This is a genomic window from Streptomyces sp. NPDC040432 (assembly GCF_055595445.1).
In genome coordinates this window covers 523,921-704,115 of sequence record NZ_JBVIVP010000003.1, presented here as the reverse complement: position 1 = coordinate 704,115, position 180,195 = coordinate 523,921, and the positions used below count along the sequence as shown (strand labels likewise).

Genomic DNA, 180,195 nt, shown 5'->3' with positions numbered 1-180,195 from the left:
CACTGCGAAGTTGGATCGGGCATGGTGGACTTTGATCGGGCACGGCGGAGCCTGACCGGGCACGGCGGGGCGGCGGCCCGGGGGTCCCCGCCCCGGGCCGCCGCCCCGCCTCGCTCCGTGGCGGTCAGTCGTGCTTGAGGCCCAGTACCTCGGTCGCCGCGAAGGTCTCATCGGCCGGGCGGGAGCCGTAGTGCGGGGTGAGGACCTCGTCGAGTTCCTCGTAGGAGAAGGCCTCCTTGGTGGTGTCGAACTTGGCGGCCACCCGCGGGCGTTCCATCACCACCACGATCCCGCCGTGCACCACGAACAGTTGCCCGTTGGCCCGCGCCGAGGCCGGGGAGGCCAGGTAGCCGACCAGCGGGGCGACGTGTTCGGGGGCCAGGGCGTCCAACTTGCCCTCCTCCGGGACCTGGAAGCCCGCGAAGACGTCCTCGGTCATCCGGGTGCGGGCGCGCGGGCAGATGGCGTTGGCCGTCACCCCGTACTTGGCCAGCGCCAGGGCGGTGGAGGTGGTCAGGCCGACGATGCCGCCCTTGGCCGCCGCGTAGTTCGGCTGACCGGCCGAACCGCCGAGGAAGGCCTCCGAGGAGGTGTTGACGATCCGGCCGTACACCGGGCCGCCCGCCGCCTTCGAGCGTTCCCGCCAGTGCGCGGACGCGAAGTGCGTCGTGTTGAAGTGGCCCTTGAGGTGGACCCGGATCACCGAGTCCCATTCCTCCTCCGACATCGAGAAGACCATCCGGTCGCGCAGGATGCCCGCGTTGTTGACCAGGACGTCGAGCTTGCCGAAGCGGGAGACGGCCAGGCCGACGAGTTCCCGCGCCTGCTCGAAGTCGGCCACGTCGCCGAGGTGCGCCACCGCCTGCCCGCCCGCGGCCCGGATCTCCTCGGCCACCTCCTCCGCCGGAGCGGCGGACGCCTCCCCGGAGCCGTCCCGCCCGCTCTGCCCGAAGTCGTTGACGACCACGCTCGCACCCAGCCGGGCGAGTTCGACCGCCTCGGCCCGGCCGAGCCCGCGGCCGGCTCCGGTGACGATCGCGGAGAGTCCCTCAAGTGGCAGTGACATCCGTACGGTTCCTCTCGAAACGGGTCAGAGTTCGATGCAGGTGCGCAGGGCCACACCGGTGCGCATCTGGTCGAGGGCGTCGTTGATCTCGGCGAGCTGCACCCGGTGGGTGATCAGGCTCTCCAGGTCCACCCGACCGGCCCGCCACAGGGCGATGGTCCGCTCGTAGGAGCGGAGCACGTCGCCGCCCCCGTACATGGAGGGCAGGATCTTCTTCTCGTCGAAGAACAGCGAGAACATGTCGATCTGGAACGTGTCGTCGAGCGCTCCCGCTCCGACGATGACGACGCTGCCGCCGCGCCGGGTCATCCTGTAGGCGGTCTGCGCGGTCGCGGACTTGCCGACCACCTCGAAGACGTAGTCGAAGCCCTCGCCGCCGGTGATCCGGTTCTTGGCGTCGTCGAAGGCGTCCGGGGACACGGCCTCGCTCGCCCCGAACCGCAGCGCGGCCTCGCGTCGGGACTCGACCGGGTCGACGGCGATGATCTGCGCGGCGCCCTGCACCTTGGCGCCCTGGAGGACGGAGATGCCGACGCCGCCGCAGCCGATGACGGCGACCGAGGAACCGGCCTCGACCTTGGCGGTGTTGATGGCCGCGCCGAGACCGGTGGTGACGCCGCAGCCGATGAGCGCGGCGATGTCGAAGGGCACGTCGTCGGGGATCGGCACGGCGCACTTGGCGTCGACGACGAGTTCCTCGGCGAAGGTGCCCGTCGCGGCGAAGCCGAAGATGTCGCCGCCGGCCCGACGGAAGTTGGGGGTGCCCGCGTTGACGAGGCTCTCCAGGCACAGGTGGCCCTGTCCCCGCTTGCAGGAGGGACAGTGCCCGCACGGCGGCAGCCAGCAGACCAGGACCCGGTCGCCCTGCTTCAGGTGGGTGACCCCGTCACCGACGTCGGCGATCACGCCGGAGCCCTCGTGGCCCGGGATGAACGGTGCGGGCTGCGGCAGGACGCCGCTCATCGCGGAGAGGTCGGAGTGGCACAGGCCGGTGGCCCTGATGCGGATCTTCACCTTGCCGGGACCGAGGCCCACGGCCTCCATGTCCTCGACGACCTCCAGCTTGTCCTGGCCGATCTCGCTCTGCAGTGCTGCGCGCACGGTGCGGCTCCTTCTGTCGGTCCGACTGCGTTGCTGCGTTACGCGTGTTCGACGACGGTGTCGGCGAGGACCGGTGCGTCGTCCCGTTCGACCGCCGTCACGGAGATCAGGACGCGGCCGGGCTCCTGCCACATCCGGATGCGCAGCGTCTCGCCGGGGAACACGATCCCGGCGAAGCGGGTGCGGTAGGCGCGGACCCGGGACACGTCGCCGCCGAGCGCGGTGTCCACGACCGCCTTGAGGGTCATCCCGTACGAGCACAAGCCGTGCAGGATCGGTTGGTCGAAGCCCGCGAGCTTGGCGAACTCGGGGTCGGCGTGCAGCGGGTTCCAGTCGCCGGAGAGCCGGTAGAGCAGCGCCTGGTCCTCCCGGATGTGTCGTTCCTCGACCCGGTCGGGGGCGCGCTCGGGCAGTTCCTCCCGTACGGAGGGACCGCGCTCGCCGCCGAAGCCGCCCTCGCCGCGCACGAAGAGCTGCGCGTCGCTGGTCCACAGCGGCCCGTCGGCGTCCGCGACCTCGGAGCGCAGCACGATCACGGCCGCCTTGCCCTTGTCGTGGAGAGCGGCGACCTTGGAGGTGGAGGTGGCCCGCCCCTTGACGGGGATCGGCCGGTGGAGCTCGATGGAGTGGCCGCCGTGCAGGACGGCGGCGAGGTTCACGTCGATGCCGGGTGCCGCGAGACCGCCGAGTATGGCCATGCCGGCGCCGGCGACGGTGGCGAAGCTGGGCAGGACGTGGAGCTTGGACTCCAGGGTGTAGCGCAGCTCGTCCGGGTCGGTGGCCGGGAGCCCCGCGCCGAGTCCGAGGTGGTAGAGCTGGATGTCCTTGTGGTCCCAGCCGATGTCTCCCCGGCGGGGTTCGGCGGCGAGGGCCCTGGCGGCATCGATCGGCATGAGGCTGCTGCTCCCTGTCGTTGGAAACCGAGGCCGTGGGGCCTTGGAAGACCTCGGTGCGGCCGTCCGCACCGTCGGCCGCACCGAGGTCGTATGCGGGACCAGCCCGACGGACCGCGCTCTAGAACGCGTTCTAGGGCTGGTGAGGGAATGTATAACGCACACCCCAGCAGTTGGGAAGAGTCCTGACTTCCAGTCAGATGCTCTTTCCGCCAGGCGTGTTGCCGATCGACCCGAAGGCCTGGACTTACCCTTCCGGGGTGGAAGAAATGCCCTCCGCGCACCGCCCGGCCCGGTCCCTGCGCGTGCTGCTGCACCCGGCGAACCCGGCCCTGGCCGTGCACCTCGGCCTCCAGCCCGACATCGAGGTCGTCCGGGACCTGACGGCCCGCCCGGCGGTGGCCCTCGTCGAGAGCCCGGCGGCGGTGGCCGAGCTGCTGGCGGACGATCCGGAATGCCGGGTCCTGGTCCTGACCGGCTCGGCGAGGCCGGGCCTGCTCGACGCGGTCCTCGCGGCGGGCGCGGCCGGTCTGGTCCTGCGCGACGGCCCCGTCGAGGACCTCGCGGACGCCCTGCGCCGCGCCTCCCGGGGCGAGACGGTGATCGACCCCGCCCTGGACCGGCCGTGAGCCGGCCGGGCGGGCGTCAGGCCGGCTCCGGGCGGAAGGGGAACAGCGCGTCCCGGCCGTCGGGCCGTACGACGCCGTAGCTGCTCTCCGGCACCTGGTTCCACGCGCCCGGCAGGTCACCGAGCGGCTCGGAGACGATCAGCCGGGTCTCGTCGGAGATTTCCCGCAGGAACGCCTTGTCGGGGTGCAGTCGGCGCAGCGTATCGACCCGGCTGCTGTAGAACAGCGACCGGGAGCTGTGGCCGCTGGAGTAGCGGAATCCCCAGACGCTCACGCCGTCGGTGATGGCGAGCGTCATCTGCAGGGGGAACTCCACACCGTGGTCGTGGCCCGCCCGCTCCACCACTCCGGCCATCCTGGCGACGGCGGCGGGCGGGTCATCCTCCAGGCCGAAGGTGAGGGCCAGGTAGAACATCACCTCGGAGTCGGTCGTGCCCTCGATCTCGGCGAACAGGGCCGGGTCGACGCGCATGCAGAGCTCGCGACGCATGAGGTGGAAGCCGGAGATGGCGCCGTTGTGCATGAACATCCAGCGGCCGTGCCGGAAGGGGTGCGAGTTCGTCTGTTGCACGGCCGATCCGGTCGATGCCCGGATGTGCGCGAAGAACAGCGGGGAACGGACGTGGTCCGAGATCTCCCGCAGGTTCCGGTTGTTCCACGCCGGCCCGATGTCCCGCAGGATCGCGGGCGTCTCGCTGTCCTCCGTCTCGGTGTACCACCCGACCCCGAAGCCGTCGCCGTTCGTCGTCTCCACACCAAGCTTCGAGTGCAGGCTCTGATCGATCAGCGAGTGGGCGGGTCTGTACAGGATGGTGTCGAGCAACAAGGGCGTTCCCGAGTACGCGAGCCATCGGCACATGCGCCATCACCTGTGGTCCCTGGAGTGGAGCCCCCGACCCGGCCCGACCTCTGTCCGCCCCGTCCCCCCACCCGGTACGGGCGACGGCGCGGGGCGGCGCGGTCCGGCCCTCCCATTCTCGGCCCGCTCCCCGGGGCGCGCCACGCGGGACGACGGGGACGGCCGCGGCGGGCCCCGGAGCTACCTCCGCAGCATGGTCACCACCGCGGCCCCGCCCAGCCCGATGTTGTGGGCGAGGCCCACCCCCGCGCCGGGGACCTGCCGCGGGCCGGCTTCGCCGCGCAGTTGCCACACCAACTCCGCCGCCTGCGCGAGCCCCGTCGCCCCCAGTGGGTGGCCCTTGGAGATCAGGCCGCCCGACGGGTTGACCACCCAGCGACCGCCGTAGGTGGTGGCGCCGCTCTCGACGAGCTTGCCGGAGGCCCCGTCGGCGCACATGCCGAGCGCCTCGTACGTGAGGAGTTCGTTGACGGAGAAGCAGTCGTGCAGTTCGATCACGTCGACGTCCTCGATGCCGAGCCCGGACCTCTCGTACACCTGGCGGGCCGCGGCGGCCGTCATGGGCTTGCCGACGACGTCGATGCACGAGCCGGCGAAACTGGCCGCGGTGTCCGTGGTCATCGCCTGCCCGACGATCTCCACGGCCCTGTCGTGCAGTCCGTGCCGGACGAGGAAGCGTTCCGAGACCACCAGCGCGGCCGCCGCGCCGTCCGAGGTCGGCGAGCACTGGAGTTTGGTCAGCGGTGCGTGGATCTCCTTCGCGGCCAGGATCTCCGGGACCGTGTACACGTCCTGGAACTGCGCGTTCGGGTTGTTCGCGGAGTGCCGGTGGTTCTTCGCGCCGACCGCCGCGAGCTGTTCGGGCGTGGTCCCGTACCGGTCCATGTGCTCGCGGGCCGCGTTCCCGAAGATCTGCGCGGTGGGCGGGGACATCTCGAAGCCGTGCGCGGCGGCCATGATCCCGTAGTGCCGGGCGACCGGGGACGTCTTGAAGTCGCCCCCGTCGGCGCCGCCGCCGAGCGCGCCGCGCTTCATCTTCTCGAAGCCCAGCGCGAGGACGCAGTCGCTGATCCCGCCCTCCACGAACTGTCGCGCCATCATCAGCGCCGTCGATCCCGTCGCGCAGTTGTTGTTGACGTTGTAGACCGGGACCCCGCTCAACCCCAGTTCGTACGCTGCCCGTTGACCGGCGGTGGAGGCCTGGAAGCAGTATCCGACCGGCACCTGCTCGACGAGCCGGTAGTCCACGCCGGCGTCCGTCAGCGCGGCGGTCCCGGCCTCCTTGACCATGTCCCAGTACTGCCAGTCCCGCGATTCCGGCTTCTCGAACTTCGTCATGCCGACGCCCACGATGTACGACTTCATGTCCGTGCAGTCCCTTCAGTCCCTGGGGAGGCCGAGAATCCGCTCGGCGACAACGTTGAGCTGGACCTGGGTGGTGCCCCCGGCGATGGTCAGGCAGCGGGACATGAGCATTCCGTGCACGGCCCGCTCCCCCGCCCCCTCCCGGACGGCGCCCGCCGGCCCCAGCAGTTCGAGCGCGAGCTCGGCGGTCCGTTGCTGGTGCGGGGTCTGGAGGAGTTTGCGTACGGACGCGCCCGCGCCCGGCTCCAGTCCGGACACCTGCTGGAGGGTGGTCCGCAGCCCGATGCAGGCGAGCGCGTGCGCCTCGGCGGCCAGCGCGCCGATGCGCGCGCGGTGGGCCCCGTCGAGGTCGGTGGAGGCGGCGATCAGCGCTTCGAGGCCGGTGTCGAAGGTCATCTGGTCGGCCATGTGGACGCGTTCGTTGCCCAGGGTGTTGCGGGCGACCTGCCAGCCGCCGTCGGCGGCTCCGACCAGGGCGTCCGCGGGGAGTTCGGCGTCGTCGAACCAGACCTCGTTGAAGAGGGCCTCGCCGGTGATCTCCTTCAGCGGACGGACGTCGATGCCGCGGGTGTTCTTCATGTCGACGACGAAGTAGCCGAGGCCCTTGTGCTTCGGCGCGTCCGGATCGGTACGGGCCAGCAGGATCCCGAAGTCGGCGGTGTGCGCGGAACTCGTCCAGACCTTCTGCCCGTTGATCCGCCAGGTGCCCGTCGCGGTGCGTTCCGCGCGGGTCCGCAGCGAGGCCAGGTCGGAGCCGGCGCCCGGCTCGGAGAACAGTTGGCACCAGGTCGTGTCACCGCGCAGGGTGGGCAGGACGTACGCCTCGCGTTGCGCGTCCGTGCCGTAGGCGAGCAGCGAGGGCACGACCCAGGTGGCGATCCCGAGGTCGGAGAGGCGGATCCCGGCCCCGGCCAGTTCCTGTTGGACGACGAGCTGTTGGACGGGTCCGGCGCCGAGCCCGTACGGCGGCGGCAGGTAGGGGGCCGCGTAGCCGGTGGGTGCCAGCGTCCGGCGGGCCGCGGCCGGGTCGAGGCCGCGGGCCGCGCCGATGGCGGTCCGGGCGGTCGCCCGGTGGGTCTCGGCCTCGGCGGGGAGTTCCAGGCGCAGTTCGCGCCGGGCGCCGGCGGCGGCGTGGCGCACGGCGCTCAGCCGGTGTCCGTCGCCGGGGCCGAGGAGCTGGCGGGCCACGAGCGCCCGGCGCAGGTGGATGTGGGCGTCGTGTTCCCAGGTGAAGCCGATCCCGCCGAGGACCTGGATGCAGTCCTTGGCGCAGGACCAGGCGGCGTCGAGGGCGGTCCCGGCGGCGAGGGCGGCGACGAGCGAGCGGACCGCGGGGTCCCCGTCGGGTTCGTCCGCGCAGTTCACGGCGTCCCAGGCGAGGGCGCGGGCCTGTTCGAGGCGGACGAGCATGTCGGCGCACAGGTGCTTGACGCCCTGGAACCGGCCGATGGGCCGGCCGAACTGTTCACGCACCTTCGCGTACTCGGCGGCCGTGTGCACCGCCCAGGCGGCGGTGCCGCAGGCGTCGGCGGCGAACAGGGCGCGGGCCAGGTCGGTGACGAGGTCGGTGTCCAACTCCAGCAGCCGGTCCGGCGGCACCGTGACCGCGTGGGCCCGCACCTCGGCGGTGGGGCGGGTCGGGTCGGCGCTCTCGTGGTTACGGATGTCCAGAGCGGCGGCGTCCACCGCGAACCAGCACGTCGTGTCGCCGGTCCGGGCGGCGAGGAGGAGGAGCTCGGCCTCCCCGGCGCCGAGCACGGGCGGCGCGACCCCCTCCAGCCGGTGACCGCCGCCCTCGACGGCGACGGCGGTGAGGTCGCCGGGCCCGAGGGCGACCGCCCCGACCCGGCCGTCGAGCGGACCGGCCCCGGCCCGGTCCAGGAGTACGGAGGCCAGCGCGCTCGGCAGGAACGCCCCGGGCAGCGCGGCCCGGGCGGCCTCCTCCACCACGACGGCCAGGTCCAGCAGCGTCCCGCCCTCCAGGTGGGGCGCCAGCAGTCCGGCCTCCGCCAGGCCGTCCCAGTAGGCGGGCCGCTCCCCGGACCGCGGCGGGGTGTCGAGCAGCTTGCGCACCTCCTCGGGCGGCACGGCCCGTGCGACCCAGCCGCGTACGGCGGCGGCCAGCTCCCGTTGTTCCCCAGTGATTCCGATGCCCATGCGCGGCAGGCTAGAACACGTTCCATTCTGACGGAAGGTCAGAACGAGAACGTGTTCTCCTCGCCCGGGGCCCGGTCCGTGGCCCCGGGCCCCGGGCCGCCCCGCTCAGCTCCTGCTGAGCGGGGTCTCGGACGCGACGCGCGTCAGCTTCTCCGGGTTGCGGACGTAGTACAGGTCGGCGATGCGGTCACCGTCGAAGCGGAACGACAGGACGCCGTCGAACTCGCCGTCGATCCGTAGGACGAGCGCCGCGCTTCCGTTGACCACGGCGGGGGCGGCGGTGAGCGTGATCCCCTTCTTGGCGATGCCGCCCGTGATGAGGCGCGCCACCTTGTCGGCGCCGTTGATCGGTCGCGGACTCGCCTGCTTGACGCCACCGCCGTCGGCCACGAGCACGGCCTCGGGCGCCAGTACGTCCATGAGTCCTTGCAGGTCGCCCGTTTCGAGCGCGCGCCGGAACGACTCCACGGCCGCCCGGGCCCGCCCCCGGGAGACCGTCGCACGGGGGCGGCGGGCGTCGACGTGCCGGCGGGCCCGGTGCGCGATCTGACGGACGGCCGCCGGGCTCTTGTCGACGGCGGCGGCGATCTCCTCGAAGCCGACACCGAAGGCCTCGCGCAGCACGAAGACGGCCCGCTCCGTCGGCGACAGGGTCTCCATGACCAGCAGCATCGCCATCGACACGCTTTCGGCGAGCTCGACGTCCTCGGCCACGTCGGGCACCGTCAGCAGCGGCTCCGGCAGCCAGGACCCGACGTACGCCTCCTTGCGGCGGCTCATCGCGCGCAGCCGGTTGAGGGCCTGCCGGGTCGTCATCCGCACCAGGTAGGAACGATGGTCGCGGACCTCCGCCGGATCGACCTCGATCCACCGCAGCCAGGTCTCCTGGAGGACGTCCTCGGCGTCGGCCGCCGATCCGAGCATCTCGTAGGCGACGGTGAAGAGCAGGTTGCGGTGGGCGACGAACGTCTCGGTCGCCGGCGGCGGGACGTGCCCGCGCGGGCCCGTACCCTCCCCGGCCGCGGCCGTCCCCCGATCGTCGACGGCCGTAGTGCGTTCGTCCATGGCGAGGTCCCCCAGGTTCTTGTCGGCTTCCTAGACTGCCCGTTCGGCGGTCGCGGCCGCCTCGCGCCCCTGCATGGATGTCAACTGCTGCCGGCGCTTGGTGGCTCCCGAAACACGGTGCAACTTGTACGAACCGGGCTTGTTCGCCTCACCGGCCAGGTGGTGGACGACTCCCTTGCACACGGACTCCTTCATCCGCGCTCCGAGACCGCCGTCGACGTGGAACCAGATGGCGACGTCGTTGCGGGCGAACTGGAAGATGCCCTCGTCACGGCCGAGGCTGATGCACTGGGCGCCGAAGGGCTGGTTGAGCGTCTCGGGCCGCTCGCCCCCGATCCGGCTGAGCACCGTGTCGGCGGCCCGGGCGCCCAGCGGCATCGCGGCCTGGCAGCTCATCCGCGGCGGCAGGTTCGACGGGGCCGCGGAGTCCCCGGCCGCGACGATGCGGTCGTCGTCCAGGCTCGTCAGGGTCTCGTCGGTGAGCAGGCGCCCCAAGGTGTCGGTGCGGAGCCCGCTGCGCGCCGCCAGCTCCGGCACCCCGAAGCCGGCCGTCCAGACGGTCACCGCGCCCGGCACCTCACGGCCGTCGCGCAGCCGCACGGCCCCGGCCGTCACGGCCGTCACCACCGTGTCCGGGCCTTCGAGCACGATCACCCCGAGCGCGGCGAGCCGCTTGGCGACCGAACGGCGACCGCGCGCGTGCAGGTACGGGCCGAGCACCCCGCCGCAGATCAGGGTCACGGCGCGGCCCGCCCCGGCCAGCTCCGCGGCCGTCTCGATGCCCGTGGGTCCGGCGCCGACGACCGTGACCCCGGCCCCGTCGGACGCGGCGTCGAGGAGCGGTCGCAGCCGCTGCGCGTCCTCCAGGGTGGCGATCGGGTGCGCGAATTCGGCCGCGCCGGGCACGGTCGGGTCGGCGCTGCCGCTGCCCACCGCGTAGACCAGGTAGTCGTAGCCGACGGTGCCGCCGCCGGCCAGGGCGACGCCGCGTCCGTCCGCGTCGATCCGCGTCACGCTGTCGACGACCAGCCGGACGCCCCCGGCCAGGACCTCCCGGTACGGGACGACCGCGTCGCCGGTCCCGGCAACCAGCTGGTGCAGACGGATCCGGTGGACGAAGTCCGGCCGCGGGTTGATCAGCGTCACGGTCACGTCGCCCCGCCGCGTCAGGCGGTTGGCCGCCATCACACCGGCGTAGCCTCCGCCGATCACGACGACCTCGGTGTTCTCGGTCATGGTGTCCGCTCCGTCTCTCGGGGGTCCGTCCCCGGGCTCCGCGTCCGGGGTACGCCCTTGAGACACCACGACCCCGACGACTGTGACAGGTTGTGATGCAGGTCACACCGCGCAGGCGAGGGGGGCGTCGCCGCGACCGGCACGGGCGACGGTTTCCGCAGGGGCCTCACCGGCGGTGAGCGGGCGCCTACCGCCCGCCGACCCTCGGGGATAATGCCTGCGGGCAAGTGGATCAAGGAGTGGGGGGCCGCGAACGTGGGCGCGACGATCGAGAACCGCTACGAGCTCGCCGAGTTGCTCGGCAGGGGCGGTTTCGGTGAGGTCTGGCGGGCCAAGGACGAGCGGGTGGGCCGCCGGGTCGCCGTGAAGATCGGCTTCCCGGCGACGCCCGAGGACACGCGCAGGTTCGAGCGCGAGGCCAGCCTCGCCGGGAACCTCGCCCACCCGAACATCGCCACCATCCACGACTTCGGCCGCACCGAACACGGCGGCCGTGACGCGGTGTTCCTCGTGATGGAACTCCTTCAGGGCCGCAGCCTCGCCCAGGTCCTCGACGCCGAGGTGCCACCGCTCGCGGACGCCCTGGAGTGGACCACGCGGATCGCGGACGCGCTCGGGGCCGCGCACGACGCCGGGATCGTCCACCGGGACGTGAAACCGGGCAATGTGATGGTCACCGACACCGGGGTGACCAAGGTCCTCGACTTCGGGATCGCCAAGTCCCACGGCTCGCCCACCACGGACCTGACCGCCACCGGCATGATCATCGGCTCGTTCCCGTACATGGCTCCGGAACGCTGGACGGGCGGCTCGACCGGGGTGCCCGTCGACGGGCGGGCCGACCTCTACGCCCTCGGCTGCGTACTGATGCAACTGCTCACAGGCAGACTGCCGTTCCCCGGGGGCGAGGTGCACGAGCTGCTCGCCCAGCACCTCATGACCGAGCCGACCCTGCCCCGTTCCGTACGGGAGGAACTGCCGGTCGCGCTCGACACCCTCGTGGGCGATCTCCTCGCCAAGGACCCGGGGGACCGACCCGCGACGGCCCAGGAGGTGGTGCGGCGCCTGGAGGGGATCGCCGCGGAGGTGAAGTCCCGGGCGCCGGGGCACGATCCGCGGGGCGCGGTCGCGTCCTACCCGCCCCCGCCGGCCTACTCCCCGACCGTGCACACCGCTGCCGGGGACCCGGTCCGCACGATGCTGGAGCACAGGCTGACCCTGCTGCTGGAGGAGGAGCCCGCCCACACGCTCAAGCGGATGGAGGCGCTGAGGGCCGACCTGACCGAGGAGCTCGGCGCCCAGGACCCGCTGACCGTACGGGCCGCCTACCACTGCGCGATGCGCCTGGCCGGGAGCGACAGGACGGCCGGCGTGGAACGCGTCCTGCCTCGCATGCTGCGGGTCCTGGGAGCCGACCACCCTGACACGATCACCGCGCGCGCCGCCTGGATCGGTGAGGCGGCGGCCTTCGGGTCGGGGGACGGCCGCCGGCACGAGGCGGAGCTGCGCGAGATCATCGAGCGGGCGGCCCGGGTGCTCGGCCCGCACGACCTCGTCACCCTGACGGCCCGCTACCACCTCGCGTCGGCCATGCACCGGGGCGCCCTGCCGCGTGACCGCCAGTGGGAGGACCGCAGCCGGGAACGCGCGCTCAACGAACGCGCCTGGCTGGGACCGCTGCTGCCCGACCTGGAATGGGCCCTGACCGCCGACAGTCCCGTACTGCTGGACGTACGGCGCAGGCTCGCGCACGACGCCTGGCTCGTCGGCGACATCGCCGGTGCGGCCCTCCTGTACTGGCGACTGTTCCCGGACCTCGCCGAACTCGCCGAACACGGCGATCCGGAGGTGGCCCACCGGGTACTGCGTGCCATCGGGGAAGCGGGCGATCCCGCGAGCGCCCTCGCGCACATGAACCTGCTGCTGCGGCGGCTGCCGTTCCTCAGCGGGAGACAGGAGCTGTCCGACGAGGTCTCCGACACCCGGTGGGAGTTGCGCCGGGCCCTGCGCGAGCAGCGGCGGGCCGAGGGCTCCGGCGGGGCGGCCGTCACGCTGTCCCGCCTGTTCGGGCGCTGAACGGCGGGCGGCGCGCGGACCTCCGGTACCGGCTCCGGCGGCCCGCGACGCCGTCGGGGCGCGACGCCCACCCCGGCCATGGCGCCCTACCGGCGGGTAAGGCAGCATGGGCCGCCACTCACCCGCAGCTCAGGAGGAACGACATGGCCACCCCCAAGCCGGAGACCCTCGCCGCCTTCGAGGCCGCGAAGGGGTTCATGCCCGTTCGGGAGGGCCTCGCCCTGTACGAGGCCGCCACCGCGGCGGCGGCGCTCGGGCTGCCGCTGCTGGAGGTCGGGACGTACTGCGGTCGCTCCACCATCCTGCTCGCCGACGCCGCCCGCGAGGCCGGCGTGGCGGCGATCACCGTCGACCACCACCGGGGCAGCGAGGAGCAGCAGCCGGGCTGGGAGTACCACGACCCGACGGTGGTGGACCCCGAGGTCGGGTTGATGGACACCCTGCCGACCTTCCGCCGGACCCTGCACAAGGCCGGGCTGGAGGACCACGTGATCGCGATCGTCGGCCGCTCCCCGCAGGTCGCGGCAGCCTGGGGCGGCAGGCTCGGACTCGTCTTCATCGACGGCGGCCACACCGACGAGCACGCGACGGGCGACTACGAGGGCTGGGCACCGCACGTCGCCGAGGGCGGCACGCTCGTCATCCACGACGTGTTCCCGGACCCGGCCGACGGCGGCCAGGCCCCGTACCGCATCTACCTGCGGGCCCTGGCCTCGGGCGCCTTCGAGGAGGTCTCCGTCACGGACTCGCTGCGCGTGCTGCGCCGCACGGGAACGGGCAGCCTGCCGGACCTCGCAGCACCCGGCGAATAACCGATAAGCGCACCGCGCCCTCGAATGGCGGACGGTCCCTCCGGGCGACGGCCGGGCGTTCTAGCATCGCGAGGTGCGCTACGACAACAGCTCCCCGTCCCCCGAGTCCGGCTCCTCGATCAGCCCGGACCGGCCCTGGTACACCCGTCGTTCCACCCTCGTCGTCGCGGCGGCGGTGCTCGCGCCGACCTGCCTGGCCGGCTGGGTGCTGACCCAGACGCTGGTGGGACCGGGCCCCGGCGGCTCCCGGGCCGCGGTGGCGCCGCAACCCGCCTCGCACGCCTCCCCCGGCGGCGGTGACGGCAAGGCCGGCGCCACCACGAGCGCCACGGCCACCGCGCCCGCCGCCCCGGCCGCGTCGGGCCCGGCCCTCCCCTCGGGCCCGCCCGTCGCCTCCGGCTCCGCGGGCACGCCCGACCCGCTCGCGGGCCGGACCGTGGTCATCGACCCCGGACACAACACGGGCAACTTCAAGCACACGCGTGAGATCAACCGGCAGGTCGACATCGGCACGAACCGCAAGGAGTGCGACACGACCGGCACCACCACCAACTCCGGCTACATGGAAGCCGAGTTCACGATGGACGTGTCGCGCCGACTGCGGACGGCACTGGAGGCCCGCGGAGTGAAGGTGCTGCTCACCCACGAGGCCGGCCCGGAGCGCCCGTGGGGCCCCTGCATCGACGAGCGGGCCCGCATCGGCAACGAGGCCAAGGCCGACGCGGTCATCTCGATCCACGCCGACGGGGTCTCCGAGGGCAGTCGCGGCTACCACGTCATCCTCCCGGCCAACGTCCGCGGCGGCTCCGCGGACACCTCGAAGATCGTCGGACCCTCGCGCACGCTCGGCGAGCGCATCGCCGGCAACTTCGCCCGGACCACCGGCTCGGGGCCCGCCAACTACCTCGGATCCGGTACCGGTTTGGTGGTCCGTGACGATCTGGGCGGACTGAACCTCTCGACCCGGCCCAAGGTGTTCATCGAATGCGGCAACATGCGTGACAGCAAGGACGCTGCGCTGCTGGCGAGTCCGGAGTGGCGGCAGAAGGCGGCGCAGGGCATCGCCGACGGCATCGTCGGGTTCCTCGGCGGGTAGTCCCACCGGGCGGCCCGCCGCCCCGGTCAGCCCGGTCACGGAAAACCTCCGTACCATGGTGCCGCCCGCCCCGCTCCAGCCCTGATCTGCGACCGCGGCACCACGAGACGACCGAGACCGAGAAGGACACCTGAGAAGTGAACATCCGCTCCCTCACACGAGGCGACGGCGTGGTGATCGGAGCAGCGGTGCTGCTGTTCATCGCCTCGTTCCTCGACTTCTACTCCGCCACCGGCCTGGACCTCCCGAGCGCCTGGGACACCGACGTCTACCGGCTGGTCCTGCCCTCCATCTTCCTCACCGGCTTCATCGCGGCCGGCCTGCTGGTCCTCGCCCGCCTCCAGCCCGAGGGCCGCAAGCTCGCGGGCCTGCCGCTGTCGGCGTGGGGCACCGTACTGGCCGTCTCCGCGGCCTGGGCCTCGCTGTGGTCCCTGATCACCAGCCCGTCCGGCGCCGACCTGGGGGCCGGCAGCATCATCGCCTTCCTGGCGACCCTGGTCCTGGCCGGTGTCGCGATCGCCGGGGTCAAGATTCCCGCCCTCGCCGGGAAGCTCGTACCGGAGCCGCGGCCCGCCGCAGTCCCGCCGTACGGCGGCCAGCAGCAGCCGGGCACCGGATACGGCTACCCGGGCGGGCAGCAGCCCCAGCCGTACGGCAGCACCCCGCAGCCCGCCCCGCCCTACGGCGGTACGCCGAACCCGGCGCCCGGCCCGCAGGACCACTCGGGCCACCAGCCCACCCCCGCCCCCGCCCCCACCCCGGCGGCCGACTTCACCCCGTTCTGGTTCGCGGTGCCGGTGGCCCGTCCCCTCTTCGGCGAGGACGGCTCCCCCACCCCGATCGCCGAGCTCGCGCCCGGCACCTGGTACCTGGCCGTCGACCAGCGCGGCCCCGCCACGCTGATCGCCCAGACCCAGGACGGACGCCGCGGCGTCCTGAACGACACCTCGGGCATCCAGCGCGGCTGACGCGCGAATCCCGGCCCGCCGGGAGCGCCCTGACGGCCCCCCGCCCTTCCGGGCGGGGGGCCGTTGCCCTACAGTCACCTGACGCATCGTCAGACACTGGTGAGGGGACCTCCATGCGGCTCGGACTCGCACTCGGGTACTGGGGCCGCGGGCCCTCGCCCGCCCACCTCGACCTCGCCGTCGAGGCCGAACGCCTCGGCTACGACTCCGTGTGGACCGCCGAAGCCTGGGGCTCCGACGCCTTCACCCCGCTCACCTGGATCGCCGCGCACACCTCCCGGATCCGGCTGGGCACCGCGATCGCGCAGATGGCCGCCCGCACCCCGACCGCCACCGCCATGCACGCCCTCACCCTGGACCACCTGTCCGGCGGCCGGATGATGCTCGGCCTCGGGCTGTCCGGACCCCAGGTGGTGGAGGGCTGGTACGGCCGACCGTTCCCGTCGAGCCCGCTCACCGCCACCCGCGAGTACGTCGACGTCATCCGCCAGGTGCTGCGCCGCGAGGCACCCGTGGAGGTGGACGGCCGCTTCCACGGCCACCCGTACCGGGGCACCGACGGCACCGGCCTCGGCAAACCCCTCAAGCCGATCACCCACCCGCTGCGCGCGGACCTGCCACTGCTGCTCGGCGCCGAGGGCCCCAAGAACATCGCCCAGACCACCCGGATCGCCGACGGCTGGCTGCCCCTCTACTGGTCCCCCACCCGCACCGACGTCTACCAGGCCTCCCTCGGCGACCTGCCCGAGAACTTCATGATCGCCCCGATGGCCCGGGCCAAGGTCTGCGACGACGTCACCGAGGGCCTGCTGCCGGTCAAGGCGATGCTCGGCTTCTACATCGGCGGCATGGGGCACGCGGCCCGCAACTTCCACGCCGACCTCATGGCGCGGATGGGCTACGAGGAGGAGGCCCGGCGCATCCAGGAGCTGTTCCTCGCCGGCCGCAAGGAGGAGGCCGTCCTCGCCGTCCCGGACGCCTTCGCCGACGAGATCTCGCTCGTGGGACCCCGCGAACGGATCGCGGAGCGCCTGGACCTGTGGCGCAAGGGTCCCGTCACCGACCTGCTCGTCACCGCCCCGGACCCGCACACCCTGCGCGTCCTGGCGGAACTCAACGGCTGAGCGGACGCGGGACGTGCCCCCGGTGGCCGAGCGCCCGACCACCGGGTACACGACCGCCCCTACTCGGGACCGGTCCGCTCCGGAACGGCGTCCAGCAGCTCCCGCACGTCCAACGGCATCACGGCGATCTCGATCGCGCCGCCGTCCTGGAGGGCGCAGGCCACGATCCGCGAGCCCGGGTTGATGGAGATGCCCTCCCGCACGGTCGGCACCCGTACGCCGGTCGCGCGGGCCCCCGACAGGTGCACGGCGGAGCCGCGCCGGGGCTCCCAGCGGAGCACCTCGCCCTGGCCCGCGTACACCCGGCCCATGCGCCAGCGGCCCTCACCGGCCGGGTGCCGGGCCATGCACGGGATGCCCGCCGGCTTGGCCGCGGCCAGGCGCGTCCGGTGCTTGCGGCGGACGAGCCAGCCGGTTCCGGCGGCCACTGCGGCCAACACCACGAATTCGATCACGCCGACCATTGAAACAGCCCGGGAACGCGGGCGGGCCGGACGGCGGCCCACCGGCCCCGTCCGGCCCGCCCGCGCGGGAGCCGCTGCTACCCGCCGAGCTGCGACAGGCTCGGCACCTGGTCCTTCACCGGGGCGCCGGCGCTCCGGCCCGCGTTCTTCACCCCGTCGATGACGTCCTGGAAGGAGCTGATGTCGGCGTCACCGGCCTGGCCCTTGCGGAGCTTGGTTCCGAGGCCCTTCAGCGACTCGATGCCCGCCGTCAGCGGGCCCATCGCCTTAGACAGCAGCGGGTCGCCCTTGGCGTTGTCGGCCGCCGCCTTCAGCCGGTTGTAGGCGAAGGCGCCCGCGAGGCCGGCCTTGATCAGCGCGAAGGTGCGGCCCGAGGCGCCCTTCTTGAACTTGCCGGCCTGGTACGGCTTGATGATCCACTGGTACGTCGCGCCGGCCGCGAGCCCGGCGTTGGCGACGAAGCGCGTCTTGGCGAACTTCTGCTTCTCCGCGGGCGTGGTGGGCGTCGGCGTCGCCGCGGCCAGCTCATCGGCCTCCGCGGCCGCCGGTTCCGCCGCCGCGAGGACGGCGAGCTCGGCCGCCGCCGCGGACGACAGCTCGGGTTGCCGCGCGCTGTCGCCGCTGCCGCCGCCGCAGGCGGTCGCACCGCCCAACAGGGCACAGGACAGGATCACCGCGGTGAGGGTGCGGCGGAATCGGACGGTACTGGGTACGAGTACGGACACGGTTTCCTCCGGGGACGGGGGTGTCCCCCGCAGCCTCACCCCGGCCGTGGGGCTGCGCCACTTGGGCGACCCGTTCGGGTTTGGGTCGCGCGCCTGCGGCAACACGCGTGTCATGTCCCCACTCACCAGAGCACACTCGCGCGGAGCAGCCCGCAGCGCCGGCCCCGCCCGGGCCATCGCCCTCGTCGCGGACGTGGCCGCCTTCCTCATCGTCCTGTGGATCGTGTTGTGGCTGCTGGACGCCAACCAGGCCAACAGCCTGGTCGCCCTCGTCCACGACATCGCCGACTGGCTGACGAGCTGGTCCCGAGACCTGTTCACCATCGACGGGGAGACGGCACGCGTCATCGTCGGCTACGGCCTGGCCGCAGTCGTCTACGTCGTCGTCGGACACGCCATCGCCGGCTGGGTGGCGCGCCGCTGACCGCGGCCCGGGGAAGCCCGCGCGGCCCATCCCGCCCGCAGGCCCGTGGGGGTCGGTCCCGCCGACCCCGCACGCCGAGCCGGAACGACCGCGCGGGACCCGCGGCACGGCGGGGCGGGCAGGGTCGTTCCGGTTCGGCGTGCGTACCGGTTCAGTCCCGGCAGCAGTCCGGCTCCAGGCCCACCGGGAGCGTGAGCCCGCCGAAGACCTCGCCCGTGGCGCCGTCCCCGCCGAGCGCGGCGACGGCCAGCAACAGCGACCCCGCCGTCCACGTCGTCTGCTCCACCGGCCAGACGGCCCGGTCCTGGAACACGTAACCCGTCCAGTACATGCCGTTGTCGGCGCGCAGGTGCCCGATCGAGCGCAGGATCTCCAGCGCCCGGTCCGACTCCCCCATCGCCCAGAGGGACAGCGCCAGTTCGCAGGACTCCCCGCCGGTCACCCACGGGTTGGGCAGCACGCAGCGGACCCCGAGGTCGGGGACGACGAACTCGTCCCACCGCGCGTCGATCCGTGCCTTCGCCTCCGCACCGGACAGCGCGCCGCCCAGCACCGGGTAGTACCAGTCCATCGAGTAGTGCGACTTGTCGAGGAACCGCTCCGGGTGCCTGCGTATCGCGTGGCCCAGCGCACCGGTCGCCAGCTCCCAGTCGGGCTGCGGGTCCCCCCGGTGGTCGGCGATCGCCAGCGCGCAGCGCAGGGCCTGGTGGATGGACGAGGAACCCGTCAGCAGGGCGTCCGTCACCGGGACGCCGTCGGCCTCCCGCTTCCAGCCGATCTCCCCACCGGGCTGCTGGAGGGCCAGGACGAACTCCACCGCGGCGAAGACCGCCGGCCACATCCGGTCCAGGAACCGGTCGTCACCGGTGGCCAGGTAGTGGTGCCAGACGCCGACGGCCAGGTACGCGACGAAGTTGGACTCGCGGCTCGCGTCCTGCGGTTCGGCGGTGTCGACGCCCTCGGGCCGGTCGGTGTAGGCCGCGTACCAGGAACCGTCGTGGTTCTGGTGCCGGGCCAGCCAGTCGTACGCCCGTTCCGCGGCCCCGTGCTCGCCCGCCGCGTCCAGGGCCATCGCGGCCTCGGTGTGGTCCCACGGGTCGAGGTGGTGGCCCCGGAACCACGGTATGGCCCCGTCCGGTCGTTGCGCGGCGAGGATGCCCTCCACCGTCAGGGCGGCCTCCTCGGCGGTCAGTACGCCGTCGAGGACGAGGTGTTCGGGCGCGGTGCGGCGGGGCGCGGTCACCGCGTGGCGCCGACGGGCAGGTGCGGCTTCGTCGCGTAGGCCACGAAGCTCTTGCCGATCACCGGGTTCAGCGCCTGCTCGGCGAGGCGGGTCGCGAGGGGCTTCTTCATGATGTCCCAGACCAGGAGCTTGTGGTACGCCTTGACCGGCAGCGCCTTGTCGTTGTCCACGCCGAAGGCGCACTTGAGCCACCAGTACGGGGAGTGCAGGCCGTGCGCGTGGTGGGTGCCGTACGGCTCCAGGCCCGCGGCCTCCATCTTGCCGAGCAGCTCGTCCGCCTTGTATATGCGGATGTGGCCGCCCTCGACCTCGTGGTAGGCATCGGAGAGCGCCCAGCAGATCTTCTCCGGGCCGTAGCGCGGCACGGTGATCGCGATGCGACCGCCGGGCTTCAGGACGCGGACCATCTCGGCGAGGACGCCCTTGTCGTCGGGGATGTGCTCCATCACCTCGGAGATGATCACGACGTCGAAGGAGTCGTCGGGGAACGGCAGCGCGAGGGCGTCGCCCTCCATCGCGGTGGCGGTGGCGCCCGCGGGGGCCTCACCGGCCTCCTTCATCGCGGCGAACCACTTGGCGACCTCGCGGATCTCCTCGCCGTTGCGGTCGACGGCGACCACCTGGGCGCCTCTCCGGTAGCACTCGAAGGCGTGGCGGCCGGCGCCACAGCCCAGATCGAGCACACGGTCGCCTGCGGCGAGCGGGAACCGGGAGAAATCGACGGTCAGCACGGGGTCCTGCCTTCGCTGTCGCGGGGGTGGAGGGGATGGCTCATGAAGCTGCGGTGGCGGTCGAAGGTCAGCGCGGCCGGTGGGTCGCCCCGGTCGGGTCGATGCCCGTCGGGTCGGTACCGGCCTGTGCGATGGTCGCCCGCGCGATGGCGGCGCGGTAGTGCGCGACGGTGCCCTCGGCGGCCTTCGCCCAGGTGAAGCGGGACAACACCCGTTCCCGTCCGGCCGCTCCGAGACGCTCGCGGAGGGCGGCGTCGCCCAACATCCGGCCCAGCGCGGAGGCCAGTGCCCCCGCGTCGCCGGGCGGCACGGCCAGACAGGTCTCCCCGCCGGCGCCCGTCACCTCGGGGATGGCCCCGCCGGTCGTGGCGACCAGCGGGGTGCCGGTGGCCATGGCCTCGGCCGCGGGAAGCGAGAAGCCCTCGTAGAGGGAGGGCACGCAGGCGACCTGGGCGCCGCGCACGAGGTCGACGAGCTCGGCGTCGGTGATGCCCTTGACGAAGCGCACCGCGTCCTGGAGCCCGTACGTCTCGATCGCGCGGGCGACGGGTCCGCTCTCGGCGCGCTTGCCGACGACGACGAGGTGCGCGTCGGGCCGCTCGGTACGGAGCTTGGCGAGGGCCTCGACGAGGTGGACGAGCCCCTTGAGGGGAACGTCGGCGCTGGAGGTCGTCACGATCCTGCCGGGCACCTCGGTCACGGACGGGTCGGGCGACCACAGGTCGGTGTCGGCCCCGATGTGGACGACGTGGATGCGGTCGTCGCGGACGCCGAGGTGCTCCGCGATCTCCTGCTGGGAGGAGCCCGAGACCGTCACCACGGACGGCAGCCTGCGGGCGACGCGGCCCTGCATGCGCGTGAAGCCGTACCAACGCCGGACGGAGAGCCGCTTCTTGAAGTCCTTGGCGGCGTCGATGTCCAGCCGCCGGTCGACGGTGATGGGGTGGTGGACCGTCGTCACGAGGGGGGCGCCGAGATCGCCGAGCAGCCCGTAGCCGAGGGTCTGGTTGTCATGGATGACGTCGAACTCGCCTGCCCGCCCGCGCAGATGGCGCCGGGCGCGCAACGAGAACGTCAGCGGCTCGGGGAAGCCACCCGTCCACATCGTGGCGACTTCGAGGGCGTCGATCCAGTCCCGGTACTCGCCGCGCTTCGGCGTCCGGAACGGGTCGGGGCTGCGGTACAGGTCCAGGCTCGGCAGCTCGGTGAGCGTCGCGCCCGTGTCGAGCACCGGGTAGGGCTGCGAACCGATGACCTCGACGGAGTGTCCGAGGCGGACGAGCTCACGCGAGAGGTGCCGGACGTAGACGCCCTGGCCGCCGCAGAACGGGTTCCCCTTGTAGGTGAGGAGCGCGATGCGGAGCGGGCGGTCGCCGTCGGTGGCGGAACCCGCGAAAGGGCTCGTCACGATGGCCTCAGCGGTCACTCTCGGCCCCCTTCTGCCTGCGACTTTCGCCGGAGCGTAACCGCTCGGATAATGTAGAACAAGTTTCAGACTTGATCCGTTGAAGACCATTGAATCTACCGGCCGGAAACCACACCGTAAGAGGCGGAGCAGGTGATTCGCGCCACGACTCGGGCGCCTGACATGCTGACCCCGGATCATCCCCGGAACAGCCCTGCGCAACACCACCAGCGACGCCACGGAACACCCCCGGAACGCCATGGAGCGGGACACATGACAGCGGAAGCGAAGGCCGTCACCACGCCGGCGTCCCCTCCCCTGACGGAGCGCCAGGAGGCTCGCCGTCGCCGCATCCTGCACGCGAGCGCGCAGCTGGCCAGCCGCGGCGGCTTCGACGCCGTGCAGATGCGGGAGGTCGCCGAGCTGTCCAGCGTGGCCCTCGGCACGCTGTACCGGTACTTCCCCTCGAAGGTGCACCTGCTCGTCGCCACGATGCAGGACCAGCTCCAGCACATGCACACGACGCTACGCAAACGCCCCCCGGCGGGCGACGATCCCGCCGCCCGGGTCGCGGAGACCCTGATGCGCGCGTTCCGCGCGCTCCAGCGCGAACCGCACCTCGCGGACGCCATGGTCCGCGCCCTGACCTTCGCGGACCGCAGCGTGAGCCCGGAGGTCGACACCGTCTCCCGCCTGACGACGGCCATCATCCTGGACTCGATGGGCCTGGACGCCGCCCCGACGGCGGAACAGCTCTCCGCGGTCCGCGTCATCGAGCACACCTGGCACTCGGCCCTCATCACCTGGCTGTCGGGCCGCGCCTCGATCGCCCAGGTCAAGATCGACATCGAAACGGTCTGCCGCCTGATCGACCTGACGGCCCCGGAGGCGACGGGCCGGGGCGGGGTCAGGGGTGGGGCGGCCGGGGCGGACGGGACGGGGAAGTAAGTCCGGATCCGGTGGGTGAGGGCGGGGCCGACCGGGACGGATCGAGGAGCGGGGCCGGGGGGTGGCGGGGTCCTGCTGGTCCGTGTCGGGGAGGGTTTGGTGGTTTCCCGCCGGTCTCATCGTCTCCCCGTGTCGGGCCGGTCCCTCAAGGGCGCTCCTCCTTCGTCGTCGCGTCGCTTCGCGATGGCCTTCGGCCACCCTTGACCGACCGACCCGACACGGAAAGTCGAAGACCGACGGGAACCCCCCAAAAGAACGGTCACGGGTCAGAGGTGAACAGGGGCGGGTCCCTCAGTGACGAGACGACGGGCCGGGCGCCGGCAGATCGGGCATGCGGGGAGGTCACAGCCCCTCTCCACACCCGACAGACGGCCCATGGGCCCCTACCCGCCCGTCAGGACGAAAAAGTCGGCATGAGGCGCAGGTGGAGGGGAAGACGCGCCGGATCGTCACGGCCTTTGCTCGGTTCGGCGTCTGCGCGCCGTCTGTGGCTGGGCATGAGCCGCACCAGCTCCGGTGGGCGACCGGGCACGGCTCAGCGTCCGCCGGCCGTCTTGGGCTGGACATGAACCCGCATCAGCCCGGTTCACGGCCGGGGCCGTCTCGGCGTCCGACGACCGGCCGTGGTCAGGAACAGACACCAGCCCCAAGAGTCACCGCGTGCGGGCGTGCCCCCACGCAGGTCCACACGACCGCACACCCACAGGTTCGGTGGTGGGTTGTCCCACAAACGAGCCGCAGTCGCAGGCCTTGGCCGGCCACGGACGGTATCGGCGGCCTATGTCCGGCCACGGACAGCCTTCGGTCGCCGAACGGGCGAAGAACGCACGAACCCGGTGCGTCTTCGCCCTCTACCTGCGCCTCAGAGCGACTTCCTCGTCCTGACGAGCAGGTAGAAGCCCGTGCCCGCGCTGGTGGCCCGGCCGCGGGCTCTCCGACCTCCCCGTATGCCCGATCTGCCGGCGCCCGGCCCGTCGTCTCGTCCCTGAGGGACCCGTCCCTGCCCATCTCTGACCTGTGACCGTTCTTTTGGGGGGTTCCCGTCGGTCTTCGGCTTTCCGGGGCGGGTCGGTCGGTCAAGGGTGGCCGAAGGCCATCGCGAAGCGACGCGACGACGAAGGAGGAGCGCCCTTGAGGGACCGACCCGACACGGGGAGACGATGAGACCGGCGGGAAACCACCAAACCCTCCCCGACACGGACCAGCCGGACCCCACCACCCCCCGACCCCACCAACAGACGAACCCCGAACCACCAGCCACCCCCCACCCCCGCCCCCTCACCCGTCGTGGTGCGGTTCGCGGGTGGCTTCGTCGCGGCGGAAGGCTTCCACGCAGGTCGGGGTGGAGCGGGTCGCCCTGAGGGCGAGGAGGTCCATGAGGCCGCCGTTCGAGAGCTCAAGGGTCCACGTCCCGCTGGTCAGCCGGGTCGCCGGGACGGGGCCCCCGCGTCGCCCCGTGACCCGCCATCCGCGTTCCGCCAGGGCGGCTTCGAGGGCGGCGACGCGCGCTTCGTCGGCGGGGCCGGTGCCGGTCCAGTCCGCCGCGCAGTCGGCGCCGGCCCCGTCGGCCCGGGGCATCGAGGCGTCCCGGGGCAGGCCGACGGCTGCGGTGGCGGCCGCGAGTTCCGCCATGACCTGGGCGTGGGCGGGATCCGGGCCCGTACGGGAGGCGGCGGCGGGGGCGGCGGGTACCGGGGTGAAGTCCAGCGGGTCGGGGCCCGGGGAGCCCGTCGGGCCCCTCAGGGAGCCGAGGCCCCCGAACCCGCCGAGGGCGCCCGCCGCGACGGTACCCAGGGCCAGGCACGCCACGACCCCGGACCCGGCGACCGCGGCGGCCCTCCACCGCCCGCCCCCACGAGCCCGCGCGCTCCCACCCGCACCGCCGAACGGACCACCGCCCGCGCCGTTCCCCGCGTTCCCTCGCGTGCCGTTCATCGCGCTCCCGCTTCCCACCTGGGGCGGCACGCGTGCGCGGTGCCGCCGGACGTCACCGCGTCCGGCGGCACCGCGCAGGCTAGCCCGCGGGTGCGGCGGCCTACTCCTCGGGCGGGAAGACGGGTTCGCCCGTCGCGGCCAGGGTGATGAGGATGGCTTCCACGGGGCAGCCCTCGGCCGCCGTGAGGGTGGGTTCGTTGGCGTCCGTCTCGGGGGTGCGGGGGTGGGACTGGCGGGCCGTGTCGAGGGAGAAGCCGTCGGGGGCGTGGTTGACGCACATGCCCGAGCCGATGCAGACGCCCCGGTCGACCTCGACCTGCCAGCGGTCCCCCGTCCGGCTCAGGTCCGCCATCAGGCTCCCGTCCCGTCGGCGGGGGCGTAGCCGGCCGGAAGGTGGATCATCTTGTGCTCCAGGTACTCACCCAGGCCCTCCGGGCCGAACTCGCGCCCCACGCCGCTGTTCTTGTAGCCGCCGAAGGGACCGAGCATGTCGAGGCTGAAGGTGTTCACGTTGAAGGTGCCGGTGCGGATGCGGCGGCCGAAGTCGATGCCGTGCTCGGTGTCGGCGGTCCAGACGCTGCCGCTCAGTCCGAATTCGGAGTCGTTGGCGATCCGCGCGGCCTCCGCCTCGTCGCCGTAGGGGATCAGGCACACGACCGGGCCGAAGATCTCCTCGCGGGCGATCCGCATCGAGTTGTCGACGTCGCCGAAGAGGGTGGGCTCCACGTACCAGCCGCGTTCCAGGCCCGCCGGGCGTCCGCCGCCGGTGAGGATCTTGGCGCCCTCCTCCTGGCCGATCCGGATGTAGTCCAGGGAGCGCTGCTGCTGCCGTTGGGCGACGAGCGGGCCGAGTTGGGTCGCCGGGTCCAGCGGGTCACCGACGACGAGGGCTCCGGCCGCCGCGGCGAGCGCGTCGGCGATCTCGTCGTAGCGGGCACGCGGGGCGAGGACGCGGGTCTGGGCCACGCAGGCCTGACCGTTGTTCATCCAGGCGGCCGGGACGATCCCGGCGATGGTGGTCTCCAGGTCGGCGTCGGGCAGGATCACCGCGGCGGACTTGCCGCCCAGTTCCAGCGTGACGCGGGTGAGGTTGCGGGCGGCGACCTCCATCACCCGGCGGCCGGCGGCGACGGAGCCGGTGAAGGCGACCTTGTCGATGCCGGGGTGGCCGACGAGGTATTCGCTGACCTCGCGGTCCGCGGGCAGGATCGACAGGACCCCCTCGGGGAGGCCGGCCTCCCGGGCGATGTCGGCCAGGATGTAGGAGTCGAGCGGGGCTTCCGGGGAGGGCTTGAGGATCACCGTCGAGCCGGTGAGCAGAGCGGGCGCGAGCTTGGCGGCGGCCACGAACTGGGGGACGTTCCAGGGGATGACGGCGGCGACGACGCCGACGGGTTCGCGGCGCACGAGGATGGGGCCGAGCACGCCCTGGCGGTGTTCCTCGTAGGGGAAGGCGCGGGCGACGGTGATGGCGGCGTCGTAGACCATCATCGGGCCGAGGGCCTGGGCGAGGACGCTCCAGGAGTAGGGGGATCCGTTCTGGGAGCTGATGGAGCGGGCGATCTCCTCGTGGCGGACGGCGATGGCGTCCTTGATGCGGGTGACGACGGCGATCCGCTCGTCGAGGGTCATGCGGGGCCAGGGGCCTTCGTCGAAGGCCTTGCGGGCGACGGCGACGGCGCGGTCGACGTCGGCGCGGGAGGCGTGCGGAACGCTGCCGATGACCTGCTCGGTGTGGGGGGATACGACGCGCAGGGTGTCGGTGCCCAGCGGATCGGTCCATTCGCCGCCGATGAACAGTTGTCCGTGTTCCACGAGCTCGGTCATGGCTGAGGCCTCCTGGGGCTTGGCGTTCCCGAACTGATACCAGTTCTAGTTAGAGGAGTCCACGGCCCGGACGGAACAGAAGGGAAGATCCAACGACTGGTCAGGAAGCCCCGATGATGGTCGACTTGGGCTACTACTGGAACGAGTTCTCGTCAGCGGACAGGGGAGCCTCATGTCGCAGGACACCTCAAGGGACACGTCGGGGGACACCTCGGGGCACGACGCGCGGGTGACCGACCACGGCGGGGGCGTCCGGGGCATCAAGGTCCCGATCCCCGACAACCCGCTCGGGCACACCCTCGTCCACGTCGTCGACACCGACCGGGGTCCCGTTCTCGTCGACACCGGCTGGGACGACCCCGCTTCCTGGGACGCCCTGACCGCCGGGCTCGGCGCGCTCGGACTCGACGTCTCCGACGTGCACGGCGTGGTCATCACCCACCACCACCCCGACCACCACGGCCTGTCCGGCCAGGTACGGGAGGCCTCGGGCGCCTGGATCGCGATGCACGCGGCCGACACCGAGGTCGTCGTGCGGACCCGCTCCGCGGAGCCCGGCGTCTGGTTCGACTACATGAGCGAGAAGCTGGCCGCCGCCGGCGCCCCCGAGGAACACGTCGCCCCGCTGCGCGCCGCCCGCGCGAGCGGCCGGCTGCGGACACTGCCCGGGCTGCGGGCCGCCGTTCCCGACCGGGAGATCGTCCCCGGCGAGCTGCTGCCCCTGCCCGGGCGCCGACTGCGGGCGATCTGGACCCCCGGACACACCCCCGGCCACGTCTGCCTCCACCTGGAGGAGCAGCATCCGGCGAACCTCCCCGGCAACGGCCGACTCTTCTCCGGCGACCACCTGCTGCCCGGCATCTCCCCGCACATCGGCCTGTACGAGGATCCCTCCGACGAGCGGGTCACCGATCCCCTCGGCGACTACCTCGACTCCCTCGAACGCATCGGCCGGCTGGACCCCGCCGAGGTGCTCCCCGCCCACCAGCACGCCTTCACCGACGCACCCCGTCGCGTCCGGGAGCTCCTCGACCACCACGAGGAACGGCTGACCGGACTGTGGCGGCTGCTCGCCGAGCCGCTGACCCCGTGGGCGCTGGCCGTGAGGATGGAGTGGAACCGCCCGTGGGAGCAGATTCCGTACGGTTCCCGCAACATCGCCGTCTCGGAAGCGGAGGCGCACCTGCGACGGCTGGTCAAACAGGGCCGGGCGGAGGCCGTTCCGGGCACCGACCCGGTGACGTACCGGGCGGTGTGAGCGACGCGGACCCGGCGGACCCCTGGCCGTGCGAGCGACGCCGACCCGGCGGGCCCCGGGCCGTATGAGCGACGCGGACCCGGCGGACCCCTGGCCGTGCGACCGATCCGGTCGGGCCCCGCCGGTCCGCGGCCCGCCGCCCGCGGGTCCCCGCCCCCATCGCCCGACGGCCGGTGCCCCCGGGCCCGGCTGTTACGGGCCGGTAGAGTGGAGGCGTCGTCCACATCTCCGTACGGGGGGAAGCCGGTGCGAATCCGGCGCTGACCCGCAACCGTGACCCGCCCGCGCGGGAAGCCGGAATGCCCCGTACCGGAGGTGCGCGGCTCGTGCCGCCGGGTCCTCCGGCGGCCGGCACCGTCGAGGTAAACGGAGCCGGAGCCCGGTACCCGCGTGTGCCTGTCTCCGTTCCCCAGTACGAGAGGCACCCGCCCCCCATGAACGTCCGCCGCAGCGCTGCCGCGCTCGCCGCCTCCGCCGTGCTCTGCGTGGGTGCCGCCCCCGCAGCCCTCGCCGACACCGCGTCGCCGTCCCCGTCGGCGCCCCCCGTCATCCCGTCGGGCCTGTTCGGCAAGGCCGACCCGACGTACGACGGTGTGTGGCGCCAGTCCATCGCGCTGCTCGCCCAGCGGACGGCCGGCGTCGATCCGTCCCCCGAGGCCGTGCGGTGGCTCGTCGCCCAGCAGTGCGCCGACGGCGGCTTCGCCTCCTTCCGCGCCGACGCCGCCAAGGCCTGCGACCCGACGACCATGCTCGACACCAATGCCACCGCCGTGGCCGTGCAGGCGCTGAAGACCCTCGGCGGCCAGGACGCCACCGTGAAGAAGGCGGTGGACTGGCTGAAGTCCGTCCAGAACGAGGACGGCGGCTGGAGCTACGTGCCGGGCTCGCCCAGCGAGGGCAGCTCCACCTCCCTGGTGATCAGCTCGCTGGCCGTCGCGGGCGAGAAGCCCGCCGACATCAAGTCGAAGGCCGGCAAGTCCGCCTACGACGGTCTGCTCTCCTTCCAGCTGGGCTGCGCCACCGAGCCGGCCGCCGACCGGGGCGCCTTCGGGTACCAGCCGGCCGACGGCAAGCTCGCCGCGAACGCCGACGCCACGGCCGCCGCCGCGCTGGCCGGACTCGGCAAGGGCATCGTCGTCGAGCCCGCCACCACGGACACCCCCGCCGCCGCACTGGCCTGCCCGACCGGTGCCACGGACCCGGCCGGCGCCGCCCAGGGCGCGGCCGGCTACCTCGCCGAGGCCCTGAAGAAGGACGGCCGGCTGACGGCCGTCACCCCGGGCGCCGACCAGCCGACCCCCGACACCGGCAACACCGCCGACGCCGTGATCGCCCTGGCCGCGGCCGGGCACCGGCAGTCGGCCGCCGGCGCGCTGGAGTGGCTCAAGGGCAACTCCGCCGAGTGGTCCAAGGGCAACCCGGCCGCACTCGCCACCCTGATCCTCGCCGCGCACGCCACCGGCACCGACCCGAAGGCCTTCGGCGGCACCGACCTGGTGTCGGCGCTGAACGCCACGGGCCCGGCGCCGCAGGCGTCGAAGACGGACGCGACGAAGGTCGAGACCAAGGACGACGAGGGGTCCGGCAACCAGAACATCTGGTGGATCGTCGGTGCGGGCGCCGCAGCCGGCATGGGCATCGGCATCCTGCTGAGCGGTCGCCGCAAGAAGAACCAGCTGTGAGCCGCCGCCGTCCGCCGGCGCTCGCCGGCGTGGTCCTGGGAATCCTCGGCCTGGTCCTCACCCTGTTCGCCGCCTCCCCGGCCGTGGCGGCGAGCTACCGCTACTGGTCGTTCTGGGACGGCGCGGACGCCAAGTGGGCCTACGCCACCCAGGGCCCGTCGACGGCCCGCCCGGCGGACGGCGCCGTGATCGGCTTCCGTTTCTCCGTGAGCAAGGACGCGGCCGCCGAGGCCGCGCAGCCCCGCGCGGCCGCCGACTTCGCGGCTGTCTGCGCGGACACCGCCCCGGCCGCCGGGAAGAAGCGGGTGGCGCTGGTCATCGACTTCGGCGTGCCCGAGGACGCCCCCGCCGGTGAACGCCTCCCGCAGGACGCCCCGCGCACCGCCTGCGCCCGGGTGGCCCCGGCGGCCACGGCCGCGGAGGCGCTTGCCGAGGTTGCGAAGCCGCTGCGCTACAACGGCGCGGCCATGCTGTGCGGGATCTCCGGCTATCCCCGGACGGGCTGCGGCGAGCCCGTCACCGACTCCGGGTCCGGTTCGACGGCGCCCGCGCCACCGACGGCTTCCGGCACTCCGGCCGAACCGACCCGGCCCCCGGCGGCCGGCCCCGCACAGGACTCCGGCCCCTCCGTCGGGCTGATCGCCGGCATCGCGGCCATCGCGGCCCTGGCGGCGGCCGGCGTCTGGCAGTCCCGCCGCCGCAGGCGATGACGGGCCGCCCGGACGCACCCGCCCCCCACGGTCCCGCGGCCGACGACGCTCCCCCGGTCCGGCCCGGTGCCGGGTCGCGGGTGGGTGGGCCGCGCGGGGCCACGTACGAGAAGGGCGGGCTCCTACGGGCCCCCGAGGCCGGCCGGGGCAACGCCCTGCACGCGGGCGCCTGGTGGTTGTGGGCCCTGGGCCTCGCCACCGCCGCCTCCCGGACCACGAACCCGCTGCTGCTCGGGATGATCGTCGGCGTCGCCGGGTACGTGGTGGCCGCGCGCCGCACCGACGCGCCCTGGGCCCGTTCCTACGGGGCGTTCGTCAAGCTCGGCCTGTTCGTCATCGGCCTGCGCCTGGTCTTCTCCATGCTGCTCGGCTCCCCCATCCCCGGGGCGCACCTCCTGTTCACCCTGCCGGAGGTGCCGCTGCCCGCCTGGGCACAGGGCATCCGCTTCGGCGGGCGGGTCACCGCCGAACAGCTGGTGTTCGCGCTCTACGACGGCGCGAAGCTGGCGACGCTGCTGATCTGCGTCGGCGCCGCGAACGCGCTCGCGAACCCGGCGCGGCTGCTGAAGTCGCTGCCGGCCGCGCTGTACGAGGCGGGCGTCGCCGTGGTCGTCGCGATGACGTTCGCGCCGAACATGGTCGCCGACGTGGTCCGGCTGCGGACCGCCCGCCGGTTGCGCGGGCGACCCACCGGCGGGGTGCGGGCCGTCCTCCAGATCGGTCTGCCGGTGCTGGAAGGCGCGCTGGAGCGGTCGGTGGCCGTCGCCGCCTCGATGGACGCGCGCGGCTACGGCCGCACCGCGCAGGTCCCGCCGGCCGTCCGGCACACCACCAACGTGCTCACCCTGGGCGGGCTGCTCGGCATGTGCGCGGGCACCTACGGTCTGCTCGCCGCCGAGGGCGCCGCGTACGGGCTGCCCGTGCTCGGCATCGGCCTGGTCCTGGCCCTCGCCGGGCTGCGGCTCGGTGGCCGCCGCAGCATCCGTACCCGCTACCGGCCCGACCGGTGGGGGGTGCGGGCCTGGCTCGTCGCCGGTTCGGGGGCGGCCGTCGCGGCCCTGCTGATCCACGCGGGCTCGGTCGATCCGGAGGGCCTGCGGCCGGGCGTGGTGCCGCTGGTGTGGCCGACGCTCCCGCTGTGGCCCGCCGCGGCGATCCTGATCGGCCTGCTTCCCGCCTTCGTGGCACCCGTACCGTCCAAGGAGTCCTCCCGGTGATCCGCTTCGAGCAGGTGTCGGTGACGTACGAGGGTGCCGGGCGGCCGTGTCTGCGGAACGCCGACTTCGTCGTCCCCGAGGGCGAGCTGACGCTCCTGGTCGGCCCGTCGGGCGTCGGCAAGTCGACCCTGCTGGGCGCGGTGTCGGGCCTGGTCCCGCACTTCACGGGCGGGCGACTGGCCGGACGGGTGACGGTCGCGGGCCGCGACACGCGGACCCACAAGCCGCGCGAGCTCGCGGACGTGGTGGGCACCGTCGGCCAGGACCCCCTCGCCCACTTCGTGACGGACGTGGTGGAGGACGAGCTGGCGTACGGGATGGAGTCGCTGGGCCTGCCACCTGCCGTGATGCGGCGCCGGGTCGAGGAGACCCTGGACCTGCTGGGCCTCAACGAACTCCGCGACCGCCCCATCGCCACCCTCTCCGGCGGACAGCAGCAGCGGGTCGCGATCGGCTCGGTCCTGACGCCGCACCCGCGGGTCCTGGTCCTGGACGAACCGACGTCGGCCCTGGACCCGGCCGCCGCGGAGGAGGTCCTGGCCGTCCTGCAACGCCTGGTCCACGACCTGGGGACGACCGTGCTGATGGCGGAGCACCGCCTGGAGCGGGTCGTCCAGTACGCCGACCGCGTACTGCTGCTCCCGTCGCCGGGCGCGGCCCCCGTGCTCGGCACGCCGACGGAGATCATGGCCGTCTCCCCCGTGCATCCGCCCGTGGTCGCCCTCGGCCGGCTCGCCGGCTGGTCCCCGCTCCCGCTGTCGGTCCGCGACGCCCGCCGGCTGGCCCCGCCCCTGCGGACCCGGCTGGCAGGTGCGGACGCCCCCGCCGACCCGGCTCCCGGCCTGCCGATCCCGGTCGGGACCGGTGCGGCGGCGGCTCCCGAGGCGGTCGACGCGCCCCGCACGGCGGAGATTTCCGGCGTCCGACGGTTGCTGGGTCGACTCCGCCGGCGGGACCGCCCTGGTTCGGCTTCGGCTTCGGCTTCCGACGGTGGGGGCGTTGCCGCGGGCGGGCCGGCAGCGGTCGTCGGCGGGCTCGGTGTCCGGCGCGGACGGGTCGAGGTGCTGCGCGACATCACCCTGACCGTCGCACCCGGCGAGACCGTCGCCCTCATGGGCCGCAACGGCGCCGGCAAGTCGACCCTGCTCGCGGCCCTCGTCGGCACGCTCCCCCCGTCCTCCGGCTCCGTCACGGTCGGCGGCCTCGCCCCGCACCGCACCCCGCCGGGCGAAATGGTGCGGCGGGTGGGACTCGTACCGCAGGAACCGCGCGACCTCCTCTACGCGGACACCGTCGCCGCCGAATGCGCCGCCGCCGACGGTGACGCGGGAGCAGCGCCGGGAACCTGCCGCGACCTGGTGAGCGCCCTGCTGCCCGACGTACCCGACGACACCCACCCGCGGGACCTGTCCGAGGGCCAGCGTCTGACCCTCGCCCTGGCCCTGGTCCTCACGGGCCGCCCCGCCCTGCTCCTGCTGGACGAACCCACCCGGGGCCTGGACTACGCCGCCAAGGCCCGCTTGGTCGGCCTGCTGCGTGAGCTCGCCGACCGGGGCCACGCCATCGTGCTGGCCACCCACGACGTCGAACTCGCCGCCGATCTGGCCCACCGGGTCGTGATCCTGGCGGGCGGCGAGGTCGTCGCGGACGGCCCGACCGCCGAGGTCGTGGTGTCCTCGCCCGCGTTCGCCCCGCAAGTGGCGAAGATCCTGGCCCCCGGCCACTGGCTCACCGTCGCCCAGGTCTCGGCGGCCCTGGACGCGGTCGCCCCCGACGTCGCCCCGCGGGACGGGGGGCGGACGCCGTGACCCGCCCCGCGCCGACACGGCCCACCGCGAGCCGTCCCGCCTCGAACCGTCCCGTCCGCGTCGGCCCCCGTGCCGCCGCCGCGCTGGTCCTCGTCACCCTCATCGGCATCGCCGCCTTCGGCTGGCCCCTGCTCGCGGACCGCCAGTCCGGCCTGGCGCACTCGCAGGACGCACCCTGGCTCTTCGCCGCCCTGCTCCCGCTCCTCGTGGCCGTCGTGGTCGCGACCATCGCCGATCAGGGCATGGACGCCAAGGCCGTCGCGATGCTGGGCGTCCTGGCCGCCGTCGGGGCGGCGCTCAGACCCCTGGGCGCCGGCACGGCGGGCCTGGAGCCCATGTTCTTCCTGATGGTGCTCAGCGGCCGGGTGCTCGGTCCCGGCTTCGGCTTCGTACTGGGCTCCGTCACGATGTTCGCGTCCGCCCTGCTCACGGGAGGCGTGGGGCCGTGGATGCCGTTCCAGATGCTGGCCCTGGGCTGGTTCTCGTTGGGTGCCGGGCTGTTGCCCGGCGCCGTGCGGATCAGGGGGCGGGCCGAGCTGGCGATGCTCGCGGCGTACGGGTTCCTCGGCTCGTTCGCGTACGGCACGATCATGAACCTGCAGGGCTGGGTGATCCTGCAGGGAATGGGCCAGGGCATCTCGTTCCATCCCGGGGATCCCGTCCCGGAGAATCTCGCCCGCTTCCTCGCGTACTGCCTGGCGACCTCGGTGGGCTGGGACCTGGGCCGTGCCGTACTGACCGTCGTCCTCACCCTCACCCTGGGCGCCACCCTGCTGAAGGCCCTGCGCCGGGCCACACGGAAAGCGGCCTTCGATCCCCCCGTCTCCTTCGAATCCGCCGCGATCCGGACGCTCGACCGGACCCCTCGAAGGGGTACGGACCGCGACACGGAGTGAGATCCGGGGCGCCGCGGGGTGACTCGCCCCATAGGACCCACGTCACACACGAACGGCGGTAGTAGCCCACGGGCGACCCGATCGACCCCGCGAAACCGGCCCCCACCTGCGTCGATGCCCGCGCACCTGCTTTCGGGCACTCGGTCCCCACCTGCGAGGCCGGGTAGTAATCGGGCTCGTTGCCACGCCGCCGGGCCGTCGGTAGAACTGGATGAGTCGCCGAGCGGCCCGGGTGCTCCACCCGCCGCAGACGAACCCCTCTCCACCGCGTGAGTGGCTCACGCACGCCTTCGGCGTGCGGCGACCGCCCTGTCCCCGTCGAAAGGTGCATCCGTGTCCCACACCGTCATCCGCCGCATCGCCGCCTCGAAGAAGGCCCTCGCGGGCACCGTCGTCGCCCTCGGCGTCGCCGGCTCCATGCTCGCCACGGTCCCCGCCCAGGCGGCACCCACGAGCGCCAAGGCCGTCGCCCAGCAGATGATCAAGGACCCGGCACAGTTCGCGGCGTTCAACAACATCGTCTCCCGTGAAAGCGGCTGGAACCACACCGCCACCAACGCCTCCTCCGGCGCCTACGGACTCGTCCAGGCCCTCCCCGCCTCGAAGATGTCCTCCGCCGGCTCCGACTGGAAGACCAACCCCGCCACCCAGATCAAGTGGGGCCTGGACTACATGAACTCCCGCTACGGCAGCCCCGTCGGCGCCTGGAACTTCTGGCAGACCCACCACTGGTACTGAGCCACCGGACTGGTACTGAGCCACCGGCGGAACCCAGGACACGTACGAACGCACGAACGCATGCACGCTCGGCCGAACTCCCGGCTGGGCGTTTTTGCGTATCCGGACCCGCTCCACCGTCCGCGACCGCCGCCCGCTCGGGCGCGTCAGCCTTTCCAGCGCATGAGGTTCTGGAACAGCTCGCCCTGCTCGATCGCGTCGTCCAGCGCGTTGTGCGTGTGGGGCCGCGTGGACAGCAGGTGACTCGGCATCGACCGCTTCGTCGCGTCGCGCAGCGGCACGTCGGCCTTCGCCGCGTACAGCGTCTTGAGGTCCATGCAGCGGGAGTGCCCGAACGGGGAGCCGGAGTCGGCGAACCTCATGAAGTACCAGTAGATCCACATCCAGTCGTAGCCCAGCGGGTAGGCGACGAACACGGGAGTGGCGGACAGCTCCTCGGACACCGCGGTGAGCCAGGCGGCCGCCGCGTTCATGGCCTCGGCCGGATCCCGGCCCTCCCGCACCAGCCCGTCCCGGTCCAGGCCGCTGACCGCCATGGCTTCCGGGTCGAAGGCGTCACTGATCGGCTTCAGCTCGGCGTAGAAGGTCCGCTCGCCGACGTCGACCGCCCGGAACCCGCCCGCGTCACGCACCCCCGCGACCGCCAGCCCGAAGCTCGACATCGAGAACGGCCCGGGAATCGCCCCGTCGGCCTCCACGTCCGCCGACACGTAAAACTCTGCTCTCGCCATCGCCCTCTCTCCATCCTTGGCATAGCGCGCCACAGCGACAATCGCACCGGTCCCGCGGTCTCCCGCGAGGCCTCCGCGCTACTGCACCTTTCGGACGACGACCAGAAGGCCGGCGTCGGGGAACTCGTCGAGCCGGTCCAATGACCAACTATCGCTCCGGGCGGTGAAAACATCTCCGATCTCAAGAACATGTTCACGCTCGGCATCGGCAACAACGAAGAGGGAAACCGAGATGGGCCCCTCGTCCGGTACACGGACATGCCTCACCACGAAAGTCACGTCCCCCAGTTCGAAGGGGATTCCCTGCCGCAGCCTGATTTCATTGACCATCAGATCGACTCCAACGCACTGTAGCGATTCTTTACGTACTTCTTGAAATCCGAAACGGAAAGCACCTCGGGGTCAAGCATGTTGTGCGGGTTGCGCATGTGAATCCCACCCTGCTCGTCCACCTCGGTCACTTCGTAGGCGTGACCTGAGAAAAGCCCGTGCGGAAGAGGAGATTCCGACTTGCCTCGGTGGATTGTACCCACCAGCACAGGGCTCCCTTCCGCCAACTTCCCCCGGAAGATATCAAGCAACTGCTTGTCCGGACTGCGCCCATTCATGTCGTACTGGCCAGGAAAATCCTCAGTGTATGCAGGAACACCGGTCAGTTGGGTGAGAAGTTCCGCCCGATTTCCGGGACGACTCCCGGCGTCAAGCCTCTGGTACCCGGAAGAGGCGGATCGACGGCTCTCATCGGCCTGATCGACTCCCGCGATCGCCTTCTCCAGAACAGGTCCCCACGCCACTCCGCCCGCCGGTTTCGCGTAGGCCGGCTGATCAGGTGTCGCGTAGAACACCGGAAGTTCTGGAGTGACGGTCAGCACGGTGCGCTTCCCCGTCGGCTCGAAGTGGGCCCAGTCCCCGTCGAAGGTGCGTTTCGTCTGGTGCAGGCTCACTTCGTACGTACCGTCGCCGTTCTCCTTGATGCATCCGGCGATCGCTTCGGGGCGGTGCCCGGCCACCGCCCCCATCGTGGCGATGATGCCGCAGTCGTTGAGGGATCCCTGTTTCGTCTGCTCGCGGGTGGGCGGGCCGTCGAAGAGGGGGGTGCGATTGCCGTCGGGACCGTCCAAGGGGGATCCGTAGCGGTAGAGGACCGTGTTCTCCTCAGGAATCGCGAAGTCGTTGAAGGCCGGTCGGTCGACCGTGACGTATTTGTCCTCGGCCTGGTCGGTCGGTTCCTTGCGCGGGGAGACCACGTCGCGCATCCGCCCCAGAACGTCTCCGAAGGAGGCAGTCTCCGGCTCCCCCGACTCCTCCGACGACTCACCATCCACGTGAGCGCGGACCACAAGCGGATCGGACTCGTCGGCTTGCTCGGACGCGGGTTCCAAGTGGGGCGTGTCGCCGTCCGGACCACCTTCGGACGCGGAAGATGCGTCGTGCTCGGCGGGTTTCGCCTGCCCAACCGACTCGTCGACACCGTCAACGGCGGAAGACGCTTCGACTTCGGAAGAGTCCAACTCGGCTTCGGCCTTCGGTTCGCTGAACGAATCCACCTGCTCCCCAGCGGCGTTGTCACTCGCCGGGCCGGTGGGCTCGTCGTCCTCATCGACCGCCGCCGGCACGGAACCGTCGTCCATGAGATCACCCTCATCACCGTCCGGGGTGCGGAGTCTCTCGCTCTCCGCACCGCCCGCGGGCGCGATGTGCTCGGCAGACTCGGTAGGTTCGAGCGGCGCCTCGGCTTCGTCGGGCACTTCGGTGGCGGAAGGGTCTTCGACTTCGTGTATGCGCGATTCGGCTGTGACCTCCTCGGCCGCCCCGTCCTCCCCCGAATCGACGTGTTCCTCGGGCTCCTCCGGGTCCTGCGCCTCCTCCAGTTCCTCGGGCTCGTCCACCTCCTCCGGTTCCTCGGGGTCGGCCGGCTCTTCCGATTCCTCCACGCCCTCGCTCGCTGCGGGGGCCTCCGCGCCCTCGGGTTCCTCGGCAGTCTCCGGGTTCACCCCTTCCTCCGGGCCCCCCGGCTCCTCCGGTTCGGCTTCGTCGTCCGTCGACGGGGCATCGGAGGCGGCGACGGTTTCGGCGCTTTCGCCGGTCTCCGCCGCCGCTTCCGTCGCCTCCGGCGCCTCCTGGGGTTCGCCGACCGGCTCCGGTTCCGGGAGGTCCGGCGGCGGAGGCGGCTGTGGGGCGTCCGAGGGTGCCGTGTCGAGCTCGCTCATATCGTGTCCCCCGTGGACGGTTCGGGCACGGCCGCCTTGCGCGGCCTGCGTTCGAAGCACTTGAGTGCGGCGGCGAACCGCTTCGACCAGTCCTCCGACGGGTCCGCGCAGCCGACGGTGCGCTCCAGGACGGACGGCGTCCCGCGCCCGTGGTAGTACTGCCGGGTCTTCGTCCCCTTGCGGGCCTTCCAGCGTGGCTCGGCGACCGGGCACGGGTCGTGGCCGTCGAGTTGGGCCCGCATCATCGCGGCGACGTGCCCGGCCAGTGCCCCCGGTGAGCCGGGCGCTCCGACGCGGCTGTGCACGGCCCGGTCCACCGCCTGGCCGATGGCGCACTCCACCAGGCGCCGCCCCTCGGTCCGGTACGGCTCCAGCGAACGGCGCATCGCCTCTCCCGGCAGCGGTGTCACCCAGCCCAACAGGTGCGACGCCACGGCCATTTCGGCCCAGAGCGTGATGCGGAGTTCGGCCTCGTCGGTCAGTCGTTCCGCGGTGCGCAGCTGTCGGAGCGTGCACGGCGCGGTCGAGCAGCCCTCGCCGCACGCGCCGCTGCGCGCGGCGACCATCGGGGCCGGGGACGCCGGGCGGATGGCCGCGGCGTCCTCGCGCGCCGTGCCGTCCTCCATGCGGACCAGCAGGGGATAGTCCATGCCGTCGGTGAACACCGCGGCCTCACCGGGCTTGAGGGTGACCAGGTACTCCGACTGCGCCTCGGTGATGTTCATCGTCGCGCCGACGGCCTCGCGGTCGTCCTGTGCGGGGAGCCGGTGGACGACCTTGGCGGCCGTGTTCTTGATGACGTCGGGGACGAGTTTGGCCGGGATCTGGTCGGCGATCACCAGACCCTCCCCGTACGCGCGGATCTCGGCGAGCAGCCCCGCGAACATTTCCACGGCGTGCGCGCTCGCCCCGCCGTCCTCCGAGCGGCGCAGCAGTCGGTGGGCTTCCTCGAAGACGGTCAGGTGCCGCAGGGGGAAGGAGATCCGGCGGGTCGTGCGCTGTTCCATCCGCAGGTACTCGACGAGCCGGATGAGGATGGTCCCCATCAGGAAGGCCTTGTCCTTGTCGTCGCCGACGTCCTCGATCTCGAAGACGACGTTGCGGCTGAGCAGTTCGCCGAAGTCGATGGGGTGGCCGCCCTCCAGGAACCGGCCCGTGGTGCCGAGCCGCAGGCTGGCGAGGCGGATCTTGATGAAGCCCTGGACGTTGTCGGTGATCTCCTTGCCGTAGCCGATCTCCGCGACGATCTTGAGGGCCGTGTGTTCCAGGTCCTCCAGCGTCGGGTAGCGGGGCTCGGTGCCTGCGTGCCTCGGTTCGCCGAGGGTCAGGTCCCAGCCGAGGTCCTCGTAGCAGCGGGTGAGAGCGGCGCTCAGTACCTGCGGGAAGGGCTCCTGCGGGTCGAAGGAGGCCAGGAAGAGGGCGCGGACCATGTCGAGGTGCGTTTGCAGGGGGAAGCGTTCGCCGTTCGCAAAGACGGACGGCTCCAGCGGGTTCAGGCCCGCGGGGAGGGCGTCGCGGTCACCGGGCTTGATGACGATGACCTCGTGCGCGTCGCCCAGACGGGCCGACATGAACCGGTACTCCGCCTTGGCCGGTTCGACGACCAGCCAGGGCAGGCCCTCCCGGGTGGCCGCTTCGAGCAGGCCGCGCACGGTCTGGGACTTGCCGCCGCCGGTCGCCCCGCAGACGAAGGTGTGCCGGTTGAGCGTGGAGCGCGGCAGGTCCAGGGCGCCGACGGGGCCGCGGTTGCGGTCCAGGATCGTGCCGAGTCGGATCGGCCCGGCTCCGGGCTCGGCGGGACGGGCCGTGCCGTGTTCCGGGGTCACGTCGAAGTCGGGGCGCAGGCCGAACCGTACGCCGGGCACCTCGTGGGCCGGGGGCCGGGCCAGGGCGGCGAGCAGTTCCGAACTCCCGTGGAACGGGGTGCTCCCGGCTTCCGGGAGGTGGCGGCCGTCGGGGTCGCCCGTCAGCACGGTGGGGAGGTCGCCCACCTGTCCGGTCGGCTTGAGCGCGTACGGGAGCCCTTCGAGGTCGGCGGACGCGCAGACGAGGGCGGCCACCCGTTGGGCGTCCTCGGGCGTCCGGCCGCCCGCCAGGAGGCGGATGCGCCACAGGCCGGTGGCCGCGGCCTTGGCCAGTTCCTTGTGTCGGCGCTCCAACCGGGCCGATTCCAGGGCGTATTCGGGCGAGCCCGCCGCTTTGGACTGGGCCCGGCGCTGCCGGTCCGCGGCGTCGCCGGTGAGTTCCTCCAGGTCGTCCGGCAGGACGGGGTCCGCCAGCACCAGCCAGGCGAAGGCGTCCTGCCACACGCCGAGGAGGCAGTCCTCCAGGGTGGGACGCAGTCGGGGCGCCCCTTGGTCCCGGGGTTCGTCGTCGACGAGGAGTCCGTCGGCGACGCCGGCGACGGCCGTCCAGTGGGCGAAGTGCGCCAGCGTGCCGGCGATGGCGCCCGGGGGCCGTCGTCGTGCGCGGGCTCCGGCGGGCAGCCGGAGCAGGGCGGTCCCGGGGTCGGTGGCGTCGTCGCCACCGGCCAGGGAGGCGCCGCCGAGGAAGACGTCCAGGGGGTGGGCCGCCGAGGGCCGGGACCAGCCGAGGAGGACGCCGCCCCGGCCCGGGTCGTGCGGGTCGCGGGCGTGGAAGGCGGAGACCAGGGCCGCGTACCGGTGTCCGCGCAGGTCGTCGTCGGGTCCGGAGGGGTGGGCCGCGTCGGGCCGGCGGCGCGGCACCTCGACCAGGGCGTAGGTGGGCATGCTCAGCAGGCGGTGCCACACCTCGCCGTCCCCGGCCCGGTCGTGCTCGTGCGGCGTCGTCGACACAGTCGCCCCCCAGTCGATCGGTCTCGTGGGCAGCATCCTAGAGTCGATCAAGAGGAGTTTCCTCATCCTTGCGCGAAGGTGGTCCAGTACGCGGAAGTGAACTGGACGCCGCGTCACGGGTGATGCAGCATGTCTCGCTTACAGGCCGATGAATGACTCTCCGCTTCGGCGGATTCGGGGGCGAGTCGAATCACTGGGGGTGCCCCGTGGATCGTCTGCCGGGTCGGCATCTGTCCAACTGTTTCGATACCAGCGCCATTTGCGCGCCTTGCACCAACAGGGCGGACTTCCTTGAACCAACCCGTCGATCCTCGACAACCGCAGAACCTTCCGGGTGGCGGCGAATCCGGCACGCCGAACCCTCCCCAGGCGCCGCCGCAGCCGTACGGGCAGCAGCAGCCGGCGCCTCAGGGGTGGCCTGCCCACCCGCCGCAGGACCGACCGTACCCGCCGGCTCCCGCGGCACAGGCCCCGGGCCAACCGGCCGCTCCTCCGACGTACCCGGCCGCTCCTCCGGCATATCCGGCGGCACCTCCCGCGTACCCCGCGGCGCCTTCGGCACACCCGGCCGCGCCGCCGCACCAGCCGCCCGCCCACCCGACGGCTCCCCCGACCCAGCCGCCGGGATACCCCGCCGGGCCCCCGGCGCAGGCCGCGGGCCACCCGGCAGGCCCGCCGCAACCGCAGCAGCCGTACGCGCCCTACGGTCAGTCACCCGCGTCCGGCACCTTCGGGGCGCTGCCCACCCCGGGCTTCCAGGGCACCGGGCACCCTCCGGCGCCCGCACCGGCGCCCGCACCGGGTCAGTACCCCGCCCCGAGCACGCCTCCCCCGCCCGTGGCACCCACGCTCGCGCACCCGCAGCCGGGTTACCCGCCGGAGTATCGGCAGCCCGGATACCCGCAGCCGGGGCAGCCGTCGATAGCCGGCGGGGTCCCCGCCCACGCACCCGCGTACGACCCGACCGCTCCGCCGCCCACGCGACGTGGCGCGGACTCCCCCTCCATCACCACGCTCCTGCTCAACCTGCCGCTGTTCGGCGGCAGTTTTCTGATCATCTGGCTCATCTCCCGGATGATGCCGCCGGGTCTGGACCTCCTGTTCATCGGCGCGTGGCTCGCGTCCGGCGCGCTGATGTTCCACCGCCCGACCGAACGCGCCCTGGCACGCATCCTGTTCAAGGTCCGCGAACCCACGGCGGCCGAGCTGGCCAAGCTCCGGCCGCTCTGGGAGAGCGTCACCCGGCAGGCCGGGGTCGATGGTGCGGGCTACGACCTGTGGGTCGAGGACAGCGACCAGGTCAACGCGTTCGCCGCCGCGGGCCACATCGTCAGCGTGACGCGCAAGTCGCTGAACGGACTGCCGCCGGACCAGCTCGCCGCGGTCCTCGCCCACGAGTTGGGGCACCACGTCGGCGGCCACGCCTGGTCCGGACTGCTCGGCGTCTGGTACGCGTTCCCGGCCCGGATCGTGATGTACGTCGTGAAGTTCGTCGTGACGTTCGTCTTCCTGATCGCCGCACAGATCGCCTGCCTCGGCGCGCTGCTCTTCGCCGTCCTCGTCGGCGCGGTGGCCATCACCCTGGCCTCCGTCTTCCCGCCCGCGCTGGCCCTGTTCGCGGTCCCGTTCCTGCTCGCCTGGGCGGGGCGGCTCGGTGAGTTGCGGGCCGACCGGTTCGCGGCGGAGATCGGCTACGGACCGCTGCTGCTGGCCACCCTGACCGGTTGGCACGATCAGGGCCACGACGACGAGCGCCGCGGGCAGCGCCTGACGGCCCGGCTGATGGCCACGCACCCGCCGTTGGTCCAGCGCATCCGCGCCCTGGAACCGTTCGTGGTCGGCCCCACCGGGCCGGGCGGCCCCACCGCACCCACCGGAGGTCCGGTCGCATGACGTCCCCGCTGACCGACACCGACGCGAAAGCCCCGACCGGTCCGCCGGGAGCCGAGCCCGGGGCGTCCCTGCCCGAGCACTTCCTTCGGCTCTTCGCCCCCGGACAGCGGCTGGGATGGACCTATCGCGACCCGGAGTCGCTGCGGACGCCCTTCCCCGAGCCGGAGCCGCACCGCCATCCCGTACCCGTGGCGTTCCAGAACCGGGCGCACGCCGCCCGGCTGGCCCACGAGTCGCGCAAGGCCTCCGTCACCAAGGCCGGCGGCGGGATCGTCCTGTTCCTCCTGCTGCTGACCGTCATGGCGGGCGCGGCCATGGCCGTACTGGCCGTGATGGCCGCGGCGGTGTGCCTGGCCCTGGTCGTCCACTCCGGACGGACGGCGACCACGGCCGGCACACAGCTGGAGGCCAAGCACGCCGAACTGGAGCAGCACTTCCAGTACGCCTGGCACGACTGGCACCGGCGCGGAACGCAGCACGCCGCGGCGCAGGACGCGTGGGTGAACGGCCACGACGCGTGGGGCGCGCTCCCGGCGGGTCCGAACACCCGGCGCCTGGACCTCTTCGGTGGCAGCCAGCGCAGCCGGGAGGGGTTCCTCACGGTCTTCGGTGCCTCGACGCTCCAGCAGCAGCCGCTGATCGTCCTCGACCTGACACAGGCCCTGATCTGCCAGGAGTTGGCCTCGCTGGCCGAGCTCGCCGATGTCCCCGTCGACGTCCAGTTGTTGCCGAGCCGGATGTCCGAGAGCGGGATCGTGAGCGGCCTGACGCCGTCGGAGCTGGTCGACAGCCTGGTCGAGGCCGTGTACGCGGACGGTTCCGAGGCCAACAGGACCGGTCGCGCCCTCGACACCAGGATCCTCCAGCAGCTGTGCGGGGCCCTCGGGGACGACGTCACTCCGGCTCGTCTCGGTGCGGGTCTGCGAGCACTGATGGGTGAGATCGACGACACCGGGGCCCTCACGCGGGCGGAACGCAACCGCATCGCGGACGACCTGGTGGGCGACAAGAACAAGGACCAGATGCGGGACAGCCTGCTGCGGCTCGCCTCCCTCCTGCACCCCTTGGAACGCCTCGGCGCCGAGCGGGCCGGGCGCGGGCCGGGTTACCTCACCTGCATCGCGCTGGACTTCGTCACCGGATCGGCCAGTAGCGAAATGCTGGCCGACCTGGCGGTGCAGAGCGTCACCCGACGCCTGGCCACCTTCCCGGAGACGGCGCCGTCGGTGGTCATCGCGCTCGGGGAGCAGGGAATCCAGCGGCGCTACCTGGAGCAGTTGGCCGGAATCTGCGAGCGGCGGGGCGCGCAGCTCACGGTCCTGCACCCGCACTTGCGCGAAAGCTCGCAGGACGTCATCGGCGGTGGCACGGTCGGGTTCATGAGGCTGGGCAACCACCAGGAGGCCGGGATCGCGGCGGACTTCCTGGGCCGCCAGTACTCGTTCGTCCTGCACTCGCTGACGGACACGGAGGGCACGACGATCAGCACCTCGCTCGCCAAGACCGTCGGGTCGTCGGTGAGCAAGGGCACCACGTACAGCGAGTCGGTGTCCCGGGGGTCGAACTGGGGCAGCAGCAGCTCCTACGACAGCGGGCCGAACCCGTTCGCGTCCAGCAGTTCCAGCAGTTCCGGCGGCAGTTACAGCGAGACGACCGGGACGTCGACGAGTACGACGTACTCGACGAACGAGTCGACCTCGCACACGACCAGTGAGGGCACCAACACCAGCTACGCCCAGGGTCGGCAACGCGTGTACGAGTACGCGGTCGAGCCGACGCAGCTCCAGGCGCTGGCCGACTTCAGCCTGCTCCTGGTCGACCGGAAGCCGGACGGTTCGGTGGCGGTGCGGGCTGCGGATTGCAATCCGAACATCGTCCTGCTGGACCGGGTCAGCACCCGACCGCTGCCGTGACGGGGCGGTGGGGCGGGGCCGAAGCGCCCCACCCCACCCCCCACGAATTCAGAGCCGTTGGATGATCGTGCCCGTGGCCAGCGCGCCGCCCGCGCACATGGTGATCAGCGCGAACTCCTTGTCGCGTCGTTCCAGTTCGTGCAGCGCCGTGGTGATCAGGCGGGCGCCGGTCGCGCCGACGGGGTGGCCGAGCGCGATCCCGCCGCCGTTGACGTTGACCTTCTCCAGGTCCTGGTCGAAGACCCGGGCCCAGCTGAGGACCACGGAGGCGAAGGCCTCGTTGATCTCGACGAGGTCGATGTCCTTGAGGGACATGCCGGCCTTGCCCAGTACGGCCCGCGTGGCGTCGATGGGTCCGTCGAGGTGGAAGTGCGGGTCGGATCCGACGAGGGCCTGGGCGACGATGCGGGCCCGCGGGCGCAGTTTGAGCGCGCGCGCCATCTTGCGGGAGGCCCACATCACGGCGGCGGCGCCGTCGGAGATCTGCGAGGAGTTCCCGGCGGTGTGCACGGCCGTCGGCATGACCGGCTTGAGCCGGGCGAGGGCCTCCATGCTGGTGTCGCGCAGGCCCTCGTCCCGGTCGACGAGGCGCCACATGCCCTGTCCGGCCGCCTGTTCCGCCTCGGTGGTGGGCACCTGAACGGCGAAGGTCTCGCGCTTGAAGCGCTCCTCGGCCCAGGCGGTGGCGGCCCGTTCCTGGGAGAGCAGGCCCAGCGCGTCGACGTCCTCGCGGGTCAGGCCCCGGTGACGGGCGATGCGTTCGGCGGCCTCGAACTGGTTCGGGAGGTCGACGTTCCATTCGTCGGGGAACGGCTTGCCCGGGCCGTGCTTGGAGCCGGATCCCAGCGGCACGCGGCTCATGGCCTCGACCCCGCAGGCGATGCCGACGTCGATGACCCCACCGGAGATCATGTTGGCGACCATGTGGTTGGCCTGCTGGGAGCTGCCGCACTGACAGTCCACCGTGGTCGCGGCGGTCTCGTACGGGAGGCCCATGGCGAGCCACGCGTTGCGTGTCGGGTTCATCGACTGCTCGCCGGCGTGGGTGACGGTGCCGCCGACGACCTGCTCGACGCAGTCGGGCTGGATGGTGGTTCGGGCGAGCAGTTCGCGGTAGGTCTCGCCGAGGAGGTAGGCGGGATGGAGGTTGGCCAGCGCGCCCCCGCGTTTCCCGATGGGGGTGCGTACGGCTTCGACGATGACGGGTTCCGCGGCCATGAGCTCGTCCTCTCCTGCACAGCGCCAGCGCGGCGGGCCGTCCCGGCGCCCCGCCCGAACTAGTACGCGTTCTAGTTCTCCCCCGCAGTCTTATGACCCGGACCCCGGCACGCAAGGGTCTTGCACGCGGCTTACACGGATTCCACACGCAACAGGTGGCGTTCCGGCCCTTGCCTCTTCTAGAACTCGTTATTACGTTCAAGCCAGCTTCTGATGCTCCGTCAGACCTTGGAGTCGCCCCGATGCCCTGTCCCGCGCTGCCCGAAGGCTTCGACGCCACCGACCCCGATCTCCTGCAAAGCCGCGTCCCGCTGCCGGAGTTCGCCGAGCTGCGGCAGACGGCGCCGGTGTGGTGGTGCCCGCAGCGGCGGGGCATCACCGGTTTCGACGACGAGGGCTACTGGGTCGTGACCCGGCACGCGGACGTCAAGTACGTCTCCACGCACCCGGAAATCTTCTCCTCCACCACCAACACGGCGATCATCCGCTTCAACGAGCACGTCCCGCGTGATGCCATTGATGCCCAGCGACTGATCATGCTGAACATGGATCCGCCGGAACACACGCGCGTACGCCAGATCGTGCAGCGCGGCTTCACCCCGCGCGCCATCCGCGGCCTGGAACAGGCCCTGCGCGACCGGGCCCGGAAGATCGCCGAGGAGGCCCTGGCCGCGTCCGCCGACGGCAGTTTCGACTTCGTCACGCAGGTGGCGTGCGAACTCCCCCTCCAGGCCATCGCCGAGCTGATCGGCGTACCCCAGGAGGACCGGGCCAGGATCTTCGACTGGTCGAACAAGATGATCGCGTACGACGACCCGGAGTACGCGATCACCGAGGAGGTCGGCGCGAACGCCGCCATGGAACTCATCGGCTACGCGATGAACCTGGCCGCCGAGCGCAAGGAATGCCCCGCCAAGGACATCGTGACGCAACTGGTCGCCGCCGAGGGCCAGGGCAACCTGGGCTCCGACGAGTTCGGCTTCTTCGTCCTGCTGCTGGCGGTCGCGGGCAACGAGACCACCCGCAACGCCATCAGCCACGGCATGCACGCCTTCCTCACCCACCCCGACCAGTGGGAGCTGTACAAGGAGACCCGGCCGGCCACCGCGGCCGAGGAGATCGTCCGCTGGGCCACCCCCGTCGTGTCCTTCCAGCGCACCGCCACCCAGGACACCGAACTGGGCGGCCAGAAGATCAAGGCCGGCGACCGGGTGGGGATGTTCTACTCCTCCGCCAACCACGACCCCGAGGTGTTCACCGATCCCGGCCGCTTCGACGTCACCCGCGACCCGAACCCGCACCTCGGCTTCGGCGGCGGGGGCCCGCACTTCTGCCTCGGCAAGTCCCTGGCCATCATGGAGATCGACCTGATCTTCAACGCCCTCGCCGACGCCCTGCCCGACCTGCGACTGACCGGCGAGGACCCGCGCCGGCTGCGCGCGGCCTGGCTCAACGGCATCAAGGAGCTCCGGGTCAGCCGCGGTTGAGCACACGCGGCCGTACCGGTTCCGGAGCGGCAGGGGCCGTTCCACCCACGCCCCGGCCCCTGTCGCCCACCGGGGTCACGGCGCGCGCCACGCCCCCGCGACCCGCCCGAGTGGCGCGATGACGCCCGAGGCCCGATCCTGACAGGACGCGACGATCCACCGAAGGGGCGCCGGGGCACGATGCCCCGGCGCCCCTTCGGCCGTCACGGCCCCGGGGGCGGGCGGGTCGCCCACGAGTCCCCGCGGACGGGGGCCCGGGTGGGTAGGGTGTGTGCATGTCAGAAGCGCGAGGGACGGGACCGAGGGGCTTCAGGTAGCCCGCCAGGAGACACCTGGCGGTTGCGACCGACGGAGTCCCATGTCACGCACCGCTCATCACATCCCGCCGTCCCACGGCGAGGAAACACCGCCCGGACGCCCGGCGGGCAGCCCCTGGCATTCCGTGGTCCTCCACGACCTCCGCTTCAGCGCCCGCCAACTCGCCGACGCGGCAGAGGAGTCCACCAGGCCCCGTCCGGTCAGGATCCGTCGCCGGGTGGAGGTCCACTCCTTCCCCCGGCACAACCGCGACGCCTCCGTCGCATGGGCGTCCGCCATCGAGGAACGCCGCGCACGGCAGCTCCTGCGGGCCCGGGTCGGGCTGCTCCTCGCACTGCTGCACCCCGCCGGTACCGGACCCGCGGGCGCTGCGGCCGACGCGGATGCCGAGGCCGGCGCCGCCGCCGCGGCGGACGCCGCGAACGTGGACCTGCCGCCCGCACGCCACCGGCACGGCGCGCTCTGGCACGCGTAGCCGGCGACGGCTCCCGCCCGTACTCCTGAACCGCGTGGAGCAGGACCGGCGTACGGCGGGAGCCACGTACGAGCAGGGGCTGCCGTGCGGGTCGGGCCGCGGGCCCGTCGCGCGGCAGGCCTACGCACGGGCCGGGCTGCGGGCCTCCTCAGCGGCGGACGTGCGCTGCGCGGGCAGGCTCACCTGCACGCCCCGCGGGCCGGACAGGACGTGGACGAGGCCGAACCCCGCGGCGACGACGGCAGCCCCGCCCAGCGCGTCCAACACCCAGTGGTTCGCGGTGGCGACGATCGCGCACACCGTGATCAGCGGGTGCAGCACGCCCAAGAGCTTCTGCCAACCCCTCGGCGCGAGCACCACGATGACGATCCCGCACCACAGGGACCAACCGAAGTGCAGCGAGGGCATCGCCGCGTACTGATTGGAGATCGCGGTCATCGCCCCGTACGTGGGGTTCGCCAGGTCCTGCACCCCGTGCACGGTGTCGACGAACCCGAGACCGGGCATCAGGCGCGGCGGCGCGAGCGGGTAGAGCCAGAAGCCGAGGAGGGCGAGGACGGTCGCCAGGCCGAGCGAGGCACGGGCCCAGCGGTAGTCGCCGGGGCGGCGCCAGTAGAGGACGCCGAGGATGCCCAGCGGCACCACGAAGTGGAAGGAGGTGTAGTAGAAGTTGAAGAACGCCTCCAGCCAGGGCGTGTTCACCACCGCGTGGTTCACGGCGTGCTCGATGTCGATGCCCAGGGCCTGCTCGATCGAGTGGATCCGGCGGGCGTTGCCCTCCGCGAGCGGACGGCTGGTGGGGGCGGCGGCGCGGATGTGCGAGTAGAGCGAGTAGCCGACCCGTATCAGCAGCAGTTCCAGCAGCAGGTTGGGGCGGGACATCACCCGCCGCCAGAACGGCAGCAGCGGCACCCGGGACCAGCGGGCCTCCGCGGGCCGCCCGTGGACGGTGGGCACGGGCTCGCGCCAGTACGGCGAGGACCGCGGCAGGAACGGCACCGCGCAGGCCGCCGCGAGGGCCGCGAGGAGCGGCACGTTGTCCCGTACGGGAGCCAGCGCGGCCATGTTCGGCAGCAGCACGGAACTCGGCAGGGTCATGGCCAGGACGACGGCGACCGGCCACACCCGCCGGTCGGCGGCACGCTTGCCCACCTTGCCGGCCACCGCGAGGAGCACCCACAGCAGTTGGTGGCGCCAGCCCGCCGGGGACACGGCGACGGCCACGCAGCCGGTGACGGCGACGGCGAGGAGCAGCTGCCCGTCACGGGCGTAGCGGACCGCGCGGCGCAGCCCGAACCAGGTGACGGCCGCGCCGAGGACGAGGGCGAGGACGATCTCGACCGGGCCGCCGAGGCCGAGGCGCAGAAGGGCACCGTGGAGGGACTGGTTGGCGAGGCTGCCGGGGGTTCCGCCGAGGCCGGTACCGACGACGTGCTCGACCCAGTACGTCCAGGAGTCGCGCGGCAGGGAGGCCCAGGACAGGGCGGTCGCGCCGGCGAAGGTCAGGGCGGCGGCCTGCGCGGCGGGCCGGCGGCCGGTGAACCACAGCAGCACGGCGAAGATCAACAGGGGTGGTTGGAGGGCGGCGGCGAGCCCCAGGAGGAAACCGGCGGGACGGTCACCGGGCACCCGGAACACGGCGAGCAGCACCAGCAGCACGGGCAGGACGGCGGTCTGCCCGGGCGACGCGGCCTCGCGGACGGGCAGCGACACCATCATCACGGTGACCAGCAGCGGCGCGGCCAACAGCGCGGTGCGCCGGGGTACGGGGTCGGGCAGGCCCCGCGCGGCGACCAGCCCGATCGCGGCGACGCACAGCAGGGTCACGCAGGTCCAGGCCACCTCCAGGGAGGGCGCGGCCAAGCCGGTCAGCGGCTTCAGGACCAGCCCCGCGAAGGGGGTGCCGGTGAACTGGCCCGCGTCGTAGAGCGAACCGGGGAGGCCGGCGGGGAGGTGGAAGCCGCCGAGCCACTCGGCGGGCGGCACCCGCAGCACGACCGCGGCCTGTCTGACGGCCAGGACGCCGGCGAGGGCCCACAGGAGCAGCCGTACCGCCCCGAGCCTTCCGCTACCGCCTATGACCCCGGCGTGTCCGTCCGCACCGCCGCGCTCCGCCGCGTTAGCCACGCCTCGTAGTCCTCCCACCCTGTCCGCCGCAACCCCGACTTCGCCCGGCCGCCGCGTCGCGTACCGCGTTTCACTACCGGGACGACGATATCCCCCGAGCGATCCCTAGGATGGCGTCCATGAGCATCGTGAAGATCAACGCCCTGACCGTGCCCGCCGAGCAGCGCGAGGTCCTGGAGAAGCGCTTCGCCTCCAGGGCGGGCACCGTGGAGGGCTCGGACGGGTTCGAGTGGTTCGAGCTGCTGCGTCCCGTCGAGGGCACCGACCAGTACCTCGTGTACACGCGGTGGCGTTCGGAGGAGGACTTCCAGGCGTGGATGGAGGGCCCCATGAAGGCGGCCCACCAGGGCGGCGGCGACTCCTCCGGCGGCGACCGCCCGAAGCCGGCGGCCTCGGGCTCGTCGGTCTGGTCCTTCGAGGTGGTCCAGCAGGCAGCCCCGAAGCAGGCCTGACCGGGCACCGCCCCCGCCCGCTCCGCCCGGCGCCCGCCGACGCGGGGCGGGCGCCCGCCGACGCGGGGCGGGCGGAGCGGGCGGCCCGGCAGGTGCGGCGCGGCGCGAGCGGCCCGGCGGGCCACCGGACGCGGGCGCGGCGCGAGAGGTCGGGCGATCGAGCGGCGCGGGCGGTACGAGAGGCGCGAGCGGTACCGCCGCGAGGCGGCCCGGGCCCGGCGCAGGCGGTACGTCAGGCGTACCCCCACCACGGCGCGGCGGGCGCAGGCGGTACGTCACGCCGGTCCCCACCACCGCGCGGCCGGCGCGGGCTCACGCCCAGAACGCGTCCGACTCGTCCAGGTCCTCCACGCACTCGTCGATGTCGGTGATCTTCCCGCCGACGATGGTGAAGAAGAGGCCTTCGTGGATCTCGATGCCCCGGTCTCCCCGGTCGGCCCGCATGAGGTGGAACGACATCACGTGCCCCCGGCCGTCCGCCAGGACCCGGTCGAGATCGATCCGAAGGGTGCCGTTGGTCTCCTCTCCGAGCCGGCGGTAGAGGTCGAGGACGGCCTCCCGTCCCTTGTGGTGCCCGGAGAGCGGGCTGCTGCCGGGCACGTGGTGGATGACGTCGGCCGTCATCAGCGAGCCCATCGTCCCCATGTCGCCTTTGCCGAAGGCCTCGTAGGCACGGCGTACCAGGGCGCAGTTCGGATGCTCCGACATGACCCTCACACCCTCCATTTGCCTGATTTTCACCTTTCCCCATCATCGGTCCGTGGGTGTGGATATTCCACGCGGGCAACGCGAAGGGCGTCCCACAATGGCGTCATGGACACCAACTCGATCATCACGACAGCCCCCACCACCACGACCACCGGCCGCCGCACTCCCGCCCCCGGCACCTGGCACGTGGTCCAGGAACCCTTCACCACCTCGGACGCGACCGACCTGCGCCGCGCCTACTACGCCGAAGTCGCCGGCCGCTACTGGAAACGGGCCGTCACGAACGCCGAGATCGACCAGGGCATGCTGGACTTCCCGGCGGACGACCTCGCCCCACCCGCGGGCCGCTTCCTGGTCGGAAGGCTGGCCGGGGTGCCGCTCTCCTGCGGCGGCGTGCGTCTGATCGACCCGTTCACCGCCGAACTCACCAGGGTGTACGTCGCCCCGTGTGCCCGCGGCACCGGCGGCGGGGCGGCCCTGCTCGCAGCTCTGGAATCGGCGGGCAGGTCGCTGGGTGCCGAGCGGGTCCGCCTGGACACCCGTTCGGACCTCGTGGAGGCGCGCGCCCTGTACGCGCGGCACGGGTACCGGGAAATACCGGCGTACAACTCCGGACCGTATGCCGAGCACTGGTTCGAGAAGCCCCTGACCTGACCGCCTGACCTGCCGCGCACGCGGTCGGCAGGTCAGGTCGACTCCACGGACGATCAGTGCGCGGCGTGGTCCCGGCGCGGCAGCGTGTCGTAGGGCTCCTCGGCGTCGGACCCGCACAGCTCCCGGTTGATCTCCTCGACGAGCTTCACCAGGTCGGTCGGGCGGTCCGGGCCCCACCAGTCACCGAGCAGTTCGGCCAGCGACTCCTGCCTGGCATCGGAAAGCCGACGGGCGGCCACCCGCCCCCGGTCCGTGAGGATCAGCGCGAGTCCTTCACGGGAGGCGAGGCCGCGTTCCTCGACCTGTCGGGCCGCTTCCGTGATCGCCCGCAGCGGGACGATGGTGCGTTCCGCGAGCACGGCCGGTTCGGCCGAGCCGTACTTGTTGATCCGCAGGAGCAGCCAGCTGGCAGCTGGGAGCAGGTCGTAGCCGGCCTTCGAGGTGATCTTTTCGTAGACGTGCCGCCGACCTTCGCGGGTGCCCAGCACGGACAGCGCGCGGGCGACCTCCTCGTGCGAGGAACGGTGGACGGGGTTGGAGGCGAGCGTCTCCGTCACGTCGGGTGCGGTGACGGAGCCCCTGAGCTTGTCCTCCTTCAGGAACCAGGCGATCACGAAGGCGACGAGCACCACCGGCACCGCGTAGAGGAACACGTCGGTGATGGAGTCGGAATAGGCGTCCAACACCCGGGGCCGCAGCTCGACGGGCAGTGTGCCGATCGCCCGCGGATCCGCCTCCAGGCCCGCCGCGCTCACGCCCGGCGGCAGCGGAACGCCGGCCAGGGCGGCGCTGAGCTGGTCACCGAGCCGGTTGGTGAAGATCGTGCCGAAGATGGCGACGCCGAAGGAGGCGCCGATGGATCGGAAGAAGGTGGCACCGGAGGTGGCAACTCCGAGGTCGGCGTAGCTGACCGAGTTCTGCACGACGAGGACGAGTACCTGCATGACGAGACCGAGTCCCGCGCCGAAGACGAAGAAGCACACGCCCAACACCAGGTCGGAGCTGTCCCGGTGCAGCTGATGCAGGAGCAGCAGGCCGATGGCGGTGACGCCGGTGCCCAGGATGGGGAAGACCTTCCACCGGCCGGTGCGGCTGACGATCTGCCCGGAGGCGGTGGAGGCGATCAGCAGACCGATCACCATCGGCAGCATGTGGACGCCGGACATGGTGGGTGAGACGCCCCTGACCACCTGGAGGAAGGTCGGCAGGTAGACCATCGCTCCGAACATCGCGAAACCGATGATGAAGCTGATCACCGAGCAGAGGGTGAAGGTGCGGATGCGGAACAGACCGAGCGGCAGCACCGGTTCGGCGGCCCGGCGCTCCACGACCACGAAGAACACCAGGAGCACCGCGCCGAGGACGGCGAGCCCGATGATCCGCGCCGATCCCCAGCCCCAGGTGCCGCCGAGGGAGGCGACGAGCACGAGACAGGTGGCGACACAGGCGATGAGGAAGGTGCCGAGGTAGTCGATGGTGTGACGGGCCGAGCGGGCCGGGATGCGCAGGGCCACGGCGATGACGACGAGCGCGACGAGACCGATCGGGAGGTTGATGTAGAAGACCCACCGCCAGGAGAGGTGGTCCACGAACAGGCCGCCCAGCAGCGGTCCGAGCACGCTGGTCGCACCGAACACCGCGCCGAACAGGCCCTGGTACTTGCCGCGCTCGCGCGGCGGAACGATGTCGCCGACGATCGCCATGGACAGCACGATGAGTCCGCCGCCGCCCAGGCCCTGGAGGGCGCGGAACCCGATGAGCTGCGGCATGTCCTGGGCGAGACCGCAGAGGGCCGACCCGATCAGGAAGATCACGATGGCGTACTGGAAGAGCCTCTTGCGGCCGTACTGGTCGCCGAGCTTGCCCCAGAGGGGAGTGGCCGCCGTGGCCGCCAGCATGTAGGCGGTGACCACCCACGACAGGTGATCCATACCGCCGAGTTCGCTCACGATCGTGGGGAGCGCCGTGGAGACGATGGTCTGGTCGAGGGCGGAGATCAGCAGGCCCAGCAGCAGGGCCCCGATCGAGACGAGCACCTCACGCGAGGCGTGCTCGGCGCCGGGACCGGGGTCCACGGCGGACGTGGTCACATCCTGAGCCATCGGCTCCTCCTCGGGCCGGATCAACATCTCCATCCTGAGCGGTATGTCCGGTTATGGCCTGTCGGACGGGTTGGGTGGGGCCTGAGGGGTCTGCATAATCGCAGGCATTGGCGAGGGAGGGGTACCAGTGAGCGCTGAGCGCTGTCCAGAATGCGGCGCCGTGAGCGTCGAATGCCGGTGCACACCGGGCGTGGGATTCAACCCACTACGGATTCGCCCCTACGTGGGGCTGGCGGACCAGGGTCGGGAAGTATCGGATCCGGCGCCCCCGCAGCCCGTCCTGGGTGCGGTCGCCCAGCCCTCCGAGGCGCCCGACCGGCCGCCGTTCCCCTCGGCCCCGCCACCGCCCCCCTCCGCGACGGGGCAGGGCGCACCCGACCCCGGCCCGATATCGGGCCAGGCACCGCCCCCGCAGCCCGGGCCGCTTCCGACCCACCCGGGCGGCCAACCCGGCCCGCCGCCTCCCCCGCACCCGACCCCGCCGCCGAGCCCTGCCCCGGCCTCTGCCGCCGAGACGGCGGCGCCGGACGCAGCCACGACGCTGCTTCCGGCCTTGCCGCCCGCCGATCCGGCGGAGCCGCACACTCCCGCGTACGGGATACCCGTCCTGGCCTGGCCGGATCAGACGGTCCAGCTGCGGGCTGTTCCCGCTTCCGCCGGGCATGCCGCCCAGCAGGGGAGGGCCGAGCCGGCCTCGGGCGACGTCGACGGGAAGTCCGGCAAGCGGTCCCGACGGTTGCTGCCCCTGCTGGCCGGCGCCGGCGCACTGGTCGTGGCCGGTGCGGTGGCCGTGGCCCTGGGGTTCACCGGGTCGGGGACGGAGGACAGGGCGCTGACGGACCCGAAGCCGTCGGCCCCCGCGGTCAGCGTGGTCCCCGTAGACCCGACCGACCCCTCGGCGGAGGCGTCGAGTCCGACGCCGAGCCCGACCGCGTCGGCTTCGCGCTCGGCCTCGCCGAGTGCGTCGCGCTCCGCGTCGCCGTCCGCCTCGCCCAGCACGTCCCGTTCGTCGGCTCCGCCCAGCCCGACCCCGTCGGCGTCCGCGAGCCGCTCCGCCGACCCGTCGTCGCCCCCTCCGTCACCGCCGGCCGTTCAGGCGCCGACCCTTCGGTACGGGGACTCCGGCGCCGAGGTCGAGAAGCTCCAGCGGCTCCTCGCGGAGCAGGGCCTGTACCGCGGCAGGCTCGACGGCAGGTTCGGCCGCTCCGTCCGTAGCGCCGTGGAGGACCTCCAGATGGAGTACGGCATCCACGACGACCCGTGGGGCGTCTACGGGCCGGCGACCCGCCGCGCCTTGGAGGGATAAGTCACGTCCCCGGTGGTGGCGCGGACCCTCCAGAGTTTTGTATCTTGGTGGAACAAAGTGGTTCCGTCCTCAACCCCTGACCGGGGGACGGAACCACTTGTTCTCTTTTCCCGCCCCGTCTGGAGCCCCTCCCATGCCGGCCAGCACCACCACCGCCCCCGTCGTCCTGACCGCCAAGGCCCTGCTCCTGGACATGGACGGCACGATCGTCAACTCCGACGCGGTGGTCGAACGGTGCTGGCGCGAGTGGGCGGTGTCCCACGGGCTGGACCCGCACGAGGCGCTGAAGGTGGTCCACGGCCGCCAGGGCTACGCCACGATGGCCATCCTGCTGCCCGAACGACCGATGGAACTCAACTACGCCGAGAACGCCGTGATGCTCGCCCGCGAGACCGCCGACACCGACGGCGTGGTCCCCGTCGGAGGCGCCCCCGAGTTCATGACTGCGATCGCCTCCCTGCCGCACGCCCTGGTCACCTCCGCGGACGCCGCGCTGGCATCGGCCCGGATGACGGCCGCCGCGTTGCCGATGCCCCGGATACGGGTGACCGCCGAATCCGTCTCGGCCAGCAAGCCCGACCCCGAGGGGTTCCTCAAGGGTGCGGCCGAACTGGGCGTGGACCCTGCCGACTGCATCGTCTTCGAGGACTCCGGCGCGGGAATCGCCGCGGGCCTCGCCGCCGGCATGCGGGTGATCGGCATCGGCCCCCGCGCCGCCGCCCACGGCCCGACGGCCCACGTCACGGACCTGACCTCGGTCCTCGTGGACACCACCCCGGACGGCGCGATCCACCTCACCCTCACCCCGCCCACCACCTGACCCTCCCGCAAACACCCCGCCCGGGCGCGACACTGTGCCGCCCCTACGCGGCACAGTGTCGCGCCGGCAGGTCCCCCCGCAGGGCCGCACGACCCCAACGGGCACAGCCCGACCGCACAGCCCGCCACCACGCGGCTCGCCGCAACACGGCACGGCCCGGCAGGCCCCCGCGCAAGGGCGCACGGCCACACCCGCACAGCCCTCCACAGCCGCACGGCCCCACTCGCCCAGCCCGGCACCGACGCTCGCCCCAACACGGCACGGCCCGACAGCTGCCCACGCAAGGCCGCACGGGCCCAACGGGCACAGCCCGACCGCACAGCCCGCCACCATGCGGCTCGCCCCAGCACGACACGGCCCGACAGGTCCTTACACAAGGCCACACGACCCCAACCCGTGCAGCCCGACCGCACAGCCCGGCACCGCCGCTCCCCCCGGCGTGACCGGCACGGCCCGTCCCGTCACGGCCCCCACCCCGAACCCGGCAAGGTTCCTACGCCGCGCAGTGCGGTCCTGCGCGGCCCATCCAGCACCGCCTCGACCACCTTCGTACCGCAGCCGGACCGCAGCACGCTCGTGGTGATCTTCAGCCCGCCGATCGGCACCGCCGCAGGACCTCGTACGCGATCCTCGCGATCCGCATGTCCGCCGATCCCGGTAGCGCGCGGCGCAACCACAGCCCTGGCGCGACGTGGCACGACTCGGCACTGGACCGCGCGATTCCATGCGGGTCGGCTCGGCGCAACCCAACGGGGCGCAGCCCGGACCGCAGCAGCGCGACACAGGCGGCCCTGCGGGACACAGCACGACGCGGCGCGACAAGGCACGGCCGGCGTCACCTGCCTCGGCGCGCCCCGACGCAACCCGACCCGGCGCAACGCCACTCACTCGCCACTGCCCCGAACCCCGACCAAGCGCAGCGTGCAGCGTGCAGCGTGCAGCGTGCAGCGTGCAGCGTGCAGCGTGCAGCGTGCAGCGTGCAGCGTGCAGCGGCCGAGGATCCTCTCCTGCCCCGGCCCAGCCCCGGCAGGAGCCAGCCGAGACGGCAACTGCCCGCCTCGGGCCCACTCCGCTTCCCCGCCCGCCCCCGCCCCGGCCCCGGCCCCACAGGCCCAGTCCGCTAACCGAGGGCATCAACCCTTGCGCTAGCGATACCTGTGCGGGTCGGCTTCCCGCCCCGCACGGCCCCAGGGCGTCACCCTCGTTCCCGGTTGACACAAAAGGGGGCGACGCACCCTCGGACGGCCGGACCACGAGACCCACCTCGGCGAGTGCACCGCACCGCACCACCCAAGCCCCCGCCCCCCACCCGCCCCGCAGGTCCTGGATCACGCGCGTCAGCGCGCTGCCACCGTCACTGCCCCACGCGCCCGTCGACGCACTCCCGCAGGAGATCCGCATGGCCGTTGTGGCGGGCGTACTCCTCGATCATGTGCACGAGGACCTCGCGCAGTTGCATCGGTTCCTCTCCGCCACCACCGGTGACATCAAGGTCAGGGGACGCGGCGACCAGTCGCTCGGCGAAGGCGACCTCCTCGCGCCAGGTCGCCCACGCGTCCGCGACGACCTCCGGGTCATCGATCGCACCGGTGAACTCCCCGTCGCGGTCACCCTCCGAGCGGTAGTGACGGCGTATCTCCTCCCCCGCCATGACCTGTCGGAACCAGTACTGCTCGACGCCCGCGAGGTGCCGCAACAGTCCCAGGAGCGACAGGCTCGACGGCGCCACGGATCGGCGGGCCATGGCCTCGGCGTCGAGACCCGCGCACTTCATTTCCAGGGTGAGCCGCTGGTCGCGCAAATAGCCGACGAGGACGTCCCGTTCCCCCTGGAAGCCGCCGTCCGATCGGGCGTCGTCGTCGGGGTGGACGAACATGTTGGACCAGCCGAAACGACTGTCGGGCGCAGGTGTGATCACGACGGCGAGCCTGGTCCGACGCCCCGCGTACCGCAACGGATTTTTCCGTCAGGCCACCAAGTCCACGCCCAGCTAGTCCGTTCGGAACCAACGCCCCTCCCTCACCCGGTACGCCAAGACCGGACGGCAGCACCTCCGGCATGACGCTGCACGACACCGCCCCCACCCACCCACCGCACCACAACTCCGCGACCCAGCCCCTCACCCTCACCCCTCACCCCTCACCCGCAAGGCGTCCCGTCCCGGAGAGCGACGGCTGAAATTCTCACCGCCGGTGGCCCCTGTCACCGACCCCGGCCTCCCGGAATGCGAGGTTGACCCCGCCTTGCCCCCACCCCCGTGCGCGGAATCTCAACTTCCCCTTGAGTGAAGGCCCTTGAACGTCTTGATGTGACGTGCGCATGTCGGCACGCTGTCACCTGGCGCCCACCCCAACGACACCTCACGGCGCCAGCATGGCCGCGTCCCGCCGGGGCAGCACGGCCACCACCCCCCGCATCCACGGAGCCCTCATGGCCCTCGCTTCCTTCCGCATGCCCTCCTTCTACGCGCGTCGCATCGGCCGCGCGGGAGTCCTCGCGTCGGCGGTCGCCCTCGCCTCGCTCACCTCGCTCGTCAACGCCCCCGGAGCCATGGCGGCTCCCCCCGCGCCCATCAGCGCCGCGGCCGCCCGCGCCTACCTGGCCACCGTCACGCCCGCGGCCGAGGGCTCCACCAGCGGGTACAGCCGCGACCTGTTCCCGCACTGGAGCACGGTCTCCGGCGCCTGCAACACCCGCGAGACCGTCCTCAAGCGGGACGGCGTGAACGTCGTCCAGGACTCGTCCTGCGCCGCCGTCAGCGGAAGCTGGTACTCCGAGTACGACGGCGCCACCTGGACCGCCGCGTCCGACATCGACATCGACCACATGGTCCCGCTCGCCGAGGCCTGGCGGTCGGGCGCCAACTCGTGGACGACGGCCAAGCGCCAGCAGTTCGCCAATGACCTCACGCGCCCCCAGCTCATAGCGGTCACGGACAACGTCAACCAGGCGAAGGGCGACCTCGACCCCGGCAAGTGGCTGCCGCCGCGGACCGCCTACCGCTGTACCTACGCCCGCATGTGGGTCCAGGTGAAGCAGTACTGGAACCTGCGCATGGACACCACCGAGAAGACCGCCCTGACGAACGTCCTGAACGGCTGCTGACCCCTCACCCGAACCGGCCATTTCTCCCCCGCCAGGGGGAGGCCACGCCCACCCTCCACCCCGTACCGTGATCACAGGGGATGCCGACAAGGGGGATGGGGATGGCCGGACTGCGCCTGGGGCCGTTGCTGCGGTACGTGGACTGGGACACGGGGGGCTCCGCCACCATATGGGTGGAGGCGGACCGCCCGTGTACCGCCGAGGTCCGCTGTGCCGACGGGGCCGGCGGCAGCACCCACACGTTCCAGATATCGGGCCACCACTACGCGCTCGTGCTGGTGACCGGCCTGACCCCGGGGGCCACCACGACCTACGAGGTCCTGCTCGACGGAGTCCTCGTCTGGCCCGCCACCGGCAGCTCCTTCCCACCGAGCACCATCAGCACGCCGGCGGTGGGCGGCGGCCCCGGCAGGCCGGCGCCGGGCCTGCGCGTCACCTTCGGCTCCTGCCGACAGGCCGCACCACCCGCCGACCACCGCGGACCGCACGGCGCCGACGCCCTCGACACGCTCGCCGCCCACCTGGCGTCGGAGCCGGAGGCCGTCCGCCCGGACGTCCTGCTGCTGCTCGGCGACCAGGTGTACGCCGACCAGTTGTCGCGGGACACCCGGCGGTGGCTCGCGGCCCGCCGCGACCTGCGCGAGGCACCGGGTGCGCAGGTCGCGGACTACGAGGAGTACACCCGGCTCTACTACGAGTCCTGGCTCGACCCCGAGATCCGCTGGCTGCTGTCGACCGTCCCCAGCCTCCACATATTCGACGACCACGACGTGATCGACGACTGGAACACGAGCGCGGCGTGGCTGGCGGAGATGCGCGCGACACCCTGGTGGCAGGAGCGGGTGCTCAGCGGGCTGATGTCGTACTGGGTGCACCAGCACCTGGGAAACCTCTCCCCCGCCGAGCTCGCCGCGGATCCGCTGTACGCGGCGGTACGGGACACCCCGGACGGTACGGACGTGCTGCGCACGTTCGCCGCGCGGGCGGACGTCGACCCGGCCTCGGTGCGCTGGAGCTACCGGCGGGACTTCGGCCGGACCAGGCTGTTGATGGTCGACACCCGGGCCGCCCGGGTACTGGCCGAGGACGGCCGGGCCATGCTCGACCCGGCGGAACAGAACTGGCTCCGGGAGAACGCGCTCGCCGGGCACGGCGGGTACGACCACCTGCTCATCGGATCCTCGCTGCCGTGGCTGATGCCCCCGCTCATCCACGACGCGGAAGTGTGGAACGCCGCGCTGTGCCGGGGCGAGCGGGGGCCCCGTTGGGCGCGGATCGGTGAGGACCTGCGGCGGCGCAGCGATCTGGAGCACTGGGCGGCGTTCCCGAGCTCGTTCGAGGCGCTGAGCGATCTCATCGAGGAGGTCGGAACGGGCCCGCGAGCCCCGTCGACGGTGTGTGTGCTCTCGGGGGACGTCCATCACGCGTATGTGGCCGAGCCCCGAATACCCAGCACCTCGCGGGTGTTCCAGCTGACCTGTTCGCCGGTGCACAACTCCATCCACACGGCGGTGAAGCTGGGCTTCCGCCTGGGCTGGTCGCGGGTGGGCCGGTGGTTGGGGCGGGGCTTCTCCCGCCACGGCAGGACGGGACGGCCACCGCTGAGCTGGCGGCGTACGGGCGGCCCGTGGTTCGGCAATCAGCTGATGACCCTGTCACTGGTGGGCCGGGACGCCCGGCTGCGGCTGGACCAGACCCGCAAAGGGCGGTCCGGGGCACGCCTGGTGACGGTGCTGGACCGTGAACTCACCGATGCGGAGTAACACCGACCACCTCCCGTACGACGGGCACGGACTGCGACTCCCGGGCCCCGCCCGGGCCGGGGCCGCCCTGAGCCCCGGCGGCGCCGCGGCCCCGCGGCTCCACAGGTCGGGCTCCGGGCGTACGCTGTATGGCTGTCAAGCCGCCCCTGCCGCTCCCCGCGACGACGCGGCGCTTCGGACTGGGGAGTTCCGCTTTGCTTGAGACGCTGGGGTCGCTGACCGCGAGCCCATGGATCTATGTCGTGGTGGCGGCGTCGGTCGTACTCGACGTGTTCCTCCCGGTACTGCCCAGCGGCATGCTGGTGATCATGGCTGCGGCAGCCGCGGCAGCCGCGGGCGCTCCCGCCGAGGTGCCGGACATCCTGGCGCTGCTGGTGATCGCCACGACCGCGTCCGTACTGGGTGACATGGCCGCATACCGGTTGGCGCGGCGCGGGGGAGCCCGATTGGACCGGGCCATCGCCCGTTCGCGCCGGCTGACCCGGGCCCACGAGCGCCTGGGCTCGGCCCTGGCCAGGGGCGGTGGCGCCCTGGTGGTGATCGCCCGCTTCGCCCCGGCGGGCCGCTCGGTGGTGTCCCTGGGCGCTGGCAAGACCCAGCGCAAGGTGATGGAGTTCCTGCCCTGGTCCGTACTGGCGGGCATGAGCTGGGCCGGCTACAGCGTGGCACTGGGCTACTACGGCACCCAGTGGCTCGGAACGACCTGGCTCGGCGGCGCGGTTTCCCTCATCGCCCTGTTCGCGGCGGGCTCCCTGGCCGCGTACCTCATCCGCCGCCCCCCGGAGTCCCCTGCCCCGGCCACGTAGAACACCCGCGACCCACCAACGCCCGAACCAACCGGGCAGCGCGGGCAGCGCGGGCGTGGCGGGCATCGCGCGAGTAGCCCGAGTGGGGCACCAGGTCACCCGTTCACCCGGCAGGGATCGCCGCGTCCCGGCAGGGCTTCTAGCGTCCAGAGCACGGTGCGCAACCGAATCCGCGTCACATCCGTGCCCTGGCCGCGCCGTTTCGAGGAGCCCGAGGAGTTCTCTCCATGACCCGCACGCGCAACCGGCACCGCCTCGCAGGGGTCGCCGCGGCGGCACTCGCCGTCGCGGCCGTCGTCCCGGCCACACTCGCCTCCGCCGCCCCCTTCGCCACCGTCTCCCCCGGGACCGTCGCCCCCGGCGCCCGCGTCAGCCTGAACATCGAGGGCTGCGGCACGAAGATCGGCCGGGCGACCTCCCGGGCCTTCGGCGACGTGTCGCTGACCCCGGGCAACCTGGAGGCGACCAACCTCTTCGGCGCGGCCACCGTCTACCGCGACGCCGTCGCCGGCTCGCACCCCGTCACCTTCGAGTGCGGCGGCGCGGGCGGCCAGCGCGTCACCGTCGCCCTTCAGGTCGCCTCCGGCGCCGCCCGCGGCGGCCTGGGCGGCAGCGTCGGATCGATCAGCAGCGCGCAGATCGCCATCGGCGGGGCACTCGCCGCAGGCGCACTCGGCGCCGGCGTGTGGGTCCTGCGCCGCCGCTCGGCATCCATCGGCTGAACCGGCGGAGGAACGCCCGCAGGGCCGACACCGGCCCCACCCACCCCGCCGTCACGCACGCGAACGCCGCGGGCCGGGACGTCCCCGGCCCGCGGCTCCGCGCCGGCAGGGCACCGACGGACCGCCCGGCAAGGGCCGGGCGGCGGCGGTCACGCCTCGGCAGTGGCCTCGGCGGCAGCCCGGCCCCGAACGTGAACCCCGTCGAGCAGTAGCCTCGTCGCCTCGGCGACGGCGTCCACGGCGGCGTCGAACACCTCTCGGTTGTGTGCGGCGGGCGCCCGGAACCCGGACACCTTCCGTACGTACTGGAGCGCGGCCGCGCGAATCTCCTCCTCGGTGGCCTTCTCGGGGATTGCCGGCGGGCGCAGGGTCTTGATGGAGCGGCACATACCTCCACTATGGCGCTACCGCGGCAGCTCGGCCCCGGACAATTTCATGATCAACCCGGCCTGGAGCCGGGCCCTCAGCTCCGGATCGGCCACCTCCTCCAGCAAACCGATCGCCTGCTGCGTGCTTTCCGCGGCCCGCCGGTCCTCACGGAGGGCCGCGGTCTGGGCGGCCATGTGCCGCAGGGCGATGTCCGCGCGCCGGTGGAACAGCTGACCGACCAGGGTGACGACCAGCCCGACGGAGCTCGTCACCACCCCGACGTACGCGTCCCCCGAGCTCTCCGCCTTCCAAACCGCCAGCCCTACCCCGAAGAGCAGGACGGCCGCACCGACCGCGGCGAACAGTTGGCTGGTCGCGAAGCTGCTGCGGGCCTGGGTCAGCCCGTAGGCGTAGTACTCGACGAGGATCGGCGTGAAGTCGTCCCGCCGATCACCCAGTTCGGCGTGCCCCGACCGACTCGCCCCGGCGTCAATGAAGCGCGGGTCGCGCACACTCGGCTGCTCACCGCTCTCGGGCTCCGTGCCCAGCGAGGCCATCAGCCTCGCCCGCTCCCTGTCCCGTCGCCGCTCGAACCGGTCCGCGTCCAGCCGCCCGAACACCACCAGCGCGGCCACCGACAGCACCCCCGCTCCGATCACCCAGAGCCACTCCCCCACCCCGGTCACTTACACCACCCCCACCCGGGGATCCCCGCGCTCCGGCGCGGGAAACCCACACGCCCTGATGCGGGTCGTCATACCCCGACCTAGACTGACGAACGCCCGAATTGTCCGTGATGAGGAGACGCTCCATGGCCAAGCGAGGAAACAAGCGACGCGCCCGCAAGAAGAAGAAGGCCAACCACGGCAAGCGCCCCAACGCCTGACCCCCAGCCCCCCGCCAACCCCGACGGGGGGCCTTCTCGTCCCCGCCGGCTCCGGCGCCACTCCGGGTCAGGAGGACGTCCGACGGCCCGGCGGAACGGCCCGCCGCGAGCGGATGCCGAGGCCCCGACCCGCTAAGCCCCCGCAGTCCGATATCGGATCCCTTCGGCCGTGAGCAGGACGTCCAACGTCTCGACGACGCGCAGGCGGACCGTCGTCCCGAACGAGCTGAGCGCCCCGCCCCCCACTGATCGTCAGAGCGGCGGCGGACACATTGCCCGATGCTTCCCGGAGGTTGTAGCCGTCGTGCGTAGCGAAGGTGTACCGAAAGCCGTGGAGCCTTTCCGCCGACGGACTCGATGTACGACCGGGCTGACTCCGACCGGACCTCGGGGTGCCCGCAGAACCGCCCCCACCTCGCCGCGCAGGGCCCGCTCACTCCTCGTCACACCGCTCCAGAACCAGGCCGAGGGAACCTTCCACCAGGCCGTTGCCGTCATCGAGATGCAGGTGACTCCCGTCGGGAACCCCTTCTCCGGCAAGCACCAGCAGATGCCCGGCAAGCGTCCTGAGACCTGCCGCGTTCGCCTCGATCACGACCTCTCCGCCCAGGCCCCGCACCTCGATCCGCGCGTCCGCGTCCCAGGTGAAGACGTGCGCGACGCCCTCGTTCACGGCCGTAAGTCGAGTGCTCTCAATGGGGACGCTGCTGAAATCAGAAGTCATGGAGTCATCATGCGGCTCAGCACACACCCGGCTTCGGCGACCACCCCAGGAGCGACAGAGGGGAGGGCGCTGCGGGGAGGCGTAGCACCGATGCGTCAATGATGGGCGTTGACGTCGAACGCGGATGCAAAAGGCCCCCCGCCATGATCGGCGGGGGGCCTCTGCGCTGGTGGGCGCGGACGGTTTCGAACCGCCGACATCTGCTTTGTAAGAGCAGCGCTCTACCCCTGAGCTACGCACCCGTGGATGAGTGGACAGCCTACATGGAGGGCGCACCCCCCACGCAAACCCGTTCCGGTGGGGGAGAATGGACCGGGGCATGGCGGACGGGGCACGGGAGAGGGATTGTGACGACGGCATCCCGGCGGTGGTTCGGCGGGCGGGACGAGAGTCGACGGGCGGACGCGCAGGCGGCGAAGGATGCCGCGGCGGCCGCGTTCTACGAGCTGGACACGGCGCAGCGGGATCTGCGGATCTCGATCGAGACGATCGCCGCGGCGGACGGGTCTCCGGCGGCGCGGCGGGCGACCGAGGGGTTCGCCGCGCTGGGGGTGCGCATCGACCAGGTGAGCCAGGTGTACATCGAGGCGGTGGACGCGCACGACCTGGATCGGGTCGATCTGGAAGGGTCCGTCGCCGCGCAGGCGCGGGAGCAGCTGACGCGGGCGCGGGACGAGCTGGTGCGGGCCCAGGGGGAACTGGAGCGGTTCGCGCAGGGGCTGCAGCCGCTGCTGGACAAGGCGGAGACTCAGTTGGCGCGGGTGGCTCCGGCCCGGGAACGGGCCAGGGCGGCGTTGCTCGCGGCGAGTGACGCGCTGGACTCGGTGCGTGCCAAGGGCATGCGGGCCGATGACCTGGCGGCGCGGCTCGCGGCGCTGGGGCCGGAGCTGACGAAGCTGAACCAAGGAGCGGCGCAGCACGGGGTGCAGGAGACCGTGCAGCGGGCCGACCGGATCCTGCGGGACGCGGAGGGCGTGCGGGCCGAGGCGGAGCGGCTCCCGGAGCGCGCGGCGGAGATCGACCGGCGGCTGGTCAGTCTGCGGACCAGGGCCCAGGCGCTGCGGAACCGGGCGGACCGGGTGGATCCGGTGCTCAGCGAGTTGCGGCGGCGGTTCAGCGCGGCGTGTTGGCAGGACCTCCAGCAGGTGCCGGACGAGGCGGTACGGGATGTCGCGCGGGCCGAGGAGCGGCTGGCGGAGGCCGGGCGGGCGCGGGACGAGCAGCGCTGGGCGGACGTGACGGCGGCCATCGAGGCGGTTCGGGGTTCCTTGGACGCCACGGACGAGGCGGTGTCGGCGGCGCAGGACCGGCTGGACCGGCTGGAGGCGGTGGCGCGGGATCCGCAGGCGGAGGTGCAGCGGACGCGGTTCGCGATCCGGGACGCGCAGCGTCTGGCGATGGCGGGCCGCAGCGTGCCCGATCCCCGGCACGCCCGGCCGCTGGACGAGTCGGTGGCGCGGGTCGAGCGGGCCCTCACCGGTTTGGAGGGGCGGCACCCGGACTACTGGGCGTTCCTCCAGGAGATGGAGGACGTACGGGCCTCGGTGAACCGGGTCGTCAACGAGATCCGGGCGGAACGCGGCCACGCCTGACCCGGCCGCACGAAGCCGTCCCGATCACCCGGCCTCACGAGGCCTGCCCGACCACCCGACCGCACGAAGCCTGCCCGACCACCCGACCTCCGGCCCCCCGCCCACCCGACGGCACTCCGCCGGCCGGGCCCGGCCTTGCCACGCTCCGTGATGTGCCCGCAAGCCCGGGCGGCCCGGACAGCGCCGAAGGCGGCAGGCCCGAGCCCGGCGGCAGCAGCCCCGCTCCGCTCCGCCGCTGCGCCGCCGACCCGGCGCCCCTCCCGCTTGTCCCCCACCCCCCGGCGGCGGATGCTGGGAGGGACGTACGGCCCGAGGCAGAGGAGGCCGTCATGGTTTCGCACGCGGCGCCGCGCATTCCCCGGCCGGTGGGGGCCCGGCTGAACGAGCACCTTCCCGTCGACCACAAGCTGAGCAAGGTGTACCGGGTGGGGGCGGGGTTGACCGGGCTGCTGTTGGTGGTGTTCGGGGTCCTGGGGTTGATCGACCGGATCGGGTTCTTCGACACGGGCGGGGACACCGTCGCGGGCCTCAGTACGAACGGCGCGCTCAGCGTGCTGTCCATCCTGGTCGGGCTGCTGCTCTTCGCCGGGATGGTGGTGGGCGGGAACTTCGCGTCGACCCTGAACATCGTGTTGGGCCTGCTGTTCATCGCGAGCGGGTTCGTGAACCTCGCGCTGCTGGACACGGGTCTGAACTTCCTGGCCTTCAAGATCCCGAACGTGCTGTTCAGCTTCGTCGTCGGCGTGATGCTGATGTGGTTCGGGATGTACGGGCGGGTGGGCAGCGCCCTGCCGCACGACAATCCGTACTGGCGCGCCCGCCACCCCGAACAGGCCGCGCGGGAGGCGCGTGCGGCGGCGCGGAGGGGGCTCGACCGGTAGCCCGGGCGGCCGGCCCGGCGCCGTCGGCGGTGTGTCCGGGGCTCGGGGATACCGGGATGCCGTCCGGCCGCATAGCCTGGTCGGCATGCCCCGTTACGAGTACCGCTGCCGGACCTGCGACGACACCTTCGAGGTCAGCCGGCCCATGGCCGAGTCGTCCGCTCCCGCCGACTGCCCCGCCGGTCACGCCGACACCGTCAAGCTGCTCTCCGCCGTCGCCGTCGGCGGGACGAGCGCCGGCTCCACCGCTCCCGCGCCCGCGATGGGCGGCGGTGGGGGCGGCTGCTGCGGCGGCGGCGCCTGCGGCTGACCCTCGCCGTCCACCCCGGCCGACCGCATCGCCCGGAACACGCCCCCACCCGATCCCCCTGTCCGGGTCCGAACCCGGACAGGGCAGACACCGGCCACACCACCGGCGGCGCCACACCAACGGCACCGCCACGCCTACCGCTTGCGCGACAGCGTCAACCCGTCCGAGATCGCCAGCAGGACGGATTCCATCCGGGGGTCGGCCGCGACGTGCCCGTTGAAGGCGTGGACGCTCGCGCCCCGACTGTCGGGGGACTCGTCGAGGACGGTTCCGTGGAACAGGGTGTTGTCCGTGACGATCAGGCCGCCCGGGCGGAGCCTCGGCACGAGTTCCTCCCAGTAGAGGATCTGGCTCTGCTTGTCCGCGTCCACGTACGCCAGGTCGATGTGCTCCTCCTTCGGCATCGCGCGGAGCGTGTCCAGCGCGGGGGCGATGCGCAGCTCGATGCGGTCGGCGACGCCCGCCGCCTCCCACGCCTCGCGGCCGTACGCCGTCCACTCCTCCGACACGTCGCAGGCGATGAGGCGACCGTCGGCGGGGAGGGCCTGGGCCATGGACAGGGCGGAGAAGCCGGTGAAGGTGCCCACCTCCACGATGTGCCGGGCGCCCGTCAGCCGGACCAGGAAGGCCAGCAGCGGCCCCTGTTCCTCCGCGGACTGCATGCCCGCCGACTTCGGGAACTTCTCGTGGGTCGTGGCGACCAGCCCCCGCTGGACGGCGTCCAGCGGGGGGTTGTGCGCCAGGACGTACTGGTAGAGCTCATCAGTGATCTTGGTGCTGTTGCCCTTGGTCATGCGGTCAGTGTCGCAACCGTCCCGCCGAACGCGCGGATGATTTCCTCACCCGCCGACACACCGGCCGTCGACAGGGCGGTCACCGACGGCGCCGTCCACCCCGCGTCGGCCAACTCGCCGTGTCCGGGCCGCCAGCCCCGGTCCGCCGCGAGCAGCAGGTCGGCGTCCAGGAGCGAATCACCCGCGGCGAGGGTCGTGGTCGCTCCCGTCCGGCGGGCCACCTCGGCCATCGCCGCGCTCTTGGTGAGGGGCCTCGGAACGGCGTAGATCTTGCGGCCCTGGAGCGAGACGCCCCAGCCGCGCGCCTCGGCCCACTCGGTGAGGGACTTCAGCCATTCCTCGGGGACCAGGGCCCGCTCGACGACCAGGTAGGCGAACAGGTCCTCGGCGATCCTCGCCTTGCGCAGCCACGCCGGGTCCGACACCGCGAGGAGGTGCTGGTGGACCTCCTCCAGCGGGGCGCACTCCTGGGCGAGGAGTCCGACGACCGACCGTCGCCAGTCCCGGTCGGGGACACCGTCCACGAGCAGCTGGCCGCCGTTGGCGCAGATCGCGTACGGGGCCGGGCGGCCGGGGAAGCGGATCCGCTGGTACTGCTTGCGGGTCCGCGTCGTCGTGGGGACGAAGACCGCCGCGGGGTTCTCGGTCAGCTCCGCCAGCAGGGCGGCCGCCGTTTCCGTCATGAACGACAGCGGCTTGCTCTCGTGCACCTCGACGCACAGCAGCCGCGGGGCCACCGGGTCGGGCATGGTCAGGCCGAGGGCGGCCGACGAGTAGATGAGCGTACGGTCGAGGTCACTGGCTACGAGGACAGTCACTTGGTGGACACGGCCTTTCCGTCGGCGCCCGTGGCGCCGCGAGTGAATCGGGGGTGGATGAGTCCTACGCACGTGTAGGGAAGTCCGTCGACCTCCTCGACCGGCACACCGCGCTGCTCCGCGAGCAGACGTACGTGGTCCAGGTCGGCCCCGGCTCCGCGCTGGGCGAGGATCTTCCACGGGACGCGGCGCAGCAGCACCCGCGTGGTCTCGCCGACGCCGGGCTTGACCAGGTTCACGTCGTGGATGCCGTACTCCTCGCTGATCCGCTCGACGGCCGCCCAGCCCACCCAGGTGGGGGTGCGGTCGGCCGCGAGCAGCTCCTTGACCTCGTCGTCGACGGCGTTCGCGACGGCGTCGAAGCGGGCCGCGACGGCGTCGACGAAGCCGACGGAGACATCGGCTCCGGCGAGTTCGCGGTAGAACTTCGCGCCGTGGAAGTCGGCGGGTCCGACCAGGTCGGACCTCAGCACCGTACGCGAGACCAGTCCGGAGACGGTGGAGTTCAGGCAGGCCGAGGGGATCAGGAAGTCCTCGCGGGTGCCGTAGGTGCGTACGCAGGATCCGGGGTCGGCGAGGACGACGATCTCCGGGTCGAAGCCCGGGAACGCGGCGAGGGCGTCCTTCAGCTCCCGGGTGATGGCGCCCTTGCCGGTCCAGCCGTCCACGAAGACGACGTCGGCGGGGTCGTGGTGTGCGGCCAGCCAGCGCAGCGCGTTGGCGTCGATGCCGCGGCCGCGCACGATGGAGACGGCGTAGTGCGGCAGGTCCAGGCCGTGTCGGGCCTGGGCCCAGCGGCGCATCAGCACGCCGACGGGGGTACCGGCGCGGGCCAGGGAGACCAGCACCGGGGAGGGGGAGCGTTCGGCGAGCACGGTCTCGGTGACGGTCCCGACCGCCCGGGCTATCCGGGTCGCGGAGGCTGCCAGGGCGCTGCGGTACAGCTCCTGGTAGCCCTCGGAGGGCTGGTACTCGACCGGCAGGGACTCGGCGTAGTGCGCGCCGCCCGCCTGGATGGCCTCCTCCCGCTCCTCGGTGGGGGCCTCCAGTTCCACCCCGGAGAGGTCCTGCAGCAGCCAGCCGACGTCCTCCGCCGCGTACGAGGAGAAGGCCGGGCCGCGCAGCGGCTCGGGGAGGAGGATCGGCTCGGACATGGTCGGCTCCCGCCGGTCGGATGCGTGGGGCGACGGTGCCCGGGACGGGGGCTCCTGGGGCGCGACGGCCCCGGACGGCACGTACGACGGTACGACGGCCAGCAGGACCCGCCCGGTGTGCGGGGCGAGGGCGGTGAGCAGGCCCGTGCGCAGCTCGGGGGTGTCGCCGACCGAGTCGACGACGGCGACGACGGTGTCGAAGGCGGTCCCGTCGGTACGGGCGACGTTGTAGGCGTACCGGTCGCCCGGCCCGTCCGCCGGGGCGTCGTGGGCGGGGAAGACCAGCCGGGTGCGGATGGCGTAGCCGGGGTCGTCGACGGCCAGCACGGGCGAGCGGGTCGTGGTGGAGAACCGCACCTCGGCCGCCGCCCCCGACTGCTCCAGGGCCAGCGCGAGCCGCAGCGGCGCGTACATCAGCTCCTCGTTGCCGAGGACGAGGACCCGTCCGGGGTTCGCGCCCAGTGCGTCGGCGAGCCGATGGGCGAGCCTTGGAAGGGCCGACTCCAGGGCCGCGCGGTGCGTGGGGGTGAAGCCGTGCCGTCCTCCGTCGGGGACCCCGTCGGGCCAGCCGAGCACGACCCGCCCGACGGGGGCGGCACCGGCGGCCGGCACATCGGCACCGGGAATGCCCGGCGTGCAGCCCTCGCCCCCGCTCCCGTCACCGCTCTCGTACCGCTCGACCAGCGCCTGTCCCTTGGCCAGGACCCCCTCGGGGAGGGAGACCGTACCGGCCGCGAGGGAGATCAGGTCGACGCGGGCGCCGAGCTCGGCGGCGAAGTCGGTCAGCCGGTCGCGGTCCGCGGCCGAGCGCATGTCCACGAGGGCCACGACCACGTAGTGCGGGCGGGGGTGGCGGGCGTGCAGGTCGCGGATGGTGTTCAGGACCGTGTTGCCGGTGGAGAACTCGTCGTCGACGAGGACGAGCGGCCCACTGCCGGCGAGCAGCCGCGGGTCCTCGGGGAGGAGGAGGTGCGAGGTCGCGTGCGAGTGCGCCTCCTCGAAGCCGCCGGCGGGCTCGACGCCCGGTACGGGGCGGCGGGTGGAGTGCAGGTAGGGGGCGGTGCCCAGGCCGTCGGCGACGCAGTGTCCGAGGCCGGTCGCGGTCTCCGCGTACCCGAGGACCACCGCGGAGACGGCCGCCTCCGCGCCGAGGAGCTCCCGTACCCGCTCGCCGAGGCCGTATCCGGCGGCGTGGACCACCGACGGGGACTGCGGGACGTGTTTGCCGAGCACCTGCGAAACCAGCAGGTGGGCGCGCTTGGGGTTGCGTCGCAGGGCGAGCCCGAGCAGCTCGTCCAACGGTGGCTGCGTCGGGTCGCCGCCCGCTTCCAGGGCGACGCCCAGCCGGTCCGCGACCCAGGTTCCCGACCACACCTCGTCGATCGTCTTGCCCTTCTCCGTAGGAAACTCCGTCGTCACCGGCCCGCTCACACCTGGAGCCCGGCCGTGAGGAGGTCGACGAAGCCGACCTCCTCCCTCGCCACACCGAAGGCCTCGGCGCGCTGCATGGTGCGCTCGGCCCAGGCCCGGTGCGGTTTCACTTCGTTCATTTTGTTCGTATAAGCCGATCGCAGCACCCCGCCGCCTCCGCGTTCGGGGCGCAGGATGTCCTGGGCGTCGCTGAACTCCTCGTGCGAGACCACCGACAGGGCGTGCACGGGGGTGACGTGCGCGGGGTGGATGCAGGTCTTGCCGGTCAGCCCGTTGGCCCGGTCGAGTTCGATCTCGCGGAGCAGTCCGTCGAGGTCGTGCTCGATCAGCGTGGTGCGCAGGTCCTCCACACCCTCCTCCAGGAAGGGGCTGCGGCGCAGCTGCGGCTTGAAGAGGCGCTGCTGGCTGCGGAAGTACTCCCAGACCGGGCCGGTGACGGTGAAGCCGGTCCCGTCGGCGCGGCTGAGGACGTTGACCACGTCGGCGATCACGCCGGCCACGATCTGGACGTCGTACGCGGTCATGTCCGGGGTGCGGCGCAGCCCGTACGCGGAGCAGAAGTCGGTCACGCCGAGGCGCAGGGCCAGGACGTGCTCGCGGTAGCGGTTGACGGTGCGCGAGATGCCCGCCAGGGCCTCGACCCGGGTTTCCAGGTGGAGGAGCTCCGGGGATTCCAGCACCGGCATGGCATACAGGTGGGGCAGCCCGGCCGAGGCCTGCGCCTCGACGACGGCGTCGAGGAAGGCCGTGCCACGGCTCTCCGTGAACTTGGGAAGCACGAATCCGGCCAGGTTTCGCACCGAGTCGCCGAGGCGGCGTACGAGATCGGAGATCTGCTCGGGCGTGCGAACGCGGATGAACAGCAGGGGCAGCTCCGCCGCGTCCGGGCCCTGGGCGTCGAGCGCCGCGAACTGTCGGACGAGGTTCTCCTCGCCGTCGACGACGTCGGCGTCGCTGATGGAATCCTCCAGGCAGAGGACCATCGAGACGACTCCGAGGCCGGCCTGCTTGCGGATGTCGGCGGCCAGGTTCGGGCGGGTCGCGGGGCTGTAGAGGGTGGCTCCGAGCGCGGCGGCCAGCGTACGGGCGGGAGACGCCAGGGTGAACTCCGAGGGCTCCTGGTGGAAGAGCTCTTTCCGGACGCTGGGCGAAATGTGCCCGAAGTGACGCATGTGCTTCCTTCGTACTGCCTCGGCGGCCCGACTGGCGTGGCCGGTAATAGTACGTACGAATATGAGTCAAGAGTTCCTCAAGCACATGAAGTTCAGGTAACCCTCTTGCACCATGCCCAGCTCGCACGTTCGGTACAAGGCCCTACGGGGGGCCGCATTGTCCCGGTCGGGCCCGGGAGGGCAGGATGACGGGCATGACGCACACGATGCAGAAGGGCTCGAACATCCCGGTGGCCGCCGTGGCGGTCCGGGCGGTGCTGCGCTGGTCCACGGGGCCCGAGGTGCCGGACGTGGACGCCTCGGCGCTGCTCGTGGGCGCGGACGGGCGTGTGCGCTCGGACGAGGACTTCGTGTTCTACAACCAGCCCCGGCACCCTTCCGGGGCCGTGTGGCGGCTGGGCAAGAAGCAGCTCGGCGACGGGTTCACGGACGCGGTCCAGGCGGATCTGCGCGCCGTCCCCGCCGTCGTGGACCGGATCCTGGTGGTGGCCTCGGCCGAGGACGTCCCCTTCCAGCGCGTCCACGACCTGCGGATCCTGCTGTACGACGCGACGGCCGGCGCCCGCCCCGAACCGCTGGCCCACTTCGACGTGCGGCCGGAGACGGGCGCCGAGACCGCGCTGATCTGTGGCGAGCTGTACCGCAGGGGCGACGGCTGGAAGTTCCGCGCGCTCGGCGAGGGCTACTCCGATGGACTGGTCGGACTGGCGACCGACCACGGGATCTCCGTGGACGAGAACGCCGCCACCGGGGGCTCCGAGGAGTCCCCGGCGGCCGAGGGCGCGTCCGCGGCGGGCACCGGGCCCACCGCGGAGCAGACCGCCGCCATGCGCCCGCCGGTCCCGGCCCCGCCCACGCAGGCCCCGCCCGCGGTCCAGCCGGCGTACGGGTACCCGCAGCCGGTGTCCCCGGCCCCGGTGCCGACCCCGGGCGGCGACCCGTCGTTCCGGCTGCCGGTGCAGGGCCCCCAGTTCATCCGCCGCTGACGCACCCCGCCCCGACCCCGCCGTACGCCGCTCACGCGGCCGGCGGGGCGCGGCGGGCGCCGGGGCACGGCCCGGGGCGGCCCGTCAGCTCTTGGTGCTCTTGTAGCCCCGCCCCCACTGGAGCCCCCAGCCGTAGAGGCGGTCCAGCTCGGCCTGGAACCCGTAGACGAACTTCACCTCACGGCGGACGATCAGCTCGCCCTTGACGTTCTCCAGGGACAGGACGGCGCAGGAGCGGGCCTGCGGGTGCCGTTCCTCCAGCGGTATCTCGATCCTCGGCCCGGTGACCGGGTACAGGGTGACCAGGGCGTGCGTCCGGTCGAAGGCCGGGGTCTGGTCGTAGATGTAGACGAAGACGAGGAGCCGCTTGATGTCCTCGGCGTGGTCGAGGTTGATGTAGAGCGTCTCCCCCGAGGCCGAGCCGAACCGGTCGTCGCCGCTGAGCTTCACGTACGGCGGGTCGTTGAGGTCGCCGAGGAGGTTCCCCAGCGGCTGCACGGCGCCGCGGGTGCCGTCGGTCAGTTCGTACAGACAACCCATGTCGAGGTCGACGTTGACCATGCCCTGGGTGTGGGCCTGCACCATGTCGGGCTTGAACAGCTTGAACGGGTGCCGCAGCAACTGCCCGCTCTGTCCGGAGCGGCCACCGAAGTCGGAGGTCCGCATCCGCCACGAGAGGTTGACGCGCAGGTTGCCGTGGACGGCCTGCTGCTTGGTGAGCGACACCGTCGGATGTCGTTTCGTCAGCTCGATGGCGTTCGAGGAGGCGTGCCCCGAGTCGAACCCCATGGCCCGCGCGCCCCTGATCCCGTCGAAGAACCCCATGGTCCCCTGCCCCCCTGCTTCATCACGAGTACGAACCCCTCACACGTACGGAAGCGGGGCGGCCCGCCGGGTCCGTGGACCCGACCGGCCGCCCCGCAATGGGAGCGTTCCGCATTGTCACCGGGGTCATGCCTCGGCTGCGGCACCCTCCTCCAGTTCCAGGCGCTTGTTGCGGCGCACGGAGGACCAGAAGGACCAGCCGATCAGCACCACACCGACGAGGCCGGTGATGAACTCGTTGATCTCGTACTGGATGGTGATGAGCAGGATCACGGCCAGCGCGCCGATGGCGTAGTGGGCGCCGTGCTCCAGGTAGACGTAGTCGTCGAGGGTGCCCTGGCGGACCAGGTAGACCGTCAGCGAACGGACGTACATGGCACCGACGCCGAGGCCGAGGGCCATCAGCACGATGTCGTTGGTGATGGCGAAGGCGCCGATGACCCCGTCGAAGGAGAAGGAGGCGTCGAGGACTTCGAGGTACAGGAACATGAAGAAGGCTGCCTTGCCGGCCATCGCCACGGCCGACACGGGCTTGCCGGTGCGCTTGGCCTCTTCCTCTGCCTCGTGCTCGGCTTCCTCCTCCTCCTCCAACTTGTTCTCGAAGTAGCCGGAGAGACCGCCCACGATCATGTAGGTGATCAGACCGAGGACCCCGGAGATCAGCACGGTCTGCGCCTTGTCGACGTGCGCGCCGCCGTGCTGGTGGGCGTTGGTGGCGAAGGTCATCGCCGTGATGGCCAGGATGATCAGCGCGATGCACGCGGACAGCATGTCGACCTTGCCGAGCTTGGCGAGCGGACGCTCCAGCCAGGCGAGCCACTTGATGTCACGGTCCTCGAAAATGAAGTCGAGGAAGATCATCAGGAGGAACATGCCGCCGAAGGCGGCGATGGACGGGTGAGCGTCCGTGACGAGCTGCTGGTACTGGTCCTTGTCGGACAGCGCGAGGTCGACCGCCTCGATCGGCCCGATCTTGGCACTGATCGCGACGATGACGACGGGGAAGACCAGGCGCATACCGAACACCGCGATCAGAATGCCGATCGTGAGGAAGATCTTCTGCCAGAAGGCATTCATCTTCTTCAGGATTCCGGCGTTGACCACCGCGTTGTCGAAGGACAGCGAGATCTCCATGATCGACAGGATCGCCACGATACCGAAGGCCTGCCACCCCCCGTAGAACACAGCTGCGACCAGACCGAGCGCAGTGACTGCGAACGACCAGCCGAAGGTTTTGAGAACCACTGGCACCCCATCGTCTTGTACGGCTTTACGAAACGTTGACCCCGAAGTCTAGAGCGATGCCCCGCAGGCCCGACGCGTACCCCTGCCCTACGGCCCTGAACTTCCATTCGCCGCCGTACCGGTAGACCTCGCCGAAGATCATCGCGGTCTCGGAGGAGGCGTCCTCGGTGAGGTCGTAGCGGGCCAACTCCTGGTCGTCCGCCATGTTCACGACGCGGATGAACGCGTTGCTGATCTGGCCGAAGCTCTGCCGGCGGGCGTCCGCGTCGTGGATCGACACCGGGAAGACGATCTTGTCCACGTTCGCCGGGACCTTGGTGAGGTCGATGATGATCGACTCGTCGTCACCCTCGCCCTCGCCCGTGAGGTTGTCCCCGGTGTGCTCGACGGAGCCCTCGGGGCTCTTGAGGTTGTTGTAGAAGATGAAGTACGCGTCCCCGAGCACCCGGCCGCTGTTGCACAGCAGCGCGCTGGCGTCGAGGTCGAAGTCGGCCCCCGTGGTCGAGCGCGCGTCCCATCCCAGTCCCACCAGAACCCGGGTCAGGTTCGGTGCGGCCTTGGACAGGGATACGTTGCCCCCCTTGGCGAGTGTGACGCCCATGATGTGGTCCTCCCCGGACGACGTGGTGTGGTGGCAAAGCCGGTCCGGCGCCGTACACACAGTGCACGGCGCCGGACTGACTGACTGCTGTTGGCTCAGACGTTGACGCCGAAGTCCTGCGCGATGCCGCGCAGGCCCGAGGCGTAACCCTGGCCGATGGCACGGAACTTCCACTCCGCGCCGTTGCGGTAGAGCTCGCCGAAGACCATGGCGGTCTCGGTCGAGGCGTCCTCGGAGAGGTCGTAGCGGGCGAGCTCGGTGTTGTCGGCCTGGTTCACGACGCGGATGTACGCGTTGCGGACCTGACCGAAGCTCTGCTGCCGACCCTCGGCCTCGTAGATCGAGACGGGGAAGACGATCTTGGCGACATCGGCGGGTACGCCGGCGAGGTTGACCTTGATGGCCTCGTCGTCACCCTCGCCCTCACCGGTGGTGTTGTCACCGGTGTGCTCGACCGAGCCGTCCGGGCTCTTCAGGTTGTTGAAGAACACGAAGTTCGAGTCGCTGGCGACCTTGCCCTGGTCGTTGGTCAGGATCGCGCTGGCGTCGAGGTCGAAGTCGACACCGGTGGTGGTGCGAGCGTCCCAGCCCAGACCGACGATGACCGCCGTCAGGTTAGGCGCGGCCTTGGTCAGCGAGACGTTGCCGCCCTTGCTGAGGCTGACTCCCACGGGTCCTCCATTGGGTAAATGTCCGGGGCGGGCCCCGTCGTGCGATTGCTACCGGATCAACGTTCTGATCCTAGTGACGGGTTCCCGTTCGTACACGGTTTTGGTACGGAATCTGCCCGAGGGCATCAGAGGCTGTCGAGGGCCTTGATGTACTCGTTCAGGTCACGCGCGTCGGGCAGCCCGTTGACCACGGTCCACCGCACGACGCCGTCCTTGTCGATGATGAAGGTGCCGCGCACCGCACAGCCCTTGTCCTCGTCGAAGACCCCGTAGGCGCGGGAGGTCTCCCCGTGCGGCCAGAAGTCGGACAGCAGGGGGTAGTCGAGGTTCTCCTGCTCGCCGAAGACCCTCAGGGTCGGCACGGAGTCGTTCGACACGGCGAGGAGCTGGACCTCGTCGTTCTGGAAGCGGGGCAGCCGGTCGCGCAGCTCGCACAGTTCGCCGGTGCAGACGCCCGTGAAGGCGAACGGGTAGAAGAGCAGCACCACTGCCTTCTCGCCCCGGAAGTCGGAGAGCCGCACGGTGGCACCGTGGTTGTCCTTGAGCTCGAAGTCCGGAGCCTTGTCGCCGACCGCGATGGCCATCTCTCGTATCCCTTCGTTTCTGCATTCCTGCATTCCCGCACGTGCGCTTTGGACCGTTCGGGTGAGAGCCCGCCGGTCCTGGGGTCAGCCTATGGGGTGACCGGCCCGTCCGGGCGGGCACGTGCGCCCCCGAAAACGACCGTGCCCCACCGACCTCGGGGTGATCCGGGTCGGCGGGGCGGGTCCGCTCGTCTGCGGGGGTTCGGCTCAGCGCTTCTTGGCGGCGGCCTTCGGGGTCGTCAGCTTGACGGCAGTCCAGTCGTCGCCCACCTTGACGGGCTTCGCCTGGGACAGGCCGGCGGTCTCGACGGCCTCGCTGATGTCGCTGGCCTGCACGAAGCCGTCACGGCCCGTCTTGGGGGTCAGCAGCAGGACGACGGAGTTCTCATCGACCAGTTCGATGGCATCGACCAGCGCATCCGTCAGGTCACCGTCCTCTTCCCGGAACCAGAGGATCACGGCGTCGACCTCGTCGTCGTAATCCTCATCGACGAGTTCGCTGACGTGCTTCTCAACGGCGTCACGGAAATCCTGATCGACGTCGTCGTCGTAGCCGATCTCCTGGACCACCTGTTCGGACTGGAAGCCAAGTCGAGTGACCGGGCTCTCCGCGTGGTCCGCGGTCGCGCTCACGGTGTGCCTCCTGCTCATGTTCGGTGAATGTCTTTCGGCGGCGCGCGTACGCGCAGCATTGGGCGTAGTCCACACGGGCGCGGCGGATCGCGCAAGTACCCGGCCGCCGAGACCGTCGAAACGGTGACGATTGCGGCCGTCTCGCCGCAACTTTCAGGCTTCCCTCATACGCCCCTGGTGATTCATCCCACACCATTCCAGCTCATTCGGCATCGCAGGAGGACTTTCCTACCTGTTTGAGGGACGAACGACCTTACGAACCCGATGATCGACCTGGGCGTAAGGTTGCGAGGTGGACCTGCCCGCTTGTCCGCTCCTTCGCCGCTCCAGGTGTTACCCAGTGGTAGAGGTGAAGATTTCGGTCGAGCGTAAGACCATGGGAGGCGGCGACCCAAGGCACGACTCCCCCGACAGCGAAGGAACAGCGTGGCTTCCGCATCCGATCGCAATCCGATCATCATTGGCGGCCTGCCGAGTCAGGTCCCGGACTTCGATCCGGAGGAGACGCAGGAGTGGCTCGACTCCCTGGACGCCGCAGTCGACGAGCGGGGCCGTGAACGTGCCCGTTACCTGATGCTGCGGCTGATCGAGCGGGCCCGCGAGAAGCGCGTGGCCGTGCCGGAGATGCGCAGCTCGGACTACGTCAACACCATCGCCACCAAGGACGAGCCGTTCTTCCCCGGCAACGAGGAGATCGAGCGCAAGGTCCTGAACGCCACCCGGTGGAACGCGGCCGTCATGGTCTCGCGCGCCCAGCGTCCCGGGATCGGCGTCGGCGGGCACATCGCCACCTTCGCCTCCTCCGCCTCCCTCTACGACGTGGGCTTCAACCACTTCTTCCGGGGCAAGGACGAGGGCGACGGCGGCGACCAGATCTTCTTCCAGGGCCACGCCTCCCCGGGCATCTACGCGCGCGCCTACCTCCTGGACCGGTTGTCCGAGCAGCAGCTCGACGCGTTCCGGCAGGAGAAGTCCAAGGCCCCGTACGGCCTGTCCAGCTACCCGCACCCGCGGCTCATGCCGGACTTCTGGGAGTTCCCGACGGTCTCCATGGGCCTCGGCCCGCTCGGCGCCATCTACCAGGCGCGGATGAACCGGTACATGGAGGCGCGCGGGATCGCGGACACCTCCAAGTCCCACGTGTGGGCGTACCTGGGCGACGGCGAGATGGACGAGCCGGAGTCGCTCGGCCAGCTGTCGATCGCCGCCCGCGAGGGCCTGGACAACCTGACGTTCGTCGTCAACTGCAACCTCCAGCGCCTCGACGGTCCGGTGCGCGGCAACGGGAAGATCATCCAGGAGCTGGAGTCGATCTTCCGGGGTGCCGGCTGGAACGTCATCAAGCTGATCTGGGACCGGTCCTGGGACCCGCTGCTCGCCCAGGACCGCGACGGCATCCTGGTCAACAAGATGAACTCGACGCCGGACGGTCAGTTCCAGACGTACGCGACGGAGTCCGGCGCGTACATCCGCGAGCACTTCTTCGGCGGTGACCAGCGGCTTCGCGCGATGGTCGAGAACATGAGCGACCAGCAGATCCAGCACCTGGGCCGCGGCGGTCACGACCACAAGAAGGTCTACGCGGCCTACGCGGCGGCCAAGGCCCACAAGGGCCAGCCGACGGTGATCCTGGCGCAGACGGTCAAGGGGTGGACGCTCGGCCCGAACTTCGAGGGCCGCAACGCCACGCACCAGATGAAGAAGCTGACGGTCGACGACCTCAAGCGCTTCCGCGACCGGCTGCACATCCCGGTCACGGACAAGCAGCTGGAGAGCGGCGCCCCGCCGTACTACCACCCGGGCCGCAACTCCCCGGAGATTCAGTACATGCACGACCAGCGCAGCGCGCACGGCGGCTACGTGCCGACCCGCGTGGTGCGCGCCAAGCCCCTGCAGCTGCCGGACGAGAAGACCTACGCGGCCGCGAAGAAGGGTTCCGGGCAGCAGTCGATCGCCACGACGATGGCCTTCGTCCGCATCCTGAAGGACCTGATGCGGGACAAGGAGATCGGCAAGCGCTTCGTGCTGATCGCGCCGGACGAGTACCGCACCTTCGGCATGGACGCGTTCTTCCCGAGCGCCAAGATCTACAACCCGCTGGGGCAGCAGTACGAGGCGGTGGACCGCGAGCTGCTGCTGGCGTACAAGGAGTCCCCGACCGGTCAGATGCTGCACGACGGCATCTCGGAGGCGGGCTGCACGGCGTCGCTGATCGCAGCGGGTTCCGCGTACGCGACGCACGGCGAGCCGTTGATCCCGGTCTACGTCTTCTACTCGATGTTCGGTTTCCAGCGCACCGGTGACCAGTTCTGGCAGATGGCGGACCAGCTGGCGCGCGGTTTCGTGCTCGGCGCGACCGCCGGCCGGACCACCCTCACGGGTGAGGGCCTCCAGCACGCCGACGGTCACTCGCAGCTGCTGGCGTCCACGAACCCGGGGTGCGTGGCGTACGACCCGGCGTACGGGTACGAGATCGCGCACATCGTCAAGGACGGTCTGCGGCGCATGTACGGGCCGACGGAGACGAACGAGCCCGGCGAGGACGTCTTCTACTACCTGACCGTCTACAACGAGCCGATCCAGCACCCGGCCGAGCCGGCGGACGTGGACGTCGACGGGATCCTCAAGGGCATCCACCGGGTGTCGCGGGGCGACTCCGGCACGGTCGGGGCGCAGATCATGGCCTCGGGCGTGGCCGTGCCGTGGGCGCTGGAGGCGCAGCGGATCCTGGGCGCCGAGTGGGGCGTGAAGGCGGACGTCTGGTCGGCGACCTCCTGGAACGAGCTGCGCCGCGAGGCAGTCGAGGTGGAGGAGCACAACCTGCTCCACCCGGAGGAGGAGCAGCGCGTCCCGTACGTGACGCGGAAGCTGTCGGGTGCCGAGGGGCCGTTCGTGGCCGTCTCGGACTGGATGCGCGCGGTGCCGGACCAGATCTCGCGGTGGGTGCCGGGCCCGTACACCTCGCTGGGCGCGGACGGCTTCGGTTTCGCGGACACGCGGGGTGCGGCGCGGCGCTTCTTCCACATCGACGCGCAGTCGGTGGTCCTCTCGGTGCTGACCGAGCTGGCCAAGGAGAACAAGATCGACCGTTCGGTGCTGAAGCAGGCGATCGACCGCTACCAGCTGCTGGACGTGGCTGCCGCCGACCCGGGTGCCGCGGGCGGGGACGCCTGACGGCCGGTCGGTGAGGTGAGGGCGGCGGCCCCCGGGGACTCCCCCGGGGGCCGCCGTCGTCGTGCCCGGTCCCTACGATGCCCGTCATGAAGGAAACCTCCCGCCTGCTGCTGTGGGAGCGGCGGAGCCAGACCCCGCTGCTCGTCCTGGCCGTGGCGTTCGCCGTCGCGTACGCCGTTCCGATCGTGGTCCCGGACGCCGAGGACCGCGTGCAGCGGCTGTGCACGGTCACCGAGTGGGTGGTGTGGGCGGCGTTCGCAGCGGACTACCTGGTGCGGCTCGGCCTGTCACCGGCCCGGAAGGCTTTCGTCCGGACGCACTGGCTCGACCTGGCGGCGGTGCTGCTGCCGCTGATCCAGCCGCTGCGGCTGCTGCGGCTGGTGTCGACGCTGCTGCTGGTGGGTCGGCGGGCGCGGATGGCGCCGCAGGTCCGGCTGACGACGTACGTGGCGGGCGCGGTGGTGGGCCTGCTGATGTTCGGGTCGCTGGCCGTGCTGAGCGTGGAGCGGGACGCCCCCGAGGGCAACATCAAGAACCTGGGGGACGCGGTGTGGTGGTCGTTCACCACCATGACGACGGTGGGTTACGGCGACCACTCGCCCACCACCGGGCTCGGCCGGGTGCTGGCCGTGGGGCTGATGCTGTCGGGAATCGCCCTGCTCGGTGTGGTGACCGCCAACATCGCCGCCTGGTTCATCTCCCGTTTCGAGCGCGACGACCAGGTGGAGCGGCTCCAGTTGGCGGCCGTGCGCGAACTCCAGGACGAGGTGCGGGCGCTGCGTGCCGAGGTCGCCCGGCTGGGCCCGTACGCGCCGGCCCCGCCGGAGGCCCCGGCCGGCGGGGGCGGCGTCCCGCCGGCGCGGACGCCGGAGAACGCCGCGGTGCCGGCCGGGCCTACCCTTCCCACACCTTGAACGCCCTTACCTGGTAGGGCGACTGGGGCAGCAGTACGCCGTCGCCCGGGTAGGTCTGGAACTCGCCCGTCTCGGCGCACTCGGCCGACTGGTAGGTGGTCACGGGGCGGCCGGTCCGGTTGACGAGGGACTGGGCGGTGGTGCCGGCCGGCACGGCGGTGCAGCTGTTGATGTCCAGGGTGCTCAGTTCGTGGCTCTGTCGCGCTCCCTTGAAGTCCGGTTTGGCCCACAGGCACAGCTGGCCCGTGGCACAGGCCGCGTACGGTTGCGGGCCGGCGGCGTGCGCGCGGCCGGCCGTCCCCGGGACGAAGGCGGTGGCGGCCAGGACGGTGGCGGCGAGTGCGGTGACGCGTGCGGTGCTCCACGTACGCATGACGGATCAGCTCCTTGGTGGACGCGCAGCCCCCGGACCGTTTCCGAGGACTTCGTCGCCACCACGCTGACCTGCGAAGACGCAGGTACGGAAGGGGCTGCGGGCGGGTCCACCCGGATAGGCGACAGCCCCGCCGGAACCGTCCGGCGGGGCTGTCGTACGTGCGGGGTTGACCGGACCGTAACGGCCGGTGGGCTCCGTCAGATGTGGGCCGCGCCCGCCCCCGCTTCGGCGTTGGCGCCGCGCTTGGTGAAGCAGGCGACGACCGCGGCGAGGACCGCGACCACCCCGGCGACGGTGAACGCCGTGCTCATGCCGGACACGAAGGTGTCGTGCGCGACGCCGGTGATGGCCTGGGCGACCTGCTCGGGAGCGCCCTCCGGGACGGGCGCGATGCCGACCTGGACGCCCTTCTCGGCGAGTTCGAGGTCCGCGGGGGCGAGCGGCGGCAGTTGCGCCGCCGCCCACTTGTCCCCGAACGTGTCACCGACCTCGGCCGCCATGACGGCTCCGAGGACGGCGGTGCCGAGGCTGCCGCCGACCTGCATGGCGGCCTGCTGGAGTCCTCCGGCCACCCCGGAGAGCTCCAGCGGGGCGTTGCCGACGATGACCTCGGTGGCGCCGACCATCACCGGGGCGAGGCCGAGGCCGAGGAGGGCGAACCACAGGGACATGGTGAGGGTGCCCGTGTCGGGGGTGAGCCGCGCCATCCCGAAGCAGGCGGCGGCGGTGGCGACCATCCCGGCGACGAGCGGCACGCGCGGGCCGACCTTGGTGATGGCGGCGCCCGCCAGCGGCGAGCCGATGATCATCATGCCGGTCAGCGGGAGCAGGTGCAGGCCGCTGTCGACCGGGCTCATGCCGTGCACGTTCTGCAGGTAGAAGGTGACGAAGAACAGGCCGCCCATGAAGGCGAAGGCCATCAGGACCATGAGGACCGTGCCGGCGGACAGCGGCAGCGAGCGGAACATGCCCAGCGGGATCAACGGCTCGGAGACCTTCGACTCCCACAGGGTGAAGAGCACGAAGCAGATCACGGACACGGCGAGGAACAGCAGGGTCTTCGAGTCGCCCCAACCCCACTCGGCGGCCTTGATCAGCGCCCAGATCAGGGAGAACATCGCGACCGACAGCAGCACGATGCCGGGGAGGTCGAAGGAGCGCGGCGCGTTCTCGGCCCGGTGGTCGAGCAGGATGAACAGGCCGAAGGCGAGCGCGACGATGCCGACGGGCACGTTGATGAAGAAGACGGACTGCCAGCTCACGTGCTCGACGAGCAGGCCTCCGACGATGGGCCCGGCGGCCGTCGAGGCGCCGATCACCATGCCCCAGATGCCGATGGCCATGTTGAGCTTCTCGGCGGGGAAGGTGGCGCGGAGCAGGCCGAGGGCGGCGGGCATCAGCAGGGCGCCGAAGAGTCCCTGCGCCACGCGGAAGCCGATGACGAGGCCGACGCCGGTCGACAGGCCGATCGCGGCCGAGGAGACCGCGAAGCCGGCGATGCCGATGAGGAAGGTCTGGCGGTGCCCGAAGCGGTCGCCGAGCTTCCCCGCGGTGATCAGGGAGACCGCGAGGGCCAGCAGGTAGCCGTTGGTTATCCACTGGACCTCGGCGAGGCTGGCGCCCAGGTCCTTCTGGATCTCGGGGTTGGCGACGGCGACGATCGTGCCGTCCAGGGTGACCATCATGACGCCGATCGCCACGGCGAACAGAGTGAGCCACGGATGGCCGCGAAGCCCGGACCGGTCCTGCGCCGGGGCGGGTTCCTTGCCCGGCACCTCGTCGTGGACGGTGATCTGACTAGTCATGCGAACAGGCTAGTGACAGCGACTGACACTTCACAAACGGCTCAACGCGGCCATCTTTGTCGCGTGGGTCACAGGTACCCTGACCGCTCACTCTGCGTCAGAAGGGACCCCGAGGTGATGACCGATCTGCGGCCCGCCCCGGCCGCCCCGGCAGCGGCCGGACTGCGCGAGCGCAAGAAGCGGCGCACCCGGGACGCGCTGCTGCGCGCCGCGCTCCTCCTCTTCATCTCCCAGGGCTACGAGCGGACCACGGTCGACGAGATCACCGCCGCGGTGGACGTCTCCCAGCGCACCTTCTTCCGCTACTTCGCGAACAAGGAGGAGGTCGCCTTCGCCGTCCAGGACCTGGTCGAGTCGCACTTCGTGGCCGAACTACGGGCCCGGCCCGCCGCCGAGGGCCCCCTCACCGCGATGCGCCGCGCGGTCCTCGCCGCCTGGGACACCGTCGAGGAGGCCATCTCCGAGGTCGTCCCCGTGGACCTGTACATGCGCGGCTACCAACTGATCGAGTCCACTCCCGCGCTGCTCGCCGTCCACCTGCGACGGTCCACCGAGCTGGAGGAGGAGATCGCCCGGCTGATCGCCGGCCGCGAGGGCCTCGACGTCGACGCCGACCCCCGACCCCGGGTGGTCGTCGCCGCCTTCTGCGGCGTGATGCGCGTCACCGGGCGGCTCTGGGGTCAGGGCGAGGACACCAGCGTGGACGCCATCCGGCGGATGACCGCGGCCTACCTCGACCAGATCGGCCCGGCCCTCGCCGCGGACTGGCGCCACACCCCCACCGACCCCGCCTGAGCGGGCCGCGGGCCGGGCGGGACTCCCACGACACGCCCCGCAACCACCGGCCCCGCCGGCGGTCCGTCGGCCCCGCCGGGGCCGGCGACGGACGGCGACTCTCCGTCGCGGAACCCGCCGCCGGAGGGCGGCCGCCGGCCCCCGACCGGCCGTGAGCCCCATCACCTGGCGCGCCGGGGGCTCCGGCGGTCTTTTAGTCTGACTCCAGTGAAACTGTCCGGCCCCGCCCCCTCCACCGCCGCCGCGGTACCCGCGCGCCCCGTCGCCGCCCTGCGCACCCTGCTCGCGCTCGCGGTCGTGCTCGTCATGCTCGCCACCACCGGTTGGACCGCCGTGCACCGCCCCGAGGCGGGCACCCCGCCGCGGGCCGCCGCACTGGCCGCGTGGGCCGTGGCCCGGATCGACGGCCGGGCCGTACCGCCCGCGGACGCGCCCGTACGGACGGTGGCCCGCTTCTTCGCGAGCCTGGACGGGGCCCAGCGGACCCGGCTCACCACCGGGTACCCCCTCGTCGTCGGCAACCTCGACGGGGCCCCCGCCCACCTGCGCTACGAGGCCAACCGCATCTCCCTGGAACGGGCCGAGGGCATCGAGCAGGAGCGCGCCCACGACATCGCCCTCACCCCGGCCGACCGGGCCACGGCCACCCGGCGCGCGCACCGCTTCGCGTCGCTCGCCGAACCGGGCCGGCAGATCCTCACCTTCGACCCCACCGGCGGCGGCCTCGTCGCCGAGGTCTTCGGCGACCTCGACCGGGCCCGCCGGGTCTCGGTGATCGTGCCCGGCGTGGACACCGACGCCGTCACCTTCGAGCGCACCCAGCGTCGTCTCACCGCCCCCGCCGGCATGGCCCGCTCCCTCTACGAGGCCGAGCGCGCGGCCGCGCCCGACAGCGCGACCGCCGTCATCGCCTGGGCCGGCTACACCGCCCCCACCGGCGTCGGTGTGGACGCCGCCACGGGCCGGCTCGCCGTCCAGGGCGCCGCCCGTCTGCGGTCGCTGGCCGCCGCCCTGCCCGGTGACGCCGGGGTGGCCCTGTTCTGCCACAGCTACGGGTCCGTGGTGTGCGGGGTCGCCGCCCACGAGCTGCCCCGCCGGGTGACGGACGTGGTGGTCGCCGGCAGCCCCGGCATGCGCGCCGGGAACGTCACCGAGCTGCACACGAGCGCCCGGGTGTGGGCCACGCGGGACGAGGGCGACTGGATCGAGGACGTACCGCACCTGGAGCTCGGCGGGCTGGGTCACGGGGCGGACCCGGTCTCCCCGGAGTTCGGTGCGCGCGTGCTGTCCTCGACGGGCGCGAAGAGCCACACCGGCTATTTCGAGCCAGGTACCGCCTCACTCGACAACTTCGCCCGGATCGGAACCGGCGCATTCGGTTCCGTCGCCTGTGTGGGCGACGGTGACGACTGCCGCCGTGGAATTTCCGGCACGGAGGGTGACTGACGCGGAGGGACCCGTACCCGTCCCGCCCCTCACCGGCAGAACCCCGGAAAAAGCTGACCCCCCGGCTGGGCAGACGCACGGGGCCGCGTCCCTTTACGATGTGCCGCATGGGTGACGTACTGGCCGGAAATCATGCCGTCTGGGAGTTCGACTCGGACTCGGTGCTCATCCGCTTCGCACGGGGGATGCGGACGCCACGGCTATGGCACGCGCTGGGCCCGCGCAGGATCCCCCTCGAAGCGCTGTCCGGGGCGAACGTGACCGCAGGCCGAAGGGACACGGTGATCCTGCGCGCCGAACCGCGGCCCGGCGCCGATCCGCTGATGGAAGCGGCCGCCGGGCAGCTCAAGGACGCCTGCGACCCCTACCGTCTCGTGCTGCCCCGTGACCGGGCGGCCGACGCCGACGCCTTCGCGCACGCCCTGCGCGCACGCCTCGACCCGGACGCCGACCGGCCCGCCGACCGGTTCCTCGTCGACGTGCCCGAACCGCCGCTCCAACTCAAGGCCTACGACGCCCGCGTCGGCTTCGACGGGACCACCGTGACCTTCCAGTGGTCCCGCACCGGCGCGACCAGCACCAAGTGGAAGGCCGGCGACCAGCGGTACCCGTTGACCTCCGTCACCGGCGTCGAGTGGACCTCCCCCGACCGCCCGGGCGGCGGCCACCTGCGGCTCGTCCCGCGCGACACCACGACCGACGCCCGACCCGACCACGACCTCGCGGCCGCCGTCTTCGGCGTCGGCTACGGAGCCGTCCACGAATCGCTGCCCTTCGCCGCGGCCGTCCTGGCGGCCCTGGGCGCCCGCACCCCCGTCGCCTCCGTCCCGTCCACCGGCCCCTCCGAGGACGACCGGCTGCGCCACCTGACGGAACTCCACGGAGCGGGTCTGCTCACGGACTGCGAGTACTCGGCGCTCCGCGCGCGGTTCACGCCCTCCTGAGCGGGACCCCGCGCCTCCCCCGGGCGGCGCGGGGTCAGGCCTCGCGGGCCGCCGAGGTGGAGCTCATGTCCGGGTAGCGGTCGCCCGCGACGCCCGCCGCGACCGGCTCCAGGAGGGCCAGCTCCTCGGGGGTCAGGGTGATCCGGGTCGCCGCCGCGTTCTCCACGACCCGACCCGGCCGCCGCGTCCCCGGGATGGGAACCACCGTCAGCGCGTGCACCGCCGCCCTCTGCTGCACCCAGGCCAGCGCGACCTGCGCCGGCGTGACCCCGTGCGCCGCCGCGATCCGCCGGACCGGAGCCAGCAACTCCGCGTTCGTCCGGGCGTTGTCGCCGGTGAACCGCGGCTGGTACCGGCGGTAGTCCCCGGCCGACAGCTCCACCGAGGCGTCCGCGAAGGCGCCCGTCAGGAAGCCGCGCCCCAGCGGGGAATAGGGGACGAAGGCCACCCCCAGCTCGGCCGCCGCGCCCACCGCGCTGCGCTCGACGTCCCGGCTGAACAGCGACCACTCCGACTGGAGCGCGGCGATGGGATGCACGGCGTACGCCTCGCGCAGCTCGGCCCCCGTGACCTCACTGAGCCCCAGGTGGCGCACCTTCCCCTCCCGCACCAGATCGGCCATGGCGCCGACCGACTCGGCGAGCGGAACGGCCGGGTCCCGGCGGTGCATGTAGTAGAGGTCGATCACGTCCGTGCCGAGCCGCCTCAGGCTGTCCTCGACGGCCCGGCGGACGTACGCCCGGTCGTTGCGGACGCCCCGGTGGTGGGGGTCGTCGGTGCGCTCGATGCCGAACTTCGTGGCGAGTGTGATCCGGTCCCGGTGGGCGGACACGAAGGGCGCGAGGAACTCCTCGTTGGCGCCGCGCCCGTAGACGTCCGCCGTGTCGAAGAGCGTGACGCCGGCGTCCAGCGCCGCGTCGAGGGTCGCCCGGGCCGCCGCCTCGTCGGTGTCCCCGTAGAACTCGCTCATCCCCATGCAGCCGAGGCCCTGGACGCCGACGACCGGGCCGCCCTTGCCCAGTTCGGTCCGCTCGATGGCGAGATGCCCCTCGGTCCGGTCCTGGTTCTGGTTCTGGTTCTCCGTCATGACCCCGCCTTCCCCGCGATCGTTCTCATCTCGTACATCCCGATCTTGAAATCCAGTACGCCGAGGGCGTCCGTCAGTTCCGTGATCCGCGACCGCACCTCGGTACGGGTGCGTTCCAGCAGCTCGCGGCGCTGCTCGACGGTGTGCTCGCCCTCGCGGACCAGTTCGGCGTACCGGACCATGTCCGCCACCGACATGCCGGTGGCCCGCAGCTTGCCCACGAAGGACAGCCAGTCGAGGTCGCGCTCGCTGAACCGACGCTGCCCCGAGTGGGAGCGGTCCACGTGCGGCATCAGACCGATCCGCTCGTACCAGCGCAGCGTGTGCTGGGTCAGACCCGTCCGGGCCTCGACCTCGCTGATCGTGTACCGCGTCTGCGTCAGGCTCATGCCCCCACGCTAAAACCTTGGAGTGCACTCCAAGCAAGTAGGCTCGGCCGCATGGACAGCGCGGAGAGCACGGCGAGCACGGGGACCGGTAGCGGCATGGACAGCCTGCGGATCATCGACACCTGGCCGGTACCGACCGCCGCGGCCGCGGTGGTGCGCGCCGACGGCAGCCTCGCCGGCTCGCACGGGCCCCTCGACCGGCGCTTCCCGCTGGCCTCGGTCACCAAGCCGCTCACCGCCTACGCCGCGCTCGTCGCGTACGAGGAGGGTGCGATCGAGCTGGACGAGCCGGCCGGCCCCGAGGGGTCGACGGTCCGTCACCTCCTCGCGCACACCAGCGGGCTGGCCTTCGACGAACACCGTGTCATGGCCCCGCCCGGGCAGCGCCGGCTGTACTCGAACGCCGGTTTCGAGGTGCTCGGCGATCACATCGCGAAGGCGACGGGCATCCCCTTCGCCGAGTACCTGCACCAGGCCGTGTTCGAGCCGCTGGGCATGGGCTCCTCCGCCCTGGAGGGCTCGCCGGCGAAGGACGGCGTCTCCACCGTCTCCGATCTGGTGCGCTTCGCCGCCGAGCTCCAGGCACCGCGCCTGCTGGACGTGCGCACGGTCGCCGGGGCGACCTCCGTGGTCCACCCCGGCCTCAAGGGAGTCCTGCCCGGCTACGGGCACCAGTCCCCCAACGACTGGGGCCTCGGCCTGGAGATCCGCGACGGCAAGTCCCCGCACTGGACCGGCCTGACCTCCTCACCGCGCACCTTCGGACACTTCGGCCAGTCCGGCACCTTCCTGTGGGTGGACCCGGACGCCCGCGCCGCGTGCGTCGCACTGACCGACCGCGCCTTCGGCCCGTGGGCCGCCGACGCCTGGACCCCGTTCACCGACGCGGTCCTCGCCGAGCTGCGCGGCTAGGGCCTGTCGTCAAAGTCCCGTCGTCGCCCGCGAGGCAGACGGGAGTTCGACGACCGGCCCTAGGGCCTCACAGCGGCAGCTCCCAGATCAGCAGCTCCCCCGGGGAGCCCGCGGTGACCTCCAGGCCCTTCTCGCCGGTGATCCGCGCCGAGTCCCCGGGGCCCAGCTCCTCCCCGTCGAGCCGCAGGTCCCCCCGGACGACGTGCAGGTAGACGCGCTCCGCGTCCGGTACGGCCACCCGCTGGCCCGCGGCCGGCCGCCGGACGTGCAGCACGGCTCCGGCCGCCGGTACCTCGTACGGGGTGCCGTCCGCCAGGCCTCGCACCAGCTCGTACGAGGGCTCACCGCCGGCGGTGAGCGGCGCCAGCCACGTCTGTACGAACCTCAGCGGCGCGACCCCGTCGTTGCGCTCCACGTGCCGGGCCCCGGACGCGGCGCCGAGCCGCTGCACGTCACCGGGGCGCACCAGACCCGTGTCGCCGCTGACGCCGTCCCGGTGGGTGAGCTCGCCCTCGATCACCCAGGTGACGATCTCGGTGTTGCTGTGGGGGTGCTCGTCGAAGCCCGCGCCGGGCGCGAGGCGTTCCTCGTTGCAGGCGAGCACCGGGCCGAAGCGGATGTTGTCCGGGTCGTAGAAGGACCCGAAGGAGAAGGCGTGCCCGGTGGTGATCCCGGCGCCCGGATCCCCTCCCGCGTACCGGTCGGCGGCTCGGCGTACATCAATCATGGTGGCCACCGTAGCCCGAGGGGTGGGACGGGGCGCGGGACCGGAGTCCGCGCCGGGGCGCCGATAAGGCAGTCTTGTCCCGTGCCCCAACCCGAACGTGAGCAGTCACCCGACATCCGTCCCGCGCATCCGGCCCATCCGCACGCCGCGACGCTGCGCCGGCTGGAGAAGTCGTCCGGCCGGCTCGCCGCCAACGCCATCGCGCGCATGGACGAGACCCTTCCGTGGTACCGGGCGATGCCGCCGGAGAACCGCTCGTGGATCGGTCTGGTCGCCCAAGCCGGCATCGCCGCGTTCACGGAGTGGTTCCGGCACCCCGAGACGCCCCAGGCGATCTCCACCGACGTGTTCGGGACGGCTCCGCGGGAGCTGACCCGGGCGATCACCCTGCGGCAGACCGTCGAGATGGTGCGGACGACGATCGAGGTCATGGAGACCGCGATCGACGAGGTCGCGGCGCCCGGCGACGAGTCGATCCTGCGCGAGGCCCTGCTGGTGTACGCCCGGGAGATCGCCTTCGCGACCGCCCAGGTGTACGCGCAGGCCGCCGAGGCGCGCGGGGCGTGGGACGCCCGCCTGGAGTCCCTCGTGGTGAACGCGGTGCTGTCGGGCGAGGCCGACGAGGGCGCCCTGTCGCGGGCCGCCGCGCTCGGCTGGAACTCGCCGGAGCACGTGTGCGTGGTGCTGGGCACGGCGCCGGACGGGGACAGCGAGCTGACGGTCGAGGCGATCCGGCGTGCGGCCCGCCACCACAAGTTGCAGGTGCTCACGGGGGTGCTCGGCGACCGTCTCGTGGTGATCGCCGGTGGCAGCGACAACCCGATGCAGGTGGCGAAGTCGCTGATCGGGCCGTTCGCGGCCGGTGCGGTGGTGGCGGGGCCGGTGGTCCCGGACCTGCTGAACGCGACGAAGTCCGCGCAGGCGGCGGCGGCCGGCCTGAAGGCCTGCACGGCGTGGCAGGACGCGCCCCGACCGGTCCTGGCGGACGATCTCCTGCCGGAACGCGCGATCGCGTCGGATCCCTCGGCCAGGGAGCAGCTGGTGGAGGAGATCTACAGACCGCTGGAGGAGGCGGGCTCCGCTCTGCTGGAGACGCTGAGCGTCTATCTGGAGCAGGCGAGCAGCCTGGAGGGGGCCGCACGGATGCTGTTCGTGCACCCCAACACGGTGCGCTACCGGCTCCGACGTGTGACCGACGTCACCGGATGGTCACCGTCCGATGTCCGCTCGGCGTTCACACTGCGAATCGCCCTGATCCTGGGGCGTCTGGCCGACGGGGATCCGCAGTCCTAGACTTTTGTCGGACATCAACAATTACCCCGACGGTTCTTCGTCCCTGTCCCCACGGGCGGCAGGGACCATCCACAAGAGAGAGTGTGAGGGTGCTCGTACTCGTCGCTCCAGGCCAAGGCGCTCAGACGCCCGGCTTCCTGACTCCCTGGCTCGAACTTCCCGGCGCCGCAGACCGCGTCGCCGGCTGGTCGGACGCCATCGGGCTCGACCTTGCCCACTACGGCACGAAGGCCGACGCGGAGGAGATCCGCGACACGGCCGTGGCACAGCCGCTGCTCGTCGCGGCGGGTCTGCTGTCCGCTTCCGCGCTCGGCGCGTCCTCGGCCTTCGGTGCCGTGGCGGGCCACAGCGTCGGCGAGATCACCGCGGCCGCGGTCGCGGGCGTGCTGTCCGACGCGGACGCCCTGTCGTTCGTCCGTACCCGCGGTCTGGGCATGGCCGACGCGGCAGCCGTCACCGAGACCGGCATGGCAGCCGTCCTCGGCGGCGACCAGGACGTGGTGGTCGCACATCTGGAGAAGCTGGGGTTGACCCCGGCCAACATCAACGGAGCGGGCCAGATCGTGGCCGCCGGTACCGTCGAGCAGATCGCCGCCCTGGTGGACGAGAAGCCCGAAGGCTCCATGAAGGTCGTCGCCCTCAAGGTCGCGGGCGCCTTCCACACGCACCACATGGCCCCCGCGGTCGCCGAGCTGGAGAAGGCCGCCCAGGCCCTCACGCCGGCCGACCCGGTCCTGAAGTACGTGTCGAACAGGGACGGCCTCGTCATCGATTCGGGCGCCGACGTCGTCGCCCGCCTGGTCGGCCAGGTCGCGAACCCGGTCCGCTGGGACCTGTGCATGGAGACGTTCGCCTCGCTGGGCGTTTCCGGGATCGTCGAGCTGTGCCCCGGTGGCACGCTGACGGGTCTCGCCAAGCGCGCCCTCAAGGGTGTGCCGAGCGTGGCCCTGAAGACGCCGGACGATCTCGAAAAGGCCGCGGCGCTCCTCGCCGAGCACGCGGCCTGAGAGAAGGAGCCCACACAGCATGTCCAAGATCAAGCCGGCCAAGGGCTCCCCGTACGCCCGCATCCTGGGTGTCGGCGGCTACCGTCCGACCCGTGTGGTGCCCAACGAGGTCATCCTGGAGACGATCGACTCGTCCGACGAGTGGATCCGGTCCCGGTCCGGCATCGCCACGCGGCACTGGGCCGGTCCGCACGAGACGGTCGCCCAGATGTCGGTGGAGGCGTCCGGGAAGGCGCTGGCCGATGCCGGGATCGCTCCGGAGCAGATCGGCGCCGTGATCGTCTCGACGGTCTCGCACTTCAAGCAGACCCCGGCCGTGGCGACGGAGATCGCACACCGCGTCGGCGCGGTGAAGCCCGCCGCGTTCGACATCTCCGCGGGCTGTGCCGGTTTCGGCTACGGCCTGACCCTCGCCAAGGGCATGGTGGTCGAGGGATCGGCCCAGTACGTCCTCGTCATCGGCGTGGAGCGGCTTTCGGACCTGACCGACCTGGAGGACCGCGCGACGGCCTTCCTGTTCGGTGACGGTGCGGGTGCCGTGGTGGTGGGTCCGTCGGACGAACCGGCCATCGGCCCCACGGTGTGGGGTTCGGAGGGCGACAAGTCCGAGACCATCAAGCAGACCGTGCCGTGGGACGAGTACCTCGGCAAGGGTGCCGGGGAGAAGTTCCCGGCCATCACGCAGGAGGGTCAGGCGGTCTTCCGCTGGGCCGTCTTCGAGATGGCCAAGGTGGCCCAGCAGGCGCTCGACGCCGCCGGGATCACCGCGGAAGACCTGGACGTCTTCATTCCGCACCAGGCGAACATGCGGATCATCGACTCGATGGTGAAGACTCTGAAGCTGCCGGAACACGTCACGGTCGCCCGTGACGTGGAAACCACCGGCAATACGTCGGCCGCCTCGATTCCGCTCGCTATGGAGCGGCTCCTGGCGACCGGAGCGGCGAAGAGCGGCGACACCGCGCTCGTCATCGGCTTCGGGGCGGGACTCGTATACGCCGCGACGGTCGTTACCCTCCCCTAGGGTCGGAATCCGTTCCGCCCCTGATCAACCCATTCAGCTATAGAAGGAGCGCCACATGGCCGCCACCCAGGAAGAGATCGTCGAAGGTCTCGCCGAGATCGTCAACGAGATCGCCGGCATCCCGCAGGAGGACGTGCAGCTCGACAAGTCCTTCACCGACGACCTGGACGTCGACTCCCTGTCCATGGTCGAGGTCGTCGTCGCCGCCGAAGAGCGCTTCGACGTCAAGATCCCGGACGAGGACGTCAAGAACCTCAAGACGGTCGGCGACGCCGCGAACTACATCCTGAAGAACCAGGCCTAAAGCCTGCCGAGCGTTTGTCGCCACCTGGCGGTGGCGCCGTGACAATTCAGCACCCCCTGAGACGTGGAGAAAGAATTCCTGTGAGCCCGACCAATCGCACCGTGGTCGTCACCGGTATCGGCGCAACCACTCCGCTGGGTGGCGACAGCGCTTCGACCTGGGAAGGCCTGCTCGCCGGCCGGTCCGGTGTCACGCCCCTGGAGGGCGAGCGGTTCGCCGAACTCCCGGTCCGCATCGCCGCGCAGGCAGCCGTGGATCCGAGCGAGGTACTGCCCCGCCCCCTGGCCCGCAAGCTCGACCGTTCGGCGCAGTTCGCCGTCATCGCCGCCCGTGAGGCATGGGCCGACGCCGGCTACACCGCTCCGGCGGGCGAGGACGACTCGATCGTTCCCGAGCGCCTGGGCACCGTGATCGCCTCCGGTATCGGCGGCGTCACCACCCTGCTCGACCAGTACGACGTCCTGAAGGAAAAGGGTGTGCGCCGGGTCTCCCCGCACACCGTCCCCATGCTCATGCCGAACGGCCCGTCGGCGAACGTCGGTCTTGAGGTCAACGCCCGCGCCGGTGTGCACACCCCGGTCAGCGCGTGCGCGTCGGGCGCCGAGGCCATCGGCTACGCCGTCGAGATGATCCGTACGGGCCGTGCCGACGTGGTCGTCGCGGGCGGCACGGAGGCGGCGATCCACCCGCTGCCCATCGCCGCGTTCGCCAACATGATGGCGATGTCGAAGAACAACGAGGACCCGACCGGCGCCTCCCGTCCGTACGACAAGGGCCGTGACGGCTTCGTCCTCGGCGAGGGCGCGGGCGTCGTGGTGCTGGAGTCCGCGGAGCACGCCGCGAAGCGCGGTGCCCGCGTCTACTGCGAGGTGCTGGGCCAGGGCCTGTCCGCGGACAGCCACCACATCGCGCAGCCGGAGCCGACGGGCCGCGGTGTCGCGGCCGCGGTGCAGAACCTGCTCGACAACACCGACCTGGACCCGTCCGAGCTGGTGCACCTGAACGCGCACGCCACGTCGACCCCGCAGGGCGACACGGCCGAGCTGAAGGCCCTGCGCAAGGTCCTGGGCGACGACCTCGACCACATCGCGATCTCCGCGACCAAGTCGATGACCGGTCACCTGCTGGGCGGCGCGGGCGGCATCGAGACGGTCGCGACCGTCCTGGCGCTGTACCACCGGATCGCCCCGCCGACGATCAACGTCACCGAGCTGGACGACGACATCGACGCGGACATCGTGCGCGGTGAGCCGCGCAAGCTGCCCGTCGACGGCCCGATCTCGGCGATCAACAACTCCTTCGGCTTCGGCGGCCACAACGTGACGCTCGCGTTCCGTTCCGTCTGACCGGAGTCCCGTACGACGTGAAGGGCCCCGCCCGGCTTCTGCCGGGCGGGGCCCTTCTCGTACCGGCTCGTCGCCGGTGGTGTCAGACGACCTGGTGGAGCCAGCGGACCGGGGCGCCCTCACCGGCGTACCGGAAGGGTTCCAGTTCGTCGTCCCAGGGCTTCCCGAGGAGCTTGGCGATCTCGGCTTCCAGGTTGGTCTCGCCTCGGACGGACCGGGCGAGGGCGGCGCGCAGGCGGTCCTCGGGGATCAGGATGTCGCCGTGCATGCCGGTGACGGCGTGGAAGATGCCGAGGTCCGGCGTGGAGCTGTAGCGCTCGCCCTCGGCGGTCGGACAGGGTTCGGCGGTCACTTCGAAGCGGAGCAGGTGCCAGCCGCGCAGCGCGGAGGCGAGTTTCGAGGCGGTGCCCGCCTCGGCCTGCCAGGAGAACTCGGCTCTCCAGGTGCCGGGGGAGGCGGGCTGACGGATCCAGTCGAGGTTCACCCGCACCCCGAGCACGCCCGCCACGGCCCATTCCACGTGCGGGCAGAGCGCACGCGGTGCGGAATGCACGTACAGAACTCCACGTGTCGTCACCGGGACCTCCAGTGTGGGACGAGGTCGGGAATAAACTCCAGAAAACGGACAGTATGTGACGTGATGTAATGTAACGGAAATTATTTGACATTGCGCATCGGCAGAGGCGGCCGAAACGCCACGGGAAAAAGCTACCGTGCGCCAGGGGTCGTGGTGTGACGTACGGTCGCTCCGAGGCCGGTAAACACAGAGCATTCACTCAGCAGGACGCCCCTGGAGCACAAGGGGCGACGAGGGAGGACCACCCCATGCGCACCACCGCTCCGCGCCGCCGCGCGCGCCGCACCCTCGCGGGCGCGGGCGTGGCGGTGGCCCTCCTGGCCGCGTCCGTCACGGCGTGCGAGGAGAGCGGTCCGGCGGACGGGGGCGAGCGGGGGGCGCAGGCCGCCGCGCCGCGCTGGAACACCGCTCCCACGTCGATCGCCGCCGTCGGCGATTCCATCACCCGCGGGTTCGACGCCTGTTCGGTGCTGGCGGACTGCCCGGAGGCGTCCTGGGCGACCGGCAACGACCCCCTGGTCCGCTCCCTCGCCGCCCGGCTGCTCGGCGAGGCGCAGGCGCCCGCGCGCAGCTGGAACCTCGCGGTGACCGGCTCCCGGATGGCGGACCTGTCGGCGCAGCTGACGGCGGCGGCAGCGCACAAGCCCGACCTGGTCACGGTGATGGTCGGCTCGAACGACGCCTGCCGGCCGACCGCTTCGTCGATGACTCCGGTGGCGGAGTTCCGCGACGGGTTCGACAAGGCCCTCAAGGAACTGCGGGCGGCGTCCCCCACCTCGCAGGTCTACGTGTCCTCCGTGCCCGACCTCCAGCGGCTGTGGGAGCAGGGCAAGGACAGCCCGATGGTCCGACAGATCTGGAAGCTGGGGATCTGTCAGTCCATGCTTGCCGAACCGCTGTCGGCGACCTCGGGGGCCACGGCCCGCCGGGAACAGGTGCGGGCGCGGGTGGTCGAGTACAACGAGGTGCTGCGCGAGGTGTGCGGGAAGGACGCGCTGTGTCGCTACGACGGCGGCGCCGTGTTCCAGTACCCGTTCTCGGCCGATCAGTTGAGCCACTGGGACTGGTTCCACCCGGGCAGGAACGGGCAGGCGCGGCTCGCCGAACTGGCGCACCGGCAGGTGACGGCGGCGGAGCCACCGCGTTGACGCGAGGGACCGGAGGCGGGTGTCAGGGCCCGCCTCCGGTCCGTTCCGGGGCCGCGCGAGGGTCGACTTCAGGCCATCCGGCCCTCCGGCGTGTCGCACGGCGGTTCGCGGCGCTCCGCGTCGGGTCGTCAGATCATCCGACGACGGATTCCGCGACGGCGGGCCGGCTGATCGCGCGTCGGCGGATCACGGCAGGTCGAGCGTGACCGTCAGCCGCGTGTCGGTGTGCGAGTGGCTCGCCCGGACCTCGTAGCGGCCGCCGATCCGCCGCCGGCCGCGGGCCTCCTCGTCCCAGATCTCGAAGGCGCGGGCGGGCAGGGCGATCTCCACCTCGACGCTCTCCCCGGGCCCGGCCTCGACGCCCGCGAAGCCGGCCAGCCAACTGGCGGGACGCTCCGCGCCGTCGGCGACGGGCGCCAGGTAGACCTGGACGACCTCGCGGCCCGGCCGGCTGCCGGTGTTGGTGAGGCGGACCCGGACGGCCTCGGGGCCGGCGTGCAGCGACTCGTACGCCCAGTCCGTGTAGCCGAGCCCGTGCCCGAAGGGGTAGGCGGGGACGACGGAGCCGGCCTCGTAGGCGCGGTAACCGATGAGGAGCCCCTCCGTGTACTCCAGGGTCCCCCCGTCGGGGATCACCTCGGTGACGGGCGCGTCGGCGAGGGCGGCGGGCCAGGTGGTGGGCAGGCGCCCGCCGGGCTCGGCGTCCCCGAGGAGCACGTCGGCCAGCGCGGCCCCGCCCTCCTGACCGGGGAACCAGGTCAGCAGGACGGCGGCGACCTCCTCGCGCCAGGGCAGCTCCACCGGCGAGCCCGCGTTGACCACGACCACGGTGTTCGGGTTCACGGCGGCGACGGCGCGCACGAGGTCGTCCTGGCGGCCCGGCAGGGCGAGGTCCTCGCGGTCGAAGCCCTCGGACTCGACCCGCTCGGTGGTGGCGACGACCACGATGGCGGTGTCGGCGGCCCGGGCGACTTCCACGGCCTCGGCGATCAGTTCGTCGGCGTCCCGCCGGGGCCCGGTGTGGAGCAGCGAGAACATGATCGCCTTGAGGGACACCGCCCCCATGTCGGGGACCCGGTAGGTCAGCGCCACCTCCACGGGGCGGTCCTCCGCGAGGTGGATCCGGCCGCGCTCGCTGGGCGCGCCGAAGAAGGCCTCGAAGGGGTCGGCCTCGTTGCCCAGTTCCTGGACGCCCTCCCACAGGAGGGTTCCGTCGACGGAGAGGGCGAAGGCGCCGAGACCGCGAGTGCCGAAGGAGTGCTCGCCGCTCTCGCGCGGCACGAAGGTCCCGGTGACCTCGATGGTCGCCATGGTCGCGTACGAGACGCCCGCGGGCAGGTCGTCGCCGATCCACTGGACCTGGCCGCTCGGCAGGCTGCCCTCGCCGAGAACGGCGCCGGAGGCGTCCCGGCACACGGCCCGCAGGGTGAAGCCCTTGTCGGCGGGGACGAGCTCCTCGCTCGGGTCGGCGCCGACCGCGAAGGTCAGGGCGCCTTCCGGGAGGGCCGCGGTGAGACCGTCGAGCGGCGGGATCAGCCGCTCGGGGAACACGGTGGCGCTGCCGCCGCCGAGGATGCGCGCGTCGCGGGCGGCGGCGCCGAGCAGGGCGACCGTGCGGCCCCCGCCCGCCGCGAGCGGCAGCACGCCGCCCTCGTTGCGCACGAGGACGAAGCCGCGGGCCGCGATCTCCCGGGCCAGGGCCTGCCCGTCCACGGGGTCCGGCAGCTCGGTGACGGCGGGCGGGGCGCCCTCCAGGGCGCCGACGCGGGCGGCGAGCCGCAGCACGTTGCGTACGGCGTCGTCCACGGCGGACTCGGGGACCTCGCCGGCCCGGACGGCCCCGGCGAGGGCGGGCCCGTAGACGGTGTCGGGGCCGGGCATGGCGACGTCGAGGCCGCCGAGGATGTCGCCGGTGGTGGAGCGGGCCGCCATCCAATCGGAGACGTTGCAGCCGTCGAAGCCCCACTCGTCGCGCAGGACCTCGTTCACCAGGTACGTGTTCTCGGTCATCGAGATGCCGTTGACACGGTTGTAGGAGGTCATGATCCCCCACGGGTGGGCGTTGGTCACGATGGCCTCGAAGGGCGCCAGGTACAGCTCGCGCAGCGCGCGGGGGGCGATGACGCAGTCGACGGTGAAGCGTTCGGTCTCCGCGTCGTTGCCGACGAAGTGCTTGACGGTGGTGCCGACCCCGCCGTCCTGGACTCCGTTGACGTAGCCGCTGCCGATCTCCCCGGTCAGGTACGGGTCCTCGGAGTAGCACTCGAAGTGGCGGCCGCCGAGCGGCGAGCGGTGCAGGTTGACGGTGGGCGCCAGCAGGACGTGGACGCCCTTGCGGCGGGCCTCCTGCGCGAGGAGCCGGCCCGCCCGGCGGGCGAGGTCGGGGTCCCAGGACGCGGCCAGGGCCGTCGGTGAGGGCAGGGCGATCGACGGGTCGTCGGCGGTCCAGCGCACGCCGCGGACGCCGATGGGGCCGTCGGACATGATCAGCGAGCTCAGGCCGATCTCGGGAAGGGCGGGCAGGGACCACATGTCCTGACCGGCCAACAGGCGGGCCTTGGTGTCGAGGTCCAGTTTGCCGAGTGCCGCTTCCACGGCCTCCTCGCGGACCCGGTCGCCGCTCGCGTCCCGGCTCAGGTCCCGGATCCCGTCCTGGGTCAGGTCGCCGTCCTGGGTCAGGTCGCCGTTCTCGGCAGCATCGGTCACGGCCGTGCCTCCTCATTGAGTGCGGTGCGGTGAGGGTGGGGTGGCCCCATCGTGGACCCGTTCCCTGGCGAACGGTAGGGTTCGTGATGGATTCGTGACATTGGAATGCCGTACGGTCCTGCTGGCGGCGAAAACGGAAGGGGTGCCGGCGATGGCCAGGGCGCGGAGCGAGGAGCGGCGCGGCGAGATCGTCCGCGCGGCGGTCGAGGTGATCGCGGAGCGGGGGTACCGGGGCGCCGCCCTGGGTGCGGTCGCCGAGCGCGTGGGCCTGACCCAACAGGGGCTGCTGCACTACTTCCCGACCAAGGAGTCCCTGCTCGTGGCGGTACTGGAGGAACGCGACCGCTGGGACACCGGGGGCGGCTCACGGGTCGCGGGCGGCGCCTGGCGGCTGGATCTGCTGGAGTCCCTCGTCGAGTACAACGCCATGCGGCCCGGCATCGTCCAGACCTTCTCCGCCCTGCTGGGCGAGAGCGTGACCGACGGCCACCCGGCCCGGGAGTTCTTCACCGAGCGCTACGCCCAGGTGCGCGGCGAGATGGCGGCCCTGCTGCGCACCGAGTTCGGGGAGCGACTCCCCTCGGGGCTGACCCCGGAGCAGGCCGCCCCCCTGCTGACGGCGGTCATGGACGGCCTCCAGTACCAGTGGCTGCTCGCCCCCGAATCGGTGGACATGCCCGCCGCGTTCCGCTCCTTCCTGACCCTGCTTCGGGGGCCGGGACCCACCAACTGACCTGGCCGGACGGGCGGATACCTTGATCGGCGACGAAGTCGTCCGAGAACGGGGAGTTTTCATGAGCACGTCCGGAGCACTGAAGAGGGGCGCGGGGGTACTGACCACCCTGCTGCTCGCCACCGGCCTGGGAGCGCCGTCCGCCACGGCCGCGACGACGCCGTTCCAGGTCATGTCCTGGAACATCTGCGGCTCGCAGCGCGCCACGTGGCACTGCGAGGGCACCGGAACGCCCCAGCAGAAGATCGACGTGGTGAAGGACCAGGTCCGGGACAAGGACGTGCGGGCCGTGCTGCTCCAGGAGCTGTGCGAGGACGACCTCACCTCCCTGATGGCCCAGTTGGGCCCGGGCTGGAGCAAGAGCTTCGCGCCGTACCAGTGGTCCCAGGGCGCCTCGGGGAAGTGGAACAGCCGGTGCGGCGAGGACAACGGGCGGGCCGACCGCATCGGCACCGCGATCGTCCTGAAGGGGCAGATGACGGACGCCCGGGAGTACCCGACGACGCAGCCGTACGTCGGCCAGCAGCGCCCCTTCCAGTGCGCGACGTCGGCGGAGCTGAAGGTCCGACTCTGCAACGTCCACCTCTCGCCCCTGGGCAGCAATCCGGAGCAGCCGACCTGGGACTACCGGGACGACCAGCTCAAGGAGATCAAGGCGATCGTGAACACCTTCCCGGGCACGGTCTTCGGCGGGGACTTCAACGCCCTCTCCCCCGACTCCACGAACCCCAAGGACGCCTGGGTGTGGCCCGCCGGCCTCTACGCCGCACGCCCCGAACTGGAGGGCGGCTACCGGGAGTGCGACCAGAGCGGCGCCGCACGCACCGGACGGGCCACGCACGGCTCCGGCGCGAAGATCGACTATCTCTTCAGCAGCGAGGTCCGACGCGGGTGCACGGTGATCGACTCGCCGTTCTCCGACCACCACGTCGTGATCGAGTCATTGGAGACGCGGTTCGTTCCGCAGCCGGGCAAGGCGGTCAAGCCGGGCGGGGAGGGCGTGTGAGGATCGCGGCGGCGCAGCTGAGCTGCGTCCCGGCGGACGTCGTCGCCAACGCCGCCCGTGCCGCCGGCCTCGCCGTCTGCGCCCGGGAACGGGGCGCCGAGCTGGTGGTGTTCCCGGAGTTCACGCTCACCGGCTACGAACTGGAGGCGCTCGCCGCCGATCCGGGCCTGTGGACCGCGGCCGACGATCCCCGCCTGGACCCGGTGCGCTCCGCGGGCATCGCGACCGCGGTCAACGTCGCGCTGCCCGCGGCCGACGGGGGCCGCCCCCTCATCGCGACGCTGGTCTACGGCGCGGACGGCGCGCTCCTGACCACGTACGCGAAGCAGCACCTCTACCAGCTGGAGCACGACGCCTTCCGGCCCGGCTCCGGTGACGGTCGCTTCGAACTCGGCGGCATCCCCTTCTCGTTGGGCGTCTGCTACGACAACCACTTCCCGGATCTGGCCGGCCGGGCGGCGGCCGACGGCTGCCGGGTGCACCTGGCGAGCACCCTGTACGGCTCGGGCGACGGGATCGCCGAGCGGGCCACCGTGTACCCGGGCATCGCGCGGGACCACGGTCTGTACGTGGTCCTCGCCAACCACGTCGGTCCGGCCGGGCGGTGGACCGGCTGCGGCCGGTCGGCCGTCTGGGCCCCGGGCGGAGCGCTGCTGGCCGAGGCGGGCGCCACGGAGGAGGGCGTGGTGACGGCGGAGATCCCCGCCGAGATGCCCCGCGCCACCGTCTGACGGGCCCGCCGAGGAGCCCGCCCGCGCCACCGGCCGCCCGACGGCGCCGCCTACCGGGCCCTCCGGGACGGGAACCCCCGTCCCGGAGGGCCCGGTCGGCGGTCGGCCCCGCACGTCGGGCCGCGGTCAGACGGGGACCGGCGCCACCGCGGGGGCCGGCAGGAGGTGCCGGGTGCCCCAGGCGCCCAGCGCCTCCAGGGCCGTGTTCAGCTCCTGGCCGAGCGGGGTCAGCGAGTACTCCACCCGGGGCGGGACCTCGTCGTACACCTCGCGGTGGACGATCCCGTCGGCCTCCAGCTCGCGCAGTTGCGCGGCGAGGACCTTTTCCGAGACGCCCGGGACCAGTCGGCGCAGCTCGCCGAAGCGGCGTCCCGGATGTTGGTCCAACTCCCACAGGAGCGAGACCTTCCACTTACCGTCGATCACCGACATCGCCGCGGCGATCCCGCAGTGATCCGCTCCGGGCCTGCGTGTCAGCGCCATCGCGCACCCCTCCCCACCTGCTCGCTCACTTCGGGGTAACCACCCACCCCGAAGTGCGTACTTGAGCGGTTCACCGCCTGCCACCAGGCTAAACCGCATGACCGACACGCACACGACGAAGACCCCGCTCACCCTCCTCGGCCTCGGCGCCATGGGAACCGTCCTCGCCCGCGCCTGGCTCGCCGCCGGGCATCCGCTCACCGTCTGGAACCGCACCGCCGCCAAGGCCGCCGCCCTGGCCCCCGAGGGCGCCCTGGTCGCCGAGGATCCCGCCCGAGCGGTCGCCGCGAGCGACCTGATCGTGCTCTGCCTGCTGGACGACAAGTCCATCGGCGCCACCCTCGACGGCGTCGACCTGACCGGCAAGGACCTGGTCAACCTCACCACCGGCACGCCCGCCGAGGGCCGGGCGCGGGCCGCCTGGGCGCAGGCCCGCGGTGCCCGCTTCCTGGACGCCGGAATCATGGGAACGCCGTCGATGATCGGTGGCCCGGAGGCCGGCGGCTACGTCTTCTACAGCGGCTCGCGCACCCTCTTCGACACCCACCGGGCCGCCCTGGAGGTCCCGGCCGGGGCCCGCTTCGTCGGTGAGGACCCGGGGCACGCGGCCCTGCACGACGTGGCGCTGCTCAGCGCGATGTACGGGCTGTTCGCGGGGATCTCGCACGCCTACGCCCTGATCGAGGGCGAGGACATCGCCCCCGCGAGCCTGTCCCCGCTGCTGTCCGAGTGGCTGGGCGCGATGGGATTCTTCGCCGGGAACGTCGCCGAGCGGCTGACCTCCGGGGACTTCACCTCCGGGGTGGAGTCCAACCTCGCGATGCAGGTCGCGGGAAGTGCGACCCTGCTGACGGCCGCCGCCGATCAGGGCGTCAGCGCCGAGCTGATCAGGCCGTACCTGGACCTGATGCGGGAGCGGCTGACCGCCGACCCGGCCGCCCACGCGGGCGAGGACACGACCGGGGCCCTCACCCTGCTGCGGCGCCGGGCGGCGTAACGGGACGCGGTCCCGTTCCGGGGGCTACGCGTAGGAGGAGGGCGGGGGGCCGAAGCCGGGGACCGGGGGTGCCTGGTCGGGCCCGCCCTTCCCGCCGGGCTCCCGCCCCGGCGTCTCCTCGTCGGCGCCGACGAGTTCGCGGGCCATCAGCGTCGCCCCGGCCACCGCGCCCGGCATCAGGAAGACGGCGACGAACGGGACGAGGAACGACAGGACCAGGGGCACGCCGAAGCCGAGGGCCAGCGCGCGGCGCCCGCGCAGCAGGGTCAGCTGCTCGTCGAGGTCCACCCGGCGCCGCTGGAGGGCGACGGAGGTGAGCTCCTGGGTGAGGAAGAAGCCGGAGACGCAGAAGCCGATCGCCGGGACGACGGTCTGCCCGAGCACCGGAACGAACCCGAGGGCGAACAGCAGGATGCCGAAGAGGGCCACCCGCAGGAGCAGCCGCAGGCTGTCGCGGGCGGAGATCCACAGGTCCTCCCACAGGGAGCGCCCCGATTCGGGGACCTCGCCGCCCTCGGTCCGGTCGACCTGCTCGGAGAGGGACTCGTAGAAGGGCTGGCCGACGAGCAGGGTCACCGCGGTGAAGGTGATGACCGCGAGGAACAGCCCGAGGGCGAAGACCAGGGCGGTCAGGGTGCCCCGGAAGATGTCGAGCCACGGCGAGGACCAGTCCGAGGCGAAGGGCGTCGCCCAGGCGGTGAAGTCGTCGGCGCCGTGGTACAGCCCGATCAGCGCGCCGATGTACAGCACCAGCGCGACGAGGCCCGGCAGCAGGCCGAAGCCCAGCCAGCGGCCGTGTCCGAACACCCATCGCTGTCCGGCCAGCAAGTACCGGAAGCCCCCCGCAAGATCACGCATGGGGCCAGTTTACGGCGAAGGCCGCACCCCTCCGGGAGGGGTGCGGCCTTCGCTGCGTTCGGCGGGGATCAGACGGCCAGCTCGACCGTGATGTTGCCGCGGGTCGCCTTGGAGTACGGGCAGACCTGGTGGGCCTTCTCGATGAGGTCCTTGGCGGTGGCGGCGTCCACGTTCGGGATCACGGCGGAGATCTTGACGATCAGGCCGAAGCCCTCGTCGTTCTTGCCGATGCCGACCTCGGCGGTGACGGTGGAGCCGGAGATGTCGGCGTTCTCGTTCTTCGCGACGACACCGAGGGCGCCCTGGAAGCAGGCGCTGTAGCCGGCGGCGAACAGCTGCTCGGGGTTGGTGCCCTCGCCGCTGCCACCGAGCTCCTTCGGCGGGTTCACGACGACGTCGAGCTTGCCGTCGGTGGTGGCGACGCGGCCGTCACGGCCGTTCTCGGCGGTGGCTACGGCGGTGTACGCGACGTCGGACTGGGTGATGGACATGAAAGCAAATCCTCCGGATGAATCGCCGTGATGCGCGCCCACGATCACGACGGTGTGGAGTGAGCCTAACCGGTGAAGGAAACGATCATCTTTCCGGTGTTCTCGCCGCGGAGCATTCCGAGGAAGGCCGAGGTCGCGTTCTCGACGCCCTCGACGACCGTCTCGTCGTAGCGGAGCTCGCCGGAGTTCAGCCAACCGGCCACGTCCTGGACGAACTGCTGCTGCAGGCCGGCGTGGTCGCCGACCAGGATGCCCTGGAGCCGCAGCCGCTTGCCGATGACCATCATCAGGTTGCGCGGGCCCGGTGCGGGCTCGGTGTCGTTGTAGCCGGCGATGGCACCGCAGAGGGTGGCGCGGCCGTGGACGTTCAGGGAGGAGATCGCGGCTTCCAGGTGGTCCCCGCCGACGTTGTCGAAGTACACGTCGATGCCTTCGGGGGCGGCCGCGCGCAGCTGCTCGGCCACGGGCCCGTTCTTGTAGTTGAAGGCGGCGTCGAAGCCGTACTTCTCCGTGAGGAGCGTCACCTTCTCGTCCGAGCCGGCGGAGCCGATCACCCGGGAGGCACCCTTGATCTTCGCGAACTGGCCGACGAGACCGCCGACGGCACCGGCCGCACCGGACACGAAGACGGCGTCGCCCTCCTTGAAGGAGGCGACCTCGAAGAGGCCCGCGTAGGCGGTCAGGCCCGGCATGCCGAGGACACCGAGGTAGGCGGAGAGGGGCGCGATCGAGGCGTCGACCTTGGTGGCGTGCTTCGCGTCGACGTCCGCGTACTCGCGCCAGCCCAGGTGGTGCAGGACGTGGTCACCGACCGCGAAGCCCTCGGCGGCGGAGGCGACGACCTCGCCGACCGCGCCGCCCTGCATCGGCTCGTCGAGCTGGAAGGGCGGAACGTAGGACTTGGTGTCGTTCATCCGACCCCGCATGTAGGGGTCGACGGACATGTGGAGGTTGCGGACCAGGACCCGGCCGGGGGCGGGCTCGGCGGACACCGGTACCTCGCGCAGGGCGAAGTCCTCGGCGACGGGCCAGCCCTGCGGGCGGCGGACGAGGTGCCATTCGCGGCTGACGGCAGGGATCTCGGACATGGGGCGCTCCTGATGACCTGGGGGTGGGACGGTGTCGCACCGGAAGTGCTTCACCACATGAAACAACCATGCAGCTGGATATTTCATGTTGTCAAGTAAATGGGTACGCTGTTGCCATGCCCAGTCGTCGCACAGACCCAGTGACCCTTGAGGTCGTCGAGCTCATCGGCGACGTCGTGGCCCGCTACCACATGGAGTACGAGGACGCCGCCGCGCGCCATCAGCTCACCGGGGCCCAGGCCCGGGTACTGGCACTGCTGTCGGTGGAGCCGCTGCCCATGCGGCGCATCGCGCAGAAGCTGCGCTGCGAGCCGTCCAACGTGACCGGCATCATCGACCGGCTGGAGACGCGCGGACTGGTCGAACGCCGCCCCGACCCGGCCGACCGGCGGGTGAAGCTGGCCGCGCCGACGGAAGAGGGCCTGCGGACCGCGGAGCGGCTGCGCGAGTCCCTGGACTTCGCCCGCGAACCCCTCTCCGGGCTGTCGCCCGACGAGCGCACGGCCCTGCGGGACCTGCTCAGGAGGATGCTGGGCTGACCGCCCGGCGACTCACCAGCAGAACAGCCAGCAGTCGTCGTCCTCGGTGGGCGTCGGCTTGGGGGTCGGCTTGGCCGGCTGGGTCTTCGTGGGCGAGGGCTGCGCCGGCTTCGACGTCGTGGAGGTGCTCGGCGCGGGCTGCGCCGGCTTCGAAGGGCGTACGGACGCCCCGGCGCTGCTCCGCGAGGGCTCCGGCTTCGCGGAGGCGGAGGTCTCCGCGCTCGACGGGGACACCGACGCGCTCGGCGACCCCGTGGGCCCGGCCGACTTCGTCGCGCCCGCGGTGGCCTTCGCCGTCCCGGCGACCCCGCCGGCCCGGGCCGAGGGCACCGCACCACCGCTCGGGGTCGGGGCCGGCACCGCCTGCTGCGGCTCCGCGTCGTCCTTCATGACGACCTGGCCGGCCCGGTCCACCCCCTCGTCCTCGGTCACGATCCGGGCCACGGCGATCGAACCGCCCGCCGCGAGGGCCAGTCCGAGGCCCACGGACAGCACGGTCCGCCGGGTCCGGCGGCGACCGTCGGCCCGCCGACGGGCACCGGCCCTGCCACCGTCCGGGCCGGACAGCACCACGAGCGAGTCGGCGTACACCTCCGACAGTGCGGCAGGTGGGCCGGAACCGGGCGGCGCGGCAGGGGGCACCGCCCCCGCGGTCGGGGCGGCGGGTATCAGGTGGGCGGCCGGAGTTCCGCAGCCGGCGCACGCGAGTGCGCCGTTGAGGTGCCTCCGACAGGCGTGGCAGTAGTCCATGGGGCCCGCAGGCTACGTGGTCGAACGCGACTTCCGCATCGCGGGTTCGTAAGGATCCTGTGTGGAATCTTTGCCTCCATGACTGCGAACCCGCGTCCCGGCACCCGTGCGGCCTTCGGCCCGGCCGCATTCCAGCTCGTCCTGCTCCGCAGGATGGCGGACTTCCAACCCGACCTCGCCGAGGAGGCCCGGCTGCGGATGGGCGCCGGTCACGCCGAGCAGCGCGAGGCGAACAAGCGCTGGCAGGCCATGGTTCGCTCGCCCCGCTCCCGCGGCGCCCTGACCCGCTACCGGTCCGTGCTCGGACCCCCGGAGTCGGTGGACCGGCGGACCATCGGCGACCTGGAGTGCGAGGCGCTGCTGTGGCGGCTCCCGCTCTGGCCCGAGCTGTGCTTCGAGGTGCTGGCCGCGCCGGACGGGGCGGTGTGGAACGAATGGCTGGTCCGGGCCCCGGGGGCGCCGGCGCCCGTCCTGGAGACGGCCGCCGACCTGCGGCCCTGGTCGGCGACGGTGGACGAGGTGGCGCGGGCCTTCGCCCCGGTGCGCCCCATGGAGGGCACCGCCCCGACGCGGTGGCGGCTGGCGTTCACGGCGTCGGGGCGGCCGTACGTGGCGGAGTTCACGTACGGGCTGCTCCAGCGGGTCACCGACGGCGGGGCGCCGGGAACGGGCTGAGGGGGCGGGGCGGCCCGGTCGGGGGCGCGGGAAGGGGCGCGCGCCCGGACGCGGGAGGAGCGCCGGGGCGCTTCAGGAGGCGAGGAAGGCGCGGACCCCCGCCGAGGTGGCCTCGTCGCCGAGCAGCTCGTTGTGGTCGAGGCAGCCGACCGGAGTGTTGACCGCGCCGGTGAGCGGGACGCTGCTGTCGGGGTTGACGATCTCGTCGCACTCCGACCAGAAGGTCGCGTACCGCACGTCACCCGGGGTCTCGTCCCCGGCGGCGAGGTTCTTCACGACGTAGGAGCCGGGGGTCATGTCCCGGCACGCCTGGTCCCACAGCGCGCACGCCCAGGCGGTGGAGGTGCCGTGGTTGGGGCCGGCCAGCGAGACCCAGCGCCCGACGCTCGCGCCACCGCCCCCGTACTTGACGTACCAGCGGCTGACGAGGGATCCGAAGGAGTGGCTGACGATGTCGACCCGGGCGGCGCCGGTCTGACGGCGGACCTGGTCGACGTAGGCGGCGAGCCGTCCGGAGAGGACCTCGTTGACGGACCGGTGGGTGTCGTAACCCCACGAGAAGAGCTCCGAGTCGGTGTACCCGTCGGCCTTCAGGTCCTCCCTGAGGGAGCCCCAGACGCCCGGGTCGGCGTTGTACCCGTGGACGAGGACCACCGGATTGCGGACGCCGACGGACGGACCGGCGGGGGTGCCGGTGGCCGCGTGGGCCGGCAGCGGCGCGAGCAGGGCGGCGCAGAGCGCCAGGAGCGCCAGGATCGTCTGGCGGGGCGTCAGCATCGGGTCCCCTTTACCTTGTTACGCGCCAGTAGCGCGGACGTGCGCGCATGGTGGTGCCTGTCGGTACAGAAATCCACCCCCGTGCAGCACCTCCGGACCCGTCCGCCCCACCCCGCCCGGAGCATCTCAACGGGCGCCCCACCCCATTTACCCGAGAAGATATGAATTGCGACCGGCACCCGTCGGTCCTTTGCGTCAGTGCTCTCGGGAGGACCTGCCGTGACCGTAAGTCTTGAGCAGTTGCGCCGCTGCCACGTCGCCGTCGACCTGGGAGCCGCCAGGACCCGCGTGTACGTGAAGGGCGCCGGCCTGGTCGTCGACGAGCCCAGCGTCGCCGCCGTCAACACCCGGACCGGCGCGCTCATCGCCGTCGGCACCTTCGCCGAACGGATGACGGGCCGTACGCCCGACTACATCCGGGTCGTCCGTCCGGTCTCCGGCGGCACCGTCGTCGACATCGAAATGGCCCAGCGGATGCTGCGTCACCTGCTCGGCGAGAAGCTGCGCCGCGCACTGCGCCGCAAGCCCCGGCTGCGCGCCGCCGCCTGCACCCCGCACGACGCGGACCCGCTGGCCCAGCGGGCCACCGTCGAGACCCTCGTCGGGCTCGGCGCCCGCCGCGTCGAACTCGTCGACACCCTGATCGCGGCGGCCGTCGGCTGCGGCCTGCCCGTGGAGCAGCCGACCGCGACGATGATCATGGTGTGCGGGGCGGCGGCCACCCAGGTGGCGGTCCTCTCCCTCGGCTCGATCGTCACCGCCCAGCGGATCCCCATCGGCGGCGAGGCCATCGACCACGCCGTGGTCCAGCACCTGCGCCACGCACACGAGCTGATGCTGCCGAGCCAGGCCGTCCGGCCGCTCCAGCTGGCCCTCCACGGCAACGGACTCACCCCCGAGGGCCCGACCTCCACCCTCATCCACGGCCGCGACGTGGCCACCGGACTCGCCCGGTCCGTCCAGGTGGACACCGCCGCGGTCCGCGACGCCATCCACACCCCGCTGACCGCCGTCATCGACGGCATCGGCAAGGTCCTCCGCGACTGCCCTCCGGACCTGGTCGCGGACCTGACGGACCGGGGGATCATGATGGTGGGCGGCAGCGCCCTGCTGCCGGGCCTGGACCAGATGCTGCGCGACGCCACCGGAATGCCCGTCGCCATCGCGGAACGGCCCGACGTGTGCGCCGTGCTCGGCCTCGGCGCGATGCTGGAAGGGAAGATCGCACCCATGGTTCTCAACCCGTTGGCCGGATGACGGGGGAAACGGCTCCCGCCACCGAACCGGCCGGCCTCCCGGTCCTGCTGGAAGCCGTCCTCAGCGTCGGCTCGGAGCTGGAACTGGACTCCACCCTCCAGCACATCGTGGAATCCGCCGCCGAACTGTGCGCGGCACGGTACGGGGCGCTCGGGGTCGTCGACCCCGAGCGCGTCCGGCTGACCAAGCTGTTCACCGCCGGCCTGACCGAGGACGAGCGGGCCGCGATCGGCCGGCTCCCCGACGGCCGCGCCGGCCTTCTCGGGGCGCTGATCACCGATCCCCGACCGCTCCTGCTGGACGACCTGACGCAGGACCCGCGCTCGGCGGGCTTCCCGCCCGGCCACCCGCCCATGCACGGCTTCCTCGGCGTACCGATCCGGGTCCACACCGAGGTCTTCGGGAACCTGTACCTCACGGAGAAGCGCGGCGGCGGCCCGTTCACCGACGCGGACGTCGCACTGCTGCGCGTCCTGGCCTCCCAGGCGGGCATAGCGATCGGCAACGCCCGGCTGTACGAGACCGCACGGCGGCGGGAACGCTGGATCGAGGGCGCCGCCGCGGTCACGACCACCCTACTGGCGGGGCGGCCCGCCGCTGACGCCCTGATGTGCGTGGCCGAGCGGGCCCGGCTGTTGGCGGACGCCGCGGCCGGGGTGGTGCTCCAGCCGACCCCGGAGGGCGGTATGGAGATCGTCGCCGCCTCCACGCACGGGGACCCCGGGGACCTGGTGGGCACGGCCATCGAGCCCGGTTCGGCGGTGCTGGAGCAACTGCTCGGCGGGGAACCCGTGTTCATCGACGACTCCGCCACCGACCCGCGAATGACCACCCACGTACGGGAACGCTTCGGCCCGAGCATGATGCTGCCGCTGCAGAGCGGCGGCCAACTGATCGGGACGCTGGCCCTGCCCAGGGCCCGGGGCGGGCCGCCGTACGACGCCGTGGACCGGCTGCTGGCCTCGCAGTTCGCCTCCCAGGCCGCGCTGGCGCTCGTCCTCGCGGACGCGCAGCACGACCGCGAACAGCTGGCCGTCTACGAGGACCGGGACCGGATCGCGCGGGACCTGCACGACCTGGTGGTCCAGCGGCTGTTCGCCACGGAGATGATGCTGGAGAGCACGCGGCGGCGCTCCTCGAACGCGCCGACCGGGGACACGGTCGGTGAGGAACTGAGCCGTGCCGTCGACGAGCTGGACTCCACCATCCAGGAGGTCCGCACGGCCATCTTCGCCCTCCAGCAGCCGCCGACCGACGCCCCCACGACGTTCCGGGGGCGGGTCCTGCGGGAGACCGGCGGGGCGGCGGTGCTGCTGGGGTTCCAGCCGTCGGTGCACTTCGCGGGAGCGGTGGACGCGTTGCTGTCGGAGCCGGTGGCGGGGGATCTGCTCGCCGCCCTGCGCGGTGCGCTGGCCGCGGCGCACCGTCGGGTCGGGGTCACCTCCATCGAGGTCGGCGTCGACGCGACCCCGACCCGGGTCCACCTGACCGTCTCCGACGACGGCCGCACGGACTCGGGCACGTGCGGCACGACCCTGAGGTGGCAGTCACCGCTCTAGCCCTGGCCGGGCGGTTGCTTGGGGGGCCGGGTCGGGGGTGGGTCGGGGGCTGCGGGTGGGTCGGGGCCGGTGCCGGGGTGGGGTGTCGTCCGGGACGGGCATGATTTATCGCGCCCTGGCAGGGGCTGCGATGGCCGGGCGGCGCCTTGCGCCAACAAATCACGTTTTAGTCCCGGCCGACACCCCACCCCGTCCCCGACCCCGACCAAATCCAGCCCCGCCGGCGATTGAGGCGGACCTTCAGCCCCGCCGGCGGTTGAGGCGGACCTTTCAGCCTCGCCGGCGTTTGAGGCGGGCCTTTCAGCCTCGCCGGCGTTTGAGGCGCGGGGTCCGGGGCGGAGCCCCGGGAACCTGCACCGTGACCCCGCTTCCTCCCGTTCTACGGGCCACCCGGCCCCGCTGCCCGTCCGGCACCGCCGCACACCCCAGCCCCGCCGGCGATTGAGGCGCGGGGCGGCGCCCCGGGAGCCTGCACCCGTAACCCCCCGGCGGCGCGGGGCCGGGATGGTGGGTGTGCACCGGGGACGGGCGTTCGGTGGGGGCGGGCCTAGGGTGTGGGGGTGACGACCCGCCTCTCGGCCCGCGCCGCCATCGCCGCCCTCGTGGATCCCGACAGCTTCGCCGAACTCCCCTCCCCGCCGGGGGAGTCACCGGCCGACGGCCCCCTCGGCTGGGCCGGCTACGACGCCTCCCGGGCCCGGGCCACGGCCCGTACCGGTGAGCAGGAGTCCGTCGTGACCGGCACCGCCCGCATCGGTGGCCGCGAAGTCGGCCTGATCTCGTTCGAGTTCGGATTCCTCGGCGGGTCCCTCGGGCGCCGCACCGGAGACCGGCTCGAAGCCGCGTACGGGCACGCTCGGGAGCGCGGCCTGCCGCTGGTGTCGCTGATCGCCACGGGCGGCTCCCGGATGCAGGAGGGGATGCTCGCGCTGACCCAGCTCCAGCGGGTCGCCGCGCAGTGCGTACGGACCCGGGCGGCCGGGCTGCCGCAGATCGCGGTGCTGCGCGATCCGACGACCGGCGGCGGGTGGGCCACCCTCGGGGCCGGCGCGGACGTGGTGCTCGCGCTCCCGGGGGCGCAGGTCGGCTTCGCCGGGTCCCGGGTGCGGCCCGCCGACGCCGATCCGGCGGCCTACACCGCCGAGGGCCAGTACGCCGCCGGGCACGTCGATGCCGTGGTGCCCCCGGCGGAGCTGCCCGCGGTGCTGGCGGACTGGTTGCGCGTGCTGACCGCGCCCCGGCCGGCGGGGGCCGTGGAGCCGCCGGCCGCCTTGGCCGACGTGCCGCCGCCGGCGACCGGCTGGGACGCCGTCCTGCTGGCCCGGCGTCCGGCCCGGCCCCGCGCCCAGGCGTACCTGGAGGCGTACTTCGACCTGTGGCTGCCGGTCTCCGGGGACCGCGCCGGCGGCGTCGATCCGGGGATGCTGTGCGGTTTCGGGGTGCGGGACGGGCGGGCCGTGGCGTACGCCGCCCAGTGCGGCACCGCCACCCGCCCGGCGGGCTACCGTACGGCCGCCCGCCTGGTGCGGCTCGCGGACCGGCTCGGGATCCCGGTGCTGACCCTGGTGGACACCCCCGGCGCGGCCAACGACGCCGCGGCGGAGCACGCGGGGGCCGGCGCGGCCATCGCCGATGCCTTCGCGGCGCTCGCGGCGGCGACGGTCCCGGTGACGACCCTGCTGATCGGGGAGGGCGGTTCGGGTGGCGCGCTGGCGCTGGCCGCGCCCGGGAACACCTGGGTGACCCCGGACAGCTACTTCTCCGTGATCGCCCCGGAGTTGGCGGCGGCCATCCTCAAGCGCCCCGCGGACCGGGCCCCGGAGACGGCGGAGCAGCTGCGCATCCGTCCCCAGGACCTGGTGGCGCTCGGTGTGGCCCGGGGTGTGGTCGGACCGTAGGGCAGGGCCTAGCGGTGGCGGCGCGCCGGCAGGCGCACGTCCAGCGTGTAGAGCCGGGTGATCTGCTGGGGGAACTCGTTGTCGTCACTGGCCAGCAGCAGTCGGGTGCGGCCTCGGCTGTCGTCGTCGAGGACGACCATGCCCTCGACGTTGTCGACCAGCGGGTGGTTCTGCGGCAGTTTCGACGGGGCGCCGAGCGTCGGGCAGTCGTTCAGGTCGCCGATGGGTGTCTTGCGGGCGACCCGCAGGCCGGGGCCGGCGGTGAGGGTGTCGATCCGGGTGGTGTCGCTCGCGCCGAGCGGGTCGGCGACGTACAGCCGCACGGTGATGGCGAACTGCTGGGTGAAGCCCCGTTCCAGCACGATCAGTCGCCCGTCGCGGGTCGGCGCGAGCTCGACCAGGCCGTGGCCGGCGTCGACGGGGTAGGCGTACTGGCGCCCGAGCACGAACCGTCCGTCCCGGCCGCGCTCCCAGGTCTGGACGCGTTGCAGGGTGCGGCCCCGCGCGTCCTCGCCGTCGCCGGCGAGCGGGCCCTCGACGCCGGCGACGAGGGTGCGGCCGCCCGGCAGCAGGGTGAGCGCTTCGAAGGTCTGGTTCACGGTGGCCCGCCCCTGTGGCGCGAGGCGGAACGCGGGCGGGACGGGCAGGGTGTCGAGGATCCCGCCGGTGCGGCTGTGGCGGCGGACGGCGGGGGCGTTCTCATCGGTGACGAGGTAGGTGCCGTCACGGTCGACGACCACTCCCTCGGAGTCCAGCGCCTTCCCGGCGCCGTCCGTCAGGGGCAGCCGGGCGGTGGCCGTGGCCGTCGGGGTGTCGCCGCGGGCGACCTTGAGGCGGTAGAGCGCCGACTTGTCGGAGATCGCGGCGACCGAACCGTCGCGGTCGAGAGAGAGGCCGGAGATGCCGCCGACCAGTCGCCCGCCGAGGAGGCTCTTGTCGAGCGAGTCGGAGAATCCCCTGACCGACAGGTGGGGTGAGCAGGCACGGTCCTCGGGGGCCGCGACGGCCTGCGGGGTGAGTGCTCCGGCGAGTGCGGCGGTGGTCACCGCGGTGGTGACGAGCGTGCGAAGGCGCATGAAGGCCTTCCTCCTGGTTCGACTGGTCCTGCTGGATCGTCCGCGTCGGCGCGGGCGAGTACTGCCGGACTGTCATATGTCGAACAGAAATAAATGGGAAGGGGCGGCAACTGCATCGCAACGAACCCGCCAACTCCCCTTCACCTACGGCTGGAACGGGCGAATCCGGCCGGCCCGATCCCGACGTACCGTCCGAAGTGACGCGTCAGGTGCGCCTGGTCGTGGAACCCTGCCGCCGTCGCCGCCTCCGCGGCCGGCGTCCCCGCCAACAGCAACTCCCGCGCCCGGGCCACCCGTCGTCCGATCAGGTAGGAGTGCGGCGGCAGCCCGTAGGCCCGCCGGAAGGCCCGCACGAGGTGGGTCGGATGTACGCCGCCCAGCGCGGCCGCGGCCTGCGCGAGCGTGATGCCCTCGACCACCCGGGCGTCCAGCAGCTCCCGCAGCCGTACGGCGACCCCCACGCCCGGCCCCTCGTACGGCGCGGGCCGCCGCCCGGCCAACCACCACCGCAGCCGCTCCCCCACGAAGGCCAACCGCGTCTCGGCCTCCAACGGATCGGGCGCGGCCAAGGCCCGGTGCAGCCCGTCCAGGCGCTCCCCGAGCGCCGCGTCGCGCAGCAGCGGGGCGTCCACGGCGGCCCCGGTCAACCGTTCCGGCAGGACTGAGGTGTCGAGGTACAGCACCCGTTTGCGGAAGCCCGTCCCGGTGACGGTCCGGCCGTCGTGGGCCACGCCGGGCGGCAGCAGGATCACCGGGTCACGGGCGTCGGCGCCGTGCCGCTCACGGTCGAGGGCGAAGTCCACCCGGCCGCGATCGAGGAGCATCAGGGTCCAGGTGTCGTGGACGTGCGCCGGGTAGGCGTGCGCGGTGAACCGGGCGTGGAAGACCTCGGCGATGCCGGCGACCGACGGCCGCCAGGCGGTGACGGTACTGCGCGGGGGTGCGGCGGCCATGTCAGGAACGTACAAGACCGGCCCCGCCCGCCGGGGCAGCCTGTCCACATGACGACACAGAAGGTCAACATCGCCGAGAAGCTCGCCGGTTTCACGGAGCGGTGGGCTCCGCGCCGGATCGCCCGCGTCAACGACTACGAGGTCAAGGCGGCCCGGCTGCACGGCGAGTTCGTGTGGCACAGCCACGAGGACACCGACGAGATGTTCCTCGTGGTGAGCGGCACCCTCACGATCCGACTTCGGGACGGCGAGGTCGTCCTGCACCCGGGCGAGCTGTACGTGGTCCCGCGCGGGGTCGAGCACCAGCCGGTGGCGGACGAGGAGGTGGCGATCCTGCTCTTCGAGCCCGCCGGCACCCGCAACACCGGGGACCGGGGCGGCGAACGCACCCGTGAGCCGGTGGACGCGTAGGTCGCCGGGGTCGGGTTTCAGGCCTGCGGCGAGCGGGCGTCGTAGCGGGCGAAGTCGCGCCAGCGGGCGGCGAGCAGGCCCACGACGAGGACGCATCCGAGCCCGCCGCCGGTGATGGCGACGGCCGGGGAGGTGAGCTCGGCGGCGGCCCCGGCGAGGAAGTCCCCGAGTCGGGGTCCGCCCGCGACGACGACGATGAAGACGCCCTGGAGCCGGCCGCGCATGCCGTCCGGGGTGGCGGCCTGGAGCATGGTGGAGCGGAACACCATGGAGACGGTGTCGGCACAGCCGGCGACGGCCAGGAAGAACAGGCCGGCCCACAGGTTCCGGGTCAGCCCGAAGACGGCCACGGCCAGCCCCCACGCCGCGACGGAGATCAGGATCGCCAGCCCGTGGCTGCGGATCCGGCCCTGCCAACCGGAGAACAGTCCGCCCAGCAGCGCGCCCACGGCGGGCGCGGCCACGAGCAGGCCGACCGTCCTGGCGTCACCGCCGTACCAGAGCACGGCGATGGCCGGGAACAGCGCGCGGGGCTGGGCCAGCACCATCGCGGCCAGGTCGGAGAAGAACGTCATCCGGATGTTGGGCCGGGTACCGAGGAACCGCAGCCCGTCCATGACCGAGGCCCGCCCCTGCTTGCCCTCGGGCAGCATCGACGGGAGCCGCCACATGGCGTAGAGGGCGGCGCCGAAGGTCACGGCGTCGATCACGTACGCCGCCTGGTAGCCCCACCAGCCGACGATCACACCGCCCAGGACGGGCCCGGCCATCATCCCGGTGGTCATGGTGACGGAGTTCAGCGCGTTGGCGGCGGGCAGTTGCTCCTTCGGCAGCAGCCTCGGGATCATGGCCGACCGGGCGGGCCCGTTGAGCGCCCCGCAGACGGCCTGGAGCGCGACGACCGCGTAGAGCAGCCAGACCCGGTGGTAGTCGAGCAGCGCGGCTCCGGCCAGGGCGAGGGACAGTCCGGTGAGGCCGAGGGAGCTGTAGAGGCCGAGTTTGCGCCGGTCCACGGTGTCGGCGATGGCGCCGCCGTACAGGCCGAAGGCGACGAGCGGGACCAGCGAGAAGAGTCCGACCAGGCCGACCGCGAAGCTGGATCCGGTGATCTCGTAGACCTGGAGCGAGATGGCGAGCGCGGTCATCGCCTGGCCCAGCCAGGAAATGGTGCTCCCGACCCACAGCCGACGGTAGTCGGAGGAGGCGCGCAGGGGCGTCAGGTCGGCGAATATGCGTCGGCGGGGCTGCGGAGGAGAGGCGGTACCGGTCACAGCGGATGATAACCACCCGCCTGCGGGCGGCTCCGGGGCCGCGGGCCGTTTGTTCACACATCCGCAACGCCTTCCCCACCCGGATCCGGCGTCCCAGGGCCGGCCGGGTCCTGCTGCTAACCCGCCACTATCACCGGACATTTGACCGAATCGCCGTACCCTCCTCGCCTCCCGCTCGGCTCATGATGAAAAGACTCGTATGTCCAGGGAGGCGTAGTGATCGAACCTGGCAACAGCACCACGAGCACCGGCGACACCGGCCCCACGGGCCACGGCCTGCGCACCGCGAGAGGCCGCACCTCCCCCCTCACCGTCGGGGTCGAGGAGGAGTTCCTCCTCGTCGACGCCCGCACCCTGCGGGTGGTCCCGGCCGCTCAGCACGTCCTCGCCACCGCCGCCGGACTCCCCCACGAGCTGCACGCCGAGGGGACCCGGTACCAGGTGGAGATCTCCACCCCGGTCGCCGATTCCGCGGTCACCCTGCGCGAGGAGCTCGCCGCCCTGCGGCGCACCCTCGCCCGGGCCGCCCGCGCGCACGGCTGCCGGCTGCTCGCGGCGCCCTCGCCGGTCGTGGCGCTGGCGGGGCCGCTGCACCTGACCGACGACGAGCCCCGCCAACGCGAGCAGCACCGCCGCTTCGGCGCCCTGACCGACACCCTGGTCAGTTGCGGACGCCACGTCCACATCGGCACCCTCGACGTGGACACGGCCGTGGCGGTGTCGAACCGGGTCAGACCCTGGCTGCCCACTCTGATCGCGCTGGCGGCCAACTCCCCCTTCTGGGGCGGCCGCGACACCGGCCACTCCAGTTGGCGGGCCATGGCCTGGTCGGGCTGGCCCTCCGCGGGGCTGCCCCCGCACTTCACGTCGACCGCCCATTTCCGGCGTTCGGTGCAGACCCTGCTCGGCTCCGGGGCGGCCCTGGACACCAAGATGGTCTATTGGGACCTCCGCCCGTCCGGGAACTGGCCCACGCTCGAAATCCGGGCGCCCGACATGTCGCCGGACATCGACACGGCCGTCCTCCAGGCCGAGCTGGCCCGCGCACTGGTGGCCACCGCCCTGCGCGACATCACGGAGCGGGTGCCGGAGCCGGCCCTGCGGGACGACGTCCTGCGCCTCGCGCGCTGGCGGGCCGCGCACGACGGGCTGGAGGGCTTCGGGCTGGACCCGTACACGGGGGTCGAACTCCCGGCCGCCGATCTCGCGGAGGCGTTGCTCGACCTGGTCGCCCCGGAGCTGGCCGCCGCCGGTGACCTCGACCACGCGGCCAAGACCTTGGGCGGACTCCTGCGCGACGGCTCGGGCGCCGCCCGCCAGCGCGCCGCCTTCGCCCGCCGCCAGGACCTCGACGACGTACTGCGCCACCTGGTGGAGGAGACCGAGAACTTCTAGTCCGCGTCACCGACCGCCCCGTCCCCCGGTGCGGCCCCGGCCGTCCCGGCGCCCGCGGCCGCACCGGGCCGGGCGCCGGAACACGACCCGGAACACGCGAAAGGCGGCCCCGAAGGACCGCCTTATCGTTTCTGCACACCTGCTCTGCGGTGGGGCGGGTGGGACTCGAACCCACGGCCGACGGATTATGAGTCCGCTGCTCTAACCGGCTGAGCTACCGCCCCTTTACGGCGTGGCGCGTACATGTGTGCGCGCCGTCTGCCGCAGCATAGCCGCTCATACGATCTCCTGCCTCGGATGCCTCGCATGATCGGCTTCGCTGTTCAGAGAGACCGCGTTGAGTGCTGCCCGGTTCCAGGGTCCGGGCAAAAAAAAGAGGACCCACCCGGGTCCCCTTCTTCTTTGCTCCCCCGACTGGACTCGAACCAGTAACCTGCCGATTAACAGTCGGCTGCTCTGCCAATTGAGCTACAGGGGACCGCGCTCCCCCGACTGGACTCGAACCAGTAACCTGCCGATTAACAGTCGGCTGCTCTGCCAATTGAGCTACAGGGGATTGCTGCGGGTGCATCGAACGGCCCACCTCCGGCCTTGCCGGGGGGCGAGCGCTCGTTGCGAGTCATAGATTAGCGCAAGCAGGGGGGTGCTCCGCCAATCGGTATCGCCAGCGGGCCGGGCACCACACGACGAAGGGTGGCAGGCATGCGGTACAAGGTCACGTTCGTGGTCGGACTGGCCCTCGGATACGTCCTCGGAACACGGGCGGGACGCGAGCGCTACGAGCAGCTGAAGAAGTCCGCGCGGCAGGTCGCGCAGAACCCCGTGGTGCGCAACGCCGCCGAAACGGCCGGTCAGAGCGGGCGCCAGGTCGCCGGCAAGGCCTTCGCCGTGGTGAGCCAGAAGGTCGGCGACGCCGTCCCGGACTCGCTGTCCGAGCGGGTACGGACCCTGCGGGACCGCGTCGGGAACGGCTCGGCCACCGAGGACGAGTGGGGTACGAGCAACACCTGAGGCCCGGGCGCGGGTGGGACGGAGTCCGCGCGGAAGCCCGGCACGGGCGTGCGGCAGAATTCTCCGCATGGGGATAGTCGCCGGACTGGACAGCAGTTCCACCTTCACTCGCATCGTCGTCTGTGACGCGGACACGGGCGCCGTGCTGCGCCAGGGCTACGCGCCCCATCCGCAGTCCGCCGGTGAGACGGTCCCCCACGAAACCGATCCGCAGGCCTGGCTGCTGTCCCTCGGCGAGGCCGCGGGCGGCGGGCTGCTGGAGGGCGTCGAGGCGATCGGTGTCTCGGCGCAGCAGCAGGGCGTCCTGCCGCTGGACTCGCAGGGCGGACTCGTACGTCCCGCGCTCGTCGGCAACGACAAGCGGGGGCAGGTCGCCGCGGCGGATCTGGTCGAGGCGCTCGGCGGGCGTCAGGCGTGGGTGCAGGCCGTGGGTTCGGTGCCGCACGCGGCCCAGCCGCTGGCGAAGTTGGCCTGGCTGGCACGGACGGAGCCGGAGGCGGCCCGCCGGGTGGCGGTCCTGATGTCCCCGCACGACTGGCTCGTCTGGCAGTTGCTCGGCCGGCCCGCCCGCCGCACCACCGACCGGGCCGGCGCTTCCGGGACCGGTTACTGGTCGGCGGCGACCGGCTCGTACCGTCCGGACCTGGTCGAGCTGGCGCTGGGCCGGCAGGCGCTGCTGCCCGAGGTGCTCGGCCCGGCCGAGGCCGCCGGGATGACGCCCGAGGGGCTGCTGATCTCCGCCGGGACCGGCGAGACGATGGCCGCCGCCCTCGGGCTGGGTCTGGGGCCGGGTGACGCGGTGGTCTCCCTGGGCGCCTCGGGCTCGGTGATGGCCGTCCACCACGAGGCCCTCGCGGAGCCGGGCGGTCTGATCACCTCTCTCGCCGACGCGGGCGGCATGCACCTGCCCGTGGTGAACACCTCCAACGCGGTACGGGCCCTGCGGGGCACCGCCGACATGCTCGGCACCGACCTGGAAGGACTCAGCGCGCTCGCGCTGAAGTCGACTCCCGGTGCACACGGGCTCGTGCTCCTGCCGTACCTGGAGGGCGAGCGGACGCCGAACCTGCCGCACACCGCGGGCACCCTGAGCGGGCTGCGCCGGGACTCGATGAAGCCCGAACACCTGGCGCGGGCGGCCTTCGAGGGCATGCTGTGCGGGCTGGTGGACGCCCTCGACGTGCTGCGGCACCGGGGCGTCGGGATCCGGCGGGTGTTCCTGCTGGGCGCGGCGGCCGACCTGCCCGCCGTGCAGGTCGCGGCGCCCGGTCTGTTCGGGACGCAGGTGGTGGTCCCCGCTCCGGCCGACTACGCGGCGCTGGGCGCGGCCCGGCAGGCGGCGTGGGCGCTCGGCGTGCACCGGGGCACGCTGGCCCCGCACACCCCGCCGATCTGGCCGGCCGCCGCGGCGCAGGTGTTCGAGCCCGGTGAGGACTACCCGACCTGGCAGGCGGTGCGCCAGCAGTACATCGCCACCCGGGAGCAGTTGCACCCGGGCGCGTTCCAGTTCTAGGTCCGGGGACGCGGGCGCCCTCCTCCTTTTGACCGGGCTTTACGAAATCCGGTGGGGATCGGGGTGCCGGTTGGCACAAGATGGAGGGAACCCCCTCGATCTTGCCGACCGGAGCCTGCGCGTGCTCATACGACTTCTGCGGACCCATCTGGGTCCGTACCGGAAACCGATCGCCGCCCTGGTGCTGCTGCAGCTGCTGCAGACCAGTGCGAGCCTCTACCTGCCGACGCTCAACGCCGACATCATCGACAACGGTGTCGTCAACGGTGACACCGGCTACATCCTGCGCTTCGGCGCCCTGATGCTCGGCGTCTCGCTCGTCCAGCTGGTCTGCAACGTCGGGGCCGTCTACTACGGCGCCCGCACCGCGGCCGCGCTGGGGCGCGACATCCGGGCCGCCGTCTTCGACCGGGTGCAGAGCTTCTCCGCCCGGGAGCTGGGTCACTTCGGCGCCCCGTCGCTGATCACCCGTACGACGAACGACGTCCAGCAGGTCCAGATGCTGGCCCTGATGACGTTCACGCTGATGGTCTCGGCGCCGATCATGTGCGTCGGCGGCATCGCGATGGCCCTGTCGTTGGACGTGAAGCTGTCCGGCGTGCTGCTCGCCGTGGTGCCGGTCCTCGGGCTGTCGGTCGGTGCGATCGTCTTCCGGACCCGGCCGCTGTTCCGGCAGATGCAGGACCGGCTCGACACCGTGAACCGGGTCCTGCGCGAGCAGATCACCGGCAACCGGGTGATCCGCGCCTTCGTGCGCGACCCGTACGAGAAGGAGCGCTTCCGCGAGGCGAACGCCGACCTGACCGGGGTGTCGCTGGCCGCGGGCAAGCTGCTCGCGCTGATGTTCCCGGTCGTGATCCTCGTCGTGAACGTGTCCAGCGTCGCCGTGATCTGGTTCGGCGCGATGCGCGTCGACAGCGGCGGCATGGAGATCGGCCAGCTGACGGCCTTCCTCGCCTACCTGATGCAGATCGTCATGTCCGTGATGATGGCCACCTTCATGTTCATGATGGTGCCGCGCGCGGAGATCTGCGCCGAGCGCATCCAGGAGGTCCTGGACACCAGGTCGAGCGTGGTGCCGCCCACCGATCCGGTGCGCGAACTGGCACTGCGCGGGCGGCTGGAACTGCGCGGCGCCGACTTCCGCTATCCGGGAGCCGAGGCGTCGGTGCTGCGCGGGGTGGACCTGGTGGCCCGTCCCGGCGAGACGACCGCGGTGATCGGCTCGACGGGCAGCGGGAAGTCGACGCTGCTGGGCCTGGTCCCGCGGCTGTTCGACGCGACCGGCGGCGAGGTCCTCGTCGACGGGGAGGACGTGCGCCGCATCGATCCGGCGCTGCTGGCCCGGACGGTCGGCATGGTTCCGCAGAAGCCGTACCTGTTCTCCGGGACGATCGCCTCCAACCTGCGCTACGGGCGCCCCGGGGCGAGCGACGAGGAGCTGTGGCAGGCCCTGGAGGTCGCCCAGGCCAAGGAGTTCGTCTCCGAGCTGGAGGGCGGGCTCGACGCGCCCGTCTCGCAGGGCGGTACGAACGTCTCCGGCGGGCAGCGACAGCGCCTGGCCATCGCCCGGACGCTGGTGCAGCGGCCGGAGATCTACCTCTTCGACGACTCGTTCTCGGCGTTGGACTACGCGACGGACGCCGCGCTGCGCGCGGCGCTGTCCCGGGAGACCGAGAACGCGACGGTGGTCATCGTCGCGCAGCGGGTCTCCACGATCCGCGACGCCGACCGGATCATCGTCCTGGACGAGGGCGCGGTCGTGGGTGAGGGACGGCACCACGAGCTGATGGCCGACAACGAGACCTACCGGGAGATCGTGCTCTCCCAGCTGACGGAGGCGGAGGCCGCATGAGCGGGCCCGGAGGACGGATGATGATGGGCCCGGCCGAGCGGTCCATGGACTTCAAGGGGTCGGGCAAGCGGCTGCTGGGGCAGCTGGCGCAGGACCGGGCGAAGCTGTGGGGCATGGTCGCGGCGGTGGTCGGCAGCGTGGGCTGCGCGGTCGTCGGCCCGAAGATCCTCGGCAACGCGACGGACCTGGTCTTCGCGGGGATCGTCGGTCGGGAGTTCCCGGCCGGGGTCACCAAGGAGCAGGCGTTGGAGCGGATGCGCGCCAACGGTGACGGCGGGATGGCCGACATGCTGTCGGGCACCGCTTTCACGCCGGGCAAGGGCATCGACTTCGGCGCGGTCGGGGTGGTGTCGCTGTGGGCGTTGCTGGTGTTCACGCTGGCCGGTCTGCTGATGCTCGTCGCGACGCGGTTGTCGAACCACGTGATGAACGGCGCCGTCTACCGGATGCGCGAGGAGCTCCAGGCGAAGCTGTCGCGGCTGCCGTTGTCGTACTTCGACCGGCAGAAGCGCGGCGAGGTGCTGAGCCGGGCGACGAACGACATAGACAACATCGGGCAGACGCTCCAGCAGACGATGGGGCAGCTGCTGAACTCGCTGCTGACGATCGTCGGCGTGCTGGTGATGATGTTCTGGATCTCGCCGTTGCTGGCGCTGGTCGCGCTGGTGACCGTGCCGCTGTCGGTGGTCGTCGCGGCGCGGATCGGCAAGAAGTCGCAGCCGCAGTTCGTGGCGCAGTGGAAGAGCACGGGCGCGCTGAACGCCCACATCGAGGAGATGTACTCCGGCCACACGCTGGTGAAGGTGTTCGGGCGGCAGGAGGAGTCGGCGGCCGTCTTCGCCGAGCAGAACGAGGCGCTGTACCGGGCTTCGTTCAAGGCACAGCTGGTCAGCGGCATCATGCAGCCGGTGATGTTCTTCCTGTCGAACATCAACTACGTGCTGATCGCGGTCGTCGGTGGTCTTCGGGTGGCCTCGGGCACCCTGTCGATCGGTGACGTGCAGGCCTTCATCCAGTACTCGCGCCAGTTCTCGATGCCGCTGACGCAGGTGGCGTCGATGGCGAACCTGGTGCAGTCGGGCGTCGCCTCGGCGGAGCGGGTGTACGAGCTGCTGGACGCGGAGGAGGAAGAGCCGGACGTGGAGGTTCCGGAGCGTCCGGAGGTCCTGCGCGGCCAGGTCACCCTCGACAAGGTGGCCTTCCGGTACGAGCCGGGGAAGCCGCTCATCGAGAACCTCTCGCTGACGGTGGAGCCGGGTCACACGGTCGCGATCGTCGGCCCCACGGGCGCCGGCAAGACCACCCTGGTGAACCTGCTGATGCGTTTCTACGAGGTCACCGGCGGCGAGATAGCCCTGGACGGCGTGGACATCGCGAAGATGACCCGCGAGGAGCTGCGCGGCGGCATCGGCATGGTCCTCCAGGACACCTGGCTGTTCGGCGGGACCATCGCGGAGAACATCGCCTACGGAGCCTCCCGCGAGGTCACGCGGGAGGAGGTCCAGGAGGCGGCGCGCGCGGCCCACGCGGACCGGTTCATCCGTACGCTGCCGGACGGCTACGACACGGTGCTGGACGACGAGGGCGCCGGGGTCAGCGCGGGCGAGAAGCAGTTGATCACGATCGCCCGGGCGTTCCTGTCGGACCCGGTGATCCTGGTCCTCGACGAGGCGACGAGCTCGGTGGACACCCGTACCGAGGTGCTGATCCAGAAGGCGATGGCGCGCCTGGCGCACGGCCGCACGTCCTTCGTGATCGCGCACCGGCTGTCCACGATCCGGGACGCCGATGTGATCCTCGTCATGGAGAGCGGTTCGATCGTCGAGCAGGGCACGCACGAGGAGCTGCTGGCCGCGGGCGGCGCGTACGCGCGCCTGTACGCGGCGCAGTTCGCGCAGGCGGTGGCCGAGGTCGACTGACCCGCGGGGTCGAGCGGGGTGGGGGCGTCCTTCGGGGCGCCCCCTGCCCGTTCCGGTCGAGTGGCCGCGGGGCGGTTCGGCTCAGTCGAGGTAGCCGCGGAGCTGATCGGCGAACGCGTGGTCGCGCAGCTTGCCGAGGGTCTTGGACTCGATCTGGCGGATCCGTTCGCGCGTCACCCCGAAGATCCGGCCGATCTCCTCCAGGGTGCGGGGCCGGCCGTCGGCGAGTCCGTAGCGGAGTTGGACGACCTTGCGTTCGCGTTCCCCGAGGGTCGACAGGACGGCTTCGAGGTGCTCGCGGAGCAGGAAGAACGCGGCGGATTCCACGGGCGACGCGGCGTCGCCGTCCTCGATCAGGTCGCCGAGGGCGACGTCGTCCTCCTCGCCGACGGGGGCGTGCAGGGAGACCGGTTCCTGGGCGAGCCGGAGCACCTCCATGACCCGCTCGGGGGTCAGTTCGAGGTGGACGGCGACCTCTTCGGCGGTGGGCTCGTAGCCGCGCTCCTGGAGCATGCGGCGCTGGACCCGGATGACGCGGTTGATGAGTTCGACGACGTGGACGGGGACGCGGATGGTCCGGGCCTGGTCGGCGAGGGCCCGGGACATCGCCTGGCGGATCCACCAGGTGGCGTACGTGGAGAACTTGTAGCCGCGGGCGTAGTCGAACTTCTCGACGGCGCGGATCAGTCCGAGGTTGCCCTCCTGGACCAGGTCGAGCATGGTGAGGCCGCGACCGACGTAGCGTTTCGCGACGGAGACGACGAGCCTCAGGTTGGATTCGATGAGGCGGCGCTTGGCCATCCGACCCATGACGACGAGTTTGTCGAGGTCGTGGGCCAGCCGGGAGTCGAGGTCCGGGGTGTTGCCCAGTTTCTCCTCCGCGAAGAGACCCGCTTCCACCCGCCGCGCGAGGTCCACCTCTTCGGCGGCGGTGAGCAGCGGGATCCTGCCTATCTCGCGCAGGTACTGCCGGAAGAGGTCCGCGGACGGGCCCGCTCCGGCCGCGTTGTCCCTGCTGCGCGTACGTGGCGCGGGCTCCCGGTCGACCGGTTCCAGGGCCTCGGGTTCGTCGTCCACGGCTTCGGCCTCGGGGTCGGGCTCTTCGGCGACGACGGCGACGGCTTCGGTGTCGTCGGCCGGTTCCGCTTCGGCGGCGGGGGCGGCGGGGTGGCTCACGTTCGCGGTCAGGGTCCGGGACTGCACGGGGGCGACCTCCAGGGCTCCGAGGACGGTGGCACCGCACCTCAGTGTGGGGTACGGCACATCACCGCCACGAGGGGCGTGCGAGCATTTTCTGAGTCCGGTGCGTGACCGGATGGTTACCCCCCGGTGGGAACCCCGATGCGGATCGGACGCATGTCCGAGATGATCGATGTCATGTCTTCGCACGGAACCTACGAAACCCACGTGACGGTCCGCTGCCCGGACGCGGTGGAGCTGGAGCGACTCGAATCCTGGGCCGCGGTACGGGAGTTGAAGGTCACGCACATCCTGTTGGCCCGGGGTCGGATGCTCTCCCAACCGATGTTGACGCTGCCGGACCGGACGAGCCACGAGCGACTGGTGCCGCAGCTGCGGGCGGCGGGTTTCGATCCGGTCCGGGTCAAGGTCGAGACGGTCCCGTGGACCACGGACAGCCCGGGGCCGGGCGGCGGCTACTACGAGCACCACCTGAAGCTGCGGTTGCCGGCGGACTACGACCGGGCGGCGCTGGAGGCGCTGGTCACGGAGCACCGGGCCCACCTGTCGTGGAACGCCCGCCGCACCCTGCCCGGCCCCGACGGTCTGCAAGAACGTTTCATCACGCAGCGCTGCCGGGGCACCGCCTCCGGGGCGACGGCGGCCTGCGACACGCTGATCTCCGTCCTGGTGGAACGCGGGTACGAGATCCTCTCGGAGGAAAGGGAGTTCGTGCTGTACGACAGCGACCTGTCGCTCGACGAGGGCTGGATCGGGACCGGGGAGGTGCCGCGATGAGCTCGTGGCGGGAGTTCGGGACGCGGAGCACGCACCTGCCGCGGGAGCCGCTGGACGAGGGGACGCGGGTGGCGGGGGACCTGCCGCGCACGCTCCGGCCGGTGGCCGGGGACGACGTGCGCCAACGGGCCCTCTTCGATCCGTCGCTGCGGCACAACTTCCGGGCGTACCGGGCCGGGGACCCGGTGTTCGACGACCCGGCCCGGACGGTCGCCTGGGTGGCGGCGCGGCGGGCGGCGATGGACGCCGTGCTGCTGTCGATCTCGGAGTCGCCGTGGGTGGACTCGCTCGTGCTGCGCGGCAGCGTGCTGCTGGCGGACCGGTTCGGGGAGGCGGCGCGGGAGCCGGGCGACCTGGACTTCGTGGTGGTCCCGCACACGTGGCCGATGGAATCGGCGCGTACCGGGCGGATGTTGGAGGGGATCGCGGCGGCGGCCGACGGTCGGGCCGGGATCCGGGCCCCGGGCGCGGTCTGCGAGGACATCTGGACGTACGACCGGGTGCCCGGTCGTCGGATGGTGCTGCCGTGGTCCGTGCCGGGGCTGCCGGCCGGGCAGGTCCAGCTGGACTTCGTCTTCAACGAGCGGCTCGCGCGACCGCCGGAACCGGTCGAACTGGCCTGCGGGGCCACGGTCCTGGCGGCGACGCCCGCGCTGTCCCTGGCGTGGAAGGTGTTGTGGCTGATCAGCGACCGGCACCCGCAGGGCAAGGACCTGTACGACGCGGTGCTGCTCGCGGAGCACGACCGGCTGCCGAACTCCCTTTTGCAGGAGGTGTTCAGGGAGGCCGGCGAATGGCCCCACCCGAACGCGGAGGTGGGCCCGGAGCACATCGAGTTCCTCGTGCCGAACGGGTACGTCGGCGCCGAGTGGGAGCACTTCGAGGCGGAGTACCCGCACCTGGCCGGACCGGGCGAGGAGGCGTTCGTCGCGCGCCTGGCGGCGGCCCTGCGTCCGACCTTCTCCGGCGAGGCCCCTCAGGACCTGTCGTCGAACTCCCGTCTGCCTCGCGGTGTCCGGCAGGCCGCCCTCCGGGCGACGACGGGACTTTGACGACAGGCCTCAGGGCGTGTTGCCGGCCGCCTCCACCCGGACCGCGCAGGTCTTGAACTCGGGCATGCGGGAGACGGGGTCGAGGGCCGGGTTGGTGAGGGTGTTGGCGCGGCCCTCGCCCGGCCAGTGGAACGGCATGAACACCGTGTCGGCGCGGATCGTGTCGGTGATGCGGGCCGGGGCCACCACCCGGCCGCGGCGGGAGACGACCGCCAGCGGGGCGCCGTCGTCGACGCCGAGGCGGGCCGCGAGACGCGGGTGGAGTTCCACGAAGGGCCCGGGGGCGGCCTCGTTGAGTTCGGGCACGCGGCGGGTCTGGGCGCCGGACTGGTACTGGGCCACGACCCGGCCGGTGGTGAGCAGCAGCGGGTACTGCGCGTCGGGCGTCTCGGCGGCGTCCCGGTGGACGACGGGGACGAACCGGGCCCGACCGTCATCGGTGGCGAACCGGTCCAGGAAGAGGCGGGGCGTGCCCGGCGAGCCGGGCGGGCAGGGCCAGAAGACGCCCTGTTCGGCTTCGATGCGGGCCCAGGTGATGCCCGAGTAGTCGGCCGGGCCGCCCTCGGAGGCGCGCCGCAGTTCCTCGAAGACCTCCTCGGGGTCGGTGGGGAAGCCCTTCTCCACGCCGAGGCGGGCCGCGAGGCCGTGGAGGACGTCGAGGTCGCTCCGAACGCCGGGCGGTGGGGTGAGGGCGCGTCGGCGCAGCAGTACCCGGCCTTCGAGGTTGGTGGTGGTGCCGGCCTCCTCGGCCCACTGGGTGACGGGCAGGACCACGTCGGCGAGGGCGGCGGTCTCGGACAGGACGACGTCGGCGACGGCGAGGAAGTCCAGGGAGCGGATGCGGTCCTCGACGTGGCCTGCGCGGGGTGCGGAGACCACCGGGTTGGAGCCCATGAGGAGCAGGGCGCGGACGTCGGTGCCGAGGGCGTCGAGGAGTTCGTAGGCGCTGCGGCCGGGGCCGGGCAGGGTGTCGGGGTCGACGCCCCAGACCCCGGCGACGTGGGCGCGGGCGGCGGGGTCGGTGAGCTTGCGGTAGCCGGGGAGCTGGTCGGCCTTCTGGCCGTGCTCGCGACCGCCCTGGCCGTTGCCCTGGCCGGTGAGGCAGCCGTAGCCGGAGAGGGGGCGTCCGGCCCGGCCGGTGGCGAGGCACAGGTTGATCCACGCGCCGACGGTGTCGGTCCCCTTGGACTGCTGTTCCGGGCCGCGGGCGGTGAGGACCATGGCGGTGGAGGGGGCGCAGAAGAGGTCCACCGCCTCGCGGAGCCGGGGCACGGGGACCCCGGTGATCCGTTCGACGAGTTCGGGCCAGTGGGCCATCGCGCCGGCCCGCGCCTCCTGCCAGCCGGTGGTGCGGGCGGCGATGAACTCCTCGTCCGTGCGGCCCTCGGCCACGATCAGGTGCAGCAGGCCCAGGGCCAGGGCGAGGTCCGTGCCGGGGCGGGGCGCCAGGTGCAGGTCGGCCTGTTCGGCGGTGCGGGTGCGGCGCGGATCGACGACGATCAGGGTGCCGCCGTTCGCCTTCAGCTCGGTGAGGAAGCGCAGCGCGGGAGGCATGGTCTCGGCCGGGTTGGAGCCGACGAGGATCACGCAGCCGGTGCGGGGCACGTCCTCCAGCGGGAAGGGCAGTCCGCGGTCGAGGCCGAAGGCACGCTGGTGCGCGGCTGCCGCCGAGGACATGCAGAAGCGGCCGTTGTAGTCGATCTGCGAGGTCCGCAGGGCGACCCGGGCGAACTTTCCGAGCGCGTAGGCCTTCTCGTTGGTGAGCCCGCCCCCGCCGAAGATCCCGACGGCGTCGTTGCCGTGGGTGCGGCGGGTGCGGGCCAGGCCCTCGGCGACCTTGTCGAGGGCCTCCTCCCAGCCGGCCGGCACCAGCCGGCCGGCGTCGTCGCGGACGAGCGGTTCGGTGAGGCGCACCCGGGAGGACAGCACGGCGGGGGCGGTGCGGCCCTTGCCGCACAGCGCGCCCCGGTTCACCGGGAAATCGGCCCGCTCCTCCACGGTCACGCCGTCGCCGCCGGGTGTGGGGCGCAGGTTCATCCCGCACTGCAGCGCGCAGTAGGGGCAATGCGTGGCGACGGCGGCGGGGGCGGCTTCCGGGGTGTGCATGCCGTCCAGCGTGCGTCGGCGGTGTTACACCGGCCGCCGTCCCCGGTTACGCCTCCCGGACGGCCCCCTCACCACCGGCCGGGGGCCGGGGTGAGGGTCGCCGGGCAAGTGGGCGGGGACGGCGGTCCGCGGGGTCACCGGCCGGTCAGGTACTTCACCGTCAGGCCCGCGGTCCAGCCGCCGTCCACGGCCAGTTCGGCGCCGGTCACGTAGCCGGCGGAGTCCGAGAGGAGGAAGGCGACGGCGGCGGCCACCTCCTCGGGGAGGCCGACCCGGCCGAGCGGGGCGCCCGGGTAGTTGCCCTCGCCCGCCGCGATGCCGATCGGGGCGGTCATCGGGGTCAACGTCATGCCCGGGTGCACGGAGTTGACTCGGATCCGGGCCTCGGCGAGCTCGACGGCACCGATCTTCGACAGGCCGCGCACGCCCCACTTGGAGGCCCCGTAGCCGGCGGTGAGGGCGAGTCCGGTCAGGCCGGCGGCGGAGGAGATGTTGACGATGGAGCCGCCGCCGTTGTCGCGCATGAGCGGGATCGCGGTCCTGATGCCGATGAACACGCCGACCAGGTTGGTGTCGACCACCCGGCGGAAGTGCTCGACCCTCTCGTGTTCCAGGAACTGGCCGGTGGAGATGCCGGCGTTGTTCACGAGCCCGTCGACCCGACCGAATTCGGAGACCGCGTAGGCGAACGCCGCCTCCCAGTCGGCCTCGCTCGTCACGTCGTGCCGCAGGAAGCGCGCCGCGTCCCCCAGCTCGGCCGCGGTCGCGGCGCCCTCGGCCTCCAGCACGTCGGTGATCAGCACCCGGCCGCCGCCCTCGACGACGGCCCGGGCGGCCGCCGCGCCCAGACCGCGGGCCCCACCGGTGATGACGACGGCCTTGCCGCCCAGATCCACAACAGCCACGGTTCCACACCCCTGACGTACAGACTGGTATATGACTAATCGGCATATGCCGATCGCGGCGTCAGTCTGCCAGAGCGGCCAGCACCCGCGACACCCCCTCCTCCTTCGGCCCCAGGAATCGCGGCTCCGGCTTGAACACGGCGTCCAGCGCCGCCTTCCCCGCCGCGAAGACCTCGCGGGTCCCGCCGTAGTACCAGGTGGCGTCGTGCACGTCCTGGACGCCGACCCCGTACGAGTCCACGCCGGCCGCCCGGCACAGCGCGACCGCGCGACGGATGTGGAAGCCCTGGCTGATCAGCACCGCCCGGTCCACGCCGAAGATCTCCCGGGCGCGCACGCAGGAGTCCCAGGTGTCGAAGCCCGCGTAGTCGCTGACGATCCGGTCGTCCGGCACCCCGTGGGCGGTGAGGTAGCCGCGCATCGAATTCGGCTCGTCGTACTCGCTACGGCTGTTGTCACCCGTCACCAGGACCACCTTCACCTTCCCCGCGCGGTACAGCTCCACGGCCGCGTCGAGCCGGTCCGCGAGGTACGGCGTGGGCCGGCCGTCGTACAGCAGGCCCGCGCCGAACACGACGGCCACGTCCGCCCGCGGCGCGTCGGCCGTGGTGCGCAGCCGGTCGGCGGCGACCGCGTGGGTCCACGCCGAGGGCAGCAGCGCGAGGACGCAGGCCGCCATCACGAGCCGTACGAGTCGGCGCCGGGCCCTGACGGTGCGCGGCACCAGCCCCCGCGCGGCGCGCGCGATCCGGTGCGGGCGCGGTGTGCGCATGAAGTTCCCCCTGGTCGTGCCGGCCGGACTGCGGCCGATGCCGCACCCGCAGGTCAGGACGTGCGCGGGAGGCCGACGGTTTCACCGATGGCATCCGTACGGCGGGCCGGCGCCGCAGTCCGAGCCGCCCGCCGGCCCGGGCCGAAGGGACCCGGACCGGGTGTACGCAGCCGTGCGCACGGCTGCGTACACCCGCCGGTGAGCAGCCCGTAAACACCCGTCACCCCGACGCAACGCCCGCGCAACCTGCGCCCCCCAGGATCGGTCCATGACGGAGCCGGTGCACCCTCCCGAACCCTTCGCCCTCCCCTTCGGCAGCGCGGCCGAGCTGCTGACCCGGATCACCGCACAACTCGGCACGCAGCTCAGCGGCCTGCGCCCACCACGCGCCCACGGAGCCCCCACATGCAGCCCACCCTCGTCGCCGTGGCCCACGGCAGCCGTGACCCGCGCGCCCCGCGCACCGTCCTCGCCCTCCTCGAACGGGTCCGCGAGCTGCGCCCCCGCCTCGACGTCCACCTCGGGCACGTCGAGCTGAACGAGCCGCTCCTCGGCGACGCCCTCGGCGCGCTGCCGGCGGGCGGGGAGGCGGTCCTCGTGCCGCTGCTGCTGGGGCGCGGCACCCACGTCAAGCGGGACCTCCCCGCGGCCGCCGCCCGTGCCGGACACCTGCGCGTCCGCGTCGCCGCCCCGCTCGGACCGCACCCGCTGCTCGTCGAGGCCCTGTACGAGCGGCTCCTGGAGGCCGGCTGGACCCCGGGGACGGCGGTGGTGCTGGCCGCCGCCGGGTCCCGCGACCCGGACTCCACCGCCGACACCGCGCGCGGCGCCGCCCTGCTGTCGGAGCGGCTCGACGGGGTGCCCGTGGTCCCGGCCTACGCCTCCGCCGCCACGCCCGGCGTGCCCGACGCCGTTCGCGCGCTGACCTCCCGGGGCCACCACCGGGTCGCGGTCGCCTCGTACTTCGCCGCGCCGGGCCGGTTCTCCGCCGCGTGCGCGGCCGCCGCGCCCGGTCCGGCGGCGGCCCCGCTCGGCGACCACCCGGCGTTGGCCCGGCTCGTCCTGCTCCGCTACGAACAGGCCCTCGCCCTTCGAGCCCGGCCCCTCGAACTGGCCACGGCCTGAGGGCCGCGTCGATCCGGATATCTCGGTTTGTCGGCCGGTGCGGTTACGGTCGGGGCATGGAAGGCACCGCACACTCCCCCGCCTACGAGTCCTACGACCTCGCCGCCACCGAACGATGGGCCCCCGAGCCCGACAAACAGCCGGGCCGCACCGCCTTCCAGCGCGACCGGGCGCGCGTCCTGCATTCCGCGGCGCTGCGCCGCCTCGCCGGGAAGACCCAGGTCGTCACCCCGGGCACCCGCTCCTACGACTGGGACGCGAGCCCCCGTACCCGGCTGACGCACTCCCTGGAGTGCGCGCAGGTCGGACGCGAACTCGGCGCGGCCCTCGGCTGCGATCCCGACCTGGTGGAGGCGGCCTGCCTGTCCCACGACATGGGCCACCCGCCGTTCGGGCACAACGGCGAGGAAGCGCTCAACGAGTTCGCGAAGGACAGCGGCGGCTTCGAGGGGAACGCCCAGTCGCTGCGCCTGCTGACCCGGCTCGAGCCCAAGCGGTTCGTGCCCGATCCGGCGGGCGGCGGGCTGATGAGCGTCGGCCTCAACCTGACCCGGGCCTGCCTGGACGCCGCCACCAAGTACCCGTGGGCGCGCGGTGACCACCCGACGGACCCCGATTCGGTGAAGTTCGGGGCCTACGAGGACGACCTGCCGGTCTTCGAGTGGCTGAGGCGCGGCGCACCCGCCGACCGCAAGTGCTTCGAGGCGCAGGTCATGGACTGGGCCGACGACGTGGCGTACTCGGTGCACGACTTCGAGGACGGTCTGCACGCCGGCCACCTCGACCCGAACCTGCTCTTCGCGGAACCCGAACGCACCGCGATCCAGCAGGTCGCGATCGGCCGGTACGTGCCCGCCGACACCGCCCCCGAGGAGCTCCGCGAGGCCTTGGACCGGCTGATGGACCAGGAGTGGTGGCCGCACGGCTACGACGGTTCGGCCGTCGCCCAGGCCCGGCTGAAGGACGCCACCAGCCAGCTGATCGGCCGGTTCTGCCAGGCTGCGGAAGGCGCCACCCGCGAGGCGTACGGGCCCGGCAGGCTCACCCGCTACGCGGCGGAGCTGGTCGTCCCCCGCGAGGCGCGCAACGAGTGCGCCGTCCTCAAGGCCGTCGCCGACCTGTACGTGATGCAGCGCGACGAACAGGAGCGGCTGCGCGCCGACCAGCGCATCGTCCTGGCCGAACTCGCGGAGGCGCTGAGCGCCCGGGCCCCGGAGGGACTGGACCCGCAGTTCCGGGCGATCTTCGACGCGGCGCCCGACGACCGGGCGCGGAAACGCGCGGTCATCGACCAGATCGCCTGCCTCACCGACGCGGCGGCCCGCTCCCTGCACGCCCGCCTCACCAGACGCCCGCAACGCGCCGAAGGGTGAGCCGATCGGGCCACTCCCCCTTCACGCGGCAGGCTCGGTGCGGGACGCTCGCATGTGGTCGCATGTGGCGGAGAGGTTATGAGGAGGCATCAGGTGGTCGACGCACACCGGACGTTCGTCATCGTCGGGGCAGGGCTCGCCGGGGCGAAGGCGGCCGAAACACTGAGGTCGGAGGGGTTCACGGGCCGGGTCATCCTGATCGGCGACGAACGCGACCATCCGTACGAACGGCCTCCGCTGTCCAAGGGGTATCTGACGGGCAAGGAGGAGCGCGAGAGCGTCTTCGTCCACGAACCGTCCTGGTACGCGGCGGCCGACATCGAGCTGCACCTGGGGCAGCCGGCCGTCCACCTGGACCGGGAGAACAGGACCGTGCGCCTCGGTGACGGCGCGCTGCTGCACTACGACAAGCTGCTGCTGGCCACCGGGGCCGAACCGCGGCGCCTGGACATCCCGGGCACCGGTCTGGCCGGGGTGCACCACCTGCGGCGGCTCGCGCACGCCGAGCGGCTGCGCAACGTACTGGCCTCCCTCGGGCGGGACAACGGACACCTGCTGATCGCGGGCGCCGGGTGGATCGGCCTGGAGGTCGCGGCGGCGGCCCGCGGCTACGGCGCCGAGGTCACCGTGGTCGAGGCGGAGGCGACCCCCCTGTACACGGTGCTCGGGCCGGAGATCGGTCGGCTCTTCGCCGACCTGCACGCCGCGCACGGGGTCCGGTTCCACTTCGGGGCGCGGCTCACCGAGATCGTCGGCCACGACGGAATGGTGCTGGCGGCCCGCACCGACGACGGCGAGGAACATCCGGCGCACGCGGTGCTCGCCGCGATCGGGGCGGCGCCCCGGACGGCGCTGGCCGAGACCTCCGGCCTGGCCCTGGTGGACCGCGAGCACGGCGGGGGGATCGCGGTGGACGCCTCCCTGCGCACCTCCGACCCGGACGTCTTCGCCGTCGGGGACGTCGCCGCAGCGCACCACCCGGTCCTGGGGGCCCGGCTGCGGGTCGAGCACTGGGCGAACGCCCTCAACGGCGGGCCCGCCGCCGCGCGGGCGATGCTGGGGCAGGAGGTCCGCTACGACCGGGTGCCGTACTTCTTCTCCGACCAGTACGACGTGGGCCTGGAGTACTCGGGGTACGCCCCGGCGGGCGGCTACGACCAGGTGCTGATCCGCGGGGACGTCGGTAAGCGCGAGTTCATCGCGTTCTGGCTGTCGGAGGGCCGCGTGCTCGCCGGAATGAACGTCAACGTGTGGGACGTCACCGAGCACATCCAGGCCCTGATCAGGTCGAAGACGCCCGTGGACCGCGAAAGGCTGGCGGACCCGTCCGTTCCGCTCGCGTCGTTGATCACCGGGGAGGGCGCCTGACGGGATTGTCCCCGGCCGGCCGTAGACTTCACGCGTGGCAGGACGGATCAACGACGACGACGTGAAGGCGGTACGGGACGCGGTCCCGATCGACGCCGTGGTCTCCGAGTACCTCCAGCTCCGCAACGCCGGCGGCGGCAACCTCAAGGGCCTGTGCCCCTTCCACGACGAGAAGTCCCCGTCCTTCCAGGTCAGTCCCAGCAAGGGCTTCTACCACTGCTTCGGCTGCCAGGCGGGCGGGGACACCCTCGACTTCATCATGAAGATCGACCACCTCTCCTTCTCGGAGGCGGTCGAGCGCCTGGCCGGCCAGGCCGGCATCACCCTGCGGTACGAGGAGGGCGGCTACACCGCCGGCACCAGCGGTCGCGGCGAGCGGATCCGGCTGGTCGAGGCCCACAAGGCCGCCGCCCTCTTCTACGCGGAGCAGCTGGGCGGCGCCGAGGCGGAGATCGGGCGCCGCTTCCTGGCGGAGCGCGGCTTCGACCAGGCGGCGGCCGAGCACTTCGGTGTGGGCTACAGCCCGGCCGGCTGGGACCACCTGACCCGGTTCCTGCGGGGCAAGGGCTTCACCGACAAGGAGCTGGTCACCTCCGGGCTCGCCCAGGACAGCCGCAGCGGCAAGCCCATCGACCGCTTCCGCGGCCGGCTGATGTGGCCGATCCGGGACATCAGCGGCGAGGTGGTCGGCTTCGGCGCGCGAAAGCTCCGCGACGACGACAACGGCCCGAAGTACCTGAACACCCCCGAGACCGCGATCTACAAGAAGTCCCAGGTCCTCTACGGCATCGACCTGGCGAAGAAGGAGATCGCGAAGACCTCCCGGGCGGTGGTCGTCGAGGGCTACACCGATGTGATGGCCTGCCACATGGCCGGCGTCACCACCGCCATCGCGACCTGCGGCACGGCCTTCGGCGGGGACCACATCAAGATCCTGCGCCGACTGCTGATGGACAACGCGACCGCCGAGGTGATCTTCACCTTCGACGGGGACGCGGCCGGCCAGAAGGCGGCGCTGCGGGCGTTCGAGGACGACCAGAAGTTCGCGGCCGAGACCTCCATCACCATCGCCCCCAACGGGATGGACCCCTGCGACCTGCGCCTCGCGCAGGGCGACGCGGCGGTGTCGGGACTGGTCGAGTCGCGGACCCCGCTGTTCGAGTTCGCGCTGCGGCACATCGTGTCCCGGCACAACCTGGAGAACCCTGCGGGCCGGGCCGCCGCGCTGGACGAGGCCGCTCCGATCGTCGCCAACATCAAGAACATCGCGATCCAGCACGAGTCGGCCGTCCAATTGGCGGGCATGCTCGGCATCCGTGACGAGCAGTTCGTCGTCAAACGGGTCGCCCAGCTGGCCCGCTGGGCCCGCGAGCGCGGGAACCAGCCCCAGCAGCAGGGCCGGGGTGGCGCCCGGTCCACCGAATCGGCGCCGGCGACCCCGGCCGTGACGCCCGGCGGGCCCGCGCTGAACCTGCGCAGCCCCGCCCACCGCACCGAGCGCGAGCTCCTCAAGCTGGCGCTCCAACGCCCGGCCCTGGTCTCCCCCGCCTTCGACGCGTACGGCATCGACGAGTTCACCGCCCCGCCCTACGCGGCGGTCCGCCAGGCCATCCAGGATGCGGGCGGAGCCGCACAGGAAGCCGACGACTACCTGATCCGGGTCCGCGAGGCGGCGCCCAACGACACCGTCCGCGCCCTGGTGACGGAGCTGGCCGTCGAGGCCATCCACGCCAAGACGGTGGACGAGGTGTACGCCGGTGTCCAACTGGTGCAGGTGCGCCTGCGCGCCGTCGACCGCCGGGTCCACGAGGTCCAGGGCACCATGTCCCGGCTCGGCCCGCAGGCCCCGCCGGAGCAGCACGCGGCGGTCCAGGAAGAGCTGTGGGTGCTCCAGCAGTACGGCCGCCGGCTGCGCAACCGCGGGGCGGAAGGGCTCTAAGGGCCGCCGGCCGCGCCCCCGGTCCTCCGGCGGCCGTGCCAGTCGCCGCCCGGTATCCGCGTACCCGAGTCGGCCAGTCTGCGGGCCAGGGGCGCGGACGCGAGGTAGACCCAGGCGCGGACGCGGACGCCGTCGGGGCGGACGGTGTCACGGGCGACCCGGTCGTAGAGGTTCCCCGGGCGGCCCGGGCCCTCGTACTCCTCCAGCAGGTCCAGCGCGGCCAGCAGGTCCCCGTACGCGTCGGGCAGCGCGGTGACCAGTTCACCGGCTATGGCGGAGCCGGGTCGGTCCACGGCGTACGGGTAGCCGGGGCCGTCGTAGAGGACCGCGTCGGGCAGCACGGCCGGTTCCTCGGCGGCGGTCCGGCCGCGCAGGAACAGGTCGTGGTTGACCTCGCCCGGCCGCAGCGTCCCGTACACGAAGAACGGCAGGGTGCCGGATTCTGGCCGATCGACCGATGCCACGGGGTCCTCCCTCGACTCACACTGACTCGACCCACACGGTACGCATCCTTTCCGCGCACCCCGCCCGGGTCACCGCATCCCCGAATCCGACGGCTCCCCTCCCCCATGACGCGATCATCCCGCCGCTGCCCCGCCGCCTTCCTGCTCCGCGCCGCCGTGCTGGCCGCCGCCGCGTCGGCCGTCGCCGGCTGCGGCGCACCCGGTGGACTCGGCGCGGGCGAACCCGTGCCCGCGCTGTCGGCCCAACCGCGGCCCGAGGCCCTGTGGCCGGCCTGGCCCGGGACCTCGCCCCGGGCGCCGGGCACGGGCGCCGCCAGCCACGTACCGGCGCCGGCCGCCCTGCCGGACGGGCCGGAGGTGGGCCCCGGGGGCCTCGCGGCGGTGACCGCGCTGGACGTCGTACGGGCCGACAAGCGGATGCGCCCGTTCCTGGCCAAGGGAACGATCCACTCCCCGGGCCGGGCCGGTGTGCGGCCCGTCGTCCACGCCGACCTCACCGGGGACGGCAAGGAGGACCTGGTCGTCGCCGCCGACACCGAGAGCGGCCGCACGGCGCTGAGCGTGTACACCGCGCGGGGAAAGCGGATCGTGCCCATCCTCTTCACCCTCGGGCGGCGGATGGTCGCCGAGACCCTCGGATCGGACCTGCTGATCCGCACCGCCGCCGACGACAACTCCGAGCAGGCCGTCCGCTACCGCTGGGACGGCGAGCGGATGAGGGTGGTCAGCGACGAGCGGCGGTTCGACAAGTCCCCGCCGAGCACCGGATCCCAGCCGTCCGCCGCGACGGGACGGGACCTGCGATGAGAGCGCTGCTGCGACGCGTCCGACGGGCCGTCCGGTCCCTGGGGCTGCGGTGGAAGATCTCCGCCCTGCTGGCCGTGGGCTGCGCGTTGGTCGCGGTCACCATCGGTGTCCTGATCCACGAGGCGCGGGCGCGCCAGGTCGCCGACGCGGCCCGCCGGAGCGCGATCGAACAACTGGTCCGGGTGGGGCAGGTGTACGAGCTCACCGGCAAGCTCGACTTCGACAAGGTCGGCGAGGCCGATGCCCGGATCGACTGCCCCGCCGCGCCCCCGGCGCTGCGGACGGCGGCCCTGGGCGGTCTCCGCACCACCTACCTGGACCTGACCGGCCCTAGGCCGGCCGTATGGGCGGCGCGGCCGGTCGGCGGTTCCCACGTCCTGACGGTGCGGCATCCGCTGACCGCCGAGAAGGCCGAGCTCGCGGAGCTCGACGGCCTGCTGATCGCCTCCGGAACGGGTGTCGTGGCACTGGCGGCCGGCGGCGGGGCGCTGCTGGCGAGCCGGCTGAGCAAGGACCTGCGGACGGCGGCGGAGACGGCGCGCCGGATCAGCGCGGGCGACCTCGACGCCCGGATCGGACCGTCCGGGGTGCCCGGGACGCGCAACGAGGTGACCGAGCTGGCCTCGGCGGTCGACACGATGGCCGCGAGCCTGCAACGGCGGCTGGAGGCGGAGCAGCGGTTCACGGCGGACGTGGCGCACGAGCTGCGGACGCCGCTGACGGGGCTGCACACGGCGGCCGAGCTGCTGCCCGCCGGGAGGCCGACGGAGCTGGTGCGTGACCGGGTCGCGGTGTTGCGGACGTTGACGGAGGACTTGCTGGAGGTGGCACGGCTCGACGCCGACCAGGAGGAGCCGCGGCTGGAGGCGCACCGGCTGGGGCCACTGGTGGCGTCGATCACCCGACGGTCGGGGGTGGCGGCCGTGGTGGACGGGGTGAACGGCGGGACGGGCGGGGCGGCGACGACGGGCGAGGCCGGCGGGGCGGGCGGGGCCGGGGAGATGGGCGAGGCCGGCGGGACGGGCGGGGCCGGTGCGTGGGTGCGGACCGATGTGCGGCGGCTGGAGCGGATCCTGACGAACCTGCTGGTGAACGCCCAGCGGCACGGGGGCGGGCCGGTGTCGGTGTCGGTGTCGGGGACCTCGGTCACCGTCCGGGACCGGGGTCCGGGCTTCCCCGCGACGTTGCTGCGGGAGGGACCGCGGCGTTTCATGACGGGCGCGGCGGAGCGCGGCCAGGGCACCGGGCTCGGGCTGACCATCGCCTTCGGGCAGGCCCAGGTCATCGGCGCCGAGGTGCTCCTGACCAACCCGGCGCCGTCGGGCGCGGCGGCGACGGTGACCCTGCCGGCGGCGTGACGCGGCGGGTAGGGTCACGCCGGCACGGCCCGCCCGTCCGACCGGCTCCATGGGGCGCGTTCACCCGGACGGGGTGGGGGGACACGGATGCCCCATCAGGCCCCTGACGTGCACGGATGCCGGTCCGACGGGCAGTGCGGCGGCGATCTGACGGGGGTTCAGCAGGCGCGCGGCGAGGACGCGGGTTTACCTCAGGACACGACCCCGTGTCCTCAGGAGTTCCCATGCGCCGCAGCACCGCCCACGTGCTCACCGCCACCGCGCTGACCGCCGTCGCCTTCGTCGGTCCGGTCGCCGGAGCGGTCGCCGCCGCGGACCTCGGCATGACCGCCTTCGCCCCCGGGGACTTCGCCGTGCTGGAGGTCTGGCCGAAGTCCGCCCCGGCGGGCGCGACCGTCACCGTGAACACCACGGCCTGCGGCAAGGGCAGTCACGCCGAGGGCGACGCGAGCACGGTCGGCGGCGGGCGGTTCAAGCTCGCCCCGGGCACCCACAAGGAGGTCGTCGTGGGTCAGTTCCAGGTCGCCCACGGCACCCGGTCCGGCACCTACGGCATCGGGGTGACCTGCGCGAACGGCAAGTTCGCGACCGGTGACCTGGCCATCACCGAACGCGGCCCGCAGGGCCACGTCCGCACCGGGGTGGGTGGTGGGACGACCACCACGTCCGACCCCGCCAAGATCGCGGCGGGGGTGGCCGTACTGGCCGCCGCCGCCGTCGGCGGTACCTGGCTCCTGCGTCGCCGGGCGAGCGGCACGCGGAGCTGACGGACGCCCACCGCGGCTCCGGCCGCGGTCCGACCGGTACCGTCCCCGTCGCCCGCCCCCGCGAGGTCCCCCCCGTTCGCGGGGCCGGGCGACGGCCAGTCACAGGAACGGCGAGACGAGGGGGCAGCCATGTGGACCTCCGGGCGGACCTCCGGGCGCGGAGGGCTCGTCGCCCTCGCCGCCTGCGTCGGCGTCTGGCTCGTGAGCAGCGGCTCGGGCGAGACCGTCGGGCCCCCGCTGCCCTCCCCCGGTGAGGCGCTGAGCGCGCAGGCGGCGTACCCGGGGAGCATCGATCCGCTGCCCGGCTCTCCGCCCACCAGGATCCGGATTCCCTCGATCCGGGTGGACGCGCCGATGACCGGTCTGGGTCTGGACCGTGCCGGCAGCCTCGAAGTACCTCCGCCGACCCGCGGCGACCTCGCGGGCTGGTACCGCGAGGGGACCACCCCGGGGGCCACCGGAACCGCCGTCGTCGCGGGTCACGTGGACCACGCGCGCGGCCCGGCCGTCTTCTACCACCTGGGCGCGGTGCGGCGGGGAGCGGCGATCGAGGTCGTCCGTGAGGACGGACGCACGGCCGTCTTCACCGTCCACGCCGTGGAGGTCCACGACGCCGACGCGTTCCCCGACAAGCGCGTGTACGGGCCGTCCCCGCGCGCGGAGCTGCGGGTGATCACCTGTGGGGGCGGTTTCTCGCCCCGGACCGGCTACCAGGGCAACGTCGTCGTCTTCGCCCACCTCACGGGGACGTACTGACCCGCCGGCCGGCTATCCCCACTGCTCGAAGCCGAGCTTGACGACGAGCGCGCCCACGACCGTCAGCAGCACGCCGCGGACGAAGCCGCTGCCCTTCCTGAGGGCCATGCGGGCCCCGATCATGCCGCCGGCCAGGTTGAAGACCGCCATGAGGGCGGCCAGTTGCCAGAGCACCATGCCCTGGTGGGCGAACATCGCGAGCGCTCCGGCGTTCGTGCAGGTGTTGACGATCTTGGCGGTGGCGGAGGCGGTGACCAGGTCGAGGTGGAGCAGGGCCGTGAGCGCGAGCACCAGGAAGGTGCCGGTGCCCGGTCCGATGAGGCCGTCGTAGAAGCCGATGCCGAGGCCCGCGAGGGCGATGGTCAGCAGGACCCGGCCCCGGGAGACGGGCGAGGCGGAGGGTACGGCGCCGAACCCCGGCTTGAAGATCACCACCGCGGCGACCACCACGAGGACGACCATGATCAGCGGCCGGAGGGCGTCCTTGCTGATGCCGCCCGCGAGAGCCGCCCCTCCCATCGACCCGGCGAGCGCGGCCAGCCCGATCCGGACCGCGATCCTCACGTCCACCGGGGCCTTGCGGGCGTACGTGACGGCCGCGCCGGCGGTGCCGACGATGGCCACCGCCTTGTTCGTCCCGAGCACGGTCGCGGGGTGGGCGTTGGGCAGGCCGAGCAGCAGGGCCGGCAGGAGGAGCAGTCCACCGCCGCCCACCACCGCGTCGATCCAGCCGGCCGCCGCGGCGGCCACGCACAGCACGATGATCATCGTCGTCGATATGTCAGGCACCTGACGACCCTATGGAGCGGATCGGTGCAGCGGCCATCAATCGCCGGAATCTTGCGCAAAGGTTGAGCTTTGCCGGGCCGGCACCCGGTCCGGAGCCACCGGAGCGGCCGGGTCCACCACGGCTGTCAACGCGGTCGCGATCAGCGCCCCGGCCAGCCCCAGGCCGGCCGCCAGCCGTCGCGGGGCCGGTACGCGGGCCGCCGCGCCCAGCCCGACCCGCAGCAGGGACTCCCGGCTCGGCTTGCGGTGCCGGCCCGCGGCGGGAGCCGCGGCGGCGGTCGCGGACGACGGCAGGGCGACGTGCAGGGGGTGACGCATGAAAGCGGTGACCTCTCGGCGGGACGTACGGAAGCGGGAACGTGGCGAACGGCAGAAGCGGGGGAAGCGCCGGCAGACGACCCCGGGGCGGGGCCGGGGAAACGGGCGGGGCCGGGTTCAGAAGCTGAAGCACTCGCTGTGCACGCGGTCCGCGGGCACCCCGGCCCGCAGCAGGGCGGCCAGGGTCGCCTCCGTCATCCCGGGCGGCCCGCACAGGTACACGTCGTGCTCCACGAGGTCCGGCACCAGCGCGGTCAGCGCCTGCGGGGCGAGCGGGTCGTACGCGGCCCCCGACGGCCCGAGCAGGTAGTGCAGCCCGGCGCCGCGTCCGGCGGCTATGACCTCCAGCTCGGTCCGCAGCACGAGGTGTTCCTCGGCGCCCGCCCGGTAGAGCAGGGTGATGTCCCCCGGCCCGCCGGGCAGGGTCTCGAACAGGGCCCGCATCGGGGTGATCCCGACCCCACCGGCGATCAGCAGCACCTTGGGCCTGGTCCGCCGGGCGGCGGTGAGCGCCCCGAACGGCCCGGTGGCCAGGACCCGCGTGCCCGGGCGCAGGCGGCGGATCCGGCGGGAGTGGCCGCCGAGCGCCTTGACGGTGATCCGCAGCCGGCCCCCGTCGACGGGCGCGGAGAGGGAGAACGGCAGGGCGGTGTACCAGAGCCGCCGTTGGAGGAAGCGCCAGCGCAGGAACTGTCCCGGCTCGGCCCGCAGTTCGGCGAGGTGCTGCCCGTACATGACGACGGAGACCACCCCGGGCCCCTCCACCCGCACCTCGGCGACCCGCAGCGCGTGCCGCAGGGCCTGCCGTACGGGGACCACGACCCGGTACCAGACCAGCAGCACGGCGACGACGGCGTGGGCGAGGGCCCAGAACCAGCCGACGACCGCCAGGTCGGGCCCGGCGAGCTGGTGGACGAAGCCCAGGGCGGCGGCGAGGTGGACGAGGAGGTGGACGCCGCGCCAGGTTTCGTGGGGGATCCTGCGGCGTACCGCGCGGGCCGAGGTCACACCGACGGCGGCCAGCAGGACGGTCCCGGCCGCGGCGGCGGCGAGCGCGGGATAGCCGAGCAGCCCCCGGGCGGCGGAGAGCACGTCGACGCCCTCGTGCACGGCGTACCCGAGCAGGGCGAACAGGCCGTGCCCGAAGCAGAGCAGGAGCACGTGACGGCCACCGAACGCATGCCAGCGGGCGAGCCGGTCGGCGCCGACGCCGTGCTCGACGGCCGGTACCCGGGCCATGAGGAACAGCATGACGAGCACCCCGTACCCGGCGAGGAGGCCGGTCAGGTGCGCGGCGGTCGCGAAGAGGGCGTCGAGCCGGGCCGAGGGGCGCACCTGGACCGCCCAGAGCAGGGTCACCAGACCCGCCCCGCCCAGCATCCCGCTCTTGACCCGCACCGCCGCATCTCGCATACCGCTCACGCTAGGCGGCCCCCGGAGCCCGTCCGGACGCCCGGGGTGATCCTTAAGGCGGCCTTGAGGGGCGCCTCACCGACCCTTAATCCGGGCCCTTGAGGGAGTCCTCACCGGCCTGCGGTCCGGGCGCTGAGGTCGGCGTTCCGTCCGGGTAACAGGGGCGATGCCGAGGGGAAACAGCGGGCGCGCACGCTCGTGCCATGACCTCGGAACAGCGTGTGGTGGTGATCGGCGGAGGGCTGGCGGGCCTGCGACTCGCACAGCGGCTCGGCACGGAGCGGGGCCCGGCGGTGACCGTCCTCGGGGAGGAGACGCACGCGCCGTACAACCGGGTCCTGCTCGCCGAGGTCCTCGCCGGCCGGTACCCGCCCGAGGTGACGGCCCTGCCCGCGCCCGGCCCGGTGCTGCGCCGGGGCGTCCGGGCGGTCCGCGTCGACCGGGCGGACCGGCGGGTGCACTGCGACGACGGCACGGCGCCGGAGTACGACGTACTGGTCCTGGCCACCGGGTCGAACCCGGTGCTGCCGCCGCTGCGCGGGCTGTTCCCGCCCGACGGCCGGGAACTCCCCGACGGGGTGCACGCGTTCCGCACCATGGACGACTGCCTGGCCCTGAACGCGGCGGTGCGGCCCGGGGCGCGGGCGGTGGTGATCGGCGGCGGGCTGCTGGGGGTGTCCGCCGCCCGTGCGCTGGCTGCGCGGGGTGCCCAGGTGGTCCTCGCGCAGCAGGCGGAACGCCTGATGGAGCGCCAGTTGGACACGGACGCCTCGGCGCTGCTGCACACGCACCTGACGGCGCTCGGCGTGGAGATCCACACGGAGTGCCGGGTCCGCGGCCTGACCACGGCCACCGGCCCGGGGCCCGCCCCGGCCGGGCCGGAGCGGCGGCGGGTCGCCGGGGTCGAGCTCGCCGACGGCTACCGGCTCGACGCCGACCTGGTCGTCCTGGCCTGCGGCGTTCGCCCCCGTACGGGTCTGGCCCGGGCGGCCGGGCTCGACGTCCGCAAGGGCGTCGTGGTCGACGACCGGCTCCGCACGAGCGACCCCCGCATCCACGCCATCGGCGACTGCGCGGAGCACGCGGGCCGGGTGTACGGCCTGGCCGGACCCGCGCTGGAGCAGGCCGAGACCCTCGCCGCCCTGCTGACGGGCGGCCCCGGGGCGGCTCCCGCGTCCGCCCCGTACGCCGGGACCCGTGCCCTCACCCGCCTCACCCTCGGCCGGACCGACCGGGGGGACGGCCACTTCGACCTGGCCGCCTTCGGCGAGCCGACCCCGCGGCCCGGCGACGACGTGGTCCGCCTCGCCGACGCCACCCGCCGGACCTACCGGAAGGTCGTCGTCCGCGGCGACCGGCTCGTCGGCGGGGTCCTGCTCGGCGAGCTCTCCACCGTGGGGGCCCTGGCCCGCACCTGGGAGGACGACGAGTCGCTGCACGACCTGTTCCACCTGCTCACCGACGACGGAGGCCACTGACATGACCGAGTCCCTGCCCGCGATCGTGCTCATCGGGCACGGCATGGTCGGCCAGCGCTACCTGGAGGCGCTCGCCGAGCGCGGCGCCACCGCCACGCACCGCATCACCGTGCTGTGCGAGGAGCCCCGGCCCGCGTACGACCGCGTGCACCTGACCTCGTACTTCTCCGGTTCCACTCCCGAGGACCTGTCGCTGGCCCCGGCCGGTTTCCTTCGGGACAACGGCATCGACCTGCACCTCGACGACCCGGCCGAGCGCATCGACCGGGACGCCCGCACGGTGACCTCCCGCTCCGGTCGGGTGTTCCCGTACGACGTGCTCGTCCTGGCCACCGGCAGCTTCCCGTTCGTGCCGCCCGTCCCCGGCAAGGACGCCCCCGGCTGCTTCGTCTACCGCACCATCGAGGACCTCCTCGCGATCGAGGAGTACGCGAAGACCCGCAACACCGGCGCGGTCGTCGGCGGCGGCCTGCTCGGTCTGGAGGCGGCCGGCGCCCTGAAGGGGCTGGGGCTCGTCACCCGCGTCGTCGAGTTCGCGCCCCGCCTGATGCCCGTCCAGGTCGACGAGGGCGGCGGCGCCGCGCTGCTGCGCACCATCGAGTCCATGGGGCTGACCGTGCACACCGGGGTCGGCACCCAGGAGGTGCTCACCGGGGAGGACGGCTCCGTCAGCGGGATGCGGCTCTCCGACGGCTCGACCGTCGACACCGACCTGGTCGTCTTCTCCGCCGGCGTCCGCCCGCGCGACCAGCTCGCCCGTGACGCCCTCCTCGACGTCGGCGAACGCGGCGGCATCGCGGTCGACTCCCGCTGCCGCACCTCCGACCCGCGCGTCTACGCCATCGGCGAGTGCGCGTTGGCGAGCGACGGCCGCGTCTACGGCCTCGTCGCCCCCGGGTACGAGATGGCGGAGACGGCCGCCGAGGACCTCCTGGGGCGCGAGAAGGAGTTCACCGGCGCCGACCTCTCCACGAAGCTCAAGCTGCTCGGTGTGGACGTGGCCTCCTTCGGCGACGCCCACGGCACCACCCCCGGCAGCCTCGACGTCGTCTGGTCCGACTCCCGCTCCGGCGTCTACAAGAAGCTGGTGGTCTCCCCCGACGGGGTCCTGCTCGGTGGGGTCCTGGTCGGCGACGCCGACGCGTACGGCCTGCTGCGCCCGCTCACCGGCAGCGTCCCGCCCGTCGCCCCCGAGCAGCTGGTGCTGCCCGCGGGCCTCGCCCCCGCCGACGGGCTGGGCCCGTCGGCGCTCCCCGACAGCGCCGTGATCTGCTCCTGCCACAACGTCACCAAGAAGGCGATCACCGCCTGCGCGACCCTGCCCGAGGTCAAGAAGTGCACCAAGGCCGGCACCGGCTGCGGCAGCTGCGTCAAGGTCATCGGGCAGCTGCTGCCCGCCGCCACCGAGCAGGGCCTGTGCGGCTGCTTCCCGTACACCCGGGCCGAGCTCTACGAGATCGTGCGGACCCGCCGGCTCGTCTCGTACGAGGAGATCCTCGACGGCCACGGCCGGCCGGAGGCCCGCGGCGGCGACGGCTGCGAGGTCTGCAAGCCCACCGTCGGGTCGATCATCGCCTCGCTCGCCCCCGTGCTCGGGGCCAGCGGCTACGTGCTCGACGGGGAGCAGGCCGCCCTCCAGGACACCAACGACCACTTCCTCGCCAACCTCCAGCGCAACGGCTCGTACTCGGTCGTCCCGCGCATCCCCGGCGGGGAGATCACCCCGGACAGGCTCATCGTGATCGGCGAGGTGGCCCGGGACTTCGGCCTCTACACGAAGATCACCGGCGGGCAGCGCATCGACCTGTTCGGCGCGAGCGTCGACCAGCTCCCGCGGATCTGGGCCCGTCTCGTCGACGCCGGGTTCGAGTCCGGGCACGCGTACGGGAAGGCACTGCGTACGGTGAAGTCCTGCGTCGGGCAGACCTGGTGCCGCTACGGGGTCCAGGACAGCGTGCGGATGGCCATCGACCTGGAGCTGCGCTACCGCGGCCTGCGCGCCCCGCACAAGCTGAAGTCGGCGGTGTCGGGCTGCGCCCGCGAGTGCGCGGAGGCCCAGAGCAAGGACTTCGGGGTCATCGCGACGGCGAGCGGCTGGAACCTCTGGGTCGGCGGCAACGGCGGGGCCACCCCGCGCCACGCCGACCTGCTCGCCCAGGACCTGTCGGACGCCGAACTGGTCCGGTTGATCGACCGGTTCCTGATGTTCTACATCCGCACCGCCGACCGGCTGGAGCGGACCTCCACCTGGTTGGACCGGCTGGAGGGCGGGCTGTCCCACCTGCGGGACGTGGTCGTGCACGACTCGCTCGGCCTGTGCGCCGAACTGGAGTCGCTGATGGCCGAGCACGTGGCGCACTACCGGGACGAGTGGGCCGAGACCCTTCAGGACCCGGAGCGGCTGCGCCGGTTCGTGTCCTTCGTCAACGCGCCCGGGGCCCCGGACCCGACCGTGAGGTTCGTCGCCGAACGCGGCCAGGTCAAGCCCGACCTGGCCGTCCTGACCATAGGAGGAACCGTCCGATGACCGTCGAACTGCGGGTGGCCGAAGGCTGGCTCACCGTGTGCGAATTGTCCGCGCTCGTTCCCGGGCGCGGGGTGGCCGCGCTGCTCCCCGACGGGAGCCAGGCCGCGGTGTTCGTGGACCGGTCGGGGCGCCCGTACGCCATCGGCAACCAGGACCCGTTCACCGGCGCGCACGTCCTGTCGCGCGGGCTCGTCGGCTGCGCCGGGGGGCGGCCCTTCGTCGCCTCGCCGCTGCTCAAGCAGCGCTTCGACCTGGAGTCGGGGCACTGCCTGGACGACGAGGCGGTGACGGTCCGGACCTACCCGGTGCGGACCGCCGCGACCTCGTGAGCCCCGTGCACCGGCCCGGGGTCGGCCCGGGCCGGGCTCAGCCCTGGAGGGCGGCCGGGTCCATCCACATGATCTCCCAGGTGTGGCCGTCGAGGTCGTCGAAGGCCCGCCCGTACATGAAGCCGTGGTCCTGGGCGGGCCGGGGCTCGGTGCCCCCGGCCGCCACGGCCGCGTCGACGAGCTCGTCGACCGCCGCGCGGCTCTCGGCGCTCAGACACAGCAGCACCTCCGAGGTGCGGGTGGCGTCGGCGATCTCCTTGTGCGTGAAGTCCTTGTAGCGGGCCTCGGTCAGCAGCATGGCGACGATGGTGTCGCTGATCACCACGGAGGTGCAGTTCTCGTCGGAGAACTGGGCGTTGAAGGAGTAGCCGAGCTTGCTCCAGAAGGCCTTGGCGGCGTCCAGGTCCTTGACCGGCAGGTTGACGAAGATCATGGTGGCGGACATCTCGGTCCCTCTTCTCTCATGTGCGGCGCAGCGCCGTCCGTGCTGTTCGAGGGGTAGACGGGAGCCGCCGGCGAAACTCATCGGCGTCCGGCGAACTTTTTTCCAGGATCCCGCCCACTCGGACGAAGACGCAGGTCAGCAGGGCGGACCGGGGCCACGTTCGGCGGAGGTCCGGCTCACGGGGTGCCGCGCGCGAAAGGACGCGGCGCCGGCGCCCGGGCGCCGGCCCGAAACGACCTGCGGGGAACGTGCGCGTGTACGGAAGTCGCCGCCGAAGGATTGACCCCGAGCCGGTCGCTCGTGCGTCATGAGGAATTGACGTCACGTCAATTCGACGCCTCTAGGTTCCTCGACGCATGCGACCTCGCGCCCGACCGGACGCGGGGCCTTCCTCCCACAGGAGTGACCGTGGAACGTCGTACCTTCCTGCGCGGTGCTGTCATCGGCTCGTCCGCCGCCGCCTTCGGGGGCACGTTGATGCGGGGGGCCGCCTACGCGGCACCCGCACAGCCCGGCGCCGGCCCCTACGGGGCCCTCGGCGCGGCCGACGCGAACGGCATCATGCTGCCCGCGGGTTTCAGCAGCCGGGTCGTCGCCCGCTCCGGCCAGACCGTCGCCGGCACCTCGTACACCTGGCACAGTGCCCCGGACGGCGGCGCCTGCTACGCCGACGGCTCCGGCTGGATCTACGTGTCCAACTCGGAGATCAACCCCTCCGGCGGGGCGAGCGCGGTCCGGTTCAACTCGTCCGGCACCGTCACCGGCGCCTACCGGATCCTCTCCAACACCCGACAGAACTGTGCGGGCGGCAAGACCCCGTGGAACACCTGGCTGTCGTGCGAGGAGGTCGACCGCGGCTTCGTCTACGAGGCGGACCCGTACGGGATCAACGCGTCGGTTCAGCGCCCGGCCATGGGCCGCTTCAAGCACGAGGCGGCGGCGGCCGACCCGGTGCGCAAGGTGATCTACCTGACGGAGGACGAGACGAGCGGCTGCTTCTACCGCTTCATCCCCACCACCTGGGGCAACCTGTCCTCCGGCACCCTCCAGGTCCTCAAGGCCGGCACGGCCACCTCGGGCTCCTTCACCTGGGCCAACGTGCCCGACCCGGACGGTTCGCCGACGGTCACCCGCAGCCAGGTCTCGGGCTCGAAGAAGTTCAACGGCGGCGAGGGCTGCCACTACGCCAACGACACCGTCTGGTTCACCACCAAGGGCGACAACCGCGTCTGGCAGCTGAACCTCGCCAACAGCACCTACGAGCTGGCCTACGACGACTCCCTGGTACCCGGCGGCGCGGCCCCGCTGACCGGTGTCGACAACGTGACGGGCTCCTCGTACGGGGACCTGTACGTCGCCGAGGACGGCGGCAACATGGAGATCTGCGTGATCACCCCGGACGACGTGGTGGCCCCGTTCCTGCGGATCACCGGCCAGTCCTCCTCGGAGATCACCGGCCCGGCGTTCTCCCCGGCCGGGAACCGCCTGTACTTCAGCAGCCAGCGCGGCACCACGGGCAGCTCCTCCAACGGCATCACCTACGAGGTGACCGGCCCCTTCCGCACCTGACGCCCCGCGGCCCCCGCCGCCCCCGACGTCCCCCGCGCGGCCCGCCGACCCCGGGCCGCGCGGGAGTGCGTACGGGGGCTCTCCGCGCGAGCCCCGTCACGAGACCACGGCCCCGCCCTTGAGCAGGGCCGCGCCGAGCGGGGTGACCGTGTGCAGGACGGCGTTGCCGTGGCGCAGCGTGGTGACCAGGCCCGCTTCGCGCATCACGCAGGCGTGCTGGCTCGCCGAGGCCAGGGACACCCCGGCCCGGCGGGCGAGCTCGCTGGTGGTGGCCCCGTCCCCGATGGCCCGCAGCACCACCGAGCGGGTGTGCCCGACCAGCTTGCCCAGGGTCCGCTGCCGCAGTTCCTCGGGCCGGCTCGACTCGCCCCCGGCGGACGCGGAGGCCAGCTGCGCGGCGGCCGGGTAGACCAGGACCGGCGGCAGCTCCGGGTCGTGCAGGGTCACCGCGGTGCGCCGGCAGAAGAAGGACGGCTGGAGCAGCAGTCCGCGCCCCCTCAGCCGTACGTCCCGGTCCACGGGGTACTCGCATTCCAGGACGGGCGCCCGCCAGCGCAGCATCGGCGGCAGCGAGGCGAGCAGTTCGTCCGCTCCGCCGTCGAGCAGGGCCCGGCCGCGCGCGGCCCGCTCGGCCTCTATCTGGGCCTGTATGTGGGTCCAGTACGGCTCCACGGCCGCCCGGTGGTACCCGCGCAGTTCGCTCAGCAGCCGGGGCAGGTGCTTGGTGCCGCCGTCCATGAACTCCCGCAGCCGGTTCGGCGGCGGTGTCCCGAAGGCCGCGCCGAAGCCGGCGCCCGCGCCGACGAGGGACAGCTCGCGCCGCAGCCGTTCGGGGCGGAGCCCGCGCAGCGCGTCGAGGGCGACGTCCCAGCCGTACTGCCCCTCGGTCGGGGTGAGGAAATCCGGGAAATAGCCGCGCGCCGGTATCAAGGCACCGAGCAGCCTTGTTTCACTATTCAACCGGCTCCGGGTTTCCGTACGCCATTCGCCGAACAGCCGGGCGTCGCGCCGGTCTCTTAAGCGGTGAAAACTAAGAATCGTTTCCCACAACGCATCGGGACGCCCTGCCATCCTTACGCGTGCCAGGTCCACTCCAGTGAAATGGATACGAAGCACCGAACCCCCAGCTGTGCAACCGCAATCCCCCCGCCCCATGAGTATGCATGCCGTCACACGTGGTCACCACGCCCTTTCGGCCACAGTTGAAACCCCTTTCGGCAGGGGCGTGACAAGCGAAATCCTGTAGTCCGCCAGGCACACTCCGGTGCGACCGAAACGCTCCGTGAAGGCCGTGGGGGGCTTTGCGGGGCCTGGCGGTCGGTCGCACAGGGAAGCGCCGACGTGCCTGGCGGATAGGCGTCAGGCGGTGGACGGGTGGGGATCCGTCCACCGCCTGACGCCGTAAAACTTTGTTGAATACTTTGCGGAACGGGACCTTCGAAAAGACGTGGACGCCCGCCCCGGGCAGTCAGGGAACCCGGGGCGGGCGCGGTCAGGGGGCCGGTGACGTCCGGCGGTCAGCGGCTGTCGGAGCCCTTCGACTCGGCGGCCGCGCGGCCCGCCTCCAGGCGCGCCACCGGGATCCGGAAGGGCGAGCAGGAGACGTAGTCGAGGCCGACCTCGTGGAAGAAGTGCACCGACTCGGGGTCGCCGCCGTGCTCGCCGCAGACACCCAGCTTGAGGTCCGGACGGGTGGCCCGGCCGGCCACGACGGCGCTGCGCACGAGGGCGCCCACGCCGTCCTTGTCGATGGTCTCGAAGGGCGAGACCCCGAAGATGCCCTTCTCCAGGTAGGCGGTGAAGAAGCTGGCCTCGACGTCGTCGCGGGAGAAGCCCCACACCGTCTGGGTCAGGTCGTTCGTGCCGAAGGAGAAGAACTGCGCGGCCTCGGCGATCTGGCCGGCGGTCAGCGCGGCGCGCGGCAGCTCGATCATGGTGCCGACGCTCAGCTTGAGGCTGGTGCCGGTGGCCGCCTCGACCTCGGCGATGACCTGGTCGGCCTCGTCGCGGACGATCTCCAGCTCCTGGACGGTGCCGACGAGCGGAACCATGATCTCGGCGCGCGGGTCGCCCTTGGCGTTCTTGCGCTCGGCCGCGGCCTCGGCGATCGCCCGGACCTGCATCTTGAACAGACCCGGGATGACCAGGCCGAGGCGGACACCGCGCAGACCCAGCATCGGGTTCTGCTCGTGCAGCTTGTGGACGGCCTGGAGCAGGCGCAGGTCGTTCTCGTTGGCGTCCTTGCGGGACTCGGCGAGGGCGACGCGGACCGACAGCTCGGTGATGTCGGGCAGGAACTCGTGCAGCGGCGGGTCCAGGAGGCGGACGGTGACGGGCAGGCCGTCCATCGCCTCGAACAGCTCGACGAAGTCCTTCTTCTGCAGCGGCAGCAGGGCACTGAGTGCCTCTTCGCGCTCGCCGTCGGTGTCGGCGAGGATCAGTCGCTCCACCAGTTCACGGCGCTCGCCGAGGAACATGTGCTCGGTGCGGCACAGGCCGATGCCCTGGGCCCCGAAACGGCGGGCGCGCAGCGCGTCCTCGGCGTTGTCGGCGTTGGCGCGCACCCGGAGCCGGCGGACGCGGTCCGCGTACGCCATGATCCGGTGCACGGCGGCGACGAGCTCGTCGGCGTCGTCGGCGCCGGCGTGCATGCGGCCCTCGAAGTACTCGACGACCGGGGAGGGTACGACGGGTACCTCACCGAGGTAGACCTTGCCGGTGGAGCCGTCGATGGAGACGACGTCGCCCTCTTCGATGACGGTCTCGCCGACCGTCATGCGGCGACGCTTGGTGTCGACGTCGAGTTCCTCGGCGCCGCAGACGCAGGTCTTGCCCATGCCGCGGGCGACGACGGCGGCGTGCGAGGTCTTGCCGCCGCGGGAGGTCAGGATGCCCTCGGAGGCGATCATGCCGTCGAGGTCGTCCGGGTTGGTCTCGCGGCGGATCAGGATGACCTTCTCGCCGGAGCGGGACCACTTGACGGCCGTGTACGAGTCGAAGACGGCCTTGCCGACCGCCGCGCCCGGGGAGGCGGCGATGCCGCGGCCCAGCAGGGTGCTCCTGGCGGTGTCGTCGAAGCGCGGGAACATCAGCTGCGCGAGCTGGTGACCGTTGACGCGCTGGAGGGCCTCGGCCTCGTCGATCAGGCCCTGGTCGACGAGCTGCGTGGCGATGCGGAAGGCGGCGCCGGCGGTGCGCTTGCCGACCCGGGTCTGGAGCATCCACAGCTGACCGCGCTCGATGGTGAACTCGATGTCGCAGAGGTCCTTGTAGTGGGTCTCCAGCGTCGTCATGATCGTCATGAGCTGGTCGTAGGAGGTCTTGTCGATGCCCTCCAGGTCCGCGAGCGGCACGGTGTTGCGGATGCCCGCGACGACGTCCTCGCCCTGGGCGTTCTGGAGGTAGTCGCCGTAGACGCCCGCGTGACCGCTGGCCGGGTCACGGGTGAAGGCGACGCCGGTGCCCGAGTCGGGGCCGAGGTTGCCGAAGACCATGGAACAGATGTTGACGGCGGTGCCCAGGTCGCTCGGGATGCGCTCCTGGCGGCGGTAGAGCTTGGCGCGGTCGGTGTTCCACGAGTTGAAGACGGCCTCGACGGCGAGGTCCATCTGCACGCGGGCGTCCTGCGGGAACTCGCGGCCGGCCTCCTTCGCGACGATCTTCTTGAAGTGCTTGACCAGCTTCTTCAGGTCCGCGGCGTCGAGGTCGGTGTCGACGGTGACCTTCTTGGCGGCCTTGGCCTCGTCGAGGGCGTCCTCGAAGAGCTCGCCCTCGACGCCGAGGACGGTCTTGCCGAACATCTGGATGAGGCGGCGGTAGGAGTCCCACGCGAAGCGCTCGTCACCGGACTGGGAGGCGAGGCCGGTCACGGACTCGTCGGAGAGGCCGATGTTGAGGACCGTGTCCATCATGCCGGGCATCGAGAACTTGGCGCCGGAACGCACGGAGACCAGCAGCGGGTCGTCCGACTGACCGAGCTTCTTGCCCATCCGCGCCTCAAGGGCGGCAAGGTGTGCGCTGACCTCGTCGCGCAGCTCGGCCGGAGCCTCGCCGCTTTCGAGGTAGACCTTGCAGGCCTCGGTGGTGATGGTGAAGCCGGGAGGGACGGGGAGACCCAGGTTGGTCATCTCGGCGAGGTTGGCTCCCTTGCCGCCGAGAAGGTCCTTGAGGTCCCGGTTTCCCTCGGTGAAGTCGTAGACGAACTTCTGATCTTTGTTTTCCGACACGGGTCTCGACTCCTCGAGGACTCGGGTGGCTGCCCTGACGGCCAGGAACATACCCAGATCGAAGGCTTATGGGTACGTCCACTTGGTCGTCATACGGCTGTAACCACCCGTGCGCCAGCAGATCGAAAGTAACTCGCGGGTAATCGGAAGGTACGAAGAGCGTTCACCTCCCGAAGGCGAAGGGGCTCGCAGAGGCCTGATCACGCTCGGATGAGCGATCATCGATACATTTGCGTTCAAGTCTTGAACGCACAAAGGGTGGCACCCAGTGCCACCCTTTGAAAGTCTTACCCGTGACCTTCCTGCTCATCTGAGCGAAACCTCTCCCATGCGTGGCGTATATCACGCGACACGGAGGGCGATTTGTCAGCCTCCGGAAGTGTCCAGCTCCGCGTCCTCGCTCACACCTGCGCAGTCGTACGGATCGTTCAGCCAGCCCTCAGGCAGGACAACTCGGTTGTTTCCGGACGTCCGACCGCGCGGGCCGTCCGCACTCTCCGGCCAGGACTGATCCAGATCGAGCTCGCTCAAATGAGCGTCCAGTTCCGCCAGGGAGGAGGTGACCGCCAGCTTCTGGCGCATCTCGGATCCGACGGCGAAGCCCTTCAGGTACCAGGCGACGTGCTTACGGAAGTCGATCACCCCGCGCGCCTCGTCACCGATCCACTCCCCCAGCAGCTGGGCGTGCCGGTGCATGGTGACCGCGACCTCGCGCAGGGTCGGCTTGTGGAAGTCCTCGGGGCGCCCCTCGAAGGCCGCCACCAGGTCGTTGAACAGCCACGGCCGGCCCAGACAGCCGCGCCCGACCACGACTCCGTCGCAGCCGGTCTCCCGGACCATGCGCAGCGCGTCCTCGGCGCACCAGATGTCGCCGTTGCCGAGGACCGGGATCTCCGGCACGTGCTCCTTGAGGCGCGCGATGGCGTCCCAGTCGGCGGTGCCGCCGTAGTGCTGGGCCGTGGTGCGGCCGTGCAGGGCTATGGCGGTGACGCCCTCCTCGACGGCGATCCGGCCCGCGTCGAGGTAGGTGAGGTGCTCGTCGTTGATGCCCTTGCGCATCTTCATGGTGACCGGCAGGTCCCCGGCGCCCGCGACGGCCTCGCGGAGAATGGCGCGCAGCAGGTTCCGCTTGTAGGGGAGCGCCGAGCCGCCACCCTTGCGGGTGACCTTCGGGACGGGGCAGCCGAAGTTGAGGTCGATGTGATCGGCCCGGTCCTCGTCGACGATCATCCGGACGGCCTTGCCGACGGTCGCCGGGTCCACCCCGTACAGCTGGATCGAGCGGGGCTTCTCGGTCGCGTCGAAGTGGATCATCTGCATGGTCTTGTCGTTGCGCTCGACCAGGGCGCGGGTCGTGATCATTTCGCTCACGAACAGCCCCTTGCCGCCGGAGAACTCGCGGCAGAGCGTACGGAAGGGGGCGTTGGTGATGCCGGCCATGGGCGCGAGCACCACCGGGGGCTGCACGGTGTGCGGGCCGATCGCGAGGGGCTGGGGAAGCGTGGTCATCCGCCCATTGTCCCGCATGCCGGGTCGCGGGTGCGGACGTACGATCGGCCCCATGATCGAGCCGAGTCACCGGCAACGCACGCTCGTCCTGGCGATCTGCTGCATCAGCCTGCTCATCGTCAGCCTCGACAACACCGTCCTCAATGTGGCGCTGCCCTCGATGCGCCGGGATCTGGACGCCTCCGTCTCGGGCATGCAGTGGACCATCGACGCCTACACCCTCGTCATGGCCTCGCTGCTGATGCTCGCGGGCTCCACCGCCGACCGGATCGGCCGCCGCAAGGTGTTCGTCACCGGTCTGATCCTCTTCACCCTGGGCTCCCTGCTGTGCTCCCTCGCACCCGGGCTGGGCTGGCTCATCGCCTTCCGCATGGTCCAGGCCGTCGGCGCGGCGATGCTCAACCCCGTAGCGATCTCGATCATCACCAACACCTTCACCGATCCGACCGAGCGGGCCCGCGCCATCGGCATCTGGGGGGCCGTCGCCGGTCTCTCCATGGCGGCGGGTCCCGTGATCGGCGGCGTGCTGGTGGACTCGGTGGGGTGGCGGTCCATCTTCTGGGTGAACCTGCCGATCGGGCTCGCGGCCCTCTGGCTGACCCTGCGGCACGTCCCCGACTCCCGGGCCGCGCACGCGCGCCGGCCGGACCCGGTCGGGCAGCTGCTGATCATGGGCCTGCTGGGTTCGCTGACGTACGGGATCATCGAGGCGCCGGCCGCCGGCCTGCGCTCCCCCCTGATCCTGGGGTGCGCCGTCGTGGCCGTCGCCTCGCTGGTGGGGCTGCTGCTGTACGAGCCCCGGCGCGAGGAACCCCTGATCGACCTGCGGTTCTTCCGCAGCGCCCCGTTCAGCGGGGCGACCGTGTGCGCCGTCAGCGCCTTCGCCGCGCTGTCCGGGTTCCTCTTCCTGAACACCCTGTACCTCCAGGACGTACGGGGGCTCAGCGCCCTGCACGCCGGGTTGTACCTGGTGCCGATGGCGGGGTTGACGCTGATCTTCGCGCCCCTGTCGGGACGGCTGACCGGGAGCCGGGGGCCCCGGCTGCCGCTGCTGATCGCGGGCGGGGCGATGGGGTCCAGCGGGCTCCTGTTCGCGGCCTTCTCGGCGGAGACCTCCACGCCGCTGATGTTCGCCGGGTTCATGCTCTTCGGCCTGGGCTTCGGCATGGTGAACGCCCCGATCACCAATACGGCGGTGTCCGGGATGCCGCGCTCCCAGGCGGGAGTCGCGGCCGCCGTGGCCGCGACCAGCCGGCAGACCGGCGGGACGCTGGGGGTCGCCGTGATCGGCGCCGTACTGGCCGCCGGGACGGCGGGCGGCGGGGAGTTCACGGCGGCCGCCCGCCCCGCCTACTGGATCATCACCGTCTGCGGGCTGCTCGTCCTGCTGGTCGGCGCCGCCACCAACGGCCGCTGGGCCCGCGAGACCGCCCTGCGCACCGCCGCGGAGCTGGAGCCCGACCCACCCGGTCAGGGCTCCGCCCCGGTCGGAGCGCCGCGGTAGTAGCGACCTCGTGCGCACCACCCCTCCCCCGGCGGGGCGGGGCACCTCGTCGCACTGACGAGTGACAGATATTGAAATCTGTCACTCGTCATGCCATTCTTTTTTCATGACCACGAACCTGAACACCCCGAAGGCCCGTCGCACGCTCGGCGCGAACGGCCCCTCCGTCTTCCCGCTCGGCCTGGGCTGCATGGGCATGTCCGCCCTGTACGGCGAGGCCGACCGGAGCGAGTCCATCGCCACCCTCCACGCCTTCCTCGAAGCCGTCCCCGACGGCACGCACGCCCTCCTCGACACCGGCGATTTCTACGGGATGGGCCACAACGAACTGCTCATCAACGAGGCCCTGCGCACCGCTCCCGCGGCGGCCCGGGAGAAGGCCCTGACGAGCGTGAAGTTCGGGGCCCTGCGGACGGTCGAGGGCGGCTTCGCCGGGTACGACGGCAGGCCGGACGCCATCCGCAACTTCCTGGCCTACTCGCTGCAGCGGCTCGGCCGGGACCACATCGACGTCTACCGGATCGCCCGCGTGGACCCGGACGTGCCGATCGAGGAGACCGTCGGGGCCATCGCCGAGGCCGTGCGGGCCGGGCACGTGCGACACATCGGCCTCTCCGAGGTTGGCGCGGACACCTTGCGTCGGGCCGCCGCCGTCGCCCCGATATCGGACCTCCAGATCGAGTACTCCCTGGTTTCCCGGAACATCGAGTCGCAGATCCTGCCCACGGCCCGCGAGCTCGGCATCGGCGTCACGGCATACGGGGTGCTGTCCCGAGGGCTGATCAGCGGGCACTTCTCGCGCGAGCGGGAACTGGCCCCGGGCGACTTCCGGGGCATGAGCCCCCGCTTCCAGGGCGACAACCTGCTCCGCAACCTCGACCTGGTCGAGGCCCTGCGCAAGGTCGCCGAGGAGAAGGGCGTGAGCGTCGCCCAGATAGCCATCGCCTGGGTGCTCGCCCGCGGCGAGGACATCGTGCCGCTGGTCGGCGCCCGGCGCCGGGACCGGCTCACCGAGGCACTCGGTGCCATGCGGGTGGAGCTGACCGCGGCCGACCTGGCGGCCGTCGAGGAGGCCGTACCGGCCGGCGCGGCGGCGGGAGACCGATACCCGGCGGCGCAGATGGCCCACCTCGACAGCGAGCACTGAAGCGGCTGTACGGTCGTACCCATGCCTCCCGCTGCCGCCGAGCCACTGACCCCCGAGCGCATCCTCGAAACCACCGAGGAGGTGCTGCGCCGCTTCGGCCCCACCAAGGCGACCGTGGTGGACGTGGCGCGCGCCCTGGGAGTCAGCCACGGCAGCGTGTACCGACACTTCCCCTCCAAGGCGGCGCTGCGCGAGGCGGTCACCGACCGGTGGCTCGCCAAGAGCGTCGTCATGCTGGAGAAGATCGCCTCGGCTCCGGCCGAGCCGGCCCCCTCCAAGCTTGAGGCGTGGCTGGAGGCGCTCTTCGAGGCCAAGCGCCACAAGGCCGGTGACGACCCCGAGCTGTTCGCCACCTACACGGTGCTGCTCGCCGAGAACAGCGGCACGGTCGACGCCCACCTCACCGAGCTGATCGACCAGCTGGCCGCGATCATCGCCGAGGGCGTCGAGGACGGAAGCCTGTCCGCGCCCGACGTCCGGGCCGCCGCCCGCGCGGTCTTCCACGCCACAGGACGGTTCCACGACCCCCAGTACGCGGCGGACTGGCTCTCGCCGTCGATCCTCACGGAGTTCGAGGCGGTCACCGCCCTCGTGATCCGGGGCCTGCGCCCCTGAGCCCCGGCGCGCTTGAGCTCCCGCCCGCCTGAAGTGCCGTACGCCTGAACTGCCGTACGCCTGAATGTCCGTGCACCCGGGCCCCGACGCGCCCGGGTTCCGGCTCGGCCTCGTTCGAGCGCGCTCCCCCCGCGCTCCGCGCACCCGCCCTGCGGTCCCACGTGCTCCCGCCCACGGTGCACCGCGGGACCGGTCGCCCCGATGTCCGGAACTCGCCGCTCCGCGTGTCTTGACGATCATTTTGGGCACGCGATGGCTTGTCCATGCCATCCCGCTGCCTACGGTCCCCTGTACCGCACGCAGAAGGCACATCAGGGGGAAACATGTCCACGCAGGTCGCTCGACCCGCCGCACCCGCCCGTTCGGGCGTCGCCACCGCACTCGGTTGGCTCCTGACCATCGGGCTCAACGTGGTCGCGCCGATCATCACCTACAACATCCTGACCGGCAGCCGGGGTTGGGAGGAGTTCCCGGCCCTGCTGCTGAGCGGGGTGTGGCCCGTCCTCGACACCGTGATCCACGTGGCCTGGCGCCGCAAGGTCGACGAGTTCGCCGTGGTCACCATGGTGTTCCTGGTCATCACCGCCGTGGTGGGGCTCGTAGGGGACCACTCGGCCCGGACCCTGCTGGTCAAGGACTCCGTCGTGACGGGGCTGTTCGGCGTGCTCTGCCTGGCCACCCTGCTCGCCAAGCGCCCGCTGATGTTCTACTTCGGCCGCAAGTTCGCCACCGACGGCACCGCCGAGAGCACCGCCTGGTGGAACGGCCTGTGGCAGTACGAGGGTTTCCGCACCACGATGCGCCGCATGACCCTGGTCTGGGGCGTGGCCTACGTGATCGAGGCGCTGGTGCGCGTCGTCCTGTCGTACAGCCTGAGCACCGGGACCATGGTGGTCGTCAGTCCGATCATGGTCTACGCCGTCCTGGCCGCCCTCGGCGTCTGGACGGCCCTCTACGGCAAGCGCTCCCAGGCCGAGGGCGAGCGCCGCGAGGCCGAGGAGAAGGCCAGGGCCGCGCGCGAGGGCCTGGACGAGCCGGCCGGGGCCGGGACCGGCGGCGCGCCCGCGTAGGGCGGGTGGAGGACGACCGGTGGCCCGGTGCGCGGATCGCGCACCGGGCCACCGGTCGTTTCAGGCCTCTTCGAAGAGGACCCGGGGTGCCACTAGCAGCCGAGCAGACGGCTGCCCAGGTAGCTCTGGATCTGGTCCAGGGAGACGCGCTCCTGCTTCATCGTGTCGCGCTCGCGCACGGTCACGGCGTTGTCGTCGAGGGTGTCGAAGTCGACGGTGACGCAGAACGGCGTACCGATCTCGTCCTGGCGACGGTAGCGGCGGCCGATGGCGCCCGCGTCGTCGAACTCGATGTTCCAGAACTTGCGCAGGTCGGCCGCGAGGCCCTTGGCCTTCGGCGACAGCTGGGCGTTGCGGGACAGCGGGAGCACGGCGACCTTGATCGGGGCCAGGCGCGGGTCGAAGCGCATCACGGTGCGCTTCTCCATGACGCCCTTGGCGTTCGGGGCCTCGTCCTCGTTGAACGCGTCGAGCATGAAGGCGAGCATGGCGCGGTTGACACCGGCCGCCGGCTCGATGACGTACGGGGTGTACTTCTCCTTCGTCTCCTGGTCGAAGTAGACGAGGTCCTGGCCCGAGGCGGCCGAGTGCGCCTTGAGGTCGAAGTCGGTGCGGTTGGCGACGCCTTCGAGCTCGGAGAACTCGTTGCCACCGAAGTTGAAGCGGTACTCGATGTCGGCGGTGCGCTTCGAGTAGTGGGAGAGCTTCTCCTTCGGGTGGTCGTACCAGCGGATGTTCTCCTCGCGGATGCCGAGGTCGCGGTACCAGTTCCACCGCTCCTGCATCCAGTACTCCTGCCACTGCTCGTCCTCGCCCGGCTTGACGAAGAACTCCATCTCCATCTGCTCGAACTCGCGCGTGCGGAAGATGAAGTTGCCCGGCGTGATCTCGTTGCGGAAGGACTTGCCCATCTGCGCGATGCCGAAGGGGGGCTTCTTGCGCGAAGTGGTCTGCACCTGGGCGAAGTTGGTGAAGATGCCCTGGGCGGTCTCGGGCCGCAGGTACGCCTTCGAGCCGGTGTCCTGGGTCGGGCCGAGGTGGGTCTCCAGCATGCCGGAGAACTGCTTGGGCTCGGTGAACTGGCCCTTCACGCCGCAGTTGGGGCAGTTGATGTCGGCAAGACCATTGGCGGGCACACGGCCGTGCTTGGCCTCGTACGCCTCTTCAAGGTGGTCCGCGCGGTGACGCTTGTGACAGGAGGTGCACTCGGTCAGCGGGTCCGAGAAGGTGCCGACGTGGCCGGAGGCCACCCAGACCTCGGGGGCCAGGATCACGGAGGAGTCGATACCGACGATGTCCTCACGTCCGGTGACCATGGCCTTCCACCACTGGCGCTTGATGTTCTCCTTGAGCTCGACACCGAGCGGGCCGTAGTCCCAGGCAGCCCTGGAGCCGCCGTAGATCTCACTGCACGGGAAAACGAAGCCACGGCGCTTGCTCAGGCTGACGATGGTTTCGATCTTGTCGGCGGCCACGGTGCTCTCTTCATTACGAGGACGAACGGCGAAGGCTTCAGGTTACCGGCGCCCACACCCCCCTCTTCAAATCGGGATGCCCTTCTACGCATACCGCCCGGGCCCCCCACCTGGGTTTTTGACAATCGTTTCCATCTTTGATGAAAATGGATGTCATGAACGTACGACGCCTCATACCCAGCGCCGCCCTCGCCGGTGCCGTCGCCCTCGCGGCCACGGCCCTCACCGCGTGCTCCGGAGCCACCGACGCGGCCGGGAACAAGGACGGCAAGGTCAGTGTGCTGGCGTCGTTCTACCCCATGCAGTTCATAGCCGAGGAGGTCGGCGGGGAGCACGTGAAGGTCGAGACCCTCACGAAGCCGGGCGTCGAACCGCACGACCTGGAGATCACACCGAAGCAGACCGCGCAGCTGGCCGAGGCCGACGTGGTGCTCTACCTCCGCACCCTCCAGCCCGCCGTCGACAAGGCGGTCGGCCAGGCCGTCGCCCACTCCGGCCTGGAGCACGCCGTCGACGCGACCGCCCTCACCAAGCTGGAGTCCCACGCCGAGGCGGGCCACGGCGAGGAGGGCCACCGGCACACCGACGGCGACGAGCACGCCGGCGGCCACTCCGAGGGCGACGGCCACGACCACGGCGAGGCCGGCGAGGACCCGCACGTCTGGCTCGACCCCACCAAGTACGCGGAGATAGCCACCGGTTTCGGTGCCGCCCTGGAGAAGGCCGACCCCGGCCACGCCGCGGACTACCGGAAGAACACCTCCGAACTGGTCGGCAAACTGCAGGCCCTGGACACCGAGTTCGAGGACGGCCTGAGGAACACGGCCACCAGGACGTTCATCACCACGCACTCCGCCTTCGGTTACCTCGCCGAGCGCTACGGGCTCGACCAGGAAGGCATCTCCGGCGTCGACCCCGAGGCCGAGCCCAGCCCGGCCCGCATGAAGGACCTGCAGGCCCTGGCCAAGAAGGACAACGTCACCACGGTGTTCTTCGAGGCGCTGGCCAGCGACAAGACCGCCAAGACCCTCGCCAAGGACACGGGCCTGACCACGGACGTCCTGGACCCGCTGGAGGGCGTCACCGACAAGTCCCAGGGCAAGGACTACTTCGAGGTCATGCGGTCCAACCTGAAGAACCTCCAGAAGGCACTCGGAGCCAAGTAATGACACCAGCAGTCACGGAGGTGCGAGCCATGCAGTCCACGCCCCGCACGGCAGAGGACCAGCCCGTCATATCCCTGCGCGGGGCCACGGCCTCGCTCGGCTCGCGCCCCGTGCTGCGCGGCGTCGACCTCACCGTCCACCGCGGCGAGGTCGTCGCGCTCCTCGGCGCCAACGGTTCCGGCAAGTCCACGGCCGTGCGCGCCGTGGTCGGCCAGGTCCCGCTGACCGACGGAACGCTGTCCCTCTTCGGCACCGACTTCCAGCGCTTCCGACAGTGGTCGCGGATCGGCTACGTGCCGCAGCGCACCACCGCCGCCAGCGGCGTCCCGGCCACCGTCCGCGAGGTCGTCTCCTCCGGTCGGCTGGCCCGCTCCCGTTTCGGGATCCTGCGCCGGGCCGACAAGGACGCCGTGACCCGCGCCCTGGCCCTCGTCGACATGGAGACGTACGGGGACGCCTCGGTGAACGCCCTCTCCGGCGGGCAGCACCAGCGCGTCCTCATCGCCCGGGCCCTCGCCGTCGAGCCCGAACTGCTGATCATGGACGAGCCGATGGCGGGCGTCGACCTCGCCAACCAGGAGGTCCTCGCGAACGCCCTGCGCGAGCAGGTCTCCGCCGGTTCGACCGTCCTGCTGGTCCTGCACGAGCTGGGGCCGCTGGAGCCGCTGATCGACCGGGCCGTCGTCCTGCGCGACGGCTGCGTCGTCCACGACGGGCCGCCCCCGGAGGCCGTCGGCCAGCACGCGCTGCCCGGCCACGACCACGTACACCCCCACGCGGCGCACGACGCCGAGCCCCTGCGGACGGGACTGCTGAGCTGATGGACCTCCTGAACTACGCCTTCATGCAGCGGGCGCTGCTCGCGGCCGTACTGGTGGGCCTGACGGCGCCCGCGATCGGCACGTACCTCGTCCAGCGCCGGCAGGCCGTCATGGGCGACGGCATCGGGCACGTGGCGATGACCGGCGTCGCGCTCGGGTTCCTGCTCAACACCAACCCGGTGTGGATGGCCAGCATCGTCGCCGTCGTCGGCGCGGTCGGCATGGAGCTGATCCGCTCCCGCGGCAGGACCAGCGGAGACATCGCGCTCGCCATGCTGTTCTACGGCGGCCTGGCCGGCGGCGTCATGATCATCAACATGGCCGGTGGGTCCACCGCCAGCCTGAGCAGCTACCTCTTCGGCGGCATCACCTCCGTCGCGCCGGAGGACGTCACGGCCGCGGCGGTGCTCGCGGTGTTCGTCCTCGCCGTCACCGTCGGCCTGCGCCGCCAGTTGTTCGCGATCAGCCAGGACGAGGAGTTCGCGCGGGTCACCGGCCTGCCGGTGCGCGCGCTGAACCTCCTGATGGCCGTCACCGCCGCCCTGACCGTCACCGTCGCGATGCGGATCGTGGGCCTGCTGCTGGTCAGCGCCATGATGGTGATCCCCGTCGCCGCCGCGCAGCGGGTCACCCGCGGGTTCACCGCGACCCTGTCGCTGGCCATGGCGATCGGCGTGCTGGTCTCCCTGACGGGCGTGACCACGACGTACTACCTCGACGCCCCCTCCGGCGCGGCGATCGTGCTGCTCGCCATCGCCGTGTTCGTCGTCATGACGGCGGTTTCGGCGCCGCTGGCCAGGCGCCGGGCGAAGGCGGCCCGGGCGGCCTCGGAAGAGGTCTGCACGCGCGACGACGTGAAGGTCTAGGCGGCGGCGTCGAAGTCCCGTCGTCGCCCGCGAGGCGGACGGGGGTGTGCCGACAGGGCCCGAGGGCGTCCCTGCCGGATCCCGTCGGTCGGTCGGCGCGGACCCGGCAGGATCGCGCAGTGGCGGCTTGGCGCCGGCGGTCGCCTGGCACAATGGCGGCAGGCCGAGACGAGGAGGAACCGGTGGCGACTGCGCCTGGCGGGACGAATGCCGCGCCAGTACGAGGACGGTCCACCCGGCAGCGGGCGGCCGTCGCGGCGGCGCTGGACGAGGTGGACGAGTTCCGCAGTGCCCAGGAGCTGCACGACATGCTCAAGCACCGCGGTGACTCCGTGGGCCTGACCACCGTCTACCGCACGCTCCAGTCCCTCGCCGACGCCGGTGAGGTCGACGTCCTGCGGACCAGTGACGGGGAGTCCGTGTACCGGCGGTGTTCCACCGGCGACCACCATCACCACCTGGTCTGCCGTAAGTGCGGCAAGGCCGTCGAGGTGGAGGGGCCGGCCGTGGAGAAGTGGGCCGAGTCCATCGCCGCCGAACACGGTTACGTCAACGTGGCCCACACCGTCGAGATCTTCGGTACCTGCGCGGACTGCGCGGCCGCCGGCTGATCCGTCAGGAACCGGCGCCCCGGCCGGCCCGTCCGCCGCGGCCGACGCGCCCGACCCGGGTCAGGTTCCGGTCGAAGATCGATCGGATCCGGTCGATGTCCTGCGGGCTCGTCGCAGCCCGTTTGGGCAGCCATCCCACGTCCCCCGTCGTGAAGGCCACGACGAACAGGTGTCGGGTCTCGCTCCAGCCGCTGTACTGCGCCCACCCGTAGCGGACCGCCGACCCGTCGGGCCGGTGGTTCGTCATCCCCGACTCCGAGAGCACGCAGTGGTACTCCGGGTACTCCGCCGCCCACGCGTACCAGCGGCGGCAGCGCAGCGCCAGGTCGGTCAGGCACCACACCAGGCCCATGGCCAGGCCCGCCGCGACCGCGACGGCAGGCTGCGGCACCCGGCCCCCGTTGGTGAGCCAGGCGAGCGCCACGACGAGCACGGGCACCGAGAGCAGCCTCGACGGCAGTCCCCGGCGGTCCTGGGGACGCTCGCGCAGGCACCAGCGCTGCACCTGCCGCACGTCGGAGCGCGCCGTGCCGTGGTACGGCCCCACCGCCCTGCCGATCAGGTCCATGACGGCAGGGCGTACCGGTGGGATCAGCCGGTCGGGCCCTCGGCCTGGTTCGGGACGGCGCCGCCGAACCGGCGGTCGCGCTGGGCGTACTCCAGGCACGCCGCCCACAGGTTGCGGCGGTCGAAGTCCGGCCACAGCACGTCCTGGAACACCATCTCGGCGTACGCGCTCTGCCAGAGCAGGTAGTTCGAGGTGCGCTGCTCGCCGCTGGGGCGCAGGAAGAGGTCCACGTCCGGCATGTCCGGGTAGTACATGTATTTGGCGAAGGTCTTCTCGTTGACCTTCGACGGGTCCAGCCGGCCCGACGCGACGTCGCGGGCGATGGCCTGCGCGGCGTCGGCGATCTCGGCGCGGCCGCCGTAGTTGACGCAGAAGTACAGGGTCATCGCGTCGTTGTCGACGGTCTGCTCCTGGGCGACCTGAAGCTCTTGGACGACCGACTTCCACATCTTCGGCATGCGGCCGACCCAGCGGATGCGGATGCCGAGCTCGTTCATCTCGTCGCGGCGGCGGCGGATCACGTCTCGGTTGAAGTTCATGAGGAAGCGGACCTCGTCGGGCGAGCGCTTCCAGTTCTCCGTCGAGAAGGCGTACAGGGACAGGTTCTTGACGCCCATCTCCAGACAGCCCTTGAGGACGTCGAGGACGACGCCCTCGCCGACCTTGTGGCCCTCGGTGCGCGGGAGCCCGCGCTCCTTGGCCCAGCGGCCGTTGCCGTCCATCACGATGGCGACGTGGTTCGGGACCAGCTCGCCGGGGATCTTCGGGGGGCGCGCACCGGACGGGTGCGGCTCGGGAACCTTGTACTCGCGGCGAGAGCGCCCCAGAATCCCGCGTCGTGCCATGTGCCCAGCTCCTATTTCTCGACGTATCGCAGGGAGCGTAGCCCGCGCTCCAGATGCCAGTGCAAATAGGCCGAGACCAGCCCGCTGCCCTCCCGCACGTGACGCGCCTCGCAGGCGTCCGCGTGGCCCCAGTCGCCCGTCAGCAGTGCGCTGAGCAGAGCGATGGCCTCCGACGAGGGTACGACGGAGCCGGGAACGCGGCAGTCGCCGCATATCACCCCGCCCGCGGCGACGGAGAAGTGCCGGTTGGGGCCGTGGATGCCGCACTTCGCGCAGTCGTCGAAGCTGGGCGCGTAGCCGTTGACGGCGAGGGAGCGGAGCAGGAAGGCGTCGAGGATCAGGTGGGGTTCGTGTTCGCCGCGGGAGAGGGTGCGCAGGGCTCCGACGAGCAGCAGGTACTGCTGCACGGCGGGCTCGCCCTCGTTCTCGGCGAAGCGTTCGGCCGTTTCCAACATCGCGGTGCCGGCGGTGTAGCGGGCGTAGTCGGTGACGATGCCGTTGCCGTAGGGGGCGATGATCTCGGTCTGGGTGCACAGCGGCAGGCTGCGGCCGATCAGGTCGGCGCCGCGGGCGAAGAACTGGACGTCGGCGTGGGAGAAAGGTTCCAGCCGGGCGCCGAACTTGGACTTGGTGCGTCGTACGCCGCGGGCGACGGCGCGGACGCGGCCGTGGCCGCGGGTGAGCAGCGTGATGATGCGGTCCGCCTCACCCAGCTTCTGGGTGCGCAGCACGATGCCGTCGTCGCGGAACAGACTCATGCGCCCATTGTCCCCTGCGCGGGAACCCGTACGGGAACGCCTGCGCGGACGGCGCGGACCCCTCGTCCGGACCTGGGGTCCGGGCGAGGGGTCGACACCCCTTGGGAGGATCAGCCGGCGGGGGTTCCCGCCTCGTCGGCCCGTTCGCCGCTCGCCGGGGCCTGCGCGGCGGACGCGGGGGCCTGCTCGGTGCCCGGCGGGGTCTTCTCGGTGGCCACTGCGGCCTTCTTGGTGGTCACCGCCGCCTTCTCGGCGCCCGCCGGGGCCGCCGCCGCCTGGACGGGGAGCCCGACCGGGGCGAGCGGGGCCGGGGCCTTGTCCTTGGCCAGACCGTTGAAGATCAGGTTGAGGACGATGGCGGCCGTGGCGCCGAGGGTGACGCCGCTGTTGAGGAGCGAGGACAGGTCCGGGTCCATGTGCTTGGTGAAGAAGACCGGGACGGTCGCGGGCAGCAGGGCGAAGGCGAGGGAGACGCCCACGATGAGGGCGTTCTTCTCCTCCTTGAGGTCGACCTTGCCGAGCGTCTGGATGCCGGCGAGGGCGACCATGCCGAACATCACGGTCGCGGCGCCGCCCAGGACTCCGTGCGGGACGGCGGCGACGATGGCCGCGGCCTTGGGCAGCAGACCCAGGATGATCATGAAGACGCCGGCGGCGACCACCACGAACCGGCTCTTGACCTTCGTCATCCGCACGAGTCCGACGTTCTCGGCGAAGGCCACGTAGGGGAAGGAGTTGAGGACGCCGCCCAGCGCGGTCGCGGCGCCGTCGGCGCGCAGGGCGCGGGCCACGGTCTCGCTGTCGATGTCCTTCTCGACGATCTCGCCGACGGCGTAGGTGTCACCGGTCGTCTCGACCATGGTGATCAGCATGACGATGAGCATCAGGACGATCGGGAACCACTCGAACTTCGGGGCGCCGAAGTGGAAGGGGGTGGTGACGCCGATCCAGCCCGCGTCGCCCACGTCGCCGAACTTCGCGTCGCCGAGGAGGAAGGCGACGGCGGTGCCGCCGACCAGGCCGAGGAGGATGGAGATGCTGGAGAGGAACGGCTTGCCGATCTTCATCAGGATGAGGATGAAGAGCATCGTGCCGCCGGCGTAGGCGAAGTTCTTGGGGTCACCGAAGTCGGGACTGCCGAGGCCGCCGGCCGCGTCGTTGAGGCCGACGGGGATCAGGACGATGCCGAGCACGGTGATGACGGTGCCGGTGACGACCGGCGGGAACAGCCTCATGACCGTGCGGAACGCCTTGGCGGGCAGCCAGGCGAAGGCGAAGGTCGCGATGCCCGCGGTGATCACCGCGCCGTAGATGACCAGCAGGGCGGCGGTCCCGCCGCCCGCGCCGAGGCCGATGGCGATCATCGGGGAGACGGCCGTGAAGGTGACGCCCTGGATCAGCGGGAGGCGCGCGCCGACCCGACCGATGCCCCAGGCCTGGATGATCGAGGCGATGCCGCAGGTGAACAGGTCGGCGTTGATCAGGTAGACGAGCTGCTCAGGGCTCAGCTTCAGCGCGTTGCCGACGATGATCGGGACGATCACCGCGCCGGCGTAGAAGGCGAGCACGTGCTGGAAGCCGTACAGCGCGAGCTTGGGGAGGGGGAGCACCTCGTCGACCGGGTGCGTGCTCTGCTCTCCGTTGGTGGAAAGCCGGGCGGCGACACGTGCCATCTCTGCCTTGCCCTTCAATGAGGTAGGTGACGAGAGGAGTCTGGTTGCCCCGGTCGGAGTGGGTCGCTAACCCGTTGATCCGCCGGAGGGCGATGGTGGGAACACGTGGATCGAAGCCCCGCTGTGTTTCCGGCGGCGTCTCGTCGTGTGACCGGAATTGAACGCCTGTGGGAGGGCTCACAGATATCGTCGACTTCTACAAACTGTGGAAGTTCAGGGACGCGCGATCTGGATGTTCCCCCAATGGCGCGGACCTCTCGGCGGGCGTATGTCCGGAGGCCGTCGAAGCGCTCGTTCCGAACGCCGGCCTCTCTCACGGCCATGCCCCCGGACCTGCGGGGACATGGTTCCCGGGGCCGCTTCGCGGGCCCGTCGGGACGCCCGGTTCCGACCGTCCGAGGGGTGGACGGTCGGGGGTGGAGGCAGAGCCTCCACCCCTCTGCACGGACGGCGCGGGAGGCCGGTTCACGTCACGCGAGGCCGGATCGTTACCCTCTGCGGTCACGTTTCGGACGTTCGCCCCGCGCTCCGGAGTCGCCCGGACACGCGGCCGGGCCCGGCGGGGATCCCGCCGGGCCCGGAGCCTCGTACGCCTCGCGCCCCGCTCGGGAGCGGCCGGTGGGTGCGCTACGGGGCGCGGACCGCGGACAGCAGCCGCGCCACCTCGTCCGTGTCCATGCGCAGGGCCGCGCCGACGGTGGCCAGCACCTCCCGCTCGGCGGGGATGTACGGCCCGTCCGCGAGCGCGATCCGGGCGCCCTGGAGCAGGATCGACTCCCGGCCGGGACCGGCCAGGTGGGGCGCGAGGGGCTCCAGCGCCTCGTGGAGCTCTATCGACAGCGCGGCCCCGCAGCACTCGGGCCCGTCGTACAGCCCCAGCCGGCCCTCGTCGGTGGCCAGGGCCTCCACCAGGGACTCCAGTTGCTCCTCGGTGCAGTCCTGGAACCCGGCGGCCCGTACGGCCGACACGGCGGCCTCCAGGGCGCTGCGGGAGGTGGTGCCGCCCGCGGCGAGGACCGCCAGCGTGACGGTGTGCACGGCGTCCCGGAGCAGGGCGGAGAAGCGCGTGGTGGTCAGGTGGTCGAGCACGTCGGTGTCGTAGCGCTCCCGACAGCCGTGGCATTCGACGACGGGCCCGGCCTGGCCCCGCGGCACCAGTGGGACGCCGAGCACGGTGAACCGGCGCCGCCCGGTGCGCCGACGGTAATTGCGGTCACCGCCGCAGCCGGGGCAGAAGAACTCCCCGTCGCCCACGGTGCTCCAGGTGGTACGGATGCCCCAGGCCGTCAGCTTCCGGCCGTCCCCACCCCGAACTGGCAGCACGTCGCACCTCCGTAACCTTCCGGCAACATCGCCGGGTTGGCGTGATGTTAGCCACATCGGTGAGGATGCGTCAGCCGTGTGACAGGACAACCTCGCTCAGGGGGGCGTACTTGGCCGGTCTGCGCCCCTCCCCGTGCCGGTCCCGGCGGGGCGCCCGTCCCGCCGGTGAACGGTGGCCGGGCGGGACGTCGGGCCCCCAAAACGCCGGAGCCCCCGCCCTGCCCGCACGGGGGAAGGGAGGGGGCTCCGGCGGGTGGGTCAGCGGCCCGCGCGGTTGACGGCGGAGATGACCGCCTTCAGGGAGGCGCGGGTGGTGTTGGCGTCGATGCCGATGCCCCACAGCACGCGGCCGTCGATGACGCACTCGATGTACGAGGCGGCCACGGCGGAGGCGCCCTCGCTCATCGTGTGCTCGGTGTAGTCCAGCAGGCGGGCGTCGATCCCGATGCCGGCCAGTGCGTCGAAGAAGGCCGAGATCGGACCGTTGCCCGTGCCGCTCAGCACGGCCTCGACGCCGTCCACGACGGCCTCGACGGTCAGCGTGTCAGTGCCGTCCTTGTCGGTGGCGGTGGAGCCGGAGCGCAGCTGGATGCGACCCCAGGGGTTCTCGGGGTTGGGCAGGTACTCGTCCGAGAAGACGTCCCAGATGGCCTTCGGCGTGACTTCGCCGCCCTCGGCGTCGGTCTTGTTCTGGATGATCCGGGAGAACTCGATCTGCATGCGGCGCGGCAGGTCCAGCTTGTGGTCGTTCTTCAGGACGTAGGCGATGCCGCCCTTGCCGGACTGCGAGTTGACCCGGATGACGGCCTCGTAGGAACGGCCGACGTCCTTGGGGTCGATCGGCAGGTACGGGACGGCCCACTCCAGGTCGTCGACCGTCTTGCCGGCGGCCGCCGCGTCGGCCTCCATGGCGTCGAAGCCCTTCTTGATGGCGTCCTGGTGGGAGCCGGAGAAGGCCGTGTAGACCAGATCGCCCGCGTAGGGGTGGCGCGGGTGGACTTCCATCTGGTTGCAGTACTCGCTCGTGCGACGGATCTCGTCGATCTGCGAGAAGTCGATCTGCGGGTCGATGCCCTGCGAGAACAGGTTCATGCCCAGCGTGATCAGGTCGACGTTGCCGGTGCGCTCGCCCTGTCCGAACAGGCAGCCCTCGACGCGGTCGGCGCCGGCCATCAGGGCCAGCTCGGCGGCGGCGACGGCGGTGCCGCGGTCGTTGTGCGGGTGCACGGAGATGCAGATGTGCTCGCGGCGGGTCAGGTTGCGGGCCATCCACTCGAAGCGGTCCGCGTGCGTGGAAGGCGTCGAACGCTCCACGGTGGCGGGCAGGTTCAGGATGATCTCGCGGCCCTCGGCCGGCTGCCAGACGTCGCAGACGGCCTCGCAGACCTCCAGGGCGAAGTCCAGCTCGGTGTCGGTGAAGATCTCCGGGCTGTACTGGTAGCCGAAGGTCGTCTCGGGGCCCAGCAGCTTCTCGGCGTACTCCATGACCAGGCGGGTGCCGTCGACGGCGATCTGCTTGATCTGTTCCTTGGAGCCGCGGAAGACGACCCGGCGGAAGGTCGGGGCGGTCGCGTTGTACAGGTGGACGGTGGCGCGCTTGGCGCCGACCAGGGACTCCACGGTCCGCTCGATCAGGTCCTCGCGGGCCTGGGTCAGTACGGAGATGGTGACGTCGTCCGGGATCGCGCCCTCTTCGATGATCGAGCGCACGAAGGCGAAGTCGGTCTCGCCGGAGGAGGGGAACCCGACCTCGATCTCCTTGTAGCCCATGCGCACCAGCAGGTCGAACATCTCGCGCTTGCGGGCGGGGGTCATCGGGTCGATCAGCGACTGGTTGCCGTCGCGCAGGTCGGTGGACAGCCAGCGCGGAGCCTTGGTGACGCGGGCGTTCGGCCACGTGCGGTCGGCGATCTCGACCTGCTCGTAGAAGCCGTACTTGTGGATCGGCATGCCGGAGGGCTTCTGGGTGTGGGTCGCGTTCGTGATGGGCGTGGGGCGACCGACAAAAGGCTGCTGGCTCATGGCGTTGGGCTCCTCGCGTGTCCGCGTGTAGTTCGCTGGGACGGCCGGCGGCGGTCGTAAAAACCGCAACACCAAACTCCGCGGGGAGGGGGCCGGCCTACGACTACAGACCCTCGCCGCGGCAGCTAAGGAGAAGCAGCCCGAAACGCATGATGGACCGAGCCTATCCGAGCCGCGCCGTATCGCGAGGACCTGTTCAGTATGCAAGACCCTTGGGTCCGATTTGTACCCTTAGTGAGGTATTTCTCTTTCTCGGAGGGGTCCGTCGTCCGATGTCCGGTCGATCCGTCAACGCGGCGCGACCGCTTTCAGACAAGAGAATGAATCATGGTTGCAGGTAGTGACAGCAGCGTCACACGCTGCCACATTGCCGGTCATGGACGCCCCCCTTTCCCCAGGCCACACCCACCGCCACCCCGTCTTCTGCACCGTCGTGCCCCCGCACCTGCTCGACAAGGCCGCCCGCTCGGCCGACTCCGGCAGGGCCGACGCCGCGCAGCGCACCCTGGAACAGGACGCCTTCCTGCGCACCCGGCGGCGCATCAGCACCGTCCGCGGCATCGTGCCGGCGGCTGCCGTGCCCGGCTCCGACACCCCGCTGCGGACCGTGTACGACGCCCAGCACCGCACCCGCCTGCCCGGGACGAAGGTCCGCGGCGAGGGCGACGAGCCGGGCCGCGACGCCACCGTCAACCGTGCCTACGCGGGCCTCGGCGCGACCTTCGAACTGTTCCTCCAGGGCTTCGGCCGCCGCTCCATCGACGACTCCGGGCTGCCGCTCGACGCGACCGTGCACTACGGCGAGGACTACAACAACGCCTTCTGGGACGGCCGGCAGATGGTCTTCGGCGACGGGGACGGCGACCTGTTCCTCGACTTCACCGTCGCCGTGGACGTCATCGGGCACGAATTGGCGCACGGCGTCACCCAGTACACGGCGAACCTCGACTACCACGGCCAGTCGGGCGCGCTGAACGAGTCCATGTCGGACGTCTTCGGCTCCCTGATCAAGCAGTACTCCCTCGGCCAGAACGCCGAGGAGGCCGACTGGCTGATCGGCGCCGGCCTCCTCGGCCCCAACGTCACCGGCGTCGCGCTGCGCTCGATGCGGGCACCGGGCACCGCCTACGACGACGACGAGCTCGGCAAGGACCCCCAGCCGGCGACCATGGACGACTACGTGGTCACCTCGCGCGACAACGGGGGCGTCCACATCAACTCCGGCATCCCCAACCACGCCTTCTTCATCACCGCGACCGAACTCGGCGGCCGCGCCTGGGAGCGGGCCGGACAGCTCTGGTACGACACCCTGACCGGCGGCGAGCTGGCGGAGCGGGCCACCTTCGCCGACTTCGCCCGGCTGTCGGTGGCGGCCGCGGTCACCCGCTTCGGGGACGGCGGGGCCGAACACCGGGCCGTGCAGAAGGCCTGGGCGACGGTGGGCGTCCCGGCGGCGGGGTAGGACGCTCCTCATGCGCATCCAGGTGATCAGGACGGGCGGCTTCGCGGGCATCGAGCGCCGGGCCGAGGTGGACACCTCGGGCCGGTCCGACGAGGACGAGTGGCGGGCGCTGGCCCTGCTCGCCCTGCGGCCGGACCCGGCGGGGCCGCAGGACGTGAGCGGGGTCCGGGACGGGTTCTCGTACCGGATCACGGTGGACGGGCGGACGGTGTCCTGCCGGGACCCCCACCTGTCCGAGGCGCAGCGGAACCTGATCTCGCGCGTGCTGAAGGAGGGCGCCTGAAACCCGGGTGCCCGGCCCCGCCCCGTGCGCTTGGATGTCCGGATGACCGACATGATCCTGACAGCGCTGGAGCGGTACTACGACGCGGTTCCCCGCCGGGGCGGGGCCCGCGGCGAGGACTTCGGACCGCTGACCCTCTTCGTGCAGGAGGGTGAGGGCTGGAAGTACTACGCGCGCCCCACGCCCGGAGCCCCGGAGGCCACCGCGGCCGACGTGGAGCGGGTGCGGGAGCGACAGCGGGAGCTGGAGTTGCCCGAGGCGTTCGAGTGGGTGGCCGAGAACAACCCCGCCCTGCGGGCCGCCGCGGAGGCGGCGGGCCTGCACGTCCACGCGCACCCACTCATGGTCCTGGAGGCCGACGCGGAACCGCCCGCGCCGCATCCCGACGTCCTGACCCTAGGACCGGACGACCCGTTGCTGGCGGCGGCGGTGACGGTGCCCGCGCTGGCGTTCTCCGCGCCGGGCACCGCACTCGGCGAGGCGGGCCCCGCCGAACTCGCCTCCGCGCTGGCCGACCCGGGCGTGGCACAGCGCCGCGCCTTCGTCGCGCAGATGCTCGCGTCGGGTCGCACGGGGTTGGCGGCGGCCGTCCGGGACGGCGTGGTGCTGTGCTCGGGCCAGTTCAACCCGGTCGGTGAGGTCTCCGAGATCGTGGGGGTGGGCACGCTGCCCGCCGCCCGACGGCAGGGCCTGGCCCTCGGGGTGACCGCGGCCCTGGTGGAGCAGGCCCGCGAGCGGGGGGCCGGGATGGTGTTCCTGTCGGCCGGCGACGAGGACGTGGCCCGGATCTACGGGCGCGCCGGGTTCCGCCGGGTCGGCACCGCCATGATCGCGGAGCCCCCTGCGGAGTAGCCGCGTCCGTACCGGGCCCGCGAGCGGCCGGGCCGCCGCGCGCGGGGCGGGTACGCGAACGGGTCCGGACCGGCTTCGGGGCCGGTCCGGACCCGGACGCGATGCTGTGGGCCGCGGGCTGCGCGCCCGTGGCTCCGTGGGGTCAGAAGCCGAGCTTGCGGAGCTGCTTGGGGTCGCGCTGCCAGTCCTTGGCGACCTTCACGTGCAGGTCGAGGAAGACGGGCGTGCCGAGCAGCGCCTCGATGTGCTTGCGCGACTTCATGCCGACCTCCTTCAGACGCGAGCCCTTCGGGCCGATGATGATGCCCTTCTGGCTGGGACGCTCGATGTAGACGTTGGCGTGGATGTCCAGCAGCGGACGGTCGGCCGGGCGGTTCTCCCGCGGGATCATCTCCTCGACCACGACGGCGATGGAGTGCGGGAGCTCGTCGCGCACGCCTTCCAGCGCGGCCTCGCGGATCAGCTCGGCGACCATGACCATCTCGGGCTCGTCGGTGAGGTCGCCCTCCGGGTAGAGCGGCGGGCTCTCCGGCAGCAGCGGCGCGATCAGGTCGGCCAGCAGCTGGACCTGGCTGTCGCCGACGGCCGAGACGGGCACGATCTCGGCCCACTCGAAACCGAGCTCGGCGGCGAGCTGGTGCACGGCGAGGAGTTGTTCGGCCAGCGCCTTGGACTCGACCAGGTCGGTCTTGGTGATGATGGCGATCTTGGGGGTCTTCTTGATCCCCGCGAGCTCCTTGGCGATGAACTTGTCGCCGGGGCCGAGCTTCTGGTCGGCGGGCAGGCAGAAGCCGATGACGTCGACCTCGGACCAGGTGGCCCGCACGACGTCGTTGAGGCGCTCGCCGAGCAGGGTGCGCGGCTTGTGCAGACCCGGCGTGTCGACCAGGACGAGCTGCGCGTCGGGGCGGTGCACGATGCCGCGGACGGTGTGGCGCGTGGTCTGCGGCCGGTTGGAGGTGATCGCGACCTTGGTGCCCACGAGCGCGTTGGTCAGGGTCGACTTGCCCGCGTTGGGGCGGCCGACGAAGCAGGCGAAGCCCGCGCGGTGCGGGGCGGTGGGCTCGGGGGAACGATCGCTCATACGGGCCATTCTCCCCGATGCGGCTCCCAGCGCCGACCAGGCCACCGCCACGAGGGCCGAAGCGAGGCCCAGAGCGGTCGTCAGACGCGGGTGCGCGGCGTGGCCGGCGCCGCCGCGGGCGCTCGCTCCCCCGCCCTCGGCGTGCACCGTCAACCGGCTCCATTCCAGGTCGGGCGGGTCGTCCCAGCCGGCGGTGAGCGTGACCCGCGTCCCGGGGAGCAGTTCGGCGGGCAGGCCCGTGAGCTCGCGGCGGAGCAGGTCACGGCCGAGGAAACCGGAGGCGGTGACGGTCCCTCGGGGGCGCAGCGTCACGTTGCCGAGGTTGTGGAGGGTGTAGGTGACCACCGCTCCGGTTCCGCCGGCCGCGACCCGGACGTCCTCGACGGAGAGGGCGGGGGCGGTGGGTCCCGCGACCCTCAGGTACAGGCGGGCGGCGACGGCCTGCCGTACGCCGATCCCGGCACCGGCGGGGGCGGCGGGGCCGTCCTCGACGGCGACGACGGCCCCCGGGTGGTCACCCGGCTCGGCCCGCTCGGGGACGGCGACGGTGAACGGCACGTCCACGGTGCCCCCGGCCGGAACGGTGACCCGCTCCCGCGACAGCCGGGTCCAGGCGGCGGCGCCCAGGCGCGGCTCGTCGGGGCCGCGCAGGGCGAAACCGCCGTCGCGGGCGGTGTTGTGGGCGTCGGCGGCGTACAGCAGGAAGGTGCGGGGCCGGTCGGTGCGGTTGGCGACGGTGACGGTGTCCCGCACCTCTGCCCCGGGTGGGGCGGAGAGGTAGAAGTAGGGGCGCTGTCCGACGGTGGTCGCGGCCGGGAGGACGGACCACCGGCCGTTGTCCGCGGCGGCTGCCGATCCGGTGGGGGCGAGCGTCCCGAGCAGGACAAGGGCCGCCACGGCCAGGGCGGCCAGGGCGGCCCGTACGACCCCGCCGGCCCGGGTGGGCGGGGCGGGGCGGCGGTCGCGGGTCACGACAGGGTCAGCGTCAGGACCGCCGTGTACGCGCCCGGCGGGGTGTAGGGCGGTACCTGGAGGGAGACGGCGGCGTCCACCGTGAAGGTGCCGCCGGTCGTCGGGCCGTCGGCCGTGGAGGCCAGGACGGCACCGTCCGGTCCGACGGCGCCCGCGCTGCCCGCCGCGCAGGCGCCGGGGCTGCCCTCGGCGGCCGTGCAGGACGGGGTCCAGGACAGTCGGGCGCCGGGGATGCGGATGCCGCCGGGGCCGGTGAAGTCGGTGACCTTGCCGACCAGCGACCATCCCGCCGGGCCGCCGCGGGCGTCCTTGACGGTGACGGTGCCGATCCGCCCGGGGGCCGCGCCGCCGTCCCCGTACGGAACCGCCCCGAGGGTCACCGACTCGCCCGCCTGGGTCATGGCGAGGGTCCCCGGCTCCACGGTGGCGGTCACCTCGCGGGCCAGGGGCTCGGGGGTGCGCGCGGGCGCCGGCGGGGCGGGCTGGACGACGGTGTAGGCGGCCGGGGCGGTGCCCCGGGGCGCCGTCCAGGCCGGGCCCTCGTACCCGACCACCCCCGTGGTCGCCCGGTCCGTCAGGGGCAGTTCCGCGACGACCTCCCCCCGCTCGTCGGCGGTGGCGGCGACCCGGTCGGCCGTCTCGGCGGCGCCCGCCCGGCCCGCCACGGTCACGGCCGCGCCGGGGGCGAAGCCGGCGCCGGTGACTTTGACGCGGGCGCCCGGCGCTCCGTAGGCGGTGGCGAGGGTGAGGCCGCGCAGGTTGGCGGTGGGCAGCGGGGTCGCGGTCAGGCTCTGGGACACCGGGGTGCCCGGTCCCGCGGTGCAGACCGTGGCCAGGTCGAGCAGGTGGGCGGTGTGCAGGGTGTAGGCGCCCGGGGTGAGGGTGATCGAGCCGGGCGCGGTGACGGTGAAGGTGCCGGTCATGGTCACCGCCGGGAGCGGGCCGCCGGGCGGAACCGGCTCGTTGCGCTTGGCTCCGGTGACGGTGACCTCGCCGCTCTGCGCACCGCCCAGCAGGACCCGTCCGGTGGGGGTCAGCACGTCCGCGGGCAGCTCGGAGGGGAGCGGGTTCACGGCCGGGGCGGCGGCCACCTGGTAGGTCACCGTGACCGTGTCGCCGACGCGGGGCGCCGGGTCGTCGACGGTGATCCGGGCCATGGTGGGGCCGTCCGCGGGCGGCAGTCCGGCTTCCTGCGGGGGCAGGCAGTGGGTGGGGAACTCCACCTGCCCGGGAGGCGTTTCCCCCACGGCGGCGGCCGGTGCGCCCAGCGCTCCCCCGGTCACCGCCGCGAGCACGACCATGCCGACGGCCGCCGACCGTCTCCTGCTGCGCGCGCCTGTTCGCACTGCCCGCCCCCTGCGTCCGTCGCCCCGACAGGGGGCCATTCACGAGCGGGCGGCGGGAGAAGTCAATGCACGGGCCCGGCAGCGTCTGATGGCCCATCAGAAGCCGGCAGGATGACCCGATCCGCGGTGTCCGCGGCCGGGCGGAAGGTGCGCCGGTAGGCCGTCGGGCTCACCCCCAGTGCCGCCTGGACGTGCTTGCGCAGCGACTGGGCGGTTCCGAAGCCGGCCTCCCGCGCGACCTGTTCCATCGACAGCTCCGTCCGCTCCAGGAGCCGCCGGGCCCGCTCGACCCGCTGCCCGGTGATCCACTCCCCCGGGCTGACCCCGGATTCCTCGCGGAACCGGCGCGTGAAGGTGCGTACCGACACGGCCTCCTGCCGGGCCAGGTCGCTGAGGCGCAGCGGTTCGTGCAGCCTGTCCAGCACCCAGGCGCGGGCCGCCGTGGTGGAGGCCTGTCGCGGCTCGGGCAGCGGCCGGTCGATGAACTGGGCCTGACCGCCCTCCCGGTGGGGCGGTACGACGGTCCGCCGGGCCACCTCGTTGGCGACGGCCACGCCGTGGTCGCGGCGCACGATGTGCAGGCACAGGTCGATCCCGGCGGCGACACCGGCCGAGGTGAGCACGTCCCCGTCATCGGTGTACAGCACGCCCGGATCGACGCGGACGGCCGGGAAGAGCCGCTGGAAGTGCTCGGCGGAGGCCCAGTGCGTGGTGGCGGGCCGGCCGTCCAGGTAGCCGGCGGCGGCCAGTACGTAGCCGCCCGTACAGATCGAGACGAGCCGGGTGCCGGGTCGGATGTGTGCGAGGGCCGCCGCGAGCCCCTCGGTCAGCACCCCGGACTCGTGCACCGGGCCCAACTCGTACGAGGCGGGCACCACGACCGTGTCGGCCGTGGCCAGCAGCTCCGGGCCGTGCTCGACGTGGACCGCGAAGTCGGCGTCCGTGGACACCGGGCCGGGGGCCAGTCCGCAGGTGAGGATCTCGTAGAGCGGCCGGCCCGCCGGGTCCTTGGCCCGCCCGAAGATCCGGTGCGGGATCCCGAGCTCGAAGGGCAGCAGCCCCGCGAGGGCGAGGACGACGACGCGGTGGGCGGGGGCCGGGGGCGGCGCCGGCCGGTTCGACTCCATGGCCCGATCATACCGAAGCGTGACAGTCAGGCCACTGTCGGCGGGTGCGTCGCCCACCGGAAGCTGTCGGGGTGACGCAGACAGCACCCACCTCCACCGCCCCCACGGGCGCTCCACGGGCCCCCCGCCGGGCCGGCCGCATCCACCGCGCCTGGTACGCGGCGGCCGTCGCCTTCGTGACGATCATCGGCGCCGCCGCCTTCAGCTCCCTGCCGGGCCTCCTCATCGAACCCCTGCACGAGGAGTTCGACTG

At 72.3% G+C, this 180,195-nt stretch carries 161 protein-coding genes, 4 tRNA genes and 1 riboswitch (1 of these 166 only partly in view); of the genes, 85 read left to right on the top strand and 80 right to left on the bottom strand.

Annotated features, from left to right (window positions below; genetic code table 11):
• Positions 1-124 precede the first annotated feature (124 nt).
• The 3 genes from ACZ58N_RS10285 to ACZ58N_RS10275 are packed head-to-tail and all read right to left on the bottom strand — an operon-like array spanning position 125 to position 3,060.
• Positions 125-1,066: a 3-oxoacyl-ACP reductase gene (locus ACZ58N_RS10285; protein WP_471157534.1), complete on the bottom strand. Its 942-nt coding sequence runs from the start codon at positions 1,064-1,066 to the stop codon at positions 125-127.
• Positions 1,067-1,090: 24 nt separating this feature from the next.
• Complete coding sequence (locus ACZ58N_RS10280) at positions 1,091-2,167, bottom strand: Zn-dependent alcohol dehydrogenase (protein WP_471157533.1); 1,077 nt, start codon at positions 2,165-2,167, stop codon at positions 1,091-1,093.
• Between the two features lie 38 nt (positions 2,168-2,205).
• Positions 2,206-3,060: a MaoC/PaaZ C-terminal domain-containing protein gene (locus ACZ58N_RS10275; RefSeq protein ID WP_471157532.1), complete on the bottom strand. Its 855-nt coding sequence runs from the start codon at positions 3,058-3,060 to the stop codon at positions 2,206-2,208.
• Between the two features lie 269 nt (positions 3,061-3,329).
• On the opposite strand from ACZ58N_RS10275, the gene ACZ58N_RS10270 reads away from it, so the two are divergent.
• Entirely contained in the window at positions 3,330-3,689 is a 360-nt protein-coding gene (locus ACZ58N_RS10270; protein ID WP_471157589.1) for a response regulator, read from the top strand.
• 16 nt (positions 3,690-3,705) lie between these two features.
• Here the strand turns inward: ACZ58N_RS10270 and ACZ58N_RS10265 are convergent, their stop codons facing one another.
• The 5 genes from ACZ58N_RS10265 to ACZ58N_RS10245 form a co-directional block, all read right to left on the bottom strand.
• The gene (locus tag ACZ58N_RS10265) at positions 3,706-4,548 is read right to left on the bottom strand and encodes a class II glutamine amidotransferase (RefSeq protein WP_471157531.1); all 843 of its coding nucleotides are present in this window, start codon (positions 4,546-4,548) and stop codon (positions 3,706-3,708) included.
• 180 nt (positions 4,549-4,728) lie between these two features.
• The gene (locus ACZ58N_RS10260; protein ID WP_471157529.1) at positions 4,729-5,913 is read right to left on the bottom strand and encodes a lipid-transfer protein; all 1,185 of its coding nucleotides are present in this window, start codon (positions 5,911-5,913) and stop codon (positions 4,729-4,731) included.
• Between the two features lie 15 nt (positions 5,914-5,928).
• The gene (locus tag ACZ58N_RS10255) at positions 5,929-8,070 is read right to left on the bottom strand and encodes an acyl-CoA dehydrogenase (protein ID WP_471157528.1); all 2,142 of its coding nucleotides are present in this window, start codon (positions 8,068-8,070) and stop codon (positions 5,929-5,931) included.
• Positions 8,071-8,175: 105 nt separating this feature from the next.
• Positions 8,176-9,135 (bottom strand): RNA polymerase sigma-70 factor, encoded by a 960-nt coding sequence (locus tag ACZ58N_RS10250; protein ID WP_471157527.1) that lies wholly within the window; start codon positions 9,133-9,135, stop codon positions 8,176-8,178.
• Positions 9,136-9,165: 30 nt separating this feature from the next.
• Complete coding sequence (locus ACZ58N_RS10245) at positions 9,166-10,371, bottom strand: NAD(P)/FAD-dependent oxidoreductase (protein WP_471157525.1); 1,206 nt, start codon at positions 10,369-10,371, stop codon at positions 9,166-9,168.
• A gap of 213 nt (positions 10,372-10,584) precedes the next feature.
• Here ACZ58N_RS10245 and ACZ58N_RS10240 point away from each other — a divergent pair, with 213 nt between their 5' ends.
• The 5 genes from ACZ58N_RS10240 to ACZ58N_RS10220 all read left to right on the top strand — a co-directional run bounded on the left by ACZ58N_RS10240 (position 10,585) and on the right by ACZ58N_RS10220 (position 16,447).
• The gene (locus ACZ58N_RS10240; protein WP_471157523.1) at positions 10,585-12,447 is read left to right on the top strand and encodes a serine/threonine-protein kinase; all 1,863 of its coding nucleotides are present in this window, start codon (positions 10,585-10,587) and stop codon (positions 12,445-12,447) included.
• 143 nt (positions 12,448-12,590) lie between these two features.
• Positions 12,591-13,259, top strand: coding sequence for a class I SAM-dependent methyltransferase (locus ACZ58N_RS10235; protein ID WP_471157522.1), 669 nt, complete (start codon positions 12,591-12,593; stop codon positions 13,257-13,259).
• Positions 13,260-13,332: 73 nt separating this feature from the next.
• Positions 13,333-14,355, top strand: coding sequence for an N-acetylmuramoyl-L-alanine amidase (locus ACZ58N_RS10230; protein ID WP_471157521.1), 1,023 nt, complete (start codon positions 13,333-13,335; stop codon positions 14,353-14,355).
• A gap of 137 nt (positions 14,356-14,492) precedes the next feature.
• Positions 14,493-15,323, top strand: coding sequence for a DUF5336 domain-containing protein (locus tag ACZ58N_RS10225; protein ID WP_471157519.1), 831 nt, complete (start codon positions 14,493-14,495; stop codon positions 15,321-15,323).
• Positions 15,324-15,436: 113 nt separating this feature from the next.
• The gene (locus ACZ58N_RS10220; protein WP_471157518.1) at positions 15,437-16,447 is read left to right on the top strand and encodes an LLM class F420-dependent oxidoreductase; all 1,011 of its coding nucleotides are present in this window, start codon (positions 15,437-15,439) and stop codon (positions 16,445-16,447) included.
• A gap of 59 nt (positions 16,448-16,506) precedes the next feature.
• Here the strand turns inward: ACZ58N_RS10220 and ACZ58N_RS10215 are convergent, their stop codons facing one another.
• Both ACZ58N_RS10215 and ACZ58N_RS10210 read right to left on the bottom strand, forming a co-directional pair.
• Positions 16,507-16,902 (bottom strand): hypothetical protein, encoded by a 396-nt coding sequence (locus ACZ58N_RS10215; RefSeq protein ID WP_471157517.1) that lies wholly within the window; start codon positions 16,900-16,902, stop codon positions 16,507-16,509.
• Positions 16,903-16,988: 86 nt separating this feature from the next.
• Positions 16,989-17,636, bottom strand: coding sequence for a hypothetical protein (locus ACZ58N_RS10210; protein ID WP_471157515.1), 648 nt, complete (start codon positions 17,634-17,636; stop codon positions 16,989-16,991).
• A 112-nt stretch (positions 17,637-17,748) separates the two neighbouring features.
• Between ACZ58N_RS10210 and ACZ58N_RS10205 the strand changes: the two genes are divergently transcribed.
• Entirely contained in the window at positions 17,749-18,060 is a 312-nt protein-coding gene (locus ACZ58N_RS10205; protein WP_471157513.1) for a hypothetical protein, read from the top strand.
• 151 nt (positions 18,061-18,211) lie between these two features.
• On the opposite strand, the gene ACZ58N_RS10200 is transcribed toward ACZ58N_RS10205, so the two are convergent.
• From ACZ58N_RS10200 to ACZ58N_RS10190, 3 genes are all read right to left on the bottom strand, one after another.
• Positions 18,212-19,303 carry a prenyltransferase/squalene oxidase repeat-containing protein gene (locus ACZ58N_RS10200; RefSeq protein ID WP_471157512.1) on the bottom strand — a complete coding sequence of 364 codons (1,092 nt, stop codon included), beginning with the start codon at positions 19,301-19,303 and terminating at the stop codon, positions 18,212-18,214.
• Entirely contained in the window at positions 19,300-20,034 is a 735-nt protein-coding gene (locus ACZ58N_RS10195) for a class I SAM-dependent methyltransferase (RefSeq protein ID WP_471157511.1), read from the bottom strand. The genes ACZ58N_RS10200 and ACZ58N_RS10195 overlap by 4 nt, the downstream gene beginning before the upstream one ends.
• Positions 20,035-20,101: 67 nt before the next feature.
• Complete coding sequence (locus ACZ58N_RS10190) at positions 20,102-21,460, bottom strand: glycosyltransferase family 4 protein (protein WP_471157509.1); 1,359 nt, start codon at positions 21,458-21,460, stop codon at positions 20,102-20,104.
• A 252-nt stretch (positions 21,461-21,712) separates the two neighbouring features.
• Here ACZ58N_RS10190 and ACZ58N_RS10185 point away from each other — a divergent pair, with 252 nt between their 5' ends.
• Positions 21,713-22,387 carry a TetR family transcriptional regulator gene (locus ACZ58N_RS10185; RefSeq protein ID WP_471157508.1) on the top strand — a complete coding sequence of 225 codons (675 nt, stop codon included), beginning with the start codon at positions 21,713-21,715 and terminating at the stop codon, positions 22,385-22,387.
• Positions 22,388-23,665: 1,278 nt separating this feature from the next.
• On the opposite strand, the gene ACZ58N_RS10180 is transcribed toward ACZ58N_RS10185, so the two are convergent.
• The 3 genes from ACZ58N_RS10180 to ACZ58N_RS10170 all read right to left on the bottom strand — a co-directional run bounded on the left by ACZ58N_RS10180 (position 23,666) and on the right by ACZ58N_RS10170 (position 26,149).
• Positions 23,666-24,322, bottom strand: coding sequence for a hypothetical protein (locus tag ACZ58N_RS10180; protein ID WP_471157507.1), 657 nt, complete (start codon positions 24,320-24,322; stop codon positions 23,666-23,668).
• Positions 24,323-24,422: 100 nt separating this feature from the next.
• The gene (locus tag ACZ58N_RS10175) at positions 24,423-24,674 is read right to left on the bottom strand and encodes a ferredoxin (RefSeq protein WP_471157506.1); all 252 of its coding nucleotides are present in this window, start codon (positions 24,672-24,674) and stop codon (positions 24,423-24,425) included.
• Entirely contained in the window at positions 24,674-26,149 is a 1,476-nt protein-coding gene (locus ACZ58N_RS10170; RefSeq protein WP_471157505.1) for an aldehyde dehydrogenase, read from the bottom strand. Before ACZ58N_RS10170 ends, ACZ58N_RS10175 begins: the two co-directional genes overlap by 1 nt.
• 172 nt (positions 26,150-26,321) lie before the next feature.
• On the opposite strand from ACZ58N_RS10170, the gene ACZ58N_RS10165 reads away from it, so the two are divergent.
• The 7 genes from ACZ58N_RS10165 (at position 26,322) to ACZ58N_RS10135 (ending at position 34,458) form a co-directional block, all read left to right on the top strand.
• A complete protein-coding gene (locus ACZ58N_RS10165) occupies positions 26,322-27,407 on the top strand; it encodes an MBL fold metallo-hydrolase (RefSeq protein WP_471157503.1) in 1,086 nt (361 codons plus the stop codon).
• Between the two features lie 183 nt (positions 27,408-27,590).
• Positions 27,591-27,707: riboswitch (cobalamin riboswitch) on the top strand.
• Between the two features lie 134 nt (positions 27,708-27,841).
• Complete coding sequence (locus ACZ58N_RS10160; protein ID WP_471157502.1) at positions 27,842-29,089, top strand: prenyltransferase/squalene oxidase repeat-containing protein; 1,248 nt, start codon at positions 27,842-27,844, stop codon at positions 29,087-29,089.
• On the top strand, positions 29,086-29,799 hold the full coding sequence (locus ACZ58N_RS10155; RefSeq protein ID WP_471157500.1) for an SCO2322 family protein: 714 nt from the start codon (positions 29,086-29,088) through the stop codon (positions 29,797-29,799). Before ACZ58N_RS10160 ends, ACZ58N_RS10155 begins: the two co-directional genes overlap by 4 nt.
• Positions 29,796-31,016, top strand: a complete 1,221-nt coding sequence (locus ACZ58N_RS10150) for an energy-coupling factor transporter transmembrane component T (RefSeq protein WP_471157499.1) — start codon at positions 29,796-29,798, stop codon at positions 31,014-31,016. Before ACZ58N_RS10155 ends, ACZ58N_RS10150 begins: the two co-directional genes overlap by 4 nt.
• On the top strand, positions 31,013-32,824 hold the full coding sequence (locus ACZ58N_RS10145) for an ABC transporter ATP-binding protein (protein ID WP_471157497.1): 1,812 nt from the start codon (positions 31,013-31,015) through the stop codon (positions 32,822-32,824). The genes ACZ58N_RS10150 and ACZ58N_RS10145 overlap by 4 nt, the downstream gene beginning before the upstream one ends.
• Positions 32,821-33,720, top strand: coding sequence for an ECF transporter S component (locus ACZ58N_RS10140; RefSeq protein ID WP_471157496.1), 900 nt, complete (start codon positions 32,821-32,823; stop codon positions 33,718-33,720). The genes ACZ58N_RS10145 and ACZ58N_RS10140 overlap by 4 nt, the downstream gene beginning before the upstream one ends.
• 333 nt (positions 33,721-34,053) lie before the next feature.
• On the top strand, positions 34,054-34,458 hold the full coding sequence (locus tag ACZ58N_RS10135; RefSeq protein WP_471157495.1) for an aggregation-promoting factor C-terminal-like domain-containing protein: 405 nt from the start codon (positions 34,054-34,056) through the stop codon (positions 34,456-34,458).
• A gap of 146 nt (positions 34,459-34,604) precedes the next feature.
• Here the strand turns inward: ACZ58N_RS10135 and ACZ58N_RS10130 are convergent, their stop codons facing one another.
• The 4 genes from ACZ58N_RS10130 to ACZ58N_RS10115 all read right to left on the bottom strand — a co-directional run bounded on the left by ACZ58N_RS10130 (position 34,605) and on the right by ACZ58N_RS10115 (position 40,266).
• A complete protein-coding gene (locus ACZ58N_RS10130) occupies positions 34,605-35,189 on the bottom strand; it encodes an exonuclease (protein WP_471157494.1) in 585 nt (194 codons plus the stop codon).
• Positions 35,190-35,267: 78 nt separating this feature from the next.
• The gene (locus ACZ58N_RS10125) at positions 35,268-35,519 is read right to left on the bottom strand and encodes a DUF6406 domain-containing protein (RefSeq protein WP_471157493.1); all 252 of its coding nucleotides are present in this window, start codon (positions 35,517-35,519) and stop codon (positions 35,268-35,270) included.
• The gene (locus tag ACZ58N_RS10120; RefSeq protein ID WP_471157491.1) at positions 35,519-37,399 is read right to left on the bottom strand and encodes a C2 family cysteine protease; all 1,881 of its coding nucleotides are present in this window, start codon (positions 37,397-37,399) and stop codon (positions 35,519-35,521) included. Before ACZ58N_RS10120 ends, ACZ58N_RS10125 begins: the two co-directional genes overlap by 1 nt.
• Complete coding sequence (locus ACZ58N_RS10115) at positions 37,396-40,266, bottom strand: ATP-binding protein (RefSeq protein ID WP_471157490.1); 2,871 nt, start codon at positions 40,264-40,266, stop codon at positions 37,396-37,398. The genes ACZ58N_RS10120 and ACZ58N_RS10115 overlap by 4 nt, the downstream gene beginning before the upstream one ends.
• Positions 40,267-41,052: 786 nt before the next feature.
• Between ACZ58N_RS10115 and ACZ58N_RS10110 the strand changes: the two genes are divergently transcribed.
• Complete coding sequence (locus tag ACZ58N_RS10110) at positions 41,053-42,108, top strand: M48 family metalloprotease (protein ID WP_471157489.1); 1,056 nt, start codon at positions 41,053-41,055, stop codon at positions 42,106-42,108.
• Positions 42,105-44,021, top strand: a complete 1,917-nt coding sequence (locus tag ACZ58N_RS10105) for a hypothetical protein (protein ID WP_471157487.1) — start codon at positions 42,105-42,107, stop codon at positions 44,019-44,021. Before ACZ58N_RS10110 ends, ACZ58N_RS10105 begins: the two co-directional genes overlap by 4 nt.
• Before the next feature lie 48 nt (positions 44,022-44,069).
• Here the strand turns inward: ACZ58N_RS10105 and ACZ58N_RS10100 are convergent, their stop codons facing one another.
• Positions 44,070-45,239 (bottom strand): steroid 3-ketoacyl-CoA thiolase, encoded by a 1,170-nt coding sequence (locus ACZ58N_RS10100; RefSeq protein WP_471157485.1) that lies wholly within the window; start codon positions 45,237-45,239, stop codon positions 44,070-44,072.
• A gap of 242 nt (positions 45,240-45,481) precedes the next feature.
• Here ACZ58N_RS10100 and ACZ58N_RS10095 point away from each other — a divergent pair, with 242 nt between their 5' ends.
• Together ACZ58N_RS10095 and ACZ58N_RS10090 are read left to right on the top strand one after the other, a co-directional pair.
• Positions 45,482-46,726: a cytochrome P450 gene (locus ACZ58N_RS10095; protein ID WP_471157483.1), complete on the top strand. Its 1,245-nt coding sequence runs from the start codon at positions 45,482-45,484 to the stop codon at positions 46,724-46,726.
• A 358-nt stretch (positions 46,727-47,084) separates the two neighbouring features.
• Complete coding sequence (locus tag ACZ58N_RS10090) at positions 47,085-47,519, top strand: hypothetical protein (RefSeq protein ID WP_471157482.1); 435 nt, start codon at positions 47,085-47,087, stop codon at positions 47,517-47,519.
• Positions 47,520-47,639: 120 nt separating this feature from the next.
• On the opposite strand, the gene ACZ58N_RS10085 is transcribed toward ACZ58N_RS10090, so the two are convergent.
• Positions 47,640-49,646, bottom strand: a complete 2,007-nt coding sequence (locus tag ACZ58N_RS10085; RefSeq protein WP_471157481.1) for a bifunctional glycosyltransferase 87/phosphatase PAP2 family protein — start codon at positions 49,644-49,646, stop codon at positions 47,640-47,642.
• A gap of 119 nt (positions 49,647-49,765) precedes the next feature.
• Here ACZ58N_RS10085 and ACZ58N_RS10080 point away from each other — a divergent pair, with 119 nt between their 5' ends.
• The gene (locus ACZ58N_RS10080) at positions 49,766-50,098 is read left to right on the top strand and encodes an antibiotic biosynthesis monooxygenase family protein (protein ID WP_471157479.1); all 333 of its coding nucleotides are present in this window, start codon (positions 49,766-49,768) and stop codon (positions 50,096-50,098) included.
• 312 nt (positions 50,099-50,410) lie between these two features.
• Here the strand turns inward: ACZ58N_RS10080 and ACZ58N_RS10075 are convergent, their stop codons facing one another.
• Entirely contained in the window at positions 50,411-50,806 is a 396-nt protein-coding gene (locus ACZ58N_RS10075; RefSeq protein WP_471157478.1) for a nuclear transport factor 2 family protein, read from the bottom strand.
• A gap of 105 nt (positions 50,807-50,911) precedes the next feature.
• Here ACZ58N_RS10075 and ACZ58N_RS10070 point away from each other — a divergent pair, with 105 nt between their 5' ends.
• Positions 50,912-51,460 carry a GNAT family N-acetyltransferase gene (locus tag ACZ58N_RS10070; RefSeq protein WP_471157477.1) on the top strand — a complete coding sequence of 183 codons (549 nt, stop codon included), beginning with the start codon at positions 50,912-50,914 and terminating at the stop codon, positions 51,458-51,460.
• A 53-nt stretch (positions 51,461-51,513) separates the two neighbouring features.
• Here ACZ58N_RS10070 and ACZ58N_RS10065 read toward each other — a convergent pair whose 3' ends face one another.
• Positions 51,514-53,589, bottom strand: a complete 2,076-nt coding sequence (locus ACZ58N_RS10065) for an MDR family MFS transporter (protein ID WP_471157587.1) — start codon at positions 53,587-53,589, stop codon at positions 51,514-51,516.
• A 526-nt stretch (positions 53,590-54,115) separates the two neighbouring features.
• Here ACZ58N_RS10065 and ACZ58N_RS10060 point away from each other — a divergent pair.
• Together ACZ58N_RS10060 and ACZ58N_RS10055 are read left to right on the top strand one after the other, a co-directional pair.
• Entirely contained in the window at positions 54,116-54,868 is a 753-nt protein-coding gene (locus ACZ58N_RS10060) for a peptidoglycan-binding domain-containing protein (RefSeq protein WP_471157476.1), read from the top strand.
• Positions 54,869-55,001: 133 nt separating this feature from the next.
• Positions 55,002-55,688, top strand: coding sequence for an HAD-IA family hydrolase (locus ACZ58N_RS10055; protein ID WP_471157474.1), 687 nt, complete (start codon positions 55,002-55,004; stop codon positions 55,686-55,688).
• Between the two features lie 1,354 nt (positions 55,689-57,042).
• Here ACZ58N_RS10055 and ACZ58N_RS10050 read toward each other — a convergent pair.
• The gene (locus tag ACZ58N_RS10050; RefSeq protein ID WP_471157585.1) at positions 57,043-57,564 is read right to left on the bottom strand and encodes a DinB family protein; all 522 of its coding nucleotides are present in this window, start codon (positions 57,562-57,564) and stop codon (positions 57,043-57,045) included.
• 575 nt (positions 57,565-58,139) lie between these two features.
• Between ACZ58N_RS10050 and ACZ58N_RS10045 the strand changes: the two genes are divergently transcribed.
• The 4 genes from ACZ58N_RS10045 (at position 58,140) to ACZ58N_RS10030 (ending at position 62,084) form a co-directional block, all read left to right on the top strand.
• On the top strand, positions 58,140-58,793 hold the full coding sequence (locus tag ACZ58N_RS10045; protein WP_471157584.1) for an HNH endonuclease family protein: 654 nt from the start codon (positions 58,140-58,142) through the stop codon (positions 58,791-58,793).
• 101 nt (positions 58,794-58,894) lie between these two features.
• Positions 58,895-60,556 carry an alkaline phosphatase D family protein gene (locus ACZ58N_RS10040; RefSeq protein WP_471157472.1) on the top strand — a complete coding sequence of 554 codons (1,662 nt, stop codon included), beginning with the start codon at positions 58,895-58,897 and terminating at the stop codon, positions 60,554-60,556.
• Between the two features lie 194 nt (positions 60,557-60,750).
• Complete coding sequence (locus ACZ58N_RS10035; RefSeq protein WP_471157471.1) at positions 60,751-61,362, top strand: DedA family protein; 612 nt, start codon at positions 60,751-60,753, stop codon at positions 61,360-61,362.
• Positions 61,363-61,589: 227 nt separating this feature from the next.
• The gene (locus ACZ58N_RS10030; RefSeq protein ID WP_471157469.1) at positions 61,590-62,084 is read left to right on the top strand and encodes a hypothetical protein; all 495 of its coding nucleotides are present in this window, start codon (positions 61,590-61,592) and stop codon (positions 62,082-62,084) included.
• Positions 62,085-62,233: 149 nt separating this feature from the next.
• Here the strand turns inward: ACZ58N_RS10030 and ACZ58N_RS10025 are convergent, their stop codons facing one another.
• Both ACZ58N_RS10025 and ACZ58N_RS10020 read right to left on the bottom strand, forming a co-directional pair.
• The gene (locus ACZ58N_RS10025) at positions 62,234-62,473 is read right to left on the bottom strand and encodes a DUF2277 domain-containing protein (RefSeq protein ID WP_471157468.1); all 240 of its coding nucleotides are present in this window, start codon (positions 62,471-62,473) and stop codon (positions 62,234-62,236) included.
• A 15-nt stretch (positions 62,474-62,488) separates the two neighbouring features.
• Positions 62,489-63,139, bottom strand: coding sequence for a TRADD-N-associated membrane domain-containing protein (locus tag ACZ58N_RS10020; RefSeq protein WP_471157466.1), 651 nt, complete (start codon positions 63,137-63,139; stop codon positions 62,489-62,491).
• 125 nt (positions 63,140-63,264) lie between these two features.
• Here ACZ58N_RS10020 and ACZ58N_RS10015 point away from each other — a divergent pair, with 125 nt between their 5' ends.
• Entirely contained in the window at positions 63,265-63,339 is a 75-nt protein-coding gene (locus ACZ58N_RS10015) for a 50S ribosomal protein bL37 (protein ID WP_100661309.1), read from the top strand.
• A 433-nt stretch (positions 63,340-63,772) separates the two neighbouring features.
• Here ACZ58N_RS10015 and ACZ58N_RS10010 read toward each other — a convergent pair whose 3' ends face one another.
• Entirely contained in the window at positions 63,773-64,063 is a 291-nt protein-coding gene (locus ACZ58N_RS10010) for an Imm32 family immunity protein (protein ID WP_471157464.1), read from the bottom strand.
• A 167-nt stretch (positions 64,064-64,230) separates the two neighbouring features.
• Positions 64,231-64,305: transfer RNA gene (locus ACZ58N_RS10005), tRNA-Val, on the bottom strand.
• Between the two features lie 105 nt (positions 64,306-64,410).
• On the opposite strand from ACZ58N_RS10005, the gene ACZ58N_RS10000 reads away from it, so the two are divergent.
• From ACZ58N_RS10000 to ACZ58N_RS09990, 3 genes are all read left to right on the top strand, one after another.
• Complete coding sequence (locus ACZ58N_RS10000; RefSeq protein ID WP_471157462.1) at positions 64,411-65,655, top strand: hypothetical protein; 1,245 nt, start codon at positions 64,411-64,413, stop codon at positions 65,653-65,655.
• A 329-nt stretch (positions 65,656-65,984) separates the two neighbouring features.
• On the top strand, positions 65,985-66,536 hold the full coding sequence (locus ACZ58N_RS09995) for a DUF4383 domain-containing protein (RefSeq protein WP_471157461.1): 552 nt from the start codon (positions 65,985-65,987) through the stop codon (positions 66,534-66,536).
• A gap of 85 nt (positions 66,537-66,621) precedes the next feature.
• The gene (locus ACZ58N_RS09990) at positions 66,622-66,846 is read left to right on the top strand and encodes an FmdB family zinc ribbon protein (protein ID WP_471157460.1); all 225 of its coding nucleotides are present in this window, start codon (positions 66,622-66,624) and stop codon (positions 66,844-66,846) included.
• A 134-nt stretch (positions 66,847-66,980) separates the two neighbouring features.
• On the opposite strand, the gene ACZ58N_RS09985 is transcribed toward ACZ58N_RS09990, so the two are convergent.
• Genes ACZ58N_RS09985 through ACZ58N_RS09970 form a run of 4 tightly spaced genes read right to left on the bottom strand, consistent with a single transcriptional unit; the run spans position 66,981 to position 72,215 of the window.
• Positions 66,981-67,640, bottom strand: a complete 660-nt coding sequence (locus tag ACZ58N_RS09985) for an O-methyltransferase (RefSeq protein ID WP_471157458.1) — start codon at positions 67,638-67,640, stop codon at positions 66,981-66,983.
• Complete coding sequence (locus ACZ58N_RS09980) at positions 67,637-68,458, bottom strand: HAD family hydrolase (RefSeq protein WP_471157457.1); 822 nt, start codon at positions 68,456-68,458, stop codon at positions 67,637-67,639. Before ACZ58N_RS09980 ends, ACZ58N_RS09985 begins: the two co-directional genes overlap by 4 nt.
• On the bottom strand, positions 68,455-71,031 hold the full coding sequence (locus ACZ58N_RS09975) for a phosphoribosyltransferase (RefSeq protein WP_471157456.1): 2,577 nt from the start codon (positions 71,029-71,031) through the stop codon (positions 68,455-68,457). The genes ACZ58N_RS09980 and ACZ58N_RS09975 overlap by 4 nt, the downstream gene beginning before the upstream one ends.
• Positions 71,032-71,039: 8 nt before the next feature.
• Positions 71,040-72,215, bottom strand: coding sequence for an HpcH/HpaI aldolase/citrate lyase family protein (locus tag ACZ58N_RS09970; RefSeq protein ID WP_471157454.1), 1,176 nt, complete (start codon positions 72,213-72,215; stop codon positions 71,040-71,042).
• A 194-nt stretch (positions 72,216-72,409) separates the two neighbouring features.
• Here ACZ58N_RS09970 and ACZ58N_RS09965 point away from each other — a divergent pair, with 194 nt between their 5' ends.
• On the top strand, positions 72,410-73,201 hold the full coding sequence (locus ACZ58N_RS09965; RefSeq protein ID WP_471157452.1) for a TerD family protein: 792 nt from the start codon (positions 72,410-72,412) through the stop codon (positions 73,199-73,201).
• A gap of 84 nt (positions 73,202-73,285) precedes the next feature.
• Here ACZ58N_RS09965 and ACZ58N_RS09960 read toward each other — a convergent pair whose 3' ends face one another.
• The 6 genes from ACZ58N_RS09960 to ACZ58N_RS09935 form a co-directional block, all read right to left on the bottom strand.
• A complete protein-coding gene (locus ACZ58N_RS09960) occupies positions 73,286-74,026 on the bottom strand; it encodes a TerD family protein (RefSeq protein ID WP_471157451.1) in 741 nt (246 codons plus the stop codon).
• Positions 74,027-74,152: 126 nt separating this feature from the next.
• Complete coding sequence (locus ACZ58N_RS09955) at positions 74,153-75,271, bottom strand: DUF475 domain-containing protein (RefSeq protein WP_471157450.1); 1,119 nt, start codon at positions 75,269-75,271, stop codon at positions 74,153-74,155.
• Between the two features lie 25 nt (positions 75,272-75,296).
• Positions 75,297-75,872 (bottom strand): TerD family protein, encoded by a 576-nt coding sequence (locus tag ACZ58N_RS09950; RefSeq protein ID WP_362878215.1) that lies wholly within the window; start codon positions 75,870-75,872, stop codon positions 75,297-75,299.
• 95 nt (positions 75,873-75,967) lie between these two features.
• Positions 75,968-76,543 carry a TerD family protein gene (locus ACZ58N_RS09945; protein ID WP_281206264.1) on the bottom strand — a complete coding sequence of 192 codons (576 nt, stop codon included), beginning with the start codon at positions 76,541-76,543 and terminating at the stop codon, positions 75,968-75,970.
• A gap of 125 nt (positions 76,544-76,668) precedes the next feature.
• On the bottom strand, positions 76,669-77,127 hold the full coding sequence (locus tag ACZ58N_RS09940) for a peroxiredoxin (protein ID WP_471157448.1): 459 nt from the start codon (positions 77,125-77,127) through the stop codon (positions 76,669-76,671).
• Between the two features lie 207 nt (positions 77,128-77,334).
• On the bottom strand, positions 77,335-77,760 hold the full coding sequence (locus ACZ58N_RS09935) for a DUF3052 domain-containing protein (protein WP_281206266.1): 426 nt from the start codon (positions 77,758-77,760) through the stop codon (positions 77,335-77,337).
• Between the two features lie 426 nt (positions 77,761-78,186).
• On the opposite strand from ACZ58N_RS09935, the gene aceE reads away from it, so the two are divergent.
• Both aceE and ACZ58N_RS09925 read left to right on the top strand, forming a co-directional pair.
• A complete protein-coding gene (gene aceE / locus ACZ58N_RS09930) occupies positions 78,187-80,934 on the top strand; it encodes a pyruvate dehydrogenase (acetyl-transferring), homodimeric type (protein ID WP_471157446.1) in 2,748 nt (915 codons plus the stop codon).
• Positions 80,935-81,020: 86 nt separating this feature from the next.
• On the top strand, positions 81,021-81,848 hold the full coding sequence (locus ACZ58N_RS09925; protein WP_471157444.1) for a potassium channel family protein: 828 nt from the start codon (positions 81,021-81,023) through the stop codon (positions 81,846-81,848).
• On the opposite strand, the gene ACZ58N_RS09920 is transcribed toward ACZ58N_RS09925, so the two are convergent.
• Both ACZ58N_RS09920 and ACZ58N_RS09915 read right to left on the bottom strand, forming a co-directional pair.
• Positions 81,829-82,221 (bottom strand): peptidase inhibitor family I36 protein, encoded by a 393-nt coding sequence (locus tag ACZ58N_RS09920; protein ID WP_471157442.1) that lies wholly within the window; start codon positions 82,219-82,221, stop codon positions 81,829-81,831. The two genes, ACZ58N_RS09925 and ACZ58N_RS09920, sit on opposite strands and share 20 nt — an antisense overlap.
• A 200-nt stretch (positions 82,222-82,421) precedes the next feature.
• A complete protein-coding gene (locus ACZ58N_RS09915; protein WP_471157441.1) occupies positions 82,422-84,029 on the bottom strand; it encodes an MFS transporter in 1,608 nt (535 codons plus the stop codon).
• A gap of 117 nt (positions 84,030-84,146) precedes the next feature.
• Here ACZ58N_RS09915 and ACZ58N_RS09910 point away from each other — a divergent pair, with 117 nt between their 5' ends.
• The 3 genes from ACZ58N_RS09910 to ACZ58N_RS09900 all read left to right on the top strand — a co-directional run bounded on the left by ACZ58N_RS09910 (position 84,147) and on the right by ACZ58N_RS09900 (position 87,214).
• A complete protein-coding gene (locus ACZ58N_RS09910; RefSeq protein ID WP_471157439.1) occupies positions 84,147-84,824 on the top strand; it encodes a TetR/AcrR family transcriptional regulator in 678 nt (225 codons plus the stop codon).
• A 306-nt stretch (positions 84,825-85,130) separates the two neighbouring features.
• Positions 85,131-86,270 (top strand): alpha/beta hydrolase, encoded by a 1,140-nt coding sequence (locus ACZ58N_RS09905; protein WP_471157582.1) that lies wholly within the window; start codon positions 85,131-85,133, stop codon positions 86,268-86,270.
• Between the two features lie 98 nt (positions 86,271-86,368).
• Entirely contained in the window at positions 86,369-87,214 is an 846-nt protein-coding gene (locus tag ACZ58N_RS09900) for a DUF4429 domain-containing protein (protein ID WP_471157437.1), read from the top strand.
• 34 nt (positions 87,215-87,248) lie between these two features.
• Here ACZ58N_RS09900 and ACZ58N_RS09895 read toward each other — a convergent pair whose 3' ends face one another.
• Positions 87,249-88,301, bottom strand: coding sequence for an aldo/keto reductase (locus ACZ58N_RS09895; RefSeq protein ID WP_471157435.1), 1,053 nt, complete (start codon positions 88,299-88,301; stop codon positions 87,249-87,251).
• Complete coding sequence (locus ACZ58N_RS09890) at positions 88,298-88,690, bottom strand: MerR family transcriptional regulator (protein WP_471157433.1); 393 nt, start codon at positions 88,688-88,690, stop codon at positions 88,298-88,300. The genes ACZ58N_RS09895 and ACZ58N_RS09890 overlap by 4 nt, the downstream gene beginning before the upstream one ends.
• A 96-nt stretch (positions 88,691-88,786) precedes the next feature.
• Here ACZ58N_RS09890 and ACZ58N_RS09885 point away from each other — a divergent pair, with 96 nt between their 5' ends.
• Complete coding sequence (locus ACZ58N_RS09885) at positions 88,787-89,602, top strand: serine hydrolase domain-containing protein (RefSeq protein ID WP_471157580.1); 816 nt, start codon at positions 88,787-88,789, stop codon at positions 89,600-89,602.
• A 67-nt stretch (positions 89,603-89,669) separates the two neighbouring features.
• Here ACZ58N_RS09885 and ACZ58N_RS09880 read toward each other — a convergent pair whose 3' ends face one another.
• On the bottom strand, positions 89,670-90,329 hold the full coding sequence (locus ACZ58N_RS09880; RefSeq protein WP_471157432.1) for a pirin family protein: 660 nt from the start codon (positions 90,327-90,329) through the stop codon (positions 89,670-89,672).
• 81 nt (positions 90,330-90,410) lie between these two features.
• On the opposite strand from ACZ58N_RS09880, the gene ACZ58N_RS09875 reads away from it, so the two are divergent.
• The 5 genes from ACZ58N_RS09875 (at position 90,411) to fabF (ending at position 95,303) form a co-directional block, all read left to right on the top strand.
• Entirely contained in the window at positions 90,411-91,622 is a 1,212-nt protein-coding gene (locus ACZ58N_RS09875; RefSeq protein WP_471157431.1) for a PucR family transcriptional regulator, read from the top strand.
• Positions 91,623-91,711: 89 nt separating this feature from the next.
• Positions 91,712-92,629 (top strand): ACP S-malonyltransferase, encoded by a 918-nt coding sequence (locus ACZ58N_RS09870; RefSeq protein ID WP_471157430.1) that lies wholly within the window; start codon positions 91,712-91,714, stop codon positions 92,627-92,629.
• A gap of 19 nt (positions 92,630-92,648) precedes the next feature.
• The gene (locus ACZ58N_RS09865) at positions 92,649-93,653 is read left to right on the top strand and encodes a beta-ketoacyl-ACP synthase 3 (RefSeq protein WP_471157429.1); all 1,005 of its coding nucleotides are present in this window, start codon (positions 92,649-92,651) and stop codon (positions 93,651-93,653) included.
• Between the two features lie 55 nt (positions 93,654-93,708).
• Complete coding sequence (locus ACZ58N_RS09860; protein WP_471157427.1) at positions 93,709-93,957, top strand: acyl carrier protein; 249 nt, start codon at positions 93,709-93,711, stop codon at positions 93,955-93,957.
• 80 nt (positions 93,958-94,037) lie between these two features.
• Complete coding sequence (fabF, locus tag ACZ58N_RS09855; RefSeq protein ID WP_471157426.1) at positions 94,038-95,303, top strand: beta-ketoacyl-ACP synthase II; 1,266 nt, start codon at positions 94,038-94,040, stop codon at positions 95,301-95,303.
• An 82-nt stretch (positions 95,304-95,385) separates the two neighbouring features.
• On the opposite strand, the gene ACZ58N_RS09850 is transcribed toward fabF, so the two are convergent.
• Positions 95,386-95,880, bottom strand: a complete 495-nt coding sequence (locus ACZ58N_RS09850; protein ID WP_471157425.1) for a DUF3145 domain-containing protein — start codon at positions 95,878-95,880, stop codon at positions 95,386-95,388.
• Positions 95,881-96,128: 248 nt separating this feature from the next.
• Between ACZ58N_RS09850 and ACZ58N_RS09845 the strand changes: the two genes are divergently transcribed.
• Positions 96,129-97,028, top strand: coding sequence for an SGNH/GDSL hydrolase family protein (locus ACZ58N_RS09845; RefSeq protein ID WP_471157424.1), 900 nt, complete (start codon positions 96,129-96,131; stop codon positions 97,026-97,028).
• Positions 97,029-97,214: 186 nt separating this feature from the next.
• Here the strand turns inward: ACZ58N_RS09845 and ACZ58N_RS09840 are convergent, their stop codons facing one another.
• Positions 97,215-99,665, bottom strand: coding sequence for a beta-glucosidase (locus ACZ58N_RS09840; protein WP_471157579.1), 2,451 nt, complete (start codon positions 99,663-99,665; stop codon positions 97,215-97,217).
• A 220-nt stretch (positions 99,666-99,885) separates the two neighbouring features.
• On the opposite strand from ACZ58N_RS09840, the gene ACZ58N_RS09835 reads away from it, so the two are divergent.
• From ACZ58N_RS09835 to ACZ58N_RS09825, 3 genes are all read left to right on the top strand, one after another.
• Positions 99,886-100,467, top strand: coding sequence for a TetR/AcrR family transcriptional regulator (locus ACZ58N_RS09835; RefSeq protein WP_471157577.1), 582 nt, complete (start codon positions 99,886-99,888; stop codon positions 100,465-100,467).
• Between the two features lie 61 nt (positions 100,468-100,528).
• Positions 100,529-101,473, top strand: coding sequence for an endonuclease/exonuclease/phosphatase family protein (locus ACZ58N_RS09830; RefSeq protein WP_471157423.1), 945 nt, complete (start codon positions 100,529-100,531; stop codon positions 101,471-101,473).
• Positions 101,470-102,204: a carbon-nitrogen hydrolase family protein gene (locus tag ACZ58N_RS09825; RefSeq protein WP_471157421.1), complete on the top strand. Its 735-nt coding sequence runs from the start codon at positions 101,470-101,472 to the stop codon at positions 102,202-102,204. The genes ACZ58N_RS09830 and ACZ58N_RS09825 overlap by 4 nt, the downstream gene beginning before the upstream one ends.
• 126 nt (positions 102,205-102,330) lie before the next feature.
• Here ACZ58N_RS09825 and ACZ58N_RS09820 read toward each other — a convergent pair whose 3' ends face one another.
• Entirely contained in the window at positions 102,331-102,687 is a 357-nt protein-coding gene (locus ACZ58N_RS09820; protein ID WP_471157419.1) for a winged helix-turn-helix transcriptional regulator, read from the bottom strand.
• A gap of 97 nt (positions 102,688-102,784) precedes the next feature.
• Here ACZ58N_RS09820 and ACZ58N_RS09815 point away from each other — a divergent pair, with 97 nt between their 5' ends.
• On the top strand, positions 102,785-103,684 hold the full coding sequence (locus ACZ58N_RS09815) for an NAD(P)-dependent oxidoreductase (RefSeq protein ID WP_471157417.1): 900 nt from the start codon (positions 102,785-102,787) through the stop codon (positions 103,682-103,684).
• A gap of 24 nt (positions 103,685-103,708) precedes the next feature.
• Here ACZ58N_RS09815 and ACZ58N_RS09810 read toward each other — a convergent pair whose 3' ends face one another.
• The 3 genes from ACZ58N_RS09810 to ACZ58N_RS09800 all read right to left on the bottom strand — a co-directional run bounded on the left by ACZ58N_RS09810 (position 103,709) and on the right by ACZ58N_RS09800 (position 106,121).
• Entirely contained in the window at positions 103,709-104,542 is an 834-nt protein-coding gene (locus ACZ58N_RS09810) for an EI24 domain-containing protein (RefSeq protein WP_471157415.1), read from the bottom strand.
• 68 nt (positions 104,543-104,610) lie between these two features.
• Entirely contained in the window at positions 104,611-105,033 is a 423-nt protein-coding gene (locus ACZ58N_RS09805; RefSeq protein ID WP_471157414.1) for an organic hydroperoxide resistance protein, read from the bottom strand.
• A 65-nt stretch (positions 105,034-105,098) separates the two neighbouring features.
• Positions 105,099-106,121, bottom strand: coding sequence for an NADP-dependent oxidoreductase (locus tag ACZ58N_RS09800; protein WP_471157412.1), 1,023 nt, complete (start codon positions 106,119-106,121; stop codon positions 105,099-105,101).
• A gap of 116 nt (positions 106,122-106,237) precedes the next feature.
• Here ACZ58N_RS09800 and ACZ58N_RS09795 point away from each other — a divergent pair, with 116 nt between their 5' ends.
• Positions 106,238-106,660 (top strand): MarR family winged helix-turn-helix transcriptional regulator, encoded by a 423-nt coding sequence (locus ACZ58N_RS09795; protein WP_389708941.1) that lies wholly within the window; start codon positions 106,238-106,240, stop codon positions 106,658-106,660.
• Positions 106,661-106,672: 12 nt separating this feature from the next.
• Here the strand turns inward: ACZ58N_RS09795 and ACZ58N_RS09790 are convergent, their stop codons facing one another.
• Positions 106,673-107,410 carry an SCO2400 family protein gene (locus ACZ58N_RS09790; RefSeq protein ID WP_471157410.1) on the bottom strand — a complete coding sequence of 246 codons (738 nt, stop codon included), beginning with the start codon at positions 107,408-107,410 and terminating at the stop codon, positions 106,673-106,675.
• A 78-nt stretch (positions 107,411-107,488) separates the two neighbouring features.
• Here ACZ58N_RS09790 and ACZ58N_RS09785 point away from each other — a divergent pair, with 78 nt between their 5' ends.
• Complete coding sequence (locus ACZ58N_RS09785) at positions 107,489-108,085, top strand: hypothetical protein (RefSeq protein WP_471157409.1); 597 nt, start codon at positions 107,489-107,491, stop codon at positions 108,083-108,085.
• A 72-nt stretch (positions 108,086-108,157) separates the two neighbouring features.
• On the opposite strand, the gene ACZ58N_RS09780 is transcribed toward ACZ58N_RS09785, so the two are convergent.
• On the bottom strand, positions 108,158-108,862 hold the full coding sequence (locus tag ACZ58N_RS09780; RefSeq protein WP_471157408.1) for an esterase/lipase family protein: 705 nt from the start codon (positions 108,860-108,862) through the stop codon (positions 108,158-108,160).
• 219 nt (positions 108,863-109,081) lie between these two features.
• On the opposite strand from ACZ58N_RS09780, the gene ACZ58N_RS09775 reads away from it, so the two are divergent.
• From ACZ58N_RS09775 to ACZ58N_RS09765, 3 genes are all read left to right on the top strand, one after another.
• On the top strand, positions 109,082-110,119 hold the full coding sequence (locus tag ACZ58N_RS09775) for a rod shape-determining protein (protein WP_385572292.1): 1,038 nt from the start codon (positions 109,082-109,084) through the stop codon (positions 110,117-110,119).
• On the top strand, positions 110,116-111,678 hold the full coding sequence (locus ACZ58N_RS09770) for a GAF domain-containing protein (RefSeq protein WP_471157406.1): 1,563 nt from the start codon (positions 110,116-110,118) through the stop codon (positions 111,676-111,678). Before ACZ58N_RS09775 ends, ACZ58N_RS09770 begins: the two co-directional genes overlap by 4 nt.
• Before the next feature lie 560 nt (positions 111,679-112,238).
• Complete coding sequence (locus tag ACZ58N_RS09765) at positions 112,239-113,576, top strand: carboxyl transferase domain-containing protein (RefSeq protein WP_471157405.1); 1,338 nt, start codon at positions 112,239-112,241, stop codon at positions 113,574-113,576.
• 8 nt (positions 113,577-113,584) lie between these two features.
• On the opposite strand, the gene ACZ58N_RS09760 is transcribed toward ACZ58N_RS09765, so the two are convergent.
• Both ACZ58N_RS09760 and ACZ58N_RS09755 read right to left on the bottom strand, forming a co-directional pair.
• Positions 113,585-114,652: an esterase-like activity of phytase family protein gene (locus ACZ58N_RS09760; protein ID WP_471157403.1), complete on the bottom strand. Its 1,068-nt coding sequence runs from the start codon at positions 114,650-114,652 to the stop codon at positions 113,585-113,587.
• 140 nt (positions 114,653-114,792) lie between these two features.
• The gene (locus tag ACZ58N_RS09755; protein WP_471157402.1) at positions 114,793-115,605 is read right to left on the bottom strand and encodes an AraC family transcriptional regulator; all 813 of its coding nucleotides are present in this window, start codon (positions 115,603-115,605) and stop codon (positions 114,793-114,795) included.
• 48 nt (positions 115,606-115,653) lie between these two features.
• On the opposite strand from ACZ58N_RS09755, the gene ACZ58N_RS09750 reads away from it, so the two are divergent.
• A complete protein-coding gene (locus ACZ58N_RS09750; protein ID WP_471157400.1) occupies positions 115,654-116,016 on the top strand; it encodes a cupin domain-containing protein in 363 nt (120 codons plus the stop codon).
• A gap of 17 nt (positions 116,017-116,033) precedes the next feature.
• Here the strand turns inward: ACZ58N_RS09750 and ACZ58N_RS09745 are convergent, their stop codons facing one another.
• Positions 116,034-117,287, bottom strand: coding sequence for an MFS transporter (locus ACZ58N_RS09745; RefSeq protein ID WP_471157398.1), 1,254 nt, complete (start codon positions 117,285-117,287; stop codon positions 116,034-116,036).
• A gap of 216 nt (positions 117,288-117,503) precedes the next feature.
• On the opposite strand from ACZ58N_RS09745, the gene ACZ58N_RS09740 reads away from it, so the two are divergent.
• On the top strand, positions 117,504-118,682 hold the full coding sequence (locus ACZ58N_RS09740; RefSeq protein WP_471157396.1) for a carboxylate-amine ligase: 1,179 nt from the start codon (positions 117,504-117,506) through the stop codon (positions 118,680-118,682).
• Positions 118,683-118,832: 150 nt separating this feature from the next.
• On the opposite strand, the gene ACZ58N_RS09735 is transcribed toward ACZ58N_RS09740, so the two are convergent.
• The 3 genes from ACZ58N_RS09735 to ACZ58N_RS09725 all read right to left on the bottom strand — a co-directional run bounded on the left by ACZ58N_RS09735 (position 118,833) and on the right by ACZ58N_RS09725 (position 119,238).
• Positions 118,833-118,906 (bottom strand) — tRNA-Ile (locus tag ACZ58N_RS09735).
• Positions 118,907-119,087: 181 nt separating this feature from the next.
• A tRNA-Asn gene (locus tag ACZ58N_RS09730) sits at positions 119,088-119,160 on the bottom strand.
• Between the two features lie 5 nt (positions 119,161-119,165).
• A tRNA-Asn gene (locus ACZ58N_RS09725) sits at positions 119,166-119,238 on the bottom strand.
• 146 nt (positions 119,239-119,384) lie between these two features.
• On the opposite strand from ACZ58N_RS09725, the gene ACZ58N_RS09720 reads away from it, so the two are divergent.
• The 4 genes from ACZ58N_RS09720 (at position 119,385) to ACZ58N_RS09705 (ending at position 124,980) form a co-directional block, all read left to right on the top strand.
• Entirely contained in the window at positions 119,385-119,693 is a 309-nt protein-coding gene (locus tag ACZ58N_RS09720; RefSeq protein ID WP_471157395.1) for a YtxH domain-containing protein, read from the top strand.
• 67 nt (positions 119,694-119,760) lie between these two features.
• Complete coding sequence (locus tag ACZ58N_RS09715; protein WP_471157394.1) at positions 119,761-121,206, top strand: FGGY family carbohydrate kinase; 1,446 nt, start codon at positions 119,761-119,763, stop codon at positions 121,204-121,206.
• Positions 121,207-121,327: 121 nt separating this feature from the next.
• The gene (locus ACZ58N_RS09710) at positions 121,328-123,061 is read left to right on the top strand and encodes an ABC transporter ATP-binding protein (protein WP_471157393.1); all 1,734 of its coding nucleotides are present in this window, start codon (positions 121,328-121,330) and stop codon (positions 123,059-123,061) included.
• Positions 123,058-124,980, top strand: a complete 1,923-nt coding sequence (locus tag ACZ58N_RS09705) for an ABC transporter ATP-binding protein (RefSeq protein ID WP_471157392.1) — start codon at positions 123,058-123,060, stop codon at positions 124,978-124,980. The genes ACZ58N_RS09710 and ACZ58N_RS09705 overlap by 4 nt, the downstream gene beginning before the upstream one ends.
• 81 nt (positions 124,981-125,061) lie before the next feature.
• On the opposite strand, the gene ACZ58N_RS09700 is transcribed toward ACZ58N_RS09705, so the two are convergent.
• Positions 125,062-126,243 carry an RNA polymerase sigma factor gene (locus ACZ58N_RS09700; protein WP_471157390.1) on the bottom strand — a complete coding sequence of 394 codons (1,182 nt, stop codon included), beginning with the start codon at positions 126,241-126,243 and terminating at the stop codon, positions 125,062-125,064.
• Positions 126,244-126,357: 114 nt separating this feature from the next.
• Between ACZ58N_RS09700 and ACZ58N_RS09695 the strand changes: the two genes are divergently transcribed.
• On the top strand, positions 126,358-126,957 hold the full coding sequence (locus ACZ58N_RS09695) for a hypothetical protein (RefSeq protein WP_471157389.1): 600 nt from the start codon (positions 126,358-126,360) through the stop codon (positions 126,955-126,957).
• Positions 126,954-128,009, top strand: coding sequence for a nucleotidyl transferase AbiEii/AbiGii toxin family protein (locus ACZ58N_RS09690; RefSeq protein WP_471157388.1), 1,056 nt, complete (start codon positions 126,954-126,956; stop codon positions 128,007-128,009). The genes ACZ58N_RS09695 and ACZ58N_RS09690 overlap by 4 nt, the downstream gene beginning before the upstream one ends.
• A gap of 9 nt (positions 128,010-128,018) precedes the next feature.
• Here ACZ58N_RS09690 and ACZ58N_RS09685 read toward each other — a convergent pair whose 3' ends face one another.
• The 3 genes from ACZ58N_RS09685 to ACZ58N_RS09675 form a co-directional block, all read right to left on the bottom strand.
• Complete coding sequence (locus ACZ58N_RS09685; protein WP_471157386.1) at positions 128,019-130,115, bottom strand: molybdopterin oxidoreductase family protein; 2,097 nt, start codon at positions 130,113-130,115, stop codon at positions 128,019-128,021.
• 134 nt (positions 130,116-130,249) lie between these two features.
• A complete protein-coding gene (locus tag ACZ58N_RS09680) occupies positions 130,250-131,020 on the bottom strand; it encodes a glucose 1-dehydrogenase (protein WP_471157384.1) in 771 nt (256 codons plus the stop codon).
• A 61-nt stretch (positions 131,021-131,081) separates the two neighbouring features.
• Positions 131,082-131,792, bottom strand: coding sequence for a SanA/YdcF family protein (locus tag ACZ58N_RS09675; protein WP_471157383.1), 711 nt, complete (start codon positions 131,790-131,792; stop codon positions 131,082-131,084).
• Positions 131,793-132,197: 405 nt separating this feature from the next.
• Between ACZ58N_RS09675 and ACZ58N_RS09670 the strand changes: the two genes are divergently transcribed.
• The 4 genes from ACZ58N_RS09670 (at position 132,198) to dnaG (ending at position 137,597) form a co-directional block, all read left to right on the top strand.
• The gene (locus ACZ58N_RS09670; RefSeq protein ID WP_471157381.1) at positions 132,198-132,917 is read left to right on the top strand and encodes a sirohydrochlorin chelatase; all 720 of its coding nucleotides are present in this window, start codon (positions 132,198-132,200) and stop codon (positions 132,915-132,917) included.
• Positions 132,918-132,973: 56 nt separating this feature from the next.
• Positions 132,974-134,290, top strand: coding sequence for a deoxyguanosinetriphosphate triphosphohydrolase (locus ACZ58N_RS09665; protein WP_471157380.1), 1,317 nt, complete (start codon positions 132,974-132,976; stop codon positions 134,288-134,290).
• Between the two features lie 93 nt (positions 134,291-134,383).
• Positions 134,384-135,658: an NAD(P)/FAD-dependent oxidoreductase gene (locus ACZ58N_RS09660; protein ID WP_471157379.1), complete on the top strand. Its 1,275-nt coding sequence runs from the start codon at positions 134,384-134,386 to the stop codon at positions 135,656-135,658.
• A 34-nt stretch (positions 135,659-135,692) separates the two neighbouring features.
• Positions 135,693-137,597, top strand: coding sequence for a DNA primase (gene dnaG, locus ACZ58N_RS09655; protein WP_471157377.1), 1,905 nt, complete (start codon positions 135,693-135,695; stop codon positions 137,595-137,597).
• Here the strand turns inward: dnaG and ACZ58N_RS09650 are convergent.
• Positions 137,594-138,061 carry a gamma-glutamylcyclotransferase family protein gene (locus tag ACZ58N_RS09650; protein WP_471157375.1) on the bottom strand — a complete coding sequence of 156 codons (468 nt, stop codon included), beginning with the start codon at positions 138,059-138,061 and terminating at the stop codon, positions 137,594-137,596. The genes dnaG and ACZ58N_RS09650 overlap by 4 nt on opposite strands.
• 105 nt (positions 138,062-138,166) lie before the next feature.
• Between ACZ58N_RS09650 and ACZ58N_RS09645 the strand changes: the two genes are divergently transcribed.
• The 4 genes from ACZ58N_RS09645 (at position 138,167) to ACZ58N_RS09630 (ending at position 141,749) form a co-directional block, all read left to right on the top strand.
• Positions 138,167-138,868, top strand: a complete 702-nt coding sequence (locus tag ACZ58N_RS09645; protein ID WP_471157373.1) for a hypothetical protein — start codon at positions 138,167-138,169, stop codon at positions 138,866-138,868.
• Complete coding sequence (locus ACZ58N_RS09640) at positions 138,865-140,226, top strand: sensor histidine kinase (RefSeq protein ID WP_471157371.1); 1,362 nt, start codon at positions 138,865-138,867, stop codon at positions 140,224-140,226. Before ACZ58N_RS09645 ends, ACZ58N_RS09640 begins: the two co-directional genes overlap by 4 nt.
• A 224-nt stretch (positions 140,227-140,450) precedes the next feature.
• On the top strand, positions 140,451-140,993 hold the full coding sequence (locus ACZ58N_RS09635) for a hypothetical protein (RefSeq protein ID WP_385572311.1): 543 nt from the start codon (positions 140,451-140,453) through the stop codon (positions 140,991-140,993).
• A gap of 129 nt (positions 140,994-141,122) precedes the next feature.
• Positions 141,123-141,749 carry a class F sortase gene (locus ACZ58N_RS09630; RefSeq protein WP_471157369.1) on the top strand — a complete coding sequence of 209 codons (627 nt, stop codon included), beginning with the start codon at positions 141,123-141,125 and terminating at the stop codon, positions 141,747-141,749.
• Between the two features lie 12 nt (positions 141,750-141,761).
• Here ACZ58N_RS09630 and ACZ58N_RS09625 read toward each other — a convergent pair whose 3' ends face one another.
• From ACZ58N_RS09625 to ACZ58N_RS09615, 3 genes are all read right to left on the bottom strand, one after another.
• On the bottom strand, positions 141,762-142,538 hold the full coding sequence (locus ACZ58N_RS09625) for a sulfite exporter TauE/SafE family protein (RefSeq protein WP_471157367.1): 777 nt from the start codon (positions 142,536-142,538) through the stop codon (positions 141,762-141,764).
• A 36-nt stretch (positions 142,539-142,574) separates the two neighbouring features.
• Positions 142,575-142,856, bottom strand: a complete 282-nt coding sequence (locus tag ACZ58N_RS09620; protein ID WP_471157365.1) for a hypothetical protein — start codon at positions 142,854-142,856, stop codon at positions 142,575-142,577.
• A gap of 117 nt (positions 142,857-142,973) precedes the next feature.
• Positions 142,974-144,269 carry a ferredoxin reductase family protein gene (locus tag ACZ58N_RS09615; RefSeq protein WP_471157363.1) on the bottom strand — a complete coding sequence of 432 codons (1,296 nt, stop codon included), beginning with the start codon at positions 144,267-144,269 and terminating at the stop codon, positions 142,974-142,976.
• 203 nt (positions 144,270-144,472) lie between these two features.
• On the opposite strand from ACZ58N_RS09615, the gene ACZ58N_RS09610 reads away from it, so the two are divergent.
• From ACZ58N_RS09610 to nirD, 3 genes are read left to right on the top strand one after another with little or no spacing between them, the layout of a single operon-like run.
• The gene (locus ACZ58N_RS09610) at positions 144,473-145,747 is read left to right on the top strand and encodes an NAD(P)/FAD-dependent oxidoreductase (RefSeq protein ID WP_471157362.1); all 1,275 of its coding nucleotides are present in this window, start codon (positions 144,473-144,475) and stop codon (positions 145,745-145,747) included.
• A gap of 1 nt (position 145,748) precedes the next feature.
• A complete protein-coding gene (gene nirB, locus ACZ58N_RS09605; RefSeq protein WP_471157360.1) occupies positions 145,749-148,274 on the top strand; it encodes a nitrite reductase large subunit NirB in 2,526 nt (841 codons plus the stop codon).
• Entirely contained in the window at positions 148,271-148,603 is a 333-nt protein-coding gene (nirD, locus tag ACZ58N_RS09600) for a nitrite reductase small subunit NirD (RefSeq protein WP_471157358.1), read from the top strand. Before nirB ends, nirD begins: the two co-directional genes overlap by 4 nt.
• 37 nt (positions 148,604-148,640) lie before the next feature.
• Here the strand turns inward: nirD and ACZ58N_RS09595 are convergent, their stop codons facing one another.
• Entirely contained in the window at positions 148,641-149,048 is a 408-nt protein-coding gene (locus ACZ58N_RS09595) for a VOC family protein (protein WP_471157356.1), read from the bottom strand.
• A 408-nt stretch (positions 149,049-149,456) separates the two neighbouring features.
• Here ACZ58N_RS09595 and ACZ58N_RS09590 point away from each other — a divergent pair, with 408 nt between their 5' ends.
• Positions 149,457-150,617, top strand: a complete 1,161-nt coding sequence (locus tag ACZ58N_RS09590; protein WP_471157355.1) for an alkaline phosphatase PhoX — start codon at positions 149,457-149,459, stop codon at positions 150,615-150,617.
• Positions 150,618-150,713: 96 nt separating this feature from the next.
• Here the strand turns inward: ACZ58N_RS09590 and ACZ58N_RS09585 are convergent, their stop codons facing one another.
• From ACZ58N_RS09585 to dusB, 3 genes are all read right to left on the bottom strand, one after another.
• Positions 150,714-151,733, bottom strand: coding sequence for an ArsR/SmtB family transcription factor (locus ACZ58N_RS09585; protein ID WP_471157352.1), 1,020 nt, complete (start codon positions 151,731-151,733; stop codon positions 150,714-150,716).
• Positions 151,734-152,134: 401 nt separating this feature from the next.
• Positions 152,135-154,843 (bottom strand): pyruvate, phosphate dikinase, encoded by a 2,709-nt coding sequence (ppdK, locus tag ACZ58N_RS09580; RefSeq protein WP_471157351.1) that lies wholly within the window; start codon positions 154,841-154,843, stop codon positions 152,135-152,137.
• Positions 154,844-155,209: 366 nt separating this feature from the next.
• Complete coding sequence (gene dusB / locus ACZ58N_RS09575; protein WP_471157349.1) at positions 155,210-156,370, bottom strand: tRNA dihydrouridine synthase DusB; 1,161 nt, start codon at positions 156,368-156,370, stop codon at positions 155,210-155,212.
• Between the two features lie 34 nt (positions 156,371-156,404).
• Here dusB and ACZ58N_RS09570 point away from each other — a divergent pair, with 34 nt between their 5' ends.
• The 4 genes from ACZ58N_RS09570 (at position 156,405) to ACZ58N_RS09555 (ending at position 160,688) form a co-directional block, all read left to right on the top strand.
• Positions 156,405-157,856, top strand: a complete 1,452-nt coding sequence (locus ACZ58N_RS09570) for an MFS transporter (protein ID WP_471157348.1) — start codon at positions 156,405-156,407, stop codon at positions 157,854-157,856.
• 106 nt (positions 157,857-157,962) lie between these two features.
• On the top strand, positions 157,963-159,003 hold the full coding sequence (locus ACZ58N_RS09565) for an aldo/keto reductase (protein ID WP_471157346.1): 1,041 nt from the start codon (positions 157,963-157,965) through the stop codon (positions 159,001-159,003).
• Positions 159,004-159,024: 21 nt separating this feature from the next.
• Complete coding sequence (locus ACZ58N_RS09560; RefSeq protein ID WP_471157345.1) at positions 159,025-159,618, top strand: TetR/AcrR family transcriptional regulator; 594 nt, start codon at positions 159,025-159,027, stop codon at positions 159,616-159,618.
• 323 nt (positions 159,619-159,941) lie between these two features.
• The gene (locus tag ACZ58N_RS09555; RefSeq protein ID WP_471157344.1) at positions 159,942-160,688 is read left to right on the top strand and encodes a VC0807 family protein; all 747 of its coding nucleotides are present in this window, start codon (positions 159,942-159,944) and stop codon (positions 160,686-160,688) included.
• A gap of 92 nt (positions 160,689-160,780) precedes the next feature.
• On the opposite strand, the gene ACZ58N_RS09550 is transcribed toward ACZ58N_RS09555, so the two are convergent.
• The gene (locus ACZ58N_RS09550; RefSeq protein WP_319194172.1) at positions 160,781-162,163 is read right to left on the bottom strand and encodes a glycine--tRNA ligase; all 1,383 of its coding nucleotides are present in this window, start codon (positions 162,161-162,163) and stop codon (positions 160,781-160,783) included.
• A 155-nt stretch (positions 162,164-162,318) separates the two neighbouring features.
• Between ACZ58N_RS09550 and ACZ58N_RS09545 the strand changes: the two genes are divergently transcribed.
• The 4 genes from ACZ58N_RS09545 (at position 162,319) to ACZ58N_RS09530 (ending at position 165,627) form a co-directional block, all read left to right on the top strand.
• Positions 162,319-163,329: a metal ABC transporter substrate-binding protein gene (locus ACZ58N_RS09545; protein WP_471157342.1), complete on the top strand. Its 1,011-nt coding sequence runs from the start codon at positions 162,319-162,321 to the stop codon at positions 163,327-163,329.
• A 29-nt stretch (positions 163,330-163,358) separates the two neighbouring features.
• Positions 163,359-164,150: a metal ABC transporter ATP-binding protein gene (locus ACZ58N_RS09540; RefSeq protein WP_471157340.1), complete on the top strand. Its 792-nt coding sequence runs from the start codon at positions 163,359-163,361 to the stop codon at positions 164,148-164,150.
• Positions 164,150-165,016 carry a metal ABC transporter permease gene (locus tag ACZ58N_RS09535; RefSeq protein ID WP_471157339.1) on the top strand — a complete coding sequence of 289 codons (867 nt, stop codon included), beginning with the start codon at positions 164,150-164,152 and terminating at the stop codon, positions 165,014-165,016. Before ACZ58N_RS09540 ends, ACZ58N_RS09535 begins: the two co-directional genes overlap by 1 nt.
• A 182-nt stretch (positions 165,017-165,198) precedes the next feature.
• Positions 165,199-165,627, top strand: a complete 429-nt coding sequence (locus tag ACZ58N_RS09530) for a Fur family transcriptional regulator (protein WP_471157338.1) — start codon at positions 165,199-165,201, stop codon at positions 165,625-165,627.
• Between the two features lie 4 nt (positions 165,628-165,631).
• On the opposite strand, the gene ACZ58N_RS09525 is transcribed toward ACZ58N_RS09530, so the two are convergent.
• From ACZ58N_RS09525 to leuA, 6 genes are all read right to left on the bottom strand, one after another.
• On the bottom strand, positions 165,632-166,195 hold the full coding sequence (locus tag ACZ58N_RS09525; protein ID WP_471157337.1) for a YcxB family protein: 564 nt from the start codon (positions 166,193-166,195) through the stop codon (positions 165,632-165,634).
• A gap of 23 nt (positions 166,196-166,218) precedes the next feature.
• Positions 166,219-167,040, bottom strand: coding sequence for an isoprenyl transferase (locus ACZ58N_RS09520; protein WP_389705260.1), 822 nt, complete (start codon positions 167,038-167,040; stop codon positions 166,219-166,221).
• 11 nt (positions 167,041-167,051) lie between these two features.
• On the bottom strand, positions 167,052-167,798 hold the full coding sequence (gene recO / locus ACZ58N_RS09515; protein ID WP_471157336.1) for a DNA repair protein RecO: 747 nt from the start codon (positions 167,796-167,798) through the stop codon (positions 167,052-167,054).
• A 110-nt stretch (positions 167,799-167,908) separates the two neighbouring features.
• On the bottom strand, positions 167,909-169,471 hold the full coding sequence (locus ACZ58N_RS09510) for a nucleobase:cation symporter-2 family protein (RefSeq protein ID WP_471157334.1): 1,563 nt from the start codon (positions 169,469-169,471) through the stop codon (positions 167,909-167,911).
• Between the two features lie 627 nt (positions 169,472-170,098).
• Positions 170,099-170,794, bottom strand: coding sequence for a TerB family tellurite resistance protein (locus ACZ58N_RS09505; protein ID WP_471157332.1), 696 nt, complete (start codon positions 170,792-170,794; stop codon positions 170,099-170,101).
• Positions 170,795-171,052: 258 nt separating this feature from the next.
• A complete protein-coding gene (gene leuA / locus ACZ58N_RS09500; protein ID WP_471157330.1) occupies positions 171,053-172,816 on the bottom strand; it encodes a 2-isopropylmalate synthase in 1,764 nt (587 codons plus the stop codon).
• A 376-nt stretch (positions 172,817-173,192) separates the two neighbouring features.
• Here leuA and ACZ58N_RS09495 point away from each other — a divergent pair, with 376 nt between their 5' ends.
• The 3 genes from ACZ58N_RS09495 to ACZ58N_RS09485 are packed head-to-tail and all read left to right on the top strand — an operon-like array spanning position 173,193 to position 175,413.
• The gene (locus tag ACZ58N_RS09495) at positions 173,193-174,278 is read left to right on the top strand and encodes a M4 family metallopeptidase (protein WP_471157329.1); all 1,086 of its coding nucleotides are present in this window, start codon (positions 173,193-173,195) and stop codon (positions 174,276-174,278) included.
• Positions 174,279-174,288: 10 nt separating this feature from the next.
• A complete protein-coding gene (locus ACZ58N_RS09490; RefSeq protein WP_471157327.1) occupies positions 174,289-174,561 on the top strand; it encodes a protealysin inhibitor emfourin in 273 nt (90 codons plus the stop codon).
• 42 nt (positions 174,562-174,603) lie between these two features.
• Positions 174,604-175,413 (top strand): GNAT family N-acetyltransferase, encoded by an 810-nt coding sequence (locus tag ACZ58N_RS09485; RefSeq protein ID WP_471157325.1) that lies wholly within the window; start codon positions 174,604-174,606, stop codon positions 175,411-175,413.
• Between the two features lie 142 nt (positions 175,414-175,555).
• Here the strand turns inward: ACZ58N_RS09485 and era are convergent, their stop codons facing one another.
• From era to ACZ58N_RS09470, 3 genes are all read right to left on the bottom strand, one after another.
• Positions 175,556-176,506 carry a GTPase Era gene (gene era, locus ACZ58N_RS09480; RefSeq protein WP_471157575.1) on the bottom strand — a complete coding sequence of 317 codons (951 nt, stop codon included), beginning with the start codon at positions 176,504-176,506 and terminating at the stop codon, positions 175,556-175,558.
• 959 nt (positions 176,507-177,465) lie between these two features.
• Positions 177,466-178,770, bottom strand: a complete 1,305-nt coding sequence (locus ACZ58N_RS09475) for a WxL domain-containing protein (protein ID WP_471157573.1) — start codon at positions 178,768-178,770, stop codon at positions 177,466-177,468.
• 107 nt (positions 178,771-178,877) lie between these two features.
• The gene (locus tag ACZ58N_RS09470; RefSeq protein WP_471157323.1) at positions 178,878-179,942 is read right to left on the bottom strand and encodes a GlxA family transcriptional regulator; all 1,065 of its coding nucleotides are present in this window, start codon (positions 179,940-179,942) and stop codon (positions 178,878-178,880) included.
• Positions 179,943-180,013: 71 nt separating this feature from the next.
• Here ACZ58N_RS09470 and ACZ58N_RS09465 point away from each other — a divergent pair, with 71 nt between their 5' ends.
• A protein-coding gene (locus ACZ58N_RS09465) for an MFS transporter (RefSeq protein ID WP_471157321.1) crosses the window boundary here: on the top strand, positions 180,014-180,195 show its 5' portion. 1,108 nt of this gene lie beyond the right edge of the window; the window shows 182 of its 1,290 coding nt (coding positions 1-182); its start codon is at positions 180,014-180,016; the stop codon falls past the right edge of the window.

Bases quoted from the DNA above. Each gene is read 5' to 3' on its own strand.
- ACZ58N_RS09495 (WP_471157329.1), top strand. From the start codon at position 173,193: ATGGACGCCCCCCTTTCCCCAGGCCACACCCACCGCCACCCCGTCTTC.
- ACZ58N_RS09965 (WP_471157452.1), top strand. From the start codon at position 72,410: ATGACGCACACGATGCAGAAGGGCTCGAACATCCCGGTGGCCGCCGTG.
- ACZ58N_RS09750 (WP_471157400.1), top strand. From the start codon at position 115,654: ATGACGACACAGAAGGTCAACATCGCCGAGAAGCTCGCCGGTTTCACG.
- ACZ58N_RS09755 (WP_471157402.1), bottom strand. From the start codon at position 115,605: ATGGCCGCCGCACCCCCGCGCAGTACCGTCACCGCCTGGCGGCCGTCG.
- era (WP_471157575.1), bottom strand. From the start codon at position 176,506: ATGGCCCGTATGAGCGATCGTTCCCCCGAGCCCACCGCCCCGCACCGC.
- ACZ58N_RS09795 (WP_389708941.1), top strand. From the start codon at position 106,238: ATGCCCAGTCGTCGCACAGACCCAGTGACCCTTGAGGTCGTCGAGCTC.
- ACZ58N_RS09525 (WP_471157337.1), bottom strand. From the start codon at position 166,195: ATGGACCTGATCGGCAGGGCGGTGGGGCCGTACCACGGCACGGCGCGC.
- ACZ58N_RS09685 (WP_471157386.1), bottom strand. From the start codon at position 130,115: ATGCACACCCCGGAAGCCGCCCCCGCCGCCGTCGCCACGCATTGCCCC.
- ACZ58N_RS09510 (WP_471157334.1), bottom strand. From the start codon at position 169,471: ATGGCACGTGTCGCCGCCCGGCTTTCCACCAACGGAGAGCAGAGCACG.
- ACZ58N_RS09990 (WP_471157460.1), top strand. From the start codon at position 66,622: ATGCCCCGTTACGAGTACCGCTGCCGGACCTGCGACGACACCTTCGAG.
- ACZ58N_RS09670 (WP_471157381.1), top strand. From the start codon at position 132,198: ATGCAGCCCACCCTCGTCGCCGTGGCCCACGGCAGCCGTGACCCGCGC.
- ACZ58N_RS10075 (WP_471157478.1), bottom strand. From the start codon at position 50,806: ATGTCGGAGCATCCGAACTGCGCCCTGGTACGCCGTGCCTACGAGGCC.
- ACZ58N_RS09690 (WP_471157388.1), top strand. From the start codon at position 126,954: ATGAGCTCGTGGCGGGAGTTCGGGACGCGGAGCACGCACCTGCCGCGG.
- ACZ58N_RS09830 (WP_471157423.1), top strand. From the start codon at position 100,529: ATGAGCACGTCCGGAGCACTGAAGAGGGGCGCGGGGGTACTGACCACC.
- ACZ58N_RS10205 (WP_471157513.1), top strand. From the start codon at position 17,749: ATGTCCCCACTCACCAGAGCACACTCGCGCGGAGCAGCCCGCAGCGCC.
- ACZ58N_RS09970 (WP_471157454.1), bottom strand. From the start codon at position 72,215: ATGCGTCACTTCGGGCACATTTCGCCCAGCGTCCGGAAAGAGCTCTTC.
- ACZ58N_RS09895 (WP_471157435.1), bottom strand. From the start codon at position 88,301: ATGACGGAGAACCAGAACCAGAACCAGGACCGGACCGAGGGGCATCTC.
- ACZ58N_RS09635 (WP_385572311.1), top strand. From the start codon at position 140,451: ATGCGCCGCAGCACCGCCCACGTGCTCACCGCCACCGCGCTGACCGCC.
- ACZ58N_RS10285 (WP_471157534.1), bottom strand. From the start codon at position 1,066: ATGTCACTGCCACTTGAGGGACTCTCCGCGATCGTCACCGGAGCCGGC.
- ACZ58N_RS09715 (WP_471157394.1), top strand. From the start codon at position 119,761: ATGGGGATAGTCGCCGGACTGGACAGCAGTTCCACCTTCACTCGCATC.
- ACZ58N_RS10120 (WP_471157491.1), bottom strand. From the start codon at position 37,399: ATGAGCGAGCTCGACACGGCACCCTCGGACGCCCCACAGCCGCCTCCG.
- ACZ58N_RS10050 (WP_471157585.1), bottom strand. From the start codon at position 57,564: ATGTTCGTCCACCCCGACGACGACGCCCGATCGGACGGCGGCTTCCAG.
- ACZ58N_RS09595 (WP_471157356.1), bottom strand. From the start codon at position 149,048: ATGTCCGCCACCATGATCTTCGTCAACCTGCCGGTCAAGGACCTGGAC.
- ACZ58N_RS10235 (WP_471157522.1), top strand. From the start codon at position 12,591: ATGGCCACCCCCAAGCCGGAGACCCTCGCCGCCTTCGAGGCCGCGAAG.
- ACZ58N_RS09845 (WP_471157424.1), top strand. From the start codon at position 96,129: ATGCGCACCACCGCTCCGCGCCGCCGCGCGCGCCGCACCCTCGCGGGC.
- nirD (WP_471157358.1), top strand. From the start codon at position 148,271: ATGACCGTCGAACTGCGGGTGGCCGAAGGCTGGCTCACCGTGTGCGAA.
- ACZ58N_RS09760 (WP_471157403.1), bottom strand. From the start codon at position 114,652: ATGCGCCTTCGCACGCTCGTCACCACCGCGGTGACCACCGCCGCACTC.
- ACZ58N_RS09950 (WP_362878215.1), bottom strand. From the start codon at position 75,872: ATGGGCGTCACACTCGCCAAGGGGGGCAACGTATCCCTGTCCAAGGCC.
- ACZ58N_RS10055 (WP_471157474.1), top strand. From the start codon at position 55,002: ATGCCGGCCAGCACCACCACCGCCCCCGTCGTCCTGACCGCCAAGGCC.
- ACZ58N_RS09985 (WP_471157458.1), bottom strand. From the start codon at position 67,640: ATGACCAAGGGCAACAGCACCAAGATCACTGATGAGCTCTACCAGTAC.
- ACZ58N_RS10040 (WP_471157472.1), top strand. From the start codon at position 58,895: ATGGCCGGACTGCGCCTGGGGCCGTTGCTGCGGTACGTGGACTGGGAC.
- ACZ58N_RS09880 (WP_471157432.1), bottom strand. From the start codon at position 90,329: ATGATTGATGTACGCCGAGCCGCCGACCGGTACGCGGGAGGGGATCCG.
- ACZ58N_RS09820 (WP_471157419.1), bottom strand. From the start codon at position 102,687: ATGGCGCTGACACGCAGGCCCGGAGCGGATCACTGCGGGATCGCCGCG.
- ACZ58N_RS09640 (WP_471157371.1), top strand. From the start codon at position 138,865: ATGAGAGCGCTGCTGCGACGCGTCCGACGGGCCGTCCGGTCCCTGGGG.
- ACZ58N_RS09695 (WP_471157389.1), top strand. From the start codon at position 126,358: ATGTCTTCGCACGGAACCTACGAAACCCACGTGACGGTCCGCTGCCCG.
- ACZ58N_RS09905 (WP_471157582.1), top strand. From the start codon at position 85,131: ATGCTCGCCACCACCGGTTGGACCGCCGTGCACCGCCCCGAGGCGGGC.
- ACZ58N_RS09920 (WP_471157442.1), bottom strand. From the start codon at position 82,221: ATGCGTACGTGGAGCACCGCACGCGTCACCGCACTCGCCGCCACCGTC.
- ACZ58N_RS10065 (WP_471157587.1), bottom strand. From the start codon at position 53,589: ATGTTGATCCGGCCCGAGGAGGAGCCGATGGCTCAGGATGTGACCACG.
- ACZ58N_RS09780 (WP_471157408.1), bottom strand. From the start codon at position 108,862: ATGCTGACGCCCCGCCAGACGATCCTGGCGCTCCTGGCGCTCTGCGCC.
- ACZ58N_RS10170 (WP_471157505.1), bottom strand. From the start codon at position 26,149: ATGACCGAGCTCGTGGAACACGGACAACTGTTCATCGGCGGCGAATGG.
- ACZ58N_RS09615 (WP_471157363.1), bottom strand. From the start codon at position 144,269: ATGCGAGATGCGGCGGTGCGGGTCAAGAGCGGGATGCTGGGCGGGGCG.
- ACZ58N_RS09865 (WP_471157429.1), top strand. From the start codon at position 92,649: ATGTCCAAGATCAAGCCGGCCAAGGGCTCCCCGTACGCCCGCATCCTG.
- ACZ58N_RS09675 (WP_471157383.1), bottom strand. From the start codon at position 131,792: ATGCGCACACCGCGCCCGCACCGGATCGCGCGCGCCGCGCGGGGGCTG.
- ACZ58N_RS10070 (WP_471157477.1), top strand. From the start codon at position 50,912: ATGGACACCAACTCGATCATCACGACAGCCCCCACCACCACGACCACC.
- ACZ58N_RS09520 (WP_389705260.1), bottom strand. From the start codon at position 167,040: ATGGCACGACGCGGGATTCTGGGGCGCTCTCGCCGCGAGTACAAGGTT.
- ACZ58N_RS09785 (WP_471157409.1), top strand. From the start codon at position 107,489: ATGACTGCGAACCCGCGTCCCGGCACCCGTGCGGCCTTCGGCCCGGCC.
- ACZ58N_RS10125 (WP_471157493.1), bottom strand. From the start codon at position 35,519: ATGGTCAATGAAATCAGGCTGCGGCAGGGAATCCCCTTCGAACTGGGG.
- ACZ58N_RS10220 (WP_471157518.1), top strand. From the start codon at position 15,437: ATGCGGCTCGGACTCGCACTCGGGTACTGGGGCCGCGGGCCCTCGCCC.
- ACZ58N_RS09815 (WP_471157417.1), top strand. From the start codon at position 102,785: ATGACCGACACGCACACGACGAAGACCCCGCTCACCCTCCTCGGCCTC.
- ACZ58N_RS10100 (WP_471157485.1), bottom strand. From the start codon at position 45,239: ATGGCCGCGGAACCCGTCATCGTCGAAGCCGTACGCACCCCCATCGGG.
- ACZ58N_RS09790 (WP_471157410.1), bottom strand. From the start codon at position 107,410: ATGGACTACTGCCACGCCTGTCGGAGGCACCTCAACGGCGCACTCGCG.
- ACZ58N_RS09900 (WP_471157437.1), top strand. From the start codon at position 86,369: ATGTGCCGCATGGGTGACGTACTGGCCGGAAATCATGCCGTCTGGGAG.
- ACZ58N_RS10240 (WP_471157523.1), top strand. From the start codon at position 10,585: ATGCCTGCGGGCAAGTGGATCAAGGAGTGGGGGGCCGCGAACGTGGGC.
- ACZ58N_RS10165 (WP_471157503.1), top strand. From the start codon at position 26,322: ATGTCGCAGGACACCTCAAGGGACACGTCGGGGGACACCTCGGGGCAC.
- dusB (WP_471157349.1), bottom strand. From the start codon at position 156,370: ATGCGGGACAATGGGCGGATGACCACGCTTCCCCAGCCCCTCGCGATC.
- ACZ58N_RS10245 (WP_471157525.1), bottom strand. From the start codon at position 10,371: ATGACCGAGAACACCGAGGTCGTCGTGATCGGCGGAGGCTACGCCGGT.
- leuA (WP_471157330.1), bottom strand. From the start codon at position 172,816: ATGAGCCAGCAGCCTTTTGTCGGTCGCCCCACGCCCATCACGAACGCG.
- ACZ58N_RS10275 (WP_471157532.1), bottom strand. From the start codon at position 3,060: ATGCCGATCGATGCCGCCAGGGCCCTCGCCGCCGAACCCCGCCGGGGA.
- ACZ58N_RS10130 (WP_471157494.1), bottom strand. From the start codon at position 35,189: ATGGCGAGAGCAGAGTTTTACGTGTCGGCGGACGTGGAGGCCGACGGG.
- ACZ58N_RS09885 (WP_471157580.1), top strand. From the start codon at position 88,787: ATGGACAGCCTGCGGATCATCGACACCTGGCCGGTACCGACCGCCGCG.
- ACZ58N_RS10260 (WP_471157529.1), bottom strand. From the start codon at position 5,913: ATGAAGTCGTACATCGTGGGCGTCGGCATGACGAAGTTCGAGAAGCCG.
- ACZ58N_RS10025 (WP_471157468.1), bottom strand. From the start codon at position 62,473: ATGTGCCGCTCCATCAAGACCCTGCGCCCGCCGGCAATCCCCGAGAAG.
- ACZ58N_RS09800 (WP_471157412.1), bottom strand. From the start codon at position 106,121: ATGTCCGAGATCCCTGCCGTCAGCCGCGAATGGCACCTCGTCCGCCGC.
- ACZ58N_RS09570 (WP_471157348.1), top strand. From the start codon at position 156,405: ATGATCGAGCCGAGTCACCGGCAACGCACGCTCGTCCTGGCGATCTGC.
- ACZ58N_RS10175 (WP_471157506.1), bottom strand. From the start codon at position 24,674: ATGGCGGACCTGAGCCGGACGGGGGACCGCTGGCAGGTCGAGGTCGAC.
- ACZ58N_RS10010 (WP_471157464.1), bottom strand. From the start codon at position 64,063: ATGACTTCTGATTTCAGCAGCGTCCCCATTGAGAGCACTCGACTTACG.
- ACZ58N_RS09890 (WP_471157433.1), bottom strand. From the start codon at position 88,690: ATGAGCCTGACGCAGACGCGGTACACGATCAGCGAGGTCGAGGCCCGG.
- ACZ58N_RS09620 (WP_471157365.1), bottom strand. From the start codon at position 142,856: ATGCGTCACCCCCTGCACGTCGCCCTGCCGTCGTCCGCGACCGCCGCC.
- ACZ58N_RS10090 (WP_471157482.1), top strand. From the start codon at position 47,085: ATGTCACGCACCGCTCATCACATCCCGCCGTCCCACGGCGAGGAAACA.
- ACZ58N_RS09540 (WP_471157340.1), top strand. From the start codon at position 163,359: ATGCAGTCCACGCCCCGCACGGCAGAGGACCAGCCCGTCATATCCCTG.
- ACZ58N_RS09535 (WP_471157339.1), top strand. From the start codon at position 164,150: ATGGACCTCCTGAACTACGCCTTCATGCAGCGGGCGCTGCTCGCGGCC.
- ACZ58N_RS09810 (WP_471157415.1), bottom strand. From the start codon at position 104,542: ATGCGTGATCTTGCGGGGGGCTTCCGGTACTTGCTGGCCGGACAGCGA.
- ACZ58N_RS09610 (WP_471157362.1), top strand. From the start codon at position 144,473: ATGACCTCGGAACAGCGTGTGGTGGTGATCGGCGGAGGGCTGGCGGGC.
- ACZ58N_RS09910 (WP_471157439.1), top strand. From the start codon at position 84,147: ATGACCGATCTGCGGCCCGCCCCGGCCGCCCCGGCAGCGGCCGGACTG.
- ACZ58N_RS09925 (WP_471157444.1), top strand. From the start codon at position 81,021: ATGAAGGAAACCTCCCGCCTGCTGCTGTGGGAGCGGCGGAGCCAGACC.
- ACZ58N_RS09470 (WP_471157323.1), bottom strand. From the start codon at position 179,942: ATGGAGTCGAACCGGCCGGCGCCGCCCCCGGCCCCCGCCCACCGCGTC.
- ACZ58N_RS09485 (WP_471157325.1), top strand. From the start codon at position 174,604: ATGACCGACATGATCCTGACAGCGCTGGAGCGGTACTACGACGCGGTT.
- ACZ58N_RS10250 (WP_471157527.1), bottom strand. From the start codon at position 9,135: ATGGACGAACGCACTACGGCCGTCGACGATCGGGGGACGGCCGCGGCC.
- ACZ58N_RS09835 (WP_471157577.1), top strand. From the start codon at position 99,886: ATGGCCAGGGCGCGGAGCGAGGAGCGGCGCGGCGAGATCGTCCGCGCG.
- ACZ58N_RS09960 (WP_471157451.1), bottom strand. From the start codon at position 74,026: ATGGGGTTCTTCGACGGGATCAGGGGCGCGCGGGCCATGGGGTTCGAC.
- ACZ58N_RS09665 (WP_471157380.1), top strand. From the start codon at position 132,974: ATGGAAGGCACCGCACACTCCCCCGCCTACGAGTCCTACGACCTCGCC.
- ACZ58N_RS10105 (WP_471157487.1), top strand. From the start codon at position 42,105: ATGACGTCCCCGCTGACCGACACCGACGCGAAAGCCCCGACCGGTCCG.
- ACZ58N_RS10080 (WP_471157479.1), top strand. From the start codon at position 49,766: ATGAGCATCGTGAAGATCAACGCCCTGACCGTGCCCGCCGAGCAGCGC.
- ACZ58N_RS10095 (WP_471157483.1), top strand. From the start codon at position 45,482: ATGCCCTGTCCCGCGCTGCCCGAAGGCTTCGACGCCACCGACCCCGAT.
- ACZ58N_RS10265 (WP_471157531.1), bottom strand. From the start codon at position 4,548: ATGTGCCGATGGCTCGCGTACTCGGGAACGCCCTTGTTGCTCGACACC.
- ACZ58N_RS10160 (WP_471157502.1), top strand. From the start codon at position 27,842: ATGAACGTCCGCCGCAGCGCTGCCGCGCTCGCCGCCTCCGCCGTGCTC.
- ACZ58N_RS09770 (WP_471157406.1), top strand. From the start codon at position 110,116: ATGACGGGGGAAACGGCTCCCGCCACCGAACCGGCCGGCCTCCCGGTC.
- ACZ58N_RS09630 (WP_471157369.1), top strand. From the start codon at position 141,123: ATGTGGACCTCCGGGCGGACCTCCGGGCGCGGAGGGCTCGTCGCCCTC.
- ACZ58N_RS10255 (WP_471157528.1), bottom strand. From the start codon at position 8,070: ATGGGCATCGGAATCACTGGGGAACAACGGGAGCTGGCCGCCGCCGTA.
- ACZ58N_RS09545 (WP_471157342.1), top strand. From the start codon at position 162,319: ATGAACGTACGACGCCTCATACCCAGCGCCGCCCTCGCCGGTGCCGTC.
- recO (WP_471157336.1), bottom strand. From the start codon at position 167,798: ATGAGTCTGTTCCGCGACGACGGCATCGTGCTGCGCACCCAGAAGCTG.
- ACZ58N_RS09915 (WP_471157441.1), bottom strand. From the start codon at position 84,029: ATGACTAGTCAGATCACCGTCCACGACGAGGTGCCGGGCAAGGAACCC.
- ACZ58N_RS09475 (WP_471157573.1), bottom strand. From the start codon at position 178,770: ATGGTCGTGCTCGCGGCGGTGACCGGGGGAGCGCTGGGCGCACCGGCC.
- ACZ58N_RS09560 (WP_471157345.1), top strand. From the start codon at position 159,025: ATGCCTCCCGCTGCCGCCGAGCCACTGACCCCCGAGCGCATCCTCGAA.
- ACZ58N_RS09645 (WP_471157373.1), top strand. From the start codon at position 138,167: ATGACGCGATCATCCCGCCGCTGCCCCGCCGCCTTCCTGCTCCGCGCC.
- ACZ58N_RS09940 (WP_471157448.1), bottom strand. From the start codon at position 77,127: ATGGCCATCGCGGTCGGCGACAAGGCTCCGGACTTCGAGCTCAAGGAC.
- ACZ58N_RS10030 (WP_471157469.1), top strand. From the start codon at position 61,590: ATGACCCGCACGCGCAACCGGCACCGCCTCGCAGGGGTCGCCGCGGCG.
- ACZ58N_RS09860 (WP_471157427.1), top strand. From the start codon at position 93,709: ATGGCCGCCACCCAGGAAGAGATCGTCGAAGGTCTCGCCGAGATCGTC.
- ACZ58N_RS09995 (WP_471157461.1), top strand. From the start codon at position 65,985: ATGGTTTCGCACGCGGCGCCGCGCATTCCCCGGCCGGTGGGGGCCCGG.
- ACZ58N_RS10150 (WP_471157499.1), top strand. From the start codon at position 29,796: ATGACGGGCCGCCCGGACGCACCCGCCCCCCACGGTCCCGCGGCCGAC.
- ACZ58N_RS09565 (WP_471157346.1), top strand. From the start codon at position 157,963: ATGACCACGAACCTGAACACCCCGAAGGCCCGTCGCACGCTCGGCGCG.
- ACZ58N_RS10180 (WP_471157507.1), bottom strand. From the start codon at position 24,322: ATGAACGGCACGCGAGGGAACGCGGGGAACGGCGCGGGCGGTGGTCCG.
- ACZ58N_RS09705 (WP_471157392.1), top strand. From the start codon at position 123,058: ATGAGCGGGCCCGGAGGACGGATGATGATGGGCCCGGCCGAGCGGTCC.
- ACZ58N_RS09490 (WP_471157327.1), top strand. From the start codon at position 174,289: ATGCGCATCCAGGTGATCAGGACGGGCGGCTTCGCGGGCATCGAGCGC.
- ACZ58N_RS09720 (WP_471157395.1), top strand. From the start codon at position 119,385: ATGCGGTACAAGGTCACGTTCGTGGTCGGACTGGCCCTCGGATACGTC.
- nirB (WP_471157360.1), top strand. From the start codon at position 145,749: ATGACCGAGTCCCTGCCCGCGATCGTGCTCATCGGGCACGGCATGGTC.
- ACZ58N_RS10270 (WP_471157589.1), top strand. From the start codon at position 3,330: ATGCCCTCCGCGCACCGCCCGGCCCGGTCCCTGCGCGTGCTGCTGCAC.
- ACZ58N_RS09555 (WP_471157344.1), top strand. From the start codon at position 159,942: ATGTCCACGCAGGTCGCTCGACCCGCCGCACCCGCCCGTTCGGGCGTC.
- ACZ58N_RS09805 (WP_471157414.1), bottom strand. From the start codon at position 105,033: ATGTCCATCACCCAGTCCGACGTCGCGTACACCGCCGTAGCCACCGCC.
- ACZ58N_RS10185 (WP_471157508.1), top strand. From the start codon at position 21,713: ATGACAGCGGAAGCGAAGGCCGTCACCACGCCGGCGTCCCCTCCCCTG.
- ACZ58N_RS10045 (WP_471157584.1), top strand. From the start codon at position 58,140: ATGCCCTCCTTCTACGCGCGTCGCATCGGCCGCGCGGGAGTCCTCGCG.